The sequence below is a fragment of the Aeromonas sp. 602658 genome, from assembly GCF_049173005.1.
Classification (GTDB): Bacteria; Pseudomonadota; Gammaproteobacteria; order Enterobacterales; family Aeromonadaceae; genus Aeromonas; species Aeromonas veronii_A.
In genome coordinates, this window is record NZ_JAAKRF010000002.1 from 1 (window position 1) to 228,929 (window position 228,929).

Here is a 228,929-nt window from a genome sequence, read left to right on the forward strand (position 1 = left end):
ACCGGTGTGGCACAGAGAGTGCGCTGGTGAGGAATTTAGAATCCACCGGTGTGGCACTGAGAGTGCGCTGGCGAGGAGATTAGAATCCACCAGCGTGGCACTGAGAGTGCAACTAATTGCGCGGTGTGGCGCAATGTGACGCAATGTGGCGCCAATAACTTAAAATTAGGCGCCAAAAATTGAAGGTTAGGCGCCAAGAGATGAAGTTTTATAATGCAAGAAAACCAAATCAATAATGATTTATCGAATGGGAGGTGATGAAGAGCGTTGATCGGCGAATGGGATGGGAGTAAACTTGTCCGCATGAACTCTTTGGAGGGGACTGTAATGTTTGACAATCTCAACTTTAAAGCTGTGACAGCGGCAGGCAAATCATCATCAGAGCTTGTCAGCATAACCCACAGCTTCAAGACCAAAAAAAATGAGCTGCTTTTTAGGATCAGCCATGAAGCGATGGAGCGGTGTGGCTTCCAGTATCAGGACAAAGTCCAGCTTCTTTTTGCTAACGACAATACCGTCTGTCGGATCATGAAATCAGATAAGCCTGGCAGTGTCACTCTCAGCCAACAGACAAAGAAGAGCGACACATCTCCAGCAATCATTCGGCTGTCATTTCGCGCCGGACTACCTGATTTTTTAGCTCAAGAGAGCAAAGGGACCAACAAGACTTTCAATCGGGTCAAGTATTTGCACAAAGACGACATGATTGAGTTCAAGGATGGTTGCTTAACCTTTCAATTAGATCTCGTTGATTCAGAAGAAGATGATGAGCTCTAGAAAGACAAAAGGCATCCGTTAGGATGCCTTCTGAGGAGGGTAGGATTGAACCAAATTGACCAGCACGCCAATGCTGGAAGGCTACAACCCACAGTCATTCTCGACTTGGATAGTATGCCGTCAACGTCTGGAAATCAATCCTACTCAATTGGTTCACCTGCATTATGGGAGGCAAAGATGCTGAACGCAGGTGCTTTAAAAAACAGGTTTAAGTTCGACAAAGTCGCAACTAACCCTGTATGCCAATGTAGAAACCATCAGCTTTGCTTGTGGTGTTCGATGAGTAGCTCTGGACATGAGGAATGCTATAATGAGTGATAAAACATACCCTTACGTAGAAGATGGCTACGTCTACTGCAAGCGCTTCAAACATTGGCGCAGTGGTGAGTATGTATACCCTAAGACGGCAGAATGTTTCCGGTTTAAGATCGGCGGCAAGTAATGACGAAGAGGGAACCGCAAGGTTCCCTTTTTTCATAAATAGCTTGAGTGACAAAATTCAATGGAGTAATCATCTTCGCGGTTCACTCATCGAGAATGAGTTAATCATGCTGATTAACGCTCATCGCTTGCATTGCCCACTCATCATCCATTGCTTGCAGTAAAATCATCATACCTCCAGCTTTCGATTGCCTTCATAACATCTTTAGCAAGAGCTGCTTTGAGCATCATGTAGTCCATCCCCGCGTCCAGCAGCGCTTCCACCTTGCCTTCAATGCGGGCCATCACTCCAAGCCGCGTGCCATCATCTTGAGACACCAAGAAGTCACGTGCGGACATACCATAGCGGTTCTTGAATGCCGTACCGTCCAGACCAGTCACTGCCTTGCAGACAAGAGACTGTATGTTAGCCATGACGTGGTTCAGGTTGCCTTTCACGTTCCCTTCTTTTTGTGCAGTGTAGATAGCGTGACAGAAAGCCTTATTGCCTTCACGAAGGGTTTCACGCCATGTCAGAGTGACAGAGGATTGAGCGATCTTCACCGCCCCTTCAGCATCACCACGGGCAGCAGAGGAGAAGGTCTGGAGGACAGCGTTGTGGAAATCATCGTCTAGCCATGAAGCGTAGGCATAGACCCCTTGCTCATTCGCATAGGTGCCGCCGTGCTTGCCCTTGAAGGTGATCAAATTGTAATGGCGACTTTTCTCGCCATTAAGAATCCCTTTGCACCAGTCGTGCGGCTTCTGTTTACGGCTCATACCACCAGTGTACGCACGGTGCAGGTCGTTGAGACAGAACAGGCCGTCCTTCTGGTTGACTGTCACGGTGTTGCCCATGAAGTGCAGGGAGATAGATTCGACTTGTTTCATTGAATGGGTTCCTTATGTTGTGCCTCTCATGCCGTTCCCCCTCCAGCAAGCCCCCAATCGCTTAACCCATAGGCAAGCTGGAGCAGCAGAAGAAGCACGACATAAAGACGCAATTGGTTGATTTACGGTCGGGGAGTGACCGGATGTATTGCTTAGGTCAGGGAGAAGTGACCTTGGGGAGGCATCGCTGCGTGAAATCTCGGGGTCAATCCCCCTGTCTCTTCCTGAAATTTCACCTAGGAGTGCACATAGTTGAGCGTGTTGATCGGTTTTACATTCCAGCGCGATTCATACCGGTCACGGCCAGTTGATCCGCTCGTTCGTTCATCGGGTGGCCGCTGTGTCCCTTCACTTTCTTGAAGGTCACTTGGCGGGTGTTCAGCAGGTTATCCAACTGTTCCCAGCGGTCCCTGTTCTGGACTGGCTTGTTGTCGGCCCTCTTCCAGCCCTTCGCCTTCCATCCGGCTAACCACTGGGTCGCCCCATTGATCACATAGGCGGAGTCCGTCAGGACCTCGACGACAGAGCCAGGTTTAAGGAGTGACAGCCCTTGAATGACTGCTTCCAGTTCTCCGGTCTGGTTGGACTCCCCAGCGCCCACGCAGTAGCCGCAGCGTTCAACTTTGCGGCCATCGCTACGGACGGCAAGGAAGCCCCAGCCAGCCACGCGGACTGACGCTTTGGTGTGGTTGGTGTTGCAAGCGCCATCAGTGGCGAGTGTGTAGGTGTACGGTTGGGTCATTTGGTGTTGTCTCCGGTGGTCTTGATGTGATGCCTTGCGAGAAGACGCAGGCGGTCATAATCGCGCTTCAGACGTTTTGCAGTAGTCCGGCAGGCTTTCTGCAAGCCGTCCCCTTGAAGAACCCGATAGGCCACGCAGAAGAGGGCGTGACGGACTTTGGCTTTGCGTATGTGGCTCCAGTCCTTGATGGTGATCTTGCGCTTGGTGGTCATCAGGTGGCCTCCTGTTCGGCTGTCGGGAACAGCTCACGGACAAGCGCAAGCATCGACTCTTGGTCTGTCCCGTGGGATTGCATGACATACCGGTTGATTGCGTTCTGCACCTGGCCAGTAGACGGACGGCGGCCAAGGCTCAGAGTGGCGAAGGCTTGAAGGCGCTTCACGAAGTCGCTGGGATGGACAAGAAAGGTTTCATTAGCGGTCATGTTGATAGGTTCCTTGGGTAGAGCAGGGGAGACGCTGGGCCTCCCCTGTGGGTTGCATTAAGCGGTCAGCAGGGCGGCCAGCTTGGCCTTGACCTTCGGAAGGGTCCGCTGGGCATGTTCGCGGCGGTCCTTGTTGTGTTCTTCAGTCGCACGACTCCACCGCCCCAGATCCTTCAGGGCTTCCAGCAGTTCGTCTTGGGTCGGCTCGTGGTACTTAAATGTGTGATCACGGCCATGCTCGGAGCCGCTACGGTCACAGATAACCAGCCACTCGGTCGCTGCTGCTTTGCCCCATTCCTTCGCATTGTTGAAGTCGAAGCGGGTGGCGTAGACCCAAGCGGCCATCTGGCGGGAGTCTTCTTCGTAGGCTTCACGGTTGGCCTTGGCCTTTGCTGCTGCCACTTTGGCTCGCTGGTGTCGTTGGGAGGCGTCCATCTGAATCGTTTGGACTTGCGCAGAGGTCAGCCCTGCACGTTCGGCCAGTTCGTTGATAAGGGCGCGTTGGCCGTTGATTACGTCCAGCAGTTCTTCGGACAGGTCAGAAATGGTGATTTTGTTCATGTCGGTTTCCTTATGTGTGTGTTGAGACGGGCACAGTGGCCCCTCCAGAAGGCCGCAGAGGCTTTCCGGATGGCTGTGGGGTAACTAGGGGTTAGAGAAAGTGGGTTATTTGACGGATTTCAGGGCGCGACGCAGGCGATCCCATTTGGTCATCGCGGAGTCGTATTCCCCAGCGATACCGTCAGCGATAGCCTCTCGCAGCAGCTTCAAGCCAGACTGGGAGTTAAACGAGCGGACGCGGTTGATGTCGTTCTGAAGCTCGTTCATCAGGTAGTCGCTGGGCATTCCTACCTGTGCGGCCATGTCGATCATTACCGCTGTTGCATGGGACTGGATTTCCTCCCGACTCATACCGGAAGAAGAGACCACAGAGTCCATTCGGCTTTCGCCTAGACCCAGCAGCTCGTCAGCGTAGAACTCCGCGACTCCACCGCCTCCCAGCGCGTCATTCACAGCGTTCAAGCCTGAAAGAATGGTGTCCGGTAGGGACTCGGTGTCGTTGTCCTGGGAGAGCGCGTGATCGTCCTCGTCGTCGAAGAAGTAGTCCTTGAAGTCCTCGGCCTGTGCCTTGGTCATTTCGAACCCATCCAGTTCATAGAGGGCTTCCCCTTGGTCGTTCACGCCGCTGGAGTAGGAGGGCAGGTCGCAGGTCTCCACGCTGAAGCCGTAATCGGCTGTCTGGTAGTCCATCACTGCACCTCCCCAGCCAGTTCACCTTGAGAGCGCAGTTTGTCGAACTCACGGTTAATCAGTGCGTTGAGCATCTGGGTGCGAGTCAGGGCAAAGCCTGCTTGCTTGGAGAAATGGAGGGTCAGAGCGTCAGCCTTCGGGATAACGTCTTCCCACAGGATTGCAGTGGTACGGGCTTGGGGTTTCTTTCGTTGCAAGCTCGGGTGTTGAGTTTGAGTAGACATAAAATCTCCTTGTAGTTGGGAAGTAATAGGTCAGAGCAAAGTTATTCAAAGAAGAACCCCCAAGGGCAGCCCCCGTGTTAACCACAGGAACTACGCATGGGGGTCTAAGGAAGCACCGCATGACCATCAGCTATGCCAAATCACCAGATGTCGAGAGGACCCTGACCGGAAACCTCTTTTCATCCTTTGGTCAGGGAAATCCCCTTATGCTTCCAGCAGAGCGACCGCACAGGCCGGACGCAGGATGTTGTGACCGACGAACATCTTAGCCAGCGCGGTGTTACCGACACGCAGAGGCTCAGGGACCCACTGGGTCACAATGTCTCGCACCTTCACGGTAGCCGCGCAGTCCTTCGTGTAGACCAAGCCAAGCAGCTTGGAGAAGTTCCCACGGTACGCAGCGGTACGGCCAGAGCCACCGTCTTCCACGCTCAGGGGTTCCGGTGAGCCGATCAGGCCGTTGCTCTCGTCTTGGTCCGGCAGGTTGTTGGACTCGTAGATCTTCATACCGGCGACACGAAGGCCAGTGTCAGCGTTACCGTTGGACTTGTCCTCGCCAGTCTGGCCCAAGAAACGGTTATCCAGCCAAGCCATGTTGCCGATACCCGCAGCCGCATTGGTCAGGGCCTCGTAGTCGTCCGGCTTCAGGACACACACAGGGATACCTGGGACGCTCGCCTTGCGGAACTCGGTGCGGGCACGGTAGATGGCGTCCACGATTTGTTGACCACGGGTCATCGGACGGCCTGCCGCATCGGTTGCTCGCAGGGTAATGTTGTCGGTGAAGGTCTCGTCATCCAGTACGCCGTTCTCACCGAAGCGAGCAATAGCCAGCTCTTTGTTGGTAATGAAGGCCGCATTGGCGATGGTCCGGAAGACGTTCTTGTCGATCATGTTCGACAGCTCATAGGCCAGCTCACGGGCATAGTGAGAGCGAACCTCAAAGGTGCTCAGGTCTTCGTCTTGTTCTGCCACGAACACAGCAGCCACAGCGACGTCATCCACGGTGACAGTGCGCAGGACGTTCTTAATGCCGCCAGCTTGAATCAGCTCGCCGGGCTTGTGGTACTTCGCATTGTGGCTCATGCCAAGTACAGGGAAATCGAATGCTTTTCCGCCCTTCAGGGTCATCACTCGGGTGGTGCCAAAGGAGGCGCATTGATTGCGGAACATCGTCAGGACTTCGCCAGCGAACAGCTTCATAAAGAGGGCTCGGGTATCGCCTTGAGCGTTGTTCTGACCTACATGGGTTACGTTTTGAAAAGTCGGGAAAGTGCCGTAAGCAGACATAGTTGTTTTTCCTTGTTGATAGGTGGTTGGCTCTACTGCCGGAGAAAGGGAGAGATTCGGGACATAGAAAAAGGGAGCCCGCAGGTTTCCCCACGGGCTGGTCCTTGAGTTACGTGCACTTCCGCGCGTCCTCATACGTTCTTAGGTCAGGGAAATCCGGAGGGTGGCGAGTTACGAAAAATCAATAAGGCTATGTTTACTAATGTCTTTTTTATGGTAAGATGATCTTCTGAGTTTTTAGGTTAACGGTAAATGGTAGTGGTGCAATTCCACTGACCGACTGCTTGCTTCCTGGTAGCGTTACTTTGGCTGTAGCGCTTGGCTGTGCTTACTACAAGAACAAACTGTCAGTAACTGCGGATGCAGGCTCTGGGCCTGCTGTGGGAGGTAGTGTTATGCAAAAAGTGCGACTTTTTGGTGCTTCGGCATTTGGTGTAATTGAAAGTGTTGCAGCAGGCATGTTCGGTTCCTTAGTTGGGCCGTTAACCTAAAAACTCAGCCAATTCTTCTCCCTACCCCCCCCTCTCGTTTCTCCGCTGTAGTCACCGTACACCCCCATCGCTTCACGGATGCGCTTCTCACGGGCTTTCAACTCTTCCACGGTCGGAAGGGACTCTTTATTGGTCATAGTGTTCCTCTCGGGTTTGACTTGGAAACAAGGGGGCCTTGGAACTGACCCCCTCTCACATGTGGTTTTATTCAGGCAAAGCTACGCCGCTCTGGGTTGCGATCCGACGCACTTGGGACTTGCGCTGAATGATCTCGGCCAGCTTGGCTTTCAGGGCCTCTTCCTCGTCGCACAGCTCCATCCATTCCTCTTGGAGCTTCACAGGGTTGGCCTTGGCGGCTTCAACCTGCTCATACTCGGTGGCAGGCTTGGAGGGCTTGGTGTACTGGCAGAGGTCTTCGCCGTAGCCGGTAGCGGCCAGGACGTCGAAGCGAGCAGCAGGAGCGTCTGCTTCATCATCTGTCAGGGAGAAAGGAGCGTCACCCATGTCGATGTAGCCAGGGTCGAGCAGAGCGTCGAGCTGTTCGTCAATAAAGGAGCGGGCGTCCTCGCGGGTCTCGGGGCGGTCGTCAGTGGAAGCCATCGGGACGGTGGAGGGGGAAGACTCGGGGGTGAGTAATTTTCCCGATTCGGGATTTTTACTCAACTCAGCAATGGTGTTGCTCACAGTCTTCTGGTTCATTGCGAAAAGGGCAGCGATCTTGTGTGAACTCAGCCCCTCCTTATGCTTCTCCAGAATCGCAGCGTCCCGTTTTTCTTTGCATTGCTGGGAGAGGGACGGGACGGGATTCTCTTTTGTACCTTTATAGTTGTTGTACCCACGCCCTACAGCAGACGCAGCGGCACCGATTGCCTCAGCGATTTTGGTGGTGTCAGGCTCGAAGGCGTTCTTCATGTACTTGCCGTCGCCAATCTCCATCATTTTCTTGATGATGATGCAGTAGTCGGCGTTGGTGTTGCCTTTACCGTGCTGGACGTTGGCCCCCATTGCCAGCAGCCGGACCTCTTCGATGGAGGACGCAGGGACAATCACACACTGGTCAGCGGGGATCTCCAGAATGTCCAGGCGGCGGTACGCTTCGAGGCGGTGGAAGCCGTCGGTCAGGTAGAGGCGGCCATCTAGTTTAGCCAGACGGATGGGAGTCTTGAAGGACACACCACGTTCGATCAGGTCCATCATGTCGAGTACGTTGTCGTCGTCCATGTTGGCGCGGAACTGGGTGCCAGCGGAACGGATGATGGAGGTGATTTCGATGGTGGAAGTAGTCATTTGGTCATTCTCCTATTATCAATCGAGCCACTTGTGGGTCTCTTCGGGCAAAAGAAACCCAAACCCACGGGAGGTAGGTCTGGGGAAAGGTCTTAGGGATTACTCAGGCTGGGCTGGGATTATAGCGATGCCGACAAAAGGGGAGAATCTGAGGGGGGGCTGGAAGACATGATTGACTAGGGTCTTCCGGATTTCCCTGTGCATAGGGGCCACAGGATAAGTACCTATAGATAACTCCCTCTCCTTCCCTTGCTTGGGTGGACAATGTTGATAGGCGATAAAGGGGAGAGTGGAGGGAGACGCAGGGAGGTGTACGGATTTGTTATCACAACATTTTCGTACAGTCCCAAGATCATCTCTTGGGGTCTCATAAGGGGCTCTTTATGTTCAGCCTACGGATACTCTCGATTGATCATCCTTACTAGCTTTCTGTCATGAAGTTGTCACTCGGTTGTCCTAGGGATGGTCAGGGGGAAGTCTTGAGGAAGCGACAACAGGACAGCCATTGGGGCGTCCTCGGGTAGTCTTAAAGATACCTGTAGTAAGTAATGTATAGAGAGATAGTATCTAGGGTATCTAATAGATGTCTTATAGATAGTCTTAGGGACGGGCGGAGGGAAGGAGAGAGAGGGGACCGGTCTTTCATTTCATTCAATGGTCAGGGAAAATTCAGATAGCCTCATTTGTCCCTGAACTGGAGGTCCCTGTAAGGTGTCTCGGTGGTGTCTCCGCGATACTCGTCGGGATGATCTTTCGGTTTTTCGGGATTCCCGATTTTCCGAAAATGCCATGATGGTCGTCGGGACAGACCCACGGATAACAAACAGGGGCACTCAGACGAACAAGCCCAGAGTCGGCCCCAGCGCCTCCCAAATGACAAACCCCAAGGTGTCGCGGTGAACAGCCTCGGGGGGCGATTGAAAGATTCGATCAAAGTGGGTCACTCGATCAGTTCTTTCTATTGGTCAGGGTAAATTATCTTTCTCTAATGTGCTTTGGGACAGTCCCATTGATCGGTCCTTTCGATGGTCCCAGGCTCAACCGATAGACACACTCGATCAACTCAGCTCCCCATCCTCTCGCATCCTTGTTGATAGACGATGGACAGTCGCTCGGCTGACGCCATGAAGCGTAGCAATTTCCCGCAGAGACTTACCGCCTTCCAACAGAGTCGCTTTGATTGCATCCTCGTCGATACTCTTGGGCCTGCCTGTGTACTTCCCCGCAGCCTTAGCTTTGGCGATCCCTTCCATCTGACGCTCCTTGCGTAGAGCCGTCTCGAACTCAGCAAAGGCGCCCAGCATGGTGAACATCAGCTTACCTTGGGCTGTCGTCGTCTCTAAGTTCTGGTCCAGTACACGCAGGGTCACGCCCTTGGCTTCCAGTTGTTCCGTAATGTCCAGCAGGTCAGCGAGAGAACGGCCCAGACGGTCCAGCTTGGTGATCACCACATCGTCCCCCTCTCGGACATACCGCAGGAGTTCGGCTAGTTGCTCACGGCCATCTGTGCTGGTCCCTGATACCTTCTCTTGGTACACACGCTCACAACCGGCCTTTGTCAGCTTATCCAGTTGAACATCCAGCGATTGACCGACAGAAGACACACGCGCATAACCGATAACCTGTCCCATCACTCTCTCCTACTTAATCCACCAATGCCCAAGCTGTCATAGGGACTTTCCCCGCGTCGTAATGCTTTCCAGCAGCTATCTCTGCTTGCCGGTGGTCAATCGCAGCGATGACCTTCAGTTCCTCTTGGAATCCCGTAGCAGCAGCCTTATCAAGCATCCTTGGGGCGACTCTATCCAGTGACTTCCTGTCCTTGAATCGGCGAAGCCTGATAACCAAGTCATTCATGCGGAAATCTCCTTCATCTTCTTCCTATTGCTTCAACGTGAGTCCTTGTCGGTGTCACGCCGTCACATTAAGGTCTTTATCCTATGGGACATAGATTATGAAACAGAAATGAGACGGTCAATAGCCCCGTGTGAAAGAAGTTCATTAGGGTATACCTCAATGGGACGAAGAGGCAGTCAGAGAGACACAGCAGGAGGCAATAGGAAGACGTAGGTGCTCGCCTGTGTGTTAGCAATAGGATTGCTTGGGGCAGGGACAAGGAGAGGGACAGGCAGGCGCTCGGACGCTGAGAGAAAGAGGACGGGAGGGCTGTCTAATTGCTGGTTCTTGTGGGGGGGACGGGGGGAAATCGCGGGCGCTTAATCACTGAAGAGGACATTCAGATTTTTTCCAGAATTTACCGAAGGGTCCCTATTGGGTAAGATGCAATTTTGTCCGGATCAGACTGAGAACCCACATGGATCAAGCCACGAATACCTTGATAGCCCTTGGTGGGGGACTGCTAATTGCTCTGCTAGGGTGGGCCTTTTCATCCTCTAAAGTCGAAACTCAAGTGGTTGATGCCGACGATGCTTGGTCTCGATTTGATGGGGTTACTTCTTTCCAGCTCACCTTCTATCGACAATCAGGGAATACCCATCGTGTCGTGCAAATTCATGGCACCCGAGAGGACGTAGAGGCAGAAATCAGGAAGGTGTTCAACCGCGCAGGAATAAGAGACCAGTACATGGTGGGAATACGAGGGGATACAATTGACTACTGCCGTGCGTATCATAACCACCGTGGCTCAAACGAAGGTAAGAAAGTCGGCGGCTGCTTAGTATCGGCCCTGTAAGATCACCATTCTACAAGATGAGGAGTTGCTTTGATGTCCGACCTGAGCGGTAGCGAGCGCAGAAAATTAGAAAAGCTCTTTGGTATGGGAGGGGGGTTCGTCCTTGATTTTTCTGACCGTACATTCGGTGAGTTTTTTGATGAGTACCGCGTAGAGATTGACGCACCACAATACAAAGCTAAGGGGACATCAAAAGCAAATCGGTTGCGCACTTTTTGGCAAATAGATAGCAATTATTCTGTTGGGCGGTCTATTACTGGAATGATTGAACACGGCTCTGATACAGATAGCTTTGGCGACAGTTCTCCACTACTCATTGATGATTGCCGTAAAATTGCACAAAGGCTCCTCATGGATCAGCCCGTTGCTGAAATTGATGCCCTTACAGCAATTTCGGATGAACGTGATTTTGAAGTTGTCGCAGAACATGTCCGTGATGCTATTGAGAAGAATCAACCAGAGGGGGGGCTTGACCGTTTACATACCTTTGTAAACAAGTTCATCCGTATCTCTTGTGAACCGCATGGCATAACCATAACTCGTGAAAAGCCGTTGCACAGTGTTTTTGGTGAGTATGTGAAGGCATTGCGTGAGGGGGGACACCTTGAGTCCACCATGACTGAACGCATTCTGAAATCTAGTATTTCTGTCTTAGAAGCATTCAACGATGTCCGAAATAACAGAAGCCTTGCACACGATAATCCAATTTTAAACTACGAGGAAAGCCTGCTGATCTTCAACCATGTTGCTAGCTCCATTAGATTTATCAAGTCGTTGGAAACGAAGATCCAGGCTCAGAAGAAAGCTAGAGAGCAACAAAATAGACTGGAGATGTGGGGGAATGACATGCCATTTTAGAATTAGCACCTCTGACCGTACCCTGCTTGAAATCTTGATCTCTATGGTTGTGTACAAATAGATCTGATAGTAAGACAAAGAGGAGACCGGGTGGTCGAATGGTTGACGAATGGACCCCCTACAGGGGGAACTCAGGGGCCCTTTAATGCAGAAGAGGCCCTTCAGATTTTCCAGAATTTACCAAGGCGCGTGCTACATGGTTCTCCGGTGTCGTTATGCTTCAGCACAAACACTATCGCTGCAACCACAGATGTTTGTTCGTATTCAGAAAGGAAGAACTGACTTCTATACGCATTTGCAGTCGGGCTCATAGCCCGGCCAAGTGCTTTTTCCGTTCAGGTTGAGCCCATCAGCAATTTTATACTTCTGCCCGTCAGCAAGACGATGGGCTTCATCTCTGCATTTGGACTCTTCGTCAGTCGAGCTTCTAGCCCTACATGGTGCGCCAGAATACTGCCAAATGGCTTCCGTAATCCCAAGCTCGATTCGCTTGTCGCGAGTCATCAGTGCACTAGCTCTATTCGCCAACCACAAACTAAGCCATGTCGCCCGCTGCTTTTGTATCCCCAAACTTATCAAAGCCTCTGTCATTTCAAAAAGGTCACGAGTCACTGCTGTCCGTAATGCAACCTCATAAGCGAGCTTTGCTGATTCCTCAGGGATGTCCACAGTCTGGGAGATGGCTTGCCATAAGTCAGCCTTGACTGCTTCTGTAACCTGAGAGGGATCAACCTTTACTACCGGAATACTAGTCTTCGTCGTCTGTGCTGGCTGCTCTGTCGTGGTTGCCAAATCTGATTTTCCTTTAAAAAACCGTCCAAACAATGACATGGCCTAATCCTTCATTTAGTTACTGGGAGGGGGGAGGGATTGTGAGCAGGTGACTTGTTTTGCCTCGGAGACAAATCTTTGATCATGTCTTGCGGTGCAACAATAGCGGATGATCAGACGACAGAAAGTGGTCGCTGAAAGGCCATAGTTTGGAAAAATTCAATAAGACAACCTTGCTCGAATTTGAAACCACTTTACGACCAGTATGATAACCATACAATGGCGCCAAAACCTTCAGAGAATAACCTGCCGCTATAGCAGAAACAGTCCTCAATTTTGCGCATCAACTCCTCCTGATTTGCTGTGATTAGCTCTTTGGGGTCAATACTCTCAATAGTTACGGTGTCACCTTTGACTATGGCCCGTAGCTGAAAGCCTTCTATCTCGTTCTCAATGCGGCGAATAGCTGTATCAAGGGCTAGCTCGAAGGTTTCTTGGTCTACATTATTTTTTTTGATTACTTTGAGTTGGTACATTTTAGCTACTCCACATGGACCCGTGTGCCTAAAAATAACTATGTATTGATGTCGGTTCAATTGGGAAAATCTATTTTGTAATCAGGCTCTTACTCATGGTTGTTGTTCACCCTACTAGGTCAAACCTCGGGCCTGTCCTCCAGCCCTGCACACGGCCAGACCGCTTGTTCACCTTCCGGTACTCACCGCCCAGCAGGATCTCCCACGCTCTCCCATTCTCTCCCAGCACAGGGAATTCCTGGCCCTCGGTTATCCCCAGTCCAGCTTCCACGCACACAAGCTTTTTCTGTCCGTTCATCATCGCCCCCTCAGCATGTCCTTGAGCTTCTGCAAGACGCTCTGGTTGTGCTCCATCCCAGCCTTCTTACAGGCTTCCCATTCCTCGGGTGTCCTCGTGACGCGCTGGGGGTCGAACATGGCGAACTTACTCACAGAGAACAAAGAGCGAGAGTGATCCTTGTTACTTTGTTTCTGTTTAAAAGAAGTCGAAGACTTTGCCGGACGCTGGGTGCTGGGGGTGCGGAAAGATTGGTTAAAGAGTGCTCTCAGGGCAGATCCCAAGCGATACACGCTGGCAAGGTTCCAGTTGTCGATCTGGTCGTGCTTCCGGTGTTCTGTCTTGATGAACCCAAGGGCTTCTAGGCGGCGTAGGGCGTTGCGGACGGTGCGGGTGGTGCAACCGACAAACTTGGCGATTGAACGAAGGTAGAGGCAAGCAGACCAGCCTTTGGCCTTGTTCATGTGACGTGCGAGAACCAGAGCAACTTCCTTGGTGTAGGAGGTTCCAAAGGTGGACAAGGGGAGCTTGGCTAGGGTTGCGACAATCTGGTCGCTATGTGATAGATTTGGGGCTGTCATCGTTGGTTCAACCTGCTATGAACCTCGTATGCAGCCCCTCATTAAGTTACTGATTTTTAATGAATTTCACTGTTACACATTGAACAGGAAGTTCATGATATCGCCATCTTTGACGATGTAATCTTTCCCTTCAGCGCGCATCTTGCCCGCTTCCTTGGCGCCTTGCTCACCCTTGTAGTTGATAAAGTCTTCAAAGGCGATAGTTTGGGCGCGAATAAAGCCTTTTTCAAAGTCAGTGTGGATCTTGCCAGCCGCTTGCGGGGCAGTGGCACCGACCGGAATAGTCCAGGCGCGTACCTCTTTCACACCGGCGGTGAAGTAGGTCTGCAGGTTGAGCAGCTGGTAGCCGGAGCGGATAACGCGGTTCAGGCCCGGCTCTTCGATGCCAAGGTCCGCCATGAACTCGGCGCGATCTTCATCGTCCAGTTCGGCGATGTCGGCTTCGATGGCGCAGCAGACGACCACGACAACCGCGTTCTCGGCGGCGGCGATTTCACGCACCTTGTCCAGATAGGGATTATTCTCGAAGCCATCTTCCGCCACGTTGGCGATGTACATGGTGGGTTTGAGGGTCAGGAAGTTGAGGTGGCTGACAGCGGCCAGCTCTTCCTTGTCCAGCTTCATGCCGCGGATCATCTGGCCGTTTTCCAGCGCGACCTTGATCTTCTCCAGGGTTTCGACTTCCAGCTTGGCATCCTTGTCGCCGCCCTTGGCGCGCTTGGACTGGCGGTGAATGGCGCGCTCACAGGCGTCCAGATCCGACAGGGCCAGCTCGGTGTTGATCACTTCGATGTCGTCGGCAGGGGAGACCTTGCCGGCAACGTGAATGATGTTTTCGTCATCGAAGCAGCGCACTACGTGGCCGATCGCTTCGGTTTCACGGATGTTGGCCAGGAACTGGTTACCCAGACCTTCACCCTTGGAGGCACCGGCAACCAGACCGGCGATGTCGACGAATTCCATGGTGGTCGGCACAACGCGCTGCGGATTGATGATGGCCGCCAGCTGATCGAGGCGGGGATCCGGCATCGGCACCACACCTGTGTTCGGCTCGATGGTGCAGAACGGGAAGTTGGCGGCTTCGATACCGGCCTTGGTCAGCGCGTTGAACAGGGTGGATTTGCCTACATTGGGCAGGCCCACGATACCGCATTTAAAACCCATGGATTGTTACCTTACTTGATGGATGCTGTTGGGGGTCGCCCGCAGGCGGCCCATGTCATGCTTGTTCTGGTCGTTGCTCATGTACCGGCACAATGCCCGTACAGGGTCAAACCGACCTAACCCTTTTCAGCCTTGAAGCTGTGCAAGCGATTCATGGCCTTGGTCATATCTTGTTTGAACAGGATGTCGGTGGCGCGCAGGGATTCGTCCAGCGCGGCGTCGATCAGGTTCTGTTCACTGCTGGGAGCCTTGGTCAGGACGAAGCCAGCCACCTGCTCTTTGCTGCCGGGATGGCCGATCCCGAGACGCAGCCGGAAGAAGTTATTGTTGTTGCCCATCTTGGCGATGATGTCCTTGAGGCCGTTATGGCCACCGTGACCACCACCCTGCTTGAACTTGGCGATGCCTGGCGGCAGATCCAGTTCATCATGGGCCACCAGCATCGCTTCCGGCTCAATCTGATAAAAACGCGCCAGTGTGGCCACCGCCTTGCCAGAGAGGTTCATATAGGTGTTCGGGATGAGCAGCCGCACATCCTGCCCCTCGACCAGGATGCGGGCAGTATGGCCGAAGAACTTGGGTTCTTCACGCAGGCTGACATTGTGCCAGCGGGCCAGTTGCTCCACATACCAGGCGCCCGCATTGTGGCGGGTCTTGGCATATTCCGGGCCGGGGTTGCCCAGTCCGACGATCAGTTTGATTTCGCTTGTCACGCTTGATGTCTTCACTCGCAGCTGCCGTGGGCACACTACCCAGGGCAATAGGACGCAATATTCTAGCCGCCGAGTGGCGATCACTCAACCAATGCGCATGTTATGGCGGGATTTGCAGCATTATTGCGGCCAATGGGTGGCTAACGGTGGGCAAACGGGCCTCTTGCAAGAGGCCCGTTTCAGTTTACCGATGGATTATGCCCGGTTGACTACCGTCGTTATTTGATACGCAGCAGGGTGACGGTCTCTTCATCCAGTGCGGTCAGGGTGGGACGGGCATCGCGCACATACTCCACGAAAGACGCTGCATCGGTGCCGCAATCCACGCCGCTGGCTTTGCAATCGAGGGGCTGGCCCGGCGCATAGACGGCGCTCAGCAGCTCGCCGTTTTGTGCCACTTTGAGTACCGGGAAGGCGGTCAGCTTGCCATTGACGCTGACGATATCGACCCGCTCGCTCTGGTGGCGCTGGGCATTGGCCAGTGCTTGCCAGCCATCGTTGCCGTTGGCGCTGTAGGCGTTCATCACCACCCGATAGTGCTGGCTATCCACCAGATCTTGCCACTCACCGCTTGCGGTCTTGCGCTGCAATTGGGCCAGGGTGCCCGCTTTGCCTGCGTCGGTCTCCTGGAAGGTGTAACGCAGGTGGCCGCCATAGGGGAACTTGCCGGCATGGGCGCTGGCGGGCAGGGTAGCGGTGATGGTCTCGGTCAGCAGGGCGCGCACCTCGGCGCCGGTCAGGGTAAGCACCGAGAGCTGGTTCTTGAACGGCAGCAGGGTGAGGGCACTATCCCCCTCACGCCATTCGCCAGCAGGCAGGTCGGCGCGCACGCCGCCCACCGCAACCAGAGAAAAATCGACCGGGCCGCCGGTCAGGGCTTGCACTGCTGGGGTATTGGCCCAGTAGAACTCCCCTTCGGCAACCAGCGGCGCTACATCTGAGCCGTGGCTGTCGCTGCCGTTGTCACCGGGGCGACGGGCATTTTGCAGCTGCTCGGGGATGGTGCCGATCACCGGGCCATAAGCTTTCTCCAGCGCCGGTTTGTAGTGGCTGTCGATGATGCCGCGCAGGCGTGGATCTTCATCCACGGTCACCAGATTGGGCTGGTTGTCGACAAACTGGCTTGCCTCTTTGCTGCGGGCGTCGTCGAGCGCTTGCTTGCGCGCCGCATCGGCGAAGAAGTCGCGGCTGGCCAGCAGGCTGTTGTGGCCCTGGCAGTCGGTCACCTGACCCAGGCTGTCAAAGGTCACCTGTGCCAGACCGATGGCCTGGGCGTAGGAGCCCGCCTGCACCACGCAGGTTTTGCCGATGCCATCCGGATTGGTCACCAGCTTGGCGTAATCGCCGGTCTTGCCCCAGCCGATATTGCGAAAATCGCCGAGCAGGCTGTGGGAGTGGCCACCGACGATGGCATCGAGGCCGTTTACCTTGGCGGCCAGCGCCAGATCTCGCTCGTTGCCGATGTGGGTGAGCGCCACGATCTGATGGATCCCCTTGGCTTGCAGCATGTCGACCGTGGCTTGAGCCGAGGCGACTTCCTTGCCAAAGCGCAGCTTGCCGACGTTGGGGGCGATATTGCCCATGTCTTCCAGTACCAGACCGATGACGGCGACCAGCTGTTTGCCTTGTGGCAGGTTGTCGAGATCGGTGACCGGGCTCTTCTGGTTGCCGTCAAAGGCGTAGACCACGAAGGGCTTGAGGTTGTCAGCCTTGCTGAGGGCCGGATCGGCCTTGGTGTCGAGGTTGGCGGCCAGCACCGGGAAGTTGACCCCCTCGATGAAGCGGGCCAGCTTCTGGTTATCCAGATCGAACTCGTGGTTGCCCAGCGCCATGGCATCGAGGCCGAACTGGCTCAGCAACTCGGCGTTGGCCATCCCCTCGTTGAGTTTGAAGTAGCCGCTGCCCTGCCAGGCATCACCGCCGTGCAGCAGCAGCAAGGGCTGGTTCTTGGCCAGCGCCTCGGCCTGATAGGCTTTCGCCATGGTCAGCAGCCGCGGATAACCGCCAAAGCGGGTATACAGGGTGTCCGTCTCCCCCTGCTGGGCAAAGATCTGCCCTTTGATCTCGGCATTGACCGGATCAAACTGGGAGTGGGTGTCGTTCATGTGAGCCAGGGTCAGCACGAAGGGCGGGTTCTCTTTGGCGGGCTGACAGGCGAACAGGGCGGAGGTGAGGGTCGCGAGCAGGAGGGGGCGCAAGCAATTCATGGGTAAATCCTTAAGCCTGCCGGGGGCAGGGTCGTACCAGATAGCAGAAAGTTGGAAAGAGAAGGTCCAGAAAGACGAAAACCGCCTGATGGCGGTTTTCGTTATTGCTGAATCTATCAATGCTCAAACATGGCAGAGATGGACTCTTCGTTGCTGATGCGACGAATGGCTTCGGCCAGTACAGTTGACAGCGTCAGCTGCTTGACCTTGCCGACCGCTTTCATCTCCGCAGTGAGCGGGATGGAGTCGGTGATGATCAGTTCATCGATCACGGAGTTCTTGATGTTCTCGACGGCGGAACCGGAGAAGACCGGGTGGGTAGCGTAGGCGAATACACGCTTGGCACCGCGCTCTTTCAGGGCTTCTGCGGCTTTGCACAGGGTGCCGCCGGTGTCGATCATGTCATCAACGATGATGCAGTCGCGGCCGGCAACGTCACCGATCAGGTGCATGACCTGGGAGACGTTCGGGCGGGGACGGCGCTTGTCGATGATGGCGATGTCGGTGTCATCCAGCAGCTTGGCGATGGCGCGGGCACGCACGACGCCACCGATGTCCGGGGAGACAACGACAGGAGACTCGAGGTTCTTGGACTTCATGTCTTCCAGCAGCACCGGGCTACCGAACACGTTGTCTACCGGAACGTCGAAGAAACCTTGAATTTGCTCGGCATGCAGGTCAACGGTCAGCACGCGATCCACACCGACGCTGGAGAGGAAGTCAGCGACAACCTTGGCGGTGATGGGTACACGGGCGGAGCGGACACGGCGGTCCTGACGGGCATAACCAAAGTAGGGGATAACGGCAGTGATACGGCCAGCTGAAGCACGACGCAGAGCATCCACCATGACGATCAATTCCATCAAATTGTCGTTGGTCGGGGCACAGGTGGATTGAATGATGAAGATATCGCCACCACGTACATTCTCATTGATCTGTACGCTGATCTCGCCGTCGCTAAAGCGACCTACGGCAGCATTGCCGAGTTTGATAAACAGGCGATCTGCGATCTTCTGGGCTAGTTCCGGCGTTGCGTTACCAGCAAACAGCTTCATGTCAGGCACGGTTTGAAACCTCGGGGTTGCATCCAGTATGTGGGGGAGTCTGAAATCAGACCCTATCGTTTTGGGGCAAACGATTTATCAAGATAACGTACAAGGTGTCTGCTGCCCAATGATTGTGATGATACCGGTAACCCGAATCCGTGGCCGAGTGCAAAACCGGCCGCGTTAATCATCAATACCGTTCGGTAAAATTGGCTGGGGTACTAGGATTCGAACCTAGGAATGGCGAGATCAAAACCCGCTGCCTTACCGCTTGGCGATACCCCAATCATTTGAACTGTTGCAATGTGGAGAAGAGAGGTGATATGTTCTCGCCCTTGGCGACAAACCCATCAAGTCCCTTCGGCACGCAGGCCAACACTTCCCGAGCAGTCACTTCGTCTTCAAATTGAGCAAAGACGCAGGCTCCTGTGCCCGTCATTCTTGACGGCGCGTATTCTAGCAACCAGCCGAGCGCATTGGCAACCTCGGGGTGGCGCTTTTTCACCAGTGATTCGCAATCGTTTTTCCACTCGCCTTCCAGCAGGTTGTCCAGCGCCATTTTCGGCGTGGCTCTCGGCAGGTCCGGATCCTGGAATACGGCTGCGGTCGCTACATGGCAATCGGGCTTGAGCACCAGATACCAGGCATCGGGCAGTTCGACCGGTTGCAGCCGCTCGCCCACGCCTTCGGCAAAGGCCGCCTTGCCACGGACAAACACCGGCACATCGGCCCCCAACTGGACGCCAAGCGCTGCCAGTTCATCTTCACTCAAACCCGCTTGCCAGAGGTGGTTAAGCGCTACCAGTGTGGTCGCTGCATCGGACGAACCGCCGCCAATGCCGCCACCCATGGGTAGCACTTTCTCCAGCCGGATATGGGCACCTTGCGGGCTCGACAGGGTTGCTTGCAGCAGGCGCGCCGCCCGGATAATCAGATTCTGCTCATCCGGCACCCCGGGAATGGCCGGGCTCAGGGTGAGTGTGTCGCTATTCGGTATCACCTCGAACTCGAGCCAGTCGCTGTGGTTGAGGAAGATAAACAGGGTCTGCAGCTCGTGATAGCCATCGGGACGACGGCCATTGACGTGTAGAAACAGGTTGAGTTTGGCCGGTGCCGGCCAGCGTGTGGAAGCCATTAACGTGCAAGAGTCCATTGGTTGATCTGAAGCTTGAGGCGGCTGTTCTGGCCGGTCATGGTCAGCTGGTGCGGCAGGCGGTAGCCATCCTGATCCCGATAATCGCCATAGACGATCTGCCACTGGCCGTCGCGCACGCTGGCCAGACTGCTGTCGGGGTTGAGTTCAAACTCCGCCTGACCCGGCAGCCCCTTGATCCACTCTGGCAATCCCGCAACCGGAATATTCCAGCCGGTCAGTTGATAGATGAGTGCTTCGGCATCCTGGCTCTGGTGGCGATTGCCGTCGCTGTCGAGCAGGGTGATCTCCCCTTTGCTGCGGGAGAGCTCCAGAATGCTGGTGCCGATCAGGCTGGTGAGGTTGAGGCGATAATCCTCCCCATCCTGCTGCCAGTTGAGACGGGCGCTGCCCTTTTGCTGTGGCGTGATGATGGCCATCTTGCCAGAGAGCTGCCAGTGGGTCAGCTGCTCGAGACGGGTCCGCTCCTGGTTCCAGTTCACCTGGTCACGCTGGGGCTGGGTGGTGGCACAACCGGCCAGCAACAGCAGGCAGGTGAGGGTAAAAATACGTAGCAGCAAGAGACGGCTCCAGAGAGAGGAATTTGCCACAGTATACGGGGCTGCCGTATTGCTTTTAAAGACTTACCCTTTCTCGTACAATTGGCAGCCTTTGCACCCAGCGTATGAAATGATCGTCGCCCACTCATGAGTTTGCTTGCCCTCGGAATCAACCACAACACCGCCAGTGTCGCCTTGCGGGAACGGGTCGCCTTTGGCCCGGACTGCATCGATCGCGCCTTGCGTGAGCTGGTGAGCCAACCCGGTGTCAGCGAGGCGGTGATCGTCTCCACCTGCAACCGGACCGAACTCTATTGCAATCTGGAGGAGGAGCGGCAGGAGCAAGTGCTGCGCTGGCTGCAGCAGTTCCACGGGCTGGACGCGGCCGAACTGGTCACTGCCATCTATCAGCATCACGATGAAGAGGCGGTGCGCCACCTGATGCGGGTGGCGTGCGGGCTTGACTCGCTGGTGTTGGGGGAGCCGCAGATCCTGGGGCAGATCAAGCAATCCTACGCTCATGCCCAGCAGGCGGAGTCGGTGAAGGGGGCGCTGGAGCGGCTGTTCCAGAAATCCTTCTCGGTGGCGAAAAGAGTGCGCACAGATACCGAGATTGGCGCCAGTGCGGTGTCGGTGGCCTTTGCCGCCGTCAGCCTAGGTCGGCGGATCTTCTCCGATCTCTCCCAGACCAAGGTATTGCTGGTCGGGGCGGGGGAGACCATCGAACTGGTGGCCCGTCATCTGCGCGAGCAGAACGTCACCAAGATGATGGTGGCGAACCGCACCCTGCAACGTGCCCAGACCCTGGCGGCCGAATTCGGCGCCCAGGTGATGACGCTCGAAGAGATCCCCGACTATCTGCACGAAGCGGATATTGTCATCAGCTCGACCGCCAGCCCACTGCCCATCATCGGCAAGGGGATGGTGGAGCGCGCGCTGAAGGCCCGCCGCTTCAAGCCCATGTTTCTGGTGGATATTGCCGTGCCGCGCGACATCGAAGCCGAAGTCGATGAGCTCTCCGATGCCTATCTCTACACGGTGGATGATTTGCAGGGGATCATCGAGCAGAACCTCGAAACCCGTAAACGGGCTGCCGCGCAGGCGGAAGTGATAGTGCAGGAAGAGCGCGACGAGTTTATGGGCTGGTATCGCGGCCAGAGCTCGGTCGATCTCATTCGCGATTACCGCCATCAGTCACAGCAAGTGGCTGATGAAGAGTTGCAACGGGCCCTGCTGGCATTGGCGCAGGGCGAGAGTGCCGAACAGGCGCTCAAGGCGATGGCCCATCGCCTCACCAACAAATTGATCCACGCGCCGACCCAGGCGTTGCGCCAGGCTGCCTCCCAGGGGGATCAGAGCGAGCTCTCCCGCTTGCGGCAGGCGCTGGGGTTGTCACAAGAGCCATAATTTTCGGGCAACCTGCCGGTTGTCCCGTCCTCCATTGAGAATGCAAGAGTTATGAATCCGTCACTGATCAGAAAGCTGGAAGGCCTCATCGAGCGCCACGAAGAAGTACAGGCCATGCTCGGCGAGCCGGATGTGGTCTCGGATCAGGATCGCTACCGCGCCCTGACCCGCGAATATGCCCAGCTGGAAGATATCGTTCACGCCTTCCAGCGTTACCGTCAGGCTCAGGATGATCTGGAGACCACCCAGATGATGCTGGAGGAGGACGATGCTGACCTGCGCGAGATGGCGCAGGAGGAGCTGCCGCTGGCCAAGGCCAATCTGGAGGCGCTGGAGCAGGAGCTGCAACTGATGTTGCTGCCCAAGGATCCCAAGGATGACAATAACTGCTATCTGGAGATCCGCGCCGGTGCCGGTGGCGACGAGGCGGCCATCTTTGCCGGTGACCTGTTCCGCATGTATTCACGGTTTGCCGAGCGTCAGGGCTGGCGCGTCTCCATCGTCAGCTGCAATGACGGTGAGTACGGTGGCTACAAGGAGGTGATCGCCAAGATCGACGGCGAGCGCGTCTATGGCCGCCTCAAGTTTGAATCCGGTGGTCACCGGGTGCAGCGGGTGCCGGAGACCGAATCCCAGGGCCGGGTGCACACCTCCGCCTGTACCGTCGCCGTGCTGCCGGAAGTGCCGGAAGCCGAGCAGATCGAGATCAACCCTTCCGACTTGAAGATCGATACCTTCCGCGCCTCCGGTGCCGGTGGTCAGCACGTCAACAAGACCGACTCGGCCATCCGCATCACCCACCTGCCGACCGGTCTGGTGGTGGAGTGTCAGGACGAGCGCTCCCAGCACAAGAACCGCGCCAAGGCGATGTCGGTGCTCTCCGCCCGCCTGCAAGCGGCCGAGGATGAGCGCCACCGCGCCGCCGAGCAGAGCACCCGCCGCAATCTGGTGGGCTCCGGTGATCGCTCCGAGCGCATTCGCACCTACAACTATCCGCAGGGCCGCCTCTCCGAGCATCGCATCAACCTGACCCTCTATCGCCTCTCCGAAATTTTGGAAGGGGATCTGGACTGCGTCATCACCCCGCTGGTGCAGGAGTATCAGGCCGATCAGCTCGCCTCGCTGGCCGAGAACAACTGATGCAAATGGTGATTCGGCAAGCTCGCATTAAGTGTCGTGCCCATAAGGTGGAGTGGCACTGATGCAGATCCAGCAGGCCCGCGCCCATATCATGACCATGCTGGCTGGGGGAGAATCCCCCCGCGCCGACGCCGATGTACTGCTCTGTCATCTGCTCGATTGCCGTCGCAGCTATCTGATGACCTGGCCCGAGCGTGAGCTGGATGCCGCCCAGCAGGCCACCCTGCAGACGTGGCTGGCTCGTCGTCTCAACGGCGAACCTATCGCCCATCTCGTTGGCGAGCGGGAGTTCTGGTCGCTGCCGCTGAAAGTGAGCCCGGCGACCCTGATCCCGCGCCCCGATACCGAGGTGCTGGTCGAGCAGGCACTGACCAGAATCCCGCAAGGGCCGTGCGCCGTGCTGGATCTGGGCACCGGCACTGGCGCCATCGCGCTGGCGCTCAAGTCCGAGCGGCCCGAAATCGATGTGTGGGCGGTGGATCGGATGGCCGATGCCGCGGCGCTGGCCCGCGAGAACAGCGCCGCGCTGGGGTTACCCATCGAGGTGCGCGACGGCAGCTGGTTCGAGCCCCTTGGCGAGCCGGATCGCGACGAAACGCCACGATTTGCGGTGATTGTCTCCAATCCCCCCTATATTGATGGCGCCGATCCCCATCTCGAGCAGGGTGATGTGCGCTTTGAACCCCGCTCGGCGCTGGTTGCCGATGACGCCGGGCTGGCTGATATCCGCCACATCGTGGCCCATGCCCCCGCTTATCTGCTGGCCGATGGCTGGTTGCTGCTGGAGCATGGCTGGGATCAGGGGGAGGCGGTGCGTCAGTTGCTGCGCGATGGCGGTTACCGCGAGGTAGCCACGGTGCGTGATTACGGGGATAACGACAGGGTGACGCTGGGCCTCTGCCCGCTGCGCTGACAGCCCCTTACTGTTACACGGCGGGTTGCCTGTGCGCCCCCATGCAAGGATTGAATATGGTTTTTGTGCTCAAACACCTGCACCTCACCCTGATTGCCGGGGCCGTGCTGATGTTTATGCTCCGCTTCTACTGGGTACAGACCGCCACTAGCCGAGCCTATAGTGCGCCGGTGATGAAGGTCAGCGGCTGGCTCAACGGTCTGGTGGTGCTCTCCGGCGTATTGCTTTGCATGGTGCTGGATCTCAACCCGCTCAATAACGGAACGCCCTGGCTCAGCGAGAAGCTGATGGCCATTCTGGTGCTGGTATTTCTGGCGGCGATGGCGCTGCGGCTGGCCAAAAGCAATCTGGTGCGCTGGTGCTCCTTTCTGGGGGCGCTCGGCTGGATCTACTTTATTGCCAAGTTGGCAGTGCTCAAACAGACGAGTGTGTTCGGCTAAGGCATGAAGAGAATGTTACACATAGACGAATGGACCGATTTCGAAGCCCACGACATCACCGAGCTGGCGTTGTCAGTCAGTGACGAAATTTATGGCTCGGTCGAGGAGGGGATGCGCGAGTTGAACCTGCTGGACGAGTGGCTGGACGAGCAGATCGAAGAGGGCACCTGCGACGAGGTGCGCCAGCAGTTGCTGCAGGGCTTCTACCACAGCCTCGGTTTTCATGGCGACTGGCAGGATTATTTCTCTGCCAACAACTGCGATCTCAATCAGGTGCTGGTTCAGCGCAAGGGGATCCCGGTCAGCCTCGGCATTCTCATTATCCAGCTGGGGCGCAAGCTCGGGCTCGATGTGGAGGGGATCTGCTTCCCCGGCCACTTCCTGGTGAGCTTTGCCGGTGGCGAGGGGGAGGTCTATGTCGACCCCTTTACCGGCGACGAGCTGAGTCTGGCCCGCATCGAGCTGCTGCTGCGCGGTGCGTTGGGGGACTTGGCGACCCTCACTCCCGACTACCTGCAGCCCTCCGGCCAGTGGGAGATCATCGAACGGCTGCTCAACGTCAGCAAGGGGGCCCTGCTGCGGGAAGATCGCATGCCCGAGGCGCTGCGTTGCAGCGAGCTGTTGCTGCGGATGAAGCCCGGCGATCCGCTGGAGACGCGGGATCGCGGCTTTATCTACGAGCAGCTCGATTGCCCGCGCCAGGCCGCCGACGATTTTGAATATTTTATTGAACAATGCCCGGACGATCCGGTCGCCGATGTGCTGAAAGTACAGCTGGCCGCGCTGGATCTGAGCCCCAAGCCCCTCCATTAAGGGCGGCTTGAAACTGAAACAGAAGAATATCAAGGCCGCTGCGTCCGGTCGCAACGGAGTAACTAGGCTTCAGGCCCTTTTATTAAGGATGTCTTAGATGGAACAGAAGAATATCAAGATCAACCAGATCGACGTTGCCAACGACAAACCGTTCGTGCTGTTTGGTGGCATGAACGTGTTGGAATCCCGCGACATGGCGATGGCGGTGTGCGAGAAGTACGTGGAAGTGACAAGCAAGCTGGGCATCCCGTTTGTCTTCAAGGCGAGCTGGGACAAGGCCAACCGCTCCTCCATCCACTCCTACCGCGGTCCGGGTCTGGAAGAGGGTATGAAGATTTTCCAGGAGCTGAAAGCGACCTTCGGCATGCCGGTCATCTCCGATCTGCACGAACCCCATCAGGCCAAGCCGGTCGCCGAGGTGGTGGACGTTATCCAGCTGCCTGCTTTCTTGGCGCGCCAGACTGACCTGGTGGAAGCCATGGCCCGCACCGGCAACGTTATCAACATAAAGAAGCCGCAGTTCCTCAGCCCAAGCCAGATGAAGAACATCACCGACAAGTTTGAAGAGTGCGGCAACGATCAGCTGATCCTCTGCGAGCGCGGTGCCAACTTCGGTTACGACAACCTGGTAGTGGACATGCTGGGTCTGGGAGTCATGAAAAAGAGCACTGGTGGCTATCCGGTTATCTTCGACGTAACCCACTCCCTGCAGTGCCGTGATCCGCTGGGGGCGGCCTCCGGTGGTCGTCGCGAGCAAGTGACCGAGCTGGCGCGCGCCGGTATGGCGGTCGGTCTGGCCGGTCTCTTTATCGAATCACACCCGGATCCGAAAATTGCCCGCTGTGATGGCCCGAGCGCCCTGCCGCTCGACAAGCTGGAAGGCTTCCTCAAACAGATGAAGGCCATCGATGACCTGATCAAGGGTTTTGAGCCCCTGGATACCTCTGCTTGATGGGATAAGAACTTATCACAAGGCCTCGCAATGCGAGGCCTTGTTTTTTGCGCTTGCCTAGTGAAAGCACGTATAAAAAAACGGCCGATAGGCCGTTTTTTGTGCTGATATAGCAAGTATCAGCGGTTCACTGCAGGACGCTGATTACAGGCTCTGGGTGAAAGTACGGGTAACCACGTCACGCTGCTGTTCCGGGGTCAGGGCGTTGAAACGCACTGCGTAGCCAGATACGCGGATGGTCAACTGCGGGTACTTCTCCGGATTCTCGATAGCATCTTCCAGGGTTTCGCGACGCAGCACGTTGACGTTCAGGTGCTGACCACCTTCAACAGCCGGTTCGGCCTGAACAGGCAGTTCGCGGTATTTGAACTGACCCAGGTCAGCCAGTTGCACTTCTTGATCAGCAGCGAAAGCATCGCCTTTGACGCAGATGCAGCGAGCCTGTTGCTTCTCTTCGTCCAGCAGCCAGAAAGAGTTCAGCAGGGCGGTGTTGGCGGCCTGGGTGATTTGAATGCCTTTGATCATGGTATGACTCCTCAATGGGAACGCGAATCCAACTGTAAGGAAATTACCCTGATGTATTTAAGCTACCGTTAATTGCGGTGGCTTAAAGGGCCCTTGCCTTACACCTTTGCTTTGATGGGGTCATATATACCATGTTGGTAATATTACTAAAATTGATCTAGATCAATAAAAATCAATAAAGCGCCATTTAAATGGGATTAAATTCTTGAGTTGAATCAAAAATAGGTCATTTTTCTGATTTTGTAAGATATCAAAATTATGCATCTTTTATCTTTTTAATCTAGTAATTTAACTACATCTTTTTCGGCTTTTCTGTGGTGGATTGAGGAGTTGGCTACACTCAGCAGAAAGCAAGGAGAGTGTCGGGTGAATATCAGGTGGCGAATGTGGGGATGGTTGGCCCTGTTCTGTTGCTGGGCAATCACAGCTGTGGTCCGGGCCGAAACAGTACGCATAGCGGTGGGCGAATGGCCGCCTTATATCAGTGAGTCGCTGCCCAATCAGGGGTTTCTCTGTCAGGTGGTACGTGAGGCCTTTGCCGAGCAGGGGGTCGATGTCAGCTTTCATTTCTACCCCTGGTCTGAGGCATACAGCCTGACTCTTGAAGGGCGTTATATGATTACCATGCCCTGGTTTCGCTCTCGCGAGCGCGAGCAGCACTTCTATCTCTCTGCATCGCTGGGCAAATTTACGACCCGTCTGCTTGCACTTAATGGTTCGCCATTGGTCAGTTTGGGTGAGCTGAAAAACGAGCCTGTCGGGGTTACCCGTGGCTATTTTTATGGTGAAGGGTTTGCAGCAAGGCAATCCGAGCTGTCTCTTGAGTGGTCCGACTCCGATGAGGAGAGCATGGAGAAACTGCTCACCGGACGCATTCGTTATCTGGTCATGGATGAACAGGTGGCACAGGTTCTGTTTCAGCAGGTTCTCTCTCGTCATCCCCAAGCGGCAGCATTGAGTGGTGCCCCCGATCCCATCTGGTCCCAGCCGGGCTATCTGCTGATGCGCAAGGCCGATCCCGATGCCCGCCGCTTGATGTTGCTGTTTAACGCCGGTCTGCACAAACTGGAGCGCTCCGGCCGGCTCGCCAGGCTCTGGAAAGTGTGAGTCACGGTTGCGTCTTGCGGGCTGCCCCCCTATCCTGACTCCTTCGCCGTATCAAGTGAGGAGGCCGGGGTGCTGACCTGGAGTGATGTGATTGGCTCTGAAAAAGAGCAGGACTATTTCAAGTGTACGCTGGCGACCGTCAGGGCAGAGCGGGAAGCGGGCAAGGTGATCTACCCCCCCGCGGCCGATGTGTTCAATGCTTTCAAACTTACCGAACTGGATCAGGTCAAGGTGGTGATCCTGGGGCAGGATCCCTACCATGGCCCGAATCAGGCACATGGTCTCTGCTTCTCCGTCCTGCCCGGGGTGCGTACTCCCCCCTCACTGGTCAACATCTATAAGGAGATGCAGCGGGATCTGCCTGGTTTCGTCACACCCAATCACGGTTTTCTGGAGTCCTGGGCCAGACAGGGGGTTCTGCTGCTCAACACAGTGCTGACAGTGCAGGCCGGTCAGGCACACTCTCATGCCCATCTGGGGTGGGAAACCTTCACCGATCGGGTCATTGAGCAGATCAATGCCAGTTGTCAGGGGGTGGTATTTCTGTTGTGGGGCTCCCATGCCCAGAAGAAAGGGCGTTTTATCGACCGGCAACGCCACCACGTGTTGACGGCACCCCATCCCAGCCCCCTTTCTGCCCACCGTGGTTTTATCGGTTGCGGCCACTTTTCCGAGACCAACCGCCTGCTGGAATTGCAGGGTAAAAGCCCGATCGAATGGCAATCTGTCTGCCAACCACTTGATTGAGTGCAAAGTTCGGGCGACAAATGACCGTATACTCAGGAAAGTAACATTTTATTTCAGCGCCAAGGAGTGCCCATGTTATCGAGTCTGCACAAGGATCACCTCAATATCGCCCGACTGCTGGATCTGCTGAAGCAGAAGCTGGCCGCCATTCGTGCCGAGCAACCCATCAGCTATTTTCTGGTGCGCGATGTCATCGATTATCTGCGGGAGGTCTCTGACAAGTATCACCACCCCAAGGAAGATCTTGTCTATGACTACTACCTGAAATACCGGGTGGTGGAGGGGGATGTCGCGAACCGCTTGCATGAAGAGCATCTCAAGTTGCTGGAGGCAGGGACCGAGCTCAAGGAGATGGTGGAGATGATCCTGATGGATGCGGTGATCCCGCTCGATCAGTTCACCGCCAAGCTGGAGCGCTTCGTGGAGCTGCAAGAGGCACACATGAACTACGAAGAGGGGGTGATCTTCCCCCATCTGCGTGACTCCCTGACCGAGGATGACTGGCGTCATCTGGAGCAAAACTGGCAGAACCGAGCTATCGGTGATCCTCTGTTTGGTGCCGAGATCAGCCAGCACTTCCAGGCGCTTGCCAAGCGCCTCTCCCTGCCTTTTGCTGCCAGCTGACGCACGCGGCTTTCGGTCATCAGTCATCTGACTGTGCAGGTGTTACCCGGCCAATGTGCCGGGTTACTTATTGTTACTCACGCCACATGATCTTGTTGTGCCATTTGTCGGGCACAGTGAGCTGCCAGCGGGCCAGCTCGCTCTTGCTGAAGACATATTCGCCGCGCAGGGCCGCTCGCGGGGAGATAGTACGGGGCAGGGTGCCCGCCAGTATGGTGTTGATAAGGGACGCTGCCTGCAACCCCTGATCGTGGCCGTCCAGTACCAGCCCGCCGATGGCCATCCCCTTGCCGACGGTAAACTCCCAGAAACAGAAGAGCGGCACCGGCGTGTTGGCGCTGGTCCACTCCAGCACAGTCTGTTCGCTCACATGCTTGCCATTATCATCGACCAGCGTGTGGTAGAGGCCGAGGAAGATTGCCTGATAGCCATTCTTCTTGGCGTTGAGCACCGCCTCCTGCCAGAGGCTGTAGTCGCCCATCAGCTGGCTGTTGACCCGGGTCTGGCCGACTCGCAATTCGGTCTGGGTCTTGAATTCATCCTCGATAGCGGTGAGGGCCACATTGCTGGAATCAAACAGTACCAGCGCCTTGTCGAGCCCCCCCATCATCTGGCTTATTTCGCTGATGTTGCGCTTGAGCAGGGGGCGTTCCAGCACCCCGGTGATCTTGGGGTGGCCGACAAAGCCCTTGAGGCGGGGGTTTTCGTTCATGCCGAGAAAGACCACCGGGGTACCCAGCGAGGCGATCTCGTTGGCCAGATAGTTGATGGCATTGTCATCCCCCAGCACCACCAGATCCGGTTTGCTCTTGAGATAAAAAGCGATAGCCCGTTGAGCGATGTCGTCGAACGCCTCCCGTGGATGGCGTTTGGTGTCCATATAGAAGTGAGAGATCTTGTGCTCCCCCTGCAACCCTTTGCGCAAACCTTCGTTGTAGCTCTGGTCCCAAAGGTATTCGGGATGGTAGCTGCTGATCACCAGAATGTTTGCGGCCCAGAGCGGCAGGGAGAGGGTGGAGAGCAGTAGCAACAGCAGGGAGGTGCGCATGGGAAGGCCCCTGTCGAGTGATAGTGTATGCATGCTCAGTATGGGCAGTGTTTGCCGTTACTGTCATCTCGAAACCGGTATGGCAGGGCGCGATTTTTTTTCGGTTGAGCGGATCGGACGCCAGCCCGCACTCTGCTTGGGATCGGGTTTTATTGAGTCTTTTTTTGGTTGGTCGTGAACTGTCCCGCTCGCTGAAAAACCTGTTCTGGATCAAGAAATGAGGCTGCGCTTTGGTGCCTAATAGACACCACATATAGGGACGCATTCGTTTTTAATCCCTATATGTTGTGTTATTAAGCTGTGTATAAGCTGTTCCCCTCCTATCTTCAGCCCAGGCTTGTCAAGCCTCGGCTGAATTTATTTGCGTCCAGGACGAGATGCCGGGAGGGGGGCCCAACAAGGGTGAGCCAGAGGCAAATGCCTGGCCTTTTAACGGGGAAAATCCATGAAACCGGTTGTGATCAAACGTGACGGATGTCGCGCACCATTCAATGCCCAGCTGATTCGCGATGCGGTCAGCCGAGCGGCGGAAGCGGTCAATCAGGCCAATCCGGCACTCGCCTCCCGCATTGCCAATGCAGTGAGTCAGGAGCTGGAAGGGCGTGGTGAAGTTGATATCCACGAGATCCAGAACCGGGTCGAAAACCACCTGATGGCTTCCGACGACAAGGCCATCGCCCGTGCCTATATCGAATATCGCCACGACAGGGATCAGGCTCGCGAGGCGCGCGGCCGTCTGGCGCAGGAGATCCGTGGTCTGGTCGAGCAGACCAACGCCGCCCTGCTCAACGAAAACGCCAACAAAGACTCCAAGGTGATCCCGACCCAGCGCGACCTGCTGGCCGGTATTGTCGCCAAGCACTATGCCACCAGCCACATGCTGCCCCGTGATGTGGTTCAGGCCCACGAGAGCGGTGATCTGCACTTCCACGATCTCGACTACTCACCTTTCTTCCCGATGTTCAACTGCATGTTGATCGATCTGAAAGGGATGCTGACCCACGGCTTCAAGATGGGCAATGCGGAGATCGATACCCCGAAATCCATCAGCACCGCCACGGCCGTGACCGCCCAGATCATCGCTCAGGTGGCGAGCCACATCTATGGCGGCACCACCATCAACCGCATCGACGAAGTGCTGGCCCCCTATGTGACCATCAGCTGGCAGAAACACCGTGAAGTGGCCGAAGAGTGGGGCATTGCCGACGTGGAAGCCTACGCCATGGCCCGCACCGAGAAAGAGTGCTACGACGCCTTCCAGTCGCTGGAGTACGAAGTCAACACTCTGCACACAGCCAACGGTCAGACGCCGTTTGTCACCTTCGGCTTTGGTCTGGGGGACAGCTGGGAGTCGCGGATGATCCAGCGTGCCATCCTCAGCAACCGCATCGCCGGCCTTGGCAAGAACAAGAAGACCGCCGTGTTCCCGAAACTGGTGTTCGCCATCAAGGATGGCCTCAACCACAAGCAGGGCGATCCCAACTACGACATCAAGCAGCTGGCGCTGGAGTGCGCTTCCAAGCGGATGTACCCGGATATCCTCAACTACGACCAAGTGGTGAAGGTGACCGGCTCCTTCAAGACCCCCATGGGCTGCCGCTCTTTCCTCGGCGCCTACGAGGAGAATGGTGAGCTGATCCACGAAGGCCGCAACAACCTCGGCGTGGTGAGCCTCAACCTGCCGCGCATTGCGCTGAAATCCCGCGATGAAGCTGACTTCTGGGATCGTCTGGATGCCTCCCTGCGGGTCGCCAAGAAGGCGCTGATGTACCGCATCACCCGTCTGGACGGGGTGAAAGCACGGGTTGCACCGATCCTCTATATAGAAGGGGCTTGCGGTGTGCGGCTGAAGGCGGACGACAACGTCAGCGAGATCTTCAAGAACGGTCGAGCCTCCATTTCCCTCGGTTATATCGGCGTTCACGAGACCATCAACGCCCTGTTTGGTGACAAGGTGCACCTGTTTGACAGCGCCGAGCTGCAACAGAAGGCCATCGCCATCATCGCCCGTCTCAGGGCAGCCATTGACGAGTGGAAAGAGGAGACTGGCTACGGCTTCAGCCTCTACTCCACCCCGAGCGAGAACCTTTGCACCCGTTTCTGCCGCATCGACGCCAAAGAGTTTGGCGTGGTATCCGGTGTGACCGACAAGGGTTACTACACCAACAGCTTCCACCTCGATGTGGAAAAGCAGGTCAACCCGTACGACAAGCTGGACTTCGAGGCGCCCTATCCGCCCATCGCCAGCGGCGGCTTCATCTGCTACGGCGAGTACCCCAATATCCAGCACAATCTGGAAGCGCTCGAAAACGTCTGGGATTACAGCTATGACAAGGTGCCCTACTACGGTACCAACACTCCCATCGACGAGTGCTACGACTGCGGCTTCACCGGCGAGTTCGAGTGCACCTCCAAGGGCTTCACCTGCCCGCGCTGCGGCAACCACGATCCCGCCAAGGTGTCGGTGACCCGCCGTGTCTGCGGCTACCTCGGCAGCCCGGATGCGCGCCCCTTCAATGCGGGCAAGCAGGAAGAGGTGAAGCGCCGCGTCAAACATATGTAAGCCGAGCCCTCACCCTAGCCCTCTCCCAAGGGGAGAGGGAACCGGCCGATGTACTGTTTGCGCTGCTTTGCTCCCTTCTCCCCTCGCGGGAGAAGGGTCGGGGATGAGGGGCCGTAATAGAGAGAGATGATGCACTACCACCAATACTACCCGGTCGATGTGATCAACGGCCCCGGCACCCGTGCCACCCTGTTTGTCTCCGGTTGTGAGCATCAGTGCCCGGGTTGCTACAACCAGAGCACCTGGCGGCTCGATGGCGGCAAGCCGTTCGATGAGGCGATGAGCGATCGCATCATTAGCGACCTCAACGACAGCCGCATCAAACGGCGAGGTCTGTCGCTCTCCGGCGGCGATCCGCTCCACCCGGCCAACGTGCCCCACGTGCTGGCGCTGGTGAAACGGGTGCGCGCCGAGTGTCCGGGCAAGGATATCTGGTGCTGGACCGGTTATCTGCTCGGCGAACTGTCAGAGGCCCAGCGCGAGCTGGTGGCCTTGCTGGATGTGCTGGTGGATGGCAAGTTTGAAAAGGAGTTGGCAGACCCCGGCCTGCTCTGGCGTGGCAGCAGCAATCAGCAGATCCACGACCTCAACGCCTGGCGTGATGCGGGTGAGCGAATTCCCTGTCTGGTTTGCAGTTGAAGCCCGGGATGTTTATGGTTAGCCCATTCCAATCCTGACGACATTCATGAAGAGGAGAGCCGAGATGAACAATCTGCTCAAGATCCTGCTGGCCATTTTCCTGCCCCCGGTGTGCGCGTTTATCCAAGTGGGCTTTAGCCTGCACTTTTTAATCAACATAGTGCTGACCCTGATGGGCGGTCTGCCGGGCATGGTCCATGCGCTCTGGCTGGTGGTGAGCGACAAGCGCGGCTGATGCCAGCGTATGGTTAGTGAGCTTATTGACGATAAAAGGGCCAACCTCTCGGGGTTGGCCCTTTTGTTAATGTTCATACGAATACTTTTTCGTTAGGATGGGTGACTGACCAAGCGGGCCGCGTTGAGCGTCCCGCAGTCCGGCAACAAGCACCGGCAAAGAACAAGGAGCGTTACATGAAGTGGAAAGTCGCAGTATGGTCAGGTCTGGCAGTGACACTGTTGCTGGGGTGCTCATCCCGTCAGGAGGTAGCGCACGAGCGCGCTCCGATCGCTATCCCTCTCGAGCAGTTGTCCAGCTACTGGGTTCAGGAGAAGCAGTGGTCATGGCTTGGCAATGACGAGCCAGCCCTGCCGGCCAAACCGGTCAAGGGGTATGTGGAAGTTCGCTATCAAATCGACGCCAGCGGCACGCCGGTCAAGCCGGAAGTGGTGGCGGCCGAGCCCCCCGGCGAGCTGGAACAGAGCGCGCTGGCGACCCTCTCGCGGATCCGCTACAGCCCGGCAGAGGGCAACCCGGATGCCATTCCGGTCGAGGTGACCAACCGCTTCGAGATCGAGATCAACTGATCCCCCACCACTCTGATGGCAGAGAAAGAGAGACCCCGGCCAGGCCGGGGTCACGTTTATTGCTGTTTGCAGTCGTTGTAGGCGGTCTGCCACTCGCCATCCTGATCCCGAAGCTCGACAAAGCCCTCATCCCCCTTGTTCCACCAGACGGCCTCATGTTCGTCCGTATAGCGGGCGCCGGAGGCCGAAATGGCCTGGGGCAGGGTGTAATCCTTGCCGTTCGGCAGTGATAGCTTGATAAAATTGAGGCTCTCGTCTGAGAGGGAGAAGTAGCGCACCTGCACCTTCTTGCCCTGCTCGCACTGGTAACTGACCGGTTCGCCACCAGTGACTGAGAGGGTATTGCCCTGATTGCAGCCAGCGAGCAGGCCGAGGGCCAGCGCACCAGCGGCCATCATATGTGCTTTATTCATGATTACAGCTCCATTGGTGTCATACGGGCGTGAGCCTAACAGGTTGCCGTTATTGTGCAATCAGCGGGGCCATTCGGTGCGTCGCTGGCTGTCCGGCATACCGCGCGAGTATGAGGGGGATGCCGCTATCAGCAAGGTAGTGTCAATCAGTGCAGGCCAAGTCTGGTTTCAAACTGGCGGATCAGCGTCTCATAGGTGCCGTTGTTCTTGATCTTCTGCAATCCCTGCTCGAACTGCTTGGCCAGCGCTTCCCCTTGCGGTGTGTTGCGGGAGAAAGCGAGCCAGAAGCCATCGGTGGAGATCTTGCCAACCTTGACCACCTTGCCGGTCAGCTGCTTCTGCTGGATCTTGAGGTAGCCCGGCATACCGTTCATCAGGATGTAGTCGACCCGGCCACGTACCAGCATCTCGAGGATCTGGGCATCGGATTTGGCCTGAAAGCGGGTGATCCTGGGGTTCTCCATAAAATCGGTGGGGTAGGTGTAACCCAGGGTGATGCCCACCCGCTTGCCCTCCAGCGAGGTAAGCTTGAGATCCCGTTGCGGGTCGCTGGCAAGAGCGAAGATGGCAAGATCCTCCTCGAACATGGGGGTATCGTGCCAATGGTACTGGTAGCGGTTCTCTTCGGTGATGGTAGCGTTGAAGCACCCCGCAAGTTTGCCGCTTTTTGCATCGTGCATGCAGCGGGCGAAGGGGAGGGTGCGAAAGACAATCTCGATCCCTTCGGCGGCGAACACCGCCTTGACCAACTCAGGCGCCAGTCCGCGGGGCTGGCCATCCTCATTGTCCTTGTCGCGCTCGCAGTAGGGGGCCCAGTCATCTTCGGCACCAATGACAAGCGGGGTGGCCCCGAGCGGGCTGGTAGCCAACAGCATCAGACAAACCAGCCATTTTTTTAACAACGCGACCATAGGTACACCTCATCGACAGCAGCCTTACAAGCATAGCCGTACTTCTGCGCTGAGCTGTGGTGGTGGGGGGATGACAAGGGAGGAACACGAGGGAGAGAAAAAACGCCCCGGCAGGCGACGGGGCGAAAGAGAGCTCATCCATGGGCTGACAACAGTGCTTACAACAGGAAATCAATAACCGAAGCGGGTCGCCTCGAAGCGGTTGAGCAACCGGTGGACGAGGTAGCAGGCCAGCAGGGTGACCACGATGGCAAACAGGATACTGCTCACCCGGTAGAGGGCGCTGAACACCAGATCGTTGCCCGGAGTGAGGTACTGGCCAAACAGGATGCCGAGGGTAGTGAGGGCGCCGAAGCCGACCCCCGAGCCGCCTGCCTCCTTGACGTGGGCATGGCTGAACAGCATGGCGCCGAGCCACAGTAACGGGGCGACAAGCAGCAGTTGCCCTGACCAGTCATAGAGCAGCAGCTGGCCGAGCAAGCCGAAGGTGACACCCAGCAAGGTACCCATCGCCCGTTTGCGGGCATAACTGAGGGCGCCGTTCCAGTGCATGGGGAACAGCACCAGCAGGGTTGTGGCCTGGGCAGACATGGAGTCGCGCAGGTCAAACACCTGAAATACCAGAAACGACAGGGTGGCCACCGTGGCACCCAGCAGGGCTTCATGGCGCATCCGGTGCGGCGCCTTGGGGGCCGAGGCGGGCTTGGGTCTGGCCTCCACATCCGGGATCAGCATGGTCATCAGGTAAGCGATCAGCACCGACAGCACGCTCGCCCAGATATTGTTGAGGATCAGGTCGTTGAGGTCGATCTGCGGATAGCTGGCAAAGTGCAGCATGATGCTGAGGCTCAGCACCCCGTTGGCCCCGAACAGAAACAGGCTGCCCCGCGACATGGCGGCGAAGCGGTAGAGAAACAGTATGAAGGCGATGGGGGTCATCAGCGCCGGATGGCTGCCAAACAGCCCCCCCAGCAGCCCGACCTCCACCCCACAGACCACCGCCGCCGCGATCAGCTGGCGTGCGGCATGGCCATTCATCACTGGTGCCATTCCCAGCAGCAGCACCGGCGTGACCGTATAGAAGACCCCGTAATTCCAGCCAAACAGCTTGCAGAGCAGAAAGCCCGTGGTGCAGCCAAAGGCGATGCGCAGGCACTGGCGCAGCTCGTTGCCGGTGAGGGGCCGATACCAGAGGTGAGTGGCAGCACCACCGACGAGGTGGGCTGGGGCGGTATTGGCCGACGGGTGAGTGGCGTGGTTAGTAGACATAATGGAGCAGGCTGAGCAGGTGGATTTGGCCTCGTGCCAGCATGGCGGTCAGGGCATTGTCCGGCAGCAGTTGCACCGTGGCCCGCGCCCCGGCTGGCAGATGATCGGGGAGCTGCTCCAGCTCGAGGTGCAGCCGCATCCGCTGGGCATCCCGTACCCAGCGATCCGACTCCACCGGTGCGGCCAGTCGTCCGTTGGCATCAAATTGACCGGCACTCACTCCGGCATCCAGACTGCTCACCCGGGCAGGATAGAGCTGACCCGGCTCGCCATCGAAGGCCACCAGTGCGCGGGTTTGCTCGCCAACATGGCGCAGGCTCTTCTCCCGAAAATCGGCAATGACGTCCACCTGTTCCGACACCAGCGCCAGCAGTGGGCTGCCCGCGCTGGCGATACTGCCCGGCTTGAGCTGCAGGTTGGTGATGGTGCCATCCTGATCCGCGTGGACCCGGCTGTAAGAGAGGGCCAGCTGCGCTTGCGCCAGCTTGTTGCTGGCCTGGCGCAGCAACAGATTGTCCTCACCGGTCACGCCACGACTGGCCTTGATCTGGGCCAGTTTGGCCTGACTGGCGCGCAGGTTGGCCTGGGCGCTGCGCAGGGCGCTGTCAGCCTCATCTTTTTGTTGCAGCGAAACCATGTGACGTTGGTACAGCGCATCGATCCGCTCAGCCTCGCGCCACTTCTGGCTGGCCAGGGTCTCCTTGGCGTTGATCTCGGCAACGGCGGCAGTCAGGGCGGCATCCAGTTCACTGTTCTGCTGCTCTGCCTGCGCCAGCGCAAGGCGGGCTTGCTCCACCGCCAGTTCAAAAGGGGCCGGATCCAGCCTGAACAGCAGATCTCCCTTCTTGACCTGCTGGTTGTTGTGAACGGCGACCTCGATCACCTTGCCGCTCACCTGGGGGGCCAGCTTGGTGACCACCCGGGTCGCCATCGCCTGAGGGGTGAGGGGCATCAGCAGGTCGGCTATCAGAAAATAGGCAAACAGGGTGGCAAAGCCAGCCATGGACCATTTGATCCAGCGGGTAAATTGTTGATCCGGGGTCATCTTATTCTCTCTCTGTGTCGGTCTCGGGAGGGCTTGTATCGCCTCCGGCTTGTCGGTCGTGGTGTTGTTCAATTTTGCTGAGGGCGTTGGCCGAGATCCGCTGCACCGTGGCTTCAAACAGTTGCAGGGTCTGCTCGTCAATGCCCCCCAGCAGCTCGCGGCGGATATTCATGATGCGGTCGGCGATCTGATCGAGCAGGGTCTGGCCAGCCGGGGTCACGCAGACGATGCGGGCCCGCTTGTCCTGACTGCAACAGTGGCGCTCAATCAGTCCCTGCTCTTCCAGCTGGCCCAGGGTGCGCATCAGGGAGGGGAGCTCTATCTCGAGGGCTTCGGCCAGGGTCTTCTGGCTGACATGGTTCCCCATGCGGGAGAGTTTCCACAGCGCGGTCCAGCGGGGATGGGTGAGGCCAAGGGGGGCCAGCTCCAGATCGGCGGCAGTACGCCATAGCCGGTGCATCCGCGCTATCTGCTCGGCGAGCGACAGCTCGCGCAACCTTTCCAGATCCGTCATCTTCTCATCCTCAATGTACTTAGCCTGCTAAGTATCATACTTGTTTAGCATGCTAAGTAAATAGTGTGATGCGTATCATGTTTCTGGTCGGATCTTTCGTTGGTGCGAGTTGGCAGCATTCGAGCCCCTGATATTATTCTCGGGGCTGATCCACTCGAGGCTCTCTTGCCGATTCGGATATTGCGCCGTGAATGGAGGATATCCGGCGATTATTTTCATGAAATTTTCAGCTTCAGTGAGCAGCTCTTTTTTTATCCGCTAATATTGATGGGGTTATAAAACAAGGGGGAAACTGGTTGTGGATGGATATGACAGTGGATGTGTGTATCTGGCAATTGAAACGCTGTTGAGTGATGGAGAATATGGTGCAGAGTCACACCATGGCGTGAATCGGGAAGGCGCAATCAGAAGTACCGATATCAGTCATGATTTTGACCCCGCCAATATTCCATTGCTGTTGGCAGAATAGACCTGACCGTGTGTGATCCTTGTGAGTTCAAGCCAGTGCTCTGGTATTCGCTGGCTTGACTCATCACTATTTCAATCTCCCCTTTTTGCATCTTTCTTCTCACCATTTTTCATCGTGAGAGCTTCCTGCACGCTGACTCAAACCCTGATGTGGCAAGCCGTGGCACTCGCGTTATGGCGATGACATTGCCCGCTGATTATCACTCACAGGATCTGTGGCGATAAATGGTCGCAGAGCTTGTCATCTGGCTCTGTTATTTCCCCGAAGGGGGGAGATCATCACATCGTTATTACTGCTGATCACCCAAATATCCGCCATTATGGTCGCTCGTTTTATCACCCTATTTCCTGACTTGGTCGGGTATCGGATGTCTGGTGTTCTATTGTGCTGCGCACGTTGGCGGCACCATGATGTTTAAGTTTTTAATGTTTTTATATGGCTTTGCAGTCTGGTTAACCGACAGGGGAGAGGGGGATCAATAAAGTAGCGGCCACAATCACACGCAGAGTACATAACAATGAAAAACCTCTCACCCCTACAAACCACACAAGAAAAGGCCGCCTTTATGGGCGGCCAACAAATTGCCGGTATGCCGCTCTTTATATTTCTGGGGCTGGCGACCTGCGTTCTCTTTTCCGGCTGGAACGGCTCGCTGCCGCTCGGCATGGTCGGTGCGCTGGCACTGATGTTCGTGCTGGGCACCCTGCTGACCGAGCTGGGTGAGCGGATCATGCCGATCCGCGAATACCTGGGGGGTGGCACCATCCTCGCCATCTTTGGCGGCGCCGCCCTGTTCGAATACCAGCTGCTGCCGGTGCAGGCGGGGCAGGTCATCACCAACTTCATGAAGGAGGGAGGCTTTCTCAACTTCTTTATCGCCAGTCTGGTGACTGGCTCCGTGTTTGGCATGAGCGGCGCTTTGCTGAAAAATGCCGCCATGCGCTATCTGCCGGTCATTCTTGGCGGCGTAGCGCTGGCACTGCTGAGCGTGGGGCTGGTCGGCTCCCTGATGGGGTATGGCTTCAAGAATGCGGTGTTGCTGATCGGCCTGCCCATCATGGGCGGCGGCATGGGCGCCGGTGCGGTGCCGTTGGTGGAGATCCTCTCCGGCCCGATGCAGATGTCCAGTGCGGATCTCTTGTCGCGCATGGTACCGGCGGTGGTGATCGCCAATACCCTGGCCATTCTGGTGGGCTCCCTGCTGGCGCGGCTCGGTCGCCGTTACCCCTCCCTGACTGGCAACGGCAAGCTGATGGTTAAAGAGAGTAGCCAGAGCATTGCCGATGAGCAGGCCGAAGCGCCGACCCTGCAGAGTCTGGGTATGGGGCTTTTTATCAGCTCCAGCATGTTTGTGCTGGGTTCCCTGCTTGGCAACTTTATCCCCATGCACCCCTTCGCCCTGATGATTTTGGCGGTCGCCTTTATCAAGGTGAGCGGCCTGCTGCCGCGCCGTTATGAGCAGGCGGCGGCCGACTGGTATCAGTTTGTGGTGAGCAACCTCACCCCCTCCCTGCTGGTGGGGATCGGTGTCGCCTACACCAGTATTCCGGAACTGATCAGCGCCTTCTCCATCAGCTACTTCGTGCTGGTCATGGTCACTGTGATCGGTGGCGCCCTCGGCGCGGCACTGGTGGGCCGGATGATCGGCTTCTATCCCATCGAGGCGGCCATCACAGGCGGGCTCTGCATGGCCAACATGGGGGGCACCGGCGACGTAGCCGTGCTCTCGGCGGCCCAGCGGATGAAGCTGATGCCCTTTGCCCAGATCTCCTCCCGTCTCGGCGGCGCCGTGATGCTGATCTTGGCCACCGCCCTAATCTCCCTGCTCGCCTGATACCGGATTGAGGAACAAACAAGATGAACGACATCATGATGGGCACCAGCCTGCCCTATGCCGAGCGCAAGCGTCAGGGGGTGCGGGGTCGCATGCCCCACAAGGAGGAGTCCCTCTCCCAGCAGCGGCGCCGGATCTACCGATTGGTCAGCGCCATGCAGAGTCCGTTTGACCAGCATCTGCTGCTGCGTCAGCTGCAGGAGGACAATCCTGTTCTCTTCTACGATCTGGTGCGCCACCACCTGCCGGAGCTGCTGCCGATCATCTACACCCCGGTGGTGGGGGAGGCGTGCCAGCGCCACAGCGATCTCTATCTGCGCAGCCACGGCCTCTACCTCTCCTGGCATGACAGGGACGATCTTGACGACATCCTTGAGTCGGTGGAGCAGGAGGTGGATGTGATCGTCATCTCCGACGGCGAGCGGGTGCTGGGGCTTGGCGATCTCGGTATCGGCGGCATGGGGATCTGTATCGGCAAGCTGGCGCTCTACTCCGCTGCTGGCGGCATCAATCCGGCGCGCACCCTACCGCTCTGTGTCGATGTAGGCACCAACAACCCCGAGCTGCTGGAGGATGACTCCTACCTCGGCTGGCAATCCCCGCGCATCGACGGCGAGAGCTACTACCACTTCATGGACAAGGTGGTGGCCGCCATTCGCAAGCGCTGGCCCCAGGTGGTGCTGCAGTTTGAAGACTTTGCCGGCAAGCACGCCGCCAATCTGCTGGCCCGCTATCGGGACGAGCTCTGCATGTTCAACGACGACATTCAGGGCACGGCGGCGGTCGCCTCTGCCTGCGTGCTGGCCGGTTTGCAACAGTCGGGTATCGCCCTCAGTGATGCCCCTGTGCTGATCGTCGGTGCCGGTTCTGCCGGTTGTGGCATTGCCGCTATGCTGGCCCAGCTGGCGGGTGGCAATGAGGGGGTCTGGCTGTTTGATCAGGACGGGGTGGTCTGCAGCGATCGCTCCACGCTGACTCGTGCCCAGCAGCCGTTTGCTCGCGCCGTGAACGAGGGCAACAGTTCGCTGCTGGAGACCATCCGCCAGGTGCGACCGGCGGTCTTGATTGGCGTCAGTGGTCAGGGGGGCCTCTTTACCCGCGAGGTGTTGCAGGCGATGGGGGAGGTGTGCGATCAGCCGGTGATCCTGCCGCTCTCCAACCCGACCCGCAGCGCCGAGGCTACCCCTGAGCAGGTGTGGGCCGCCACAGATGGCCGCGCCCTGCTGGCGACCGGTAGCCCCTTTGCGCCGGTGACGGTGGCGGGGGAGCGGCGGGTAGTCTCCCAGTGCAACAACGTCTATGTCTTCCCGGGGATTGGTCTCGGGGCCTGCGCCGTCAAGGCGCGCCGCATCAGCGATGGCATGTTGCTGGCCGCGGTGCGGGCAGTTGGCGCCTATCCACTGGTGGCGGGTCGGCTGTTGCCCCCCATCGAGCAGGTGGGAGAGGTGGCCCGCGCCGTCGCCAGAGCGGTGGCACTCTGTGCCCGCGAGGAGGGGTTGGCCGATTTTGTCGGCGATCCGGCACCTTTGATTGACCAGACCTGGTGGCATCCGCACTATTGGGCAGCGTCCTGACGTTTTAAGGTATGTGCATGAAACTTCGCCACCAGTTGGTCACCCTCTCTCTTGGGCTCTCCCTGCTGCTGATCCTCATTCTGGGCAGCCTGCTGGCCCTCTTTATCCGTCATCTGCTGGAGAGCAATCTGCAGGATAAAGGGAGCGATCTGGCACGGGTGATGGCGGCGGACACCCGGGTGGTCGAGGCTCTGCGTCAGGGCAGTGATCCTACCCTGCGCGACTACGTGGAGGCGGTCTGCAACCGCACCGACGCCACCTATATGGTGGTGACCGATGAGCATGGTCGCCGCCTCAGCCACCCCAACCCCGAGCTGGTGGGGCAGAAGTTTCGCGGCGAGGATATCTGGCCCGCGCTGCAGGAGCGGCGCAGCTACTGCTCCAAGGATCGGGGCACCATGGGACCGGCGATCCGCTGCTTTTCCCCGGTGGTGGGCGGGGATGGGCGCGTCATGGGGGCCGTGGTGGTGGGCTACCTGATGCAGCAGGTGGAGGGAATCTATATGGAGCGGGTGGCCCTGCTCATCAGCGCCATCGTTGCAGTGCTGGGGTGTGGTCTGCTGCTGGCACTCTGGGTGCAATATCTGCTGCGCAAGACCCTGCTCGATCTGGAGCCGGAGGCGATCGTGCGCCGTTTCACCCTGCAGGATCTGGTGCTGGAGCACATCACCGAAGGGGTGATTGCCCTCGATGGCCGCGGCAACATCAACATGATCAACAGCACCGCCAGCTATCAGCTGCGGCTGCCGGTTACCGGGCGCCATGCCCTGCAGGGGCAGTCGCTGGCGGAGCTGGTGCCGCCCCTTGCCCCCTGTCTGGAGCAGGAGGGTGGGGAAGTGAGCTTCACCATTCAGGGGGAGTCCTTTGTCGGTCGCTGGCAGGCGGTGCAGGGCAAGGCGCCGGGGCGGCTGCTGATCTTCAGCCGTCCGGAGGTGGCCGCCAGTCTGGGGGTGCAGGTGACCCACTTGCGCCAGTATGCCGAGATGCTGCGGATGCAGAGCCACGAGTTCGCCAACAAGCTGAGCAGCCTCTCCGGCCTGTTGCAGCTGGGCCATGTGGATCAGGCGGTGGAGCTGATCCAGCAGGAGAACGAAGCGTGCCAGACCATGCTGCAGGAGCTGCTGCGGCTGATCGACAACAAGCCGGTGGCGGGGCTTATTCTCGGCAAGTTCAGCCGGGCCCGCGAGCTCGGGGTGACCCTGGAGCTAGATCCCGATTCGGCGCTGGCGGAGTATCCGGCCTCGGTCTCGGCCGATCTCATCACCCTCATTGGCAACCTGCTGGACAACGGCCTGCAGGCGGCCTGGCGCAACCGCCAGCAGCGACCGCCGCGGGTGCTGCTGTCCCTGTGCGATGTGGGGCGGCGACTGGTGATCGAGGTGGAGGATAGCGGCGAGGGGGTCGACGAGGAGCTGGCCGATCACCTGTTCGATTACGGGGTGAGTCGCCAGAGCGGCGATCACGGGGTGGGTCTGTTCCTGGTCAAGGAGACCGTGGGGCGGCACGAGGGTGTGATAGAATGGCGGCGAACCGCCGAGCAGACCACCCTGTTTGGTATCTACTTGAATAAAAACCAATTAATGTGAGCCATGGACCCAATAATCACGCTTGTTATTGAAGATGACGATCGGATCGGTGCCATCTTGTCAGAACTGGTGGCGGCGACCCCCGGTTTCTCCCTGCTGGGGCGGGCCGGCACCCTGGCCCAGGCCGATGCCATGATGGCCGGTGTGGTGCCCCAACTGCTGCTGGTGGATGTCTCCCTGCCCGATGGCTCCGGCCTTGAGTGGGTGAGCCGCCTGCGCAGCCACAACCGCGAAGCCTATGTCATCATGGTGACTGCCTCGCGAGATGTGGAGACCATCCAGCAGGCCCTCAATCTGGGGGTTCATGACTACGTCATCAAACCATTGCGGCTGTTTCGCATTCAGCAGAGCCTGGATGAGATCCTGCAACTGCACAGCCGCCTCTGCGAGCGGGGTCGGCTTGAGCAGGAAGATCTCGACAAGCTGCTGGGCAAGGGAGGGCGCTCCCAGATCAAGGAGATGCGTGTCACTCCCAAGGGGATCGACAGCATCACCCTGCGTCAGGTGTTGGATCTGCTGGCGGGTGAGCCGGAGAACGTCTTCTCCACCGACACGGTGGCGCTGCGACTCTCCCTCAGCCGCACCACGGCGCGCCGCTATCTGGAGTATCTGGAGTCGGAAGACCGGGTCGATGTGGATCTCAACTATGGTCAGCGGGGGCGGCCGGAGCGGCGCTACCGCTGGCGCCGGGCGGGGTGAAGTAGGTTCACCGTCGTTAGAGCACGATAGAAATGAACAAGGGAGCCAGCGGCTCCCTTGTTGTTTTTTGCATGTTGCCCGTCAGGCCGCATTGCGTTCCGGCAGTGGGACACGCTTTTTCAGCTGGGAGATCATCACGCCTCCCAGAATAAGCCCGCCACCCAGCAGGTGGTAGCCATGGATCGGTTCCCCCAGGCCGACGACGGCGATCAGCGCCGTACAGAGCGGCATCAGGTTCATAAAGACCGAGGTGCGCTCTGCCCCCATGCAAGCGAGGCCGCGCATCCAGCAGTAAGCCGCCAGCAGGGAGGAGGCGAGCCCGGCGAAGAGCACCAGTCCCCACCCTTCTGCCGGCACCGCCATCGAGTCGGCACTGAGAGCGAGCGGCACCAGCAGCAGTACCGCCAGCAGGATCTGCATGTAGAGGTTTAGCCAGGGGCCAAACGGCAGGTGCCAGCGGCGGATCAAGAGGCCGTAAAGGGCGTAGCTGGCGGACCCCAGCAGTATCATGCCATCCCCCGGGTTGATGCCGTTATGGAGCAGGGCAAGCGGTTCGCCCTTGCCAAGCAGCCAGAGCACCCCGAACAGGGAGATACTCATGCCGAGCAGTGCCTGTTTGCCGGGACGCTGGCCGAAGAAGAGCGACCCTTGCAGCAGGGTGAGCAGTGGAATGAGGGAGCCGATCACCCCCATATTGGTGGCCGAAGTGCTGTGAGCAGCGTAGTAAGCGAGGCACTGGTAGAGCACCATACCGAGGGCCGCCAGCACCAGCAGCTTGCCGAGCCAGGGGCGAACCTCGCTACGGCGGCGCCACAGCTGCGGCAGGCAGAAGGGGGTCAGTGCCAGAGCGGCGATCACCCAGCGATAGAAGGAGATAGCCGCGGGGTCGAGCACACTGGCGGCCGCCTTGGACACCACGGTATTGGTAGCCCAGATCAGTACCGCCATCAGCGGAAAGAGAAGAGGGGAAAAGATTCGCATCAGAGGCTCCTTATTAACAGGGGGCCAAGTCTACCCTTGTCTTAATAATATCAAGTAGCGTAAAACAGACAGATGACCCAGCGGAAAAGACAACTCTTTCTGATGCACCTTATTCCGGCCCACACGGGCTGCGTTTGCTCGCAACTGATGGCTGCTTTTGGCCTGTGCCGGAGACCGAGCCAACAGGGCGTTGCATCACGCCTGCTCCTCTCTCTCACTGACAAGGGGCGCTGATGGCCACTCACCACTTTCAGCCGGTAGATGCCGTTCTGCCCGCTCCCAATCCGCTCTATTTCAGTTACCAGCAGATGCTGGCCGACAGCGCGACCGTGCTGCACTCCCACCCCTGGGGCCAGCTCAACATGATCAGCCTGGGGATCATGGAGATAGAGCTGGGGGATCAGCGACTGGTGGCCCCTGCCGACTATCTTATCTGGGTGCCGGCGGATCTCGAGCACACCTCCTACAACGAGCAGACCCTCGACTACACCTCCATCTACGTCAGTCACGAGCTGGCGGCCAAGCTGCCGCCAGAGCCCAGATTGCTGCTGCTCACCCCGCTGATCCGCGCCCTGCTGAGCGATTTTTGCGAACGGCGGGTGAGCCATATGGCGGATGAGTGGGATCAGCGTCAGGCCGAGTTACTGGTGGAGCGACTGGCGCGCACCCGCTGTCAGGAGAGCTACCTGCCGATGAGTCAGGACAAGCTGCTGGCTCCCATGCTGGCGGCGTTACACAGCGATCCTGCCGATCCCCGAACTCTGGCCCAGTGGGCCGGACAACTGCATACCACAGAGCGCACCCTGGCGCGGCGCTGCCTGCGGGAGCTGGGGATGAGCTTCGGTCAGTGGCGGGCGCGGTTGCGGCTGCTCAAGGCGCTGGCCTGGCTCAAGGGGGACATGCCCATTCAGGAGATCAGCTGGCGGCTCGGTTACGGCTCCACCTCGGCCTTTATCGCCATGTTCAACCGGGAGCTGGGATGTTCACCCCAGCGTTATCGCCAGCAATCGGCAGAACGGGGGCTCTAATGGGAAAAAACGGGAGCGATGCAGTGTGAATGCCATGATAAGTAGCCTGTTTCTTGTCGTTACAGGGATTATCATAGAGCCCTGTTATCATGGGCCATCTGGCAGCAACGATCGGTTGTCTGCCCGAGTGAATAGCTGTGCCTTCATATTCAGGGGTTAGGGTAAGCATGATCGCGTCCGGTTCCCGTTTGGCCGAGTCACTATTCTGGTATCTGCTGGCGCTCACCGGTTGTGCCATCCTGCTGTTCGAGTTCGGGCCAGAGCGAGTTCTCGATATCAAGGAGTGGCCGCTCTCCATCACAGTGCAGCAGCCACGGGATGCTGGGCCGGGGGCGGTGCGCTATCAACCCTCGGCGGATGATCATCCCGGAGTGGTCTGTACGTTAACCGCCAATCCCGCCAGCTACCCAAGTTGCGGCCTTATCCTCACCCTGACCCCCCGTGACAAGGGGATTAATCTGACCCGTTTTGGCACACTTCATATCCGTTTGAGCGTAACCGGGGCTGGCGAGCAGGATTGGCGCTTGTATCTGCGCAACTACAATCCGGTCTATGACCGGGTTGATGAGCCTGAGCAATCCAAGTTCAACGAGATCATTTTTCGGCCGGCGGATTACGGCCGGGATCACGAGGTGCCACTGGATGTGTTTACCCCGGCGACCTGGTGGATCACCCGTTACAATGTGCCGTTGCAGCAGCAGGGGGCCAATCTGGATCGGGTTTATGCCATCGAGGTTATGGCTGGTTCAGATATGCCGCCCGGTAAGCATGGCGTGGTGATCGAAGCGCTGCAGTTTCACGGTAGCTGGCTCGATGCCACCCTCTTCTATCGGCTGATCCTGTTTGTCTGGTTTCTTTACGGTTGTACCGTTTTTCTGATCAACCACCTTTTGATGAAGCAGCGCTTGCAGCATGCCCATCAGGCCAAACTGGAGGCCGAGGCGCTCAACCGGACCTTGAGTGAAGAGAATCGCCGCTCCCGCGAGGAGGCCTGTTATGATGCCCTGACCGGCGCCCTCAACCGGCTCGGCGGTGAGCGACTGCTGCTCGAGATAGGTGAGCAGCCCTGCACTCTTGTCTATATCGATGTGGATCACTTCAAACAGATCAACGATAGCCATGGCCATCCGGTGGGAGACGAGGTGCTCAAACTGCTGGTCAGCGAGATCCTGCGCCACTGCGATCCCCTCTGCCATCTGGTGCGCTGGGGGGGAGAGGAGTTTGTGTTGGTCTGCCTTGATTACGATGAGTTGCGGGCGTGTATCCTGGCCGAGCGGCTGCGCACCCTGCTGGAGGCATCTCCCCATTGGCCGCTGGCCTTGCGGGTGACCGCTTCGTTCGGGGTGGCCGAGCGGGGGGGAGAGCCATGGGAATGCGTACTCAAACGTGCCGACGAGGCGCTCTATCAGGCCAAGACGCAGGGACGCAACCGGGTAGTGGCGCATTGAGGGCGGTAGCATGACATGTTAAAGACGAGAGCAAGATGACCAGACAATCTATTGGTGCCCTGACCCTGCTGGTGGCCGACTATGACGAGGCTATCGCCTTTTTCACCGAGGGGCTGGGGTTTGCGCTGCTGGAAGATACCCGGCTCGACGAACCGGGCAAACCGGGCAAACGCTGGGTGCGGGTTGCTCCCGCTGGCAGCTCGGGTTCCTCGTTGCTGCTGGCGCGGGCTGCGACCCCGGAGCAGCTGGCCGCCATTGGCAAACAGGGTGGCGGACGGGTATTTCTGTTCCTCGAGACCGATGACTTCTGGCGGGATTACCGGCGGATGCAGCAGTATGGTGTCCATTTTTGTGAACAGCCTCGACAGGAGTCCTACGGCACCGTGGTAGTGTTCGAGGATATCAGTGGCAACCGCTGGGACCTGCTGCAACGCGCTGCTGCCAACTGAATCTGAAAACGTTTATCATCCCGCCTGTCATAAAGTCATAAAAGTGTCACAGAAAATTCTAATAATTGGCGCACCCATCTTCACAGAGGAGAGAGAAGGGAATGGCTAAGCGAATTCTGGTGGTCGAGGACGAAGCACCGATCCGCGAAATGCTCTGTTTCGTGCTGGAGCAGAAGGGGTATGAGACGATTGAAGCGGAAGATTTCGCCGACGGACTGGCGAAGGTGCGTGAACCCTACCCGGAACTTATCGTGCTGGACTGGATGATGCCAGGCGGCAGTGGCATCCAGTTTATCAAACAGCTCAAGCAGGATGAGGTGACCCGCCAGATCCCGGTGGTGATGCTCACCGCCCGCGGTGAGGAGGAGGACAAGGTGCGTGGTCTGGAGGCCGGTGCCGACGACTATATCACCAAGCCGTTCTCGCCCAAGGAGCTCACCGCTCGCCTCCATGCGGTGATGCGCCGAGTCTCCCCCACCTCGGTAGACGAGGTGATCGAGGTGCAGGGGCTCAAGCTGGACCCCGTCTCCCACCGGGTCAGTGCCGAGGAGAAGGCGCTCGACATGGGGCCGACCGAATTCAAGCTGCTGCATTTCTTCATGACTCACCCCGAGCGGGTCTATAGCCGTGAGCAGTTGCTCAACAATGTCTGGGGTACCAATGTGTACGTCGAGGACAGAACCGTGGATGTGCATATTCGGCGCCTGCGCAAGGCGATTGAAGAGACAGGGCACGACAGATTGATCCAGACGGTGCGTGGAGCCGGATACCGCTTCTCAACCCGTCTCTAGAGGCAGTTATGTTGCAACCTTACGCCTGGCGGCGACAGTTGTGGCGAATGGCGTTTTTCTACGCCCCCTTCGCATTGGTTGGCTGGTTGATTGATCATCTTGCCCTCTGCCTGTTGGTGGCGGCAGTGTTGCATCTGGGCTGGCATTACCGTTTTCAGAAGCGGCTGTCTGATTGGCTGTGGCACGACCGCAGCCTGGTACCACCTAACGGCAGTGGCAGCTGGGAGCACATTTTCAACGGGATCTACAAATTGCAACAGCGTCACCGGGCTCGGCGGCGCGAGCTGGCGGGGCTGATCCGCCGCTTTCGGGAGGGGGCCGAGGCGCTGCCCGATGCGGCCGTGGTGTTTCGCGAAGATGGCAGCATCCTCTGGTGCAACCGGCTGGCAGAGCAACTGCTCGGTTTCCGCTGGCCGGAAGATGCAGGTCAGCACATTGGCAACCTGATCCGCCATCCTGCCTTTGCCGCCTATCTGGGGAAGGGGAGCTATGATGAACCACTGGAGATGACTTCTCCGATCAACGAAGAGAAGTTTCTCGAGTTTCGCATTATGCCCTACGCCTCCGATCAGGCGATGCTGGTGGTACGCGATGTCACCCGCCTGCGCAGTCTGGAGAAGACCCGCAAGCACTTTGTCTCCAATGTCTCCCACGAGCTGCGCACTCCGCTCACCGTGCTCAAGGGCTATCTGGAGATGACTGAAGATCCGCCCCCGCCTGCCATGTGGGCCAAGGCGCACCGGGTGATGATGGAGCAGACCATCCGGATGGACAATTTGGTCAACCAGCTGCTCACCCTGTCGCGCATCGAGGCGGCACCGACCGTTGATCTCTCCCATCTGGTGGACATACCTGCCATGCTCGGACTGCTGGAGCAGGAGGCGCGGGCGCTCTCGGGCGAACGGGCCCACCAGATCGAATTCATGGTGCAGCCAGACCTGTTTGTGCGCGGGGATAAGGAGCAGCTGCGCAGCGCCGTCTCCAATCTGGTCTACAACGCCATCCACTACACACCGGCAGGGCGCAAGATCAGCGTGGAGTGGCGCAAGCAGGGGGCAATGGCGCTGTTTGCCGTGAGGGATGAGGGGGAGGGGATTGCCCCCGAGCATCTGGCGCGGCTGACCGAACGGTTCTATCGGGTCGACAAGGCCCGCTCCCGCCACACCGGTGGCTCCGGACTCGGCCTTGCCATCGTCAAGCATGCCCTCAGTCATCATGACTGTCAGCTCGAGATTGAAAGTCGTGTCGGCCTTGGCAGTCGCTTCAGCTTCATGATACCGGCTCGTATGGTGGTGTTAAAATAGCCTTTTATGACAATGGGTTAGTAAATTCGAGAGGGCTACAATGCGGGCCCTCTCTGCATTTGTGCAACTTTGTTGTCATGTCATTAAAGTGTCACATTTAATCCATAAATTTGTCACTGCCAGGTCAGATACTGGCGCCGTCTTAAGAACGGACCTTCTGTAACTTTGGAGAGATTGGATGAAACTCAACAAACTGGCTGGTGTAATAGGATTTACCGCAGCAACCCTGTTTTCTGCCAGCACCCTGGCCTATGGTGTCGACAAGGATCTGCCGGATTACACTCCGACCAGCGGTATCTCAGGCAACCTGTCCTCTGTCGGCTCTGATACTCTGGCCAACATGATGACCCTGTGGGCAGAAGAATTTAAGCGTGTCTACCCCAACGTAAATGTCCAGATCCAGGCGGCCGGCTCTTCTACCGCACCGACCGCCCTGACCGAAGGGGTTGCCCAGTTTGGTCCCATGAGCCGCGCCATGAAGGCCGGTGAAATCGAAGCGTTCGAGAAGCGTTATGGCTACAAGCCGACCGCTATCCGCGTTGCCGTCGATGCCCTGGCGGTATTCGTCAACAAGGACAACCCCATCAAGGGGCTGACCATGCAGCAGGTTGATGCCGTTTTCTCCAGCACACTCAAGTGCGGCGAAGCCAAGGCGGCTACCAAGTGGTCTGATCTGGGTCTGGATGGCAGCTGGTCCGGCAAGGATCTGCAACTGTTCGGTCGCAACTCGGTATCCGGCACCTACGGTTACTTCAAGGAGCACGCGCTCTGTAATGGTGACTTCAAGAGCGGTGTGAACGAGCAGCCGGGTTCCGCCTCCGTGGTGCAGTCTGTTTCCGCTTCCCTCAACAGTATCGGTTACTCCGGTATTGGTTACGTTACCTCCGGCGTTCGTGCCATTCCGCTCTCCAAGGATGGCAAGACCTTTGTCGATGCTACTGCCGATAATGCCATCACCGGCAAATATCCGCTGTCACGCTTCCTGTACGTTTACGTGAACAAGCATCCGAACAAGCCGCTCTCTCCGATGGAGCAGGAGTTCGTCAAGATGATGCTCTCCAAGGCGGGCCAGAACATCGTTGCCAAAGATGGCTACGTACCGGTACCGGCCAAGGTGGTGCAGGCGGATCTGAAAAAGCTGGGCATCATGTAACCGCTTGCTGCCAGCATCTACTGATAAAACGAGCCCCAATCGGGCTCGTTTTGTTTTTGGTGACTGTCAGTTCTGTTAATAGCGCTGGATGGATGTTTTTCCGCCAGCCGGGGGCAGGTTCCCTTGCGTAGCAGGGCTGCATTTCCGAGAATAGGGCAACGTTATGGCAAAGGATCCCTTCATGATTGCGTCCCTCTCCAAGTTTGGCCTGGTAGCCCTCTGTAGTTCCCTGCTGGTCGCCTGCGCCCAGTCGCCGACTGGCCGCAGCCAGATGCTGCTCTACTCCCCCCAGCAGATGAACCAGCTTGGTGGCGACTCCTTCGAGCATATGAAAAAGCAGGAGAAGGTGAGCAAGGATGCCAAACTCAACGCCTATGTCTCCTGTGTCGCCAAGGCGGTGACCGCCCAGGTGCCGGCCAGCTATGGCATCACCAATTGGGAAGTGGTGGTGTTTGACTCCAAGCAGGTCAACGCCTTCGCCCTGCCCGGCGGCAAGATCGGGGTCTACAGCGGCCTGCTCAAGGTGGCCAAGAATCAGGATCAGCTGGCGACCGTCATCGGTCACGAGTTGACTCACGTGCTGGCCCAGCACTCCAACGAGCGACTCTCACGCAGCCAGTTGGCGGGGATCGGTCTGGCGGCTGCGGACATTGCCATGGGCACCAGCGAGTATCGCGGCGCCACTATGGCCGCCCTTGGTCTCGGGGTTGAAGTGGGGGTGATGCTCCCCTATGGCCGCACTCAGGAGAGCGAAGCGGATCGGCTCGGGCTTGAGCTGATGGCGCGGGCCGGGTTCAATCCGGCCGAGGCGATCCCCCTGTGGCAGAACATGAGTGCCGCCGCCGGTGGTAACACCCCGCCGCAACTGCTCTCAACCCACCCGAGCAACGAGAACCGGATCGCCGAGTTGCAGGCGCAACAGGCGCAAGTGCTGCCGCTCTATGAGCAGGCCCGCGCCAATGGTCTGGTGCCCCAATGCAAGGCATAAGCCTGCGCATGGCGCGCAGCGATGATGCCGCCGCCATGACGGTGATGCAGCGAGCCAGCTGGCTCGCTGCCTATGGCCAGGTGCTCGGAGCTGACCTGCTGGAGCAGCTGGACGTTACCGCTCATCTACAGATTTGGCAGAGCCGTCTGGCCGAGCCGGGCCCAAGGCCCATGCTGCTTTGTCTCGATGAGGTAGTGATTGGCCTGCTCTATTGGCAACCACAGCAGGAAGCGGGGCAGAGCCATGCCCTGATCCGCGCTTTTTACCTCCATCCCGACCACTGGCGACAAGGCTATGGCAAACGGTTGTGGCAGGCGGTGGCTATGCAGATGCGCCGCGCCGGTTGTCATAGCGTCAAATTGTGGCTGCTCGATGGCAACCACATCGGCGAGGGGTTCTACCTGCGACGCGGCTTCGTCTTTGACGGCGCAGAGCGCACCCTGATAAGCCTCGGGCAGCCCTGCCTGCAGCGACAAATGAGCCGTTTGCTCTGATCACTCTCCCGTTTTTCGCCTTCGGTCACTTTATTTTTTTTGCGAATTAATACAATGTCCCCCTTGGAACAGAGTTGGATAAACACGGGCTGACAAGGGAGTGCTGGCATGTATTACGGCTTTGATATCGGTGGCACCAAGATCGCTTTTGCGGTCTATGACGGTGCATTGAACCTCTGCCACGAGGAGCGCATGAGCACCCCGGGCAACGATTACGAGGGGTTGCAGCAGCTGATCCGCTCCCGGGTCGAGCAGGCGGATGCCCGCTTCGGCGCACGGGGCTCGGTCGGCATCGGTTTTCCCGGGGTCATCAACAGCCACGATCACAGCATAGTGGCGGCCAATCTGCCCTCCATCAATGGTCGCCATCTGGGCGCCGATCTGGCCGAGTTGCTGGAGCGGCCGGTCAAGTTGGATAACGACGCCAACTGCTTCCTCTGGTCCGAAGTGCATCAAGGGGCAGCTGACGGCGCAGGCAGTGCGCTCGGCGTCACCATCGGCACCGGTATCGGCGGCGCCGTCTATTTGGCGGGCAAGCTTATTCAGGGGCGCAACTGGCTGGCTGGCGAGATTGGTCACTACCCCTTGCCCGCGACCATGCTGATGAAGTACCCCGAGTTGCCCCGTCCCCGTTGCGGCTGCGGCCGTCTGGTCTGTTTTGAAACCTATGCCTCCGGCACCGGTCTGGAGCGTCTCTATCACCATTTCCATGGCCAGCGCGCCACGGGTCACCAGATTGTGGGACGCTTCGAGGCCCATGAACCCCATGCGGTCGAGACGGTCGACTGCTGGCTGGAGATCATGGCCGCCGGGCTTGCCACCGCCATTTCGGTGATTGATCCCGAAGTGGTGGTGTTGGGGGGTGGCCTGAGCGGCTTGCCCGCCCTCTATGAACAGCTGCCGCTGCGTCTGCCCGGTCACTTGTTGCCTGGGGTCGCCCTGCCCGAGATCCGCCAGGCCCGCTTCGGCGGTGCCGGTGGTGTGCGCGGCGCAGCCTTGCTCAATCTATGAGATCAGATGTGGGGTCTGATCTCCACGAAAAAGGAGTCCTCATGACCCGTCTTGAAATCTGTATCGACAACCTGGAATCCCTGTTCACCGCCCAGCAATCCGGGGCAGATCGCATTGAGCTCTGCTCTGCGCTGGGTCTGGGCGGCCTGACCCCCTCCTACGGTTTTATGCAGCAGGCGGCCCGCCATGCCACCGTGCCGGTTTATGCCATGATCCGCCCGCGTGCCGGGGATTTTTGCTTCAACGACGGCGAGTTCGAGATGATGCTGCAAGATATCGCGGCGGCACGCGCTGCGGGGCTGCAAGGGGTGGTGGTCGGTCTGCTGGATGAGGAGGGGCGGGTGCCTGCCGCCAAACTCAAACAGCTGGTGGATGCTGCAGGCCCGTTGGGGGTCACCTTCCATCGCGCCATCGACCTCTCCTCCGACTGGCGCCTCGATCTGGAGACCATAGTCGCGGCCGGTTGCGAGCGCATTTTAAGCTCGGGCCATGCGCCGACTGCGTTGGCTGGGCTGGAAACCCTGCAGGAGATGCAGCAGGCGCTGGCGGGGCGTGCCAGCCTGATGCCGGGGGCCGGGGTCAATGCCGACAACGTGCGTACTATCATCGAGTTCACCGGGGTGAGCGAAGTGCATATGTCCGGCATGGGCTGGCGCGGTGGCATGGTGCCGCACGGAGTGAATATGGGCACTTCGGATGATGGTCGGGTCAATATCACCGATGGCGCCAAGGTCGCTGCGGTCAGAGCCTTGCTGGATCGCGGTTAAGCAGATCGCCGCCGTTGGGCGGCGTTCATCCGCATCTTGTGTGAAGTTCCTCCCACTGACGGGGAAATCAGGGGCGCCCCCGGCAGCACCCCGGCCAAAAGTCTGATATTATCCCGCCTCTTTACTACATGGATCTGGAGCAACATCTCAATGTCCCAATACGACTCTATCGAACAGAAGGCCAGCTATGGCATCGGCCGCAACATGGGTGATCAGCTGGCGCAGCAAGCTTTCGCCGGTCTGGATATCCCGGCCCTGCAACAAGGTCTGGCAGATGCCCTGAATGGTCTGGAGTTCGCGGTCAGCCGTGACGATATCAATGATGCCTTCCAGGTGATCACTGCGCGCATGCAAGAAGAGCAGGAAGCCGCCGCCAAGGCCGCCGCTGCTGACGGCGAAGCCTTCCTGGCTGATAACGCCAAGCGCGCTGAAGTGAAGGTGACCGACTCCGGTCTGCAGTACGAAGTGCTGGTAGAAGGCAACGGTGCCGTTCCGGTAGCCGGTCAGTCCGTGCGTGTGCACTACCACGGTACCTTCACCCACGGTGGCGTATTCGACAGCTCCGTCGCTCGCGGCCAGCCGGCTGAATTCCCGGTGACCGGCGTGATCGCTGGCTGGGTTGAAGCGCTGCAGCTGATGCCGGTTGGTTCCAAGTGGAAGCTCTACATCCCCCACGATCTGGCCTACGGTGCCCGTGGCGCGGGCTCCATCCCGCCTTACTCTGCACTGGTATTTGAAGTCGAGCTGCTGGACATCCTGTGATCCTGCTGGCTTGATGCAAACGGCGACCCTCGGGTCGCCGTTTGTTTTTGGGTTATGTGATAGACAGCATTTGTCGCGACCAGCGGGCTGGAGAGCAGAAAAGGGCGGCACTTTTGCGCTTTTGACTGGTTTTTTCAGAAACGGGAACAGGCATACTGCGACTCATTAGAGAGGATAAGGAGAACCCGATGAGCAAGAAGATGAAGAAAGTAGCGGGGCTTGCTCTGTTGCTGCTGAGCATTCCGGCCAGTGCTGATGCCATGCGCTGCAAGAACGCCCTGATCACCGAGGGAGACACCACCGCCGAGATGCTGCTCAAGTGCGGTGAGCCGATGTTGCGTGAAGAGCTCAACCGCAACGAGGAAAACCAGTTTGGCAACATGGTGCAGGTCAAATATGGTGAACGCTGGACCTACAACTTCGGCAAGAACGAGTTCATGCGCTTTGTGACGGTGCGCAACGGCATCATTACCGATATCGAAAACGGCCCGCGCGGCCAGTAGCCGGCGGGCAAAGCATGGATGCACAACAGACAGTAGGGCAAGACCCTTTGACTCACATGTCCGGCAAGGGGTCGCGGTGACCAAGTTGTCTGACCGCCAGATTGATCTGGCGAGCCAGTCTTAGCCGCTGGCGGCAGGTCAGGCCATGGAGGCTGATCCTGCCCGCGTTGAATTCAAATGTCCCCAGCGACTCGATGGCAAAATAGCCTCGATGAAAGCTCTTGATGTAGCGAGCGATCTGCCGTGGGGATAACTGCTTGAATACCTTCATCACACGGTTCCCTGATTGCCTGGACAGGGCACACTATGGTGTCGGTCGATGACACTGATATGACGGTTTATAAAGATTTGCATGAATCCTTATTTTGCCAGTGAGCTCGGCAAATTGACGGCATCATCGAAAAAGTTGTGCCATGACAAACCACCGCACCGATATACTGCGGGCTTGAATGGAACAAATAAAAGGGCCTGTGCGTGGAATGGGTTGATGTGGTGGACGAGGATAACCGGGTGATTGGCGTGGCCGAGCGAGCCAAGGTGCGGCGGGAGAATCTCTGCCATCGCGCCAGCTATATTCTGGTGCTCGACGACGCGGATCGGATCCTGGTGCAGCGACGCACCCTCAGCAAGGATTTCTGCCCCGGCATGCTGGATGCCTGCGCTGGTGGCGTGGTCACCACCGGTGAGGAGATGGAGCGCTCCGCCCGCCGCGAGCTGGCCGAGGAGCTGGGGATTATAGATGTTCCTCTGCAGGGCTTTGGCAGCTTTTATGCGGAAGGGGAGGGCTACCAGGTCTGGGGTGGCCTCTTCAGTTGCCGTTATCAGGGGCCGCTGCAGTTGCAGGCCGAAGAGGTGAGCTCGGTGCACTGGATGAGCCTGGCCGAGATCGCGGAGCGTGCCAGCGAATTTACCCCCGACTCCCTGCTCGCCATCGACATTTGGCAGGCGAGACGCTGACAAGCGCCGCACATTTTCTTCGCCAGAGAGAAGACGGGCAGCCTGATGGCTGCCCGTCTGCCTTTGTGCATTTACTTGGTCTGCTACGCCAGCTTGAGGCGTCGGTTGGTGCGCCCGCAAGCGCTCGGCTTGGCGAGCCAGTGCCCTTGCCAGTCGGTGGCTAGGCGCAGCAATGGATACTCCAGGTCAAGCCTGGTCAGCACCAGCTGGCCGGTCTCGTCGCCGCTCACCGGCTCGCCGCTGGCGGGATCGATGATCTCGATGATGCAACTCTCGCTCACAATAAATCCCTCTCCTGGTCGGCTCTCGTAAGCCACTACCCCCACATCCTGCCACACCAGACAGTTGAGGGCCGCAATGCCGTGAATGGCGCGCAGCGGCGTGGTTTCCGGGTGAGTGGCTTCACACAATAGGGCGCGGCGCAGCGAGTCGGTCGGGATGTCGGCCGCTTCGGCCGCTTCCAGCAGATCGAGCAGGGTCACCAGCGGACCGACGTAGCCGGTGGGTTGATAGCGCAGCAGCGCCTCCAGTTGGCGCTGAGTATCGTGGGGCCCGCAAGGTACCACGGGGGCACCGAGCTGTCGGGCACCGTTATCGAAGATAAAGGCGGTGGGGCCGGCATGATAGTCGTGGCCATTGAGTATTACCTCACCCGGCTTGAAGCCGGCGGCAAAGAGCGCTCGAGCGGCCCCCCACCAGTCTGCTCCCGCATACTCGGGGATGGCCAGCTGGCCCGGACAGGAGAAGACCCGCAACGCCTGACTGGCGGGGCGGCCGGTGAGTCCGGCGAACGGAGGGTGAGCCTGCTGGGCGGCAAACAGCTCTTTGCTGTCGAGCAGTGGCAGGGTGGCCAGCTCTGCCAGATCCTCGAGGCGGCACTGGCGATAGACGCTGGAGTAACCGGCGCAATATTGACTGACATGGGTAAGCTGATGATTGAGCTGCTCCAGCTGCTGTTGTTCGCGCAAGGCGGGGGGGCGAATTTCCAGTCCATCGTAATAGTGCTGCATGAGGCTTCCTTGGTCGGCTGATCCTGCTCAAGGTTAGTTCAAATGATCCCGGCAAAGGGAGGTCTGTGTCACAGCTCGGCAGTGGGGTAGACTGGGGCCTCCTCCCTCCACTTAAGGACGAGCACAATGATTGCGATGGGTCAGACTCTGCCTTCGGGCGAATTTACCTTTATCACCGCCGAGGGCAAGCAGCTGCGGGATAGCCAGACGCTGTTCGCCGGTAAAAAAGTAGTGCTGTTTGCCGTGCCCGGTGCTTTTACTCCCACCTGCTCCAATGCCCACCTGCCCGGTTATGTGGTGCTGGCCGATCAGTTTATGGCCAAAGGGGTGGATGCCATCTGCTGTCTGTCGGTCAACGATGCTTTCGTGATGCGGGCCTGGCAGACGGCCCAGAATGCCGAGGCGATCACCATGCTGGCGGATGGCGACGGCAGCTGGACCCGGGCGTTGGGTCTGGCCAAGGATACCGGCGCCTTTGGAGGTATCCGCGCCCAGCGCTTTGCGTTGATCGCCAACGATGGCGTGGTCGAGCAGCTGTTTGTGGAGGCGCCTGGCAAGTTTGAGGTCTCCGATGCCGCGAGTCTGCTGGCTGTGCTGTGAAATGTTAATCGCAGTTTGATTTTCCCTTGAAATGGGAGGCTGGCTCGTTACACTGGCGCCACTTTTGAATTGGGTCAGGAGCTTGTCCTGACTCTGTTGCTTACTGGCGATGGGATGGAGATGTTATGACCCTGGCTGTTGTTGCCCTGATTGCCGGACTGGCGCTGCTGGTCTGGAGTGCTGACAAGTTTGTGGATGGTGCTGCGGCGACCGCCCGTTATGCGGGGATGCCACCGCTGCTGATCGGCATGGTGATCATCGGTTTTGGTACATCGGCCCCTGAGATGGTGGTCTCGGCGCTGGCGGCGTCACAGGGCAATCCCGGGTTGGCGCTTGGTAATGCCTATGGCTCCAACATCACCAATATCGCGCTGATCCTGGGTCTGACGGCACTGATCAGCCCTATCGCGGTGGCCTCTCAGGTAGTGCGCAAGGAGATCCCCATCCTGCTCGGTATTACCCTGCTCTCAGGTGCCCTGCTGATTGATGGTCATCTGGGCCGGATGGATGCGGTCATTCTGGGGGCCGTCTTCGTTGCCCTGATGGGCTGGTCCATCTGGGCTGGCATGAATGGCAAGGGAGATGCGCTGGATACCGAGACCGCCGAGGATATCGAGAGCGAGGGGATGTCCATCAAGAGCGCCGTTTTCTGGTTGGTGGTCGGGCTGGTGCTGCTGATCGGCGCTTCCCGCCTGTTGGTCTGGGGGGCGGTGACCATCGCTCAGGCGCTTGGTATCAGCGATTTGGTGATTGGTCTCACCATAGTCGCGATAGGAACCTCCCTGCCGGAGCTGGCTTCGTCTCTCATCGCCATTCGCAAGAACGAGCATGATCTGGCCCTTGGCAACGTGCTGGGCTCCAACCTGTTCAACACCCTGGCGGTGGTGGGGATCGCGGCGGGTATTCATCCGTTGGATGTGGCGCCGGAAGTGCTCTCCCGCGACTGGAGCATCATGATGGGGTTGACCCTGCTGCTGCTGGTGATGTGTCTGGGCCGCAAGGGGCAGGGCCGTATCAACCGGTTGGAGGGGGGCGTGCTGCTCACCTGCTTCGTCGCCTACACCGGCTGGCTGCTGACCAGTCAGTTCGTCTAGCCAGATCTGGCAAGATAAAACGAAAGAGGGGAAGCCTGGCTTCCCCTCTTTGCATTCAGGTGTCGGTCTTAAGCGACGGCCACCAGTTTCTGCCCCTTCTGACTGCTGTCCAGAATCAGGATGCTGGCCTTGGGGAAGAAGTTGAAGGTGGAGGCGGAGGCCCAGGTGTAGGCGCCCATCACCTTGCCAACCACCAGTTCGCCGATAGCTAGGTCCGGCAGCATGATGCCATCGCGGATCACATCCACGCTGTCGCAGGTGGGGCCTGAGAGTACCGAGTTATGCAGCTCGCCACTGGCATAAGGCGTGCTCACCGGATAGGTGACGTGGTCATAGAGCTGGCCGTTGTAGCTGCCGTAGAGGCCATCATCCAGGTAGTACCAGATCTTGTCGCCACGGTGGGCCTTGCCCATCACGCTGGATACCGAAGTCATGGCCGGCGCACTGATAAAGCGGCCCGGTTCGGCAATCTTCTGCACGGTGGCGGGCAGCTTGGCCAGTGCTTCGCGGATCGGCGCGCAGAAGCTGTCGATATCGAACTCGCCCCCCTCATAGTCGACCGGGAAGCCGCCGCCGATATCCAGCACCCAGGGCTTGAGCCCGAGCGCCCAGGCCTGCTCCATGATCTCGCGGCAGGCGTCGATAGCCTGTACATGGCGACGGGCGTGGGGTACCTGAGAGCCGACGTGGAACGACAGCCCCATCACCTTGATCCCCTTGGCGTGGGCCAGTTGCAGCAGCGGCAGCGCCTGCTCCGGAGTGCAGCCGAACTTCTTGGAGAGATCGACCTTGGTCTCGGGGTTGGGGAAGCTGACCCGCAGCAGCAGTTTCACTTCGTCCTTGTAGGGAATGAACTTCTCCAGCTCCAGCGGGTTGTCGTAGACAAACACGGTGCAGCCGAACTCCAGCGCATAACGGATATCGCTGTCGCGCTTGATGGGATGGGTATGAATGCAACGTCCCGGGCGAACCCCCTGACTGCGCACCAGATCCACTTCGCCATTGGTGGCCAGATCGAAACAGGCCCCCTCTTCCTTCAAGACAGAGACCACCGCCTCATGGGGCAGGGGCTTGAGTGCATAGTGCAATCGTACATCGGGCAGGGCGGCGGCTAGGGCCCGATACTGTTTGCGGACGGCTGCCTTGTCGAGCAGCAGCAGGGGGGAACCGAATTGTTCAACCAGCTGACGGTAATCTTGTGCGACCACATCTTTTGCAACCAGGGCGTCGTTCATTCTCTTTTGGTCATCCTTAGGGGGCGTGATATGCCCAAGCCATATGCGATTGAACCGGCGACGGCCGGGTCAGGCGAGCGGTCCGGTGGGACCAACCGAACACAGTGCATAAATTGATGGCAGAGTGCTTGGTTATGCAGCGGATTATCGGCTTATTGATTCTGTGCGCAAGCATTTTGATTGGATATGTCAGCAAGATTTTCTTGGCGAAACGAGAGGGATCACTGTTCTCTATCCGCCATTTTTCCCGTTTGGGCCACATTTGATCCGTGAGAGCCTAACTTGTTGATAGTTAACCAACATTTAACATTCTTGCCGCAGTTCTGGCGGTCACTAAAAAAATATAAATGGGGGCAGCCAAGTGCGAGACAGCTCACATTTTTTGGATTAACATGCCGACTTCCTAATCCAAACTAGTTCGGATGAAGGTAGCAGGAGAGCGATGGGCAACCATCCACCGAAGAAGTGAATCTTTCAGGTACCGGGCAACCGGTATGGACTGCTACTGGACGATACTCTGGAGAGACCCGTTAAATCGGGCGCCGAAGGAGCAAGGCACCATGACTACCCGCAAGGGCAGGCTGGCGCCGGAAACTCTCAGGCAAAAGGACAGAGGGGATGGGATGGTTGTACCTGGGCTTGGCCCGCATCCGATCGCCTCTGGCCGATCGTGACACCTATGGGAAGATCATCCTTCTCCTCCTTAATTTCTGTTTCTTAAGGAGGATGCATGTCATCAATTCAATCGGCGTTAACCGCCATCGATAGCTTTATCTGGGGGCCGCCCCTGCTGATCCTGCTGGTCGGGACCGGTATCTACCTCACCCTGCGTCTGGGTCTGCTTCAGGTCGTGCGCTTGCCGCTCGCTCTGCGGCTGGTTTTTGGTCGCGATCAGGGGCAGGGCAAGCAGGGGGATGTCTCCAGCTTCGGCGCCCTCTGTACCGCCCTCTCTGCCACCATCGGTACCGGCAACATCGTCGGGGTGGCTACCGCCATCAAGCTCGGCGGCCCCGGTGCCCTGTTCTGGATGTGGATGGCGGCACTGTTCGGCATGGCCACCAAGTATGCCGAGTGCCTGCTGGCGGTGAAATATCGCGAGCAGGATGCCAACGGCCAGATGGCTGGCGGCCCCATGTACTATCTGGAGAAGGGGCTCGGTTCCAAGCCGCTGGCCAAGTTGTTTGCCCTGTTCGGCATCGGCGTGGCTTTCTTCGGTATCGGTACCTTCCCGCAGGTGAACGCCATCAGTGATGCCATGAGCCTCTCCTTCTCGGTACCCCGTGAAGCGACCGCCGTGGTGCTGACCCTGATCGTGGCGCTGGTGACCCTGGGGGGGATCAAGTCCATCTCCAGCGTGTCGAGCAAGGTGGTGCCCTTCATGGCCATCTTCTACATCGTCGCCTGTCTGGGCGTGCTGGTGAACAACGCCAGCGCCCTGCCCGATGCCGTCATGCTGGTTATCGAGAGTGCCTTCACCGGCCATGCGGCGACCGGCGGCTTCGTCGGTGCCAGCATCATGCTGGCTATTCAGTCCGGGGTGGCGCGCGGGGTCTTCTCCAACGAGTCAGGGCTGGGCTCTGCCCCCATCGCGGCGGCGGCAGCCAAGACCGATTCGTGCGTGGAGCAGGGGCTGGTCTCCATGACAGGTACCTTCATCGACACCATCATCATCTGCACCATGACCGGCCTGACCCTGGTGGTGACCGGCGTGTGGAGCGGCGACGCAAGCGGCGCGGCCATGACCAGTCTGGCCTTTGCCCAAGGGCTCGATGCCCATGTCGGTCAGTATCTGGTGAGCATTGGCCTCCTGTTCTTCGCCTTTACCACCATCCTTGGCTGGAACTACTACGGCGAGCGCTGCACCGAGTATCTGTTTGGGGTTAAGGCGATCAAGCCCTATCGTCTGGTCTATCTGGCGCTGGTAGCGAGCGGCGCTTTCCTCCATCTGGATATGATTTGGCTGCTGGCTGATATCGTTAACGGCCTGATGGCGGTGCCCAACCTCATCGGCCTGATTGGCCTGCGCCATGTGGTGATCGCCGAGACCCGCGCCTACTTTAGCCGGGATCTGGATAGCGAAGCCGAGCCGGAGCCGCAGACGGCCTGAGCGCCTCGGCCCGTTTCACGTTCCCCTTGAAAAGAACAAGCCACGACTCCGGTCGTGGCTTTTTTGTGCGTTGTGTCTAAGGATGGGGACTATCCCTCTCCCTTCGGGATAAGGTCAGGATGAGGGAGATAGCCCCTCGCTCAGCAGGCTATCCAGATGTGCTCGCACTTTCTCTACCAGTGCCTGATCGCTACCGCGCCAGCCGATGCAGCTTGCCAGCGTGGTGGAGGTTCCCGCCATAAAACGCAGCTCGCCGCCCGCCAGCTCGTAGAAGCGGCTCGCCTTCCTGGTTCCCTCATCCACATCACCCGCCACCAGCAGCATGGCTTGTGCCAGCACGGCGCCCTGGTGATCTTGCCCCGGCGCCAGCCAGCGCTGGGCAGTGCCGGTGATCTTGCGTCCCCCGATCACCAGATTGTACTGACCATCGCAAAAGGATCCGGGCACGAAGTCATAGCTTCCCTCAAGGCCGTACTCCGCCAACAGGGTCAGCAGCGGCGCCCCCAGCAGCCGGTAGTAGTGGGCGAGATCTGTGGTGGTGCGGGGCAGCAGCAGGGATAGGTTGAGGATCCCCGCACCGTGGGGCACGGCGGTACCGCCACTGTCGCGCACATGTACCGGCCAGCCTTCAGCTGCAAGTTGCTGGCAGGCGGCTTCGTAACGGGGGAGGCGGGTATCCTTGCGAGTGACAATCAGGCATTGGGGCGCCTGCCAGAGGTGAGCGCGGGGCTGGCCGTCATGGGCACAGTCGCGCAGCCAGTGCTGCTCTTGCGCCAGTATCTGTGCGGGTGAAGCGGTATCGGGAAGGGGGGAGAGCAGGCGATAGGGCATGGCGGCATCCTCAAAAAAGGCTGCCCAGCACACTACCCGTGGCGACTGGCAAGGTAAAGCCCCGCAAGTGCGGGGCTGTTTGCTATCGGTAGGCGATCTCTTAGGAGTGGCGCGCTTCGCGCTTGGGCAGCAGCAGGTTGAGCACGATGGCGGTAATGCCACCGGTGGCGACGCCGTAGGAGAGCACGCTCTTGGCCAGCTCCGGCAGGTGTTGCAGCACTTCCGGCACCTGCGCGACCCCCAGCCCCATGGCCAGCGACACCGCCAGGGTCATCAGGGCGCGGCGATCCAGCTCCTCGCGGGCAATGATGCGCACGCCAGCGGCGGCGATGGTGCCGAACATCACGATAGTGGCGCCCCCCAGCACGGGCTCGGGGATCTGCTGTACCAGGCTGGCGACCGCCGGGAACAGGCCGAGCAGCGCCAGCATGGCGGCGATAAAGAGACCGACGTGACGGCTGGCGACGCCGGTCAGCTGAATGACGCCGTTATTCTGGGCGAAGGTGGACATGGGGAAGGTGGAGAACACCGCCGCCAGCATGGAGTTGGCGCCATCAGCCAGCACGCCGCCTTTGATCCGCTCCATATAGACAGGCCCTTCCAGTGGCTCGCCGGAGATATCCGAGGTGGCGGTCATGTCGCCGATCGCTTCGAGCGCCGTCACCACGAAGATGATGGCGAGCGGCACGAACAGCTGCCAGTCAAAACCGAGACCGTAGTGGAGCGGAATGGGCACCATCACCAGGGGGCCATCGAAGGTGGGGGCGCTCACTTTGCCCAGCAGCAGCGCCACGGCATAGCCCGCCAGCATGGCGATCATGATGGCGGAGAGGCGCAACCAGGGGTTGCGACTGCGTTGCAGCAACACGATAAGGCCGAGTACCAGCAGGGAGAGGAAGAGGTTGGTGTGACTGGCGAAGCTGCCATCAGAGAGGGCTGCATAACCGCCGCCCATGCTGATCAGGCCCACTTTGATCAGGGTCAGGCCGATCAGCAGCACCACTATGCCGGTCACCAGCGGGGTGATGATCCGTTTCACCAGATGGAGGAAGCGGCTCATCACCACGATAGTGAGTGCGGCAACCATCATGGTGCCAAACAATGTGCCCAACAGATCCTCGGTGGGCATGGCCGCCTGTTTGAGGGCGAGACCGGAGGCGATGATGGGGCCAAGGAAGTTGAAGCTGGTGCCCTGTACCGAGAGCAGGCCGGAACCGATGGGGCCGAAGCGGCGGGTTTGAATGAAGGAGGCGATGCCGGACATGACCAGCGACATGGAGACGATATAACGGGTGTCGGCGGCAGGGAGGCCGAGGGCATTGGCGATAATCAGGGGCGGGGTAATGATGGCGACAAACATGGCGAGCATATGCTGCAGGGCGGCGAACAGCGTCTGGGGCAGAGGCGGGACATCCTCTATGCCATAGACCAGTTCGCTATGGGCTCGCCTGGGTGGATGTGCCTCTCGATTGGCGCGTGTGACAGCAGCCTGTTCCATAAGTACCTCGAATTGTGTGGGGAGGGGGAGAAAATTGGGCGCTATTGTAGTGATTGAAATGAGGCTGACCAGCGCTAATTATGCAAAAAAAGGTTTATTTTTTGATGGGTTGAAACGTTTGCGTGCTGCGATTATCATCTGTCGGTTTGTGTGACCGACCTCTCCTTTTTATTCTCCCCGCTAATGACATTTTTACCACTTTGTAGGTGTAGAATGAGCCCTCAGTATTCATCGTGGAGACTCTGGATGCTCAAGTTGTCAGAGTTCTGGAGTGCGAGGGTTCACTCCGAAGACTTTACTCGTACTCGCATGGGCTTTATGACGGTGCGTTTGCGCCTGCTGACCTGCTTGCTGATGCTCGGACTGCCCGCCTGGGCCGTGGTGGATTGGTTGACCTTGCCCGCCGTTCATTTCGAGCAGCTGTTTCAGGCCAGGATCTTCTGCACCCTAGCGCTCTCGCCACTTATTCCGCTCTCGTACCTCATCCACTTCAAGCGGGAACGGATGAAGCTGGCCCTTGGCTATCTGATGGCCGTGATGATGCTCTTCTCCCTCTTCTGCCTGAACAGCTTTGGCGCGGGACAGGAGTTGCAGGCGGGCTATGCGGCCTTTCCCTATCTGCTGATCACCCTGTTTGCCATCTTCCCCATCCCCCTCTCCCTAGGCTTGCAACTGGCAGGTGTGGTGCTGGTGACCATGCTGCTGGGTCACTGGCTGCTGGTGGGCCAGAGCATCTGGAGTCAGGCCACCCTGAATCAGGTGTGGGTGCTCGGCATGTTTACCATGGCCAGTTGCTGGGTGCAGTGCGGCCAACTCAACATGCTGCTGCGGCTATATCGGGAATCGACCACCGATGAGCTGACCGGCATGATGAACCGCCGCCTGCTGATGAAGCAGCTGGAGCAGGCCAGAATCCGGCTGCAACTCAAGAAGAAGCCCTTTGCGGTGATGCTGCTGGATCTCGATCGCTTCAAGCGGATCAACGATATCTACGGCCATCTGGCGGGGGATGCGGTGCTCAAGGAGGTGGCGACCACCCTGGGGGAGCAGCTGGAGCCTGACATGGTGCTGGGGCGTTATGGCGGCGAAGAGTTTGCCATCCTGATGCACAACTGCGCCGATCCGGCACTGGCGAGCAAAATGGCCGAGCGGCTGCGCATTGCCGTCGAGGCGCGTCTGGTGAAGAGCCCCACCTCGGACGAATTGCTGGAAGTGACGGTGAGTATCGGAATTGCCATGGCTCGTTCCGATGACACCATCGATATTCTGATCAACCGTGCCGACGAGTGTCTCTATCAGGCCAAGATGGCGGGACGCAACTGCGTGGTGGTCGAGGGGCAGAACCGCGCAAAAACAGATGCCGCCTGAGGGCGGCATCCTGTTGGCAATGAGCTGGCGAGATCAGGCCAGCTTGTACTTGCCGGAGAGCTGCTGGGCCAGCAGCTTGAACATGTTGAAGACTGCCATGGTCTTGCCGGTCGGGGTGCCATCTTCGGCCAGGAAATACTCCCCCTTGAACACCAGAATATCCCCCTTCTGCTCCACCGAATCGGCGCACATACCGTGGATGAAGTCTTCATGCTCTTTGATGATCTTGTTGGCCATCTCAAGCAGGGCCGTCTCGGTGATCAGCTCTTTCTGTGGTTGCATGCTCGTCTCCTTAAACGACTACTGGACAGGGAGATCGTGGATCCCTGTCTCTGATTGAAGAGGCGCCCAGAATACTGCAAACAGGGTTTTTCTGTCATTGATATGACCCCGATTTGTGGCTGTTTATCCGATCACCAGATTCTTCAACCAGCAGCGTTGGCGAATACGGCGCTGCACCAGCAACACCTTGCTGAACTCCTCAAGCAATACCACCGCCACCACCCAAGAGAGGGGCCAGCCGAGCAGCGTGACCGCCACCCAGGCGAGCGGGATGCCGATGCACCACATGCCGACGATGTCGATAAAGATGCTGTAGTTCACATCGCCGCCAGAGCGCAGCACCCCGATGATCCCTACCATGTTGAACACCTTGAGCAGCATCCCGAGACACATGATGCCGAGCACCTGTCCCGCTTCCGTCATCAGCTCGGGGGGCAGGTTGCCGACCCACTGCAGCAGGTTGGCTTGCAGCAGCCAGACGATGATCCCCACCAGTAGCGCGCCAATCGGTGCCAGCAGCAGGAACAGCTGGGAGTGCTGCCAGGCGACCTCGTACTCCTCGGCCCCGAGCCGATGGCCGAGCAGGGTGGAGCAGGCCACCGCCAGTCCGAAGAAGAGGGAGATCAGGATGCTCTCCAGGGTGCCGAGTGTGGTCATGATGGCCAGCGAATCGGTGCCAAGATGGGCATAGAGAAAGCCGTAAATCAGCATGCCGAAGGCCCAGAGGCCGTCATGGAACAGCAGCGGCAGGGCGATCAGGGTAAAGCGCACCACCTCCTTGCGCTTGAAGGCGGCCAGCCAGTCTGGTGCACGCGGGATCAGGCGCGCCTCATAACACTTTACGTAGAGCAGCAGCAGGGCTGTCTGCAGCAGCCGGGAAATGGTGGTGCCCCAGGCCGAACCGGCCACCCCCATTGCCTCGAAGCCGAAGTGACCGAAGATGAGGGCGTAGTTGAGGATGACGTTGGCGATGATGGCGATAATGCCGATCCGGGTCGGCGCGGCGGCATTGCCCACCGAGCGCAGGGCTGATTCCAGCGGCACCACGATGGCGGTACAGAGGATGGTGGCGCCGGTGATCATCAAGAATTGATCCGCCAGTGCCCGCAGTGCCGGATCCTGACTGGCAAAGCCGAGCACGCTGCCCGGTGATAACACATAGATGAAGGCAAAGGGCAGGGTGACCAGCAGGGCGCCCACTATGGCCAGCGCCAGGGAGCGGCGTACCCCGGCCATCTCCCCGCGCCCGAAGTATTGTGCTGCCAATACCGAGACCCCGCCCGCGAGGCCCGCTATCACCAGCAGATTGAAGAAGAAGACCCGGTTACCCAAGCCGACCGCCGCCACAGCCGTGGTACCAAGCTGGCTCACCATCATGATATCGATGAGGCCGAGCAGGGAGAACATCATGGATTGCAGCGAGACGGGCAGGGCCAGTCGCCACAATCGGGTCATGAACTCGCGATCGGTGGTTTGTTTTAAAATCGCTTGCCAATAATTCATAGTTGTTAACCGGGTATGAGAAAAGCAAGGGTTGTCAGGGGTATGATAGGGGCTGATGAGGCTCTTCTCACTGTGAGTAGCTCTCGATTTTCTTGTGTAAAACTATCGTGTTGAGGTGTTATGCCATTTGCCAGCGAGTGTCTGGAGATAGCGCCAGCCTGTGAAGAGCAGATGCTGGGACGTGAAGGGCTGCCCCTGCTCGGCGAGGCGGGGATCTTCCTGACCGGCCTCTCCCGGGTGCGTGATCACTACCTCATCCGTCGCAATCGCCCCGAGTTTCACATCCTGATGGTGAGTCACGATGAGGGTGGCGCGCTGCTCACCGACGAGGGGGAGCAAGCCATTCCGGCCGGATCGCTGATTTTCCTGCCCGCCGCCGTACCCGGTGGTCTCAAACTGATTGGCGAAAGCTGGCAGATCAGCTGGATTTTGCTCGATGACGTGCCACGCTGGCAGCACCTGCATCGCCTTGGTCACCGTATCTGGCAAGGGGATGGCGGCGATCAGCTCTACCATCTGCTCAGCCTGATGCAGGGGGAGGGGGTTCGCTCTTCGGTGCAACCTCAACTGCTCAGCCTGTTGCTGGCGCTGCTGGAGCGGACCCTGCAAGGGGAGGTGCGCGGTACCCCTGAACTCAGGTTGCAGGCACTGTTTCGCCGGGTGGAGGCGCGCCTGGACGAACCCTGGAGTGTCGCCCTGCTGGCCCGACAGATGGCCTGCTCCGTTCCCCATCTGCACCGGCTCTGTCAGCAAGCGTTTGGTATGGGGCCGATGGCGAGGGTGACCGAGCTCAGAATGAACAAGGCGCGCCAGCTGCTGCTCTATACCAACTGGCCACTTGGCGAGCTGGCGGCCCGGGTCGGTTACAGCGATGGGGCCAACTTTGCCAACCGCTTTCGTCGTCTGACTGGTCAGACCCCCGGCGCCTTTCGTCGACTGGGTCGCAAACCTTTTGCAACGGATGTGCAAACTCTTTGAAATTAATGAGACAAGCCCCTAGGATCGGCGGGTCCCTGCGTCTAGCTAACCGTTTAGGTACCAAGATCCATGTTTGAAGATAATAACCAGAAACGTCCTCTCTACATTCCCTACGCCGGTCCCGCCCTGCTGGAGACCCCCTTGCTCAACAAGGGCAGCGCCTTCACCAGCGAAGAGCGCAGCAACTTCAACCTCGAAGGTCTGTTGCCCCAGAATATCGAGACCATCGAAGAGCAGGCCGAGCGCGCCTATCGCCAGTTTATGGCGTTTGGCAACGACATGGATAAGCACATCTATCTGCGCAACATCCAGGATACCAACGAGACGCTCTTCTACCGTCTGCTGCACAACCACCTGACCGAGATGCTGCCCATCATCTACACCCCGACGGTGGGCAAGGCGTGCGAGGAGTTTTCCAACATCTATCGCCGCGCCCGTGGCCTGTTTATCTCCTATCCGGACAAGGACAGGATCGATGACATGCTGCAAAACGCCACCAAGCAGAACGTCAAGGTGATCGTGGTGACCGATGGCGAGCGGATCCTGGGTCTGGGTGATCAGGGGATCGGCGGCATGGGCATTCCCATCGGCAAGCTGTCGCTTTACACCGCCTGTGGCGGCATCTCGCCTGCCTACTGCCTGCCGGTGGTGCTGGATGTGGGCACCAACAACCAGCAACTGCTCAATGACCCCTTCTATATGGGGTGGCGCAATCCGCGTATCTCGGGGGATGAGTACGCCGAGTTTGTCGATGCCTTCATTCAGGCGGTCAAGCGCCGCTGGCCCGATATTCTGCTGCAGTTCGAGGATTTCGCCCAGAACAACGCCATGCCGCTGCTCAACCGCTACAAGAACGAGCTCTGCTGCTTCAACGACGATATTCAGGGTACCGCGGCTGTGACGCTGGGCAGCCTGATCGCCGCCTGCAAGGCCTCCGGTGCCAAGCTCTCCGAGAAGCGGGTTGCCTTCCTCGGTGCGGGCAGCGCTGGTTGCGGAATCGCCGAGCAGATCGTGGCGCAGATGAAGGCCGAAGGGCTGACCGATGCGCAGGCCCGCAGCCGGGTCTTTATGGTGGACCGCTTTGGTCTTATCACCGACAAGATCCCCAACCAGCTCGACTTCCAGCGCCGTCTCTCCCAGCCGGTGGAGCGGATCAAAGACTGGCCAGTGGGGGACAATATCTCCCTGCTGGAGGTGATGGAGCACGGTCGCCCGGACATCCTGATCGGGGTATCCGGCCAGCCTGGGCTGTTTACCGAAGAGGTGGTCAAGACCATGCACAAGCACTGTGCCCGTCCCATCATCTTCCCGCTCTCCAACCCCACCTCCCGGGTCGAGGCGACGCCGGCAGACCTCATCCGCTGGACCGACGGTCAGGCGCTGGTGGCAACCGGCAGTCCGTTTGCACCGGTGGAGTACAAGGGCAAGCGCTACGTCATCGCCCAGTGTAACAACTCCTTCATCTTCCCGGGGATCGGCCTTGGCGTCATCGCCTCCGGCGCCACCCGGGTGACTGACGCCATGTTGATGTCGGCCAGCCGCGCGCTGGCGGAGTGCTCGCCGCTGGTGAAAGGGGAGGAGGGCTCCCTGCTGCCGGACCTGGCGGATATCCATCAGGTCTCCCGCTACATCGCCAAGATGGTGGCCAAGACCGCCATGCTGCAGGGCAAGGCGGTGCAGACCCCGGACGAGGTGATCGATCAGGCCATCGAAGCCAACTTCTGGCATCCGGAGTATCGCCGCTACCGCCGCACCTCCTTCTGATTGGGGAGAAGGGAATGCCACGGCAAAGCAAAAGGGATGCGAAAGCATCCCTTTTTACTGCACGTCTGACATGGTTATCGCCTCAAGATCAACTACTCGCTGGCGCCCTGTACGCCGGTGACGCGCACCTCGACCCGGCGATCCGGCCCAAGGCAGTCTATGAGGGCGGTTCTGGCTTTGATGTCGTCACACTGGTTGCCGGTGACCGGATTGCTCTCGCCATTGCCCTGAATGCTTACCTTGTCGGCAGGCAGCCCTTTGTTGATCAGAAAGTCGGCAACGGTTTGGGCCCGAGCTTCTGACAACCTCTGATTGCTGGCATCCGAGCCGATACGGTCGGTATATCCCATCACGACGGCACTGCCATCCTTGGGTTGTACATCGACGATCTGCTGGTAGAGAGCGTCCAGCGCGCTTATCCCCTCCGGTTTGAGGTCCGCTTTGCCAAAGGCGAACAACACATCGGAACTGAGGTTGAAGGTCTGATCTACCATCTCCGGTTCGGCCGGTGGCGGGGGGACCACGACCGGTGCGGGCGTGGGAGCCGGCTCTGTCGGCTGGCTGCGATTGGGATGGATCACTACTTCCAGGGTTGCTGTGCTGATGTCGCTGACCCAGCGCTGGGTGCCGCTGTTTGCCTTGTCATTGTCAGGATCATCGCCGACCCTTACCAGATAACGATACCTGGCCTGGAGATCGACCCAGTCATGGAGCCGGGCCGTCACTCCCAGGCCTGCCAGCGGTGCCAGGTTGTCGTCCCCGCCATTGATCGATTCAACGTGATAGATATAGCCACCACCCTCGGCAAACACCGAGAACATCTCGCTGAGCGGCAAACGACCAATCACAGACAGGGTAGCTCCCTTGCTGTTGAAGTCATGGCCGCTGATATCCCAGTCACCTGTGGAGAGGTAACCAATTTCGGCGCCCAGGTTCTCCGTGAAGTTGTAGCCGCCAAACAGGGAGAGCGCAGTCGCATCCTTGCTGACATCCTGGCTGAAATCATTCAGATCGTGGGCTATCGCCCAGCCACCGCCTATCCCGGCATACCAGTCATGGACCGGTACCGCTTGTGCGCCTGTGCTCGCCAATGCCAGTGCAATCCACACAGGTTTTAATCTTATGTTCATCGCGTATCCTCGTCGATGTGTGGTTTAGTGGGGCTGCTTGTTGGTCAAACCCCACACTTATGTATAGGTGACGGGTTGTTTTTAACCACTCAAGAGGTGTGGATTGCGGCAATAAGTGAACCTATGTCACTGAAACCATGCGGGAAGAGGAAAGATAGCCTGAGGTGGGCGGCATGGAAGACAATAAAAAGGAGGCCATATGGCCTCCTGCTTATCCAGGTGATCAGGATTATTGTGTGACTTGTTGCACACCGGTGACGCGCACTTCAACGCGGCGATCCGGCGCTAGGCAGGAGATCAGCTGAGCCTTGCCCTTGACGCTGTTGCACTGGGTGCCTGTGACCGGATTGGCTTCACCGCGGCCTTCGATGGCAACTTTGCCAGCCGGCAGGCCCTTGCCAACCAGGAAGTCGGCTACGGTACGGGCGCGTGCTTCGGAGAGTTTCTGGTTGTAGGCGTCAGTGCCGATACGGTCGGTGTAACCGACGACCACGGCACTGCCATCTTTTGGCTGTACGTCGACGATCTGCTGATACAGGGTGTTGAGCGCTGCGACACCTTCTGGCTTGAGGGTGGATTTGCCAAAGGCAAACAGCACGTCAGAGCTCAGGGCGAAGTTCTTGTCAACCACCACAGGCTCTGGGGTTGGCTCGGGTGCTGGTGCCGGAGCGGGGGCCACGTAAGTGGTGCGGTTCGGGTGCATCACCAGCTCCAGGGTTGCGACGCTCATGTCGCTCTCCCAGGTCTTCTGCTCGTCACCCAGACTCCACATGTAGCGGTAGCGGGCTTGCACATCGATAAGGTCGGAGAGCTTGGCAGTCAGGCCCAGACCCGCCAGCGGCGCAGTGCCGTTGTCGCTGTTGCCATTGCCGTTGACGTGGTTGAAGTAGGCACCACCTTCGGCAAACACCGAGAAGATGTCACCCAGTGGCAGGCGGGCGATACCGGAGAGGGTTGCACCCTGGGTTTTGAAATCGGCACCGTCAACGCCCGCTTTACCTGCGTAGAGGTATCCCAGTTCTGCCGAGTAGTAGTCGTTGAAGTTGTAGCCGCCGAACAGATTGAGCGCGGTGGCATCCTTGTCAGTGTCTGTCCCGAAGTCATCCAGGTTGTGAGCATAAGCCCAACCGGCACCGACACCGGTATACCAGTTATCGGCGGCCTGAGCCGTGGTTCCTGCGGCGGCGAGCGCCAGTGCAATCAGGGTAGGAGCCATTTTGAGTTTCATCGGTTTATCCTCGTTGTGTTAGCCCATGTCGGGCAATGCACTTGTTTTTATTGCTGCGAAAAAACCGCCAGCAAAGTGGATAGCGAAGGCTTATGGACACTCATGAGGCAGTGGCGTCATGGACAACAGACCGGACAAGAAGCGCTTTTTAGTGCTTATCCAATACCTTACAGGCGCAACTACTTTATGCTTTCGGGGCGGGGCAGGCAAGGGTAGGGAGGCGGGAGTGAGGGATGATGCAAGCGAGAATGAGGCAAACAAAAAGGGATGCCGCAGCATCCCTTTCTTTTGCATTATTTAAACGAGGTCAGATTATTGCTGAACTTCTTGTACGCCAGATACGCGAACTTCTACGCGACGATCCGGAGCCAGGCAGGAGATCAGCTGAGCTTTAGCGGTTACGCCGTTGCACTTGGTGCCGGTAACCGGGTTGGCTTCGCCACGACCTTCGATGGCAACCTTGCTGGCAGCCATACCTTTGCTCACCAGGAAGTTGGCAACGGTACGGGCACGGGCTTCAGACAGCTTCTGGTTGTACGCGTCGGAACCGATACGGTCGGTGTAACCAACAACAACAGCGTTGCCATCTTTCGGCTGGAACTCAACGATCTGCTGGTACAGCGCATTTAGGGCTGCAACGCCTTCCGGCTTCAGAGTCTCTTTGCCAAAGGCAAACAGCACGTCTGAGTTCAGTGCGAAGTTCTTCTCTACAACTTGCGGAGCAGGAGCCGGTGCTTCTTCAACAACCGGGGCAGCTACCGGAGCTACGTAGGAAGTGCGGAACGGGTGGTATACCGCTTCCAGAGTAGCGATGCTCTGGTTGGCCTTGTAACGCTCACCGTTGGCGTGCAGGTCAGCCACGTCCCACATGTAGCGGTAACGAGCTTGCAGATCCAGCGCGTCATTTACCTTGTAGGTCACACCGGCGCCAGCCAGCGGGGAAACTTTAGTGTCGCTGGTACCCAGACCATCGGTGTGACCCCAGTAGGCGCCGCCTTCAGCGAACAGGGAGAAGTCGTTGCCAACCGGCATACGGGCGATACCGGACAGGGTGGCGCCCTGGCTCTCGTAACGGTTGCCGTCGGTGTTGCCACGACCGGTGTACTGGTAGCCCAGTTCGGTACCGAAGTTCTCGGTGAAGTTGTAACCCATGAAGGCGTTGGCGGCAGCCGCGTCTTCCTGGCCTACATTGGTGCTTTCCAGCTTGTTCAGGCCGTTGAAGTGAGTAGCACCGACACCGGCACCGAAGTAGATGTCGTCAGCGGCGTGAGCAGCGGTAGCACCCAGAGCAGCCATGGCGATGGCGATCATGGAAGGAGCCATTTTCATCATAAAAAAATCCTCGTTGAGATCGCACGTTATTCACGTGCTTCACACTTTGTAATTTATGTAAGCTGCAGGCTCCGCCGTACGGCTGGCGTCGAGTCTGGCAGATGACCCGGTATAACCGGGTTGCACACTCTCCTGGTGTGTCGAGTGCGCTGGCATGGCACGCAATGCGTGAGAAACCACTGCCAGGCAACTGATGTCATTCCGATGACGAGGCGCACTCTATGCCGATTTTAAAACATGATCAAGCTCACAAATGAGCCTTGTGGCAAATTGTGTCGTGCCCTTAACTGGCTGTTTATCCAGATTAATTAGTGATCCAGATAGGCCCTGTGCAGTTTCTTTTCCAGCTTCATATAGGCCTGAACCCAGTCGCTATGCGGGTTGGCAGGATTCGCTCTGGCGGCAAAGACCGCAAGGTAATCTGCCTGGGTTGCGCTCTGCAGCAAGGGGGTAAATGTCATCAAGAAATGTCGGGCCAGATAGGGGTCAAGGGGCCAGATGTTGAGGATGGCGCGAGCCACAGGCTGAACCGCAGCTGAACAGATGAAATGACGGTGTCCCGCCTCCAGCCAGTCGGCCATCTCGCACATGCCCGATTCGGGCACCAGACCACCATCACCTTGGGTGGTTGCCAGCGCAATCGCCTGACCATTTACCGTGACGAGCTGCTCATTGTTATGCAGGGTGCCGTCGTGGCTGCGCAAGGCCAGGTCCGGGCATGCCTGTTCAAGAAACAGGCTGCAGCTCTCCGGCAGGGCGGCCAGCAGCTCGCTGGCGTGGCTGGACATCAAGGCCGGAAGCCAGAATGCTTCGGCACGATATTGTGCACCTTGACTGAGCTGTTGTTGCAATTGGGCCGGGTCAGAAACCGGGTGCAGGCGAGAGATAATGCCGGGAAACGCCATACTTATTCCTCTTAATGGGTAGCTGGCGGATTATACGAGTTATTCTGGTGGCAACAATAAAGGTTTCTTTTCGAGACTGTTTACCTGAGACAGCTGAGCGATTACCATCCCCCGTTGAAGATAAGGGTTGTCGCCGAAAGGCGCTCATAAAGATAGAGGCTCGACCATAACGAGTCCGAACAAAACTGATACACTTGACTACGAGTCGTCGCGAAAAATAAAAGGCGGAGTAAATCCGCCAAACGGAGTATGGAACATTATGAATTCAAATATCGTCACTGTTGGCAAGAAGATCCGTCAGATCCGTGAAGCGGTCGGTTTGAGCCGTCCGAAGTTTGCAGATTTGCTGGGTGTTCCTCCCACCACGCTGAAAAACTACGAGCTGGGTTACCGTGAAGTTGGGGGCGCCTTCCTGGTTGCCCTGGCGCACCACCCGGATCTGCACAAGTTCACCCTCTGGCTGCTGGCAGACAAGAAAGTCGCCGAAATCGGCCAGATTGGCCCGGATGACCTCGCCAAGGCGTGATCATCGATGTGAATAGAAATGCCGCCTTCGGGCGGTATTTTTTTGGGTTGCCGATCGATATTTTGATCTAACACGCTTTGAATTGTCCATGCAGGCCAACGAGAATAAGCGGCCCCGAAAAGTGGGCCCTGGTGGTATCTGGCCACCGGAACACTATTACATTCAGGATGATATGAGCAATCGTATGGAGTATGGGTATGAGCAGTAATGAGTTGGATAAACGCTATGGCCTGATGACTGCCATTGCGATGGTGGTCGGCGTGGTGATCGGCTCCGGTGTCTTCTTCAAGGCCGATGATGTACTGCGTCTGACTGGCGGTAATCTGGCCATTGCGCTGCTGGCATGGGCGCTGGGGGCATTTTCGATGATCTTCGGCGCGCTGGTGTTTGCCGAGTTTGCCCAGCGGATCGAAAAGTCCAACGGTATCGTCGATTATGCCGAAGCGGCATACGGCAAAATGTTTGGTTATCTGGTGGGGTGGTTCAAAGGCGTACTCTATTACGCCCCTCTTTCCGCCATTCTTGCCTGGGTCGCCGCTCTGTACACCATGATCTTGCTCGGCAGTGATAATCCGACCAACTCTGGTGCGACCTGGATACTGGCGGCTGTCTATATGACGGTCACCTACCTGATTAACTTCTATACCCCGGTTCTGGCGGGCAAGCTGCAAGTGGGTTCTACCCTGATCAAGTTGATCCCGCTGATCCTGGTTGCCATTGTGGGCACCATTTCAGGGTTGCTCAATGGTGTCACCGTGACCAACTTTGTGCAGGCAATGGATGGGATTGGAAGCACCGGAGGCACGCTGGCCACGGCCGTGGTTGCCACCGCCTTCGCTTATGAGGGATGGATTGCCGCTGTGACCATCAACAGCGAAATTCGCGATTCCAAGAAGAATCTGCCCAGAGCACTGGTGATTGGCACCCTGATAGTCTTTGTGGTCTATGTCACCTATTTTCTGGGGATCGCCAGCGTCTTGCCGACGGACGAGATAGTGGTGCAAGGGGATAACGCGGTAAATCTCGCGACAACCAGCCTGTTTGGCGGGACTGCCTCGACCATTTTGACCGTGTTCGTGATTATCTCCTGCCTCGGCACCCTCAATGGTCTGGTGTTGGCGACCATGCGCATTCCCTACTCGCTGGCGATCCGCAATCAGGGGCCAGCCCCCAAGTGGATGAGCCGTATCGAACCGCATCACCACATGCCAATCAACTCGGCCCTCGCGGCAGCGTTGTTGTCGGTGATCTACTCAGTGCTGTGGTACTGCAGCATCAACGAGACATTCGGTCGTTACATCGCTCTGGACGAGATGCCGATCGTGCTGATTTATGGCCTCTATCTGTTCCTCTATGTCTGGTACATGCGCACCTTTACCGAGTTGGGCTGGATAAAGCGGTTTGTGATCCCGACCTGCGCCACTTTGGGGGCACTCATCATTCTGTATGGCGGTATCACCAATCCCAGTCTGGGACTCTATCTGCTGGTCTCTGTGGGGGTGATTCTGCTCGGGTTGCTCTTCTACCGTAAGGAGTGACCGGGTAAGTGAGTTAAAAAAAAAGCGCCGAATGGCGCTTTTTTTCATTTGTAAACCGCAGCATGTCGACAACTAATTGCCCAGCAACCCGAGGCGGCCCAGTTCATCCTTGAGCTGATCGAGGTTGCGCTCGACACAGGCTTCCCCCTCGTTGATGGCATCGCTGGCGCGATGAAAATCCATGATGGAGAAGCTGCCAAGGCGCGGGCAGAGCTGGATCTCCGGTGGGTCACCGGCCATCCGGGCGCGGGTGATCCGCTCCTGCATGATGTTGATGGAGCCACTCATCACGCTCCACAGACCCGGGGTGGCTGGCGCGGATTCTCCGCGATTGAGCCACTGGCTGAGCAGACCGCCGCTGCCGGGTTGATCCGGCTCGTCGGTCCAGGGTTGGTGCATATCGGTGTTGAGGTTGACCGCAATCACCACCTCGGCCCCCATGGCGCGGGCCAGCGAGATGGGCACCGGATTGACCACGGCGCCATCGACCAGCCAGCGGTCGTTGATCCGGGTCGGGGTTAGGATCCCCGGCATACCACAGGAGGCGCGCACCGACTGGCGCAGCGGGCCCTGTTGCAGCCAGATCTCGCGGCCGGTATCGAGCTCGGTGGCGATGCAGGCGAAGGGGATGGGCAGGCTCTCGAGATCGGGATCCCCCAGATGGCTGGCGGCAAGACCAAACACCTTTTCGCCGCGAAACAGACCGCCGGAGAGGGCCGGGTCGAGCAGGCTGACCACCTGCAGGCGGGTAAAGCCGCGCACCCAGGTTTCCAGCCGATCCAGTTCTCCGGCGGCATAGGCGGCACCGACAAAGCTGCCGATGGAGCAGCCAGCGATCAAATCCGGTTTGATGCCGAGACGTTCAAGGGCGCGGATGACGCCGATATGGGCCCATCCTCTGGCGGCGCCGCTCCCGAGAGCGAGCCCAACGCGGGGTTTACGTGGCACGACAGTCCTCCAAAAAAGGGGTTGAGGGCTCAGCTTACTCCGAGAGTCAGGAGGCGTCATCCTGCCATCTTTCGCTGCGGTTGCGACCGTTGGCCTTGGCCTGATAGAGCGCCACATCGGCGCGGCGTACCGCTTCGTGCAGGGGAAGGTTCTCCTGGTGGGGGAGATAGCCGAGGCTGATGGTGACCTCTAGCTCGGGTTCGATGGCGGCCCAGTCGTGATCTGCCACCGCCTTTCTCAGTCGCTCCGCCAGCTCGCCGAGCTGTGTTGCATCACTGCGGCCAATCAGCAGCAGAAACTCCTCGCCCCCCCAGCGGATCAGGCGGTCTGTGGGCCCAAGCTGCTGCTGGCAGATCTGCACCAGCCGGATTAGCACCATATCCCCCACGGCATGGCCAAAGTTGTCATTGACTCGTTTGAAGTGGTCTGCATCGAACATCAGGATCCCCGCTTGCAGCCGGGCCAGCTCTCCCGCCTGCTCCAGTAGCACCACATAGTGGCGGTTGAAAGCGCCGGTAAGGGCATCGTGGCAGGAGAGGTAGTTGAGCCGCTCGTTGAGGCGATGGGATCTCAGGTTGGAGAGGACGGCCAGCAGCATAAAGAGGATGGCGAGCAGGGTCGGCGCGGACTGGCAGAGCATGGCCCACACCAGCGGTAGCAGGGTCACGCTGTGCACCAGCCGCAACGGGGTATCAGGTATCGCCATGGTCAGCTGCAATGTGCCTTGCCGCCATTGATATTCGCCGGTCGGTTCGGTGTTTTGCGGCGCCACGGGTTGGCGCGCGCTGCTGGCCAGCACCTGGTGGTACTGATTGAGCAGCAGATATTCCCCCAGCGCCGGGGTCATCTGATCGAGCTGCTGCTGCAGGCGGGCGAGCAGCACATCCATGTTGATCATTCCCACCAGAGTTCCCTCTTTGTAGAGGGGCTGGGACATGGTGACCATGGGGCCGCGCCCGATAAAGTCCTCATAGGGGCGCGAGAGAACGGTCTTCTTGTCCGGATTGGTGCTGTGCAGCGCATCTTGCCAGAAGCTCTTCTGGTAGATGGTGGGATAAAAGCGAAACCGGCTGGAGGGTTGCCAAGGGTAGAGATAGATAAAGTTGTCCACACCGGTGAAGTAGACCCAGGCGATCTCGTTGCCAAGGCGCTGGCTGGCGGTGGCAAGCAAGGGGGAGAGGCTCAGGGCCAGATGAATGCGTGCCTCACGCTCGCTGCCGGGGGGCGGCAGCGGGCCATCACCGGTGAGGTTGCCTGCCAGTCCGGCAGGCAAATCACCGGGGAGCTTGTCGAGAGCCAGCCCCTCTGGCAGCGCCTCGATATGGCGATAGAGCTGGCGGGTGAGCACCGACTGGGGGTCGCTGCGCAGTCGCTCCTCAGCCTGCCCGCGCATCGCCTCCAGAAATACTTCGGTCCGTTTGAACCGATCCCGCAGGTAGATGGCACTGTTGAGGGTATCGCTTTGATAGAGGCGTTCAATCTGTTTCAGGCTTTGCCACAAAGTCAAACCAATCAGCAGGATGACCACGGCGAACAGGAGCCAGGTCAGGCGTGTGAGAAAACGGTGGCCAGACATGTTGGGCATAGGCAGTCAGTCGGGTTGCGAAGGAAATTGTCGTTAGTGTATGCGATGTGGTGTGAAAACAAACTGAACTACCTGAAACCGGGTGAGTTCACCATGCACCTGTTACGTTTTGTCACATTTATACATAGTCACGGCATAGTCTGGGGCTAAAATGGCCCCCACTCAGATTTCCCCTTCTTAACACTTCATGGATTGTTTGATGAAAATGCGTATCTGGATTGGCCTCGGCCTGCTCTCTCTGGTAGCGGCCATCTGGTGGGCGGTTGGCCACTTGCAACCAGCAGCCAAAGCCCCTTCCCGCGAGATAAATATTCGTACCCAGACCGTCAAGCAGAGTCTGGCCGAGCCGACTCTCAAGCTGGTAGGTAAACTGGCGGCCAACCACTCGGTGGTGATCACTCCCGAGGTGACCGGGCGCCTGGTCAAGATTGCGGTGCAGTCGGGTCAGCAGGTCAACAAGGGCGATACGCTGGTCGCGCTGGATGCGGGCAAGCAACAGGCGGAGCTGGCCGAGCAGAGAGCCAGTCTGCGCGACGAGAATCGCAAGCTGACCGAGATGCGCAAGCTGGTCGCCCGTGGAGCCGTCACCCAGTCGGTGTTGGAGGGGCAGGAGGCCACCGTTGATCAGGTGCAGGCGCGGGTCGATGCCGCCCGTTACGAACTCTCCCAGCGCACTCTCACCGCTCCCTTTGCCGGTACCGTGAGCCTGATTGATTTGAGCGAAGGGGCCCTGGTCAATAGCGGCGATACCCTGTTGCACCTCGACGATATCGACACCCTGCGCCTCGATCTGGCAGTGCCGGAGCGCTACCTTTCCCTGCTGCGCCCCGGCATGGCGGTGACAGCGACCAGCGCAGCCTGGCCGGATCAGCGCTTTAACGGCACCCTCACCACCCTCGATAGCCGTATCTCCAACGAGACCCAGAACATCAAGGCGAGGGTCGAGTTACCCAATAATAACGGCCAGTTGCGCCCGGGCATGCTGCTCAACGTGGAGCTCTTGCTCCCCTCCCGCCAGCTCACTCTGATCCCTGCCCAGTCGGTGGAGTACGCCGGCGAGCAGCGTTTCGTCTATCGCCTTGAGGCCGATGGCCGGGTCAAGCGGGTGCCAGTGGTGCTCGGCGAGACCGAGGGTGAGACTGTCTGGGTTACCGAGGGGCTGAAAGTCGGCGATCGCATCGTGGTCGAGGGGCTGGTCAACTTGCGTGATGGTGCCAAGGTGCACGATCTGGCGGAGGTAAATGGCTGATGTGGCTCTCCGATATCTCAGTACGCCGACCGCTGGTGGCGGTGGTGCTCAGCGCCCTGCTCAGCGTGTTCGGTCTGGTCGCTTTTAGCAAATTGACGGTGCGGGAGATGCCGGACGTGCAGATCCCGTCGGTCTCCATCACCACCACCTATGAGGGAGCGGCTCCCGCAGTGATGGAGAGTCAGGTCACCAAGCCCATCGAGGATCAGCTCTCCGGCATCAGCGGTATCAAGAATATCAACTCGGTGACCCGCAAGGGGCGCTCGATGATCACGGTGGAGTTCAAGCTTGGCTGGAACATGGTGGAGGGGGTCTCCGATGTGCGTGACGCCCTGACCCGTGCCAAGAGCAAGCTGCCGGAGGATGCCGACGACCCGCTGGTGACCAAGGATAGCGGCAGCGGTGATGTGGCGGTCTGGCTCAACTTCAGCAGCAGCCAGATGGACCGCACCGCCATGACCGACTACGCCAACCGGGTGCTGGTCGACCCCTTGAGTCTGGTGGACGGGGTGAGCGAAGTAGCGCTATCCGGCGATCTCACCCAGGTGATGTATGTGCGGCTGCGCCCGGCCGACATGGCTGCGCGCGGCGTCACGGTGGCGGATGTGCAGGATGCCCTCAAGCGCGAGAACATCGAGCTGCCGGGCGGCGAGATCCGCAACAACTCCATGACCATGTCGGTGCAGATTGCCCGGCTCTACCACACGGCTGAAGATTTCCAGCAGTTGCAGGTGCGTACCGCCGCCAACGGTCAGAGTGTCTATCTGGCCGACATTGCCGATGTGGAGGTGGGAGCCAAGAACGAAGACAGTGCCTACCAGCGCAATGGCCGCGAGAGTCTGGGTATCGGCATCGTCGCCCAGTCCACCGCCAACCCGCTGGCGGTGGCACAGGGGGTTGAGAAGAAGCTGGTGGAGATGCAGCGCTTTCTGCCGGAGGGGGCCAAGCTGGAGGTTGACTACGACTCCACCATCTTTATCAAGCAGGCCATCGACGAGGTATATGAAACATTGGCCATCTGCGCCGTGCTGGTGGTGGCGGTGCTCTATCTGTTCCTCGGGCAGGGGCGCACCACCCTCATTCCTGCCATCACGGTACCAGTGTCGCTCATCTCCGCCTTTATCGGCGCCTGGTATCTCGGTTTTTCCATCAACCTCATCACCTTGCTGGCGCTGATCCTCGCCATCGGTCTGGTGGTGGATGATGCCATCGTGGTGGTGGAGAACATTCACCACCATCTGCAGCGGGGTGAGTCACCCCTGCTGGCGGCCTGGCACGGCACCCGCGAGGTGGGCTTTGCGGTCATCGCCACCACGGCGGTGCTGGTAATGGTCTTTATCCCCATTGCTTTTATGGATGGCATGGTGGGCAGGCTCTTTACCGAGTTTGCGATGTTGCTTTCGTTGGCGGTGCTCTGCTCCTCGTTGGTGGCACTCACACTCACTCCGGCCATGGGCTCCTGGCTGATGCGCCCGCTCGACAAGCCGAATCGGCTGACGGCGGCTCTCGATCGCACTCTGGGCTGGGTGGAAGGGCACTATCGCCACCTGCTGTCGTGGGTGCTGCGTCGCTCGCGTTGGATACCGCTGGCGCTGCTGCTCTGTCTTGGCGGTATCGGTGCTCTGTTCACCCAGCTGCCGAGCAGCCTCACCCCGACCGAGGATCGCGGCGTGGTCTTCGTCTTCGTCAAGGGGGCTGAGGGGACCAGCATCGAGCGGATGAAACGCAACATGCAGCAGGTGGAATCGACCATCATGCCGATGCTGGGCCAGGGGGTAGTCAAGGCGATGAGCTTCAGTACACCCGCCTTTGGCCGCGGCGGCGATCAGACCGGCATGGTGATCATCCAGCTCACCGACTGGGCCGAGCGTGATGTGACCGCCACCGAGTTTTCCCGCTCGCTCGGCGCCAAGCTTTCGGTTATTCCCGACGTGATGATCCGCACCTTCCAGCCAGGCTTTCGTGGCGGCTCTACCGCTGCGGTGCAGTTCGTGCTGCAGGGCAACGACTATGCCGAGCTCTACCAGCAGGGGCTGGAGCTGCAAAAAGCGGCGCAGGCGAGCGGCTTGATGATAAGCCCGGATCTCGACTACGCCGAGAAGACTCCTGAGCTGCAGGTGACCGTCTCGCGCGACAGCGCCAGCCAGCTCGGCATTCCGGTCTCCACCGTCGCCAGCACCCTGCAGGCGATGCTGGGCGGGGTGAGCAAGACCACCTATGTGGACCGGGGCGAGGAGTATGACGTCTACCTGCGCGCCAACCAGAAGGAGTTCAACGGCATCTCCGATCTCGGCCGCATCTACCTGAAAGCGGCCAATGGCGAGATGGTGAGCCTCTCGACCCTGGCGACGGTCAAGCAGGTGGCGACCGCCAACCGCCTCAACCACTACCAGCGCCAGAAGGCGGTGACCCTGACCGCCGATGTGGCACCGGATCACACTCTGGGCGAGGCGCTCGACTTCCTCGATGGCTGGGCCAACGAGCATCTGCCGAGCGGTATGACGGTGGATTACGCCGGTGACTCCAAGGATTACCGCGATAATCAGGGGGAGATGGCGATGGTCTTCGGCCTCGCCTTGCTGGTGGTCTATCTGGTGCTGGTAGCCCAGTTCGAGAGCACCCTCACCCCGACTGTGGTGATGATGACGGTGCCGCTCGGCATCTTCGGCGGTCTGCTTGGCCTCTGGTTGACGGGGCAGGAGATGAGCATCTACAGCCAGATCGGGATGATCATGCTGATCGGCATGGTGACCAAGAACGGTATTCTCATCGTCGAGTTCATCAACCAGTTGCGTCAGCGCGGTGAAGGATTCGAAGAGGCGATCATCGCGGGTTCGGCGCGCCGTCTGCGGCCGATCTTGATGACCTCGCTCACCGCCATCATCGGCGCTGTGCCGCTGATGCTCTCCATGGGGGCTGGCTACGAGAGCCGGATGGCGGTGGGGACCGTGGTCTTCTTCGGTCTCTCCCTGGCGACCCTGGTTACCCTGCTGGTGGTGCCCGCCACCTACCACCTGATCGCCCGTCACGCCAGCATGACCGGGCAGCGGGATCAGCAGGTAGATGAGGCGCTGGCCGCCAGGGGGGACACTTCTGAGCCATAACGGCAGTGTCCGATGCCAGCTTTGACTGGGGCCGCGGAGCGTATCAGTCCGCACCCGCAAGCGTGCAGAGCCCGATAGCCGGCTCTGCACGCGCCATCCCCTCGGACTGATAGCCCGTCGAGTGGTTAATCTTCACAACAAACCACTGGTCAAGTGGCTCGACAAACATCACGGTTCTACGGTGTGGCCGGTTACGGAGCCGTGCCGTGCGTGAAGCGGCCTATTCCCCGATCCCCCTCATCATCTCTTTTTCCCCTCCATTTCTGCGGCTTGAGATCGTTTTTACCTAATTGGCACTTTTATTGCTTTTGGTCCGTCAGCGTCAATGATTTGTCTGGGGACAGAAAATGGAAATTAGTGCAAGCAGCCTGATGCAAGAGATGCAGGCTCTCAAGGTAGAGGCCGGTGCAACCCCGCTGTCACAGCCTGGCCGTCAGGTGACCTCCGATTTTGGCCTGCTGTTGCAGCAGGCGCTCGGTAACGTCAACGAGTTGCAGGGCGCAGCCAATGATCTGCGCACCCGTTTCGATATGGGCGACAAGTCGGTGGATCTGGCCGAGGTGATGATCGCGGGCCAAAAATCCTCCATCGCCTTTGAGGCGACGGTGCAAGTGCGCAACAAGATGGTTGATGCCTACAAAACCATCATGAATATGCCGGTCTGAGCGATGACCGTGCATCATGACATGTCAGCAATAAGGACATAAATCGTGGCTACTGACCAAAATGGCGATCTGCTGATAAACGATGAGGGCACCGCCGCCCTCGATGCCAACGAGCAGAAGAGCTCGGCACTGGGATTCTTGTCCAATACCGATGTACTGCGCCAGATCACTCTGATCCTGGGGCTTGCCATCTGCCTCGCCATCGCCGTCTTCATCCTGCTGTGGGGCAAGGAGCCGGATATGCGCCCTCTTGGCACCTATACCACTCAGGAGCTGGTCAAGACCCTCGACTTCCTCGATCAGCAGAAGATCCCCTATGAGGTCGATGGCAAGAGCGTGCTGGTCAGTGCCGAGAACTTTGCCAGTATCCGGTTGGCACTGACCCGGGCCGGCCTCACCAATGCGGCCGATGTAGCCAATGGTGGAGAGGATATTCTGCTCAAGGACTCCAGTTTCGGTGTCAGCCAGCGGATGGAGGCCGAGCGCCTCAAGTTGAGTCGCGAGCGCCAGTTGGCGAGCGCCATTGAACAGTTCCAGAATGTGGCCAAGGCCCAGGTGCTGCTGGCCATCCCCAAAGATAACGTCTTTGCCCGCAACGAGCGCAAGCCCAGTGCTACCGTGGTACTCAACCTGAAAGGGGCGGCACTGGGGCAGGGGGAGGTGGACTCCATCGTCGATATGGTGGCCTCTGCGGTACATGGCCTGGAGCCGACTCGTGTCACCGTCACCGACCAGAATGGCCGCCTGCTTAATTCCGGCTCCCAGGATCCCGTCTCTGCCCAGACGCGCAAGGAATTTGCGATGCAACAGAAGCAGGAGCTGGAGTACAAGCAAAAAATTGACGCCATTCTGATCCCGGTGCTTGGCGCCGACAATTATACGGCGGAAGTGGATCTCTCCCTCGACTTCTCCCAGCAGGAGCAGACCCGCAAAACCTACAACCCGGATCTGCCTGCAGTGCGCTCCGAGATGACGTTGGAAGAGAACAGCTCCGGCGGCAGCAATGGCGGAGTGCCGGGGGCTCTCAGCAACCAGCCCCCTGCCGCGTCCAATATTCCTGAACAGGCCACTGGCGGTGATGGGGCCAGCGCTGCTGCCTCGGGGCGTTCTCGCAAAGAGGCGACCCGCAACTTCGAACTGGATACCACCGTCAGCCATACCCGGCGTCAGATGGGGGGCATTCGCCGCATGACCGTCTCGGTCGCGGTGGATTACAAGGCGGTGCCCGGTGCCGACGGGGCTGTGACCCGCGAAGCGCGCACCCAGGCGGAACTCGATACCCTGCGCCGTTTGCTGAGCGGTGGCCTTGGCTTTGATGTGACCCGTGGTGATACCCTCGAGGTGGTCGCCATTCCGTTCAATCGTCCCGAGCTTGATACCGTGGCCGAGGTGCCGCTCTACGATCAGCCCTGGTTCTGGCGTGCGGTACGGATTGCCGCCTCGGTACTGGTGATTATTGTCTTGATCGTCACCGTGGTTCGCCCCATGCTCAAGCGGTTGCTCTATCCGGATGCCAAGCCGGAAGGGGAAGTTGACTTTGACAACCACACCGTATTGGGTGGTGACGACGAGCTCAGCTTGCTGGCAGCCCAGGTTGAGGGAGAGCAGGTATTCGGGGTGCGCGATGGTCAGCTGAAACTGCCGGATCTGCACCGTGACGAAGATTTGCTCAAGGCGGTGCGTGCGCTGGTGGCGAACGAACCGGATCTGGCCGCTCAGGTCATTAAAGAGTGGGTAACCAAAGATGCCTGAAGAAACTAAAAGCCAGGTGACCGGCAACGACATTACCGACAGCCAGCGCCAGTTGCTGGATCAGATGTCCGGTATGGAGATGGCGGCTGTATTGATGTTGAGCCTCAACGAAGAGGATGCCGCCCAGATCTTCCGCCATCTCGAACCCAAGCAGGTGCAGCGGCTCGGTATGTCGATGGCCTCCATGTCCGATTTCAGTCACGATCGGGTGGCGGCGGTGCACCGTCAATTCATCGACGATATCCAGAAGTACACCAACATAGGTATCGGTAGTGAAGACTTTGTGCGCAAGGCGTTGGTGGCGGCCCTTGGCGAGGACAAGGCGAGCAATCTGGTGGACCAGATCATTCTCGGTTCCGGCGCCCGTGGCCTCGATTCGCTCAAGTGGATGGATGCCCGTCAGGTGGCCAGCATCATCCAGAACGAACACCCGCAGATCCAGACCATAGTGCTCTCCTATCTGGAGCCGGAGCAGTCCGCCGAGATCCTGAGCCAGTTCCCGGAGCAGGTGCGCCTCGATCTGGTGATGCGTATCGCCAACCTCGAAGAGGTACAACCGGCGGCACTGCAAGAGTTGAACGACATCATGGAGAAACAGTTCGCCGGTGCGGCCGGTGCCCAGGCTGCCAAGATGGGCGGCCTGAAGGCAGCCGCCAACATCATGAACTATCTGGATACCAATATCGAAGGCCAGTTGATGGACTCCATCCGCGAGTCGGACGAAGAGATGAGCCAGCAGATCCAGGATTTGATGTTCGTGTTCGAAAACCTCATCGATGTGGACGATCGCGGCATCCAGACCATGCTGCGGGAAGTGCCTGGGGATCTGTTGCAGCGCGCCCTCAAGGGGTCCGACGATCAGATGCGCGAGAAGATCTTCAAGAACATGTCGAAACGGGCGGCAGAAATGCTGGCAGACGATCTGGAGGCCATGGGGCCGATCCGGGTCTCCGAGGTGGAGGCTGCCCAGAAGGAGATCCTCTCCATCGCCCGCCGTCTGGCGGATGCCGGCGAGATCATGCTGGGTTCCGGCGGTGGCGAGGAGTTCCTCTAAACCATGGCCAACTCATGTAACCTGTCTGCCGCCCAGTATGTTGTCTTGGCAAGGAGCGGCGCGAATAGATGAACAACAAGCTGCGTGGTTATGTGCGGCCTGAAGGGGAAGAGACCCGGGTAGAGGCCTGGGGCTGGCCCGAAATGGACGTGGTGGCTGAGGCCGAGACCAATGCGCTCGGTCTTGCACCTGACTGGTATCAGCAGGAAGAGGAGGTGGTGGAGCCGGAACCCGAGCAGGAGCCGACCCCCAGCATCACCGCCGAAGAGCTCGAAGCGATCCGTCAGGCCGCCTGGGAAGAGGGACTGACCGAAGGGCGCGAGGCCGGTTTTGCCAAGGGGCTCGAAGAGGGCAAGCTGGAAGGATTGCAACAGGGTCATGCTGCAGGTCTCGAACAGGGGCGCGAGGAGGGGCTGGCCATGGGGCGCGATCTGGTGGAGCAGGAGATCGCCCACTGGCAGGGTCTCGCCGCACGCCTTGCCAATCCCCTGAGCGCGCTGGATCTGGCGGTAGAGCAGCAACTGGTCTCGCTGGTGATGCAACTGGCCCGCGCGCTCATTCGCCATGAAGCAGAGACCTCGCCCCGCATCCTGCTGGAGGCGCTCAAGGAGGGGCTGGCGTTGCTGCCTGCCGCCGAGCAGGGGGTGACTCTGATGCTGCATCCCGATGACATCACGCGAATCGAGCAGGCATTTGGCGCCGACGAGTGCGCCAAGCGGCACTGGCGACTGCAGAGCGATCCCACCCTCTCCCCCGGCGATCTGCAACTGGTCACCGAGCTCTCCAGCATCGATCTGACCCTCTCCGGGCGCATCGATCAGCTGCTGCGCAACTTCTTGCGGGACAATGCGTCGCAGAAACCGGCTTCGCAGGATTCACGCCCATAACCGATGCCGGACGTTGCCGTCCGGCTGCACTTTTTAGCTCTCAGGAGGCCAGATGAGCGGCTCGCTACTGAACCGGTTGCAAGGGTACAAGGTTCGCGACAGCGCCCCCAAACCGCCGGTTGCTGGCAAATTGACCCGGGTGGTGGGGCTGACCCTCGAAGCCATCGGCTGCCGCGCCGCCATCGGTGCCCTCTGTCGCATCGATACCCTTGATGGCACGCTGGAGGCTGAAGTGGTCGGTTTTTCTGGCGATCGCCTCTATCTGATGCCGAGCGAGCAGCTCAAGGGGGTGATCCCCGGTGCCCGGGTGGTGCCCATCACCGAAGAGCACGGCATTCCGGTTGGGATGAACCTGCTTGGTCGGGTCATCGACGGCATCGGCCAGCCACTCGATGGCCTCGGCCCCATTCTCTCCTCCCAGACCGTGCAGTTTGCCCAGCATCGCATCAACCCGCTCTCTCGCCGCCCGATCCATCAGCCGATGGACGTGGGGGTGCGTGCCATCAACGCCGTGCTGACGGTGGGTCAGGGCCAGCGGATGGGGCTGTTTGCCGGTTCCGGTGTCGGCAAATCGGTGCTGCTGGGCATGATGACCCGCGGCTCGGTGGCGGATGTGGTGGTGGTCGGCCTCATCGGTGAACGGGGCCGGGAGGTGAAAGAGTTTATCGAGGAGATCCTGGGCGAGGAGGGGCGAGCCCGCTCCGTGGTGGTAGCGGCTCCCGCCGATGCCTCGCCGCTGATGCGGCTAAAGGGGTGTGAAACGGCGCTGGCCATTGCCGAGTATTTTCGCGATCAGGGGCTCAACGTGTTGCTCTTGATGGACTCTCTTACCCGTTATGCCCAGGCCCAGCGTGAGATCGCCCTGGCGGTGGGCGAGCCGCCAGCGACCAAGGGCTATCCACCGTCGGTATTTGCCAAATTACCGGCGCTGGTGGAGCGGGCGGGCAACGGCAGTGACGGCCAGGGCTCCATCACGGCATTCTTCACCGTACTGACCGAGGGGGATGACCTGCAAGATCCCATTGCCGATGCGGCGCGGGCGATCCTCGATGGCCACATAGTGCTGTCGCGCGAGCTGGCCGATGCGGGCCACTATCCGGCTATCGACATCGAGAAGTCCATCAGCCGGGTTATGCCCATGGTCACTTCGCCGGAACATATGGATCTGGCGCGCACCCTCAAGCAGTTCTACTCCCTCTATCAGCAGAACCGGGATCTCATCACCATCGGTGCCTATAGTCAGGGTTCCGATCCGCGCATTGACCGCGCCATCATTCAAAAACCCTATCTGGATCAGTTCTTGCAGCAGGGGATGCGCGAGGTCATTCACTACGATGATGGCCTGCAAGCCTTGCAGATGGTGGCGATGCCATTGATGCGCTGATGATGGTCGGTAACAGAGAGGTCGACGATGAGTAAAGGGTTGGTATTGTTGGCCGATCGGCTGGTGGAGGCGGAGCAGCAGTGTGCGCTGGCACTGGTGAAGGCGCAGCAGGATCTCAAGCTGTTCATGGATCAGCAAAATGCCCTCAACCAGTACCGCCAGATCTATCACCAGCAGTGGACCGATCGCGGCCTGCAAGGGATTTCACCTCAGCAAAACACCCAGTATCACGCCTTTATGAACAAGCTCGAACAGGCGGCGACCCAGCAATACGAAGGGGTGCTGCAGGTGCGTCAGGCGCTGGAGCAACGTCGTGGAGAGTGGCTGGCTGCCCAGCAGCGACGCAAGGCGGTAGAGCTGTTGCTGGAGAAGCAGGCGAGCCGCGAGCAGCAGAAAGCTCTGCGTCAGGAGCAGAAGATGCTGGATGAGTACGCCATGTTGCGGCGTTTTCATCAATCTGGCCTGTAACTTGCTTTGATCTGGACATTGTCGGCGGCCATCTCGTAGGGGGCCGCCAGAATTCAGGGATGCCATCATGATGCAGACAGTGTTGACACAAACGCCTTCGGCTGCGGCCAACGGATTGGACAAAGCGCCTCCGAGCAGCTCAGTCGAGAGCAATGGCATCGATCTGGGGGGGCGCGACAGCAAGGGTGATTTCGCCACTCTGATTGCCAAGGCCCGGAACAGCGAACAGGGCGCCGCCGAGGCTACTCAGGGCGATAAAAATGTCCGATCAGCCAAATCTTTGGCGACCGAGGGCGCCTCTCCCAAAGAGGAGGCCAGCAAGGAGCAGGAGCCTGGCGCCGACAACAAGGCGGAGGAGCTCCCTGCCACCGACTTTCTGCTCCGTCTGCAAGACTCCCTCAAGCTCGATACCTCGCTAGTGACACCCCAACTGGCGGTGGCGGCCCAACAGAGCGCCACTGCGGCAGACGGCAATCCGTTGCCGCAAGAGGGTGCGCTGGAGGGGATTGCGCTTGATGAAAGCGAGCAGTCCCCTGCAACTGTCAGGACTGTACGCCAACTTGCCGATCAGTCCGGGGCGCAGTCGCTTCTGGCTACGACTGGTAAATCTTCCCTTGAAACTCCGGTTTCACTCTCTGCAGGAGGAGTGATTGAGCAGGGCGACGCCTCGACCGCCGTACTGTCCTCCGCTCCCAACACTTCTGAGGGGAAGGATGCCGCCGCCACCCAAGATGGTCAGCCCGGGGAGAAAGTCTCTGCCAAGGGTGAAACTCTCGGGGCAGATGGCAAGCTCACCAAGCCCCTTACGGGGGCTGAGCGGATGGCCCAACTGGCCAGGGTGTTGCCGGTTGAGGCGTCCGCCAATGCGGCAAATAGTGGTGAGTCACCCGCAGTGAAAGAGGGAGATGACAGCAAATCCGACCCCGCTGCCAGCAGCGTCGTGACCGGCAAGGGACAAGCTGCTCAAGCCGCGACTCAGGGGGCGGTGCTCAAGGCATTCGGTGAGGGGGGCAAACAACCAGATGCGGGTAGCTCAACCACTTCTACTGCCGTAGAGAGCATCGCTAATGGGGCTGGCAAGGGAGTTGATAAGAGTAGCGCCGAGGGGGGACAGCAGGCAGCGACAACCACATCCTCCAATCCAGGTGCGGCGCAAGTGACGACAGTGCAAAGTGCCACAGCCCAGAGCAGCGTGACGCCAAATGTGACGACTCAGACCGATAGCGCTGCCGCACCCGTGATGGTGGCGCCGCAGCAGGTGTTGGCGCAGGCCGAATCTCAGGGGCCGCAAGCACCGCTGTCGAGCATTTCAGCCGGGATCAGGCAGATGGAAGTGACGGGCACCGACGAGGTGCGCAAAGCGGTTTCGCTTGAGGTAAAACCGAAGGCCGGTGAGTCTGAGAAGAGTCTTGTCGCTACGACATCGAGCAGCGAGAGCAGCCAGAGCCAGACTGTACAGCATGGCCAGAACAGCCAGCCTCAGCCCCAGGTGGCCGACAGCCGGGCGCCCGCCGCTGAGGGCACGTTGCGCCGTGAACCGCAGAATTTACCCCATTTGAAACTGTCTAGTCAGGAAGCACCCGCCGAATTGCACCAGAAGGTAAACCTGATGCTGGCCGACAAGCTGCAGCAGGCCGAGCTTCAGCTAGACCCCATCGGCCTTGGCAAGATGAAGATCAAGATCCAGATCGACGCATCCAGCCAGGCGAGCGTCCATTTTGTAGTCCAGCACGGACAGACCCGTGAGATGCTGGAGCAGGCGATGCCCCGTCTGCGTGAAATGCTGGCGGGGCAGGGGATCCAGCTTGGCCAGACCCAGGTGCAGCAGCAGTCACAACAGTCACCGCAGCAACAACAGCAGGGTCAGTCGGCGTTTGCCGGGCAGGGACAATCAGGAGAGGGACACTCCGGTCATAGCCATCTTGACGGGGAGGTCACTACGACCAACCCCAATTTGTCGGTGGAATCGACAAACGGTTCAGGAATAGATTTCTATGCTTGATGCAATCCCGAGTAAGTTTATGATATCGAACAAGTTTGAGACTAGGGTGGACAAGGGATGGCTGACGATAACGAATTGACGCTAAAAGACCCGGCTGCGGGCAAGAAAAAGAAGCTGATTATTATCATTGCCCTGGCGGTCATTTTGCTGGGCGGTGGTGGAGCTGGCGCCTGGCTTATGCTGTCCGGCTCGGATACCCCCCCTGCCGAAGCGGCGGAGGGTGCTGAGGCCAAACCCAAGGTGGAAGCACCCCAGCCATCCCTTTATGTCGGGATGCCGCGTCCCTTTGTCTTCAACGTCGCGGGAGCCCAGCGGGATCGACTGGTGCAGATCAAGATCCAGCTGATGGTGCGCGGCACCGCCGACGAGACGCTGGCCAAACAGAATATACCCCTGATTGAAGGCACCTTGCTGCGGGTGTTCAGTGCAGCCAGTGCCGAACAGCTGATGACCTTTGAAGGCAAGGAGAAGCTGCGCAAGGATTCACTGGAAGAGTGCCGTCGGGTGCTTAAGGACCTGGTCTCTTCCCCCGTTATCGAACAAGTGCTGTTTACCGGCTTTGTAATGCAGTAGGTGAAGCGTGAGCGATCTGTTAAGTCAGGACGAAATTGATGCCCTCTTGCACGGTGTCGATGATGTCGAAGAGGAAGAGATAGGCGGCGCCGGAGACCCCGGCGTTGCCCAGTTTGACTTCTCTTCCCAGGACCGCATCGTCCGTGGCCGGATGCCGACCCTGGAGCTGGTGAACGAACGTTTTGCTCGCCACATGCGGATCAGCCTGTTCAACATGATGCGTCGTACCGCCGAGGTCTCCATCAACGGGGTGCAGATGCTGAAGTTTGGTGAGTATGTTCACACCCTGTTCGTGCCGACCAGCCTCAATATGGTGCGTTTCCGGCCATTGAAAGGAACCGCACTCATCACCATGGAGGCACGACTGGTTTTCATCCTGGTGGAGAACTTCTTCGGTGGTGACGGGCGCTACCACGCCAAGATTGAGGGGCGCGAGTTCACGCCGACCGAGCGACGGATCATCCAGATGCTGCTCAAACTGGTGTTTGAGGATTACAAGGATGCCTGGGCGCCGGTGATGGACGTAGGGTTCGAGTATCTCGACTCTGAAGTGAACCCGGCGATGGCCAACATCGTCAGCCCGACCGAAGTGATTGTGGTGAGCTCGTTTCACATCGAACTCGATGGTGGCGGCGGCGATTTCCACGTGGCCATGCCCTACTCCATGCTGGAGCCGATCCGTGAACTGCTCGATGCCGGTGTACAGAGTGACAAGGGTGACACAGACGTGCGCTGGAGCAAGGCACTTCGTGACGAGATCATGGATGTAAAGGTCGAGTTGAGGGCCAAACTGCTGGAGACCGAACTCACTCTGCGTGAACTGATGGAGCTGCAGCCGGGAGATATTATTCCGGTCGACATGCCCGAACATTTGCTGGTCTACGTGGAAGATTTGCCCACCTTCCATGCCAAGATGGGGCGGACCAAGGAGAATGTGGCACTCAAGATCACCGACAAGCTCAAGCGCCCGGAAGGGGTCAAGACCGAGATGCATCTGGTGACCCGGGGTGGTGTACGTATCGATGGTGAGGCCGAGCTTGAAGAGCTTGAGCGCAGCATCGAAGAACAACAGCGTTAATCGACGGTTTGCAGTTATTGATCGTCACGAAGTGGTATAAGGAAACAAGATGAGCGGAACAGAGGAAGAGGATCTGATGGCTGATGCCTGGGCGGCAGCACTGGAGGAGCAGGTGACGGCGGAAGCCAAACCGGCCCCGCTGGAAGAGCTCAAGGACGATGCCCCTATCAGTGCCGAGGAGCGGCGCAAGCTTGACACCATTCTGGATATTCCGGTCACCATCTCGATGGAGGTCGGTCGCAGCCAGATTAGCATTCGTAACCTGCTGCAGCTCAACCAGGGCTCGGTCGTGGAGCTGGATAGGGTGGCGGGCGAGCCCCTCGACGTGCTGGTTAACGGTACCCTGATCGCTCACGGCGAGGTGGTGGTGGTGAACGACAAGTTCGGTATTCGCCTGACCGACGTCATCAGCCAGATTGAACGGATTAAGAAACTCAAATGATGCGTCTGCTGCTGTTGTGGCTGCCATTGCCGGTGTTTGCCGAGGTGGGGGGGGCCGCCAACCCTCCCAGCCTGAGTTCCTGGCTGCTCTCCAGCCTGATGGTGATCGGGCTTATTCTGGTGCTGGGTTTCTTGCTCAAGAAGAGCAAAATTGCCACCGCCATGGGGGGCGGGCAGATGAGAGTGATTGCTACGCTGCCTGTGGGCTACAAGGAGAAGTTGCTGGTGGTCAAGGTGGGTGAGCAGCAGCTGCTGGTCGGCGTAACGCCGCAGCAGGTCAACTTTCTCTATCGGCTGGAGGAGCCGCTGGACGAACAGCAGCCGCAGGCATTTTCCCAGCAGCTGGGTAAGTTGATGGGCAAACATGAAAAAAACTAACGGCTTGTTGTGGCAAAGCGGATTGCTGGCTAGCCTGTTGATTTCGCTGTTTTGCGCCTGGCCTGCGTTGGCGCAGGACGGCATGTCGGCAGTGACCGTCAAGACCATGGGGGATGGCTCTCAGGAGTACAGCCTGACCCTGCAGGTGCTGGCGTTGATGACGGCACTTTCATTCCTGCCGGCAATGGTCATCATGATGACCTCGTTTACCCGTATCATCATAGTGTTGGGTATCTTGCGTCAGGCGATCGGTCTGCAACAGAGCCCCTCCAATCAGGTGTTGATCGGCATCGCCCTGTTCATGTCGTTCTTCATCATGTCGCCTGTGCTGGATCGCATAAATGACGAGGCACTGCAGCCCTATCTGGCCGAAACCATTGAGGCCAAGGAGGCGCTGGAACGGGCTGAATTGCCCATCCACCAGTTCATGCTGGCCCAGACCCGGATCAAGGATCTCAATACTTTTATGGAGATCGCCAACGTGCAGGTGGAGAAGCCTGCCGATGTGCCGCTGCGGGTGCTGATCCCGGCCTTTGTCACCAGCGAACTGAAAACAGCCTTCCAGATTGGCTTTATGCTGTTCTTGCCGTTTCTGGTCATCGATCTGGTGGTCGCCAGTATCTTGATGGCGATGGGGATGATGATGCTCTCGCCGATGATCGTCTCGTTGCCTTTCAAACTGATGCTGTTTGTGATGGTGGATGGCTGGAACCTGATCCTGGGTTCGCTGGCCAACAGTTTCGGACTGGGTGCCGGTTAACCGGTCCCATGCAAGGAGCCCGAACATGAGTCCAGAAACCTTTGTCGATGTATTTCGTGAGGCGCTCTGGCTGGTCAATATCATGGTCAGCGCCGTGATCCTGCCCAGCCTCGCTATCGGGTTGGTGGTAGCCATCTTTCAGGCCGCCACCTCCATCAACGAACAGACCTTGAGCTTTCTGCCCCGTCTCATCGTGACCCTTTTGGCCCTAGGGATTGGTGCTCACTGGGGAATGCAGAGTCTGATGGACTTCTTCATCCTGATGGTCAATCAAATTCCCGAGGTGGTGGGGTGACCTATACCACCGCTCTGATCATGGAGTGGTTGTCGTCCATTCTCTGGCCACTGGCTAGAATAAGCAGCCTTTTCATGGTGATGGCGGTATTTGGCAGCCGGCTGGTCGCCGCTCGGATCAGGTTGGGGCTGGCGGTAGCCGTGACGTTTCTGGTTGCTCCTCTGCTCCCTCCCATGCCCCCAGTGGAGCTCTTCTCTGCCGGCAGTTTTCTGGTCTTGGGCCAGCAGCTGCTGATCGGTATTGCGCTGGGGTTGATGACCCAGTTTCTGATGGAAAGCTTCGTGATGGCGGGGCAGGTGATAGCCATGCAAACCAGTCTGGGTTTTGCCACCCTGGTGGATCCGATGAATGGCCAGTCGGCCCCTGTGGTCGGTCAGTTTTATCTGATGCTGGCGACTCTGGTATTTCTGGCGCTTGATGGTCATCTGGTGATGCTACGCCTGGTTATCCTCAGTTTTGAGACGCTACCCATCTCCGATAGCGGTCTGTCACTCTCTTCTATGCAAACCCTGAGCGCGTTCCTGGGGGTCATGTATCAGGCCTCGCTGGTGATGGCCCTCTCTGCCATCGTGGCGCTGTTGCTTATCAACTTCGCTTTTGGCGTGATGACCCGGGCAGCCCCCCAGCTCAATATTTTCAGTATCGGTTTTGCCGTCAGCATGATGTCGGGTTTGCTTATCCTCTGGCTTACGATCGGCGGGTTCCTCGGTCATTTCGACACCTTGTGGGAGCGGGTGCAGGAGGTCAGTTGCGAGCTGATTGACACCCAATGTTTCGGAGGTGTCAATGGCTGATACCGACCAGGAACGTACCGAACAACCCACGGGCAAACGACTGCAACAGGCCCGTGAAAAAGGGCAGATTGCACGTTCAAAGGAGCTGGGAACAGCCAGTGTGCTGTTGTCAGCCGTATTTGGCCTGCTGTTTATCAAGGGTTACCTGGCGAACGCCATGCTCAAGGTGGTGACCATGGGCTTCACGCTGAACAGAGAGCAGGCTTTCGATCCCAATGCCATGGTTGCCATGGTGCCGGCGCTGCTGGGGGAACTGGTATTTCCGCTCGGATTGCTATTCGCTCTGGTCGCTATTGCAGCTTTTATCGGCAATATCCTGATGGGGGGGATGAACTTCTCCACTGAAGCAATGATGCCGAAATTCAGCAAGATGAGCCCCATCAGCGGGTTCAAGCGGATGTTTGGGGTGCAGTCACTGATTGAGCTGGTCAAGTCCATCGCCAAGGTGGTGTTCATCACCCTGTTTGCCTGGTGGATGCTCTCCAGCCAGTTTGATCATCTGCTCAACCTCTCCATGGAGGGATTCCCCGGTGGGATTATAGATGCCCTCGACCTTTTTTTGTGGATGCTGATTATTCTTTGCTGTGCCCTGTTGCCTATTGTGGCCATCGATGTGCCGTTCCAAAAATGGAACCATATGCGTCAGCTCAAGATGACCAAGCAGGAGGTGAAGGACGAGTTCAAGGATAGCGAGGGTAAACCCGAGGTAAAGGGCAAGATCCGCCAGTTGCAGATGCAGATGGCGATGCGCCGGATGATGGGGGATGTACCCAAGGCTGATGTGGTGATCACCAACCCGACTCACTACTCGGTAGCGCTCAAGTATGATGCGGGCAAACCCGGTGCTGCGCCCAAGGTCTTGGCCAAGGGAACTGATGAAATTGCAATGAAGATCAGGGAGATAGCTAGAGAATACGAGATACCCATCATGCCGTCACCGGCCTTGACCCGGGCTATCTACCACTCTACCGAGTTGGGCCACGAGATCCCGGAAGGGTTGTTTGCGGCAGTTGCCCAGGTTCTGGCCTATGTCTTCCAGCTCAAGAAATTCCGCCGTGGCCAGGGGCGCCGTCCTCAGCCGCTGGCTAAAGATCTGCCCATTCCGACCGAATATCGCAAATGACAAAGTTCTGACGTTGTCAAAATAAATTCATTGCATTTCAATGTGTTGCATTGTTGGCTTAATGTTTGCTTTAATCTGGCACCAGCAGGTTGACATTGAGAAGAGCGATGGAATTCAAGGCAGTATTGGGCCAGTTAAAACAGTCTCGGGGAGTATTGAGCAAAGGCCTTGGTACCCCTCTGCTGGTATTGGCCGCGCTCGGCATGGTGGTGTTGCCCATCCCGCCACTGATGCTGGATGTGCTCTTCTCCTTCAACATTGCGCTCTCTATCGTGGTGCTGCTGGTATCCGTCTATACCCGGCGCCCCCTCGAATTTGCTGCTTTCCCGACCGTATTGCTGCTGGCCACCTTGCTGCGGCTGGCATTGAACGTGGCCTCGACCCGGGTGGTGTTGCTGGAAGGTCACAATGGCAGTGCAGCGGCAGGCCATGTGATCGAGGCATTCGGTAATGTGGTGATCGGCGGTAACTATGCAGTCGGCATCATCGTCTTTACTATCCTGATGATCATCAACTTTGTGGTTATCACCAAGGGGGCCGGGCGGATCGCGGAAGTGAGCGCCCGTTTTACTCTGGATGCGATGCCGGGCAAACAGATGGCCATCGATGCTGATTTGAATGCCGGCCTCATCAACCAGGAAGAGGCGAAGAAGCGTCGCCAGGATGTGACCCAGGAAGCGGACTTCTATGGCTCTATGGATGGTGCTTCCAAGTTCGTCAAAGGGGATGCCATTGCGGGCATCATGATCCTCTTCATCAACATCATCGGCGGCTTTATCATCGGGATGATGCAGCATCATCTTACCTTCAGGGAGTCTGCCGAGATCTATACCCTGCTGGCGATAGGTGACGGTCTGGTGGCGCAGATCCCCTCCCTGTTGCTCTCTATCGCCGCCGCCATCATAGTGACCCGTCAGAATACCGATCAGGATATGGGCACGGCGGTATTGGGCCAACTGTTCGACAATCCCAAGGCCTTGATCATCTCTGCCGGTATCCTGCTGATGATGGGACTGGTGCCGGGGATGCCGCACTTCGCCTTCCTGAGTCTGGGGGCGATCGCTGCCGCTGGAGCCTGGTGGCTGCTGCGCCGCGAGAAGCTGGCGGTAGCCAAAGCAGCCAGCGGCGAGTTGATGCCGACCAGTACTGACCAGCCATCGCATGAACAGAAAGAGTTGAGCTGGGACGATGTGATGCCGGTAGACATCATCGGGCTGGAAGTGGGTTACCAGCTAATCCCGCTGGTGGATCGCAATCAGGGGGGCGAACTGCTCAACCGGATCAAAGGGGTGCGCAAGAAACTCTCGCAAGAACTGGGCTTTCTGGTGCCTGCCGTCCACATCCGCGACAACCTGGATCTGGCACCAAATCAATATCGCATCACCTTGATGGGAGTCAGTACCGGCGAGGCCAGCGTCTACCATGATAAAGAGATGGCCATCAACCCGGGGCAGGTATTCGGCCAAATTCAGGGGATTGCTACCCGGGATCCCGCGTTTGGACTTGAAGCAGTGTGGGTAGCCAAGGAGCAGGTGTCACAGGCGCAGACCCTGGGGTATACAGTGGTGGATACTGCGACCGTAGTTGCCACCCATTTGAGTCAGATCTTGACCAACCATGCCTCACTGTTGCTCGGCCATGACGAGGTACAACAACTGCTCGACATGATTGGCAAACACCAGAGCAAGTTGGTCGAAGGGCTGGTGCCGGAAGTGATCAGCATGGGTAACCTTGTGAAGGTATTGCAGAATTTGCTCAATGAAGGGGTGCCAATCCGCGATATGCGCACTATCCTGCAGACCCTGGTTGAATACGCGCCGCGCAGTCCGGATCCGGAAGTGCTCACCGCGGCTTGCCGGATTGCCCTGCGTCGTCTGATTGTGCAGGAGATTGCCGGCCCAGACCCAGAGCTACCGGTGATAACATTGGCACCTGAATTGGAACGTATATTGCATCAATCCCTGCAGGCGGGTGGAGGTGATGGTGCCGGTATTGAGCCGGGTCTGGCGGAGCGAATGCAGCGCTCGCTGGTGGAAGCCACTCAACGACAAGAATTGGAAGGCCAACCGGCCGTGCTTCTGACATCGGGGATCTTGCGCAATACCCTGGCAAAATTTGTCAAGAATGCCATTCCTGGGTTGCGTGTTCTGTCTTATCAGGAAGTGCCCGACGACAAGCAGATCCGCATCGTCAGTGCGGTAGGGCAGAACTAGTTAGCGGAGACGATGGGTGAAGATTAAGCGGTTTTTTGCCAAGGACATGCGAACGGCTCTGGCCGAGGTCAAGGAGACGCTCGGGCCTGACGCTGTCATCATGTCCAACAAGAAGGTCACCGGAGGGGTAGAGATAGTCGCCGCAGTCGATTATCAATCCCAGGTTCCGGGGCCCAAAGATGCGCCGGTTCGCCGTCAGCTGAACGATGAGAGTGTCAATATTTCGTCTGCTGCTCGGCAGATGACCCGCCCCGAGCCCACAAAGGTTCAGGAACAGAACGAACATTATGCCGATACCCTGGCAGCCTTGCTGGCGCGCCAGCAGAAGCTCAAGCCGGGCAATGGGGCGCCAATGGGCAATACCCAATCGGCCGGTCTGGCCGCTGCCAATGCAGCGCCCAGAACATTGGCCGAGCAGGGGCAATGGGGCGCCGCCCCGGAACCTGTCAAGCCCAAAGCCCGGGTTGCCTCCGCCCAGCGTTCTTCTCAACCTGCTCAGCGGGATCAGGAGATGGAGGGGATGCGCAAGGAGATGGCCAGTATCCGCAAATTGCTGGAGCACCAGATCTCCGGTCTGATGTGGCAGGAAGTTGAGCGACGTGAGCCGATGCGGGCTCTGCTGATCAAGGAGCTCAAAAAGATGGGCTTTGACGATGCGTTTGCCGATCAACTGGCGGGGCTGATCCCTGAAGACATGCCCATCCATCAGGCGATGGCCCAGTTGGCGGAAGTGTTGACGGCTCAGCTCAAGATCAGCGAGGACGAGATTTTACGTCAGGGGGGCGCCGTTGCCCTGCTGGGGCCGACCGGGGTGGGCAAGACCACCACCATCGCCAAATTAGCCGCCCGTTTTGCCATGAAGTATGGTGCCGAGCAGGTGGCCCTTATCACCACTGACAACTACCGGATCGGTGCTCATGAGCAATTACAGACTTATGGCCGGATCATGGGCTGTCCGGTACGTCAGGTGCGTGATGCCGAAGAGCTGGCCAATGCCCTCTATCAGTTCCGCCACCGTCGGCTGGTATTGATCGATACGGCAGGCGTGGGGCAGCGGGATATCCGGCTGACCGAGCAGCTCGATACCCTGGTCAAGAATGCCAAGGTGAGGATCCGCAGCTATCTGGTGATGTCGGCAACCTCCCAGCGTCGGGTAATGCAGGAAGCGGTTGACCATTTCCGGCGCATTCCCTTGAGCGGCTGCATACTTACAAAGTTGGATGAGAGTCTGAATCTGGGCGAAGTAATTAACGTGTGTATCCAGAATGCCTTGCCTATCAGTTACATCACGGATGGGCAGCGGGTTCCGGAAGATATTCAGGTTGCCAATGCGGCGCAGCTTGTCGGCGCGGCCATGGGCTCGCTGGAGCGAGAAACAGAAGAGCCCTATTTCTGGGGCACAGGCTTTGGCGAGGCCGAAGATTCGGAGTTTTATGAGTAACATGTATATGGATCAGGCGAGTGGTCTGCGCAAAATGCGTCAAAACAATCGAGTAAAAGTGATCGCCGTTTCCGGTGGTAAAGGTGGCGTGGGCAAGACCAACGTGACCCTGAACGTGGCCGGAGCCATGGCGGCCCAAGGCAAACGGGTAATGGTGCTGGATGCTGACCTTGGTCTGGCCAACGTCGACGTCATGCTGGGGCTGCGGGTTCATCGCAATCTCTCTCACGTGCTGGCAGGTGAGTGCACTATCGACGACATTATCGTTGAGGGACCGTATGGGATGATGATTGTGCCTGCAACCTCGGGGACCCAGTCCATGGTCGAGCTTTCACCGGTACAACATGCCGGACTGATCCGCGCCTTCAGCGAGATGAAGACCCAGGTCGATATTCTGATGGTGGATACGGCGGCGGGGATCTCGGACATGGTGTTGAGTTTCACCCGTGCTGCGCAGGACATCATGGTGGTGGTGTGTGACGAGCCGACTTCCATTACCGATGCCTATGCCCTCATCAAGATCCTCTCCAAAGAGCACGGTGTATTTCGCTTCAAGGTAGTGGCAAATATGGTGCGCAGCCTGCGTGAAGGGCAGGAGCTTTTTGCCAAGCTGACCCGGGTAACCGATCGTTTCCTCGATACGTCACTGGAACTGGTTGCCTGCGTGCCTTATGACACCAATCTGCGTGCAGCCGTGCGCAAGCAGAAACTGATTGTCGAGGCGTTTCCCAAGTCGCCGGCGGCTTTGGCTTTCCGCGCATTGGCCAACAAAGCAGCTAGCTGGCCGGTACCAAACCAGCCTGGCGGTCATCTGGAGTTTTTCCTGGAGAATCTGTTGCAGACTCAGGCCACCACACAGGAAGGTTCCCGTGAATAAAGCCCAAGCGTACTTGCGTCATCAGGATTCCTATCTGCTGGTAGAGCGCCATGCTCCACTGGTCAAGCGGATTGCCCAGCATTTGCTGGCTCGCCTGCCAAGCAGTGTCTTGCTGGATGACCTGATACAGGCAGGTATGATTGGGCTGCTCGAAGCGTCACGGAACTTTGATGGTAGCAAGGGAGCCAGTTTCGAGACCTATGCCGGGATCCGTATCCGTGGTGCCATGCTGGATGAGATCCGGCGTGGTGATTGGGTGCCCCGTTCCGTGCATCGAAACAGCAGAGCGATTGCCGAAGCGATCGAAAATGTGGAGCAAGCCAATGGACGGGATGCTCGCGACGCGGAAGTCGCAGCGCAAATGGGGGTCTCTCTCGCTGATTATCATGTCATGCTGCAGGATGTCTCCTGTGGCAAGATCATCGGTATCGAGGATCTGGGGGTCAGTGAGGATGTGATCGGTAACCCTGATGAAGCTCCGTCAGGCTCGGGGTTTGATGAACTGGCCACAGAACGATTTCAAATTCAACTGTCGGAGCAAATTGGTCGCTTACCGGAGAGAGAAGCCCTGGTTCTCTCTCTTTACTACGATGAAGAGCTGAATTTACGTGAAATTGGCGAGGTTTTGAATGTGAGTGAGTCGCGCGTGAGTCAGATACATAGTCAGGCAATGCACAGACTACGCGCTCGTTTGAGAGATTGGCATCTATAAGTGTTTGTACTGGCTACACTGAGATGAAACTCTAAGGCATAATCCGCATGACACAACCCGTTTTTAGCATCATGTAAGTGAGCCACTGAGGTGGCTATTGAGGAGGGAATTTTGGACAAGAACATGAAAATCCTCATTGTTGACGATTTTTCAACGATGCGCCGGATTATCAAGAACTTGCTTCGCGACCTTGGGTTCAACAATACCCATGAAGCGGATGACGGCAACACAGCATTGCCGATGCTGAAAAATGGTGATTTCCAGTTTGTGGTTACCGACTGGAACATGCCAGGCATGCAAGGTATCGACCTGCTGAAAGCCATTCGTGTCGATGAAAAGCTCAAGCATCTGCCGGTACTGATGGTGACGGCAGAAGCCAAACGCGAGCAGATCATCGAAGCCGCGCAAGCCGGCGTTAACGGTTATATCGTCAAGCCTTTCACTGCAGCAACGCTCAAAGAAAAACTCGACAAAATTTTTGAACGCCTTGGCTAAGGAGCAGCAGGGATGATGGCCAAAACGAAAGCAATGATTTCGCTCGACCAGGCAAGGATGCTTGTTGCTCATCTGGAGCAAGGTGAATTCGAGCTGGCCGATGAACTGCTTGCCAATGTATGTGCCCCCAACGCAGCCGATCTGTTTGAAAAAGTTGGTCAGCTGACCCGACAACTGCATAACTCACTTCAAGAATTTCGTCTCGACCCCCGAATTCCCGATTTGGCCACCCATGACATTCCCGATGCGAGGGAGCGCCTCAATTACGTCATAGATATGACCGACAAGGCTGCTAATCGCACCATGGATGCGGTAGAGGCCAGTCTGCCAATAGCGGATCGCCTGAATGATAATATCCAGCTGGTGATGCCCAACTGGAATGCACTGATGTCCAGAGATATGAGCGTGGGGCAGTTTAAGTCCTTATGCCATCAACTTGATGATTTCATTAAGGCTTCTGAGTCAGATGCCGATAAGTTACGACAACTGCTGACAGAAATTCTGATGGCACAAGACTTTCAGGATTTGACAGGCCAGATGATCCGCAAGGTCATAAAACTGGTTCAGGAAGTTGAAACAAAATTAATAGAAATGCTGACTATGTTTGGTGAGGCTGCAGCTGAGCATTCAACTCGTACTCTCCCTGTGAACGGGATTGAAGCCGAAGGCCCAATCATGAATCCAGAGGCGCGTGCCGATGTAGTCAATGGTCAGGATGATGTGGACGATCTGCTGTCTAGCTTGGGATTCTAATGGAGTGACGCATGGCCTTCGAAGTTGATGAAGACATACTGCAAGACTTTCTGGTCGAAGCATCCGAAATATTGGAACAGTTGTCTGAGCAACTGGTCGACTTGGAAAAGCGGCCTGATGACAAGAATCTGTTAAATGCCATCTTTCGCGGTTTCCATACCGTAAAAGGTGGTGCCGGTTTCCTGTCTTTGGGGGAGTTGGTTGACGTATGCCACGGCGCTGAAAACGTATTTGATATCTTGCGTAATGGCAAGCGAACCGTGACTGCCGAACTGATGGACGTGATCCTGCAAGCGCTGGACGCCATAAACGTCATGTTCGCCCAAGTACAAAACCGTGAAGCGCCAAGTCCTGCGTCTGATGATCTGCTCCATGACCTCCACGAGTTGTGCAAGCCTGAAGGAGAAGAGCAACTCCGAACCGCGACAAGTGGCGCTATTGCCATGGAGCAGGAGGCTGTCACTCCTGTTGTTGAGGTTGTCTCCGACCCCGAGGTTGTTGAACCGATAAACCAGGCCAGCGATCCTGCTCCTGTTAACGGGGGCGGATCCATAGACGAGATTTCAGCTGATGAATTCGAGCGTCTGCTGGATGAGCTGCATGGCGTGGGGGGCACACCAACCAAGAGTGCGGCAGGAGCGACTGTTGCTGGCGAATCTGGCGATATAACCGATGATGAGTTTGAGGCCTTGCTGGATCAACTCCATGGTCAGGGACAGCACATGGGGGCGCCAGAGGTGAATCCTCTGAAGTCGGTGCAAAAAGAGGTGGACGAGCTTATCGATGATGATGAGTTTGAACGCCTGCTTGATGAATTGCATGGTCGTGGCCAAGGTCCTCAGAGTAGTATGGCACCTGCCGCACCTGCCGCACCTGCCGCACCTGCCGCACCTGCCGCACCTGCCGCACCTGCCGCACCTGCCGCGGTGACTGCGCCCAAACCGACAACACCTGTAGCCAAACCTGCACAGGCTGACCCCGCAAAACCTGCCGAAGCAGCCAAGGCATCAGCGCCTGCCGCCAAGGCTACGCCAGCTCCTGCCGAAAACAGTGCAGTGCAAAGCGATACGACGGTGCGGGTGGATACCAAGACCCTTGATGTCATTATGAACATGGTAGGTGAGTTGGTACTGGTTCGTAACCGGCTGGTGAGTCTGGGTATTGCCAGTAATGATGAAGAGATGTCAAAGGCGGTTGCCAATTTGGATGTGGTAACGGCTGACCTGCAAGGTGCGGTGATGAAAACCCGCATGCAGCCAATCAAGAAGGTATTTGGTCGTTTCCCGCGCGTGGTGCGTGATCTGGCCAGAACCCTCAAAAAAGAGATTGAGCTGGTGATGGTTGGGGAAGAGACCGACCTCGACAAAAACCTGGTGGAGGCGCTCGCCGATCCTCTTGTTCACCTTGTTCGCAACTCCTGCGATCACGGGGTCGAAATGCCGGATGTGCGGGAGAAAGCGGGCAAGCCGCGGCAAGGGACGATCACCCTTAGCGCCTCCCAGCAAGGCGATCATATCCTGCTTTGCATTGAGGATGATGGCGCCGGGATGGACCCAGAAAAACTCAAGTCTATTGCCATCAGCCGCGGTGTGCTGGATGCAGATACTGCCGCGCGCATGAGTGATAACGATGCCTATAACCTGATCTTTGCCCCCGGATTTTCGACCAAGTCCGAGATCTCCGATATCTCTGGCCGTGGTGTCGGAATGGACGTGGTTAAAACCAGTATTGTCAGCCTCAATGGGTCAGTGCACATCGATTCTACTTGGGGGAAAGGCACCCGTCTCGAAATCAAGGTTCCGTTGACGCTAGCCATTCTGCCGACCCTGATGGTTGAAGTGGGTGAGCAGACCTTCGCTCTTCCCCTTGGTTGTGTGAACGAGATTTTCCATCTGGATCTGAAAAAGGCCAATATGGTCGATGGGCAGCTCACTATCATAGTGCGTGATAAGGCGATTCCCCTCTTTTATCTACACAAGTGGTTGATCCGTGGCACCAACAAGCGTTCACGTCAGGATACCGGGCATGTGGTTATCGTGCAGATTGGCACTCAGCAAATCGGGTTTGTGGTAGACAGCTTGATTGGTCAAGAAGAGGTGGTGATCAAGCCGCTCGATAATCTGCTGCAAGGCACCCCGGGGATGGCTGGTGCAACCATTACCAGCGATGGCGGTATTGCCCTTATTCTGGATGTACCGAGTCTGCTCAAAGCATATGCGCGTAGACATTAATCGCTCAGGCCCAAGGAGTTAGAAAAACAACAATGGCAGTCAAGGTATTAGTTGTCGACGATTCGAGCTTCTTTCGCCGTCGGGTGAGCGAGATCATCAATCAGGATCCCATGCTGACGGTGATTGATACGGCCCAGAATGGACGTGAGGCGGTGGACAAGGCCATGTCGCTGCGCCCTGATGTGATCACCATGGACATCGAGATGCCCGTGATGGATGGTATCAGTGCAGTGCGGGAGATAATGGCCAAGTGCCCAACTCCCATTCTGATGTTCTCCTCACTGACTCATGAAGGCGCCAAGGCAACGCTGGATGCACTGGACGCCGGTGCTCTTGACTTCTTGCCCAAAAAATTTGAAGACATTGCCAGAGACAAGGACGAGGCGGTCAGACTGTTGCAACAACGGGTGAAGGAAATTTCCCGCAAGCGCTTCCTGATGACATCCGCTGCTCGCCCCAAAGCATCTGAACCGGTTCGTCCGCTAGGTAGCACAGCCGCCAGAGCTCCTGAGCGTCAGTCTGAGCTGCAACGCACTGTACCAAGTGCCTCATTCAAGCGAAGTGGCAAGAGTTATCAGTTGGTGGCGATCGGGACTTCTACCGGCGGCCCGGTAGCCTTGCAAAATGTGCTGACCAAGTTGCCGGGGGATTTTCCTCACCCAATCTTGCTTATCCAGCATATGCCAGCTACCTTCACCGCTGCTTTTGCTGCCCGTCTGAACGGATTATGCCAGATAGGTGTCAAGGAGGCCGAGGATGGAGACGTCCTCAAACCGGGCCATGCCTACCTGGCTCCCGGTGGCAAGCAGATGCTGTTGGAAGGACGTGGCGCAGGCGCCCGTATTCGCATCGTTGATGGCAACGACAAGGTAAATTACAAGCCTTGTGTGGACATTACCTTTGCCTCTGCGGCCAAGACCTATGCCGACAAGGTATTGGCGATTGTGCTAACCGGTATGGGGGCTGATGGCCGTGATGGTGCCAGACTGCTGAAAGAGCAGGGCTCTACAATCTGGGCTCAGGATGAGGCTTCCTGCGTGGTATATGGCATGCCTCAAGCGGTTGCCAAGGCAGGTATTGCCAGTGAATCACTTCCTCTGGACAAGGTGGCCCAGCGTATTCTGGTTGAGTTGGGGCGCTAATCATGGGCTTGCTCGGTCTGCTCCTCGCACTGGGGGCTATTGCTATTGCCCAGCTGTGGCATGGTGGCTCCCTGTTGACGTTGTTGGACGGGCCTGCTTTTCTCATTGTTCTTGGCGGTACGGTTGGTGCCGTTACATTGCAGACCCCTGCCAAGTTTGTTTTGCTGGCATTGCGCCAGTGTCTATGGATTTTCAATCCGCCACGGCAGGATCTCTCTGCCCAGGCTGAACGGCTACAATCCTGGGCTGCCTTTGCACGCCAGCAGGGGCTGCTGGCCCTCGAAAATCAGGCTGAACAGGAGGAGGACCATTTTACCCGCCAAGGGTTGAACATGATTGTCGATGGTGTCTCCACGGAGGATATTCGCATGTTGCTCGAAGCCGATATCGATATCGAGCAGGAGCGTAATGAACATGCGGCCCGGGTGTTCGAAGCCATGGGGGGATATAGTCCGACTATCGGGATTATCGGCGCTGTCTTGGGTCTTATCCAGGCCATGTTTCATCTTGAAGAGCCATCTGCCCTGGGGGCTGGCATCGCAGTGGCATTTGTGGCAACCATCTATGGTGTCGGGTTTGCCAACTTGATCTATCTACCGATAGCCAACCGGTTGCGAGCGTTTCACTATCACTATGCACTGTTTCAGGAGATGACCCTGGAAGGGCTGTTAGCCATCGCCCATGGTGAGAATGGTTTACAGGTTGAACGTCGGCTCAGGGCCTATTTGAAAGGAGAATAGCCATGCGCAAGCGCTATCGTTTGCACTTGCAGGGGCGTGAGCACCTTGACCGCTGGCTGGTCTCCTATGCCGATTACATGACGCTGATATTTGCTCTGTTCGTGGTGCTCTACTCTGTTGCGCTGGTGAACAAGGACAAATATCGTGCGGTGATAGATGGCATGAGTCAGGCGTTCAGTGTCATGCAGTCTCGCAGTGATGGTCTGCTGGAGGGGCAGGGCAATTCACTGTTGGAGAATGCTGTTTCTGCCTCCCCCTTGTTGCTGGAAAGCGCAACGTCCCCCTCTCCTTCACTTGCTCCCATTTCTGGTGTCCCTGTGCTGCAAGATGGCACGACACTTGCCAAACTTGATATGCAGTTGCAAGAGAGCATGGGGTCACTGGTGGATGCCGGGATAGTCAAAATGACGCAAGACGAGAACTGGCTGACTGTGGAACTCAGTTCAGGTCTGCTGTTTGGCAGTGGCAGCGCCTTTATGGGACCGAATGCTGCACCGGTAATCAATACTCTTTCAAGTATTCTCAAACCGGTCGATAACTATGTAAGGGTTCGGGGATATACAGATAACCAACAGATAAATAATGAAATTTATCGTTCTAATTGGGCGCTTTCTGCTGCGAGGGCCGAAGCGGTGCTCAATGGCTTGATTGCTGATGGCATCGCACCCCAGCGTCTGGCCTTTGAAGCATATGGCGAGTTTTCCCCTTTTGCCGATAACAGCACCGAGCAAGGCCGGCTGCAAAATCGCAAGGTTGTGGTCGCAATATCCAAATTCGCCTGGGTGCCGCCAGCTCCTGTGTCGGTAAAGCCCCCGGTGGTTGCCGAGCCGGTTCCTGCGGTGCAGCAGGCGGTGGATGCTGGAGAGATAAAGGTTATCTCTTTGCCCGGTGGCGGCATACGTATAACAACAAGGCAGGATTGATACAGTGATTGTTTGGACGGTTGCCAACCAGAAAGGTGGTGTGGGTAAAACCACCACAGTGGTCTCGCTTGCCGGGATCCTGGCCCAGCGTGGTCAGCGAGTGCTGTTGATTGACACCGATCCTCACGCCTCGCTGACTGCATATCTTGATTTTGATTCAGATCGTCTGGATGGAACCCTCTATGAGTTGTTTCAAGCTGTCAAACCGACAGCCGAGCTTGTCAATAAACTGACGCTCAAGACCAAGTTCGAGAATATCAATTTACTACCCGCATCTATTACCCTGGCGACTCTTGATCGGGTAATGGGAAATCGTGAGGGAATGGGGCTGGTGCTGAAGCGGGCGCTGCTGCGCATTCAGGATCAATATGATTATGTGCTGATCGACTGCCCGCCTGTGCTTGGGGTGATGATGGTCAATGCGCTGGCTGCCTGCGATCGTATTCTTGTGCCGGTTCAGACCGAGTTTCTCGCTCTCAAAGGGTTGGAGCGGATGATGAAGACATTCGAGATCATGCAGCGTTCCAAGCGTGACAAGTTCCGTTATACCGTGATCCCGACTATGTTCGACAAGCGTACCCGGGCCTCACTGATGACCTTGAAATCGATCAAGGATCAATATGGTGAATCGGTGTGGAATGCGGTGATCCCTATTGATACCAAGTTTCGGGATGCCAGCTTGTTGCACATCCCTCCATCCATTTATTCCCCCGGGAGTCGTGGTACCTATGCCTATGAGACGCTGCTCAACCATCTTGATGCCCTTGAACGGCAACGGGTTCATGAGGTGACGGCATGAGAGATACCATTCAAGTACGGGCAATGGATGACTATTTCCACTCCCTGCTGCTCGATGAGCCGCTGGTCATGGATGAGGTGGAAGAGGTTCAATCTGCCCCTGTTTTACAGTTGCAACGTCAGCCCCAGAGTGTCCCCGAGGTGGTCGCTGCGCCTTATTTGGAAAGCGATCCACGGCTTGCCCAGCTCGGTGAGCTATTGGCTCAGGTGGGACAAGTTCAGTTTGAAAATGATGCCTTCACTCAGGAGGTGACACTGACGGCCCCATTGGAGATTGTGGCCGAGGAGTCATTGTTGCCGGTTGAGCCTGAATGGCCTGAGGAGGTGCTGCTGCCCGAAGTTGCAGAGCCCCACACCACCATCTTGACCGAAACTGCGTTGGAGGTTGCTCCGGTAGAAGCCACTGAACCTGTCACTTGGGAGAATATCGATACCGGTAAAGAGTTTCAGGCCCTCTTTTTTGAAGTCGCGGGCGTGACGTTTGCGGTGCCGTTGACCGAGCTTGGTGGTATTCACCAGCTGGGCGAGATCACCTCCCTGTTTGGCCAGCCGGGCTGGTACAAGGGGATCATGACCTCCCGCGAGCAGAAGATGAATGTGGTCGATACCGCCCAGTGGGTCATGCCGGGTCAGCATCTCGAGATGGATGATTACAAGTATCTGATTATGCTGGGTGAATCCCCTTGGGGGCTGGCTTGTCATCATCTCAAAGGGACTGAATTGTTACACCGTGACCAGGTTAAATGGCGCCATCAGGAGGGCAAGCGCCCTTGGTTGGCGGGCATGGTCAAAGAAAAAATGTGTGCCCTGTTACACGTTCGTGAACTGCTCTTGTTGCTGGAGCGTGGGGTTAACATAGAAGGTCGCTGATAACTTCTGCAATCGAGCTGTTTTATTGCTAGTTTTAGCAGTAGACGTTTTCATAAAAGGAATAAAAACATGACAGAAAAGCGCAATATCGCACAGAATCTGGCCGAAGATGAAGTGCTGCAATGGGTAACCTTCCAGCTGGAAAACGAAACCTACGGCATCAATGTGATGCAGGTTCAGGAGGTGTTGCGCTACACCGAAATTGCACCGGTGCCGGGTGCGCCTGAGTACGTACTGGGGATCATCAACCTGCGTGGCAATGTGGTGACTGTCATCGATACCCGTTCCCGTTTCGGTCTGCCTTCCGGCGATGTGAGCGAAAATTCCCGGATTGTGATCATCGAAGCCGAGAAGCAGGTGATCGGCATCATGGTCGACAGCGTGGCGGAAGTGGTTTATCTGCGCTCTTCCGAGATCGATGCGGCACCTGCGGTCGGTACTGAAGAGAGCGCCAAGTTTATTCAGGGGGTGAGCAACCGCGATGGGCAACTGCTGATCCTGGTTGACTTGAACAAGCTGCTCTCCGATGAAGAGTGGGAAGATATCGGTTCCCTCTGATAAGTAAGGTGATGTTTTGATAATCGAGATGGTTGCCTTGGGGATGTCCCTGATTGCCTTGGCGTTTGCCTCTTATATCTGGTTCAAGAGCAAGCGCAGCAAGCAGGAGTCCGAGGCCAGTGTGGCAACCCTGCAAGGTCAGTTGGAAAGCTTGCGCAAGCAGATGATGGAACTCCATTCCGGTGCTATTGGGATGGGGCAGCGTCTGCAGTCGGTGGAAGGGGCGATGCAGCAGGTCAATGAGCGCCAGCAAGAACTGACCATGCAGGATCCCGAACGCAGGCTCTACAGCCGAGCGGCCAAGATGGTCGAGCTGGGCGCCGATCTTGATGAAGTCATGAGTGAGTGCGAGTTGCCAAAGGCAGAGGCTGAGCTCTTGATATCGTTGCGAAAAGGTCGCTCTTGATGATTCAGGAAGGCAATTGCCTTCCTGAATTTTATGGCGTACAGCCGCTTGTCCCCCAGCTACGTTGGGCAGGGGGTTTCTACCGTATTTTCTTTGTGATCCCGGTCGCCAGTCAGTTCAATTGTTGCATCTTTGAAAAGACGTATTCCAATACTGTGTTAAGATGCAGACCGCTTCATTTTCTCTGAAAAAATCCCCATGCTGCTTCAAGTTAACAATCTGAGCTGCGTGCGCGAAGATCGCACTCTGTTTGAACACCTCTCTTTCTCTGTTGCGCCCGGCGATCTGTTGCAAATTGAAGGGCCCAACGGGGTTGGCAAGACCAGCCTGTTGCGATTGTTGACCGGGCTGTCGCAGCCGTTTGCCGGTGAGGTGTGCTGGAATGGGGAGAATATTCGTCACTGTCGTGATGAGTATCATGCCAATCTGCTCTATCTCGGCCATCAGCCCGGTGTCAAAGCGGCGCTGACCCCTTTTGAAAACCTGAAGTTCTACCAGCAGTTACATCACCCGCAGCAAACAGTGATCGACTTGTGGCAGATATTGGCCCGGGTAGGGCTGGCCGGGTTTGAAGAGAACCTGACCGGGCAACTCTCTGCCGGTCAGCAACGCCGGGTGGCCCTGGCCAGACTCTGGCTGTCACAGAAACCGGCACTCTGGATCCTCGATGAGCCCTTTACCGCCATCGACAAGCAAGGGGTCAAGGTGCTCGAGCAGCTCTTTCTGGAACACGCCGAGCGGGGCGGCATGGTGATCCTCACCACCCATCAGGATCTGACCCTGATGCAGGGACGGCTGAAGACTATCTCGTTGACCCCCTTCGCCTCGACATTGCAGGAGTAACGCCATGTTGCGCGCTGTTATGCACCTTATTCACCGTGAACTGCTGATGGCTCTGCGCCAGCGTTCCGATATTCTCAATCCGCTCTGGTTTTTCCTCATCGTCATCACCCTGTTTCCGTTAGGCATTGGCCCAGAGCCCAAACTGCTGGCCCGTATTGCCCCGGGGATCATCTGGGTGGCGGCGCTATTGGCGGCCATGTTGTCGCTGGAACGGCTGTTTCGCGACGACTTTGCCGATGGCGCGCTGGAGCAGATGATGCTGATGCCGCACCCGCTGGGCTTGCTGGCGCTGGCGAAAGTGGTCGCTCACTGGCTGCTGACCGGCTTGCCGCTGCTGCTGATCTCTCCCTTGCTGGCGATTTTGCTGTCGCTGGATATGAACACCTATCTGGCTGTCGTCGCGACGCTGGCACTGGGCACTCCGGTATTGAGTCTGCTCGGCGCGGTCGGGGTTGCGTTGACGGTGGGATTGCGCAAAGGCGGGGTGCTGCTCAGTCTGCTGATCCTGCCGCTCTATATTCCGGTACTGATTTTTGCCACCTCAGCCATCGATGCCGCGGGGATGAGCTTGCCCTATGGCGGGCAGCTTGCCATTCTGGCCGCCATGCTGGTGGGGGCTTTGACACTGACGCCGCTGGCTGTGTCGGCGGCGTTGCGGGTCAGCCTCAACTGATGGCCGTGAGCTGAACCGAATTTGGCTCCGAATGGGGTCTTTTTGCAAAAAATAATGTTGCGATGGATCAAGGAGAGTGCCGCTTATTGCTTTCGGGGTATTTGATGCTGCCCCGTGGTCGGTATGGTAGGCCTCGCCAAACGATTAATAACAAAAAGGTTTTGTGAGCTATGTGGAAATGGTTGCACCCTTATGCCAAACCGGAGCGGGCCTATCAGCTGGCAGGCACGCTGTTGCCCTGGTTTGCGGTGATTAGTCTGCTCTCGTTTGTGATCGGTACTGTCTGGGGCCTCGCGTTTGCGCCAGCGGATTACCAGCAGGGAGATTCGTTCCGGATCATCTATATCCACGTGCCTTCCGCCATTCTCTCCATGGGAGCCTACTCCACCATGGCGGTGGCCGCCTTTATCGGCCTGGTGTGGCAACTGCGGATGGCGGATATGACGGTTGCAGCCATTGCGCCGGTCGGCGCCGTATTTACCTTTATTGCCCTCTTTACCGGTGCCGCCTGGGGCAAGCCGATGTGGGGTACCTGGTGGGTGTGGGATGCGCGGCTCACCTCTGAACTGATCCTGCTGTTTCTCTACCTCGGCGTGATTGCTCTCTACAACGCCTTCAGCGACAAGGTGGTCGCTGGCCGTGCGGCCGGCATTCTGGCACTGGTTGGGGTGATCAACCTGCCCATCATTCACTACTCGGTGGAGTGGTGGAATACCCTGCATCAGGGGGCCACCATCACTAAATTTGACAAACCCTCCATTTCACCCGAGATGCTTTGGCCGCTGCTGATCATGATCCTGGCGTTTGCCGCATTTCTCGGAGCTCTGACCCTGATGCGTTTTCGCAATGAACTCCTGATGCGGGAGTGGCATCGCCCCTGGGTCAAAGAGATTGCAGAGCAGGAGAAGTAAGCATGCACTTTGCCTCTTTCAGTGATTTTATGGCGATGGGCGGTTACGCCTTCTATGTCTGGCTCTCTTTTGGACTGACGCTGGTGTGTCTGGTCGGCATCATCATTTCTACCCGCATGAAAACCCGCAGCCTGCTCGCCGAGTTACGCAACAAGCAGGCGCGTGAGGCCCGTCGCAAGGCGGCCCAGCAGATGGAGAACACCCTATGAATCCGAGACGCAAAAAACGCCTCACTATCATTCTTGCCATCACCCTGGGTCTGGCGACCGTCAGCGGGCTGGTGCTCTACGCCCTCAGTCAGAATATCGACCTCTTCTACACCCCGAGCGAGCTGGTGGAGGGGAAGGGACCGGACAAGATCAAGCCGGAAGAGGGGCAGCGCCTGCGCATCGGTGGATTGGTCGTGCCGGGGTCGGTACAGCGGGATCCCCAGAGCCTCAAGGTTGCCTTCAAGCTGGTGGATAATGGCGGTCATCTGGTGACGGTCGAGTTTGACGGCATTCTGCCAGACTTGTTCCGTGAAGGGCAGGGGATTGTTGCCCAGGGCACTCTCAAGGATGCCACGACCGTAGAGGCGTTCGAGGTGCTGGCCAAGCACGATGAGAACTACATGCCGCCGGAAGTGGCCGATGCCACCAACGGCATGCACTTCAAGCCGGAGTATACCGAGGCGCAGTTGAAGGGAGCCAAGCAGTGATCCCTGTGGTGTTTGCCTTTTCCGCTTTGCCTGCCGTGCGTGGTGCGGCTGTTGTCACCGTTCAATTGAAAGGAATGCCTTCATGATCCCGGAATTAGGTCAGTTTGCGCTGATCCTGGCCTTTGCCACTGCCCTGCTGCTGGGGAGCTACCCACTACTGGGCGCCAGTTGGGGGCGTCTTGGCATGATGTCGGCGGCCCGCCCGCTCGCCTATGCCCAGTTCTTGCTGCTGCTGCTGTCGTTTCTCTGCCTGACCTGGGCCTTTATCGACAACGATTTCACCGTGCAGTATGTGGCCACTAACTCCAACAGCCTGCTGCCGCTGGCCTATCGCATCTCGGCGGTGTGGGGTGCCCACGAAGGTTCCCTGCTGCTGTGGGTACTGACCCTGGGTGGCTGGACTGCGGCGGTGGCCATGTTCAGCCGCCGTCTGCCGCTCGATGCGGTGGCTCGGGTACTCGGCGTGCTGGGGCTGATCTCGGTTGGCTTCACTGCCTTCGTGTTGTTCACCTCCGATCCCTTCACCCGCACCTTGCCCTATTTCCCGGTCGATGGTCGTGACCTCAATCCGCTGCTGCAGGATCCGGGTCTTATCTTCCATCCGCCTATGCTCTACATGGGTTATGTGGGCTTCTCGGTGGCGTTTGCCTTCGCCATTGCCTCGCTGATGACCGGCCGTCTCGATGCGACCTGGGCTCGCTGGTCGCGCCCCTGGACCATGGCGGCCTGGGTATTCCTGACCCTGGGCATCGTGCTCGGTTCCTGGTGGGCTTACTACGAGCTTGGTTGGGGCGGCTGGTGGTTCTGGGATCCGGTAGAAAACGCCTCGTTTATGCCCTGGCTGGCGGGTACCGCTCTGCTTCACTCGCTGGCGGTGAGCGAGAAGCGCGCCACCTTCAAGGCGTGGACCGTGCTGCTGGCCCTCTCTGCCTTCTCGTTGAGCCTGCTGGGTACCTTCCTGGTGCGCTCCGGCGTGCTGGTGTCGGTCCATGCGTTTGCCTCCGACCCGACCCGCGGCCTGTTTATTCTCGGCTTCCTGCTGGCGGTGGTCGGTTCATCCTTGCTGCTGTTTGCCTTTAAAGGCTCGCAGGTGAAGAGCCACGGCAAACACGAGCTGTGGAGCCGCGAGACCCTGCTGCTTTGCAACAACATCATGCTGGTGGCGGGTCTGCTGACCGTGCTGCTCGGTACCTTGCTGCCGCTGGTGCACAAGGAGCTGGGGCTGGGGAGCATTTCCATCGGTACTCCCTTCTTCAACCACATCTACAGCTGGCTGATCATCCCGTTTGCCCTGCTGCTGGGGATTGGCCCGCTGTTTCGCTGGCGTCGTCAGGAGCTGGGGGAACTCAAAAGCAAGGTGGTCGTGGCACTGGTGCTGAGTCTGACCGCAGCCTTGCTGTTGCCGCTGCTCTTTGCCGAAACCTTCAAGCCGTGGGCGGCGGTAGGGATTGGTCTGGGCGCCTGGATCATCGTCACCAGCGCGCAGGAGACCTGGGCGCGAGCGACCCACAAGCACAGCTTTGCAGTCGGTGTGCGCAAGCTTGGCAACAGCCACTGGGCCATGATCCTCGGCCATGTGGGGCTGGCAGTCAGCATCATAGGTATTGCCTGCACCCAGAATTACAGCATCGAGAAGGATCTGCGGATGCAGGCGGGTGATCGGGTGCACTTTGCCGATTACGAGTTCGTCTTTGCCGGGATCAAGGAGAAGAACGGCCCCAACTACGATGGCTTCAAGGGCGTTCTGGAAGTGCACCGCAATGGCAAGCAGGTCGCTCTGCTCAAGCCCGAGAAGCGGATGTACAAGGTGAGCCGGATGCCGATGACCGAAGCGGCCATTGATGCCGGTATCACCCGCGATCTCTATGCGGCGCTGGGGGAACAGCTCGACAACGGAGCCTGGGCGGTGCGGATCTACTACAAGCCGTTCGTGCGCTGGATCTGGTTCGGCGGCGTCTTTATGGCCATTGGTGGCGTACTGGCGATGCTCGACAAGCGTTACCGTTTCGGCCGTCGTGAGGAGGAGGCCAAGGCATGAACAAAAAGACCTGGTTGTTTTTAATCCCCTTTATCGTCTTTTTGCTGGGGGCGGTGTTCCTGTTCAAGGGGCTCTACTCCGATCCCACCAAGCTTGAGTCCGTGATGGTGGGCAAAGAGGTGCCGGTGTTCACCCTGCAGGACATTTACGATCTGAACAAACAGCACGATCGCAGTATCCTGACCGGTCGCCCCATGCTGCTCAACGTTTGGGCCACTTGGTGCCCCACCTGCTACGGCGAGCACACCTACCTCAAACAGCTGGCGGGGCAGGGCATTCCCATCATCGGCATGAACTACAAGGATGAGCGTGACAAGGCGATCAAGTGGCTGGCTGAGCTGGGCAACCCCTATCAGGTCAACCTCTATGATCCGGACGGCATGCTGGGGCTGGATCTCGGGGTATACGGCGCGCCGGAGACCTTCTTTATCGACAGCAAGGGGATCATCCGTTATCGCCACGTGGGGGATATCAACCCCGAGAACTGGGCGTCGACCCTCAAACCCATCTTTGATGCCATGAAGTGAGGGGAGTTTTGATGAGAGTATTTATTGCTTCCCTGCTGCTGTTGCTGGGATGGGTGGTGCAAGCGCCGGCCATGGCCGCTATCGATGTCTACACCTTCGACAACGACAATCAGGAGCAGGTCTTTCGCGAACTGACCAAGGAGCTGCGTTGCCCCAAGTGTCAGAACCAGGATATCGCCGACTCCAATGCTGGGCTGGCCAAGGACTTGCGCGACAAGACCTACCAGATGGTGCGTGAGGGCAAGGATAAAGAGGAGATCGTGGATTACATGGTGGCCCGCTACGGCAACTTTATCCTCTATAACCCGCCCCTGATGGCATCCACCCTGATCCTCTGGCTCGGCCCGCTGATGGTCATCGTCATCGGCCTGGGGGTGGTGGTGATGCGCAGCCGCCGGCCCCCTGCGGTGAAAAAACAACTGGATAACGCACTGAGCGAGGAGGAGCAGCGCCGACTGGCCGAGCTGCTCAAAGAGGAAGAGAAACAATGACCGCTTTTTGGATAGTGATTGCGGGCTTGCTGGTGCTGGTGAGTCTGGCGCTCGTCGTGCCGCTGTGGCGTGGTGAAGGCAAACAGAGCATCAGTCGCTCGGCGCTCAACAAGCAGCTCTATCGCCAGCGGCTGCTGGAGATTGGCGAAGAGCGCGAGCAGGGTGTCCTGGCTGAAGAGTCCGACTCGCTGGTCGAGCTGCAACGAAGTCTCTTGGATGATATCCCTGATGTGGAACAGACTGCCCGCAGTGGCAAGAGTCTGATCTGGATCCCGGGTGTACTGGTGCTGTTGGTGGTGAGTCTGGGGCTCTACTACAAGTTGGGCTCCTGGCAAGAGGTGAGTCGCTGGCAAGATGCCAGCAGCCGTCTTGGCGAGCTGAGCAACCGCATTTTGGTGGAGCGGGATGCCAAGGTGACCGAGCAGGATCTGCTGGATTTCACGCTGGCACTGCGTACCCGCCTCAAGGATGAACCGAACGACTACCGCGGTTGGCTGCTGCTGGGACGCTTGGCGCTGGATGGCAATGATCCCGAGATGGCCAGCGAGGCGCTGGAGCAGGCCTACACGCTGGCTCCCCAGAAGTCACTGGTGGCGGTGCCCTACGCGCAGGCGCTGATGATGACGGGGGATGAGGCGCAAGCGGATGCCTTGTTGCAGGCTGCTATCGCGCAGGATCCGGACAATATCGAAGCGCGTTCCGTCTATGCCTTTATGGCGCTGCAAAAAGAGGACTTCCAGACCGCGTTGGCTCGCTGGCAGGCGATGTTGCCACTGATGGAGAAAGGCACTCCCCGTTATGTGATGGTCGAGCGCTCCATGGAATATGCCCGCGCGCAGCTCAAGCAGCGCGGCATTGAGGTGACGAATTCAGGCGCAGCCAAAGCGGGCGCAGTTGAGGGACAACCGCTGGCGGTGAAGGAGGGGGAATTCCCCATCCACGTCACGTTGGCGGCGGGCATTCAGATGCCGGAAGATGCCCATCTCTTCGTCTTTGCCGTGGTGCCCAACGGGCCGCCCATGCCCATCGCCGTGAAGCGTATCGCAGGGCCAACTCTGCCTGTTACCCTGTCACTCGGGGATGGCGATGCCATGATGGTGGAAGGCAGCAAACTGGCGGCCTATCCGGAGCTGCAGTTCAAGGCACGTCTCTCCCGCGGTGGCAATGTGATGAACAAGGAAGGAGCCTTCGAAGGGGTATCCGTTCCGGTTAAGACGGCCGAGATCCCTACTGCTCCGATTGACATCCGTATCGATCACGCCCTCTAATATGTCCTTTGAATAACCCGGCTCCTTGATAGGGGCCGGGTTATCTATACTTCTGATAAATCAAAATAAAACGTCAGGACAATCATATGTATCTTCGTTCAGGGGCCATATTGGCAGCCCTCTTGCTGGCTGGTTGTGCCGGTGGCCCGCCCAAGCCTGGCCCAGAGAGTCTGGATCTCAATCCCGGTATGAATCGTCCGGGCGCCACCAGTACGGCGGCCGACCCGCGTGATCCCTTCCAGGGAGCAAACCGTGCCATGTGGGCGGTCAATTATGATGTGCTGGAGCCCTATGTAGCACGTCCTGTGGTACATGCTTACGCTCGCTATATTCCGGTGGGGGTGAAGGATGGCATTGCCAACTTTGTTGCCAACTTTGATGAGCCAAGCAGCATGGTGAACCATCTGATCACAGGTGATTTGAAGGGGGCGGGCACCAACCTGGGGCGCTTTACCCTCAACACCACGGTCGGTCTGCTGGGTATCTTCGATGTGGCCAAACATGCAGGCCTCGAGCGTAACAAGCTGGAGATGGACACAGTGCTGGGCAGGGCCGATATCGGTAATGGTGCCTACATCATGGTGCCTGTCTACGGTCCGACCACCACCCGGGAGCTGGTCGGTGACACCATTGATACCATCTATTTCCCCTATGCCTTGCTGACTATCCCGTTAAGGGTTACCCATTGGGTACTGGATGGTTTGGGCAATCGCGCCAAGCTGATCGATCAGGAGCGGATCATCGACAACTCCCTCGACCCCTATGCGCTAACCAAGGACTTTTATCTGCAGTACAGCCAGGGCAAGGTGACGGGCAAGCAGGCTGAGCTGAAAGCGTCTCAGCAAGAGCAGGCCGACGATGCCAATCTGGATGAATACATGGACGAGCTGGACCAGTAAACGGGCTATCTCGATATGTAAAAGGCGCCTGCGGGCGCCTCTTTCATTTACGTAGCCATCTAGATATAAAAAAACGCCCCGCAGTGCGGGGCGTTTTGGCAAGCGAGGCTGATTAGGCAGCCAAGTTCTTGGCCACGAATTCCCAGTTAACCAGAGCCCAGAAGGTTTCCATGTACTTCGGACGCAGGTTGCGGAAGTCGATGTAGTAGGCGTGCTCCCACAGGTCAACGGTCAGCAGCGGGGTGGTACCGGCTTCAGTCAGCGGGCAACCGGCGTTGGAGGTGTTGACGATAGCCAGAGAGCCGTCAGCTTTTTTCACCAGCCAAGTCCAGCTGGAACCGAAGTTGCCGATGGCTGATTTGGTGAAGGCATCTTTGAACTCGGCGAAGGAGCCGAATGCCTTGTTGATGGCATCAGCCAGGGCGCCAGTCGGCTCGCCACCGCCATTCGGGGAGAGGCAGTGCCAGTAGAAGGTGTGGTTCCAGATCTGGGCGGCGTTGTTGAAGATGCCGCCGTTGGAGGTCTTGATGATCTCTTCCAGAGACTTGCCTTCAAACTCGGTACCCGGCACCAGATTGTTCAGGTTGACCACGTAGGTGTTGTGGTGCTTGCCGTGGTGATATTCCAGAGTTTCCTGGGAGATGTGCGGTTCCAGAGCGTTGATTGCATAGGGCAGAGCGGGAAGTTCGAATGCCATTTTCTACTCTCCATTGGCTGGACCGTGCGAAGGCGACGGTTGCAAGACATTGCGTACTCTTTTCTATATGTGAAAAGAGTTGTTTTTAAAATGATGGGGCTGGGTAGCCCAAAGCCAAGGGATTGTAGCAGTATCAAAGATGGCCTAACAACTCTTGATTGGCGCCATGATCGCGATCAATCCTGTGTGGGTTCTTTGCACAATTCGAGCCGGGTCACCCCTTTGTCAGTTTGTGCTCGGGCAAGATTGCAGTAGAATGGCCGCCGAAATCGCTCTAGTGAGGCACCTATGGAAACTATTGAAAAGATTAAGCAGCAGCTGGCTGACAACCCCATCATCATCTACATGAAGGGCTCCCCCAAGCTACCCAGCTGTGGCTTCTCTGCCCAGGCCTCCCAGGCTCTGATGTCCTGCGGCGAGCCGTTTGCCTACGTTGATATCCTGCAGAATCCGGATATCCGCGCCGAATTGCCAAAATTCGCCAACTGGCCGACCTTCCCGCAACTGTGGGTTGAAGGTGAGCTGATCGGTGGCTGTGACATCATGATCGAGATGTTCCAGGCTGGCGAGCTGCAGGCCCTGATCAAGGAAACTGCCGCCAAGTACAAGCAGGATGACGCTGCTGCTGAATAAGCGGATGTTCATATCGCTGAAAAGGGAGTCATTGTGGCTCCCTTTATTATTTGCTGGCGACGAAAGCAGTACACAGTCCCCCATCGGGAGTGAGCCAGCAAACCAAAACAGAGCGGCTGCCAAGGCAGCCGCTTTTTCTATCTGGTCATCGGGCAGATCAGGCGATCCGTTCGATACGGGCCATGTAGAAACCGTCGAAGCCGGTCTCGGACGGGCTCACAGTGTGATCGTCACGCAGACGGAAGTTTTCGTTGGCGGCGAGGAACTTGTCCACCTGCTGGCGGTTCTCCTCGGGCAGGATGGAGCAGGTAGCGTAAACCAGCATGCCGCCCACTTTCACCATCTGGCTGTAGCGCTGCAGGATCTCTTCCTGCAGCGCGACCAGCACCGGCAGACGCTCGGCGGTATCGCGCCACTTGGCATCCGGATTGCGCTTGAGTACGCCAAGACCGGAGCAGGGCACGTCCAGCAGTACACGGTCGGCGCTCTCTTTGAGGCGCTTGACGGTCTTGCTGCTGGTGATGACCCGGGTCTCCACGTTGTGGGCACCGGCGCGACGAGCGCGTTGCTTGAGGTTCTCCAGTTTCCACTCTTCCACATCCATTGCCAGCAAACGGCCTTTGCCCTGCATCATGGCGGCGATATGCAGGGTCTTGCCACCGGCACCGGCGCAGGCGTCGATAACGCGCATGCCTGGGGCAACTTCCAGCGCAGCAGCAACCAGCTGGGAGCCTGCGTCCTGCTGTTCGAAGCAACCATCGGCAAAGGCCTTGGTGCGGAACAGGGCTGCGTCGGAGGTGACTTGCAGGGCAGTCTCCACACCTTCAACCGGAATTGTGGTGACATGCTCTTTGGCCAGAATGGCTTGCAGCTCATCACGGGTGCACTTGAGGGTGTTGACCCGCAGGTAGCGCTTGGGCATCCAGGCCAGGGCAGCACGCTCGGCAGGCCAGGCTTCACCCAGCTGCTCGCTACCCAGTTTCTCCAGCCAGCTCGGGCAACCATCCATCAATACCGGGTTCTTCTTTGCCTCGGTCAGACGGCGGCGGAATGCTTCCTCATTGAAGCGATCCAGGGTCGGGTTGTTGGGCTGGGCAATTTTGTGGAAGGCGTGCCAGCTGTGCAGCAGTGGCCAGACATTCTTCTCGGCCTGACGCACCTGAATACCTGTCAGAGCACAGTAGAGGCTCAGCCGACGCAACAGGTCGCCGGTGACCAGGGCAATCCTTGCCTGTTCTTGCGGTTTGAGTTCGATGCCTGAGAAGTGACGGGCATAGGCACGGTCGAGGGTAAGACCCTGACCGAGCACATCGTCAATAATGGCAACGACCAGATCCCCGAAACGGGGCAACAGTGGGGATTTGAGCATGAGATTAACCTTGGCCAGATAAAGATGAACTGCACCTTTGTGAAGAGGGGCTGTTCTAAAATTGACAAATCCGCGCAATGATAGGGGTTAGACGGGGTTGGCGCAACACTCCCACTCGGGAATGGTGGAAAGGGTTGCTTCAGCTTTGTATTGATGTGGCCGAATAAAAATAAAGTACAGGCCGCAATTCAGGCGATTGCATTAATACAGGGACTAAAAACAATGCATGTGACGAAATACTCTAGGGTGGCCTTGCTGGTTGCCAGCATGCTGGGCTCAACCAGCCTGATGGCCAGCGAATGGAGCACGGTTGCCGCCAGAGCAACAGCTGACGAGGGTTATGAGGTACGGGCTCATCAGTTCCGGGTCGCCAAGGTGCCGCTCGACTATTTTGCCGGGTTGCAAGCGGGGGCCAGCAAGCTGACCTTGCCACTGCCTGATGGGGGGGAGGTTACCTTTGCACTGGAAGCTTACAATGTACTGCCCGCAGACCTTGCAGCCAAGTATCCTCAGATCCGCACCTTCAAGGGGTACAACCCGGCTCATCCGGTTGATACTGGACGCTTCGATCTGGGGCCGCAAGGTTTTCATGCCATGTTCAGCCATCAGGGCAAGATGGTGTTTGTCGATCCGCTGCGCAATGCCGAGGGGTATGCAATTTACTACCAGCAGGATGCCTACAGCCGACTGGAAGAAGACGCCGACAAGGTGATCGGGGCTGACGCCAAAACGTTGGCTCGCAAGGTGCAAGTGGATGGTAATGTTCGCAAACGTTACACCATCGCTATGTCGGCCTCAGGTGAGTACACCCAATATCATGGCGGCTCCCAAGTGCTGGCCCTGGCGGCCATTACTACCCTGCTCAACCGGGTCAACGAGGTGTACCAGCGAGATGTGGGGGCCGAGTTCGTGCTGGCCAGCGGCAACGATTCTGTGATTTTTACCGATCCGGTAACAGACCCTTTCTACAACGGCGATAACCCTGACTACGTGAGCGGCGTGAGCAGCATCTATGAGGCTGATGACACCAGCAAGAACGTCCTGGTACAGGGAGAAGCCTTCGCCAATGGTGAGCTGGGCGCATTCGATATCGGGCATGTGGTCAATACCGGGGGAGGTGGCCTGGCCGGGCTCGGCGTGCTGTGCACCGCGGACAAGTCGGCCGGGATGACGGGCTCCGATAAGCCGGTGGGGGATGCCTTCTTTATCGACTACGTGGCTCACGAGATCGGCCACCAGTTCGGTGCCGACCACACCTTCAACGGCACCACTGGCAGTTGCGGCGGTGGCAATCGGGAGGCGGCACAAGCCTGGGAGCCGGGCAGCGGTACTTCCATCATGGCCTATGCCGGGATCTGCGGGGACGAGAACATCCAGCCCCACAGCGATCCCTATTTTCACAGCAAATCTATCGAGCAGATGCGGGCGCACATGGCGACCGTGCCGGCCTGTGGCACCACCCTGAATCTCGTCAACAACACGCCCCAGGCGGTGGCCGGAGCCAGCTATATCATTCCCGCCAACACGCCATTCGTGCTCAAGGGGGCCGGCGCCGATTTGGACAAGGATCCCCTGACCTACACTTGGGAGCAGATTGATCTGGGCGACCCATCCAGCAGTGCTCTTGACATGATCGATGACGGCTCCCGTCCGTTGTTCCGCTTCGTGTCGCCGACCGGCTCGCCGGAGCGGATTTTGCCGAGCTTGCCATCCCTGCTCTCGGGCTCGCTCGCCAAGGGCGAGGCATGGCCCACCACTAACCGGGATCTCAACTTCCGATTGACGGTGCGTGACGGCAAGGGCGGTGTCGCCAGCGACGACATGAAGGTCCAGGTGATCAACACTGGCAGTGCCTTCCGGTTGACCGCCCCGATTGGGGTGGCATTGACGCCGGGGGCAAGCCTGGCTGTCAGCTGGGATGTGGCCGGCACCACGCTGGCGCCGATCAGCTGCAGCAAGGTAGACCTGTTCATCACCCAAAACGAGGGAACCAGCTGGAGCAATCTGGCGGTCAGCCAGCCCAACAGCGGCGCCGCCACTGTCACCCTGCCGGCGGATCTGGCCAGCTCTGCTCGCCTGAAGGTGGCCTGCAGCGACAACATCTTCTTCGCGATCAGTCCCTCCAAGTTGCCGGTTGTCCAAAGCGGCGGCAGCTCGGGCGGTGGCGGCGGAGCCCTCGGTCTCTGGACTCTGGCGCTGGCCCTGCTGGGTTGGCAACGGAGGCGCGGATGAGGGTTGGCTGGCTGATGCTGGTGTCCCTGCTTGGCGGCTGTCAGGCCGACGCCGATACTCTGGAGCAGGCGGTCAGCGCCAGCCTGGCAAAGCAGGATTACCGATTGATCGTGCGGGCCGGGCGCGGCGAGGTGGCGCCCGGCATCGCGCCGGAGCAGCAGGCCTCGGCCAAGGCGCGCTGCGGTGTGCGCTACCTCGACGGTCTGGGGGATGTCATCAAGCCCGGACAGGAAGAGGCCCAGGCCAAGCTGGCGGCCTACGCGGCCGATTACAACCGGCGCATGCTGGCGCATTGTCCTGCTGTCGCTGGCAAGCAATAAGCTTGCGCGTACCAAGATTGTGCGAAGGGCATATCAAGGAGGGAGGCGTGAGCCTCCCTCTTTTTTTGCAGCAGCCATTTGCTGGTCACAAGGCTTGTACCCATGGCGTGCTCGTCGCACAATGCCAGCACGCATGGCCGCATGGGCGGCAAAGAGAGAAGGAAAATCAAGATGATGGATGTTGCTGATCTGCGCCGTGAATATTCCCGTGGCGGGCTGCACCGGGCCGATCTGCCGGCCGAGCCGCTGGCGCTGTTCGAGAAGTGGTTGGCGCAGGCTTGTGAGGCCAAACTGACCGATCCCACCGCCATGGTGGTGGCGACGGTGGATGCCGAAGGTCAGCCCTGGCAGCGTACCGTGCTGCTCAAGCACTACGACGCCCAAGGGATGGTCTTTTACACCAACATGGGCAGCCGTAAGGCGCAGCAGCTGGAAGGCAACCCCTGTATCAGCCTGCTCTTCCCCTGGCACACGCTGGACAGACAGGTTCATGTGACCGGTCGGGTGGAGAAGATGAGCACCTTCGAGGTGATGAAGTATTTCCACAGCCGTCCCAAGGATAGCCAGATCGCTGCCTGGGTCTCCAAGCAGTCGACCCGCATCTCGGCCCGCGGCGTGCTGGAGGCCAAGTTCCTCGAGCTCAAGCAGAAGTTTGCCAATGGCGAAGTGCCGCTGCCGAGCTTCTGGGGCGGATTCCGGGTGGTGATCGAGACGGTGGAGTTCTGGCAGGGGGGCGAGCACCGGCTGCACGACCGCTTCTACTACACCCGCGACGGGGATGGCTGGCATATCGAGCGTCTGGCACCCTGAGCGCGCTGTTCAAATCTATTTTCACAAGGAGTGTGTATGCGTCTGTATGGTGATCTGCGTTCCGGCAACTGCTACAAGGTGTGGCTGCTGGCCCGCTGGCTGGAGTTGCCCCTTGAGTGGGTAGATGTGGATATTCAGGCGGGGGATACCCGTACCCCCGCATTTCTGGCCAAGAACCCCAACGGCAAGATCCCGGTGCTGGAGATTGGCCAGGGCGATACGCTGGCGGAATCCAATGCCATCCTCTTCTATCTGGCGCAAGGTAGCGCCTTGTGGCCAACCGATCCGCGCCAGCAGGCCGAGGTGCTCAAATGGATGTTCTTCGAGCAGTACAGCCATGAGCCCTATATCGCGGTAGCGCGCTTTATTGTTCACTATCTCGGCCGCCCCGAGTCCCAAGAGGCGCGTCTCGACGGGCTGAAAGCCGGTGGCGAGAAGGCGCTGGGGGTAATTGAGCTGCAACTGAAACAGAGCCCCTATCTGTGCGGTGATGCGCCTACCATCGCCGATATCGCCCTTTATGCCTACACCCATGTGGCAGAGGAGGGGATCTTCTCTCTGCAGGGGTGGCCAGCTATCCGTAGCTGGATCGCCCGTATTGAAGCCCATCCCCGCCATCTGACGCTGCCAGTGGCCTGTCAGGCCAGCTGATGGAATTGCTGATCGAGGCCAGTCTGTGGCAACCACAGTGGGCTGCGCTGTTGCTGCACTGGCAGCAGCAAGGTCATCGCTGGCAGCTGCTACTGGGCAAAGAGGCGGCCGCCGCCCTCGATCAAACCGATGCTCCCTGGGCGAGCAGTCCTCCTGACGGGGTGCTCTGCCCGGGGGCTCTGCTGGCTGCTTGGCTCGATGGGGATCTGCTGACGGATTTTCATGTTGATCCCAGCCGCCAGATCCTGATCAGTGCCTCCACCTCGCTACTGACCCTCGCCAGAGAGCAGGGGCTGCTTACCCTTGGTCCTGTGGGGGCCGATCTGCCGCTTACCCCCGAGGCCGATTTGGGCGCCGTGCTCAATCGCCTGCTGGCGCGCCGCGTGACGGTGCCGACCCTGGCTGAGGGGCATTCGCTATCAGGTGTCGTATTGCGACCACTGCAGGTCGACGATGAGCGCGAGATAGTGCGCTACTGCAGCGACGAGGCGCTGGCCCGCTACACCCTCAATATTCCTCACCCCTATCCGCCGGAGGGGGCCCGCGACTGGCTGGCGCTAAGCTGGCGCAAGGCAGCGCTTGGCTTTGGTTGGAGCTGGGCCATCACCTTACCAGAGGAGCAAGGTGCGGCGTTGCTTGGGGTGATCTCCCTGCACTGGAATGGCGAGCTCGCCTGGTGGGTTGGCGTACCCTGGCAGAATCGCGGTCTGGCGACCCGGGCAGCAAGCTTGGTCAAAGCGTTCGCCCTTGACCAACTGCAACTGCCAGCGCTGACGGCTCGCCATATGCCAGACAATCTTGCCTCCGGCCGGGTGATGGCAAAAGTGGGCATGCACTATCGCGGGCGGCGCCATATCAGTGGTCGCCAGCCGTGTGAGGTGAGTTACTGGCGGCTGGATCGCGCTCCCTCCTTACCCAATCCTTTGCCCGAGGAGATTTCCCATTGGCTTGCTGATGAGCGGATCGCCGTGGTGATCCAGTGGGATCCTGTAACGTTGGATCGGCAGAGTGCCAACGGCAAGCTGGCCATCTCGCTCTTTGTGGATGAGAGGGGCGCGGGGGAGGAGTCCTGCTCTATTCGCTGCCCGCCGCATCTTGAGAGGTCTCTGGAGCTGCACTGTTACCCCGTCGATCTGCTGGAGCAGGCCGAACCGGAGCAGTTGTCCCATCTTGGCGGCGTATTGCTGAAAGACAGGGATGAACAGGGGCTGGCGTGGTTGCTGCAACTGGCCGCGCTGCAGCATCAGGGGCCCGATCTGCTCAGCCGCGAGGAGCGCGCATCACGGCGCCACTGGTTCAACCAATTGATGGCGCAGGCGCTGGGCGGCAACGGTGACTCGTCGCAGATACGCTATCAGCAGTTACGGCTGCTGGTGGAGCTGCCGGAGCTGGTCGACGAGCTGGATGGCTGTTGGCATCAAACGCCTGAACTGACCTTTGAGCGGTTGGCGCGGGAGGCTCCCGCCCTCTGGCTGGCCTACCGCAAGGCGATGAACAGGGTCACCCCGGCGACACTAACCGCCTTGCAGCTGCAGTTTGCCGCTCGTTTTCCTGAGTGCACCCTCCCATTTTTGGACAAAGGTACTCAGAATGACCAGCCGTTGTGTGGAATAATGCCCGCTCTGCTGTACGAGGAGTAATACCTGATGTTGAGAACCGAGCGCCCCGGTGACATGCTGCCGGTTTATGAGCTGCTGAGTGCCGCCTTCGGTCGTTCCGATGAGGCCGAACTGGTCAACCGCCTGCGCGAATGTGGCGCTGCCGTGGTGACCATGGTCGAAGAGGAAGAGTACGAGTTCATGGGGCACCTGATGCTAAGCCCGATCACCATTAACGGCATGGAAGGGCCTTGGCTCGGTCTGGCGCCGGTCGCGGTTCATCCCGACTGGCAAGGTCAGGGTATTGGCTCTGATCTCATCCGTGAAGGGCTTGATACGGCGCTTGAGATGGACTGGAAAGGGGTGGTGGTACTCGGGGATCCGGCCTATTACAGCCGTTTCGGTTTCCGCCCGGCCAGCGAGTTTGGCCTGCACTGCATCTATGAGGTGCCTGCCGACTGCTTTATGGCGATGGAGCTACAGGAGCGCGGTTTTGCGGGTGTGCAGGGTGAGGTGCTCTATCACCCCCTGTTTGATGAACTCCCCGACGAGCTGCCGGACGCGCAGGCAGAAGTGTCCCATTTATAGCGAGACGTCGCAGCGACAAGCCATAACGAAAAAGCCCTCATCGAGGGCTTTTTCATCTTGTATTGATCCCTGCCGGGCTTATTCGAGCAAATTGGCTCAGGCAATGATGTCGAGCTGGGTGCCCTTGCGATTATCTTCGCCCACCATGTCACCCATCTGCTGGGCGAGCGGGCTCTGCTGGAATTGCATGTAGTCGCTGAGATTCTGCTGGCGCTGGTAGCGAGTCGCAGCCTGATACATATCAGCCGTGCTCGGGCCCGACTTGCTGTCGCTCTCCTGACCGCTGGCTTCCAGGTAGCGCTCCACCACGGCTTTATCTTGCTGGTTAGCCGTATAAGAGACAGCCAGGGTTCTGCGAGCCGTTGCTTTCTCTTCGCTCTGTGCCTGTAATTCATCCTTCTTGATCAGCGCTTCGTTACGGGCCTGATTGACCTGTTCGGGCGTGACAGCCGGAGAGGAGGGATATTTGCCGTAATCGGGCAGCGGCATGGGCCGGGAGGTGATTTGCATGGTGGCGCTTCTCTTGTGAACAGGGACGGACGCATGATACTCATCCATGTTAGCTCAATAAATCACCACTCGTCGGTTCATCAAGAGTAGGTTCAGCTTCGCGCATCGATTGTTAATTGAACCGCATCTGAGTGACAAAAAGGCGCCATAAGGCGCCTTTTTATCCTTCAGTTACCGCCGGATCAGTTGAAGAACCAGTAACCGCGGTTGACCAGACGGGTCAGCAGTTGCAGGAAACCGGCCTGATCGGCCAGCTCCACCATGTCGGCCTGGGTGATGATGTCCTTGTCGCACAGGAGGGAAATGGCTGCCGCGTCTTCGCTCTGCAGCGTCCAGGCTTCGCCGTCGATGAAGCACTGCTGGCTCTCGCCGCTAAACCAGACGGTGCGCAGACCCGGTACCTTGATGGCAGGCTCGCCCTGGGTCAGCATGTCGGCCACTTCCTCGGCGCTGTAGTCTGGCTCGACCGGATTGACGTCCAGATCGTGCTTGGCCTCGGAGATCATGGTGCCGAACCACTCCTTGAACAGGGTCTCGTCATCGAGAGCCTGCTGCATCAGCTCGCGCAGACGGTGCAGCTCGTGGGGCTGGATCTCGCCGTGACGGGCGCGGGGCTTGAGATCGGCATCGCCGTAACGCTCGGTACGCACCTCGTTGTCGATCAGATGATCGGCAAAGGAGGAGATAAGTGCTTTGGCATCCGGTGCGCGGAAGCCCACCGAGAAGTTCATGGAGGGCTCGATGGCGTAGCCTTCGTGGGGGAATCCGGGCGGAATGTAGAGGATGTCGCCCGGCTCCATGATGACGTCGATGATCGCCTCGAAGGGCTCGCAGTGCAGCAGGGCTGCGTGGGCGGCGAACTCGTTGAGGGGCTTGGCATCGCCGACTCGCCAGTGGCGTTTGCCCAGACCCTGGGTGATAAACACATCGTAATTGTCGATGTGGGGGCCGACACCCGCATGGGGGGTGGAGAAGCTCACCATCACATCGTCAAAGCGCCAGCCCGGAATGAACTGGAACGGCACCGCCAGCTCGTTCACCTCGGGAGCCCAGTGGTTGCAAGCCTGTACCAGAATGGTCCAGTTCTCTTCGCCCAGATGGTCGTAGGATTCGAAGGGGCCGTGGGCGGCATCCCACTTGCCGTCGAAACGGGTGACGAGGCGGGACTCGACCACCTCTTCCATGGCCAGACCCGCCAGCTCGTCCGGGCTGATAGGGTCCTGAAAGTCCTTGAAGCCCCCCTTGATAAGGAGCGGGCGCTTCTGCCAGTAGTGTTCGAGGAAGTGAGCGATATCCAGATTGAGTTCGTACATGCTGTTTCTCGTGTCTCGCAAAGAGGTTTTGCCCAAGGCCGGCTTGGGAAAAGCCACTCGGGATCCTGCCGTGGCAGGGAAAATAACAGGGGCCCTGTGGCGTATCGTGCACAGGGCCCCTTCGTCACTGCCGGTTGGCTTACTTCAGCAGATCAACCAGACGTTGGGCGTCACCGATGTAGTTGGCCGGGGTCAGCTTCTTCAGCTCAACCTTGACCGCTTCCGGCAACTCCAGGGTGTCGATAAAGGTACGCATCCCTTCGGCATCGACGCGGCGACCACGGGTCAGCTCTTTGAGCTTCTCGTAGGGCTTCTCGATACCGTAGCGGCGCATCACGGTCTGGATCGGCTCGGCCAGCACTTCCCAGTTGGCATCCAGATCGGCGGCCATGGCGGCGTCGTTGGCTTCCAGCTTGGAGATGCCCTTGAGGGTCGCCTGATAGGCAATCAGGGAGTAACCCACCGCCACACCCAGGTTGCGCAGTACGGTCGAGTCGGTCAGATCACGCTGCCAGCGGGAGATGGGCAGCTTGCTCGCCAGATGCTGGAACACGGCGTTGGCCAGACCCAGATTGCCTTCGGAGTTCTCGAAGTCGATGGGGTTGACCTTGTGCGGCATGGTGGAGGAGCCGATTTCCCCCGCGATGGTGCGCTGCTTGAAGTGACCCAGGGAGATGTAACCCCACACATCGCGGTCGAAGTCGATCAGGATGGTGTTGAAGCGGGCCATGGCGTCGAACAGCTCGGCGATATAGTCGTGTGGCTCGATCTGGGTGGTGTAGGGGTTCCAGGTCAGGCCCAGGGAGGTAACAAACTCCTCGGAGAACTGGTGCCAGTCCACATCCGGGTAGGCGCTAAGGTGGGCGTTGTAGTTGCCGACCGCACCGTTGATCTTGCCGAGGATCTCCACCGCCATGATCTGCTTGAACTGGCGCTCAAGACGGTAGGCGACGTTGGCCATCTCCTTGCCCATGGTGCTCGGGGTCGCCGGCTGGCCGTGGGTGCGGGAGAGCAGCGGCATGTCACGATAGTCGTGAGCCAGACGCTTGAGCTCGCTGATCAGCTTCTCGCAATAAGGCTTGATGACCTCTTCGCGAGCGGTTTTCAGCATCAGACCGTGGGAGTTGTTGTTGATGTCTTCCGAGGTGCAGGCGAAGTGGATGAACTCGCTGACAGCCGCCAGCTCCGGGTTCACTTCGACTTTCTCTTTGAGGAAGTACTCCACCGCTTTCACATCATGGTTGGTGGTGCGCTCGATCTGTTTGATGCGGGCGGCGTCACTCTCGTTGAAGTTGCTGACGATGCCGTCGAGCAGGGCGTTGGCGGCCGCGCTCAGGGCAGGGACTTCCGGGATCCCGGCGTGGCTGGCCAGTTTTTGCAACCAGCGCACCTCGACTTCGACGCGAAAACGCAGCAGGCCGAATTCGGAGAAGATAGGGCGCAGGGCATCGGCCTTGTCGCCATAACGACCGTCAATCGGGGAAACAGCAGTCAGCGCGGACAGCTCCATGGGGTGAACTCCTGATGATTTGTGTGGGGGATCCGTATCCACTCGCACGTGGGGCTGAGTCGTCATCAAGGCGGATGTGCGGCTGTTCACCCTGATGTTGACCTCGGCTGGCCCGCGCGCGAGCCGATGATTAGTAACGTTTGGCCAGCTCCACCATCTTCTTGCGAGCGAAGATGATCTGGGTGCGGCTGCCACCGAGCTGACGCCACAGCACGCAGGCACGAATGCCTGCCAGCAGCAGGGCGCGCACCTTGTGCTGCACCAGCGGTTGCTGCAGGAACAGCGGGGTGCCTGCCACCTGAATGCGCGGCCCGATGGGGCTGATAAGATCGCTGTAGATGCTCGCCATGTTGGCCAAAATCTGCTCGTCGAGCAGATCGAAGTGCTGTTGCTGGCGACCAATCTGGCTGATCCGCTCACCCAGCATATTGAGAATGTCCTTGCGCTTGGCCAGCTTGCGCTCCAGTGCAATCAGGCTCACCACGTAGCGGGTCAGCTCGGCATTTTTCTGGCTGCCGTCGGCTCCCAGCTGCTCGACCAGCGCACGGTAGCCGTCGCGAATGGCCAGATGGGTGTTGTTGAACACCTCGAGCGGTTGGCTCGGGTTGGTCACCAGAATGCTGGAGAGGCTCTCGCGCAGGGCGGCCTCGTCACAGCTGCCGTCTCGGGCCACCTTCTGCACCAGATACGCGGCCTGGCAGATGCCGGCAAAGGCCATTGTTCTGTCTTGGAATTTATCGCTCACGTCTGCTGCCTTCTGTTAAGGATTCAAACCGGATGGCTGAAACGTTGTTCGATGATGCCGCCGCCCAGACACACCTCCCCGTCGTAGAAGACGGCGGATTGGCCCGGGGTGACCGCAGCCTGCTTTTCGTCGAAGATGACCCGGATGGTCTCGTCGTCGATGGGCTGGATCAGGCAGGGGATATCCTGCTGGCGGTAGCGGGTCTTGACGGTGCAGCGGCGCGGTTCGCGAATGGGAGTGCGATCCACCCAGTGCAGCTGGCTGGCAATGAGACCGTCGGAGTAGAGGCGGGGATGCTCGCCCTGCGCCACCACCAGCACGTTGCGCTCGACCTCTTTGTCGACCACATACCAGGCCTCTTCGGTGGCATCTTTGCGACCACCGATGCCGAGCCCCTTGCGCTGACCCAGGGTGTGATACATCAGACCCTGATGCTCGCCGATCACCTTGCCATCCACGGTCTCGATTTTGCCGGGCTGGGCGGGCAGGAACTTGGCCAGGAAGTCCTTGAACTTGCGCTCGCCGATAAAGCAGATGCCGGTGGAGTCTTTCTTCTTGGCGGTGATGAGATCCAGCTGCTCGGCGATGCGGCGCACCTCCGGCTTCTCCAGATCGCCAACCGGGAACAGGCTCTGACCCACTTGCTTCTCGCTCAGGGTATAGAGGAAGTAGCTCTGATCCTTGTTGGTATCGAGACCGCGCAGCAGGCGCGGGCGGCCGGTGCTGTCGTCACGGCGCACATAGTGGCCGGTAGCGATGTAGGTGGCACCCAGCTCTTCGGCGGCAAATTCGAGGAACGCCTTGAACTTGATCTCCTTGTTGCACAGGATATCCGGGTTTGGCGTGCGGCCAGCCTTGTACTCTTCGAGGAAGTGCTCGAACACATTGTCCCAGTACTCGGCCGCGAAGTTGATAGTGTGGAGTTTCATCCCCAGCTTGTCGCAGACGGCCTTGGCATCAGCCAAATCCTGGGCGGCAGAGCAGTACTCGTCCGTGTCGTCTTCTTCCCAGTTCTTCATGAACAAGCCTTCGACCTGATAGCCCTGCTGCTGGAGCAGGTAGGCCGAGACGGAAGAATCCACGCCGCCGGACATGCCGACGATCACCTTGATTTGGCTGTTGTCTGTCATTAGTCGAAGTTACCAGTTCGTTTAAACGGGGCGTATTCTACCAGAGTTTTGCGCCCCCGGTCACATATCCATGCCGCAGTTCCTATCAGGAGCCTGATAGCAGGAAATCGTTTTTCTGTTGTTGGCCTTTGTCACCGAAAAAGAGTGTCAAATGGCCTTAGATAAAGGCCTTGAGTGCCGACAGTGGCAGCCGTGTCCCCGCCAGATAATCCTGAATGCACTGCCACACCAAGGGGCTTCTCAGAGCCGGTTTGCATTCCGCAATTTCTTCCAGCGTAAGCCAGTGGCAAGCCAGCACATCGCCGTCAGGATCCTCTGGATGGTGCTGACCCGGCGCTTTTTCAAGGTCGAAGATGATGGCGGTGCGCACATAGGTGGCCTCGCTGTCGGCCGGTTTATAGAGATAGGTACCAAGCCAGGCGGTCGGCGTGGCGGTCAGCCCCGTCTCCTCTTTGAGCTCGCGGCAGGCTGCGGTGAGCAGATCTTCACCGGCCTCTACATGGCCGGCGGGCTGGTTGAAGCGGCGCTGGCCTTTTATCTCCTCCTCCACCACCAGAAAGCGGCCCTGCCACTGCACCAGCGCGGCGACCGTCAGGCGCGCCTCCATGCGGGCGTGGCTGGTGGCCGATTGTTCTACCTGATTGCTCATCATGACTCCTTGTCGCTACTATTTGGATTGCCCGCACGGGCGGGTCTGCGTGCCGTTCCTCGCCCGCTGCTGCGGGGTTTGCCGCTGGTCGGGTTTGAAGTTGAACGCTCGGTTGGGTGAATGCTGCGGGGACGCTCGTCCCGTCTCGGCTGGCTAGCCCGCCGTGGCGCCTCCCCTGCCGGTTTGGCCGGTTTGGCGGTATGAGCGCCTGAACGGGATGAGGAGGGACGCGGGCGGCTGTTGGAGAGCGGCGTCAGCTCGGGGGCGGGCAGGCTGCGGCTCTCGCCGGGTGCCAGACCATCGAGGGTCCAGTCGCCGATGGCGTAGCGAATAAGGCGCAGGGTGGGGTGGCCGATATGGGCGGTCATCCGCCGTACCTGGCGGTTGCGCCCCTCGATGATCTTGATCTCCAGCCAGCTGGTGGGGATCTCCTTGCGATCGCGAATGGGCGGATTGCGCGGCCACACCGCAGGTTCATCCATAATGCGCGCACCGGCGGGCAGGGTCATGCCGTCATTGAGCTCCACACCGGCGCGCAGGGCGGCCAGTTTCTCCTCGCTCGGGATGCCTTCCACCTGCACCCAGTAGGTCTTGGGGGTCTTTTCCCCAGGCTGGGTGAGACGCGCCTGCAGCTTGCCATCGTTGGTGAGCAGCAGCAGCCCCTCGCTGTCGCGATCGAGCCGCCCTGCGGCATAGATGCCGGGCTCTTTGATGTAATCCTTGAGGGTCTCGCGGCCCGCCTCGTCGGTGAACTGGCAGAGCACCATATAGGGCTTGTTCAGCAGGAGCAATTTGCGATCCTCTGGGGCCAGCTCCGGTTTGCGAGGGGATGCATGGCGGGGAGCGGCTGGTTTGGTAGTCGTGCGCGGGGCGTTATCGCGCGGCGCACGGCTGACAGAGAGACGGGAGCGGGGAGATTTCATCGGATACACACTTCAAACAGACGATGGCAGCGAGTGTACCACAGGGTGCTGAGGGCAGGATGAATGGCTGGCGTTACAACAAGCAGCGCCCGGAGCCAATTTGCCTAGCTCAGCAGGCTCTCGATGACGATAGCCTGACGGGCGGGGGCCGAGCCCGCCAACAGCAGGGCGTGGCTGACCACATCGTCGATCATCGCCTGCGCCAGTCGGGTAAGGGGGCGCAGGGTCTCCCGTCCGCTACCAACCGGCACCGCCAGCAGAATAATGGTCTGCACCGGTCCGATTTGAGAGCCCCACTCGATGGGCTCCTTGCAGCTAAGCAGGGCCAGCGTTGGCTGGCTGATCCCTTCGCTCAATACATGAGGCATGGCAAGGCCGGGGCGGATGATGGTGGCCGAGACCTGCTCGCGCCGCTCCACCGCGGCGGTCAGTGTGGCGCGGTCGGTGATCAGCTCGGCGGGTAGCAGATCGATCAGATGCTCGAGTGCTTCGGCCTTGGTCAGCGGTTCGGGGCTGTGGGCCAGCTGGCGCAGGGCAAACTGGTAGTCGGGCAGGGCATTTGCCAGTCGCAACTCCGCCAGTGCGGCGGTGCGCGAGCGCACCAGCGGTTGACCCAGCTCCCCGCACCAGCAGGTGAAGGCCATGTGGGCGAGCTCGGCATCGCACCCTTCAATTTGCAACTGGCAGAGATCGCCGGGCTGGGTGGCGAGGGTCAACAGGGAGAGCTGGTTGCTGGCGGCAACGGTCTGGCGCCGGGTGAGGTTGGCGCAGCGGATGGTGGATTTGAACATCCCCGCCAGCCGGTTTAACTGCTTGGCCTGGGTGATGCTCAACCCCTGCTGGCAGTAGAAGGTGATCTCGCGGGTCAGCATCAGGCCGGGATCGTCAGGGCCTTGAGTACGGCGTTGGCATCCAGCAACACAGTTTCCAGTCTCACCTGATGGATGGTGCAGCCGAGGAAGCGCTCTTTCTGCTCAATCTCGATATCGGAGGCAATCAGCACCAGGTCGGCGCTGGCAATATCGCGGGCGGTCAGCATGTTCTCCATGCCCATGGCGCCCTGAGTCTCGACCTTGATCTTGAGTCCCAGCCCAGTGGCGGCTTTTTGCAGGGCATCGGCAGCCATATAGGTATGGGCAATACCGGTCGGGCAAGCGGTGACGGCGACGATCTTCATCTGCTCTCTGTGATGCTGACAAGGGGGAGCAACAAGATAGCGCCAGCGGGGGGCTTTTACCAAAAGTCCATATGAAAAGTGGGATCTTGATGGGGATATGCCCGTCCCTTGAACGGCTGTGCAGGCTGATATGGGCCAGCCGGGAGTGAGGTTGCTCTAAACAACAAGGGCCACCCCTGTGGGTGGCCCTGAACAATCTGCGTCTGTTGTTATGGCTATCAGGCGGTCTGGGCAGCCAGCTCGGCGGCTTTCAGTTCGCGCTTGATGCGGCGGATCTTGCGCTCCTCGGCGACAGCGACACAACCCATCAGTACCAGACAGGCGGCGGCTGCGATATCCAGCGCCGCGAAGGTGCCGGTCCAGCCGGTCAGACCGAAGATGGGGGTGCCATCGGCGATCATGCCCAGACCCAGTTTGGCGAAGCTATCACCGATGAGGTAGGCAAAGGTGCCCTTGACGCCATCGGCCACGCTGATGCCCTGCTTGGGTACGAAGCCCACGGCGGCGACGCCGATCAGCAGTTGCGGACCAAACACCAGGAAGCCCAGGGTGAACAGGGAGCCCAGGAACATGAACTGGGTAGTCGCATGCTGGTAGAGACCCAGGGTCGCGATGATCAGCGCCAGCGCCACGCAAGCCACCAGACCACGACGACCGTTGGCCAGATCGGAGAGGTAACCCCACATCAGGGTGCCGACCAGTGCGCCCACTTCGAAGAAGGTAAAGCCCTGAATGGCCACGTCTTTGGAGAAGCCCAGCTCCTGGTGGGCATAGACGGTAGACCACTGGTCGATACCGATACGCACCACGTAGAGGAAGATGTTGGCAAAGCAGAGCAGCCAGATCACCTTGTTGAGCAACACGTACTTCACGAAGATCTGCCACTTGGTCAGCTGCTGCTCCTCGGTGGCGATATCTTCTTCGCTCGCCACTTCGTCAAACAGCTCTTCCACCTTGCCAAGGCCGTAGGCTTCCGGCGAATCGCTACCAAAGCGCAGGCCGATAAAGCCGACGATCAGCGCGATGATGGAGGGGAAGATAAACATGCCGAGCACGTTGCCATCAAACAGGTAGTTGGCACCGAACAGCGCCACACCGGCCGCACCGGCACCGCCCACGTTGTGGGAGAGGTTCCACATACCCAGATAGGTGCCGCGCTTGTTGCGAGGGGTCCACTTGGTGATGGTGGAGTAGCTGCACGAACCGCCACAGCTCTGGAAGAAACCGCTCAGGGCATAGAAGAAGATCATGAAGTAGAGGCTGAAACCGGTGCCGCCCATGCTGGCACTGAAGCCCAGCATGCACAGAGCTGAGAGGATCAGCATCAGCGGCAGGAACTGCTTGGTGTTCTTGCCATCGGCGTAGTAGGAGACGATGGTCTTGCCCACCCCGTAGGTGATGGAGAAGCCAAGACCGATCATGCCGAGCTCGGTCATGGAGAGACCGTACTCCTGGATCATGTCATTTTGCGCAATGTTGAAGTTCTTGCGGATCAGATACATGGTCAAATAGCCAATAAATACAACCAGATAAGATTGCATAAACGGCTTGAACCAGAGCTTGCGCCGGGCTTCGACCGGCAGGTCCAGGGTGGGGACCCGGACCTGTTGGAGCAATTTCAACATCTTCGTTCATCCTCTGCGAGATAGACGGTATTTCCGCCGCGCCCCTCATTTGTAGATAGGTTGTTCGAGGTCACGCCACGGAAGGGGGAACGGAACGTCGGGGCTGTCAGCCGTTGCTGCGCTCGACGCTCCATCCATATAAACCCGGGCCCGGCACCGGATGACGGGGCGCATTGCCCGTCGCGGTGCGGGTCACGACATCAGGTGGGGTGACTCTAATAAGAGGGGCAAAAAATGGCTTGAGAGCCATCCCTAGTGGGGATAGGAAATTTTCCTAGTTTTTGCGCTTTCGCGGACAAAGCGTGAGAAACATCACACCGCTGACGCCGGATTGCTGCCATTTCAGCCAGTTTGGCGCTCTGTGTGAGTGCTGGGCTGAGGAGGGGAGAGGCCAGAAGGGAGTAAGGGAAAGGCAAGGAGAGAGGTGAAGGGAGATATGAGGGAAGAGTGCTTATCGACCACTATTTCTCGGGGGGCGATATTGGGAAATACGGCCCACCAGCCATCCCAAAAAACAAGAGGCCACCCCGTGGGGTGGCCTCTTTTATGGTCTAGGAGTCAGGCCGCCTTGGCCAGGGTTACCTCGTCACTCTTTTTTACCCGCAGCTTTTTCAGGGCAACCGCGACCACGCCGGTGACGATGGCACCGCAGATCATGCAGAGCAGGGCCAGCAGCGGCTTGTTGACGGCACCCAGCAGGGCCACGATGGGGCCACCGTGGGCAACGCTGTTGGTGATTCCAAACAGGAAGGCCATCACAGCGGCGGTCATGCTGCCCAGCACGTTGGCCGGAATGACGGCGAGCGGGTCACGGGCGGCGAACGGAATCGCCCCTTCGGAGATACCCACCAGACCCATGGCACCGGCGGCTTTGCCTGCTTCGATCTCGGACTCGTCAAAGATGCCGAGCTTGCGACCGAGCACGGTAGCCAGCGACATGCCAAGGGGCGCAGCCGGGATGGCGCAGGCCATGGCACCCATAAACTGGGTCTGACCGGAGGCGATCATGCCGACGGAGAAGAGGAAGGCCACCTTGTTGACCGGGCCACCCATATCAAAACCAGCCATACCACCCAGCACGATACCCAGCAGCACCAGACTGCCACCGCTCATGGAGAGCAGCATGGCGTTCAGGCCAGTCATCATGTCGGCAATCGGGGCGCCGATAATGAAGATAAAGACCGCAGCGATAAAGAGCGACCCGATGATGGGGGCGATCAGGATCGGCACTAGCGGTTGCACCATCTTGTGGTACTGGCGGGTGGCAATCCAGCGCACCAGATAACCGACCAACAGGCCCGCGATGATGGCACCGATAAAGCCGGTCCCGGCATCAGCGCCGTAGAAGCTGCCGTTGTTGGCGATCCAGCCGCCGATAAAGCCCGGCGCCAGTGCCGGACGGTCACCGATGGCGTAGGCGATATAGCCCGCCAGAATGGGGATCATCAGGGTGAAGGCGGCCACGCCCACGTTGAGGATCTGGTTCCACATGCTCCCTTCCGGGATCTGCATGCCGCTCGGAGTCGGGTTGCCGCCGATGGCCAGTGACAGGGCGATAAGCAGACCACCGGTCACCACGAACGGGATCATGTGCGATACGCCGTTCATCAGGTAGCGATAGAGATCCGAGCTGCCGCCGCTGGCGCGCTTCTCGTCACCCTTCTTCTCATCCTTGTCAGCCACATAGGCGGGGGCTTTCAGCGCCTGCTCAATCAGACCCTTGCCATCCTTGATGGGGGCTTTTACGCCGGTCTTGATGAGCGGCTTGCCAGCGAAGCGGGCCATGTCCACCTGCTTGTCACAGGCGACCACGATGGCGGTGGCGCGGGCAATCTCGTCTGCGGTCGGGCTGTTCTTGACACCGATGGAGCCGTTGGTCTCCACCTTCACCTCATAACCCAGCTCCTTGGCGGCGCGCTCCAGCGACTCGGCCGCCAGATAGGTGTGGGCGATACCGGCCGGGCAGCCGGTGACACCGATAATAAAGCCTTTGCTGGTGGTCGGGGCCGCGCTCTGCTCCTCTTTCTTGGTCAGCAGCAGCGCCAGCGCATCGGCCGGGGTTTTTGCCGCCAGCAGTTTGGCGATAAAGCCCTCTTCGATCAGCTTGCCGGAGAGCTCGGCCAGCACTTCGATATGGTGGTTGGCGCCGCCATCGGGGGAGGCGATCATAAAGAAAATGTGGGACGGCTTGCCATCTTCGGCGCCGTACTCGATGCCGTTGCGGCTGATGCCGATGGCGACCGCCGGATTGCATACCGCCGCACTCTTGGCGTGGGGCAGGGCCACGCCCTCTTCAAAGCCGGTGTTACCCAGCTCTTCGCGGGCCCACAGATCCTTGATAAAGGCCTGCTCGTTGCTGACTTTGCCTTGCGACGCCAGCAGACGGGCCATTTCGGTGAAGACCTCTTCCTTACGCGTCGCTTTCAAATCGAGGTTGATCAGATGTTCATTGATCAAGGTGGTGATCATGGCGCTCTCCCCGCTTCCGGTGACGGAAGCTATGCGTGAGTACGTATCGACGTACTGGATAAAAATGACCTGTTCATTATCGTGGCTCGCTCGCCCCCTCCCTATCGGACAAATGTGCTAATCACTGGATTTTTGTGCGCAGCAAAACGCGATGTGATGAAGATCCCGTTTTCAGGCAGGACTCACCATTTTCAGGTTATTGCTAATTTTGTCTTTAAAAACAAATAAATGGATTGTGATTGGTCTCGTAATCAGGTTTGTAATGCATCATGTCAATAAATTAATCACCAGCGGGGTCTGGATTTATATGTGGTTTTAAGGCGTTATAAGATGTGACCTTTCTCACAAAAAGTCGCAGTTTCGTCGGGCGGATTAGGATTTTTATGCGCCTGATGGCGGAGGCCAATCGCATTGGCTGGGCGAGCGCAGAGGGGCGTTGTTTGGGAAGAAAGTGTGGTGGCAAGAGAGGGATGGCTGAAAAGAGATAGGTTATAACGCGAACGTCCGAATACGCTCCGCTATTCGAACCTACGGACTACACAATATGCGCCACCGACTCCAGCCAGTTGGGAACTTGTTGCCGATACCACTCCAGATATTGCTGTGCCTGCGGCTTCTCCCTTCTGGTCAGCAGATTGGTGACTTCAATAATCAGCCAGCACTTGGCCATGACGAGATGGCGCAGCAACCGGTCGCCAGAGAGCAGCGAACTGTGGCACAGATAGCGTTCAATGATGGTTTCATATTCAGCCAGCGAACCCATCCGCGGCACCAGCGGGGCCAGATCGATGGCCGGACTGCCATAACCAAATCGCTCCCAGTCAAACAACACCAGCTCACCATTGTTGCGGGTGCCCCAGTTGCCCTCATTGCTGTCTCCCGAAATCAGGCATGACTCCTCGAATAGTTCGTGACCAAGTTGCTGGATATGGCGGATCTTCTCGTTTACCGCTTCCGGCAGGCAGAGTACAGAGAGCGCCTCGTTGGTGTCGACGAGCGACCAGCCGTGAGTTTTCACCGCAAAGTCGGGCTGATAGTTGGCGTTATGCAGGCTTGCCAGCTGAGCAAAGGTCTGTTCGTTGTGGTGCAGCTGCGTGAGCGTGACCGGATGAGGGATCTGCTCAAGGAACAGGGTCTCCCCTTCGACCTTGAGCAGGGTAGGAGTGTTGAGCCCGCTCAAATGAAGTGCGGCGCGTTGGTAGAAATGGCGCTCGACAGGCGATGCGCCGCTTTTTCTGATACAGGGTTTGCCATCCAGCAGCTGGATACTTACCGAAGCGCCCCCCATTTTCGCCAGCTCCTGTTGCGTCATCCTCTACCCCGTTAGCTATGAGTGGTCAGTTGCGTGAGATAGCTATGTACCTCTGTGCGAGTCGTGAAACGGTGCTTGTCGTTTGGGAATCGATCAAACAGCTCGTGATGGAATTGGCGGGAGCTTTTGCCGGCTCGCTGCCCATATTCCGATGCCCACACCAGCAGTTGTTGAAAGCTCTCTTCGGCTGCTACGGCATCCCGTTGCCTGGCACTTTGTGATCCGCGCGATAGCAGTGAATCACGGCATACTGACCAGTCGAGATCCAGAAAAAGCAGGGTATCGGCGGCATCAAGCAGTTGCTCGGCCAGGGCACCAAATACCCCTTCGACCACCCATGATGGCTCTTGAGCAAGTGTTTGAATGGCATGATCAATCTCATGCTGGGGCCGTTTTTGGTTAAACCCGCCCGGTTGCCAGACGATGGTGTCCAGATTGACCTCGCGGATAGTTAACCCCTCAGCCAATCGAGCTGCCAACCAGCTCTTGCCCGATCCAGAGTTGCCAATAATCAGAATTCGTTTCATCTATGAGCGCTCTTTTCTGGAACAGATATCTGGAGGCTGGAAAGTAGAGGTGATAACGCGAATGTCCGAATACGCTTCGCTATTCGAACCTACGGGCTATCAGAATTTATGGTCAAATTGGGTATCACCGCACATCTGCGTTATAGATAATTTGATTTTACTCATCAGCCATTAGATGGATTTCTATTGCACCGATTAGAGTTGATTTTTTGCGTCTGTACTCGTCTATAGCATAAATTTTATTTTCTTTATCTTTGGGGGGTACAGGTGTCTCTGGTAGCTCCTTAACCAAAGCAATACATTCTTTTGCGACTAAATCTTTATCAGCTAAATCACAGATATTATCCATTAACTTTAATATTTCATTTTGCGCATCATCAATTTTATCTACAATATCAGTGGCGAGCATAGCTCCTTTTGCTCCACGTTTAATGCTTTCCAACTTATTAAAAACTTTATGAATGGAGCCAATGATTCCAGTTCTAGCCTCCACTCTGATTACATCATGATGTTTTGCCTTAGTTTGATATAAAGATTCCGATATGATGGCATCCGATAGCCATTTTGCATCAGAGTACAGAAGTTGAAGGCCCTCTCTGAAGTCTTTATAAGAACTAATACCTTGAAGTAGAAGCATTAGTGTGCCAATTACAGTCACACGAGCTTTTATTGAACCATCTTCAAACTCAACATTGATCTCAAGACCTTCAGATAAAAAGAACTCAGTACGAGTCAAGGAAAACATTCTTAAATTTTCCTTGAATGACTCTAACTGTTCATCGGTTTCCATTCCTCTCGGCTGAACATGAATATAAGCCTGACTAAGGATGTTTTTGTTTATATAATCTGCCACTATGTTATCTCAATTTTTGTTGATGCTTTAATTTAAAAAATCTATATGTAGATTTTTACATCGACTTCAATCGCCCTTGGAAATGGCGGTAAACATCATCGTTATTAAAGCCATCCACATTCTGGCTGGAGAAAATAAGCGGGGTGACTCCTTGTGCCAGTGCCAGTTTCTGCGCTTCGACAACCAGCGTATTGATCAGCACCATGCCGGAGATGGAGGAGAAGGCGCCGGTGACCCGATCATTGACTTCGCACAGGCCATCGCCCGGCGGCACGCAGTTGTCCAGTACCAGATCGGCCAGCTCCATCAGTTTCTGGCCAGAAGGGTGACGACTCGGGTTTTGCGCCGATTGCGCCACTGAGGTAATAGCGATCACCTTGTGGCCGCGCGCTCTGGCAAGCTGGGCCCACTCGATGGGCAGGGCGTTGCGACCCGAATTGGAGATGACCACCATCAGGTCCCCCGGCGCAATCGGCTGCTCCTCCCACAGGATGGCGGCAAGCCCCGGCAGCTTCTCCAGCGCCGAGCTGCGCAGAGCACCATCGGCGGTGGTGACGGTGGAGTCGAGCACGGCGTTGATATTGCCAAGGCCACCGGCACGGATAAACCCCTCCAGACCGACCATATGGGAGTGGCCGGTGCCCAGCATATGGATCATCTTGTTGTGAACGATGGCCTCGCTAAACCAGTGGGCCGCCTGCCGGATCCCGGCTTCGTTCTGGCTGACCATGGTAGCGATGCGCGCTTGCAGTTTTTCGACGTACTCAAACATAACGGCGGGATCCTTGTGGATTGCTGGAGAGGGGGTTGTAGCCCAGGTGTGGCCAAGCGGCACGCTACCGCCCCTGGACGACAGCCTCCACTCTGCTGCTGTTAACCGGCGATGTGGTGGGAGGGGATGGCGCTATGGTGGCCAGAGCGATCTCGGCAACGCCCCTCCCAATCCAGTTTGCCAAGTGAGCCATGGTAATCAAGGTGGGGGCGATGCAAAACCGGCAGCAGGTAAAAACCTGCCAAGGATCAATAAACTACTTGCTTGATGGCGGGAGTTTATTCGGTTGGTTGTGTGGCGGATGACAGACTGGAGCCATCAATACTCCAGAAACTTCTCCCCGCAGCGTTCGCAAATTAGATGTTTTACATGGGTGGCCTGATAGGCGAGGGTCTGGCCGAATACCGCATTGGTCAGGCTGCTGGAGCGAAAGGCTTGCCAGAAGGCTTTGCGCGGATCCTTGGGCATGATGTCCTGGCTGTGATCGCGGGCGACCAGCACCACGAGATGGCGGGTACGCTCGCCGCATTTGTCACAGCGGTGGATTTCAGTTGGCGGATTCTGGTCGTGCGGGTTGCTCATAAAGGGGCTCGTGAAGAGAGTGGACGCCCATCATATTCCTCTCCACTTGGCTCTCAATCTCTCCTTGCCAGCGCAGTGAGCAGGTTCACATTTTGCGCCCTCTCTTTGTTATTTGCCCGCGCGCCGCAGCCGTGTGCTTCTGGCCGATGCCCGCTTCTGCGGTTTGCTGGTGAGCGATGATGATATGGCGGGTGGGGTGAGCTCGGGCTTGTCCAGCTAGTTCAGGCTGATGCCCGTTTCTGCGGTTTGCTGGTGAGCGGTGATGATATGGCGGGTGGGGCGAGCTCGGGCGCCCAGCCAGCTCAGGCCGATGCCCGCTTCTGCGGTTTGTTGGTGAGCGGTGATGATATGGCGGGTGGGGCGAGCTCGGGCGCCCAGCCAGTTCAGGCTGATTCTCGCTTCTGCAGATTGGGGGTGATGATATGGCGGTTGGGAGCGAGCTCGGGTTGCTGCATCCGGGTCAGCAGGCGCCTTGCCGCCTGACGGCCGATTTCGCGGGCCGGTGAGCTGACAAAGGTGAGGGCGGGGGAGGTGAGTTCGGCCTCCGCCACGTCGTCAAAACCGAGCAGGGCCACCTGCTGGCCGATGTAGTTATCCTTGCCCACGGTGCGGCCGCTCGCCTCGACACCATAGATGGCGCCGAGCGCCACCTCGGGGTAGTGGCAGAGCACGGCGGTCACCTTGGGGTGCTGGTGCAGCAGCTGGGCGATGGTGTCGGCGGCGCTGCGCTGGGTGCGCTCGCACTCCAGTACCCACTCCGGTTTGAAGGGCAGGCCATATTGCAGCAGGCTGGCGCAGTAGCCGCCGATGCGCTCGGCGCGGGTGAGGGAGTCGGCCCGCCCGCCGACATAGGCGATATGGCGGTGGCCCTGCTCGATAAGGTAGGTGGTGGCCTGTTTGGCGGCGTGGGTGTTGTCGGGGCCGATAAAGTCGACGTCATCGCGATAGTAGGAGCGGGCGGCGCACACCACCGGCAGTTCGGAGTCGAGCAGGGTCTCCAGGGTTTTGGCCGCCGCGCCGCGCACAGGATTGAAAATGATGCCCGCCACCCCCTGCCGTGACAGGGAGTGGATGCTCTGCTGCAGCCGCTCCGGGCTGTGGCCGCACTGGGTCAGAAACAGCAGATAGCCCTGCAGCTCCAGCACCTCGCTCACCCCGGCGGTCACCTCGGTATAGAAGGGGTCGGTGATGTCGCGCAGGATCAGCCCCACCAGATTGGATTGCTGGCTGCGCAGGTTGGCGGCGGCGCTGTTGGGTACGTAGTCGAGCTCTTTTATCGCCTGCTGCACCCGCTCGGCGGTGGCCGGCGAGATGCGCCCCTTGCCGTTGAGCACCATGGAGACGGTGGTGACCGACACTCCCGCCCGCTGGGCGACATCGGTGATCTTGGTGGCTTTGGCAGAGAGGGATTTGGGCGACATAGGGCGAATGGACGACGGACAGTTGAAAGCGAGGCCCCAGCATACCTGCTTGGGTTGCCAAGTGAAACGTTACATCACCATCTGGCCGATCCGGCTCACAAATTTGGATCCTGCTGCCAGCTAGCCCCCTTATTCTGTGATCCTGTCGGCACTTGTAAGTTGATAAAACGTTTTATCATCCAGCAAAACCTGATGCTGACCCGCGCCTTCTGCTTCGAGATTGCTTCGAGATTGCCTCGAGCGGGGGAGGGCAGCCGCAGATATTGCTGTCTATTCACAAGGAGCCGTTTCATGGCCAAGCCTCAAGCCAAATCCACTATCTGGGAGTTCCTGCAGAGCCTCGGCAAGACCTTTATGTTGCCGGTCGCCCTGCTGGCCTTCTCGGGCATCCTGCTCGGTGTCGGCAGCTCGCTCACCAGCGATGCGGTCAAGCAGAGCATGCCCTTCCTCGACAATACCGTGCTGCAACTGCTGTTCCTCTGGATGACCAAGGTGGGGCTGGTGGCCTTTATCTACCTGCCGGTGATGTTTGCGGTGGCCATTCCGCTCGGGTTGGCGCGGGAAGAGAAGGGGGTCGCGGCCTTTGCCGGTTTCGTCGGCTATGCGGCGCTCAACCTCTCCATCAACTTCTACCTCACCGTGGCCAACGTCATCGGTGACGCGGCGGCGGAGAAGGCCTACGGGGTGAAATCGATCCTCGGCATCAGCTCCATCGACACCGGGATTCTGGGGGCCATCATCGTCGGGGTGATCGTCGCGAAGCTCCACGCCCGTTTCTACACCTACAAGATGCCCGATGCGCTCGCCTTCTTCGGCGGTGCCCGCTTCGTGCCCATCATCACCGCGCTGGTGCTGGGTGTGGTCGGCTTGGTCGTGCCGTTCGTCTGGCCCTGGTTTGCTGCCGGCATCAACGGCATCGGGGCGCTCATCTCCCACGCCGGTCCCTTCGGCCCCTTCCTGTTCGGTACCGGTGAGCGTCTGCTGCTGCCACTCGGTCTGCACCACATTCTGGTGGCGCTTATCCGCTTTACCGAAGCGGGCGGCACCCAGCTGGTATGCGGTCACGAGGTGAGCGGCGCCCTCAATATCTTCTACGCCGAGCTCTCTTGCGCCGACACTTCCGGCTTCTCGGTCTCAGCCACCTCCTTCCTCTCTCAGGGCAAGATGCCAGCCTTCCTCGGCGGTCTGCCGGGCGCGGCGCTCGCCATGTATCACTGCGCTCGCCCGGAAAATCGCGGCAAGATCAAGGCGCTGCTGGTCTCCGGCGTGGTGGCCTGCGTCATCGGTGGCATCACAGAGCCGCTGGAGTTCCTGTTCCTGTTCGTGGCACCGGTACTCTACGTCATTCACGCCATCCTGACCGGTCTGGGCTTTATGACCATGGGGCTGCTCGGCGTCACCATCGGCAACACCGACGGCAACCTCATCGATTTTCTGGTGTTCGGTGTGCTGCAAGGCACCGCTACCAAGTGGTATCTGGTGCCGGTCGCGGCGGCCATCTGGTTTGCCATCTACTACAGCGTGTTCCGCTTCGCCATCGTGCGCTTTAACCTGAAAACCCCGGGCCGTGAGATTGAAACCAGCGAGACTGCTCAGCCCGCAGGCAAGAAGGCCGGCAACAGCGGTTACAACGGTGAAATCATCCTCAACGCCCTGGGCGGCGCCGATAACATTCTGGCGCTCGATAACTGCATCACCCGCCTGCGAATGTCGGTGCAGGACATGAGCAGGGTCGATGACAACTTATTGAAAGCAAACGGTGCCATCGGGGTGATCAAGCTCGACGAGCACAACCTGCAGGTGGTGATCGGCCCGCAGGTGCATCTGGTGAAAAACCAGCTGCAGAGCCTGATGGGGGCCTGAACCGGCCAATAAGATCCGAACGGGGGGCGCAAGCCCCCCTTGTTTGCCTCTCCCAATATGTCTCCTGTTTATGGAGGGAGAAACTTCATGCACGATATTTATGACTTCGACCATGTGGTCGACCGCCACGGCACCTACTGCACTCAATGGGACTATGTAGCCGACCGTTTTGGCCATGCCGATCTGCTCCCCTTTACCATCTCCGACATGGATTTCGAGACCGCCCCCTGCATTCGCCAGACCTTGGCAACCCGCCTTGAGCACGGGGTATTTGGTTACAGCCGCTGGAATCACGACGACTTCAAGGGGGCGGTGAGCAACTGGTTTGCCCATCGCTACGGGGCGAGCCTCGGCCCCGAGACGCTGGTTTACGGCCCCTCGGTCATCTATGTGATTGCCCAGCTGGTGAGCCTCTGGTCGGCGCCGGGGGAGGGGGTGCTGGTGCATACCCCTGCCTACGACGCCTTCGGCAATATGCTGGCGGCCAACGACAGGGTGCTGCTGCCATGTCCGCTCAAAAAAGCAGAGGGGAGCTACCAGATCGACTGGGCCTGCTTCGAGCAGCAAGCAGCCCGCCCCGATTGCCGGATTTTACTGCTCTGCAGCCCCCACAACCCCACCGGCCGGGTCTGGACGCGGGATGAACTGGGCCGGATGGCCGCCATCTGCCAGCGTCATGGGGTCAAGGTCATCTCGGACGACATCCATATGGATGTAAGCTTTGCCCGCTATCTGCCGTGGAGTGAGGTGGCACCGGACGATGGCTGGGCGCTGGTTAGCTCGGGCTCGAAATCCTTCAATATTCCGGCCCTTGGCGGCGCCTACGCCTTTATCGCCAACGCCGGAGCGCGCGCCGCCTATCTGCAGCGGCTCAAGGCGGCCCATGGTCTCTCATCACCGCCCATTCTCGGGGTGCTGGCCCATATCAGCGCCTATCGGGACGGCGCTGCCTGGCTCGATGCCCTGAAAGCCTATCTGCACGGCAACCTCACCCATGTGGCGGCGCGGCTCAACTCGGCTTTCCCCGCCATCGACTATAGGGTGCCAGAGGGAACCTATCTCGCCTGGATTGACCTGCGCGGTCTTGGCATCGACTCCACCGAGCGGATGGATGCGCTGCAAACCTTGCTGGTGGAGAAATACCGGGTCGCCATCATGCGCGGCGACACCTACGGCCCGGAAGGCACAGGCTATATCCGCCTCAACGTCGGCTGCCCTCGCTCGAAGGTTGACCAGGGGCTCGACGCCCTGATCGGCGCACTGGGGGAGGTGGTTTAACACAGTGCCCCTTGCCAATGCTGGCAAGGGGCACTGAACCATAAGATACCTGTTTACATACAGCGAACGGCTTTCTGCCGTGCGATGATATAGTCTCCCAGCGAGGCGTAACCATCCACCCCCTGCGGGGCTGCGCCTGAGTTATGGCGCAGATTATCTTGGTAGGCTGTCAGCGCTTGAGCCAGGGATGAACAGGTACTTTTTTGATCCTGCAGTTCCTGATAGACAGAGGCTTTTAGTAGCTGCACATTGCTCAGCTTGTCGTAAGCGGTTGTTGTATTTAGCTGAGTGGCGGCCTGCTCCAGATATGCTGCTGCCTTGATTGTCCTGTTTTTCAGGTTGACTGTCTGATCTATAATCCCTTGTTCTTTATAGTGTTCTGCCCAAGTAGAAACAACGGAAGAAGATAGGAGTAGCAGGGCATATTCTCTATCTGCCATGGCATGGCAAACCGCGTCTTCTTTGCAAAGGTTCTGGCTTCGACGATAAGTTTTTCTGCAGCGGTTGCCCGCCCATGTTCAATCAGCACATCTGCTTGGGCCAGATTTTGCCAAGGGTCGTTGCTTATTACGACGCCAGCAGCAGAACAACCACATAGCAGAAGGGCGATAGCGGAAAGTCCGATTTTTTCCATATCTAATTCTTCCTTGGCGTGATTCATATCAGTTTGTAACTCGAGGTTGTATTGTTTGCGGCCACGACTAATTGAAAGCAAGTATCTATTGCCAAGAGTGTGATTTATAAGCCTCTTTGGCGTTGTGTCTGATGGCAGTACGGTACGGGTTTACGATGATAATCGAGTTGCTCGTCACGTCGGCGCACGTGTCGATCGATTGCAACTTTTGATGGTGCTGGCGTGTATGACCTTGCTCTCCGGATTGCTCTCTATTCCGCGCCCAAAACAAAACCGCCCCGGATATCCGGGGCGGTTTTTATTTATCGACAGAACGGTGTTGTGGCCAGCAAGGGCTCAGCGATAGCGGCCACGTACCGAGCTGCTGGCGCGGCCGGCCATCTTGATCAGGCTCTGGCGGGTGTGCAGGTGGCAGAGCGCGACGCCGAGGGCATCTGCTGCATCCGCCTGCGGGGTGGCGGAGAGTTTCAGCAGATGGGTCACCATATGCTGCACCTGCTCCTTGGCGGCACCGCCGGTGCCGACTACCGCCTGCTTGATCTGGGTGGCGGAGTATTCGCTCACCGGCAGGTAGGCATTGACTGCTGCGACGATGGCGCTGCCCCGGGCCTGCCCCAGTTTCAGGGCCGAGTCGGCGTTGCGGGCCATAAAGACCCGCTCGATGGCAAACTCGGTGGGTTTGAACTGGGTGATGATCTCGCATACCCCGTCATAGACCTGCTTGAGGCGCTCCGGCAGCTCGCCGCAATCGGTGCGGATGCAGCCAGAGCCCAAGTATTCGGCCTTGCCGCCCACGACCCGGATAACCCCGTATCCGGTGATCCGCGATCCCGGATCGATGCCCAAAATAATGCTCATGGGTGTTGATTGCTCTAAACGCGAGTGATGGCCGCCAAGATAGCAAACTGTGGCCCGTTTGGCTGTATGTCCCGGGCCAAGCGGGTAAAGATTGGCCAGCCTACGTCGGGCGTGGTTAGCCCTTGAACAGCGCTATGGTGTCGCCATCCTGCAGGCTGCCGGCACCGCGTACCACCACCCGGTCCCCCTGCTTGAGGGCGCCGCTCACCGCCACCTGCTGGCTGTCGCCAAACAGCACGGTGACCGGCACCCGATTCACCTTGAGCGCCTTGCCGCTCTGCGCCACTTGATAGACCACACTGCCATCGGTGCCGAGTACCAGAGCATCCCGGGGCAGCAGCATGCTCTGCTGATCCCCCAGTGGCAGGGCAACCCGTACCGGCGAGCCGATGATGAAGGTGCCCGCTTCCGGTTTGAGGCGCAGCTCGATGAGGCGCGACTTGGGATCGGCGCTGGCGGCTCGCTGGTAATAGACGCCGTGACCGCTCAGCTGCTCCCCCTCCACCCGCAGCCGGGCTTGCGGTGCCAGCTGCTGGGCCCAGAGAATGGGGGCCTGCAGGCGGATATCCGGCTGATCCGGGTTGACCAGCTCCAGCGCCTGCTCGCCCGCGTCCACATGCTCGCCGGGCTGGATGAAGTGGTTGTTCACCACCCCGTCGAACGGGGCATAGATGTGGCTGCGGCGCAGCTGTTCTTCAATCTGGTTCACCTGTATGGCGGCCAGCCGCTCGGCCAGCGCGGCCTGCTCCACATCGTAGCTGGCCTTGTCGTACTGGCTCTGGGAGGCGCTCTTTTGCTGGTGCAGTCGGGTGATCCGCTGGGATTCGGCGCGAGCGAAGCGCAGGTTGCTCTGCCATTTCGCCTGCTCGGCGCGAGCCTGCTCCAGCGAGAGGCGCAGCGCCGTACTGTCGAGGCGCAGCAGCTCATCCCCTTTTTTGACCCGGCTGCCAAATTCGGCGATCCACTCCACCCGGCCGCTCACTTCGGCGCTGAGCGCTGCTTGCTGGCGACTCGCCACCGTGCCGCTGACCCAGATATTGGCGGCCGCATCCCCTTGGGTCACATCCGCCAGGGTCACCATCTTGCCCTGATCGGCCAATACCGGTAGAGCACTGCCTGCAATCAGCGCAGCGCCAGCCAACATTCGGGTAATCATATGTGTCATCGATGAGCTCCTTGCTCAGGCCCGCTGGCGCAGGGGTTGTGGGATCGCCACCTGCTCTCCGAGACGCAGGAAGGCAGGCAACAGGATCAGGGTAAACAGGGTGCTGCAGCTCATGCCGCCGACAATGACGGTGGCGAGCCCGCGGTAAATTTCGCTCCCCTCGCTCGGGCTCAGCATCAGCGGCAGCATTCCGAAGATGCTGGTGAGGCTGGTCATGGCGATGGGGCGCATCCGGCTTTGCAGGGCATCGGCCACCGCCAGCTGGCGGCTCATGCCGTCCCGCTCGGCGGTGCGGGTCTGATGCACCAGCAGGATGGCGTTGTTGACCACCAGTCCCAGCAGGATGACAAAGCCGATGATGGTGAGCAGATCCATCGGCAGCGGCACCAGCAGCCCGCTCAGTTGCAGTGCCAGCACGCCGCCAACTGAGGCAAGGGGCAGGGTGAGCAGCACCAGCAGGGCATCCTTGATGGAGGCAAACACCCCCCACAGCAGCACCAGCAGGATCACCACGGCGAACAGGAAGATGGTCCCCAGATTGTCGAGCGCCTGTTGCAGGCTGTCGGCGTTGCCGGCAATGCGCAGCTCGCCACCAGCGGGCAGCAGGGGGCGGATGGCGGCAAAACTGCGGTTTTTCAGGGTGTCGAGCACCTGCTCCATGGTCATGCCCGCCGGAGGCGCTATCTGCAGGCTGATGCTGCGCCGCCCATCGGCCCGGAAGATACTGGCCGGGCCCATGTCGTGCTCTACCCGCAGCAGCTCGCCAAGGGGAACGATGCGTCCGGAGGGGGTGGCCAGCGGCACTGCCTTTAGTTCTTCCGGATTGGCGGAGCTCTGCCCCATCAGCATGATGTCGAGCCGGTCTTCGCCGTCAAAATACTCGCCAACCCGCAAGCCGTCGCCAAAGGTCTGGATGATGGTGGGCAAGGGCGTGCGATCCCAGCCCACTTCGGCGAGACGCCGATCTTGCGGCACCAGTTTGAGCTCGGGGGCGGTGAAGTCGAGGCTCGGCTCGGGCCGGATTTGTGCTCCCGGCAGGTCCTTGCTGAGGATCCCCATGCTGGCTCGGGCCGCCTGATAGAGCTCGGGCAGGTTACCCCCCTGCAGCAGCAGGGAGACGCCGTTTTCGCTGTCAAAGCCGCCAAACAGCGACCCCTGACCGCCGAACACCCGAGTGTCGGGAATACCCACCAGCAGCTGTTTCATCAACAGGCTCTCCAGCTCCTTGATGCGGGTCTCGTCCTTGGGGCGCACGCCAATCTGGGCGCCCCCCGGGTAGCGCAAGATGTAGTAGTTCTTGAGGACAGGCTCTTTCTCCCCCTTCATGTAGGGGGCGAGGCGGGCGATCAGGGTATCGATCACCTCTTCGCGCTGGGCCTTGAGGTTGACCCCGGGGGTGAAGTTCATCCAGACATCCACCGCGTCCCGTTTCACGTCCGGCAGATAGTCCATCTTGGGCAGCAGCGCCCAGGTGGCCAGTGCCGGCAGGCTCATCATCAGGGTGATGGCCGTCCAGCGCTGGCGTGAGGTCGAGGTCCAGCGGATCACATGACGAGTGGTGCGCTGCCACAGCGACTCATAGGGATCGGTCAGTGTTTCATGTCCCATCCAGCGCGCCGCCACCGCGGGCAGCACGATGACGGCGACCAGCATGGAGACCGTCACGGCACAGGCGATGGTCAGCGCCAGATCGGCAAACAGCTGACCCTCCACATCGTTGAGCAGCAGCACCGGCAAGAAGATGGCAACCGTGGTGAGGGTGGAGGCGACCAGCGCCGTCCACACCTGACGGGTACCTTCGAGCGCCGCCTCCGCCTTGCTCAAATCCCCCCGCTCGTGGCGTCGGTAGATGCTCTCCAGCACCACGATGGCGGCGTCGAGCACCATGCCGACGGCAAAGGCGATGCCCGCCAGCGAGATGATGTTGAGGGTGCGACCCATCACCTTGAGCAGGCAGAAGGTGAGCATGATGCTGATGGGGATGGCGAGGGCAATCATCAGGGTCGCCTTGAGCTGGCGCAGGAAGAGCCAGAGGATGGCGCAAGAGAGCAGCACCCCGAGCCCCAGGTTGGCAGTGACCATGCTGACGGCGCGATTGATGTAGAGGGAGGCATCGAACGACTGCTCCATGTGCAGCCCGACCGGCTCTAGCACCTCGCGGTTGAGCTCGTTCACCCGAGCCTTGATCGCCTCAAGGGAGGCCAGGGCATTGGCGCCGCTCTCCTTGAAGATCTGGGCGGCGATGGCGGTATTGCCGTTCTGGATCCGCAGCACCGGGTTCTCTTCCCTGGCCACCCTTACTTCCGCCACATCCCGCAGATAGATGGGCAGGCCATCGCGCCAGTCCACCACCTTGTCCCCCAGCGTCTCGACATCGTAACGACCGGCGAAGCGCAGCTTGTACTCCCAGCGACCGATGTCGAGGGTACCGGCCGACACGTCCCAGCCGGTGGTGGCCCGGCTGGCCAGCACCGGGATCTCCACCCCCAGCTCTGCGGCGCGGTAGGGGTCGAAGCGGATCTGGATCTGGCGCTCGTTGATCCCCTCGACTGCGACAGTCGAGACCCCTTCGATGCGCTCCAGCTCGGGTTTGACCCTCGCCTCGATCAACGCCTGATGATCATCGATCACCCCCTTGGCGCCGGGCAGCTGCTGGATGAAGAAGAAGGTGAGGGTATCGTTGCTGCTGTAGTTGTTGACGTAGGGGCCGCCAATCTTGTCCGGCAGTCCCGAGACCCGGTTCAGTCGCGAAATCACGTCGAGTTGGGCCCGCTGCATGTCGGTGCCGAGGGCAAACTCCATATCGATTTCGGTAAAGCCGGGATAACTCTCGCTGGTGAGGCTCTTGAGCCCTTGCACCCCCTGCATCTCCTGTTCGATGGGGTCGGTGATCTCCGACTCCATCTCCTGGGGCGAGGCTGAACGCCAGCTCACCGAGATGTTGAGGTGTGGACGGTCGATGTCGGGGAACAGCTGGATCGGCAGTCCCCGGATGCTGAGCAGGCCCAGCAGGAAAATCAGCACGATCGAGACCGCCACCCAGATGGGGCGTTCGATCGCCGTTTTGGCGAGGTTCATTCACTCTTCCTGAGTTGTTGTTATCGGCCATTCCGCTGGCCTTGCTTCCAAAGCCCCTGCAACAGGGACTCAAGCATTTAACTGGAATTCTCCCGGCTTGTAAATGCATGGTTAACAAACAAAAAACCGGCCACGAGGGCCGGTTTGGTAGAGGGTTGCCAAGGGATCAGGCGGCGTGCTCGACCTTGTTTGGCTGCTTGTTTGCTTGCTGGGAGAAGCCTTCCAGCTCGCCCGGGGCGAAGTTGTCTACCTGAATGGCTTCGTAGCGCAGGGCATCGGCGGCCAGCAGTTTGTCCGCTTCGTCCTTGCTAAGGATGGAACCGGCCAGCGCGGCGGCAACCAGCTCCGGCAGCGCCAGTTTGCGGGGCAGTTTGCCCTCTTTCTGGGCCTGCACCAGCTTCTTCTCGTAGGGCTGCACGGCGACCATGGCCTGGAAGGCGCGCTCCATCAGGCCGACCGGATCCGCCTCGTCCTTGCCGACGTAGCACAGCGCCGTCAGACGGTCGCGGAACTCGCCCGGTTTCATCATGGCCAGACAGATGGCGTGGCAGCGATCGTCGGCGGGCATCTTGTAACCGACGCCGAACGGGAACACCACGCGCTTGAGTACGGCACCCACCACCTTGTTCGGGAAGTTCTGGAAGAAGCCCTCGAACGCCTTGCCAATCAGGTAGAGGTTGCGCTCCACCGCGTACTGCACGAACGGCAGATCGGAGACCATGCGGCCCTGATCCTCGTAGTGCTTGAGGGTGGTGGAGGCCAGATAGAGGTGGCTCAGCACGTCACCCAGACGGGCGGAGATCATCTCCTTGCGCTTGAGATCGCCACCCAGCATCAGCATGGAGACGTCGGCGCACAGGGCCAGCCCTTTACTCATGCGGGAGAGCTGTTTGTAGTAGCGAGCGGTTTCACCGGCTACCGGCGCGCTGTTGAACTGACCCAGGGTCAGCCCCTGGAACAGGGAACCGAAGAAGTTGCCGGCGCCGAAGGCGATGTGCTTCATCAGCAGGGCGTCAAACTTCTCGAGACCGCGCTCCACGTCGGTATCAGCCGCTGCTTCCAGCTCGGCAAACACATACGGGTGGCAGCGGGTAGCCCCTTGCCCGAAGATCATCAGGTTGCGGGTCAGGATGTTGGCTCCTTCCACCGTGATGGCCACCGGAATACCCATGTAGGCGTAGCCGGTGTAGTTTTTCGGGCCCAGCTGGATGGCACGACCGGCGTGGATATCCATGGAGTCATCCATGATCTGGCGCGCCATTTCGGTCATGTGGTACTTGGAAATCGCAGTGACGATGGCCGGCGCCTGACCCAAGTCCAGGGAACCTGCAGTCATGCGACGTGCCCCTTCCAGCTGATAGGTGAGGCCACCGATGCGGGCCAGCGCTTCCTGCACCCCTTCAAACTTGCCGATGGACATGCCGAACTGCTTGCGCACGTAGGAGTAGGCGCCCACGGTGCGGCTCGCCATGTGACCGCAAGCGGTGCCCAGCGCAGGCAGCGAGATGCCGCGACCGGCGGAGAGACACTCTACCAGCATGCGCCAGCCGCGACCGGCGTAATCCGGGCCACCGATGATCCAGTCGAGCGGAATGAACACATCCTTGCCGAAGGTCGGGCCGTTCATGAACGCCAGACCCATGGGGTAGTGGCGATCGCCGACGCGCACGCCGGGGTGGCTGGTGGGGATGAGGGCGCAGGTGATGCCGAGCTCTTCCTTGTCACCGAGCAGTTTTTCCGGGTCATAGAGTTTGAATGCCAGCCCCAGCACGGTGGCACGGGGGGCCAAGGTGATGTAGCGCTTGTTCCAGTTGAGGCGAATACCCAGCACCTCTTCACCCTTGTGCATCCCTTTGCAGACGATCCCCTTGTCAGGAATTGCGCCTGCATCGGAGCCCGCCTCCGGCCCGGTCAGGGCGAAGCAGGGGACTTCTTTGCCATTAGCCAGCCCCGGCAGCCAGAAATCTTTCTGGGCCTCGGTGCCGTAGTGCATCAGCAGCTCGCCCGGGCCGAGGGAGTTCGGCACCATGACGGTGACCGCCACGCTCAGGCTCTTGGTGGCAATGCGGGTAACGATGGTGGAGTTGGCGATCGCCGAGAACTCGCGGCCGCCGTAGGATTTCGGGATGATCAGGGAGAAGAAGCCTTCCTTCTTCAGATAGTCCCACACCGGCTCTGGCAGGTCTTTGGTTTCGTTGACGATCTTGAAGTCGTCAACCATGGCGAGCAGGGTTTCGACCTGATTGTCGATAAAGGCCTGCTCCTCTGCGGTCAGCTCGGCCTTGCCGTAGCCGTGCAGTTTTTTCCAGTCGGGGTTGCCGCGAAACAACTCGCCATCCCACCAGACGGAGCCGGCTTCCATGGCCTCCCGCTCGGTAGCTGACAAGGGCGGCAGTATCTTTTTGAAGATGCCGAACACCGGACGGGTTACCACCTTTTTACGGATGGAGGGTACGCCGAGCACAACGGCTATCGCCAGCACCAGCAGGACAAGCAATGTGATCATACCGAAGTTCCTTCTATTTCACTGTTTCCGTTGATTTATTGTTGGTTGTTACACGGCCAGGGAGAGCCTGGTCGACTCCACGGGCGCCCCGACTCCGGACGCCAGATAAGGAATAACGTTGCGCACCAGCCCTTCCACATCGAGCTGCTGGCCAAAGTCGGCCAGGGCGATGTCGCGCAGCGCATCGGCAGAAGCCATGGTGAATACGACGGTGCCCAGAGTGAAGTGCAGGCGCCAGAAGAGATCCGCTGGCGACAGGGCCGGATTGGCTTTGGAGATGGCCTGGGTGATCCGCTGCAAAATGGGGCCATAGTGGGCGGTGATAAAGCGGCGCAGGTGGCCCTGGCTGTCGATATAGCCGCGCCCCAGCAGTTGCATGAATATGGCCGGGCCGTTGGCCCGCACTGCCGAGAGCTTCATCAGCGGCTCGACAAAACTTTCAAACAGTTGCAGCAGGGTCAGCTGCTCCTGCTCCATCAGTACCCGCAGGCGGGCATCTAGATCGGGCATAAACAGGCTCAGATAGCGGTCGAGCACCGCCTGGATCAGCTCCTTCTTGGAGCCAAAGTGATAGTTCACCGACGCCAGATTGACGTCGGCTTCACTGGTGATCAGACGCAAAGAGGTATCGGCGAATCCCCGCTCGGCAAACAGCACTTCAGCGGCGTCGAGAATACGGTTTTTGGTATCGATTTTACTCACTGGACACCTCACTTAAACGAATGTTTAAAAAGTACGTTTCATAACGTGAAGTGTCAAGAGAATGTGAATAAGTGTTAGCGGAATGTTTTTCGATGAAAAAAGCAAAGTGGGCGGAACTTAGTCAAAAAGAAGGACTCTATATCTATGCCACTGCAATTAAACATTAAGTCTCGCCCAACCTGCACCATGCTAGTTGGGCCTTTTTTTGCGCGTTTGTTACCGGTTTGCGGTTTGCAGGCAAAAAAAAACCGCCGCAGGGCGCGACGGTGGGGAAAGTGAGTTCGCGTCATCCTGACGGCAAACTGTCGATGCGAGTTCAGGCATGTATCGACGGGGGCAGTATGCCAGCCAGAGCCCCTCAGACTATGTCAGCTTCGCGGCATTTTGTGACAAAGTGTGGCAAGCACTGGCGTGGCCCAAGCTGCCGCTCTTTGCTATGCTGCCCTTTCAAAATATGAGGGGAGAGAAGATGAAGTACCCGGTCGATACCCACACTCACACCATTGCCAGCACCCACGCCTACAGCACCATCCACGACTATCTGCCGATAGCCAGGGCCAAGGGGATCAAGCTGTTCGCCACCACGGATCATGGCCCCGAGATGGCCGATGCCCCTCATGTCTGGCACTTTGCCAACTTGCCGATATTGCCAAGAGTGGTGGATGGGGTAGGGATCCTGCGGGGTATCGAGGCCAACATCAAAAACCTGGAGGGGGAGATCGATTTTCCCGAGCGTTACGAGTCGCGCCTCGACATGATCATGGCGGGTTTTCATGAGCAGGTATTCCCTCCCTGTGATCAGGCCACCCATACCCAGGCGATGATCAACGCCATCAAGAGCGGCCGGGTCGACATGATCAGCCACCCGGGCAACCCCGCATTTCCCATCGACATTCAGGCGGTGGTCAAGGCGGCAGCTGACTATCGGGTGGCGCTTGAGATCAACAACTCCTCCTTCATTCATTCCCGCCCGGGGAGCGAAGGCAACTGCCGTGCCATCGTTGAAGCCGCGCGAGATCTGGGGGCCTATCTCACCTTCGGCTCCGATTCCCACGTCGCTTTCAGCCTCGGCGATTTTGACCACTGCCATCGTCTGGTGACCGAAGCGGGCTTCCCGCAAGAGCGGATCCTGGTGCGCTCCCCCCGCGCCCTGCTCGAATTTCTCGAAAGCCGCGGCCGTGCCCATATCCCCGAGTTTGTCGATCTGTAAATCGGGCTCTAACACCATGAGCCAACTCATAAAATCGAGTTGGCTCAATTGACTTGCCGGTCATTTTTTATGAATGTGGAGAGCAACAAGCCGGTATAGCTCAGTTGGTAGAGCAGCGCATTCGTAATGCGAAGGTCGCAGGTTCGACTCCTGTTACCGGCACCAAATTTTATCAAATAAAACAGTAGTTTGGGTGTTGCAGTTTGATGCGTTACTGAGCGTTGGAATGCAGCATTTAGCTTATCCAGTGTGGCAAAATTGTGGCATGCCACACTGGCCTGATAGCGGCGAATGACGCTTGCCAGTGCATGACATAGCAAAACACTGCTGGTAGACTCCATTTCGTCACGTAACATCGGACGACAGGCACTAATTATTTATACCCTCAAGGCCGGGCATGGTGCCGCTCAGGTCAATTACCGATTAGCTAACCGGCACAGCTATTCGATGACCCTTGCCGCCTTGATGGGTTATGACCATGAAACAAACCTCTATTACCACCTCCAGCGTGGTGCTTTTGACTGTTGAGCAATTGGCTCTCTGTCTGCATAAATCCGTTGCTAGCATCCGTAGTGACGCGACTCGCAACCCTTGTTCACTTCCCCCTATCTGCCGTTTACCAGGAACCAAGCGTTTGCTCTGGCGTGCTGAAGATGTTGAGCTTTGGCTTGCTGAACATGTCATTAGCCAAGGTTTGGATGATCGAGCGGTTAAATCGGCAGATATGCCTCGGCGTGGCCGGCCAACCAAAGCCGAGCAGCTAGCACGACAAAAGTCACAGAATTCAAACGCTAAGAGGTAAGCCATGGCTCTTGACCTACTAGCTGCGTTTGAACAGGAGCCGCCTGCACTTGACTTCATATGGTCTGGATTTTTGGCCGGTACTGTGGGAGCTCTGATCGCACCAGGTGCAACAGGTAAAAGCTTTTGGGCATTGCAGGCCGCAATGGCCGTGGCTTGCAAAGAGTCTGATGGCGATCTGTTGCAACTACGCCCGACCCGTTCAGGCCGAGTGATCTATATGGCTGGTGAAGATCCGGCTGCAGTGCTTAGTCATCGCGTCCATGCGCTTGGCAAACATCTATCGCCCAAAGCGAAGGCCTCTATTGCCACAAACCTCGCATTGGAACCGATGATGGGGGTGAGTTTAGATCTGATGAATCCGGACTGTTTTCAGGCTCTGGTGCAGAAGGTAGATGGTTATCGCCTTGTTGTTCTCGACACTCTCAGCCGTATGCATCAGATGGACGAAAATAGTAACGGGGACATGTCTCAGTTGATTACCCGACTTGAGTCGCTGGCCGCAAATACGGGGGCTGCGGTGCTCTATTTGCATCACGCTAGCAAGGGGAGCGCGAGGGATGGCAGTCTTGATCAGCAGCAGGCAGCCAGAGGCGCATCAGCGTTGATTGATAACATCCGATGGTGTGGTTACATCGTGCGGATGGGGGAAGAAGAAGCAAAGCAGCTAACCGAGATTCAACGCGGTAGTACACCCATCGGAAACTCTCGACGCAGTGCGTTTGTGCGCTTTGGGGTATCCAAGCAGAACTATGGCACTGCAATCAAAGATCAATGGTTTGAACGCCAGGAAGGGGGCGTATTACATCCGGTACAACTTATGGAACCTCCTCAGGCGCGAGAGCGAAGGAGGTTTGCTCATGGCTATTGAACTTACCCACGCGCGCCATGATCCGATGCACTGCCTTGCTCCTGGTCTATTCCGCAGTTTAAAGCGAGGGGAGAGAAAGAAGTTAAAGCTGGATGTGACGTATAGCTATGGACAGAACCAAAGCGCTCGTTTTATTGGTTTTGAGCCATTAGGGGCTGATGATATGCGACTGCTACAAGGGCTGGTTGCGCTATCCGGTCCCAAGGGCGTTATTCTGACCTCTGCGCCATCAGCAGCTATTCCTAAGCGACTTCGTTTGGCCTTAGCATCGGAGTTTGATAGTGCGGACTGCCGTTGCTTGGTGGTGCAGTCTCGTATCACTCAGCTACTCGAAGAGATTGGTCTATGCAAAAGCGGCAGAAACCTTAAAACCCTAAAGGCTAGCCTGATCAGGATGTCGAATGTCACCGTTGTCATTCAAGGTGACTCTCGCTGTGCATCCTTCCACCTGATGAGCCATCTCTTTGATGACCATGATAACGCGCTATACATCTGTTTGAACCCACAGATTGCAGAAGCCGTTCTCGGTGGACGGCCACATGCTCGCATCGATATGAATGAAGTGCGTAGCCTCAAGAGCGATCCTGCTCGATTGATCCATCAACGCCTATGCGGGTGGATCGATCCTGGTAAATCAGGGCGCGCGTCCTTGGATACTCTGTGCAGTTACATCTGGCCGGATCCTGCGATTGCTGATGCGATGAGAAAGCGCCAGCAGATTGCCCGTAGAGCTGTGGGGGAGCTGTTCACGATAGGTTGGTTGGTAACTGAATACCGCAAAGATATGTGGGAGATCCGCAGGCCACGGAACAGATCTTTGGAGTAATTTCAGTGCACTATCATTCCAGAACTGGTGCACTAACGTTCCCAACTGGTGCACTTTCATTCCCAGGAGTTGGTCTTAAAATCTTTTTAAAACATGTGGTTAAGGTGTTTTTGGAAAAGTAATCCAAGATTATCCATAAGATAATCCACTAGACACAGGCCCTTGCAGCCCTTGGACGGGTTGCAAGGGCCACAACTGAGATTACCCACCTCGCTAATAGACCTAGTTGTCTAAGCTGGTCATTTGGTCTTTTTATCTGTAGCAGGCTGTATATTTGCGGATTGAGTGGGGATCGTCACGCTATCAATTTGATCATAACGAAGATAGATGGTGCCATCCGTCTCATTCCAGAATGTGCATTGAGTCGCATTACAGACGATCCTCAGCGAAGATATACCCTCGGGATGTGCAGCATACTTGAGATTATTGGCAGAGGTGAAATTGCCTGCATTCATATCATCTTTCTGAGATTCGGCGGTACGACGACCATTTTCGTAACAGTGGTAGGCAAGTATACCAATAATGCATGAAGTAAATAAAACATAGAAATATAGAATGTACCAGTTCATTGCTTTTTCTATAATTGTGGCAACCCATTTAACTTCATCAGGGTGAGCCGAGTATTTAAAAATATTTTTTATTTTTTTATCCATGTCCTTATTTTTGAATGGTTGAGTTACCCAAGATACAGTTTTATCTCTAGCGCGTTTCATCAGCTTAAACGTAAGCGCTACCACAATGACTATTACAAGTAATCCAACAAAAGCAGCTATAGGGTAGCCTAGCAGTGGTACCAGATTGGCTACAAGAGCGAAGGTTCCCGTTAATAATGTTTGTTCTGTTGAGAGTGGGAACTCGCTGCTATCAACGTGAAAAACATTAACATATCCCATATGCCAAGCCATGCCAAATAGGTATACAGCTGCAGTAATAAGCGGAAGAAATGCCAATACAGTTTGTGCTTGCACCCATTTCTGTTCGTTGGCAGTAGCTAGTTCAGCTTTCTTAGCTTGAACTCCTTTGCGGTATCGTAGTCGCAGTTCTGTACGCTGATTCATCTGTGCCTCAAGCATTAAGGGTTTACGCAATATCGTATGGATTCCAGCCTCACTTGACAATCATCAGCTTGAGCAAATGAGCCTGCAGTAGCTCTTTCACTTGAACTGCTCTCCAGCGGTCAGAATCTTGGATGCCCCGATGCGGTGCGGTATAGCTGATTTTGTGGCAATCGATGGGGCTAGATGCCGGTGAGGGCGCCAGTCTTGAGGAATCTTTTCCCTTGGCGTTCCATCCTGATCATTCAACTCTAATCTGTAAAGTGTATGGATGCGGGATGGAAAGTGAGTGGAAGAGGTGGGTAAACCTATTGAAAATAATAGGTTTTCTCTTTGGCTATCCTGTCCGCATATAATTTGTATGATTTCCCTTGTTGGTGATACATGCTTTCCTTCATGATCACAAGGCTGAATTGCGGGCAGGATGTGTGAAGTTAGCTAACCGGCACGCCGGAGTAGCTTCTTCACTATTCCTTATTCGCACCAATGGTGCTCAATGGCTTCATGATCTATTGGTTATCAAATAGTTGTATGTTACAAGCACTGGTGGATTAAAAGACGCTGATTAAACGTAGTAAAATTTATTTGCCAAGATGCTGCTGATATCAAGCAGTTAATTTATAATGTTGTTATTTAAGCGTTGGGCACAACTAATATATCGCTGAGGTAATTGATGTCAGATTATGAAAATAAGGTAAAACTGCTTTCTAAGGATGAATTGAAATCGCTTCGTGAGGATATTATAAATTCAAGTGTGTCTATGAGGAATGAAATCCTTAAAAGAGCGCTAATGAAGAAAATTAATTACACTGGCACTAATAAAAACAAGCCCTAGAAGGGCTTGTTTTTATTAGTGAGAGATAATATCTCTTAAATAAGAAATTATAGGGATGTTATTGAATTCAGGGTGATCTCTGTTTGGCTCTAGGATATTTTTCCAATATAAGTTGGCATTGTATGGCTTTCCTTCATTAGGGGCTAATTCGATAAATCTTAGGTTTTGATGAATGGTATCTGCTTGATGAGCTGGCTCAAATGTAGTTGTGTGCACTCGTAATAAACCAACGTCATATATTTCTTTATCTTGAAAGAACTGTGTGGTAATAGTTTTCTGAATATGTGATTCAAACTTTGGATTTCCCTCCTCATCGTAGGAGGATACAGGCTTACCATCGGTATCAAAAATTGCATGATACTTTATCTTAAATTTAGAAAGAATCTTTTGATAAAAAGGAATGTTATTCACAGTGCCACAATTAAGTATAAACAGATCTTTGTGACATCCCTCAGATTGAATATAAGCTCTTGCAAGAATTTCTTCTGTTGGCCCTTCAATTAACAAAACTTCATCAGCGTAAAAAGCTTCACAAATGTGAGGGTTAAAACGCAATATTTCATTCATTTCTTGCTTTAGTTCTTCATCTGTTTCAACATTTTTAGCCTTGCGTAGAAACTGATTGTTAATTTGATAAATATTAGTGCCTTTATCATTTTTAACCAATCTGATTATGGATGATTTAGGTTTTGAAATGTCTATCATTGAAGGAGAATGCGATGCGCAAAGAACTTGATAAGGTAGCTCATCTTCACTTACCTTATAGATGAGTTCTCTTAACTCTCTGACTATGCGGGGGTAGAGAAACAGCTCTGGTTCTTCGAAAAGAACCATATAATCTTTCCGCCCTACTTCTCGTTCAAATTTTTCAGCGACATCTTTCATTAAAAGAAGTGTGAATATTGCTGTACGAATAGTACCGTGTCCAACTTTATCTGATGAACTTGGTATCGATGTGTCAACTTCACCATTAGAAAGTGTTGAGAAATCAATGCTAAACTCTTTACCTAATTTATTTTCAGACCAAACAAGTCGATCCTTTGTTTCTTTGATAGTTAGTAACGTATCGCCAAATATTTGTGAAAAGTATTGGTTAACTGATTTTTGATAAGAATCAATAAGCTCAGGGTTATACATTTTTTCTTGGAGCTCTTGAATCTTTGCTTTGGCTTCTTCAAGGGCTGCTAGATCAGCTTCTTGTAATGTGCTCTCGGCCATTCCTTTAAGAATGGAGTTGAGGATATCCTTTGCTTCATCTTCTGTTGGCATAGCCTTAATAAATACTGGCTGAGGCATACATGATTGGAAAACGGTATGCAAACCAATAGTGGCATAACCTACATCTTCATATTTTTGGGTGTCGTAGTTGTAAGTTTGGTTGATATCTTTGATATTTTTACCATCAACAACCCATGTTTTTTTAATTCTTATTTTGTCATCTTTTAGATATTTCTTGTAAGAGTCTTTTTGATTTGGCGCTTTAAGTTCAATGCGAGTCTTGTCTGCATCTTGTAATGTTACCTCGATTTCAAAGACAATACTGTTATTAAAGTTACTCTTATAAAAATCTTCTTTTACAGGCTTCTCACACTTGTAGAAATGTTGATAAGCTTTTAGAAACGTAGATTTACCAACATTGTTTTGCCCATATATAAAAAGAGTGTTTGTATCTTCAAATACAATTTTGTTTTGTTCAAGTCCTCCAGAGATGCCTCGAAAATTGTTTACTGCAAAAAAGTTGATTTTCATTTATGTCTCCATATTTATATTAAGCGGTTAATAGCATACAGTCATACACACTTAATTTGTATGGATTTTAATGAGACCTGGATCTGGTTTTTGACTTTTTAGATATCATTTCCCAATAAATAGTTTTACTGGGAGATGATATTAAATCGTTTTTTTATAGGTTTACAATAAGGGATTATCTTGGAATAAATTTTCAACAATATGAAGTGCTGATATATGTCTTTTATGAATTTTATCGTTGTTGCAGCTGCATTCACCATCATGATGCTCATGTACCCATAAACCGTTCGGCTCTCTACGATAAAACCAACCAGGAGAAAAACCAACGTTGGTCATGTTTATGCCTGGGTGCATAACAATCAGTTCACAAACTTCAAAAAGTTCAGGTTCATGAGAAATGACACCGATTCCTTTTTGATAGACAAGGTCATATCCTATATTTGAGCGTTTAATTATCTCATCAGTTTCAAATGCTATGTATTTCTTCCCTTGAAGCAAACTTTCAACTTGAGGGAAGTATAATGGTGTCTTGTCATCGGCAGAACCGAAAAGAATAACTTCTGGTAATGAAAGTATTTCCCCATTGGTAAGCTTGCCATTCAAACTATCTATTGAACTAAATATCTCACTAATTTTCCTGCCCTGGTAAAAAGCTATATTTGGAGGTGCTATTTTTTCAAAGCTATCTTGATATTCTGGTAGCTCAAGAGTACGTTTAAAAACAGGAACTGGGAAATTAGGATCTCGAATGGACTCTATTTCTCTCCAGGGCAACTCCAAAAGTGCTTTTAAAATAGGGTCGCTTGCTGGTGATGGAAAGAGAGAATTCGTATCTGTTAATCCATGTGCAACTGCATAGTCACGAAGAACGGTTCGACTTGCTGTTATTTGAGCAATAAAGCATTCTTTTGGAACTGGCCTCCCAAGAGTAGGGCCTAAAAGCCATGCCTTTTGTGCTTGAGTACGGAGGAAAAAACCATCTACTTGTAATGTTGCTAGGTCTACAAGACCCACCCCTGTAGCGATTGATTTATCAATCACATAAATATGCCCATCACCATCCTCAAAGTTATAATCAGCATGCTTTTTCCTTTGCCATATAAAATTTTCACCACAATCTTCACACATGTCTATTCGGAATGAATTGGTGTATTTATGACTAGCGAACCATGCACTCACTGCAGGACTTGAAGAACAATCTACGTAAAAAGATCTCCAACCATAATGTTGTAACAGTGCTTGAACATAGCTCATGTCATTAACATGGCCTCCAATAAATCCCTCAAGAACATTACTGGCATAACGTAACCACTTCATTGTCTCTGTAGGAATGCAAGGCGTACGATCGAATGATGCTTTAATAGATAATTCTTCGGGTGTGCCGTAATGTTCAAGCTGGCCCCGAAAAAGAACATTTTGACCAAATGTGGGAATGATTTCTTCCAACTCATGAAGCGAATTTACTTTAAATTTCTTCACTTTCCCTCCTTATTTATTGCCCTATACAAAGTCATTTATAATGAAAATTATCACAGAGACCCAATCATAAAGTAGGGTTCATAACAGTTTTCTCGCTAAGTCTTCAGCCCTAGGATGGTAATACCTTAAAAGCATGCGAGGATCTTTATGTCCTGTTACTTTCGTTAACTCATGCATAGGAAAGATCTCGGCCAGACGGGAAGTTGCTTCATGACGTAGATCGTGGAAACGCAGGTCACTGAGAAAATTGGTTACTGGTATCAAACTTTGAGTTTGGCATTCTAGCTCGTAGGTTTGTCTAGCACGCTTGACTGCACGCTCAAAGGCTCGTGTGACCGCATCAGCTCGGATATCAAAAACCCGACCTGTAGCTGCGACTCCTACAGATTGCAGAGTAACAACTGCTCGGGTTGATAGCGGCACATCGCGCGCACTGCCATTTTTGGTCGATGGCAGGTGTGCAACTCTGCGTTCCAGATCGATGTGCTCCCAGCGCAAGCTAACCAGCTCACTCCGCCGCATGGCCGTTTCCAATGCCAGTATGACCAACGATGGTAAGACTCTTGAGCCACTGGCAGCGATGACCCGCTCTATTTCACCTTCTGATGCTCTACGTGCGCTTTCTTCATCCTGGCTCTGGGGACAATGTGCTGGCGTTGCAGAAGCTGCTATACGCCTTGTACGTGCGTTATCAGCTTGGGGCTTACGAATTAGCTCCAGTGGATTGGATAGACTTTCCATTCCCCATTCTTTACGGGCCATGTTGAAGATGTGGGAGAGCAGGGCAAGCCGCCGGAGGACTGTTGCAGGTTGATAATCTTTCAGCCACTCGTCCCTTAGCTTTGCAACATCCGCTCCACGAATGGATGCCAATGCGCGTGATGCCAAAGGTAATGCCTTGTAGATGCGGATGAGTGAGAGCTCTTGCACGGCTCCCTTTTTATGCGGAACAACCTCAGTTTCATAGCGGCATAGAGCCTCATAAAGCGAGGTTGCTTCAGCTTCGGATCTGCTGACCCAAATCCCTCGGGTCATCTCAGATTCAATGACTTTAGACCAGGCCTCCGCCTCCGCCTTTGTGTTGAAGGTTTTACTCTGAGCCGGATACCCCTTGCGGCGTACCTGGGCTTCCCATTGATAGGGGCCGCGCTTACGGAACGTTGCCATAGCCAAATACCATAACTTGCTGCTGAGTGTGGCAAGATTGTGGCATAAACCCTATTAAATGGAAAAAGCTATTGATTTATATGAATTGCAGTTTGCTTTCGTAATGCGAAGGTCAGGAGTTCGATTCCCCTTATCGGCACCAGATCGTGAGGGCAGGTTTCATTTGTGAAACCTGCCCTTTTTACATGGCTTTTGCCAAGGCTCGCTCCACATAGAGATAGCCAATCCCCATCACCTGCTGGGCGCGGCTGAGCTGGCCGAAACGGATATGGGTGGCGTTGACCGCATCGCTGCAGTCGAACGGGTTGGCGCCGGTTTGACTGACGATCGTTTGCAGCCAGGTTTCACCAAAGTGGCAGCTGCGGCCATAGAGCCAGATGCGGTTGATGTTGAGGATATTGAGGAAGTTGTAGAGGCTCAGGCCAATGGCGCGGGCCCCTTCGTCCACCAGGGCGCGGATCATGGCATCCCCCTGATGGTAGAGCGTGAGCAGTTGGGCGGTATCCAGCTCTACACCAGTCTGCGCCGGGTTGTCGGCACTGGCTTGTTGTTTGAGAAAGACCCGGGCCCGTTTCTTAATGGCAAACAGCGAGGCGACTGTCTCCAGGCAGCCATAGCGGCCGCATGCACAGGCGCTGCCGTCCGGATTGATGATGGTGTGCCCTATCTGGCCGCTGCCAAACAGGGCGCCCCGGTAGATCTGGTCGTTGATGATAAAGGCCGAGCCGATACCGTAATCGACGTTGATGACGCAAAAATCCCCGTTCCCTTCCCGGTCCTGCCACTTCTGGGCCAGCGCCAGCATGATGCAGTCGTTATCCACCATCACCTCGCAACCCAGCCGCTCCTCCAGCAGGTACTTGAGCTCGACCGGCGCATGCCAGGGTGCTTGCGGCATGGTTTGCGATACCCCGGTCGCCGGGTTGACCTGACCGTGTACCGCCAAGGCCAGCCGGATCGCCAGTCCCTTGTGGCGGCGCTTGTGCTGGTAGTAGTGCGCTTCAATCAGGTGCAGCAGCTCATCGGGGGTTTGCGGGGCAATCTTCTGGTCGCTGAATTCATCCAGCGGGGTGATCAGGTTATCCACCAGGATGCTCTCCAGATGGGTGGGGCTGATATTGAGGCAAAGAATGGCCCCCTGACCGCTGGCAATGCGGTAGCTGCCGCCATTGATGCCGCGCTGGGAGAGGTTCTGATCGCTGTGGCTGATGGCGCCATCGGCCACCAACTCGTCAAGGATCTTGCTGACCGCCGGAATGGAGAGCTCGCAGTGGCGCGCCAGGGTGGACTTGCTCGCCTCTTTTAACTGATAGAGCAGGGCAAGCAGCACCTGCTTGTTGTGGTGGCGGACCTTCTGGTTGTTCAACCCTATGCTCATCGCTTCACTAAACTCCGCTTACTGTATTGCGTGATCTTTCAGCAATTAATGCAGGTTTAACCATTCTAATCTGGTCTCACTGAAAACTTTACTAACAAATGTTGAGTGAGGCGAGATTAATGAGAGCTGATGTCAAGGTCTGGGTAGAGACCATCTCACTGCCGACCTACGAGGTTGGCGCCGAAGATCCCAACCCCATGTTTCTCGAGAAGCGGGTCTATCAGGGCTCCTCGGGGGCTGTCTATCCCTATGGGGTGATCGACACCCTCACCGGCCAGAAGCAGATGAAGTCCTATCAGGCGGTCTGGCTGGAGAACGACTTTATCAAGGTGATGCTGCTGCCGGAGCTGGGGGGGCGTATCCACCGTGCCTATGACAAGGTGATGAATCGCGACTTCGTCTATTACAACGAGGTGATCAAACCGGCGCTGGTGGGGCTGGTGGGGCCCTGGATTTCCGGCGGCATCGAGTTCAACTGGCCGCAGCACCACAGACCCACCACTTTCATGCCGGTGGACTTCACCATTACGGAGCGGGAGGGCGGCGCCAAGACCGTCTGGCTCGGCGAGGTGGAGCCGATGCGTGGTCTGCAGGTGATGGCGGGGTTTACCCTCTATCCCGACAAGGCGCTCATCGAGATCACTGGCAAGGTGTTCAACGGCAACGACACGCCGCGCCACTTCCTCTGGTGGTCCAACCCGGCGGTGAAAGGGGGCGATGCCCACCAGAGCGTCTTCCCGCCCGATGTGACCGCCGTCTATGACCACGGCAAGCGCGACGTCAGTGCCTTCCCCATCGCCCGCGGCACCTACTACAAGGTGGACTACTCCGCCGGGGTCGATATCTCCCGTTACCGCAATATTCCGGTACCCACCTCCTATATGGCGGACAAGTCTGACTACGACTTCGTCGGCGCCTACTGCCATGACGAGCAGGGCGGCCTGTTGCACGTGGCGGATCACCACGTTTCGCCGGGCAAGAAGCAGTGGAGCTGGGGCAACTGTGACTTCGGTCTGGCCTGGGATCGCAACCTGACCGATGACAACGGCCCCTACATCGAGCTGATGACCGGGGTCTATACCGACAACCAACCTGACTTTACCTGGCTGGATGCGGGGGAGGAGAAGGTGTTTGTGCAGAACTTCCTGCCCTACAACACCCTCGGTACCCTGCAAAACGCTAACACCCGCGCCGCCATCAAGCTGGAGCGTAGCGAGGACGGTCTGTTGTGCGGTGCCTACGCGATCGCGCCGCTGTGCCACGCCCGTTTCGAAGTGAGTGATGAGAGTGGCGTGCTGTTCACCCAGACGCTAGATCTGCAGCCGGGTCAGGCCTGGCTTGAGCCGCAGGCCATCACCAGCGAGGGACGCTTGCAGGTACGCCTGCTGGATGAGCAGGGCCAGCCGATCCTGAGCTATCTCGAGCATCAGCCCGCAGGCGAAGCCCTGCCGGATCCGGCCACCGCGCCGGAACCTGCCGTCAATCTCGACTCGGTCGACGAGCTCTACTTCATCGGCCAGCATCTTGAGCAGTATCTGCACGCCAGCCGCTCGCCCTTTGATTACTACCTGCGGGCTCTGGAGCTCGATGGCGGCGACTATCGCTGCAACCTGGCGCTGGCAACGCTGGAGTACAACCGCGCCAACTATGAGCAGGCGCTGACCTACGTCAATCAGGCGCTGGTCCGTGCCCATCGCCTCAACAAGAACCCCCAGTGTGGCAAGGCGAGCTTGCTGCGTGGCCATATCGAGGAACGTTTGGGGCAGTTCGATGCCGCCTTCGATGACTTCTACAAGGCGACCTGGAGCGGTAACTGCCGCGACAGTGGCTTCTTCGGGCTGGCCCGCATCGCCATGGTGCGCCGGGATCCCGCGCAGGCACTGCAATTTGTCGAGAAGAGTCTTGCCGTCAACGGCACCCACTACGGCGCTATCGCCCTCAAAGGGTTGGCGCTGCTGGAGTCTGGTGAGCAGGAGGCGGCCATCGCCTATATCGACGAGCAGCGCGTTCGTTATCCACTTCACTATCAGCTGGCCTTCTTGCGCTGGCTGGCAAGCGAGCAGCCGACCGATCTCGAGGCGCTGCGCACCCTGTGCAACGGGCGCGGGGTGAATCTCTGCTTCCTGGCAAGCGATCTGCTGGCGCTGGGACGCCCCGAGCTGGCGCAGCAACTGCTCTCAATACTGCCGGTAGAGGAGACCCTGCCGCTGCTGTTCCAGGCTGCATTGTTGCCGGAAGGTGAGGCGCAGGATGCCCTGCTGCAACGGGCCGAGCAGGCCTTTGGCCGCAAGGTGCGCTTCCCCAATACCCTTGGCGAGGTGGCCATGCTGGCGCAACTGCCACACAGCTGGTTTGCCAGCTACCTGCTGGGCTGCTTCCACTACAGCAAGCGCAGCTACCCGCAAGCCATTGCCCTGTGGCAGCAGGTGTGCGAGCAGGCGCCCGGGTTTGCCCCGGCATGGCGCAACCTTGGCATCTATCACTTCAACAAGAGCGGCGATCCGGTGGCGGCCGAGCAGTGTCTGAGCCGGGCTTTTTCCCTCAAGCCGGATGATGCCCGTTTGCTGTTTGAACTGGATCAGCTGCACAAGCGCTGCGCCATGGCACCCGCCGAGCGGCTGGCGCTGCTGGAGGCGCATCGTGAGGTCGCCCTCAAGCGCGACGATCTGACCGCCGAACTGATCAGTCTCTATCACATCACCGGCCAGCTGGAGGCGGCGGCAGAGATCTTGCGGCTGCGCGAATTCCACCCCTGGGAGGGGGGCGAGGGCAAGGTGACCGGCCAGTACCTCATCAATCAGCAACGCCGGGCATTGGCGTTGATGATTCAGGGACGCCACGAGCAGGCTATTCCGTTGCTGCAACAGGCGCTGCACTACCCCCTCAATCTGGGAGAGGGGCGTCTGGTTGGACAGACCGACAACGATATCCACTACCTGTTGGCGCTCTGCCATCTGGCCTGTGACAACCAGAGTCTGGCGGCCCAGTGCCTGCAACAGGCCTGCCTCGGCCAAGGATCGCTCGGGGCCAGCCGCTACTACAACGATCAGCCGGTGGATTATCTCTTCTATCAGGGTATGGCGCTGGCACGTCTTGGTCGGGTTGCGGAGGCGCAGCGTCTCTTTGAAGGGATGGTCGGCTGGGCCGAGCAGGCGATGGGCGAGTCTGTCGAGGCGGACTTCTTCGCCGTCTCACTGCCGGATCTCATCGTGCTGGATGACGACCCGCAGCACAAACATCGCCAGCACTGTCTGCTGGTCAGAGCGCTCGGTCTGTTGGGGCTGGGTCAGCGGGATGGTTGTGAACAGACCTTGCGAGAGCTGCTCATCCTTAACCCGGCTCACGACAAGGGGCACCTCTTTGCCCTGATCTGCCGCGAGCTGTCACTCCACTCATAACTCTCATAACAAAAACCGGCGCCCCGCCACGGTGAGGGGCGCCACTGCACCCTACAATCGACAAGATAGAAAGGATTAGTCATGGAACGCACGAAAAATCAATTGGATACGAATGGGCTCAATATGAGCTACATCTGGATGATCTGTTTGGTGGCCGCCTGCGGTGGCCTGCTGTTTGGTTATGACTGGGTCGTGATTGGCGGGGCCAAGCCCTTCTATGAGGCCTATTTTGCCATCACGGATCCGGCCCAGTCCGGCTGGGCCATGAGCTCGGCGCTGGTGGGCTGCGTGCTGGGGGCCGCCATCTCCGGCTGGTCAGCCGACCGCTTTGGTCGCAAGAAGCCGCTGATCCTGGCCGCCATCCTCTTCACCATCTCGGCGTGGGGCACGGCTGCGGCCAGCAACTTCGATCTGTTTGTGGTTTATCGCATCATCGGCGGGATCGGCATCGGTCTGGCCTCTGCGCTCTCGCCCATGTACATCGCCGAGATTAGCCCGGCCAACAAGCGCGGCAAGTTCGTGGCCATCAACCAGCTCACCATAGTCATCGGTGTGCTGGCGGCTCAGCTGGTGAATCTGATGATCGCCGATCCGGTGGCGAGCAATGCGACTCAGGCCGATATTCTGGCGACCTGGAATGGACAGTCCGGCTGGCGCTGGATGTTCGGTGCCGAATTGGTACCAGCGCTGGCGTTTCTGGTGTTGATGTTCTTCGTGCCGGAGTCGCCGCGCTGGTTGGCCAAAGATGGTCAGTATGAGAAAGCCTCCCGCATGCTCGGCAAGATTGGCGGGGATGCCTATGCCAAGCAGACCTTGGCCGATATCCGTCAGACCCTAGTGGGCGAGACCCACAAGGTCTCGCTGGCGGAGCTGGGCAAACCCTCGGTGCGGCCGATCCTCATCATTGGGATTGTGCTGGCGGTGTTCCAGCAGTGGTGCGGCATCAACGTGATCTTCAACTATGCGCAGGAGATCTTTGCCTCCGCCGGGTTTGACATCAACAGCACCCTCAAATCCATCGTCGCCACCGGTCTTATCAACTTGCTGTTTACCCTGATCGCGCTGCCCATGGTGGACAAGATTGGCCGCCGCAAGCTGATGCTGATTGGCTCGGCGGGACTGACCATTATCTACGGCATGATGGCGGCGGCCTACGCCACAGGCGTACTGGGGCTGCCGGTTTTGCTGCTGGTATTGGCGGCCATCGCCATCTATGCCTTGACCCTGGCGCCGGTCACTTGGGTGCTGCTCTCGGAGATCTTCCCGAATCGGGTGCGTGGGCTGGCGATGTCGGCCGGTACGCTGGCGCTCTGGATCGCCTGCTTCGTGCTGACCTACACCTTCCCGCTGCTCAATGCCGGGTTGGGGGCTGCGGGCAGCTTCCTGCTCTATGGCCTTATCTGTTTTGCCGGTCTCATCTTTATCTATCGCAAGGTGCCTGAGACCAAAGGGGTGACGCTGGAGGCACTGGAAGCCCAACTGGCCCAGGGCAAGGTCGAACTGACGCCGACCAAGGCGAGCGCCTCGGCATGACAGTTTACACATTGGGCAACCCGCATCTTCGTATGCGGGTTTCAACACAAGGGGCCTGTCTGCTGGGGCTGGAGGATGAGCAGGGGCGCCCGCTGTTGCGCGACACTGACCTGGCGCAGCCCTGGCATCCCGGCCAGAGCGCGCTGTTTCCCATGTTGCCGCTGGCCAACCGGGTCGCAGGCAACCGTTTTGAGTTGTGGGGGGAGGAGCATCGCTTGCCAGAAAGTCCCGTCGATCCCGACTTTTTCCTGCACGGCGATGGCTGGTTGCAGTCATTGCAGTGGGTGGCGGGTTCTACCAGTTCGGTGACGTTGCAGTTGACCAGCCAATGCGGCCCTTTTCACTATCTGACGGAGATCGACTATCGGCTGCAGGGGGCGAGCTTGGTGGCGCGGATCAGCCTGACCCATCTTGGGGAGAGCCCCTGTCTCTACGGCGCGGGTTTTCACCCCTTCTTCTGGCGCGACGAGCAGACCCGCATCCGTTTTCTGGCGAGCGGCGTCTGGCAAGAGGGAGCAGATCATCTGCCGATCGACTGGTCGAGCAGGCTGGCGCCCCATCTCGACTTTCGCCAGTGGGCTCGCCCGCAAGGGTGGCTCAACAACTGTTACGGCGGCTGGCGCGGTCAGGCCGAGCTTGACCATCCTGCCCGCCAGCAGCGGCTGCTGGTTTCAAGCGAGTGTGCCTTCCTGATGCTCTATCAGCCCGATGAGGGGAGTGGCTTCGTCTGTCTGGAGCCCCAGAGTCACGCCGCCAATGCCCACCACCTGGCCGGTCACCCCGGTTTGCGGCTACTCGCCAGAGGTGACCGCATGAGTATCGGTATGACCCTGACAGTGGCGTCCGGGGGCTGATAATGATCTGGCTTGTGGTATTGGTGAACGCAATGAGCCACCCGTCGGGTGGCTCTTTTTATTGCGGATTATCCTGCGTGTTACCTGATCTCCGGTCAGGCTATCTCCATCTCTGGCTGTGGTGTCGAGGTGTGTTGGCTGGTCAGCTTGTCGATGCGCACCGCTGCCACCTTGAACTCGGGGATCTTGGCGTGAGGGTCGGTGGCATTGATGGTGAGCCGGTTGGCCGGGGCTTCGGCGAAGTGGAACGGGATAAAGACCACGCCCGGCTGCATCCGTTTGGTGACGAAGGCGGGCAGTTCGATATGGCCGCGGCGGCTGGTGACCTTCACCTGCTCGCGGTTGCTGATGCCCAACCGCTGCGCATCCACCACGCTCATCATCACCCGCGGCCCGGCCAGCTTGTCGAGCCCCTTGGTCTTGCGGGTCATGGTGCCGGTGTGGAACTGCTCCAGCAGGCGGCCGGTGGTGAGCACGATGGGATAGGTCTCGTCGGGCAGTTCGGCTGCATAGCGGAACGGGGTCGCGACCATCTCCCCCTTGCCACGGGTGAACTGCTTGCCATGGAGCAGGCGAGTGCCTTCGGGCGCCGCATCGTTGCAGGGCCACTGTAGCCCTTGCGCTCCCACCTTGTCCCACTGGATGCCGGCGTATTGCGGGGTTACCCGGCAGATCTCGGCGGTGATCTCCTGCGCATTCTGATAGCGCCAATCACCGCCCATTGCATTGGCAATCTGCTGGATGATCCACCAATCCTCCCGCGCGTCACCCGGCGCCTTGAGGGCAGGGGCGATGCGCTGCACCCGCCGTTCGGTGTTGGTGAAGTGGCCGCTCTTCTCGGCAAAGGAGCAGGAGGGGAGCACCACATCGGCGAGCTGGGCGGTTTCCGAGAGGAAGATATCCTGCACCACCAGAAACTCCAGCTGCTTGAGCCCTTCTATGACGTGGTGTTGATCCGGATCGCTCAGCACCGGGTTTTCACCCATCACATAGAGCCCCTTGATGCTGCCCGCGCAGGCGGCATCGATGGTCTCGGTGAGGGTAAGGCCGGGCGTGCGCGGCAAGTCTGGCTGCTGCCAGGCTGCCACGAAGCGGGCATGCACCTCGGGGCTGGCCACCTTCTGATAGCCGGGCAGGCAGTTGGGCAGCGCCCCCATGTCACAGGCGCCCTGCACGTTGGATTGGCCCCGCAGCGGGTTGATGCCACCCCCTTCGATGCCGATGTTGCCGCACAGCAGTTGCAGGTTGGCGATGGCCCGCACGTTGTCGTGGCCGGTAGTGTGCTGGGTGATCCCCATCGAGTAGTAGATGGCGGTGCGTTCGGCGGTGCCGATAAGGCGCGCGAGCTCGATCACCTGCTCGGCCGGTACGCCGGTGACGAGGGCGACCTTGTCCGGTGCATAGGCGGGGGAGAGCACCTCCGCTTGCAGCGCTTCGAACCCTTCTACTCGTGCGGCGATATAGGCCTTGTCGTGCCAGTCGTGCTGGATGATCTGCTGCATCAGGCCGTTGAGCAGCATCACGTCGGTGCCGGGTCGGTGAGCCAGATAGAGGCTGGCATGGTCCGCCATCTCGATCCGCTTGGGATCGGCCACCACTAGCTGCGCCTTGCCCGTGGTGACTGCCCGCTTGATATGGGAGCCGATGATGGGGTGGGCCGCCGAGGTGTCGGAGCCGATGATGAAGATGAGATCCGAGTGATCAATGCTCGGGATGTCGTTGGTCATGGCGCCGCTGCCGAGTGACGCCTCCAGCCCGGTGACGGTGGAGGCGTGGCAGAGCCGCGCGCAGTGATCCACGTTGTTGGTGCCCAGCTCCCGGCGCATGAACTTCTGGAACAGGTAGTTCTCTTCGTTGGTGGTTTTGGCTGACGAAAAACCCGCCAGTGCATCGCTGCCATAGCGTTTGCGCAGGGCTGTGAAGCGCTCGGCCACCAGAGCGATGGCCTCCTGCCAGCTGGCGGGCACCAGCTTGCCATCCTTGCGGACAAGCGGTGTGGTGAGGCGCTCCTCGCTCTGGATAAAGTCAAAGCCGAAGCGTCCCTTGACGCAGAGCAGCCCCTGGTTGACCGGCGAGTTGCGATTTCCCTCCACATAGCGGATGCGGTTGCGCGCCTCATCGACATAGAGGGTGACGCCGCAGCCGACCCCACAGTAGGTGCAGATGGTATTGACCGGCGTGAGCAGTTCGGTGCGCCCCTGTGATTTGTCGCGGGCATCCACCAGGGCGCCGGTGGGGCAGACCTGTACGCAGGCGCCGCACTGCACGCAGTGGGAGTCGCCCATCGAGAGTCCCGTGTCGAACTGCGGCCGGTTCGAGAGGGTACCATCGCTGTTCTTGGCAAAGCGCAGCACACCCTGCACCGCTTGCTCACCACAGGTCTGCACGCACTGGCCGCAGCCGATGCAGCGGTTGGCATCAAACACAATAAATTCGCTGCTGCTATCCACTGCAAACTTCTGGCACTGGCTGGTATCGAGAGCGCTCTGCTCGACCTTGTATTCGGTGGCGTAGTCGCGCAGTGCACAATCGGTGTTGGCCTGACAGCCGCACTCGAGGCAGCGGCTGGCTTCGCTGCGGGCATCGGCATCACTCAAACCGCGTTCCACCTCGGCAAAGCTTCCCTCCCGCTCGGCATCTGCCAGATGAGGCATGATGCTACGGGCGACCTGCTTGAGATGGGCAAACTGGGCGGGATCGACCTGCTTGAGTTTGGGAGCCTTGCAGGCGTTGAAAGGACGAACCGGATCGATCATGTCACCGTGGAGGAACTGATCGATGGCCAGCGCGGCCTTGCGACCATCGGCGACCGCCTCGATGGCGGTGGCGGGCCCGCGGCGCAGATCACCGATGGCGAACAGGTTGCCGTGGCCGCTGTGCATGGTCTCGGGGTGGGACTCCAGCGTCTGCCAGCGGGTGAAGGGGAGGGTGAGGGGCTCCCCTTCCATAAAGCTGAGATCCGGCTGCTGTGACACTGCCGCAATCACGGTATCAAACTCTTCAATGAGGTACTCGCCGGTTGGCTCCGGGCGGCGGCGACCGGAGGCGTCCGGCTCGCCGAGGGCCATCTTCTCGAGGCGCACCTGACAGACGCGACCACGGTTGTCCGGCAGATTCTCCACCGGATTGGTCAGCATCATGAAGCGCACCCCTTCGTGCTCCGCCTCGTCGATCTCGTACGCTTCGGCGGGCATCTCGGCGCGGGTGCGGCGATAGATAAGGGTGGTTTCGGCGCCGAGGCGTACCGCTGTGCGGGCGCAGTCGATAGCGGTATTACCGCCGCCGATCACCGCGACTTTCTTGCCGGTGGTGAGCCGCTTGGCCAGCATCCGATCCTTGAGGTAATCGACCCCGAGATAGCAACCGGCCAGGGTGCTGCCCGGGTAATCCATCGGCACCGCCTTGGAAGCGCCAACCGCCAGACAGACCGCATCATAGTCGCGGCACAGCGCCGAGAGGGTGATCTGATGGCCCAGTCGCTGCCTGGTGTGGATCCGCATGCCGCTTTGGCACATCAGGTCGATCTCCTGATTGAGGATCGCCTTGGGCAGCCGGTATTCAGGGATGCCGTAGCGCAGCCAGCCACCTGCTTCGGGCATCGCCTCGAACAGGTCGACCTCGAACCCTTCGTAACCCAGATAATAACCGCAGGTGAGGCCGCCCGGGCCGCTGCCGATGATGGCCACCCGCTTGCCCTTGGCGGGCTTCTTGGCTGGTTGATAGGGGGCAATCTCGGCCAGATCGAGATCGGCGGCATGGCGCTTGAGGTGGCGAATGGCCAGCGGTTCATCCACCAGCGCGCGGCGGCACTCGGCCTCGCAGAATGCGGGGCAGACCCGGCCGATGGAAAGAGGCATTGGCAGGGTCTGTTTGATGACGGCCATCGCCGCCTCGTGCTCCCCCATGGCGATGTGATGCAGATAGGATTGAATGTCCACCCCGGCCGGACAGGCGCGCTGGCAGGGGGCTTCGCAATCGGCGTAGTGATCTGCGAGGATGCGGCCGAGCTCCTGCTGGCGGTGCTCGTGCAGGACATCGCTTTGGGTCGTGATCACCATCCCTGCCTCGGGGCGCGTCTCGCAGGCGCGCCGGATGCCGAGCCCGGCAATCTCGACCACGCAGAGATCGCACGGCGTTTTGGGAGCGCTGGTGTTGTCACTGCACAGGGAGGGGATATCGATCTGGTGCTGTTTTGCTATCTGGAGCAGGGTTCTGGTCGGGTCAACCGTCAACTGAGCCCCATCGAGGGTGATGGTGATCATGGCGTCATAACTCGCTTTCAAGGCGCAGAAAATGCTGCATCTGGCGGAGCCAGCAGGGGAAGCGACAGAGAGGATCGCTTGGTATCTCCTCACCATACCAAAGACGGCATTCAACTTTATTTGATTTAACTCAGGTTCTTTGCCTAAAAAGAAAACGATTTCAATGGTGGTGATATCCGTGGAGGACGCTCTGGACTTTGACTACCTATGTTGAGTTAAAACATCGCATTTCCTGCACTTTTATGGCCATTAAAGCAACCGTAAGCTGTATGTGATATGGAGATTACTCATGATGGCACGATGAGGGATATCCTAAAATATGCAACTTTTGTTTCGGTTTGTGGCGCAGGGCAAGCGACATTGGAAATAGCCGAACTGGCTGCACCTTGCGATCGGCAAAATGAATACAGATATGGCTCTGGATGGGCCATCTGATGAAAATTGCCGCTGGTCACCGTTTTGCTGTACTGAGACCTGATGTTACAACTCCAACTCAATGATTGGGATCTCCCAGCGCTCGATGCATATCTGGGGTTGATACTCTTCTTTCTCCTGTTCTTTACGTCGTTCCACCAGAGCAATCACTCGGGCTTCACGGATGCTATTCATGTCGAATTTCCAGGTCTCTTCGCCGAGCAGGGAGAGGCGAGCTATTTCGTGATTCTGGTGATACACATGAAGCTTGTTGTTTTTATCGGGAGCGATACGCACGGCATCGCCAACCTTTATCTGACTGAGCAGGCGGTGGATAGGATGAGTCTCGCTACTGCGTCCGGCATAGCCCAACACCAGTTGCGACATACCCATCATGGCGAAGCGGCGTAGTCTGTCCGGTCGGGTTGCGTTAGGTCTCTGCACGTAGCAGTGGGAGGCGATCAGTGGAATATGGGGGTTACGTTGATCGTGGCGAGCCATGAGAACCAGCCTTTCGATAGCACGAGTCATCCCCAAACAGGGCCACGACATCAGTCGAGTTCATTAATAGCCATCTCCATCTGGCGTTGACCTCTCATGGCGATAATAAGTGCCAAGAGATCAGTGAGTTGGACAAATATTACCCGAAATGTTGAGCGGTGGCATCATTCAGAGCCCTCTGGCCGCGCTTCTTTTGGCTGGCATCCCGTTTATGTAAATGCCTCTGCCCCCTTAATCGTTCATGTGTGGAAAGTGTCGTCCTTGTCATGGTCAACCCACTGATCTTGTTGGACTATTTCTCTTACTTCTCCGATCGGAACGCATAGTGTCCCTCGATTACTAGCAGCGCCACGCCACCGAATTGGCGACCCGTTACCAGCAGGTATCTGCGCGCACTGTTCATTGCGACTGGCTCACTCTGCTGGAGCCTTGGCTTTTGGCTGCACCGCGCAGGGTGTTTGATGTGGGGGCTGGCAGTGGTCGGGATGCCGCGTTTTTAGCGGGGCTCCATCAGGGCAACACTGTGGTCGCTGCCGAGCCCTGTCAGGCACTCGCTCTACAAGGTCAATGTCATACCTGTGAGGCTGCAGTTGCGTGGGTCAATGACGCTATGCCGGCTCTCTCTCGCGTGACCGGTACTTTTGATCTGATTTTGCTCAGTGCTGTCTGGATGCATCTACCCCCGGAGTCTCGTCCCTTGGCGCTGGCACGTCTTCATGAGCTGCTCTCACCAGATGGTTATCTGGTACTGAGTCTTCGTCTGGTTATCTCGGAGCAGGAGATGCGGGAGCGAGCCATGTATCCGGTAGCTGTCGATGAGGTGGAGCGGCTTGAGTTGGCAGAGTCTGATCCTTGGGGGTGAACATGCACGCCTCCCCTGAGCAACAACTCGCTTTTATTGCCTATCTGCAACGCATCTTTACCGAAGGCGATTTTGTGGCCACTTACAAGTGCGCCTTGCTCCACGGGATTGCAGATATCGCGATTGAGCGCAGTACCGAGACCCATGATCTGACCGCGGCGCGCACTATTACGCTGGACGAACTGGCCACCAAGTTTGTGGAGCTTTATTGGCAGCACAGTCTGCCCTACTCGGCGACGGGAGAAACGGCTACCTTGCTCAAACAGAGCAGCGGTCGTCAGGCCATCATGCTGACGGAGTTGTCCCGGCTGCGTGCAGAGGGGGTCCGCTCGGTAACTGCACTGCGTCGGCACGACGCCTGGCGGCCTCTTCTTGCCCGAGTTCGGCGCATCCTTGTTGAGGGGCCCCTGTGGCGTCTGCAGATCCTGGGTGGGCGAGAGGAGTGCCACCTCTATCCTCATCAAAGGGGCGCGGATCATATCTGCCTGAACCCCGGAATTCTCTACTGTCTCCACCGCTTTTACGATCTGGTGGTCTCCCTCTCCCGACAGCATTGGTTGCAGCTTATCTGCGACATCAAGGGGAATCAGCCACTGATTGGCCCAAGTGTAGGGCTGGAGAATTTTCTATTTGGTTCAAGCCGTCAGGCGCTGGGACGGGTGGGGGAGGTTTTGAGGGACTTGCAGGGGGGAACCTGTTTTTACTGTAACAAGGCGATACACGGGAGTGGTGAGGTAGACCATTTCATCCCCTGGCGTCGTTATCCAATCGATTTGGGCCACAACTTCGTACTGGCACACGCCAACTGTAACCGGAGCAAACGGGATTTTCTCGCCGCTCCCGAGCACAGGGATGCCTGGTACGAGCAGAATATCCTGACCCATGGGGCGTACCTCACGGACGAGCTGTCCCCTCTGGTGAGCATCGACGCCGAGCGTTCTACCGCAATCGCCACTTGGGCCTATCAGCAAGCACTCCGTGAGCATGCTAGGTTGTGGCGTGGTATTGACCAGTTTGTTGACGTCACAGCCCCCAGTGTGAATATTCCCCTGCGCTTTCTGTGAGACGTTGAGGCTTTCACGCTAGATAAACTCGATAAAAAAGGGCCACCTCTTGCGAGAGGGCCCTTTCCAAACGTTTGGGCTGGGGGAATCTGACTTGTGTTTCTAATGCATTGATTAATAATTGTTTGGTTTGATGATTGTTCTGCCTGGTGTTACCTCTGGTGTTACCATTGAACAAGTCACCCCTGAATTTCGGTATTGAAATCGCGGATAGGTAACTATCACGAACAAGAGCAAGGGGGGCGGATACGGGTTCAAATTCCTGTCGTCGTCATAGTATTGCCACCAGTCCAACGGTGGCTATCTCAAGCAAGTTGCTCACTTGGTCTGCAAGGAGCCTATAGAGCACCCCAGCAGAGGGTGAATCGCAGCTTACTCGGTTGGAGTGGGTGCAAGGCAATTGCATGGCAAGCCAATGATGATGGTTTAGCGCACCATTTGGCATCATCAGGATGTTTTTCCCACATACCCTTCAATACCTATATATTCCCACGTACTAGCCGTCTCGGGCTCCCCGTCTGTGCGCCACTGACAGGGACTTTGGCTGCGCTCCAGTTTAATCGATCAGGGCTCTTCACCAATAGGTGCTGACATGGGTATCAACAAGACCTATACATTGTTCTCGTAGCATGATATTTCGCGCATGCGCGCGCGTACGCGTAATGGTCGCATAAGTACGTGCCAGACATTGCCTAACTTATTGTATTTATTGATTTTGTCGTGATAAGCCCTGTATTTCACTCACACGTAGTTGGGCACACTGGTCGCATAAATACCTTACTAGCCATTTGCTACCCTAACCATGTTGCATGTTGAGCCAGCTGGCCCCTATCGGTGCCATCTAACCTTCATTCTTACTCTGAACTCTTTACTGCAAACTTCGCAGCTGTAACTGGCATTGAGCAGGCAGTACCAAGCGAGACTCAACGGCATCAATCACAAACGGCACCACCCATAAACGCATGGTTTTTTGGCCAGCAACTGGGAAATCAAATGGCTGGGCTATCGGCTCCTGAAATGCGCGATGGGCTGGATACACCAAGAACATTTCTCTGTCCCCATCAGGGTCATCAAAGTAGTGATGGCCATAGGCAAACATCTGATAAAAATCACCTTGCTGCAGATCGTACTTATCGGTGCCGTTCCCTTTCGCGGGGTCTAGCAGTTTCCATTTCGTATCAAGCACGCTGATCACCTTGCTGCCCTGCTCAATCACCATATCGGGTTTAAGCCGAAACCATGCAGCGTCATGATGGGAAACCAGGTGTTTACGCTGTGCCTGGGCGGTTAACGTCAGCAGCGGTGGGAGTGTGGCTCGCAGCGTTTTCGCCACATAGTTTTCAAAAACCCGTTCCATCGGGAACAGCAATGAGATTGCCCGGTGCCCCCCGCTCATGGTTTGCGGAGAAAAACCCTCTAAAATCAATTTCGCCCATGCCAGTGGCGTTTGGTAATGGCTCATTCCCCGGTCAATGCGCAAGCGGGCAAAATCGCATTTGTAGTCGGTACTGAGTGGAACCTCGCAAAAGACAAAGGTCAGCTCTTGCAGCAACCTTTGGTTATTCCCACTGCGCGTGATGGCAGCCAGCGCAACCAGTGCCGAATGCAGCAGGCGGTTGGCAGGGCGATCGACTAAGAATTCATCATATTCACAATGGAACTTGTGTTTGGTGATGATGTTTTGACGCAACTGACGGGCGGTATTGAGCTTGCCCTTGAGGTAGCTCAAATTCTCCTCACAGCGAACATAGTCACTGCGCAGCCCCTTCTTGACCAAGGTATTCACCGAATCAAGAAATTGGCTAATGAACACCTCCAGCAACGACATTTTTTGTTGGCGGATGTTGGCGTTCGTTGTTTGAAGATGGGAAAACTCCCGCAATGCCCGCAGCATGATCAACAGCGCATGCCGGGCCGCTTCACAGCGGGCGGCAGAGGAGGGGGTTGCTGTATCGGTATCGTTGGCCTGAACAGGCCTCCCCAGCTTGGGCAACACTTCAACTTGAGTGCCATCAGGGGTGAAGATCACCCCTGCATAATTTTGTACCTGCAGTGCTTCTGCGCCGAGTTTTTTGCACAGCCGAAACAGGCGATTATCCTGGTCGATCCCCAGTGCCATCTCCTTGAGGTAACGAAACGCCAAGGGCGAAATTGCCTCCACCTCATGCGGGATCGGGGTAATACCGCTCTCCTCGCTGACCAGATAGGCGTACTCGAACAGCGCAATATCGTTACGAAGTGACATCTTCGACCTGCGCAGCAGAGGGTTGTAGTGCGTGATCCGGCGCATAGCGTTGGGCCACATCAGGGGCATAAATCGCCAGATAGGCCATGCCCTCATCCCACACCGAATGCTCATGATCAGCCAGCTCATAACGGTGCTGGTTCACCCCGAACTGATCCGGCTCATAGTCATTGCCAAATAACATCTTGAAGTTGATCGGGCGCTGTTGCACAAATTGCAGCCCTGCCACCTCTTTGCCACTGGCGTCTCGCTTTTGGTTATCCCCGAGTACCAGGCGGATCTTTTGCCAATCCTCATAGAAGTACTCTTGCAGTAGCGGGATCACCTTGGTCTGGAATGCCTCTTTAAGTGCGAGCAAGGCGCCAGCGTGATCGCCATTTTTTACCGCCTGATAGGCCGGGTAAAAGAACGCATGCCCCAGCGTATGCTCGCGGTCATAAAGCACCTCAATACGCTGATTGAGCTTATCAAGCAGCTTGCCAAGGCTGAGGGGGTGACCGCTGCCGATATCGATGGCATCATGACCTGCAAATAGAGTGCTATCAGGCATCATCTCAATGAAGTCAAAGCGACGGCGCAGCGCAGTATCCATCAATGCCAAAGAGCGATCGGCGGTATTCATGGTGCCGATGATATCGACGTTCGATGGCACGCTAAATGGCTTGCCACTGTAGGCAAGCTGAATTGTCATGGGGTGCTGACCACCGGCCCGTTTATCGATCTCAACTAGCGAGATCAGCTCACCAAAAATTTTGGAAATATTGCCGCGGTTGATCTCATCAATAAACATCGCGTACTGATGCGAAGGGTCTTGCTCGGCACGACGACAAAGTTTTAAGAATTCACCCGGCTCAACCGAATAGTGAATATTCCCCTCATCGTCAGTTGCCGCTCTCAACCCCTCGATAAACTCTTCGTAGCCATAGGATTGATGAAAGGTGGTTGTTGCATAACGTTTGATTTCGTCGGCGGAATGCGGCCCGTGGGTCAGTTCAGCATGTAACTGCACCAAATCATCCACCAACTCCAGCCTGTCATCGAGCAACAGCCAAACTGAGTCGCTTGATTTATCAAAAACCCCAGGTTCACAATGCCCCTTGTAATTGACGGTTGTTGACTCTGCGACGGTAAATTTCTGCAGATAACTCCACGCCGTTTGCGCCAGATTATCGGTACGTCCGTTAATGCTCGCCTTAGTCTGGAAGAACTTACTGCCCACAATCTCGGCAACTTTGGCGCGCTTGCCCAGACTCAGTAATGACAATACCAGTACCTGCATCCAGTTGAGCGGCGCCAATTTATCGCGCAGCCACAGCGACTCATCCATCGTTGCCGGGATATGGGCATACTGGGCTTGCAGCTGCTGCAACTGGTGGGTTTTACCGGTTCCTGGTGGCCCGTAATAGATGACATTTTTAGGCTGGGTGCGAACAGGCTCTGTGCTAGTCATGTAGTCTGCGTCTTCCTCGTTGATCTGATTATCAGCCTGGTGGGATTGGGTATGGTCGTCATCTTTTACTGGCTCAACAAGCCATTCATACAGGTTCCATAGCAAGATATTACGGGTATACAGATCCCACTCACTGGGGATGATAGGGTTCACCGCCGCCAGTAATGTTTGATTGTCCTCTAACCAATCATCGTTTGGTTTAATATCAATTTGAAATTGGCTTTGCAGACCTTGGTACAGAGGTTTGAGACAAGAGCCATCAGCAATACTGGTGTAATTTTGGGGAGATGCAGCACCAAAAACCCGGTTAATAACGACCTTCAGATACCGTTCAAATGTCCCATCACTTTTCCAGCGTTGAAACACCTGACGATAGGTTTCCAGAGTGGGAGATTTAATGATTTCCACGGTTAGCTGGCGCAGGAACTCAACATTGCTGTTGAACTCTTTATTATACATTAACCCTTGGCCAGCACTGGCGATGCCATTGGATTTATCACGCCACAGCTTATTGATATCGGAGTCCGTCACCGGTTTACCACGTCTTATCTCTTCGGCCAATTGGCAGGTAGCCTGATAATCCTCATACCATTGCTGATTAAAATCATGTTCTTTTGTCCAACGCATAAACTGCACTAACGAGTGGTTATCCTTACCGGCATTCCACAGATTCGCTAGCGCAGCCGTAACATCCGGTTTGATCGCAATCCCTGATGTTTGCGAACTCCAAGTCTGGCCGGGTAGCGAAGCCTTGAGCAGCAACATTGGCAATAATCCCGCCTGACATGATTGTCGCAACTCCTGCAACTGGAACTTGATGTAAGAGCGCTCCAGATTTGCATCTTTCCAGTCTGAATCACTGAACGGTGCTTGGGTAACAACCCCTTTGGCAATGATCCCGCGCGGCTCTTTGCCTAGGCGGATCAGATACACAGTATCTCCAAATTGCGGTTGTTTGCTGCGGCAAGACCATCGGATCTCATCGCCCTCACGGTAGTCCAACAGGCCAGCTTGACTGCCATCACCACCGGTAGAAAATTGATCAGGATTCCAGGTCAACAAAAAAACTGACATATACAATCAACCTCAAAATGCGCCTAGATAAGCAGGCTCTGGATATACGGGGTTACGCAATCCAGCCTTGCCTGTCTGCAATACGGCAAAAAAAGAGAGCGGTCGCGGCCATCGCTACTACCGCCGCGAATGGTCATGAGCTTAACTTCCTTGGTAATTCTTGAAGTTTTCCGCCTAGTAGGCTCGCCAGAGAAGTAATCAATGTGTGGAACAGGGTGCGCAGTAGATCTAAGTGGTTGCGTACCTCGGTAAGTGACTGGCGGATTTCTTCGAAATTGACCTCATCGTTCTTGGAGTACATGGCCTGAGCCATGTTCATCCGGCTCTTGATGCCGATGTGGTCAACCACCAGTCCCTTTTCCTTGCGGTCACCCGTGAGATGGTCTGGAGCAGGTTGTGCCTTTGTAGCAATACTTTTCATCTCCCTCACTGACCCTGATAGATACTTCTGGAGGCCGACAAAGGCTCGGCGCACAGCATCAGGAGTCCCCAACTCGGCACAGGCACCGGCCAGCACGTTGTTGTATTTGAGCTTGAGGAGTGGTCCCAGCTTGGTGTCATCAAGCTCGGTGACCCGCTCTTTGGCATAATGATCCAGCACGAAGCTCAAGAAGGATAGCTGCCTGCAGTCAAACTCCTGGTCCTGCATGGCCTCGGATTGTGCTGCTCGCTCCTCCCTGGTCATGGGGTCATCGGTATAGGCGACATAGGCCTGCACATCAAACAGGTATCTCTGCTCGGCCTCGATTCCCTTTTGCATCAGTAATGCTCTTCGATATACCCATAAGCTTTTTGAAACAGCTCTTTGTCCTTACTCAGTCCAAACTGAGCCAACGTCAAAAACAAAGCCTTTTGAATCTCTCTAGGCCCGCTGTTAGAGTTTTGCCAACCTTCAAAACGGGTGGCTTTGACTATCTTGTCGATTTGCTCAACCACATCACCAATTAACTTGGGCGTGGTTTCAGGGCGAGTTTCCAAGAACAGCTTGGTTAAAGCCTGCTTGTTGTCCTCTTCGGTCACCACATGTTCGCCGGTTTCTCGCTCGGCCTGAACGCTATCTTTCGCGGCATCTAACAGACCTTTTAACCAGTCGATGGCTTTAATCACACCAGCCTCGTAGTCTTGGCGCAGTTTTTCCAAGCGTTCGCCCAACTCAACAAACTTTGGCTCGTTGCTACCACGTAGACGGCCCATCAGATCAATTTCCAGGCGTTTGGCGCGCTGCTCCTGCTCTTTGTCGGTCAAGGTAAATATGGCGTGTTCATCCATGATGAGTTCATCGATATCATCACGAATACGCTTGATGTCGGTATGCTCGTGGATCATTTTAATGGTTTCAGGGCCAAGGGCCGCCCATACCAGAGCGCCGGTTTGACCAACGGGACGTACCGATTCGTAGATTTGTGCCAGCCACTTATAGTCTTTGCGGTATGGGGTTAAGAAGGTATCTGGGTTAATGGCCGACCACAGCCTGGCCAACACGCCAAAACTGGCAGCAAATGCGTCACGTTTTTCATTGGTCGGCAAGCATTCTTGTGCCGCCATAATACCTTCAAAGTCATCTAAGGTTCGGTCAACACCCGGGAAGAAGGACAAGCACTTATCCAGCAGCTCAGGCAGTATCTTCTTAAAGGCTTCAATGCCTTCAACCACCCCATCAATCTCTTCCGGGTTATAGGCCAGTGCAGTACGTAGGTTTTCAAATACGCCGAGATAGTCGATGATCAGACCCATATTTTTGCGCGCCTCGTCCGTTTCATACAGACGATTGGTGCGGCACATTGCCTGCAAAAGCGTGTGATCGCGCAGCGGCTTATCTAGATACATGCAGTAGCAAATTGGCGCATCAAAACCGGTAAGTAACTTCGCCGTGACAATAATCAGTTGTAACGGATGCTTGGGGTCTTTGAAGCTTTCGATCAAGTCTTTCTGGGTTTGCTCTTCGGCATCTATCTGCTGCCACCGCTCAAAATCCGCTTGCTGAATTGGCAATTTCAATTCGTTATGCCATCTGCGCCAGTCTTTATTGATCTTGTCTTTTTTACAGCCGTCTTTTGCTTTTATGGGCGCATCATTGACGTTCATGACCACTTCAACGGCATCAAAACCGAGTTTTTCACCCAGCAAGTAGTACATTTTCACGCAAGCATCGCGGTCGTACACCACCACCATACCTTTCATCTTTTTCGGCTTTACGTGATTGGTAAAGTGTTCGGCAATATCTGTGCTCACAGCCGTCATCCGATTCTGTGCTGTGAGCAGGTTAGATAACTTGCCTGCGCGTTTAGATAGTGCGGCCTTCTCTTCGTCGCTGAGGTTGTTCTCTTTGGCGAGCTTTTCGAACTCTTCGTTAATCGCATCACGATCTACTCGCAGCTCTGCCAAGCGCGGTTCGAACTTCACCGGGTTGGTGGCACCATCGCGAATCGACTGTTTATAGCTATAACGGTTCATATAGCGGCCGGGGTCTTCATCAGCGCCAAATAGCTTAAAAGTGTTGCGGTCAATACCCGAAATTGGTGTACCGGTTAAACCATAGAAGTGCGCATTGGGAAGTGCCCAGCGCATTTTCTCACCCAAGCCACCCTCTTGTGTGCGGTGGGCTTCGTCCACCAACACAATGATGTTGTCGCGGCTGTTGAGGCCGTTGGGGTTGCTCTCAATGATCTCGACATCTTTAAATTTAAAGATGGTAGTAATTAAAATGCCTCGGCTGTCTTGCTCGATATGTTGACCAAGCTTTTTACAGCTCTGTACCTTAATCAGGTTTTTAACGTCAGCCCCACCAAAAGTCTCGTTGATTTGGCTATCCAGATCGCGGCGGTCTACCACGATCAATACCGTGGGGTTTTTAAGCTGATTGTCACAGCGCAACATCTTGGCGGCATAAAGCATCAGCAAGGATTTACCCGAACCTTGGAAGTGCCAGATAAGGCCTTTTTTCGGGTAACCTTGGCGCACACGCTCAACAATCTGTTTTGCGGCTTCAAATTGCGGGTAGCGCGGCAGGATTTTTATGCGTTTGGGTGGGGTGTCTTTGCCGGTTTTAACCGTTGAAAATAGCGCGAAAGATTCCAGCAGCTGCAATAAGGTTTGCGGGTTTAACAAGCCCTCACAGCTATCCAGCACTGATGCCAGTCCGGGCAATATTTCATCGCGCAGGTTGGTATTGTGCCAAGGGCCCCAATCTTTTACCCGAGCGTTAATGGCACCATAAGCAAAGGTTTTTCCTTCACTGGCAAAACAGAGCAGGTTGGGCACAAAGAAGGGTTCAACGTTTTTCCAGTAGTGCTTTTTACCGCCCATAAAATCGGCGGCACCATCTTGCCAAGTGACACTCGGGCGGGTGGCGCTTTTTACTTCTCCTACCACCAAGGGAATCCCATTCACATAGAGCACGATGTCAAAATAGACTTCGGTGGCCGCGATATAGTGTACCTGCTGCGCGACCACAAAGTGGTTGTTGCCGATGTTGTCAAAATCAATCAGGTTGATGGTGATATGGTCGCCATTCTCGCCAAAGGGCAAGGATTTCTCGGCCATCAACCATTCATGAAAATTCTCATTGGCTTTTACCAAGCCGGTATGGCACGCTTCAAGCACCACGCCACGCAGCTTATAAATGACTTCATCGGCATAATCTGGCTGTATAGCAATATCGGGGTTTAACGAACACAACGCGTCTTTTAGCCACTCGTCAACGAAGATATCCTGCGCTTTTTTCGGCAGGCTATCACCTCGGCAGTAAGTCCATTTTATAGCGCTCAGAGCCTTCAAGTGGTCAATAATCCCATTCTCTGTGACAGTTTGTTCGTTAAACATTTTTCTTCCTACGAAATGAGTTTGTCGTGTATATGCGATAACAAATCCAAACTTTTGGTTTTATCGTTAGTCAGTCTCACTAAATTAGCTATTGCGTTCATGACCTTTGCATATTGCTGTTGCGTAATCTTATCGTTTGGAATTAAGATAGGAATGTTTTCAACTTCAAAGTTGTATAAATGCTTCACTTTTGTGCCGACAGGCATTCTATGGAGATACTCTCTAGCCAGCCGGCTTTGCAATGCCCAGTACAAATAATCACTATCGTTCTCTTCAAATGGCGTTATTCTTGCCAGTCGTTGGTTCAGCAAGCAGCTTTCACTTTTTTGGGTCATACATACACGGCCGAGAAAACCATCGTCTAGACTCTGTGCTGTCAGGTTCATTACTATCTCGTTATCACCTACGACGTAGTTTGGATTCTCTTCCAAATAGCGAATAGGCAAATATGTAGTATCTGCTGCAGACCAATTTACTAACCCATTACTGTATAAATTGCCAGGCCGCAATAGTTTTACACCACTCTCACAATAATCAGTGGACGGAAATGCCTTTCCGAGCTGATAATTGGCCACTTGTTTTAGCTTTTTTAGTGACCAACCAGCAGGAATATGTTTTTTTACGCTGTTCTCAGTAGATTTAGTACATACAAAATCTTGTAGCAGCACTCGTAAAAGGCGTGCCGATGAATTCATCAGGTCTGAATTTATTCGTCTAACATCCTCTTTTTTTGAAATTAGCTGCCTTAGATTATTCTGCTCATTGTCTGAGGGTAGCGTAATATCTAAATCACTAAGCGCGGAAAACTTTGTTCTAGGCGATAATGAGCCGGAGGAGGTTTTGATCGCCCAATTCCAAAATTTAGAAGATTGAATAGCAAATGGAAGCAACTCCTGAGCAAGCCCCCCTTTTTTGCTATCAAGTACAATAATGTCACCCGAACAAATTCCATCAAACTCAGCAATAGCGGCCTTCTTTAGGTAAGGACGGCGTTTTCCGAACAGGATATGTCCCTTCTTAAAAACCCGGGTGAAGCTTGGGTTATCTTCAGCAATAATCCCCCAGCGTTTAATTTTTAGCGAGCCTGAATCCAAATGTTCCAAACCAATATAGCGCTCATAGCCCTCGGCAATCGGATCTTTGGTCGTTAGCTTTACTTCGCGGCAAATATCACCAAATTTAACGGTTTGCTTATCACTCATTACTTTATGCCCTTACCGTTAATGTCAAATCCAAATTCTTTTAAGCTTTGGTATAATTTATTGGTCTGCATTTTCAATTGCACTCGGCTGATTTTCCATGCCTCGATGGCATGCTCAATATCGTGTATTTCGCAATTGCTTTGTGCTTGTACATAGAGCGGAATCGACAGGTTGTAGAGGTTCTCTTTAAGGGTGTCGATATCCACCAACGCAGTAATGTCACTTTGTTTATCGGGATCAAAGTAAGCCTCACAAAGCACGGCTAGGTCTTCATCCGATAAACGGCTGTGTGCTCGCTCGCGGGTAACATGTTCCACGCCATTGATAAACAACACCTTGTTTTTCCGCTCGGCAGGTTTATTGCAATTGAGCACCACCACACAGGATTCCATCGGCGAGTTGTAAAACAGATTTGGCCCAAGGCCAATCACCGCTTCGATAATATCGGACTCAATCACCTGCTTGCGGATACTTTGTTCGGAATCGCGAAACAACACGCCGTGTGGCCAAAGCATGGCGGCTCGGCCTGTATCAGGCTTTAGGCTCTTGATAATGTGGGTGTAAAACGCATAGTCGGCACAGCCTTGTGGTGGCACACCGTAGAGGTTGCGGCCATAAGGGTCAGCAGCAAACTTGTCGCGGTTCCACTTTTTTATGGAGTAAGGCGGGTTAGCAAAAATCACATCAAACTGCTTGAGCTGGTCGTTTTCAATAAACTTGGGCTCAGCCAGGGTATCGCCACGCAGCACATCGAACTCTTCAATGTCATGCAGGAACATATTCATACGGGCGATAGCGGAGGTAAGCAGGTTAACCTCTTGCCCGTGCAAATGTACAGAACGCCACTCTTTACCTTGAGAACGCAGATCCATTACCGCATTAAGCAGCATACCGCCGGTGCCACAGGTAGGGTCATAGGCGGTTTCACCGGGTTTGAGACCCATAATGCGGGTCATTAAATGCACCACGGTACGGTTGGTATAGAACTCGGCGGCAGTGTGGCCGGAGTCGTCGGCGAATTTTTTAATCAGGTATTCGTAAGCCTCGCCCAGATCATCTTGAGCAACCGCCTTAATCCCCAGCGGAATTTTGCTGAAGTGCTCAATCAGATCAGATAGCAGATGATCGGGTAAACGCTCTTTGTTGGTCCACTGGGCGTCACCAAAAACCCCATGTAAGCGCGGGTTGTTGGCTTCAATTAAACGCAGTGCATTTTGAATGGCCTCACCAATGTTTTTGCTGGTGTGGCGCACTTTTTCCCAGCGCGCTTCTTGTGGAATATCAAAGCGGTGGAACATGGGCATGGCGGCGTATTCGGCATCGCCGGCGTGGATCTCCAATGCTTCGGTGTACTCTTCTAAGTACACATCCGACAGGCGCTTATAGAATAGCAGTGGAAAGATGTACTGCTTGTAGTCTGAGGCGTCGATTTGGCCTCGTAAAAACTCGGCTGCACCCCAGAGTAAATCCTCTAGCTTCTTGTTATTTAATAAGCTCATAGTTCAAACCCTTCTTGGATAAGCAGGGCCTCTAGTTCATTTTCTGCTTTTTCTAATGCGGCCAGCTTTTGCTGAAAGTCTTTTAGCGCTTCTTCCACCGTGATGGTTTCTTCTTCCAGTGGTTTTTGTACATAACGTGCGATATTGAGGTTGAAGTCGTTTTCTTCAATCTCACTATGGGGAACCCAACGCGCTATTCCTTCGATATCATCTGCTTCAGGGCCTTTGGTGCGCATTTTTCGATAGATTTCGTAAATGTCATCAGCTTGGGTGTCTGACAAGGTATTCTGTGCCCGACCCTTGGTGAATATTTCTTCGGCATTGATGATCAGCACGTGATCTTTGTGTGCGTCAGGCCTTTGTTTGCGCAGTACTAAAATACAGGCCGGAATGCTGGTGCCATAAAACAGGTTAGAAGCAACACCGACTACCGCGACAATACGATTTTCTTTGAGTAAATACTTACGAATCTTACCTTCAGCACCACCACGGAACAGCACCCCATGGGGCAACACCACCGCCATGCGACCATGGTCGTTCAAGGATGCAAACATATGTTGCACCCAGGCAAAATCGCCATTGGTTTTGGGAGCCAGACCATATTGGTTGCGACCATACGGATCGGCCGACCAAAGATCGTAACCCCATTCTGTTAAACTGAATGGCGGGTTGGCGATAACGCAATCAAAGGCTTCCAGGCTATCACTGACCAAAAACTTGGGCTCGCGCAGGGTGTCGCCACGGACGATGTCGAAATCTTCTTGGCCATGTAGGAAGAGGTTCATGCGGGCAATGGCTTCAGTGGTCAGGTTCTTTTCTTGGCCTTTGATTTTGAGCAGGCGTGGATCTCCACCATTTTCTTTCACGTGGTGAATGGTTTCTAGCAACATGCCGCCAGTGCCACAGGCAGGATCGTAAACACTTTCGCCTGCTTGCGGATCTAGGATGTTGACCATTAAGCGCACAATGGTACGTGGGGTATAGAACTCGCCGGCTTTCTTGTTGGCTTTGTCCGCAAAGCGTTTAATCAGGTATTCGTATGCGCGGCCCATATCGTCGTTACGAACACTGGCTACGCCCAGATTCACTTTGTTGAAGTGATTGAGCAGCGTAGCTAAGAGTTCATCAGATAGGCGCTCTTTATTGGTCCAGCTGGCATCACCAAATATGCCGTGCAACTTCGGGTTGGCTAACTCGATCCCTCTAAACGCATCCTTCAATGCCTGGCCAAGGTCTTTGGTTTCGGCAAAGACATCTTTCCAGTGGCAATATGCAGGAATTTGGATTCGGTGGAACATATCGCCTTTGGCAAGCTCTTCATCACCGACTTGCTCCATCGCCTCAAGAAACTCTTCATCGTACACATCACAGATACGCTTGAAGAACAAGATGGGGAATATGTATGTTTTGTAGTCAGACGCATCGATAGGCCCGGTGATAATATGAGCGGCATGCCAAAGGTGGGCTTCGAGATCTTTTAGGTTAATCAGAGTCATTTATTTTTCTCTTGTCGATACTGCGACGCTGGAACCTTTTGCAGCAAATCTGGCTCTTCACAGTCACAAAGTGATTGTGCTGCGACTAAGCCCGCTATCCCTCACTACATCGGCTATTCGCATTTTGTACTTGCCCTCAATCGGGCAAGGCCATAGCCGTCGTTACGGTTGCGTCCTTAGACTGTTGCCGTTATTGGATTGAGTTGGCTGCCATTCTACCGTCTTGCTCGGATGTCATAAACCGTTATGGATGCTTTTGGGGCGATGTTCTTGTGGCAAATGAGAGGTGGCGGACTATTTGGTCAGCAGTTAATGAGGGGGCGATGGATGTTTGGCTGATGGGAGGGGGCGGGGGAGTCGCACGATGTTCCCCTTATCCTGTATGCCGGTGAGCAGGTTGTGCTTATTGTGCTGTGACAACATGGCTGCCAGCCAGATGAGCCATCAGGTTTTGGGTCTACCAGCGTCTTGTTTATAGGTATGAAAAAATGATGGTTCTGGTGGTTCAGTGGTTCTAACACCCCGCCAGCTCTCGCCAAGACTGGGTTTGTGGGGGAACCAGTCTGCCGGGATCCACTGGTTCCGTGAATCAGTGAGCGGTTCAAGCCTCAACACGCCTTCGAGTTTAGAACCACTGGAACCAGTGCGGAACCAGTCATATTTTATTAAGTGGTTCCGGCTCTAAGCATTATGTAGCAGGGGATTGAGCTATCTAGAAACCACTGAACCAGTAGAACCACTGTTTTTCCCTTGCGCGTGCGCGAGCCTTGAAGAAGGGGCTGCACTTGGCAGCCCCAGATTCCCTTCTGGTTGGCCTATTCTGTCTCGTCGGCCAGCACCCGATCGGTCAGCACATAGACCCGTGCCCGCTTCCCGTCCAGAATAGGCCTTAGCAGCTGATAGCGCCCTTCACCACTAAGCAGGTATCCTGCTTTGGCTGACAGCTTGGCAGCTTTCCTGGCATCGCGTCCGCTGGTGATCTCAATCCAGCCTGATGGATCAACCCAGAACTCCAGCGCTTCATTGGTGCCCTGCTTGGGATTACGCCGATAGCCCACCACATTTGCCGGTCGGTGGTTTGGGTCGCTCAAATCAACAAAGCGGGTGTACTGGTGAGCCCGCATAAAGGCGCGGATCTGCATCAGGGTAGCGGCGTCCTCCTGGTTACCCAGATGTCCCCGCTCTGCCAACCAAGCCTTAAGGCAGACTCTCACAGCCCTGATGGCTTCCCCCTCTGGCCAGCCTGTCACGCCCAGCTTGGTAGCCAGCTCACCGGCTGCGGCCACCAGTGCGAACCGGTTGATGGCGCGGCCTACTTGGTTGCCAGCGCCATGCGGGGTTAACTCAACAGCAAGGCGCTTGATCTCGCCCCGCAGGTGCTCGCGGTGCGGCTCCATATCGGTAGTCAGCACCTTCACAAAGGCGTGAAAGGCGGTGCCGTGCTGGCTGTCGGCGTGGGCCTTGAGCGTATCGGCGAAGGTTCGGCCATCCTCCATACCATGCAACTGCTCAAATGCGCCATGCTGCCCGGTGTCGCTCGGGATCTGGATGGTGCGCACCTCCATTCCTGCTTGTGTGCGCGTACCATCTTCAGAAGCATGATCTTCAAGGCTCAATTCGCCAGTGGAGAGGAACAGCAAGCGCCATGCCTTGCGCTCCCTCAACTCCCCATCTTGCTTGAGGCGGCCTCTCCCTTGGCCGTTTGCCAGCATGTAGGCTGTTTTTCCCACATCCTTCCCGGCCTGCTCCCCAATTTCATCCAGACAGAGCAGGGCATCATTGCGGCGGTTGGCGATACCTTCGATAGCGTTACCGGTTGCCCGCCACGTCTGACAATAGCGATCAGGGTTGCCGTAGACACTGGCAGCGGCCTTCATGATGGTGGTCTTGCCGTCGGTACTCTCGCCCTTGAGGTGGAACCCACCGCCCTCCATGCCTACCAGAGTCAGCAGTGGGGCCGCAAAGGCGAGCGACAGCGCAAAGCAGAGGCGGGAGTTACCCACGGCCAGCGCCGCTACCTCCTGTTGCCACTCGGCTAGGGTGCCACGTTCGGTGAAGTCGTTAGCCGCATACCCCGCCGTCTGCAAGATCACCCCTTCTGCCCCTATCGTATCTTGTGGCAGCACATAGGCGTTACCATACCAGCCGGTACGTTCCACACAGGTGATCCGCTTATCGGGCTGACAAGCCATCAGGTACTCGGCGAGTTTGCGTTTGCGGCCCAAATCAATAAACGGCAAGCCAGCATCCAGCAGGGAGGTAAACACATCTTCACCGTTGCGCGGGACCAGGGAGCGAACAGGCATCGCCCACTGGCGTGTTCTTCCCGCGCTATCTTGCCACTCCAGCAGGCGGCCGTAGCCACGGCCATGCTCATCACTGGTTTCAGCGAGAACCCGGATCGGGCTGGATATCGGGACCAGTTCTTGCCTGGCATCATCTCCCCGTCCGACCGTCTCCCTAGCGCAGAGGCGATTGCCCTGGAATACAAACCCGTTTGGCAAATCAGGCCCGTGCGCTGACTTATCATGGCGATCAGGGTGAAGCGGTAGCACTTCGGCCTGCCAGTGCTCCTGTTCCTTCTGGCTAGCATCCTTGGCTTGGTGGGGGCTGGTAGTACTCGGTCTGGCGCTCATGATGGCCTCCTTGGTTGCGTTCAGCCCGTGGGTTTGGTGGTAGTCGTTCCAATCACCTGCAGCCGGTGGCAGGGCTACCAGCCCGCCTATGGTTGCGGCGGCTTGCTCGGCCTTGGCCTTGCCGGGGTTGCCCTTGGTGTTGGTGTCATTGTCGCCACACAGCAGGATCCGGGCCTCAGGATGCTGGCGGCGAGCAATGGCGGCCACTACACCCAAGTTGCCGCAATCCATCGCACAATAGACCGTCGCCCCGGTAGTCACGTAAACCGACAGACCGGTGGCATAACCCTCGACAATGGCAATCAACTCCCCACCCTCGATACAGTGGAAGGCCCCGGCCTTTTGCCCGCCCGCCAGATAACGCTTGCAGCCGTCATGACCGATCAGCTGTACATTCACCAGTTCACCCGCCTCATTGGTCAACGGGATCACCAGGCTACCGGCTGGGTAGTTCTTGCCGCTCACATTGATCTGGGCACGAGTAACGGCACTCAGATGATCGGCAAATCCCTTGTTAGTAAGGTAAGGGGTCTTCCCCTGCTCACAGTCGTGGATAATGGCAGCGGCACGGCAAGCGGCCTTCTGGCGCAGTTGCTCGCTCCGCTTGCGTTCCTGCTGGACCTTGGCCTGTTGCTGCTGACGAATGCGCTCACGTTCAGCCGGATCCAACCGACCGGCAGCCATGCCCATCAGCGGCGCTATCAACCCGGCTGCCTCCTTGGGTGTCTTGCTCATTACCTTGCAAACCAGAGCCAGCCCATCACCCGCCCCACACTGGCTACAAATCCAGGTACCGCGCCCCTCCTTGTCGTCAAAACGAAAGCGGTCCTTGCCGCCACAGACAGGACAAGGGCCGTGTTTGCCATGGTGCGGGGTGTCGATACCCAGATCCGCCAGCAGTGTGGGCCAGTGGCCACCGGCAGCGTATGCCACATCCGAAACAAAGGTTTTGGCTACAGCCATGATGACTACCCCTCGTTCACCTGTACGACGCCGCTCGGTTGATGCCGTTGACCATGGACACAGGGATGTACCTTCCCGGTGTGCCGCGAGCTTAGAGGCTCAGTCGCCAAGCTGTTGATTTTGGGCAAAGCTTCGCCCTGAGCGATACGCCCATTGCTTGCAATGATCATGTTTAACCCTCGGTTAGGTGGCGTGCAGGTGACGGGCGATAAATGCCTGGCCAAAGGGAATCGCATTGTGCGGCTGGTTCACGCGATTAATATGGCGGTAAAGCACATCCTTCCTTGAAATCCAGTGGTGAAGGCGTATCTCGATAATAGAGTGGTGACAGTTCAAATAACGCAACCCAACAAGAGCAGACAAGGCACCAGCTCCTTTGGTACGACCTTTCTGCAAGTGGTGAGCAGCCAAGTCCAGTTTGGTGCTATGGCCGGTTGGTTGAATGCTGCCGCACACTGTCTTGGATTGGGTCGTGCCGTTCTTCGGTACTGCCTTTTGGGGATAGTTCATCGCAGTCACCTATGCCGTCGAATTGCGAGCTGCAATACGGGCCGCCATCCATTCAACCACCTCAGACTCTAAAAATGCGACGGACCGACCATGTTCGCTCAAGCGGATGGTTTTCGGGAAAGAGCCTTGTGCCATCAGATCGTAAATGCTCGATTTACTCAGGCCGGTGCGCTGGATCACTTCACGTATACGGATTAGGCGTGGGGTGGCAGAGCTATCCATGTATGACCTCACTCGTCATTAGTGTCAGAGGGGTCATTAAAGGGTGTAACGGTCTTTAAAGGCTAGGGGGTGAGGCAATTAAAACCTCCCCTAGGTTTTCGTAGCGGGGGTGCACTACAGTGTTGTCGCCAGATTCGCAGAGAAGTGAGAGACGACGTCATTGAGAACTAGTGGAGGGATTCTTTACTGGGCGTTTTGGGCGCACCACCGTTAGGTTTCCAATTTGCAATTGCCGCCAGATCTTGAAGACACTTCAATGGTGTGCCTTCACTATCGACCAAGCCGAAGTTGTTAGCATTTTTCGTAAGGAATTGCAGTAGGCTCTGTTTAGGCGTTCTGCCGGGTTGTTCAATGTAGTTGTGCCAAGCTGAAACTGCCGCAGCTAGCTTGGGAGCGTAGCGGTCATGCTCAGGGTTCAGAAATGCGAGTTGGCGATCTTGCTCGGCCACCTTTTGCTCCAACTGATGTACCCTCTCGGCGAGTATGACGTTCTGTTGGATAAGAGGGGTTGGCTCCTGACTTTGTTTGTGTGAAATGCTCACTGTGGAGTTTGAGTTGCAGGGATACTTTCTATGATTTGTCAGGCACTCAGACATGAACGAGATAACAGAAATTAATGGCAAATTGCTATGATGTTTATCATCCTCACATGTTGCATAGCGTTGAAATCGGGTTTCGAACGAGCGTGCTACTTCTAACATTAAGTCATCTTCCGTGTATTGTTTTGTTTGTGTTTAAGAGTCAAACGGGCAGGAGTCCTCACTCTCCCGCCAAGATTGTCTCGCAAAATAGTCGGGTTACTCGTTGACCAGCTTGAGTGCTTTGGTGCCGCTAGCCAAGGACTGGTTTCCCTGGCTAGCCTGCTCAATGTGATTGCTCCACCAACTCATCATGGTTACCCGCTGCTCGAAGTAGTCCGCGTGGTTATAGGCGCTGCGGATCTCGTTATCATCGGCGTGGGAAAGTGCCGCCTCAATCACGTCAGGGTCGAATATTCGCTGCCCATTGATAGTTGCCTCGTTGAGCGTGGTGCTACCTATTGAGCGCAAGCCATGGGCAACTAACCGCCCACCATAGCCAAGACGTTTCAGCGCAGCATTGGCAGTTTGGTCATTGATATGGCCAAGTGGGTCGCGGCGGCTAGGGAACACATAGGGGCGGTGGCCGCTGATCGGCTTCATACGCTCCAGCAGAGAAAGAGCTTGCGGGGTGAGCGGAACCCGGTGGGGGCGATCCATCTTCATACGATCTTCAGGGATGTTCCAGACTTTGGCCTCAAAGTCGATCTCGTCCCAGCGAGTGCCTGCTGATTCACCGGGGCGTACAAGGGTATGAAGGCTCCATTCAATCTGGCAGCGGGTGCTGTGCTCCAGGCGGCCATTGGCGATGTCGGCCATCAGTTGCGGCAACTCTCCCGGCTTGAGGGTGGGCATGTGCTTCTTGGCGGGCTTCTTGAACACCTTGCGAATCGCGGAGCAGGGATTGGCATCGAGCAGGCCGTGGTTCACGCTGTAGTCTAGGATTTCGTTAATCCGCTGACAAAGGCGGCGCACTGTCTCAAGCTTGCCGTCAGCCTCGAGTGGACGCAGCAGCTCAATCACCTTGGGAGCGCGGATCTGGCTGATAGGCATTGAGCCGATAAAAGGTAGAGCATACATCTCAAGGCAACGCCACGAGTCGTCGGCATAGGCCTTGGTTACATCATGGCGTTTGAGATCCAGCCATTTTGCAGCCATGTGCTCAAAAGTGTTTTGGCTGGTCTCATACTCCGCTTGGGCAATAGCGAGCTGCTCTACTTTGTGACGCTGGGGATCAACACCTTGGGCCAGCAGCGCGCGGGCTTCTTGTCGCCGTTCTCGGGCAGCGGATAGGGTAACGTCAGGGTAGAGGCCAAAGCTGATGTTGGCGCGCTTCTTATCACTTGGCCGGTAGTAGTTGAATAGCCACATCTTGGAGCCATTCAACTTCACTCTCAGGTAAAGCCCATCCCCATCGGCCAAGTTGTATTCCTTCACCAGCGGAGCTCCGGGCTTGGACTTCGGTGGTATCCCCGGTTTGGCGTTTTTTACATTCGAATCATACAGCCGGTCTTTGCTCATGAAGTTCCCTCTCCAGCAGTAACACCAAAACGGTGTTACAAAACCATTGTTACCGTAGATGTTACTATTTTGGCTGGCTTTAGGCGACTTCCTCGAACGCTACAGACAACAAAAAACCCGCAAGGCGTTGATTCCTGCGGGTTTCTAGTCTTCTTCGTTCCTACTCGGAACATTGTTTGGTGGAGCTGGGGGGATTTGAACCCCCGGGCTGTGCAGCTTTACCAATTGAACTATAAGGCTTTTTTATTTTCCGGTTGGATTTTGGATCAGGATTGGCGCTTTTGCTGTCTGGCCGTCGTACTCGGCGAGGTAGGATCCGTAGTGCCGAAATAGCATCTCCGGCCCCTTGTGACCCATCTGTGTGGCGAGCCAAAACAGGTTGCAGCCGCGGCTTATGTTGGCCGTGGCGAAGGTGTGGCGGGTTTGGTAAAGGTGGCGATAGCGAACACCGGATCGCCGGAGGGTGTAGAGCCAGGCTTTCTTTCTGATGGACTCAGCCCCGGACCATGGCTCGCCGAGCTTCGGATCTTCAAACACGTACTCGCCGCGCATAAAGGTAAAGCGCTTCTGGCTGGTCAGCGCCGCCAGCGCATCACTCGTCAGCTCAATGGTTCGAGTGCCAGCCCTGGTCTTGGTGGTCTTGATGACCCCGACCACTCTGGCGGACGATACCTGCACGGTGTTACCAATCCAGTCGATTGACCCCCAGCGAAGGGCGCAGATCTCGGACGGTCGCATTCCGGTGGCGAACGCAAACGCGAACAGATTTGCCCACTGCTCATTGATGCCGTGAGCGGTCGATATGATGGCGGCCACTTCATCCGGGCTGAACGGGTCCACAGATTTGGCTCCCTGTTCAGGAGCTGAATCCACGTCCAAATATCTGGACACGGTGACCAGCGACACCGGGTTTGATGGCAACAACCCATCGGTAACCGCTTCGTCAATGGCACTGCGCAGGAACGACAGTCGGTTGCGGGCCGTTTTGGCGGTAGTGCTGCTTCTTACCAGCCAGTTCTTTACCTGTGCCGGGGTCAGCTCTGACACCGTGATCCCATGCAGATCGGCCAGTGCCTTGTGGCATTTGCGGTACCCGACCATGGTGGACGGGCTCAGCCCGCGGCTTTCGCAGCGGTGCAGGTACTCATCCAGATAGTCAGACACCTTGGCGGCGATCGACGCGCCGCCGAACATGCGCAGCTTTTTGGATTTTGGGAAGTAGTCGGCGTAGGCGAACTGGCCGCGCTCTATCTTGCCCTGGATCTCGCCGAGCAGGCGGGAGGCATAGCGCACGTTTGCCGTGGTGTTGGGCAGGTTGGACAGGGGCTCACGGCAGCGAACCCCCTTAAAGGTGAAGGTGATGTTGATGGTCTCACCGCGCAGGCTTACGCCGCGTGGGAGCTGTTTTTCATTGCCCACTTTGTCACCTCTGCGATGTTAACCCAGCGCTCTTTCACCCCGTCAACGTTGACGATATGAACCCCCAGTTGCCAGATGCCACGTTGAATCCGCTTGTTGATGGTATCCCGATCGGTGATCTCGATGGTGCTCAGGTAGGTGCTGAGCGGGATGGCGTCAGGCATTCTCATTATGATGAGCTGGCCCGGAATATGGCTGACTGCCGGATCTGCTGCTGTTCCCATGGTGTACGGTCCTCGCGGTTAAAAGAGACTCGAGCCGGTGACGCCCGAGCTGGTTGTAATAAAAGGTCTGAACTTGCTTGCGGGAGTTGGCCGCCTGGTCAAGGCGGTATTCCCCCAGTTCGGTGGTTTTCAGGTTGTGCTGGTTGGCCAGCCTGCCGATGGCTTGGGCGCTCACCCCCAACTCCTTTCCCAGATCGGTTGCGCTCCAGAGCTGGCCTGTTACCCGCGGCGCTTCGATAGGCAGGTCGAAGTGAGCCAGAATGCGGCCGATCTCGGCAAGCTTGGCCGATTGGGACAGGGTGGGGGAGAGTACGGTATTAACCAGATCGTCCAGCATTTGGCTGCTCTGGTCGATGAGTTGTAGCTGTTGCATGGCGTGGCCCTCCTGTCCTTGAGGATGGGGCGCCAATTGGATTGAAGGAAGGGCCGTTATTTGGCAGTCAAGTTCTGCTTGCGATAGCCGGCGTCGTAGAGCGCCTCTGCATAGATGCGGCCAACCGTATCCCAGGAGCCTGGATATGGGCAATGCTGCTTCATGCCATCGATCGCTTTGTCTCGCTCGGTGCGCGACGGTGAAAGGACGTGCTTTTGGAAGCATCCGAGACCATAGCTCATCCTGATTACTGCGGTATCCTCAACGTGAGCGATGACCTCGCAGTTCAGCTCCCCATTACCATAGACAAGATCTTCACCCTCCACATCGACGAACTCACCAACCGGTGGCAACTCCCAGCGCTCAAACCAGTGGTTATTGAGATAACCCTCGCCACCGCACACCTTGGCGTCGCGCTTGACGATCTCGGCGTCGGCCAGTTCAACCATCTCGGCCAGGGCGCCGGTATCGAAACTGCGCGGATCGCTCTTGAGTGCAACCAGCAGGCGCTGGGCCATTGCGTTGTTCTCTTCGGCGCCATCAGCACCGCGTTCTTTCACGCCGCCAGCTGGCTCGGATAGGTCAACGGGGCGCCGATCCAGCGTGTCGCGCCAGTCGCCAAGGACTTCGCCAAGGCCGATATCAACCCATCCGCAATCACTTCTGCGTGACGGCTGGTTGTTGCGCCAACCAATGCCATCGACACTCATGTCTGACGACTCCACGTTCTTAAACCACCTGCCACTTTCATGCTGGAAAAAACATTTGGCGTCAGGATGATCGGCAAAGCTTGGCTTGTTCTGCAGCTCTGCGCGGCGGGCCAGCCATTCATGCTTTTGGTAGCAACTATCCCAATCTACTGGTGGATATTCCAACCACTTTACTGATCCTTCAACAGTAAAGGCAGCAGCAAAAGCCCGGCCAGGAGCAATCTCTGGCCACAGGTGGGCATTCCGCGCCAACCACGTCAAATTATCTGCCATATCATCCATCCTCAACTTTGCAGCGGTTGCTGCTTTGGTTCGATTGTCACCACCCCGAGATCGCACTCGAACTGGATTGTCTGGCCGTGGTCTGCTGCGACCCAGCACATCACCCGACTCATGCAGCTAAGGACCTCCTCGGTACCGATCGCCACCATGGCGGCGGCGATCTGCTCGGCGAATTCCTTGTTGTCAGCCATCAGCCACCTTTCACAAACAGGTCGGCCGCCACGATGACGGCCAGAATGTTAATGGCTAGGATTGCGATCCCAGCCGCCTTTTGTTTGGTCATCACAGTTCCTATGGGCAGCAGCTCGGCGAGCCGCCGCAGTAGTGGCTTAGCGGCGATTGATATCGCCTGACATGGTGGAAGCGGATCCGCCAATGCTGCCGCAGGTAACATCACCTGACATGGTGGAAACCGAGCCAGATACATCCTTGCAGTGCACATCGCCAGACATGGTTTTGATGGTGCCGACTGCGCCGGTAACCGTTACCGTGCCAGTCGGGTTATCCACCACATCGGCATCACCGTTGACGGTGACTGATACGGGGCCGACCAGCTGACCATCCTGCTCCACGCCATCCACAACCACTTTGTCGTTGACAATGGTGACGCTGCGGCCGGTGAACGTTCTTCCGTCGATAGTCACGTTGCCATTACCTTTCAGATTGATTCTCATCGTTATTTCACATCCTTCATGCTGATCGAGATCCCGACGTAGGGACACTGGGCGCGGTACACATCGCGGCCGTGCTCGCGCTCGATGCTCTTGCAGCGAAAGCCGGAGCGGGACTCGGTGGAAATAGAAAGGCCAGCTGGTTGGCTGGCCTGTAGTTGGGCTATCTGGTGCAGGGCGCGCTCGAGGGCAGCCTGCTTGTTTGGGTCAGTCAGCATCGCCACCCCCTGTACCCGATAAAGCCGGGCTCCATGACGCGCCGGAACGGCAGCACCGGGAGGTGGGCTATCAGGGTCTTGAGCTGGGGGTTATCTGGCTGGCTGTCGATTGTGACTTTGGCGCCGGGGTTGATGCGTAGGTATCGCTCTCGGGCGTCGGTAGCTTCTTCCCGGGTCAGGCCGGGCTGGATGATCGGGGCTCTAAAGCGCACGGCTCACCTCCTTGCTGCACAGGATCATCAGGCAAGGGCATCCAGTGTGTCACATGGCAGGCCCCATCCGTTGGGTTGCATGGGGTTGCGCCGGGTGGGACTGTCTTATCCCAGCAGTTATTGCTTTGGCCACCAGTAAGCCGTTTGACTGCAATCCGCTCGTCACCGCTGTTTTCAGCAAGCGGCCGGTACACCAAGGCTTTGCGGCCATCGCGCGGAGCGGTTTCTATTGGCAGCCAAGCATTTGGCAGCTTGCCAGCCAGCACCGCCTCGATGCGCTCAAGAAAGGCATCAACAACCGGCAAATCATCGATTGCCACCCCGATCGCCGGCACTATTTTAGTCACCTGCCGCAGCAGATCCGCCATCACCCCACACTGGCGGGTGGCATCTGCAAGCTGTTCGGCTAGCTCCTGCTCGCGATTGTTTGCCAGCCCAAGCACCACATAACCCGGCTTTTGCTCGAAGTCGGTGATGTAGCTTACCGCTCTCTCGACGGTCTGGCCGGTGAACCCGCCATTCCACTCCCAGAGCAGCAGGGTATCCCCTACTTTGAAGTTGCGATCGGCGTTGTTGCGGATCTCGAAGGTCTTATCTCCGGAGACAACGGCGGCGAAGTATTCCGGCTTAATCTTGAGTTCGTGAATCACGATTGCTCTCCTTCCACAAATTCGAGGGCGGTGGCCACTTCCGGAAGCAGCTCGTCCCAGGTGGCGATGTCGCCGTTCTTGTGCCATCCGACCACGCCCTGGCTGTCGTTCATCACGCTCTGCACCGCATACATCGCATCGAGCAGCACATCCCGCTGCTTGGTCATGGCGGCCAGTTTCTGCGCCGGGGTGAGGCCTTCTGCGCGCTGGACTGTGATGGTTATTGGACCCGTATCAGGGTGGAACAGGCCGAACTCCATGTAGTTCTCAGCTGCATTGGCCTTCATCTTTCCGGCAAACCCTGCAGCCATAAGCTGCAACGACACATCTGACAGCCTGAGCTCGCCGCTGTTGGCGTTTTCGATCTCGTGCTGGTACACCTGTTTGCCAATGAAGTCTGCAAATGAGCCAGCCTCTATGGCCTCGGTGTCGAACTCATGAAGCAAGTTCCAGCAGGCTACGATGCGGCGGGCGTCTGCAGCGTGATACAGGGTGGCAAAGTCGATACCGTCCTCGTCCACGATGGTAAGAAGCGAGGTTTTATCCTCGCTCCCGATCGCCAGATTGCCGCTGTCACCGACTTCGAAAGTGGCCAGCAGGCCCTTGGTGTGTGCGGTCATGCTGCAACCTCCTCGTTGCGGCGGGCGAATAGCGCCACTGCGCCATCCTCCGTATCCCAGATGCCAAGCAGGAACCAGCCAGCTCCTGCTGGCGTGGTTGGATTCCACTCGGCAACAAGGTCTATGTAGTCGCCATCGGCATCCCATCGCTCGATCATGTGCTCAGGCAGGTCATCTTCCATAGAGACGAACTTTGCCTGGAGCCCCTGCTTATCAAGCCATTCGGTGTATTGGCTACCAAGCGTTTCGCCGAAGTCAGGGAAATCAGGGTGGATCCAGAACCCTGACTCATCCCGTTTTACCTCGGCAGGTGCAATGAGTTGTTGTTTCATAGCGGAGCCTCCTCGCCACCCAAGGCGGCAAACAGGGCCGGGATAAACTGGGCCAGCTCGCCGGTAACCAGTGCAAAGTCGGCGTCCATGCGGGCAACCGGATCCTCGCTGGTGATGTCGTCGTTCTGCTCGCGCAGCTCCTCGCTGAACTTGAGGCGCTTGATGGAGAGGTCATCACCCAGCACAAAGCTGATGCTTTCACCCCAGCAGAGTGCCAGCTTGGTGACCAGCTTATCGTTGGCGAGGTGGTTTTTTACCTCGTCGGTCATCAGATCCTGCTGCTTGAAGCGGGCGATACCGCCGTGCTCCATGGCGCTGCGCAGCTCGGATTCATCTTCTAGGGTGAAGGAGGCCGGCAGGTTGCCCTCTTGTAGCCACTCGGTCATGGTGATTTCGGGCGGGTTCTTGAGCGCCACCGGCACCACTGGCAGGCTGCCGATGGACTTGCGCAGCAGGGCCAGCACGTCCTCGGCCTTCTTGGCGGAGGGGGCATCGACCATCAGTAGGCCGTCTGCCGGGTTGATCCATGCGTAGGTGTTGGCGGTGCGGCTGAATGCGCGGGGCAGCAGGGTATGCAGCAGTTCCTCTTTCAGCGCCTCTTTCTCTTTCTTCTTGAGGGGGCGACCCTGCTCGAACTCGATCGCCTCTACTTTCTCGTCCAGCTGCTCTTTGACAACGGTAGATGGCAGCATCTTCTCCTCCTTGCGGGCGCAGATGAGGATCTGACCGTTGGCGGAGTGGGTCATGGTGCTGCCGAACTTGCCGAGCGGGCGAGTCCAGCCGAAGCGGGACATATCCTGGCTGCCGCAGGGGGTGAAGGCGCAGGCTTCGAGCTGAGTTTCCAGCTGTTCGGCTGTCAACTCGAACGGGCGGGTGAAGCGGTAAACTTGCAGGTTTTTAAACCACATGGTCAGGGGTCCTTTTGGTCGGTTAGTTGCGGGCTTTTGCCAGCAGGTCGTGGATTTTCTTGGCGGCTGCTTCGGCTTGTGACCGGTTGCAGATGGCCCCGCCTGGCAGTACAAACTTGCCGCACAGCTTGGGGTGGGGCATGACGACGCCCAACCCGATGACTACCGCGCCGCAGTAGGGGTTATCTGTGTCTTTCATGGGGTTCCTCGACTTATCCACCGTTTCTGTGTGGCTGGCGGTGGATGGTTTTGGGGTATCAGGCTGCAGCGCTGACGGGCTCTGCTCCGGCAAGCAGCAGGGTGAGCTTGCTGACATCGCGGATCCGGCACTCGCCGCGCCAGTTGGGGGCGAAGATGAGGAGCATGGAGCCCTTGGGATTGCCCTTCATCTCTTCGCCGGTTGCCTTGTTGATGAAGCTCACCCGGCCGTTGCGCCACCTGCCGCTCTCATCGTGGTAGCCGGTGATGTGCCGCACCTCGCTGGCGCGCTCACCGGGATACCATTCGGTGCTGGTGTCCTGCGGTACCAGCATGACGGTGCCGATGCCGCGTCCCTGCTGCTCGATGGCCTTTTCCACCCATGGCCCGATATCGGAGTAGGGCGGATTGAGCCAAGCCCAAGGCGATCGCACAAACGGGCTGATAAAGTCGCCCCAGTCCACGCTCAGGGCGTCGATATCCGGCGTCAGGTACTTCTCGCAGAGCGCCGTTTCCGGCAGAGCGGCGGCATCGAGGGCGAAGTTGAACTCAAGATCCAGCGCCCGGAACAGATAGAGCGGGGTCTGGGTCATGTCGCGGGTGGCTTCTGGAGTGGTGGAGCCGCGGTAGTCAGCCATTGGTGACATCCTCCTCGTCAACTGCAGGGCGCTGGTTGAGCCAGCTCATGGCATCTTGCTTGGCCGCCTCGGCGCTTTCACTGAATCCGGCCTGATACATCACCTTGCCGAACTCTGTTGCAAGGAACTCGTAGGCATCGGCCAGTTTCTTTGCTTCATCGGTCAGGCCGATCCGCCCCTGCAGGATCCCCTCCTTGATGGTGTTGTACTCCCAGCAGTAGGTCTGGGCATCGACATACACCCGCATGCCTTCGCGGTAGTCGTGGCGCTTGCGCTTGATAAACGCTTCTGCCGCATCCTTGGTGAAGTGGCTATTTACAGGCACCCACTTATCATCCCAGCCGGTTACGGTGTGATCATCAAGCTCGCCAAGGATGTTCCACTGCGCTCTGAATCGCTTCAGATTGAGAAAATCCTCACCTTCTGCCTCTTGCGCCAACTCGTTCAGGTGGCTTTGCTGGTCATCGTCGCACTCATCCCAGTATTCTTGCGGGCTGAACCACACCGAGTCGTCGCAAATCACGGCAATCTTATCGGTGTAGTCTTTATCTATCCCGTAGATGAGTTGGCGGGATTCAACCTTGAAGATGGCATCGGCGGTGCAGTGGTCATGAACTCCTTCGCCAACACAGTCGCGGTGCAGTCTTGCCACAAAGTCAGCCCATGATTCGGTGCTCAGCGGTGCGCCGTGGGCGAGTGATACCGGTTTTTCTGATTGCTGGCTCATGTAGCCTCCTTTCTGGCTTTGCTGTATCTGGCTGCGTCCTCGCAGTCGTCAATGTAGCTGGCGCCATACTTCTCTCTGGCCGCCTCGGTGCAGGTGTATGCCTCGCATGGGTTAAATCCCCAGGTGACCTTGCCGCAGTCAGGGCAGTTTCCGCGGGTGCGGCCCGTGGTCTGTCTCCGCCGAGGGCGTTTCGGCTTGCGGATCCCGGCAACGGTGATCATGCGGCGCTCGTTGATGTTGCGAGCCTGGAATGTGCGGCGGCTGATGGACTTCACGTACTCAAGCGGGTAAAAGGCAACCTCATCGTTCCACAGAGCATGCCTTACCTCCTCTGCCGTCAGGATTAGCGCATCTGACAGGCAGACTGTCGAACCCTTCTGGGCCTTCCAGTAGACATCGTTACCGTCGAAATCACCGATGCAGCAGTGGATTACATACTGATCGCAGCCTGTTGCCAGACCGGCCTTGGTGTCATCCAGATACTGGTGATCTACCCGCACGGTAACGAGCTCATCGACCAGCGCTTTGCTGAGCGGCACATCGGTGTGGCGGTCATTGAAATGGCGCTGGGCCTCCTCCAGCGTGTAGACATGGGCTTTGTCCAGGTTCGAGGTGTAGCCATTGCCATTGAGCGCCCAGAACATGCAGGAGCTGCCGGTGTTGCTGCGCGAATCTCGCAGGTAGAAGCCTGTCATGCCGCCTCCTTGTGCTGTTCCGGTTGCTGGCTGGCCTCGGCCTGCTCTTTCTCCCACTGGCGAACCGCGGCTTGACCGGCGCTGATGATCTGATCGGCCAGCTTGGCGCCAATGCCCTTGATTGCCAGCAGCTTGTCGCTCTGGTTAACCATCAGCTTCCACAGGTCGGTGATGCCAGCGCCCTCCAGCAGCCCCTGCACCTTGGCGTTGAGGCCAATTTCACTGATGTGGACTGTCTGCGCCCACTCGGCGCGGGGTTGCAGGTGAGGGTGGGTGATGGCCAGTGCATCGAGCATGAAGGCGTGGATGTCGCGGATCGCCTCCATCGGGATGTCTCTGGCGATGGCGCTCGGAAATATCGGACTCATCCACTCGCTCAGCATCACGGTGCAACCGGTGGCGTCTGAGCGCATGGCGTGGAGCTTCCAATCCAGATCGTTCAGCAGGTAGCTCTTGTCAGACTGGATGCCGCCCTCTACCAGGTAGACATTCCAGCGGATGCCATTGCCGTCAGGGTAGTGATTGCGCAGGTGCTTGCCCCACAACAGGCTGATCTCCTTGAATTGGGCCATGTCGTTGATGACCTGCTGTCGCTCGTCCAGATCGGCCTGCTGCTGGTTGATGATGGCGGTCAGCTCGGTCACGCTGCGGGAAAGTCGGGTGTTGTCGCGGCGGTACCCGCTGATTTCGTTCTTGCTGGCGTTGATGGCGTTCAGGCGCTCTTCCAGCTTCTTGCGCTGCTCCGCCACCTTGCGCTTCAAGCCTTCCGGATCCATCGCCTTATAGGCTTTGATGGTGCGTTCCAGCTCGCGGATCTGGACGTTGGCAGCGTTGAGGTCTGCCTGAGCCCCGTCTGCCTTGCGGTTTGCGGAGTAGACGGCATTTTCAGCCTGCTCAGCTTTGGCGCTGGCCTCTTCCTGTGCGTCTGCAATGCGCTGCTCGGCTTCGGCTACCTGCTGGCGCAGCTGGCTGACCAGTGCGATCTGGTCATTGAGCTCGCCATCCCGGGATTCCAGCTGGTCGATGAGCCCGTTGAACTCGTCGATATGGGCATTGGCCGCCTCGCTGATCATGGTCAGGTTGGCTGTGAGCAGGGTTTCAAAGCTGCCGATGGCGGCCTTGGCCGGGCCGTCAGGCATCTGGATGATGGCGCGGATCTGGGTGGTGAGGGTGTTCAGGGCAAGGCTGGTTGCCTCACTGGGGTTCAGTTCGGTGGTCATGGTTCGGGTCCTGTTGGGAAAGAGAAAGCCCCGTTGGCGGCGGGGCTTGTCGGTTGGTTAGGCGGCTCGCTTCTTATCGAGGCCAAGGCGCGCAATGTTGGTGCGATAGATTTCGTTCGCCTGGGCCTTCTGCTCTTTGTTCAGCTTGTCGCCCATTTCAGTAATGACGGACAGCGCCGAGCGCAACTCAGTAGCAGACTCGGCGATGTCGAGCTTGAACAGGGCATCTGCGAGCTGATCGGCAATCTCCGGGTCAACATCCGGCACCACAGGCTCTGGCTCGCTATGCAGCTGCTCAGTGACGCTTTCCGCCTGCCCCTCGATGACAGCCCCCTTATTTGCCTCTGCCTGCTGCTGCGCCCGCTTGGCTGCGGCTCTCTCGGCAAGGTTTTCGGTGGCAGACTTGTTGCCGCCATCCGGGCCGGTCGGCGTAAAATCAGGGTTGATTTCGCGCTCTTCCAGCTCATCGACGGAGTAAACGCCGAGGATCACGTCAGGGGTGTAGAGACGAGCCCAGCGTTTTACGCCAAGGTAGGCCAGCTGTTGCTTCGGGTCGTCGGCCCACAGCGTCGAGTTGCGGGTGCGCGCCTGCTGCAACAGCAGCTCAACTTCGCGCACTTGGCCGTTAGCCAGTGTCGCAATGACCTTTACCCCGCAACCTTTCTCATCAGCAAAGTTCCAGTCTGGCACCCGGTAAACGGCCCCTTTCTTATCGGGATCCTTGCTCTGGACCTCTTTAAACTTGCCGATGACGCGCTCCCACGGCCCGAAAAACTCATAGTCAAAGCGCCCCTTGATGACGCCGGAGTTGACTACCACGGCGTTGACCAGCTGGGCCTCATAACCGAGCGTTCCGTTGACAAGGTGGGTTTTTTGCGCCACAGGGAAGGGGTTCATACCCCACTGCACCGCTTGCAAGCAGATGGCAAAGCAGTCGGCCTGATTGCCGCGCAGATGTTGCGGCACGGTGGCCTTGCCGCTGGCCATCATGGCTGCCATCTTGTCGATGCTAGCCATGAAATCCATATTCATCATCAGGCTCAGCATGTTTGCCTGGCCGCGCTCATTGGCCAACACCGGTGCCGCGCTCTGGGTTGCTACTGTATTTTCCATGTCGATGTTCCTTAGAAGAGGCTGTCTGGGAGTTCTTCGGTCACCGGCTCAAGACTGATCACGGTGGGGGTGAATGGCTCTTCGTTGTTGATGCGGTGGCGTTCTGCTGCCGCCTGGTACTGCGGCACGTTGATTTCGCCCATGCCATCGTGGCCCGGGTAGTAATTAGCCTTGCGCCAGGTGACGATGTTGCGCACTGCCATATCGCGCAGCTCAAGGCCGCGGCGCCGATCCTCCTGCCCGTAGAAGTAGACGCCGACCATGATGGGCTTGTAGACGTCATGACCAAGGGGGCCGTCCTTCTCCACCGCGATAAACACGAAGCTGGCCGGGTGTCCGGTTACCGCTTCATAGCCGTCGGTGTAGTGGGCGTCCTGAATGTGGTAGTTGTGGGCCGAGCCATCGCGGGCAAATGCCGCTTCGCTGGCGTTGCGAACAAATTTCAGGTCAACCAGCACATGATCCGGGCGCTTCCAGTCAGGCCGGCATTTCAGCAGCTCACCGGTTTCAGGATGGCGCCAGTAGATACTGGTCTCTGCCTCACCTTCATCCAGCAGCACGGCTGCCTCCGGATGATTCAGGACAGCTTCGCGGTAGCGCAGGGCGTGGATGTATTCGTTATTGGTCACGATCACCTTGTCGCCAGCTTGCTCGCGGAACTGCTCTTTCAGCTCGTCGAGGAATTTCGCGTCAGGATTGAAGGTGCGGATCCGCTCTGCCATTTCCGCTTTGGTGCCGCTGAGTGGGAGGGGATCCGGCAGCGTGGCAATGCGCTCTGCTCGCTCCAGCTCTTTGGCGCCAATCTTGGCGTAGTTCTCGAGCACGGCTTGATAGCTGCCCTTGCTCTTGAGTGGCTTGGTCAGCGTATCGTTGTAGGCTTTGACGCATGCCTTGAGCGCTGTAGCTGTGCGCTTGTCATCTTCACCGATGGTCTGGAAGCTCTCTGGGAGCTGGCAGTATGCCGCCTCGGCATCGCCCACCGTGGATCCCAGCTCGATGGGTGGGGTCAACTTGGCGTTGTACGCTTCAATGGCATCAGCCAGCTCCTGCAGCTCTGGGCGCTTCTCGAGACCGGCGTTGTACTCTTCGATGGCCGCCTTCATCTGGTCTGCACCAACAAAGGCATCTTCCGGCCATACCGGCTCGATGGCGTATTCGCTTTCGAAGTCGCCAAACTCCAACACAATCTTGTGCAGGATCTTGCCTTCGCGGAACGGCACAGTTTCTTTCTGCTGGTTGCCGTCAATCTTGTAGTAGCGGTAGTGCTGGCCGGATATCAGCGCCAGATCCAGGCTGCTTTTCGATTCGCCCGCGCTGCCGTGGTAAACATCGCTCGGGATGTCGCTATACATGCAGGGCGCGACAGGGATGAAGGTTTCAATCACCTGCTCGGCGATCTCGGTTTTTGCTGGTGCATTCATGGTGGTTGGTCCTCTGGTGATTATCCGAAGGCGGCCACAGCTTCGACGCTATGTTGTTGCCAGCTCCACCGGAGCCGCCTTGGGATACCGGCTCGCAAGCCGGGATCCGTTCACGTTCACACACCGCTTTCCGAATTGACGGGTTATCGGCGCATCCCTACCGGCATCGGGATTCGTGGTTGTGAGCCGGTTCCGAGTTGTTAAAGAGCGAGCTCAGCCGAATTTGGCGTGAGCGAAGCCAAAGCATCCTTGAGGTGCTTGAAAAAGAGGCTTTGGCTACGGCGCTATGAGGGAAGCGCCAGACCCGGGAAATCAGATGGAATCGATGTGGTACTGCATGCGTGCAATCAGCATGGCTCTGTGGCCTTTCGGGATGCGGCCCAGTCGCTCATTGGCGATGGCGCGCTTTTCTGCCAACTTCTGGCGGCGAATGTCGTCTGCGATTTCGCTGACGCGGCGATGGAGGCGTGCTCTGCGAGCTTTGTTACCGCTTACGTGGTCAGCGATAATGGCGATGATCTGGTCTGCGTGATGCGCGGCTCTGGAAAAAATGCTCTTGGTCATGGTACATTTACTCCTGTTGGCGAGTTGGTCCTCGCTAATTCCCACCGGGTCAACTGGTTGGGGTCCTGATTGCCGGGGTTGGTCCCTCGGCTTTCTCTGACTGGGGGTGGTACCCTAGTCCTTCAAAGCCCGCCCTGTGCGGGCTTTGTCGTTCTTACGCGCTGGTCAGGCGCTTTTCACTTCTGCCCTGGTTAGGGGCGGGGTCCTGATTGCCGAGTGTCTAAGTTGGTCGGAGATACAGGGATCGAACCTGTGAAGCCCTCATCCCAAATGAGGTGGCATGCCGCTTGCCGAATCTCCGTGTTTCATCCTCTAGGCCCGCAGGGCTCTATACCTGCCTCGTTTTATCAGGCCACATGTGCCTAGAGGATTGCGTTTTCCGGTTACCCTATCCGGAGTCAGCGCTGAGGTCTTTCGACTTGCCCAACTGACGGTTTGTTGTGGTGGCCGGTGCTGAACTCCGGCTCGCCTATCGTCTAAGGGGGTTAGTCGCTGACGGGGATACTCTCCCCTCCCGCGCATCAGCCTGCGCATTCACCACAACTGGAGCAGCCCTCTGGCAATCTCCCCGCCTAGCGTTGCCTCGCCATCTTCCACATTGCGTTACGGGCGTATGGGCACCCAGGAGAAGAGGACTGCTTCAGTTGTGCGCTCACCTTCCAGCAAGCTCGGTTCGGATAAACACGCGACGCATGTTGCTACGAACTAGGCGGGATCGATGACAGGTGCCGCCTCATTACCCCTTGTCACCATCCCAAGACCTTCACCACGATTGGCCGCCTTCCACGCTGCCCCTTGCTGTTATCGGTCTTGGTTGTTCGATTGCTTTACCGAACAAGGCAAAGGTTAATATTCCCGAACACTTGCGTCAATAGAAAATGTTCGGTTTTACGAACTATTTTTTTGTGGGCGATGTAGCTGCCAAATGGTGGGCACAAAAAAGCCCGCGCGATGCGGGCTTGATTGAGGTTGTGGTGGTTACTCTTTCGTGTTGCGGCGCAGTTCGACCATGCGGCCGAAGATAATGGCGTCCTTGATGGGCACCACGCCAAGGCGCTGATCATCGGTTACCAGCGTAATGCCAGAGAGGCCGTCGAGCGCCTTAAGCAGCCGATCCTGCTCGCTGCTGACTATCCTCGCCAGCACCACGTCGTTATGGCGCGGCGTCCGGTCGGCCAGATCAATAACGCAGATGTCGCCGCTCTTGATGCCGGAGCCTGCAAGGTTGTCATCGTTGGCAATGATGCCGATCAGCTGGCCATCGTAATCACTGTATATGGTGTCGCGCCCGTCGAGGGTGTGCAGGGCATCTGTTGGGTGCTCTGTGAGGTCTGACATTTCCCATACCGATACTTTGCCGAGGTGCGTATCTGCTACATAGGTGCCGCTCTCTTTACCGGTATAGAGCCATAACGGGTCACAGCCGAGCGCTTTGGCTATGGAGAGCAGGCTGCTGACGCGCAGATCTTTGAGCGGGTCAGAAAACAGAACGGATATCACCGCTTTGCTCACGCCTGACTTGCGCACCAGGTCGGCCTGCTTCCAGCCGCGCTCCTTGAGCATGTATTTCAGTCGATCTCTGAAAGAGGTCATGTCGCACTCGTTCGAATAAAAAAACACTTCCTCATTCTGTCCTATTTCTTGTGCGCTATGCCGATGGTTGACTTGTTCGGAAAAGCGAACCAAAATGGGTTCTGTATTACCAGTATCCATAAAAGGGACCCCGACCAATGAAGAAAGACCAAGCCATCCAGTTTTTTGGCGGCAGTAACGCCATGGCGCGCGCCGTTGGCGTGACCAAAAGCACCGTATCCGAATGGCCCGAAATCATCCCGGCCAAGTATGCCACCCGCATCCACTTCGCCTCCGGTGGCAAACTTGATTTCTGCCTTGAGGATTACCGCCCTGATCAAACGGAAACCCAGCGGGCCGCCTGACCAACGGCCAGCTTTACCAGAGGACCAACCAAATGGGACGACCAGCACTGTCTGATCACGAAAAAATGGACGCCGTTTCCCCCCTGCGGGTGCGCGGCACTGTCGGCCACAGACAAGTGTGGCAGGAAGTCGGTGCCGAAGTCGGCATGACTGAAACCGCATTTGCCCGCACCTCGCTGCTGATGCTCCTTAACTCCATATCTCAGCACGAGCCGCAGATACTGGCGAGAGCCGTCAAACGGGCCAATCGGAGCCTGATCGAGCAGGGTTATCCGCCCGTCACTGTCGAGGAGATCCTGAAAGGGGATGGCCTGCCAGAGCGCGGCCTGCTGACCTTCTCGCCGCAAGATGAGGCCATCTATGACGAGGAGCGCCCCAAGAAGCCGGTGCAAAAGCTCATCGGCCTGATCAATTCCGTTTTAGGGAGATAACTGCAATGACTATCAACGCCAGACCGCCACGTCCCGCCGCCCAGCACGTCAGTGAGCGTGACAACATCATTTTGAAATCCGTTATCCATGAGTTGTCGCTAGAGCTGGACACCTCTCTGATCCCGACTGCGCACGCGGCCGGTACCGACAAGACAGCCGTTCGGCTCTCCCGGGAGTTGATGGCCCGCAAGATTGAGCGCGCCGACCAGCAAGCCTGCGCATAACCATTACCAATAAGGCCCGCCTCACCACCGGGCTTAATCAGGACCTCAAAAATGACCATTGAACCCAAGGCCCATGGGGCCGCTCTCCTTTGTGCCGATCTGGATCACTGCCCGATGTGTGGCAGCGAACTGCGCACCGGTACCGATGACCGCTCATTTGAATGCCCGGGGTGTGAATACACCGAGCGGGAGGTGGGCCATGCCTAACCCGTCATCCCCATCAACATGGGAGCTCTATGAGCTCAGAAAGCGCGAATTACAGCGCCAGGGGCTTACCCAGCGCGAATACGAATTGGCTGTGCGCCGATTGGCTGATGAATTGGAGGTGTGAGATGGCGGCGTTACTTAAATTTCCAGACAGACGACCACATAGCGCGCCGCAGGAGGTTCGTGTGGCAGATCTTGACGATGGCTATACCCGCTTAGCCAACGAGCTGTATGACGCACTCATTGAGTCTGATTTAAGCAAGAACGAGCAAAAGGTTGCGCATGCTATCTGCCGTTGCACTTATGGGTTCAACAAAAAGGTAGATCGCATTGCTGATAGCCAGATTGCAAAGCGCACAAAACTGTCTCGGCAGGCAGTTAGCCTGGCTAAGAACACACTGATTCGCATGAAGGTTCTTGTGTGGGAAGGTAGCAAAATTGGACCCAACAAGAACCTAAGTGACTGGGATGTTTCAGAGTGTCATAGAAAGTCTGACATTGTCAGAGAAACCATGACAGAAAGTGTCAGAGAAACCATGACACAGGTGTCAGAGGTAATCGGACACACAAAAGACAATATATCAAAGACAGTAAAGACAACTACTGATGGGGCATCAGCTAGCGCTGAACCCCCAGCAGCAACCCCCGAAAAGCGAACAGTAAAACACACTCCGTATCAGGCGATCCTGGATGCTTACCACGAAATACTCCCTGAGATGCCAGCCGTTCGGGAGCTGACGGATTCGCGTAAAACCAAGATCCGTAACTTCTGGGGTAAGTTCAAATTCGACGAGACACGCTGGCGTGCGTATTTGGCGTTCATCGCCACCAATTGCCGCTGGATGTGTGAGAGCCGCACGCGCCGTGATGGCGAGTCATCCTGGAAGCCGAAGAACTTAGACTTTTTGGTGACCGAGCGTTGTTATCTCGGCGTGAGGGAGGGTCGATTCAATGACGAATGACGCCATTGGGTTTGTGCCGCCCCACAACTTCGAGGCAGAACAGTCCGTTCTTGGTGGCTTGATGCTGCGTAGCGATGCCTTTCACGATCTCGGTTTGTCTGATCGCGATTTTTACAGTCGCCCGCACCAGATCATTTTCGGTGCAATCAGCCAACTGGTCGCTGCCAGACACCCGGTTGACATCATGACTGTGCAAAACCGCATTGAGCAGGATGGCCAGCTCGATGTGGCTGGCGGGTTTGCCTATCTGGTTGAGATCGCCAAGAACACCCCAAGCGCGGCAAACATCGTGACCTATGGGGGGATCGTGCGCAGCGCTGCCGAACGGCGGTTTGCAGTGGCAAAGCTGCATGACTGCATCTCCGCAATGGTTGAGCCAGGTTTCAGCACGACCGATGAGCGGTTCGCTGCAATGGGGTCGCTGTTGTCTGAGGTCGATGCTAAGCGGTCTGGCGGGGTCACCGGGATCGCTGTTCCGGCCAGTGAGATTGTGCAGGATTGGTGTGATGAGCTTGACCGGCGCGCTAATCGCAGGCCTGGCGAGATGACCGGTTATGCCACCGGCATTCCATCTCTGGATGATTTGCTCTACCCGGGAGGGATCAGCCAAACCGCGCTGGTTTGTATCGGTGCCCGACCAAAGATGGGCAAGACGACGCTGATGGCGAGTCTGTGCAATCACACCTCTCTGGTCAAAAAGCTCCCTGTGGTGGGGTTCTCTCTCGAAATGACGCGGGGTGAGCTGTTTGAGGTCATGGTATCTCAAGCGTCCGGGGTGTCTGGCAAGGATCTCAAGTCGATGAGCGACCAGTGCAAGATGGACAAGGCCTACGCCGTTGCCGCAGAGCTTGGCAACTCAAAACTCCATATCGCAGATCTTCCTGGTTTAACCGTGCATCAGGTTGTGCGAGAAAGCCGACGCTTACGCCGTCAATTCGGTCAGCTTGGCCTGATCGCCGTTGACTATCTGACGCTTATGACTGCCGACAAGGCTGAGCGCAACGATCTGGCTTATGGCGCGATAACCAAGGCGCTCAAGATGCTGGCCAAGGAGATGGGTTGCCCGGTGTTGCTCCTGACGCAGCTGAACCGTGGACTGGAGCAGCGAGCAGACAAGCGCCCGGTGCCGAGCGATAGTCGCGACACAGGCCAGATTGAGCAGGATTGTGATGTGTGGATCGGCTGTTACCGCGATGAGGTTTATCACGACGATTCACCAATGGCCGGGGTGATGGAGCTGTTGGTCAGGCTAAACCGTGGTGGCAAGACAGGCACAGCGTATTGCCAGTTCCATGACGGGGTGATCTCAAACATCGACCAGCAAGAAGTTGCGCGCATGGCACATGCGGCAGAAGTGGATCGCAGCAAGAGCAAGCCTGCTAAAGGGGGATGGGATGGCTGATTTTTTCAATCCTGATGTGATCGCCGCTGTCAAGGCCGCGAAGTTTTGCCGGGTGGTGATCTATCCGCCCGTCCGTGGCTGGTGCGGTGAGCGAGTGCTGCTGGAGGTGGCAGACGAAATCGCCGTGCTGGGACACACCGATTGCCAGCGCGGGGCAGGGCATTGGCTGGTGCTCGACACGACGCCTGAGCAAGTGGCGGAGGAGGTCAAACGGCTGAGAGGCGCGCCAGTGCTGGTGTTGAGAGGTAGTGCTGCAAATGGAGCTGTGGATAACTTCGGAAAGGAGGCGCTTGCCAACCCGTGACAATCGGCATATCGCGCCGTAACATGTTTCAGGCCGGACCTAGACCACCCGGCCGTTGACCAAAAGGACCCGACCATGACCGCAAAATCGAATACCCGAGATCTATCCGTTGCGACCCAACTTGGACGCGTGATCGCCATCATGAGCGACGGCAAGGCCCGCACCCTGCGCGACATCGAGCGCGAGTGCTGGAGCCGCTATGGCCAAGCTGACACCCAAGCCGCCATCAGCGCCCGCCTGCGCGAAGTCTGCTGCCATGGCTGGGTGAAACACTCCAACCACCAGAACATCAACGGCAAGCAGGTTTGGCATTACCACCTGACCCCGTTCCCAGCCGCGGCAGCCGTTGCGGCTAAGGCGGTGGCAGCATGAGAATGTCACTCGCCATCGCATACGCGATCGCTGCAACATCAGCGCATGCTCCTTGGATGCGCATGCAGGATTTCACCACAGCAAGCCCATTCTGCATCCCCAACCCGCGCAATGACAGGGCCGCCAAACGCCAGCGTGCCGCCGCCAAGCGCCGCAACAAAGCCAAGCGGGGGTGAGGATGAGCCAATATCCAAAGCACTTCCTGCGCAGCCCTGAAATCCGCGACCGCGCCTGCCAGCTGGTAGCAAGTCTGCCGGTTGACCAGAACAAGCCATTGGTCCTCGAAATCAAGGAGATGACCCGCAGCCTGGCCCAGAACGCCCTGTTTTGGGCTGTCATGACCGACATCGCCGAGCAAGTGAACTGGCATGGCCGCAAGCTCTCCAAGGAGGACTGGAAACACGTCCTCTCCGCCGCCCTGTACCAGCAGGACGTAGTTCCGAACATCGACGGCAACGGGTTCGTGGTGCTGGGCAAGTCCACCTCCAAGATGACCGTGCGCGAGATGCGCGATCTTATCGAGCTGGCCCAGTCTTTCGGCGCCCAGCAGGGCGTGAAGTTCGGGGATGAATCCCGCCGCGGCTTCGACTGGGTGGCGGCATATGGGAGGGCGGCAGCATGAGCGCGCTGGTCAAGAAATTTTCAGCTAATACCGCTGGGCGAGACTTCGCGGTAGGCGACATACACGGCCACTTCACCCTGCTGCAGCAGGCTCTCGATAAGGTTGGCTTTGACTCCGCCCACGATCGCCTGTTCTCTGTCGGAGACTTGGTTGATCGTGGCCCTGAATGCGAATTGGTGCTGGAGTGGCTGGCCAAGCCATGGTTCCACGCGGTGCGCGGCAACCATGACGACTATGTGTGCCGTCACGACACCTGTGACACAGGAAACTGGTTGCAGAACGGTGGGGCGTGGTTCATGTCATTGCTCGATGTGGAGCGCGGCGAGTACGCAGCCCAGTTCCGCGAGCTGCCTATCGCCATCGAGGTGGATACGCCGAGTGGGTTGATTGGCTTGATCCATGCTGATTGCCCATTCCCGTCCTGGAGCTACCTGATTGAAAAGCTTGAGGATGGCGCAGAGGGAAACCCTGGATTGCTGCGCTCCATTAAGAACGCCTGCATGTGGTCGCGTCGGCGTGTGGAGCTTGGTGATGAGAGCGGTGTGTCTGATGTGCATGCCCTGGTTGTTGGTCACACCCCCATGAGCAACCCGGTAGCGCTTGGTAACGTGATCCATATCGATACGGCCGGCTGGTGCCCGCAAAAAGGCGGAGCATTCACCTTGCTGAACCTGCAATCGCTGCAGTCTCACACGATGAAAGGAGCGCGCGATGAGCAAAACCAAGGCTGACAAGGATTGGCTGAACGATGTGAGCTCGCTCGGCTGTATCGCCTGCCGCAATGCAGGGTATGGCGCCACGCCAGCGGAAATCCACCATGTGCGCTCTGGGTCTGGCATAGCCCAGCGCGCCGAGCACACCAGAGTGCTGCCACTGTGCCCCCGGCACCACCGCGCTTGCTACCCCACCGGATTCCACGCTGCACCGCGCACCTGGCAACAGGAGCACGGTAGCGAGGAGGCTCTGCTCGAACAGGTTGCCAGGGAAGTGGCCGAGCTGCGCAAGAACACCATCGGGAGGGCGGCGTGATTACTGCGATCGTTTACTGGATGATGAAATTTCAGTTTGGCGCCGAATGGTCATACTGGAGCCTGGTTTTGCCGGTGATAACTGATCTGGTGATCATCGGAGCGTTAGAGAAATGGAGCGCACACCTGTGATCCGTCTCTCTGCCATCGACGCAGCCCGCCTGCTGGATAAACACCCGAAAGCCAAGGCGGTAGCGAACCAAGTCAAGAAATCCAAGCAGGTGGATGAGCTGCACGGCAAGGTGCTGGCCCAGCTGGTTGGCTTCCCTGACCCCGCCACCGAGCTGGTGTTCCACCCAAAGCGCAAGTGGCGGCTCGACTATGCCTGGCCGACCCGCATGATCGCCATAGAGATCCACGGCGGCATCCACTCCGGTGGCCGCCACACTCGCGGCAAAGGGTTTGTGGAGGACCGCGCCAAGATGAACGAGGCCGCCCTGCTCGGGTGGACTGTGCTGGAAGTCACCCCTGAGCACGTCAAATCCGGCCAGCTGCGCGCCTGGCTGCTTACCGCTTTCAATCAGGACCAAGACCACAAGAGGACCAACCCATGAGCAATTCACTGGAAATGGCACTGCGCCTGTTCTCACCAAAGGGGGCGCTACACGAGCCGACATCCAGCAACTTCAACGCCCTGGGGCGTGACGACTTTATCGGTGCCCTGCAGGTGGCCGCCAAAAACAACCCGCAGGGGCTCCAGTTCCTGATGGCCGATCACCAGCTCGATGCCGCCGCCATCTCTGAGCTGGCAGCGCACTTTCAGGGGGCGACAGGTAATGCCGAGGCCGGTGGCATGGCGCTGGCTATCCTGTTGCGCCGCCCGCTGCCTGAGCAGCTGGATAACCTGGTGTCATCCCACCCCCATTACGACAAGGAGCGCCGCCGCGCCGCCGTGGTGATGGAGAAGGCCAAGCGCGCCCACCGTGCCGGTAATGACCACGAGTATCAGCGCTTGTTGGCTGAGCGCAACGGGATCTTGTCTCTCGCCCACGACCACTGTGTCGCCGAGATGCTGCAATCCGGTCGCTGCCCGCACTGCAAGGGGACCGGGATCCGCCCCCGCAAGGGTGACGAGTGCCCTAAGTGCCACAGCACCGGGCGAGTGGTGCCCCATGCCGATATGGTGGCGCGCCGATTCGGGCAGGAGATGCGCCAGCGCGTAGAGCAGCTGGTTGATGAGGTGATCCACCAAGCCTCTGATCTGTCCAAGATTATGGATCGGCAAGTGCGCCAGATGCGGGCGGCATAGGCTTGGTCAAATTTGAAAAAACAGTGGGGTATAAGGGTATGCAGAGTGGCGATGAGTTGATGAGAGAGGCGTTTCCGGTTGGTAAGCTGGTAGACATTAGCTTGAGATTGACCGGTGATCAGGCTGGATTTGCGCTGATCGGGGCCCTGAATGATAACGAAGAGGCCAAGGCGCTGTTTTTTGATAATGTATCGGTCGCCAAGGTTGGTTTCACCTCGTATCTTGGCGGGAAAGGCGGTGTTCCTTCGGTTGCCTCTGAGGCGCTGTGTATGCTTGAAGAATGCCTACGATGCCAGCGGGATATGGAGGATTTAAGGCAGTTCCTTTTGTCTCATGCACACAACGGCGTACGCAAACCAGAATAGCCAATCCATTACCCTGATTGCTTGAATCCCCACCGTCCCAGCGTTAGTATCTATCAAAGATGGCCAGATTCCCCCGGGACTCTGGCCTTTTCATTTTCTGGCCCGCCATCGTGCGGGCTTTGTCGTTTCTGGAGGGGCCATGACGCCTGACAAGGATCCGCAGAATTACTCAATGCTGGCCTACCTGGCGTTCGGCGGGCTGAGTGTTTGGGGCGGGTTGGTGACCTACATACAGACCGTAAAGCGGGAAGGGAGGCAGTTCCGCTGGGCTGAGGCGGCTTTGCAGGTGGTGGTGTCTGGCTTCGCCGGGATGCTGACCATGTTGCTGAGCTGGTATATCGCCGCGCCGCTGCCGCTGTGTGGCTTTATGGCCGGTCTGGCTGGACTGATGGGGTCGAAGGCCCTGGAGCTTTACGAACGCCGGGCAACCGGCTGGATGAGTGGGGGGAAAGAGTGATGAGTATTCGCCTGCAGGTTATTGACGAGGTAATCCAGCGTGAGGGGGGTGACAAGTTCACTGATCGCGCAGAGGACCGCGGCGGCCCGACTCGCTGGGGGGTGACTCAAGCTACTGCTCGCCAGTTCGGCTATACCGGCCATATGCGCGACTACCCAAAGGCTGAGGCGGTAAAGGTCTACACCTCTTACTGGAACCAGATGCACCTCTCATCCATCGAGGTGATTGATGCCGATCTGGCTACCTACCTGTTTGACTATGGGGTTAACTCCGGTCCAGGTCGGGCAGCAAAAGACCTCCAGCGCCTGCTGAATGTGTTGAACGACCGGCAAAAGCTCTATCAGGACGTGAAAGCAGACGGGACCATAGGGCCTCGCTCTCTTTCTGCGCTGGAGAGTTACATCACGGCGCGCGGTACCGGTGGCAAGCGCCTGCTGGCCGAGGCTGTGAACTCCCTTCGAATTGCCCACTGCATCACCCTGGCTGAGCGTCAGGAGTCGCAGGAGGCCAATGCCTACGGCTGGCTGAGCCGGGTTTGTAACCTGTGAGGTAGATATGGAGCACATCGTTGAGGTGGTCATCAACTGGCTTGTCATCCTGATGGCCGTGGTAGGGGGCGCGTCCCTCGTGGTGCAGGGGTTGGCCAAGATTGCGGCCGTCACCCCGTCCACCCGGGATGATGAGATTATCGGGAAGGTAGACGCCTTCCTGGTCGGTCTCGCCAAGGTGCTGGATAAGCTGGCCCTGAACCTGCCGGCTGATAAGGCCAGGAAGCAATAACATGAACAGCTTGCTCCAACTGCTCGACATTCTAACGGCCCTTCTGGGCCGTTGGCTTAAGCAGGAGCGGGCAAGGGAGGCGCAGGAAAGCTATGACCAAAACCATAGTGACCCACAAGGGCGCTTTGCTGCTCGCTTCGGTGCTGCTTCTGGCCAGCTGCCAGACAACACCAAGCCAGCCGGCAAACTGCCCGCCACCCACTCCCAGGCTGACATGGAGCCCCGCCAATAACGGCGGGGTTTGTCTTTCTGGGGAATCAACGGCCGACCTACTGGACTATCTCGATGCGCTGGAGCGATGCGGTGGTTAATGGCGTTACCGTGACCGGGGTTATCACTCATGTGAAGGAGTATGACGGCAGTCATGCCCTGGTTGTTCTCAATACCGGCGTTTCCGTAGTGGTACCGGCAACCCATCAGCCCGTACCCGGCGACACCGTTGTCGAAGGCGAGCTATCTCTCTAAATGGCAAAGACCGACTGGGCACAGCTCAATGCAGAGTTCCTGCAGGAGCACGACGCGACCGGCATCAGTGCAAAAGACTGGTGTGACAGCCGCGGCCTGAACTACAACTCGGCGCGTCGCTATTTGAAATCTCGGGGGCAATCCCCTGCACAACCTGAAAAATCTCGCGTAGCTGCGCAATCTGCGCAATCCGAAGTGCGCAAAACTGCGCAATCTGCGCAAAGTGCGCAACCCAAGGGGAATAAAGGCAAGGCCAAGAGGGGAGAGGGAAGAGGGGAAAGGTCATCCTCATCCACACAAACCCCTGACGACTCAGGCCAAAACCCGAAAAGAAAATCGGGACGCCAGCCAGATGGCCGCTTTGGCGTGGGCAATCGTGAGTCCGTCGGCAACCCCGGCAACCCGAGCCCTGTCGCAAAGTGGAAGCCAGGCGATCGGCCCGCGCTGACCCACGGCGGTTACGCCCAGTTCCTCGATTCGCCTGAGCTGTTCGACCAGGCCGAGGAGTTGAGGCTGCGGGACGAGCTGATATTCACCCGGGCTCGCGTTATCTCCGTCACCAAGACCCTGAAGAACCTGCATCAGGACTTGCTGGACGCCACCGAGATGACCGACCGGATTGGGCTCTATGACAAGATCCTGAAAGCCGAGCAGGCCCTTGATCGCAACATTCAGCGTATCGAGTCCATCGAGCGCACCCTAAGCGCCATTCGTATCGATGAGGTAACCGGCCCCAAGATTGAGGCGGACACCAAGCGCATCAAGGCGGCCACCCGCAAGTTGACGGCCGAAGCCGATCGACTGGAGAAGGATGGCGGCAGCGATACCACCCCAGTTAGCGAGATGCTTTCGGAGCTCCGCAAGATGGGGACTGGCGGCATGATGTCGTGATAAAATGCGAGTCATAATTCACCAGTCATGCAGGAGTCAGCGATGAAACAAAGAGAGCGTCAGGCCACCCAGCGAATTTTGGCCATTGAGGCTATCGCCAAGCTGCGCTCTGTGTCAGAGCTGTTTGGGGTAGAAGATACCGGGCCTGATGATGATGAGCGCGCAATGGCTGCCTTCAAGCGCTGGGATGAAAAGATCACTGAGCTCGAGCGGTGGATAAAAGATGAAAGCCCAATCGCCTGAGTTTTCCACGCTGGAGGGAGTGATGAGAATTTATCGCAAGGATGAGACAGGGAAGGCTGTTTACATTGCTGACTACCCGCTACCGAGAGCGGTGTGCGATGAGATCGATTCAGGGCGCGATGGCCGCGAGGTGTGGTACGAACTGCCTCCTGTCATGGGGGAATTGCGACTGATTGGCAGTGATGAAGAGCCTGATTATGCCGCCACTGTCACCCATGAGCGCATCCTCCTTGAGCCATTCCGCCGTTACCGCAACGGCGTTCTGGTCGAGATGGGCGCTATGATTGCCGACCCCATTCATGTGACGATGTTGGCAGATAACGCCAAGCAGCGCGCCGCAGCAATGGATGAGGTTGGCCATATCCCCGCGGCATGGCGCGAACGAGCATAACCACAGCATCACCCACACCAACCCGCTTCGGCGGGTTTTTTATTGCCTGAGACCCACCAATGACCGAACTCGACATCTCCGCCATGACTGAGCAGGAGCAGATTGCTGGTATCCGAGAAAAGCTCAGCGATAAGTGGTGGCGGATGAACAACCTCTACATGATCGAGAACGAGCAGGGCCAGCTGGTGCGCTTTCGGCTGCGTCCGGCGCAGGAACTGCTGTTCAAGAGCATGTGGTGGCTAAACATCATCCTCAAGGCGCGTCAGCTCGGGTTCTCCACGGCTATCGATATCTACCTGCTGGATGAGGCGCTGTTCAACAAGAACATCAAGTGCGGGATCATCGCCCAGGATCTGACGGCGGCAGGGGAAATCTACCGCACCAAGATTGAAGTGCCGTTCGATAACCTGCCCGGCTGGCTCAAGGCCCAGTTCAAGGTGGTTACC

Annotated in this window: 227 protein-coding genes, 3 tRNA genes, 1 pseudogene and 1 riboswitch (1 of these 232 running past the window's edge); of the genes and pseudogenes, 123 read left to right on the plus strand and 108 right to left on the minus strand. The window is 57.4% G+C overall.

The window, feature by feature from the left end; translation table 11 throughout:
* Window positions 1-327: 327 nt before the first annotated feature.
* Window positions 328-777 carry a hypothetical protein gene (locus tag G5253_RS02240; protein WP_421202625.1) on the plus strand — a complete coding sequence of 150 codons (450 nt, stop codon included), beginning with the start codon at window positions 328-330 and terminating at the stop codon, window positions 775-777.
* 585 nt (window positions 778-1,362) lie between these two features.
* Here the strand turns inward: G5253_RS02240 and G5253_RS02245 are convergent.
* The 11 genes from G5253_RS02245 to G5253_RS02295 form a co-directional block, all read right to left on the minus strand.
* Window positions 1,363-2,088 (minus strand): KilA-N domain-containing protein, encoded by a 726-nt coding sequence (locus tag G5253_RS02245; protein WP_421202626.1) that lies wholly within the window; start codon window positions 2,086-2,088, stop codon window positions 1,363-1,365.
* A 271-nt stretch (window positions 2,089-2,359) separates the two neighbouring features.
* A complete protein-coding gene (locus tag G5253_RS02250; protein ID WP_408746353.1) occupies window positions 2,360-2,830 on the minus strand; it encodes a ribonuclease H family protein in 471 nt (156 codons plus the stop codon).
* Window positions 2,827-3,042, minus strand: coding sequence for a hypothetical protein (locus tag G5253_RS02255; protein WP_421202627.1), 216 nt, complete (start codon window positions 3,040-3,042; stop codon window positions 2,827-2,829). Before G5253_RS02255 ends, G5253_RS02250 begins: the two co-directional genes overlap by 4 nt.
* Window positions 3,042-3,254, minus strand: a complete 213-nt coding sequence (locus tag G5253_RS02260; protein WP_408746355.1) for a hypothetical protein — start codon at window positions 3,252-3,254, stop codon at window positions 3,042-3,044. Before G5253_RS02260 ends, G5253_RS02255 begins: the two co-directional genes overlap by 1 nt.
* A gap of 57 nt (window positions 3,255-3,311) precedes the next feature.
* Window positions 3,312-3,815 (minus strand): hypothetical protein, encoded by a 504-nt coding sequence (locus G5253_RS02265; RefSeq protein WP_421202628.1) that lies wholly within the window; start codon window positions 3,813-3,815, stop codon window positions 3,312-3,314.
* Window positions 3,816-3,920: 105 nt separating this feature from the next.
* Window positions 3,921-4,505, minus strand: a complete 585-nt coding sequence (locus tag G5253_RS02270) for a hypothetical protein (protein WP_421202629.1) — start codon at window positions 4,503-4,505, stop codon at window positions 3,921-3,923.
* Entirely contained in the window at window positions 4,505-4,729 is a 225-nt protein-coding gene (locus G5253_RS02275) for a hypothetical protein (protein ID WP_064338567.1), read from the minus strand. The genes G5253_RS02270 and G5253_RS02275 overlap by 1 nt, the downstream gene beginning before the upstream one ends.
* A gap of 204 nt (window positions 4,730-4,933) precedes the next feature.
* Window positions 4,934-6,019 (minus strand): capsid protein, encoded by a 1,086-nt coding sequence (locus G5253_RS02280; RefSeq protein WP_421202630.1) that lies wholly within the window; start codon window positions 6,017-6,019, stop codon window positions 4,934-4,936.
* 695 nt (window positions 6,020-6,714) lie between these two features.
* Complete coding sequence (locus G5253_RS02285) at window positions 6,715-7,797, minus strand: ParB N-terminal domain-containing protein (protein ID WP_421202631.1); 1,083 nt, start codon at window positions 7,795-7,797, stop codon at window positions 6,715-6,717.
* A 1,058-nt stretch (window positions 7,798-8,855) separates the two neighbouring features.
* Entirely contained in the window at window positions 8,856-9,428 is a 573-nt protein-coding gene (locus G5253_RS02290) for a recombinase family protein (protein WP_017779893.1), read from the minus strand.
* A gap of 13 nt (window positions 9,429-9,441) precedes the next feature.
* Complete coding sequence (locus G5253_RS02295; protein ID WP_024941646.1) at window positions 9,442-9,654, minus strand: Hha/YmoA family nucleoid-associated regulatory protein; 213 nt, start codon at window positions 9,652-9,654, stop codon at window positions 9,442-9,444.
* A 457-nt stretch (window positions 9,655-10,111) separates the two neighbouring features.
* Between G5253_RS02295 and G5253_RS02300 the strand changes: the two genes are divergently transcribed.
* Together G5253_RS02300 and G5253_RS02305 are read left to right on the plus strand one after the other, a co-directional pair.
* The gene (locus tag G5253_RS02300; protein ID WP_185226684.1) at window positions 10,112-10,489 is read left to right on the plus strand and encodes a hypothetical protein; all 378 of its coding nucleotides are present in this window, start codon (window positions 10,112-10,114) and stop codon (window positions 10,487-10,489) included.
* A 33-nt stretch (window positions 10,490-10,522) separates the two neighbouring features.
* Window positions 10,523-11,347, plus strand: a complete 825-nt coding sequence (locus G5253_RS02305) for an abortive infection family protein (protein WP_421202632.1) — start codon at window positions 10,523-10,525, stop codon at window positions 11,345-11,347.
* A 285-nt stretch (window positions 11,348-11,632) separates the two neighbouring features.
* Here the strand turns inward: G5253_RS02305 and G5253_RS02310 are convergent, their stop codons facing one another.
* The 10 genes and pseudogenes from G5253_RS02310 to lolB form a co-directional block, all read right to left on the minus strand.
* Window positions 11,633-12,178 carry a hypothetical protein gene (locus tag G5253_RS02310; protein ID WP_421202633.1) on the minus strand — a complete coding sequence of 182 codons (546 nt, stop codon included), beginning with the start codon at window positions 12,176-12,178 and terminating at the stop codon, window positions 11,633-11,635.
* A gap of 194 nt (window positions 12,179-12,372) precedes the next feature.
* A complete protein-coding gene (locus G5253_RS02315; protein ID WP_185226686.1) occupies window positions 12,373-12,654 on the minus strand; it encodes a hypothetical protein in 282 nt (93 codons plus the stop codon).
* Window positions 12,655-12,951: 297 nt separating this feature from the next.
* The gene (locus G5253_RS02320; RefSeq protein ID WP_421202634.1) at window positions 12,952-13,512 is read right to left on the minus strand and encodes a helix-turn-helix domain-containing protein; all 561 of its coding nucleotides are present in this window, start codon (window positions 13,510-13,512) and stop codon (window positions 12,952-12,954) included.
* A gap of 72 nt (window positions 13,513-13,584) precedes the next feature.
* On the minus strand, window positions 13,585-14,676 hold the full coding sequence (gene ychF, locus G5253_RS02325) for a redox-regulated ATPase YchF (protein WP_005334961.1): 1,092 nt from the start codon (window positions 14,674-14,676) through the stop codon (window positions 13,585-13,587).
* Between the two features lie 116 nt (window positions 14,677-14,792).
* Window positions 14,793-15,389 carry an aminoacyl-tRNA hydrolase gene (pth, locus tag G5253_RS02330; RefSeq protein WP_236380045.1) on the minus strand — a complete coding sequence of 199 codons (597 nt, stop codon included), beginning with the start codon at window positions 15,387-15,389 and terminating at the stop codon, window positions 14,793-14,795.
* A 218-nt stretch (window positions 15,390-15,607) separates the two neighbouring features.
* The gene (locus G5253_RS02335) at window positions 15,608-17,596 is read right to left on the minus strand and encodes a bifunctional metallophosphatase/5'-nucleotidase (RefSeq protein WP_266134097.1); all 1,989 of its coding nucleotides are present in this window, start codon (window positions 17,594-17,596) and stop codon (window positions 15,608-15,610) included.
* A 116-nt stretch (window positions 17,597-17,712) separates the two neighbouring features.
* Window positions 17,713-18,660: a ribose-phosphate pyrophosphokinase gene (locus G5253_RS02340; protein ID WP_005343846.1), complete on the minus strand. Its 948-nt coding sequence runs from the start codon at window positions 18,658-18,660 to the stop codon at window positions 17,713-17,715.
* Window positions 18,661-18,852: 192 nt separating this feature from the next.
* Window positions 18,853-18,927: transfer RNA gene (locus G5253_RS02345), tRNA-Gln, on the minus strand.
* A pseudogene (gene ispE / locus G5253_RS02350) lies at window positions 18,907-19,777 on the minus strand (4-(cytidine 5'-diphospho)-2-C-methyl-D-erythritol kinase). The gene G5253_RS02345 and the pseudogene ispE overlap by 21 nt, the downstream one beginning before the upstream one ends.
* Entirely contained in the window at window positions 19,777-20,355 is a 579-nt protein-coding gene (gene lolB / locus G5253_RS02355) for a lipoprotein insertase outer membrane protein LolB (protein ID WP_005353907.1), read from the minus strand. The pseudogene ispE and the gene lolB overlap by 1 nt, the downstream one beginning before the upstream one ends.
* A 126-nt stretch (window positions 20,356-20,481) precedes the next feature.
* Here lolB and hemA point away from each other — a divergent pair, with 126 nt between their 5' ends.
* The 6 genes from hemA (at window position 20,482) to kdsA (ending at window position 25,999) form a co-directional block, all read left to right on the plus strand.
* Window positions 20,482-21,741 (plus strand): glutamyl-tRNA reductase, encoded by a 1,260-nt coding sequence (gene hemA, locus G5253_RS02360; protein WP_005362209.1) that lies wholly within the window; start codon window positions 20,482-20,484, stop codon window positions 21,739-21,741.
* A 51-nt stretch (window positions 21,742-21,792) separates the two neighbouring features.
* The gene (gene prfA / locus G5253_RS02365) at window positions 21,793-22,881 is read left to right on the plus strand and encodes a peptide chain release factor 1 (protein WP_005353897.1); all 1,089 of its coding nucleotides are present in this window, start codon (window positions 21,793-21,795) and stop codon (window positions 22,879-22,881) included.
* Between the two features lie 61 nt (window positions 22,882-22,942).
* On the plus strand, window positions 22,943-23,794 hold the full coding sequence (gene prmC / locus G5253_RS02370; protein ID WP_266134096.1) for a peptide chain release factor N(5)-glutamine methyltransferase: 852 nt from the start codon (window positions 22,943-22,945) through the stop codon (window positions 23,792-23,794).
* A 56-nt stretch (window positions 23,795-23,850) separates the two neighbouring features.
* Window positions 23,851-24,234 carry a SirB2 family protein gene (locus tag G5253_RS02375; RefSeq protein ID WP_236302749.1) on the plus strand — a complete coding sequence of 128 codons (384 nt, stop codon included), beginning with the start codon at window positions 23,851-23,853 and terminating at the stop codon, window positions 24,232-24,234.
* Between the two features lie 12 nt (window positions 24,235-24,246).
* Entirely contained in the window at window positions 24,247-25,047 is an 801-nt protein-coding gene (locus G5253_RS02380; protein ID WP_005334938.1) for a SirB1 family protein, read from the plus strand.
* Between the two features lie 97 nt (window positions 25,048-25,144).
* The gene (kdsA, locus tag G5253_RS02385; protein WP_216951850.1) at window positions 25,145-25,999 is read left to right on the plus strand and encodes a 3-deoxy-8-phosphooctulonate synthase; all 855 of its coding nucleotides are present in this window, start codon (window positions 25,145-25,147) and stop codon (window positions 25,997-25,999) included.
* A 144-nt stretch (window positions 26,000-26,143) separates the two neighbouring features.
* Here kdsA and grcA read toward each other — a convergent pair whose 3' ends face one another.
* Entirely contained in the window at window positions 26,144-26,524 is a 381-nt protein-coding gene (grcA, locus tag G5253_RS02390; protein ID WP_266134095.1) for an autonomous glycyl radical cofactor GrcA, read from the minus strand.
* A 459-nt stretch (window positions 26,525-26,983) separates the two neighbouring features.
* Here grcA and G5253_RS02395 point away from each other — a divergent pair, with 459 nt between their 5' ends.
* From G5253_RS02395 to G5253_RS02405, 3 genes are all read left to right on the plus strand, one after another.
* Window positions 26,984-27,631: a substrate-binding periplasmic protein gene (locus tag G5253_RS02395; protein ID WP_254204216.1), complete on the plus strand. Its 648-nt coding sequence runs from the start codon at window positions 26,984-26,986 to the stop codon at window positions 27,629-27,631.
* 69 nt (window positions 27,632-27,700) lie between these two features.
* The gene (gene ung / locus G5253_RS02400; protein WP_266134094.1) at window positions 27,701-28,378 is read left to right on the plus strand and encodes a uracil-DNA glycosylase; all 678 of its coding nucleotides are present in this window, start codon (window positions 27,701-27,703) and stop codon (window positions 28,376-28,378) included.
* A gap of 72 nt (window positions 28,379-28,450) precedes the next feature.
* Window positions 28,451-29,002, plus strand: coding sequence for a hemerythrin domain-containing protein (locus G5253_RS02405; RefSeq protein ID WP_216951846.1), 552 nt, complete (start codon window positions 28,451-28,453; stop codon window positions 29,000-29,002).
* 73 nt (window positions 29,003-29,075) lie between these two features.
* Here G5253_RS02405 and G5253_RS02410 read toward each other — a convergent pair whose 3' ends face one another.
* Entirely contained in the window at window positions 29,076-30,050 is a 975-nt protein-coding gene (locus G5253_RS02410) for an ABC transporter substrate-binding protein (protein WP_266134093.1), read from the minus strand.
* Window positions 30,051-30,495: 445 nt separating this feature from the next.
* On the opposite strand from G5253_RS02410, the gene nrdD reads away from it, so the two are divergent.
* The 4 genes from nrdD (at window position 30,496) to G5253_RS02430 (ending at window position 34,056) form a co-directional block, all read left to right on the plus strand.
* Window positions 30,496-32,613 carry an anaerobic ribonucleoside-triphosphate reductase gene (gene nrdD, locus G5253_RS02415; RefSeq protein ID WP_266134092.1) on the plus strand — a complete coding sequence of 706 codons (2,118 nt, stop codon included), beginning with the start codon at window positions 30,496-30,498 and terminating at the stop codon, window positions 32,611-32,613.
* 129 nt (window positions 32,614-32,742) lie between these two features.
* On the plus strand, window positions 32,743-33,252 hold the full coding sequence (gene nrdG, locus G5253_RS02420; protein ID WP_103251521.1) for an anaerobic ribonucleoside-triphosphate reductase-activating protein: 510 nt from the start codon (window positions 32,743-32,745) through the stop codon (window positions 33,250-33,252).
* 64 nt (window positions 33,253-33,316) lie between these two features.
* Window positions 33,317-33,487 (plus strand): YqaE/Pmp3 family membrane protein, encoded by a 171-nt coding sequence (locus G5253_RS02425; RefSeq protein ID WP_005338440.1) that lies wholly within the window; start codon window positions 33,317-33,319, stop codon window positions 33,485-33,487.
* A 176-nt stretch (window positions 33,488-33,663) separates the two neighbouring features.
* Window positions 33,664-34,056: a TonB family protein gene (locus G5253_RS02430; RefSeq protein ID WP_005358848.1), complete on the plus strand. Its 393-nt coding sequence runs from the start codon at window positions 33,664-33,666 to the stop codon at window positions 34,054-34,056.
* A gap of 56 nt (window positions 34,057-34,112) precedes the next feature.
* On the opposite strand, the gene G5253_RS02435 is transcribed toward G5253_RS02430, so the two are convergent.
* The 5 genes from G5253_RS02435 to G5253_RS02455 form a co-directional block, all read right to left on the minus strand.
* Window positions 34,113-34,469: an MliC family protein gene (locus tag G5253_RS02435; protein ID WP_201972991.1), complete on the minus strand. Its 357-nt coding sequence runs from the start codon at window positions 34,467-34,469 to the stop codon at window positions 34,113-34,115.
* A 146-nt stretch (window positions 34,470-34,615) separates the two neighbouring features.
* Window positions 34,616-35,380, minus strand: coding sequence for a substrate-binding periplasmic protein (locus G5253_RS02440; protein ID WP_410170573.1), 765 nt, complete (start codon window positions 35,378-35,380; stop codon window positions 34,616-34,618).
* 171 nt (window positions 35,381-35,551) lie between these two features.
* Window positions 35,552-36,649, minus strand: coding sequence for a DUF2955 domain-containing protein (locus G5253_RS02445; RefSeq protein WP_266134091.1), 1,098 nt, complete (start codon window positions 36,647-36,649; stop codon window positions 35,552-35,554).
* Window positions 36,639-37,694: an HlyD family secretion protein gene (locus tag G5253_RS02450; RefSeq protein ID WP_266134090.1), complete on the minus strand. Its 1,056-nt coding sequence runs from the start codon at window positions 37,692-37,694 to the stop codon at window positions 36,639-36,641. Before G5253_RS02450 ends, G5253_RS02445 begins: the two co-directional genes overlap by 11 nt.
* 1 nt (window position 37,695) lies before the next feature.
* Window positions 37,696-38,208: a MarR family transcriptional regulator gene (locus G5253_RS02455; protein WP_005349886.1), complete on the minus strand. Its 513-nt coding sequence runs from the start codon at window positions 38,206-38,208 to the stop codon at window positions 37,696-37,698.
* Between the two features lie 986 nt (window positions 38,209-39,194).
* On the opposite strand from G5253_RS02455, the gene G5253_RS02460 reads away from it, so the two are divergent.
* From G5253_RS02460 to G5253_RS02475, 4 genes are read left to right on the plus strand one after another with little or no spacing between them, the layout of a single operon-like run.
* Entirely contained in the window at window positions 39,195-40,511 is a 1,317-nt protein-coding gene (locus G5253_RS02460) for a 2-hydroxycarboxylate transporter family protein (RefSeq protein ID WP_088869904.1), read from the plus strand.
* Between the two features lie 23 nt (window positions 40,512-40,534).
* On the plus strand, window positions 40,535-42,085 hold the full coding sequence (locus G5253_RS02465; protein ID WP_216951840.1) for an NAD-dependent malic enzyme: 1,551 nt from the start codon (window positions 40,535-40,537) through the stop codon (window positions 42,083-42,085).
* A 17-nt stretch (window positions 42,086-42,102) separates the two neighbouring features.
* Window positions 42,103-43,671 carry an ATP-binding protein gene (locus G5253_RS02470; protein ID WP_021229142.1) on the plus strand — a complete coding sequence of 523 codons (1,569 nt, stop codon included), beginning with the start codon at window positions 42,103-42,105 and terminating at the stop codon, window positions 43,669-43,671.
* Between the two features lie 3 nt (window positions 43,672-43,674).
* Complete coding sequence (locus tag G5253_RS02475; RefSeq protein WP_005338420.1) at window positions 43,675-44,370, plus strand: response regulator; 696 nt, start codon at window positions 43,675-43,677, stop codon at window positions 44,368-44,370.
* Window positions 44,371-44,451: 81 nt separating this feature from the next.
* Here G5253_RS02475 and G5253_RS02480 read toward each other — a convergent pair whose 3' ends face one another.
* Window positions 44,452-45,351 (minus strand): DMT family transporter, encoded by a 900-nt coding sequence (locus G5253_RS02480; protein WP_266134089.1) that lies wholly within the window; start codon window positions 45,349-45,351, stop codon window positions 44,452-44,454.
* A 233-nt stretch (window positions 45,352-45,584) separates the two neighbouring features.
* Between G5253_RS02480 and G5253_RS02485 the strand changes: the two genes are divergently transcribed.
* The 12 genes from G5253_RS02485 (at window position 45,585) to G5253_RS02540 (ending at window position 56,049) form a co-directional block, all read left to right on the plus strand.
* A complete protein-coding gene (locus G5253_RS02485) occupies window positions 45,585-46,379 on the plus strand; it encodes a helix-turn-helix transcriptional regulator (RefSeq protein ID WP_266134088.1) in 795 nt (264 codons plus the stop codon).
* Between the two features lie 167 nt (window positions 46,380-46,546).
* Entirely contained in the window at window positions 46,547-47,827 is a 1,281-nt protein-coding gene (locus G5253_RS02490) for a GGDEF domain-containing protein (protein ID WP_266134087.1), read from the plus strand.
* A 35-nt stretch (window positions 47,828-47,862) separates the two neighbouring features.
* Window positions 47,863-48,276 (plus strand): VOC family protein, encoded by a 414-nt coding sequence (locus G5253_RS02495; protein ID WP_167572379.1) that lies wholly within the window; start codon window positions 47,863-47,865, stop codon window positions 48,274-48,276.
* A gap of 101 nt (window positions 48,277-48,377) precedes the next feature.
* Window positions 48,378-49,067, plus strand: coding sequence for a phosphate regulon transcriptional regulator PhoB (phoB, locus tag G5253_RS02500; protein WP_026457670.1), 690 nt, complete (start codon window positions 48,378-48,380; stop codon window positions 49,065-49,067).
* Between the two features lie 8 nt (window positions 49,068-49,075).
* On the plus strand, window positions 49,076-50,371 hold the full coding sequence (gene phoR / locus G5253_RS02505) for a phosphate regulon sensor histidine kinase PhoR (RefSeq protein WP_266134086.1): 1,296 nt from the start codon (window positions 49,076-49,078) through the stop codon (window positions 50,369-50,371).
* A gap of 178 nt (window positions 50,372-50,549) precedes the next feature.
* Entirely contained in the window at window positions 50,550-51,524 is a 975-nt protein-coding gene (locus G5253_RS02510; protein ID WP_216951835.1) for a PstS family phosphate ABC transporter substrate-binding protein, read from the plus strand.
* Window positions 51,525-51,705: 181 nt separating this feature from the next.
* Window positions 51,706-52,512: a M48 family metallopeptidase gene (locus G5253_RS02515; RefSeq protein ID WP_266134085.1), complete on the plus strand. Its 807-nt coding sequence runs from the start codon at window positions 51,706-51,708 to the stop codon at window positions 52,510-52,512.
* On the plus strand, window positions 52,500-53,006 hold the full coding sequence (locus tag G5253_RS02520; RefSeq protein WP_064337029.1) for a GNAT family N-acetyltransferase: 507 nt from the start codon (window positions 52,500-52,502) through the stop codon (window positions 53,004-53,006). The genes G5253_RS02515 and G5253_RS02520 overlap by 13 nt, the downstream gene beginning before the upstream one ends.
* 108 nt (window positions 53,007-53,114) lie before the next feature.
* The gene (locus G5253_RS02525) at window positions 53,115-54,017 is read left to right on the plus strand and encodes an ROK family protein (RefSeq protein ID WP_266134084.1); all 903 of its coding nucleotides are present in this window, start codon (window positions 53,115-53,117) and stop codon (window positions 54,015-54,017) included.
* Window positions 54,018-54,058: 41 nt separating this feature from the next.
* The gene (locus G5253_RS02530; RefSeq protein WP_005338406.1) at window positions 54,059-54,784 is read left to right on the plus strand and encodes a copper homeostasis protein CutC; all 726 of its coding nucleotides are present in this window, start codon (window positions 54,059-54,061) and stop codon (window positions 54,782-54,784) included.
* Window positions 54,785-54,934: 150 nt separating this feature from the next.
* Window positions 54,935-55,546, plus strand: coding sequence for an FKBP-type peptidyl-prolyl cis-trans isomerase (locus G5253_RS02535; protein WP_005338405.1), 612 nt, complete (start codon window positions 54,935-54,937; stop codon window positions 55,544-55,546).
* Window positions 55,547-55,734: 188 nt separating this feature from the next.
* Complete coding sequence (locus G5253_RS02540) at window positions 55,735-56,049, plus strand: DUF2845 domain-containing protein (RefSeq protein WP_005338404.1); 315 nt, start codon at window positions 55,735-55,737, stop codon at window positions 56,047-56,049.
* A 52-nt stretch (window positions 56,050-56,101) separates the two neighbouring features.
* Here the strand turns inward: G5253_RS02540 and G5253_RS02545 are convergent, their stop codons facing one another.
* Window positions 56,102-56,320, minus strand: a complete 219-nt coding sequence (locus G5253_RS02545) for a DUF1107 family protein (protein WP_005338403.1) — start codon at window positions 56,318-56,320, stop codon at window positions 56,102-56,104.
* Window positions 56,321-56,523: 203 nt separating this feature from the next.
* Here G5253_RS02545 and yfcD point away from each other — a divergent pair, with 203 nt between their 5' ends.
* On the plus strand, window positions 56,524-57,006 hold the full coding sequence (gene yfcD / locus G5253_RS02550) for an NUDIX hydrolase YfcD (protein WP_266134083.1): 483 nt from the start codon (window positions 56,524-56,526) through the stop codon (window positions 57,004-57,006).
* An 83-nt stretch (window positions 57,007-57,089) separates the two neighbouring features.
* On the opposite strand, the gene G5253_RS02555 is transcribed toward yfcD, so the two are convergent.
* Window positions 57,090-58,016: a phenylacetate--CoA ligase family protein gene (locus tag G5253_RS02555; protein ID WP_266134082.1), complete on the minus strand. Its 927-nt coding sequence runs from the start codon at window positions 58,014-58,016 to the stop codon at window positions 57,090-57,092.
* Window positions 58,017-58,142: 126 nt separating this feature from the next.
* Here G5253_RS02555 and G5253_RS02560 point away from each other — a divergent pair, with 126 nt between their 5' ends.
* Both G5253_RS02560 and G5253_RS02565 read left to right on the plus strand, forming a co-directional pair.
* Window positions 58,143-58,616, plus strand: coding sequence for a peroxiredoxin (locus G5253_RS02560; protein WP_100646526.1), 474 nt, complete (start codon window positions 58,143-58,145; stop codon window positions 58,614-58,616).
* 125 nt (window positions 58,617-58,741) lie between these two features.
* Window positions 58,742-59,710: a calcium/sodium antiporter gene (locus G5253_RS02565; RefSeq protein ID WP_266134081.1), complete on the plus strand. Its 969-nt coding sequence runs from the start codon at window positions 58,742-58,744 to the stop codon at window positions 59,708-59,710.
* Between the two features lie 68 nt (window positions 59,711-59,778).
* Here G5253_RS02565 and G5253_RS02570 read toward each other — a convergent pair whose 3' ends face one another.
* Window positions 59,779-60,945, minus strand: a complete 1,167-nt coding sequence (locus tag G5253_RS02570) for a type III PLP-dependent enzyme (RefSeq protein WP_227341106.1) — start codon at window positions 60,943-60,945, stop codon at window positions 59,779-59,781.
* A 507-nt stretch (window positions 60,946-61,452) separates the two neighbouring features.
* A riboswitch (glycine riboswitch) is annotated at window positions 61,453-61,568 on the plus strand.
* Between the two features lie 107 nt (window positions 61,569-61,675).
* Between G5253_RS02570 and G5253_RS02575 the strand changes: the two genes are divergently transcribed.
* A complete protein-coding gene (locus G5253_RS02575) occupies window positions 61,676-63,052 on the plus strand; it encodes an alanine/glycine:cation symporter family protein (protein WP_005338391.1) in 1,377 nt (458 codons plus the stop codon).
* A gap of 114 nt (window positions 63,053-63,166) precedes the next feature.
* Here G5253_RS02575 and G5253_RS02580 read toward each other — a convergent pair whose 3' ends face one another.
* Window positions 63,167-63,883, minus strand: coding sequence for a lipoyl protein ligase domain-containing protein (locus G5253_RS02580; RefSeq protein ID WP_266134080.1), 717 nt, complete (start codon window positions 63,881-63,883; stop codon window positions 63,167-63,169).
* A 100-nt stretch (window positions 63,884-63,983) separates the two neighbouring features.
* Window positions 63,984-65,381: a nucleobase:cation symporter-2 family protein gene (locus G5253_RS02585; RefSeq protein WP_266134079.1), complete on the minus strand. Its 1,398-nt coding sequence runs from the start codon at window positions 65,379-65,381 to the stop codon at window positions 63,984-63,986.
* A gap of 246 nt (window positions 65,382-65,627) precedes the next feature.
* Between G5253_RS02585 and G5253_RS02590 the strand changes: the two genes are divergently transcribed.
* Window positions 65,628-66,749, plus strand: coding sequence for a GGDEF domain-containing protein (locus tag G5253_RS02590; protein ID WP_005349944.1), 1,122 nt, complete (start codon window positions 65,628-65,630; stop codon window positions 66,747-66,749).
* 33 nt (window positions 66,750-66,782) lie between these two features.
* Here the strand turns inward: G5253_RS02590 and G5253_RS02595 are convergent, their stop codons facing one another.
* Both G5253_RS02595 and G5253_RS02600 read right to left on the minus strand, forming a co-directional pair.
* Window positions 66,783-67,031, minus strand: coding sequence for a YciN family protein (locus G5253_RS02595; protein ID WP_266134078.1), 249 nt, complete (start codon window positions 67,029-67,031; stop codon window positions 66,783-66,785).
* Window positions 67,032-67,154: 123 nt separating this feature from the next.
* Window positions 67,155-68,534, minus strand: a complete 1,380-nt coding sequence (locus G5253_RS02600; protein ID WP_266134077.1) for an MATE family efflux transporter — start codon at window positions 68,532-68,534, stop codon at window positions 67,155-67,157.
* Between the two features lie 120 nt (window positions 68,535-68,654).
* Here G5253_RS02600 and G5253_RS02605 point away from each other — a divergent pair, with 120 nt between their 5' ends.
* Both G5253_RS02605 and G5253_RS02610 read left to right on the plus strand, forming a co-directional pair.
* Window positions 68,655-69,512 (plus strand): helix-turn-helix transcriptional regulator, encoded by an 858-nt coding sequence (locus G5253_RS02605; protein ID WP_266134076.1) that lies wholly within the window; start codon window positions 68,655-68,657, stop codon window positions 69,510-69,512.
* A 69-nt stretch (window positions 69,513-69,581) separates the two neighbouring features.
* A complete protein-coding gene (locus G5253_RS02610; protein ID WP_216951826.1) occupies window positions 69,582-71,276 on the plus strand; it encodes an NAD-dependent malic enzyme in 1,695 nt (564 codons plus the stop codon).
* A gap of 92 nt (window positions 71,277-71,368) precedes the next feature.
* Here G5253_RS02610 and G5253_RS02615 read toward each other — a convergent pair whose 3' ends face one another.
* From G5253_RS02615 to G5253_RS02630, 4 genes are all read right to left on the minus strand, one after another.
* Window positions 71,369-72,406, minus strand: a complete 1,038-nt coding sequence (locus G5253_RS02615) for an OmpA family protein (protein WP_266134075.1) — start codon at window positions 72,404-72,406, stop codon at window positions 71,369-71,371.
* Window positions 72,407-72,635: 229 nt separating this feature from the next.
* Window positions 72,636-73,634 carry a porin OmpA gene (gene ompA, locus G5253_RS02620; protein ID WP_266134074.1) on the minus strand — a complete coding sequence of 333 codons (999 nt, stop codon included), beginning with the start codon at window positions 73,632-73,634 and terminating at the stop codon, window positions 72,636-72,638.
* A 312-nt stretch (window positions 73,635-73,946) separates the two neighbouring features.
* Entirely contained in the window at window positions 73,947-74,966 is a 1,020-nt protein-coding gene (gene ompA, locus G5253_RS02625) for a porin OmpA (RefSeq protein WP_266134073.1), read from the minus strand.
* Window positions 74,967-75,274: 308 nt separating this feature from the next.
* A complete protein-coding gene (locus G5253_RS02630) occupies window positions 75,275-75,871 on the minus strand; it encodes a hypothetical protein (RefSeq protein ID WP_266134072.1) in 597 nt (198 codons plus the stop codon).
* 259 nt (window positions 75,872-76,130) lie between these two features.
* Here G5253_RS02630 and G5253_RS02635 point away from each other — a divergent pair, with 259 nt between their 5' ends.
* Both G5253_RS02635 and G5253_RS02640 read left to right on the plus strand, forming a co-directional pair.
* Window positions 76,131-76,397, plus strand: coding sequence for a helix-turn-helix domain-containing protein (locus G5253_RS02635; RefSeq protein ID WP_005338367.1), 267 nt, complete (start codon window positions 76,131-76,133; stop codon window positions 76,395-76,397).
* Between the two features lie 197 nt (window positions 76,398-76,594).
* The gene (locus G5253_RS02640; protein WP_266134071.1) at window positions 76,595-77,935 is read left to right on the plus strand and encodes an APC family permease; all 1,341 of its coding nucleotides are present in this window, start codon (window positions 76,595-76,597) and stop codon (window positions 77,933-77,935) included.
* Window positions 77,936-78,007: 72 nt separating this feature from the next.
* Here the strand turns inward: G5253_RS02640 and G5253_RS02645 are convergent, their stop codons facing one another.
* Both G5253_RS02645 and G5253_RS02650 read right to left on the minus strand, forming a co-directional pair.
* Window positions 78,008-78,883: a patatin-like phospholipase family protein gene (locus G5253_RS02645; RefSeq protein WP_139459998.1), complete on the minus strand. Its 876-nt coding sequence runs from the start codon at window positions 78,881-78,883 to the stop codon at window positions 78,008-78,010.
* A 46-nt stretch (window positions 78,884-78,929) separates the two neighbouring features.
* Window positions 78,930-80,468: a sensor domain-containing diguanylate cyclase gene (locus tag G5253_RS02650; RefSeq protein WP_245097045.1), complete on the minus strand. Its 1,539-nt coding sequence runs from the start codon at window positions 80,466-80,468 to the stop codon at window positions 78,930-78,932.
* 199 nt (window positions 80,469-80,667) lie between these two features.
* Between G5253_RS02650 and G5253_RS02655 the strand changes: the two genes are divergently transcribed.
* From G5253_RS02655 to G5253_RS02855, 41 genes are all read left to right on the plus strand, one after another.
* Window positions 80,668-81,717, plus strand: coding sequence for an efflux RND transporter periplasmic adaptor subunit (locus G5253_RS02655; protein ID WP_266134070.1), 1,050 nt, complete (start codon window positions 80,668-80,670; stop codon window positions 81,715-81,717).
* Window positions 81,717-84,821, plus strand: coding sequence for an efflux RND transporter permease subunit (locus G5253_RS02660; protein WP_266134069.1), 3,105 nt, complete (start codon window positions 81,717-81,719; stop codon window positions 84,819-84,821). The genes G5253_RS02655 and G5253_RS02660 overlap by 1 nt, the downstream gene beginning before the upstream one ends.
* A gap of 347 nt (window positions 84,822-85,168) precedes the next feature.
* The gene (gene fliE / locus G5253_RS02665) at window positions 85,169-85,486 is read left to right on the plus strand and encodes a flagellar hook-basal body complex protein FliE (protein WP_042011636.1); all 318 of its coding nucleotides are present in this window, start codon (window positions 85,169-85,171) and stop codon (window positions 85,484-85,486) included.
* A 45-nt stretch (window positions 85,487-85,531) separates the two neighbouring features.
* Window positions 85,532-87,238: a flagellar basal-body MS-ring/collar protein FliF gene (fliF, locus tag G5253_RS02670; protein WP_266134068.1), complete on the plus strand. Its 1,707-nt coding sequence runs from the start codon at window positions 85,532-85,534 to the stop codon at window positions 87,236-87,238.
* Window positions 87,231-88,292: a flagellar motor switch protein FliG gene (gene fliG, locus G5253_RS02675; RefSeq protein WP_266134067.1), complete on the plus strand. Its 1,062-nt coding sequence runs from the start codon at window positions 87,231-87,233 to the stop codon at window positions 88,290-88,292. The genes fliF and fliG overlap by 8 nt, the downstream gene beginning before the upstream one ends.
* A gap of 68 nt (window positions 88,293-88,360) precedes the next feature.
* Window positions 88,361-89,179 carry a flagellar assembly protein FliH gene (fliH, locus tag G5253_RS02680; RefSeq protein ID WP_266134066.1) on the plus strand — a complete coding sequence of 273 codons (819 nt, stop codon included), beginning with the start codon at window positions 88,361-88,363 and terminating at the stop codon, window positions 89,177-89,179.
* Window positions 89,180-89,231: 52 nt separating this feature from the next.
* Window positions 89,232-90,563 carry a flagellar protein export ATPase FliI gene (gene fliI / locus G5253_RS02685; RefSeq protein ID WP_266134065.1) on the plus strand — a complete coding sequence of 444 codons (1,332 nt, stop codon included), beginning with the start codon at window positions 89,232-89,234 and terminating at the stop codon, window positions 90,561-90,563.
* Window positions 90,564-90,590: 27 nt separating this feature from the next.
* Complete coding sequence (fliJ, locus tag G5253_RS02690) at window positions 90,591-91,031, plus strand: flagellar export protein FliJ (RefSeq protein ID WP_421202635.1); 441 nt, start codon at window positions 90,591-90,593, stop codon at window positions 91,029-91,031.
* 67 nt (window positions 91,032-91,098) lie between these two features.
* On the plus strand, window positions 91,099-93,033 hold the full coding sequence (locus G5253_RS02695) for a flagellar hook-length control protein FliK (protein WP_266134063.1): 1,935 nt from the start codon (window positions 91,099-91,101) through the stop codon (window positions 93,031-93,033).
* Window positions 93,034-93,090: 57 nt separating this feature from the next.
* Window positions 93,091-93,606: a flagellar basal body-associated protein FliL gene (fliL, locus tag G5253_RS02700; protein WP_227341088.1), complete on the plus strand. Its 516-nt coding sequence runs from the start codon at window positions 93,091-93,093 to the stop codon at window positions 93,604-93,606.
* Window positions 93,607-93,613: 7 nt separating this feature from the next.
* A complete protein-coding gene (gene fliM / locus G5253_RS02705; RefSeq protein WP_005343961.1) occupies window positions 93,614-94,684 on the plus strand; it encodes a flagellar motor switch protein FliM in 1,071 nt (356 codons plus the stop codon).
* 49 nt (window positions 94,685-94,733) lie between these two features.
* Window positions 94,734-95,126: a flagellar motor switch protein FliN gene (fliN, locus tag G5253_RS02710; RefSeq protein WP_005343964.1), complete on the plus strand. Its 393-nt coding sequence runs from the start codon at window positions 94,734-94,736 to the stop codon at window positions 95,124-95,126.
* Window positions 95,123-95,503 (plus strand): flagellar biosynthetic protein FliO, encoded by a 381-nt coding sequence (fliO, locus tag G5253_RS02715; protein ID WP_216951810.1) that lies wholly within the window; start codon window positions 95,123-95,125, stop codon window positions 95,501-95,503. The genes fliN and fliO overlap by 4 nt, the downstream gene beginning before the upstream one ends.
* On the plus strand, window positions 95,490-96,263 hold the full coding sequence (fliP, locus tag G5253_RS02720; RefSeq protein ID WP_216951809.1) for a flagellar type III secretion system pore protein FliP: 774 nt from the start codon (window positions 95,490-95,492) through the stop codon (window positions 96,261-96,263). Before fliO ends, fliP begins: the two co-directional genes overlap by 14 nt.
* Window positions 96,264-96,288: 25 nt before the next feature.
* Window positions 96,289-96,558 carry a flagellar biosynthesis protein FliQ gene (fliQ, locus tag G5253_RS02725; protein WP_005334727.1) on the plus strand — a complete coding sequence of 90 codons (270 nt, stop codon included), beginning with the start codon at window positions 96,289-96,291 and terminating at the stop codon, window positions 96,556-96,558.
* Window positions 96,555-97,352, plus strand: coding sequence for a flagellar biosynthetic protein FliR (gene fliR, locus G5253_RS02730; RefSeq protein ID WP_216951808.1), 798 nt, complete (start codon window positions 96,555-96,557; stop codon window positions 97,350-97,352). The genes fliQ and fliR overlap by 4 nt, the downstream gene beginning before the upstream one ends.
* Window positions 97,345-98,475 (plus strand): flagellar biosynthesis protein FlhB, encoded by a 1,131-nt coding sequence (gene flhB, locus G5253_RS02735; protein ID WP_216951807.1) that lies wholly within the window; start codon window positions 97,345-97,347, stop codon window positions 98,473-98,475. The genes fliR and flhB overlap by 8 nt, the downstream gene beginning before the upstream one ends.
* 107 nt (window positions 98,476-98,582) lie before the next feature.
* Window positions 98,583-100,688 (plus strand): flagellar biosynthesis protein FlhA, encoded by a 2,106-nt coding sequence (gene flhA / locus G5253_RS02740; RefSeq protein ID WP_216951806.1) that lies wholly within the window; start codon window positions 98,583-98,585, stop codon window positions 100,686-100,688.
* A gap of 16 nt (window positions 100,689-100,704) precedes the next feature.
* Entirely contained in the window at window positions 100,705-102,129 is a 1,425-nt protein-coding gene (gene flhF / locus G5253_RS02745; RefSeq protein ID WP_227341085.1) for a flagellar biosynthesis protein FlhF, read from the plus strand.
* Between the two features lie 34 nt (window positions 102,130-102,163).
* Window positions 102,164-103,006 (plus strand): MinD/ParA family protein, encoded by an 843-nt coding sequence (locus G5253_RS02750; RefSeq protein ID WP_408082997.1) that lies wholly within the window; start codon window positions 102,164-102,166, stop codon window positions 103,004-103,006.
* On the plus strand, window positions 102,999-103,718 hold the full coding sequence (locus G5253_RS02755) for an RNA polymerase sigma factor FliA (protein WP_216951804.1): 720 nt from the start codon (window positions 102,999-103,001) through the stop codon (window positions 103,716-103,718). Before G5253_RS02750 ends, G5253_RS02755 begins: the two co-directional genes overlap by 8 nt.
* Before the next feature lie 111 nt (window positions 103,719-103,829).
* The gene (gene cheY / locus G5253_RS02760; RefSeq protein WP_041234108.1) at window positions 103,830-104,213 is read left to right on the plus strand and encodes a chemotaxis response regulator CheY; all 384 of its coding nucleotides are present in this window, start codon (window positions 103,830-103,832) and stop codon (window positions 104,211-104,213) included.
* Window positions 104,214-104,225: 12 nt separating this feature from the next.
* On the plus strand, window positions 104,226-104,966 hold the full coding sequence (locus tag G5253_RS02765) for a protein phosphatase CheZ (RefSeq protein WP_216951803.1): 741 nt from the start codon (window positions 104,226-104,228) through the stop codon (window positions 104,964-104,966).
* An 11-nt stretch (window positions 104,967-104,977) separates the two neighbouring features.
* Window positions 104,978-107,197 carry a chemotaxis protein CheA gene (locus tag G5253_RS02770; protein ID WP_266134062.1) on the plus strand — a complete coding sequence of 740 codons (2,220 nt, stop codon included), beginning with the start codon at window positions 104,978-104,980 and terminating at the stop codon, window positions 107,195-107,197.
* A gap of 32 nt (window positions 107,198-107,229) precedes the next feature.
* Entirely contained in the window at window positions 107,230-108,339 is a 1,110-nt protein-coding gene (locus G5253_RS02775) for a protein-glutamate methylesterase/protein-glutamine glutaminase (RefSeq protein WP_266134061.1), read from the plus strand.
* Window positions 108,340-108,341: 2 nt separating this feature from the next.
* Entirely contained in the window at window positions 108,342-109,079 is a 738-nt protein-coding gene (locus G5253_RS02780; RefSeq protein WP_227341082.1) for a flagellar motor protein, read from the plus strand.
* 2 nt (window positions 109,080-109,081) lie between these two features.
* Window positions 109,082-110,002 carry a flagellar motor protein MotB gene (locus G5253_RS02785; RefSeq protein ID WP_266134060.1) on the plus strand — a complete coding sequence of 307 codons (921 nt, stop codon included), beginning with the start codon at window positions 109,082-109,084 and terminating at the stop codon, window positions 110,000-110,002.
* 4 nt (window positions 110,003-110,006) lie between these two features.
* On the plus strand, window positions 110,007-110,801 hold the full coding sequence (locus tag G5253_RS02790; protein ID WP_266134059.1) for a ParA family protein: 795 nt from the start codon (window positions 110,007-110,009) through the stop codon (window positions 110,799-110,801).
* The gene (locus G5253_RS02795; RefSeq protein WP_266134058.1) at window positions 110,798-111,670 is read left to right on the plus strand and encodes a chemotaxis protein CheW; all 873 of its coding nucleotides are present in this window, start codon (window positions 110,798-110,800) and stop codon (window positions 111,668-111,670) included. The genes G5253_RS02790 and G5253_RS02795 overlap by 4 nt, the downstream gene beginning before the upstream one ends.
* A gap of 69 nt (window positions 111,671-111,739) precedes the next feature.
* Window positions 111,740-112,228 carry a chemotaxis protein CheW gene (locus G5253_RS02800; protein ID WP_005298836.1) on the plus strand — a complete coding sequence of 163 codons (489 nt, stop codon included), beginning with the start codon at window positions 111,740-111,742 and terminating at the stop codon, window positions 112,226-112,228.
* Window positions 112,229-112,256: 28 nt separating this feature from the next.
* Window positions 112,257-112,634, plus strand: a complete 378-nt coding sequence (locus G5253_RS02805) for a DUF2802 domain-containing protein (protein ID WP_162850469.1) — start codon at window positions 112,257-112,259, stop codon at window positions 112,632-112,634.
* 198 nt (window positions 112,635-112,832) lie between these two features.
* The gene (gene ccmA / locus G5253_RS02810) at window positions 112,833-113,477 is read left to right on the plus strand and encodes a cytochrome c biogenesis heme-transporting ATPase CcmA (RefSeq protein ID WP_266134057.1); all 645 of its coding nucleotides are present in this window, start codon (window positions 112,833-112,835) and stop codon (window positions 113,475-113,477) included.
* A 4-nt stretch (window positions 113,478-113,481) separates the two neighbouring features.
* Window positions 113,482-114,150 (plus strand): heme exporter protein CcmB, encoded by a 669-nt coding sequence (gene ccmB, locus G5253_RS02815; protein ID WP_005353658.1) that lies wholly within the window; start codon window positions 113,482-113,484, stop codon window positions 114,148-114,150.
* A gap of 170 nt (window positions 114,151-114,320) precedes the next feature.
* On the plus strand, window positions 114,321-115,061 hold the full coding sequence (locus tag G5253_RS02820) for a heme ABC transporter permease (RefSeq protein WP_005334687.1): 741 nt from the start codon (window positions 114,321-114,323) through the stop codon (window positions 115,059-115,061).
* A 2-nt stretch (window positions 115,062-115,063) separates the two neighbouring features.
* A complete protein-coding gene (gene ccmD, locus G5253_RS02825) occupies window positions 115,064-115,270 on the plus strand; it encodes a heme exporter protein CcmD (protein WP_005334686.1) in 207 nt (68 codons plus the stop codon).
* Window positions 115,267-115,758 carry a cytochrome c maturation protein CcmE gene (gene ccmE / locus G5253_RS02830; protein ID WP_103251229.1) on the plus strand — a complete coding sequence of 164 codons (492 nt, stop codon included), beginning with the start codon at window positions 115,267-115,269 and terminating at the stop codon, window positions 115,756-115,758. Before ccmD ends, ccmE begins: the two co-directional genes overlap by 4 nt.
* 82 nt (window positions 115,759-115,840) lie before the next feature.
* Window positions 115,841-117,796 carry a heme lyase CcmF/NrfE family subunit gene (locus G5253_RS02835; RefSeq protein ID WP_266134056.1) on the plus strand — a complete coding sequence of 652 codons (1,956 nt, stop codon included), beginning with the start codon at window positions 115,841-115,843 and terminating at the stop codon, window positions 117,794-117,796.
* On the plus strand, window positions 117,793-118,323 hold the full coding sequence (locus G5253_RS02840) for a DsbE family thiol:disulfide interchange protein (RefSeq protein ID WP_005353655.1): 531 nt from the start codon (window positions 117,793-117,795) through the stop codon (window positions 118,321-118,323). Before G5253_RS02835 ends, G5253_RS02840 begins: the two co-directional genes overlap by 4 nt.
* 11 nt (window positions 118,324-118,334) lie before the next feature.
* The gene (locus tag G5253_RS02845; RefSeq protein ID WP_266134055.1) at window positions 118,335-118,814 is read left to right on the plus strand and encodes a cytochrome c-type biogenesis protein; all 480 of its coding nucleotides are present in this window, start codon (window positions 118,335-118,337) and stop codon (window positions 118,812-118,814) included.
* A complete protein-coding gene (gene ccmI, locus G5253_RS02850) occupies window positions 118,811-120,082 on the plus strand; it encodes a c-type cytochrome biogenesis protein CcmI (protein ID WP_266134054.1) in 1,272 nt (423 codons plus the stop codon). Before G5253_RS02845 ends, ccmI begins: the two co-directional genes overlap by 4 nt.
* An 86-nt stretch (window positions 120,083-120,168) precedes the next feature.
* Complete coding sequence (locus G5253_RS02855) at window positions 120,169-120,981, plus strand: MlaA family lipoprotein (protein ID WP_266134053.1); 813 nt, start codon at window positions 120,169-120,171, stop codon at window positions 120,979-120,981.
* Window positions 120,982-121,093: 112 nt separating this feature from the next.
* Here G5253_RS02855 and sodB read toward each other — a convergent pair whose 3' ends face one another.
* On the minus strand, window positions 121,094-121,678 hold the full coding sequence (sodB, locus tag G5253_RS02860) for a superoxide dismutase [Fe] (protein WP_005334664.1): 585 nt from the start codon (window positions 121,676-121,678) through the stop codon (window positions 121,094-121,096).
* Between the two features lie 288 nt (window positions 121,679-121,966).
* Here sodB and G5253_RS02865 point away from each other — a divergent pair, with 288 nt between their 5' ends.
* Window positions 121,967-122,311, plus strand: a complete 345-nt coding sequence (locus G5253_RS02865; protein WP_069555635.1) for a Grx4 family monothiol glutaredoxin — start codon at window positions 121,967-121,969, stop codon at window positions 122,309-122,311.
* A gap of 157 nt (window positions 122,312-122,468) precedes the next feature.
* Here the strand turns inward: G5253_RS02865 and G5253_RS02870 are convergent, their stop codons facing one another.
* Window positions 122,469-123,680, minus strand: coding sequence for an RsmB/NOP family class I SAM-dependent RNA methyltransferase (locus G5253_RS02870; RefSeq protein WP_266134052.1), 1,212 nt, complete (start codon window positions 123,678-123,680; stop codon window positions 122,469-122,471).
* 222 nt (window positions 123,681-123,902) lie between these two features.
* On the opposite strand from G5253_RS02870, the gene G5253_RS02875 reads away from it, so the two are divergent.
* The 6 genes from G5253_RS02875 to G5253_RS02900 all read left to right on the plus strand — a co-directional run bounded on the left by G5253_RS02875 (window position 123,903) and on the right by G5253_RS02900 (window position 129,879).
* A complete protein-coding gene (locus G5253_RS02875; protein WP_266134051.1) occupies window positions 123,903-125,912 on the plus strand; it encodes a reprolysin-like metallopeptidase in 2,010 nt (669 codons plus the stop codon).
* Window positions 125,909-126,232 carry a hypothetical protein gene (locus G5253_RS02880; protein WP_266134050.1) on the plus strand — a complete coding sequence of 108 codons (324 nt, stop codon included), beginning with the start codon at window positions 125,909-125,911 and terminating at the stop codon, window positions 126,230-126,232. Before G5253_RS02875 ends, G5253_RS02880 begins: the two co-directional genes overlap by 4 nt.
* Window positions 126,233-126,403: 171 nt before the next feature.
* Entirely contained in the window at window positions 126,404-127,042 is a 639-nt protein-coding gene (pdxH, locus tag G5253_RS02885) for a pyridoxamine 5'-phosphate oxidase (RefSeq protein ID WP_266134049.1), read from the plus strand.
* A gap of 36 nt (window positions 127,043-127,078) precedes the next feature.
* Window positions 127,079-127,693: a glutathione S-transferase family protein gene (locus G5253_RS02890; protein WP_266134048.1), complete on the plus strand. Its 615-nt coding sequence runs from the start codon at window positions 127,079-127,081 to the stop codon at window positions 127,691-127,693.
* On the plus strand, window positions 127,693-129,333 hold the full coding sequence (locus tag G5253_RS02895) for a GNAT family N-acetyltransferase (RefSeq protein ID WP_266134047.1): 1,641 nt from the start codon (window positions 127,693-127,695) through the stop codon (window positions 129,331-129,333). The genes G5253_RS02890 and G5253_RS02895 overlap by 1 nt, the downstream gene beginning before the upstream one ends.
* Window positions 129,334-129,339: 6 nt before the next feature.
* Window positions 129,340-129,879 carry a GNAT family N-acetyltransferase gene (locus G5253_RS02900; RefSeq protein WP_005344037.1) on the plus strand — a complete coding sequence of 180 codons (540 nt, stop codon included), beginning with the start codon at window positions 129,340-129,342 and terminating at the stop codon, window positions 129,877-129,879.
* Between the two features lie 96 nt (window positions 129,880-129,975).
* On the opposite strand, the gene G5253_RS02905 is transcribed toward G5253_RS02900, so the two are convergent.
* The 17 genes from G5253_RS02905 to G5253_RS02985 all read right to left on the minus strand — a co-directional run bounded on the left by G5253_RS02905 (window position 129,976) and on the right by G5253_RS02985 (window position 147,397).
* Entirely contained in the window at window positions 129,976-130,389 is a 414-nt protein-coding gene (locus tag G5253_RS02905) for a hypothetical protein (RefSeq protein WP_335873548.1), read from the minus strand.
* Between the two features lie 182 nt (window positions 130,390-130,571).
* A complete protein-coding gene (locus tag G5253_RS02910; protein WP_127006698.1) occupies window positions 130,572-131,702 on the minus strand; it encodes a cupin domain-containing protein in 1,131 nt (376 codons plus the stop codon).
* A 139-nt stretch (window positions 131,703-131,841) separates the two neighbouring features.
* Window positions 131,842-133,212: an adenylosuccinate lyase gene (purB, locus tag G5253_RS02915; protein ID WP_013723562.1), complete on the minus strand. Its 1,371-nt coding sequence runs from the start codon at window positions 133,210-133,212 to the stop codon at window positions 131,842-131,844.
* 130 nt (window positions 133,213-133,342) lie between these two features.
* Entirely contained in the window at window positions 133,343-133,957 is a 615-nt protein-coding gene (hflD, locus tag G5253_RS02920) for a high frequency lysogenization protein HflD (protein WP_005334622.1), read from the minus strand.
* Between the two features lie 23 nt (window positions 133,958-133,980).
* Entirely contained in the window at window positions 133,981-135,087 is a 1,107-nt protein-coding gene (gene mnmA / locus G5253_RS02925) for a tRNA 2-thiouridine(34) synthase MnmA (RefSeq protein ID WP_005353619.1), read from the minus strand.
* Between the two features lie 157 nt (window positions 135,088-135,244).
* A complete protein-coding gene (locus tag G5253_RS02930) occupies window positions 135,245-135,736 on the minus strand; it encodes an NUDIX hydrolase (protein ID WP_421202636.1) in 492 nt (163 codons plus the stop codon).
* A complete protein-coding gene (gene rluE, locus G5253_RS02935; protein ID WP_266134042.1) occupies window positions 135,736-136,659 on the minus strand; it encodes a 23S rRNA pseudouridine(2457) synthase RluE in 924 nt (307 codons plus the stop codon). The genes G5253_RS02930 and rluE overlap by 1 nt, the downstream gene beginning before the upstream one ends.
* Before the next feature lie 104 nt (window positions 136,660-136,763).
* Window positions 136,764-137,531 carry a PTS sugar transporter subunit IIA gene (locus G5253_RS02940; RefSeq protein WP_266134041.1) on the minus strand — a complete coding sequence of 256 codons (768 nt, stop codon included), beginning with the start codon at window positions 137,529-137,531 and terminating at the stop codon, window positions 136,764-136,766.
* Complete coding sequence (locus G5253_RS02945; protein ID WP_266134040.1) at window positions 137,531-137,836, minus strand: PTS fructose transporter subunit IIB; 306 nt, start codon at window positions 137,834-137,836, stop codon at window positions 137,531-137,533. The genes G5253_RS02940 and G5253_RS02945 overlap by 1 nt, the downstream gene beginning before the upstream one ends.
* Window positions 137,837-138,054: 218 nt before the next feature.
* Window positions 138,055-139,461, minus strand: a complete 1,407-nt coding sequence (gene uhpT / locus G5253_RS02950; RefSeq protein WP_005353611.1) for a hexose-6-phosphate:phosphate antiporter — start codon at window positions 139,459-139,461, stop codon at window positions 138,055-138,057.
* 558 nt (window positions 139,462-140,019) lie between these two features.
* Window positions 140,020-141,930, minus strand: coding sequence for a PTS fructose transporter subunit IIABC (locus tag G5253_RS02955; protein ID WP_266134039.1), 1,911 nt, complete (start codon window positions 141,928-141,930; stop codon window positions 140,020-140,022).
* Window positions 141,931-142,465: 535 nt separating this feature from the next.
* The gene (locus tag G5253_RS02960; protein WP_266134038.1) at window positions 142,466-143,242 is read right to left on the minus strand and encodes a phosphotransferase family protein; all 777 of its coding nucleotides are present in this window, start codon (window positions 143,240-143,242) and stop codon (window positions 142,466-142,468) included.
* An 11-nt stretch (window positions 143,243-143,253) separates the two neighbouring features.
* Window positions 143,254-143,769, minus strand: a complete 516-nt coding sequence (locus G5253_RS02965) for an AAA family ATPase (RefSeq protein ID WP_216951773.1) — start codon at window positions 143,767-143,769, stop codon at window positions 143,254-143,256.
* Between the two features lie 157 nt (window positions 143,770-143,926).
* Window positions 143,927-144,622 (minus strand): hypothetical protein, encoded by a 696-nt coding sequence (locus G5253_RS02970; RefSeq protein WP_266134037.1) that lies wholly within the window; start codon window positions 144,620-144,622, stop codon window positions 143,927-143,929.
* 55 nt (window positions 144,623-144,677) lie between these two features.
* Window positions 144,678-145,394, minus strand: a complete 717-nt coding sequence (locus G5253_RS02975; protein ID WP_041208869.1) for a sugar isomerase domain-containing protein — start codon at window positions 145,392-145,394, stop codon at window positions 144,678-144,680.
* Between the two features lie 318 nt (window positions 145,395-145,712).
* Window positions 145,713-145,976 carry a hypothetical protein gene (locus G5253_RS02980; RefSeq protein WP_236289147.1) on the minus strand — a complete coding sequence of 88 codons (264 nt, stop codon included), beginning with the start codon at window positions 145,974-145,976 and terminating at the stop codon, window positions 145,713-145,715.
* Between the two features lie 383 nt (window positions 145,977-146,359).
* Window positions 146,360-147,397 carry a Mal regulon transcriptional regulator MalI gene (locus tag G5253_RS02985; protein ID WP_335819819.1) on the minus strand — a complete coding sequence of 346 codons (1,038 nt, stop codon included), beginning with the start codon at window positions 147,395-147,397 and terminating at the stop codon, window positions 146,360-146,362.
* Window positions 147,398-147,688: 291 nt separating this feature from the next.
* Between G5253_RS02985 and malX the strand changes: the two genes are divergently transcribed.
* Together malX and G5253_RS02995 are read left to right on the plus strand one after the other, a co-directional pair.
* Entirely contained in the window at window positions 147,689-149,260 is a 1,572-nt protein-coding gene (gene malX, locus G5253_RS02990) for a maltose/glucose-specific PTS transporter subunit IIBC (RefSeq protein ID WP_421202637.1), read from the plus strand.
* An 87-nt stretch (window positions 149,261-149,347) separates the two neighbouring features.
* The gene (locus G5253_RS02995; protein ID WP_421202638.1) at window positions 149,348-150,538 is read left to right on the plus strand and encodes a MalY/PatB family protein; all 1,191 of its coding nucleotides are present in this window, start codon (window positions 149,348-149,350) and stop codon (window positions 150,536-150,538) included.
* A gap of 53 nt (window positions 150,539-150,591) precedes the next feature.
* Here G5253_RS02995 and G5253_RS03000 read toward each other — a convergent pair whose 3' ends face one another.
* From G5253_RS03000 to G5253_RS03030, 7 genes are all read right to left on the minus strand, one after another.
* A complete protein-coding gene (locus tag G5253_RS03000) occupies window positions 150,592-150,978 on the minus strand; it encodes a hypothetical protein (RefSeq protein WP_421202639.1) in 387 nt (128 codons plus the stop codon).
* Complete coding sequence (locus tag G5253_RS03005; RefSeq protein WP_421202640.1) at window positions 150,891-151,199, minus strand: hypothetical protein; 309 nt, start codon at window positions 151,197-151,199, stop codon at window positions 150,891-150,893. The genes G5253_RS03000 and G5253_RS03005 overlap by 88 nt, the downstream gene beginning before the upstream one ends.
* A 309-nt stretch (window positions 151,200-151,508) precedes the next feature.
* On the minus strand, window positions 151,509-152,030 hold the full coding sequence (ruvC, locus tag G5253_RS03010; protein WP_005334512.1) for a crossover junction endodeoxyribonuclease RuvC: 522 nt from the start codon (window positions 152,028-152,030) through the stop codon (window positions 151,509-151,511).
* A 115-nt stretch (window positions 152,031-152,145) separates the two neighbouring features.
* Entirely contained in the window at window positions 152,146-153,195 is a 1,050-nt protein-coding gene (locus tag G5253_RS03015; RefSeq protein ID WP_421202641.1) for an efflux RND transporter periplasmic adaptor subunit, read from the minus strand.
* 15 nt (window positions 153,196-153,210) lie between these two features.
* The gene (locus G5253_RS03020) at window positions 153,211-156,273 is read right to left on the minus strand and encodes an efflux RND transporter permease subunit (RefSeq protein WP_421202642.1); all 3,063 of its coding nucleotides are present in this window, start codon (window positions 156,271-156,273) and stop codon (window positions 153,211-153,213) included.
* Window positions 156,274-156,439: 166 nt separating this feature from the next.
* Window positions 156,440-158,779 (minus strand): acyl-CoA dehydrogenase, encoded by a 2,340-nt coding sequence (locus tag G5253_RS03025; protein ID WP_421202643.1) that lies wholly within the window; start codon window positions 158,777-158,779, stop codon window positions 156,440-156,442.
* Between the two features lie 48 nt (window positions 158,780-158,827).
* Window positions 158,828-159,481, minus strand: coding sequence for a TetR/AcrR family transcriptional regulator (locus G5253_RS03030; protein ID WP_005334507.1), 654 nt, complete (start codon window positions 159,479-159,481; stop codon window positions 158,828-158,830).
* A gap of 469 nt (window positions 159,482-159,950) precedes the next feature.
* Between G5253_RS03030 and G5253_RS03035 the strand changes: the two genes are divergently transcribed.
* From G5253_RS03035 to repC, 4 genes are all read left to right on the plus strand, one after another.
* Window positions 159,951-160,691 (plus strand): phosphatase, encoded by a 741-nt coding sequence (locus G5253_RS03035; protein WP_042082803.1) that lies wholly within the window; start codon window positions 159,951-159,953, stop codon window positions 160,689-160,691.
* A gap of 89 nt (window positions 160,692-160,780) precedes the next feature.
* A tRNA-Thr gene (locus G5253_RS03040) sits at window positions 160,781-160,856 on the plus strand.
* Window positions 160,857-161,496: 640 nt separating this feature from the next.
* On the plus strand, window positions 161,497-162,363 hold the full coding sequence (locus G5253_RS03045) for a helicase RepA family protein (RefSeq protein ID WP_421202644.1): 867 nt from the start codon (window positions 161,497-161,499) through the stop codon (window positions 162,361-162,363).
* Entirely contained in the window at window positions 162,353-163,189 is an 837-nt protein-coding gene (gene repC / locus G5253_RS03050) for a replication protein C, IncQ-type (protein WP_182951606.1), read from the plus strand. Before G5253_RS03045 ends, repC begins: the two co-directional genes overlap by 11 nt.
* A gap of 239 nt (window positions 163,190-163,428) precedes the next feature.
* Here the strand turns inward: repC and G5253_RS03055 are convergent, their stop codons facing one another.
* From G5253_RS03055 to G5253_RS03075, 5 genes are all read right to left on the minus strand, one after another.
* Window positions 163,429-164,247: a hypothetical protein gene (locus G5253_RS03055; RefSeq protein WP_421202645.1), complete on the minus strand. Its 819-nt coding sequence runs from the start codon at window positions 164,245-164,247 to the stop codon at window positions 163,429-163,431.
* 847 nt (window positions 164,248-165,094) lie between these two features.
* Window positions 165,095-166,828 carry an ATP-dependent nuclease gene (locus G5253_RS03060; protein ID WP_421202646.1) on the minus strand — a complete coding sequence of 578 codons (1,734 nt, stop codon included), beginning with the start codon at window positions 166,826-166,828 and terminating at the stop codon, window positions 165,095-165,097.
* A gap of 162 nt (window positions 166,829-166,990) precedes the next feature.
* Window positions 166,991-168,307, minus strand: coding sequence for an FRG domain-containing protein (locus tag G5253_RS03065; protein WP_421202647.1), 1,317 nt, complete (start codon window positions 168,305-168,307; stop codon window positions 166,991-166,993).
* Between the two features lie 78 nt (window positions 168,308-168,385).
* Window positions 168,386-169,474, minus strand: coding sequence for a tyrosine-type recombinase/integrase (locus G5253_RS03070; protein ID WP_421202648.1), 1,089 nt, complete (start codon window positions 169,472-169,474; stop codon window positions 168,386-168,388).
* Window positions 169,475-169,655: 181 nt separating this feature from the next.
* On the minus strand, window positions 169,656-170,852 hold the full coding sequence (locus G5253_RS03075; RefSeq protein WP_227274063.1) for an ROK family transcriptional regulator: 1,197 nt from the start codon (window positions 170,850-170,852) through the stop codon (window positions 169,656-169,658).
* 119 nt (window positions 170,853-170,971) lie between these two features.
* Between G5253_RS03075 and G5253_RS03080 the strand changes: the two genes are divergently transcribed.
* The 3 genes from G5253_RS03080 to G5253_RS03090 all read left to right on the plus strand — a co-directional run bounded on the left by G5253_RS03080 (window position 170,972) and on the right by G5253_RS03090 (window position 176,637).
* A complete protein-coding gene (locus G5253_RS03080) occupies window positions 170,972-174,250 on the plus strand; it encodes a DUF5107 domain-containing protein (RefSeq protein ID WP_266135593.1) in 3,279 nt (1,092 codons plus the stop codon).
* 81 nt (window positions 174,251-174,331) lie between these two features.
* Window positions 174,332-175,783, plus strand: a complete 1,452-nt coding sequence (locus G5253_RS03085) for a sugar porter family MFS transporter (protein ID WP_033136275.1) — start codon at window positions 174,332-174,334, stop codon at window positions 175,781-175,783.
* A complete protein-coding gene (locus G5253_RS03090; RefSeq protein WP_421202649.1) occupies window positions 175,780-176,637 on the plus strand; it encodes an aldose 1-epimerase in 858 nt (285 codons plus the stop codon). Before G5253_RS03085 ends, G5253_RS03090 begins: the two co-directional genes overlap by 4 nt.
* A gap of 95 nt (window positions 176,638-176,732) precedes the next feature.
* Here G5253_RS03090 and fdhF read toward each other — a convergent pair whose 3' ends face one another.
* Together fdhF and G5253_RS03100 are read right to left on the minus strand one after the other, a co-directional pair.
* Window positions 176,733-180,899, minus strand: a complete 4,167-nt coding sequence (gene fdhF / locus G5253_RS03095) for a formate dehydrogenase subunit alpha (protein ID WP_421202650.1) — start codon at window positions 180,897-180,899, stop codon at window positions 176,733-176,735.
* Window positions 180,900-181,379: 480 nt separating this feature from the next.
* Entirely contained in the window at window positions 181,380-181,814 is a 435-nt protein-coding gene (locus G5253_RS03100; RefSeq protein WP_216951753.1) for a hypothetical protein, read from the minus strand.
* Window positions 181,815-182,250: 436 nt separating this feature from the next.
* Here G5253_RS03100 and G5253_RS03105 point away from each other — a divergent pair, with 436 nt between their 5' ends.
* Together G5253_RS03105 and G5253_RS03110 are read left to right on the plus strand one after the other, a co-directional pair.
* A complete protein-coding gene (locus G5253_RS03105) occupies window positions 182,251-182,676 on the plus strand; it encodes a class I SAM-dependent methyltransferase (RefSeq protein WP_421202651.1) in 426 nt (141 codons plus the stop codon).
* A gap of 2 nt (window positions 182,677-182,678) precedes the next feature.
* Window positions 182,679-183,740, plus strand: coding sequence for an HNH endonuclease (locus G5253_RS03110; RefSeq protein WP_421202652.1), 1,062 nt, complete (start codon window positions 182,679-182,681; stop codon window positions 183,738-183,740).
* A gap of 868 nt (window positions 183,741-184,608) precedes the next feature.
* On the opposite strand, the gene G5253_RS03115 is transcribed toward G5253_RS03110, so the two are convergent.
* The 33 genes from G5253_RS03115 to G5253_RS03275 all read right to left on the minus strand — a co-directional run bounded on the left by G5253_RS03115 (window position 184,609) and on the right by G5253_RS03275 (window position 217,746).
* The gene (locus G5253_RS03115) at window positions 184,609-185,985 is read right to left on the minus strand and encodes an McrC family protein (protein ID WP_421202653.1); all 1,377 of its coding nucleotides are present in this window, start codon (window positions 185,983-185,985) and stop codon (window positions 184,609-184,611) included.
* Window positions 185,972-188,509 (minus strand): AAA family ATPase, encoded by a 2,538-nt coding sequence (locus G5253_RS03120; protein WP_421202654.1) that lies wholly within the window; start codon window positions 188,507-188,509, stop codon window positions 185,972-185,974. The genes G5253_RS03115 and G5253_RS03120 overlap by 14 nt, the downstream gene beginning before the upstream one ends.
* Window positions 188,510-188,642: 133 nt before the next feature.
* Window positions 188,643-189,269 (minus strand): type I restriction-modification enzyme R subunit C-terminal domain-containing protein, encoded by a 627-nt coding sequence (locus tag G5253_RS03125; RefSeq protein ID WP_421202655.1) that lies wholly within the window; start codon window positions 189,267-189,269, stop codon window positions 188,643-188,645.
* A complete protein-coding gene (locus G5253_RS03130) occupies window positions 189,269-192,331 on the minus strand; it encodes a type I restriction endonuclease subunit R (RefSeq protein ID WP_421202656.1) in 3,063 nt (1,020 codons plus the stop codon). Before G5253_RS03130 ends, G5253_RS03125 begins: the two co-directional genes overlap by 1 nt.
* An 8-nt stretch (window positions 192,332-192,339) precedes the next feature.
* Window positions 192,340-193,533 (minus strand): restriction endonuclease subunit S, encoded by a 1,194-nt coding sequence (locus G5253_RS03135; RefSeq protein WP_421202657.1) that lies wholly within the window; start codon window positions 193,531-193,533, stop codon window positions 192,340-192,342.
* The gene (locus tag G5253_RS03140; protein ID WP_421202658.1) at window positions 193,533-195,032 is read right to left on the minus strand and encodes a type I restriction-modification system subunit M; all 1,500 of its coding nucleotides are present in this window, start codon (window positions 195,030-195,032) and stop codon (window positions 193,533-193,535) included. Before G5253_RS03140 ends, G5253_RS03135 begins: the two co-directional genes overlap by 1 nt.
* Entirely contained in the window at window positions 195,029-196,528 is a 1,500-nt protein-coding gene (locus G5253_RS03145) for a type I restriction-modification system subunit M (protein WP_421202659.1), read from the minus strand. Before G5253_RS03145 ends, G5253_RS03140 begins: the two co-directional genes overlap by 4 nt.
* Window positions 196,529-197,343: 815 nt before the next feature.
* Window positions 197,344-200,127, minus strand: a complete 2,784-nt coding sequence (locus G5253_RS03150) for a DUF927 domain-containing protein (protein WP_421202660.1) — start codon at window positions 200,125-200,127, stop codon at window positions 197,344-197,346.
* Window positions 200,128-200,310: 183 nt separating this feature from the next.
* Window positions 200,311-200,637: a hypothetical protein gene (locus G5253_RS03155; RefSeq protein ID WP_421202661.1), complete on the minus strand. Its 327-nt coding sequence runs from the start codon at window positions 200,635-200,637 to the stop codon at window positions 200,311-200,313.
* A gap of 9 nt (window positions 200,638-200,646) precedes the next feature.
* Complete coding sequence (locus tag G5253_RS03160; protein ID WP_144715227.1) at window positions 200,647-200,859, minus strand: helix-turn-helix transcriptional regulator; 213 nt, start codon at window positions 200,857-200,859, stop codon at window positions 200,647-200,649.
* 167 nt (window positions 200,860-201,026) lie between these two features.
* A complete protein-coding gene (locus G5253_RS03165; RefSeq protein ID WP_421202662.1) occupies window positions 201,027-201,560 on the minus strand; it encodes a hypothetical protein in 534 nt (177 codons plus the stop codon).
* 96 nt (window positions 201,561-201,656) lie between these two features.
* Window positions 201,657-202,958, minus strand: coding sequence for an integrase domain-containing protein (locus G5253_RS03170; RefSeq protein ID WP_421202663.1), 1,302 nt, complete (start codon window positions 202,956-202,958; stop codon window positions 201,657-201,659).
* A gap of 243 nt (window positions 202,959-203,201) precedes the next feature.
* Window positions 203,202-204,377, minus strand: coding sequence for an Arm DNA-binding domain-containing protein (locus tag G5253_RS03175; protein ID WP_421202664.1), 1,176 nt, complete (start codon window positions 204,375-204,377; stop codon window positions 203,202-203,204).
* Entirely contained in the window at window positions 204,344-204,541 is a 198-nt protein-coding gene (locus G5253_RS03180; RefSeq protein ID WP_017411491.1) for a hypothetical protein, read from the minus strand. The genes G5253_RS03175 and G5253_RS03180 overlap by 34 nt, the downstream gene beginning before the upstream one ends.
* Window positions 204,534-204,974 (minus strand): hypothetical protein, encoded by a 441-nt coding sequence (locus G5253_RS03185; RefSeq protein ID WP_421202665.1) that lies wholly within the window; start codon window positions 204,972-204,974, stop codon window positions 204,534-204,536. The genes G5253_RS03180 and G5253_RS03185 overlap by 8 nt, the downstream gene beginning before the upstream one ends.
* A 56-nt stretch (window positions 204,975-205,030) precedes the next feature.
* Window positions 205,031-205,957, minus strand: coding sequence for a hypothetical protein (locus G5253_RS03190; protein WP_421202666.1), 927 nt, complete (start codon window positions 205,955-205,957; stop codon window positions 205,031-205,033).
* Window positions 205,958-205,968: 11 nt separating this feature from the next.
* Window positions 205,969-206,157: a hypothetical protein gene (locus tag G5253_RS03195; protein ID WP_421202667.1), complete on the minus strand. Its 189-nt coding sequence runs from the start codon at window positions 206,155-206,157 to the stop codon at window positions 205,969-205,971.
* Window positions 206,158-206,295: 138 nt separating this feature from the next.
* Window positions 206,296-206,640, minus strand: coding sequence for a hypothetical protein (locus G5253_RS03200; RefSeq protein WP_421202668.1), 345 nt, complete (start codon window positions 206,638-206,640; stop codon window positions 206,296-206,298).
* A 2-nt stretch (window positions 206,641-206,642) separates the two neighbouring features.
* Complete coding sequence (locus tag G5253_RS03205; protein WP_139731016.1) at window positions 206,643-206,855, minus strand: hypothetical protein; 213 nt, start codon at window positions 206,853-206,855, stop codon at window positions 206,643-206,645.
* 175 nt (window positions 206,856-207,030) lie between these two features.
* Entirely contained in the window at window positions 207,031-207,717 is a 687-nt protein-coding gene (locus tag G5253_RS03210; protein ID WP_421202669.1) for a DUF3850 domain-containing protein, read from the minus strand.
* Entirely contained in the window at window positions 207,714-208,337 is a 624-nt protein-coding gene (locus G5253_RS03215) for a hypothetical protein (protein ID WP_421202670.1), read from the minus strand. Before G5253_RS03215 ends, G5253_RS03210 begins: the two co-directional genes overlap by 4 nt.
* Entirely contained in the window at window positions 208,334-208,669 is a 336-nt protein-coding gene (locus G5253_RS03220; RefSeq protein ID WP_421202671.1) for a hypothetical protein, read from the minus strand. Before G5253_RS03220 ends, G5253_RS03215 begins: the two co-directional genes overlap by 4 nt.
* Window positions 208,666-209,577, minus strand: coding sequence for a recombination-associated protein RdgC (gene rdgC / locus G5253_RS03225; RefSeq protein ID WP_421202672.1), 912 nt, complete (start codon window positions 209,575-209,577; stop codon window positions 208,666-208,668). Before rdgC ends, G5253_RS03220 begins: the two co-directional genes overlap by 4 nt.
* A gap of 22 nt (window positions 209,578-209,599) precedes the next feature.
* Window positions 209,600-209,776, minus strand: a complete 177-nt coding sequence (locus G5253_RS03230) for a hypothetical protein (RefSeq protein ID WP_421202673.1) — start codon at window positions 209,774-209,776, stop codon at window positions 209,600-209,602.
* Between the two features lie 58 nt (window positions 209,777-209,834).
* Window positions 209,835-210,413: a phage N-6-adenine-methyltransferase gene (locus G5253_RS03235; RefSeq protein WP_421202674.1), complete on the minus strand. Its 579-nt coding sequence runs from the start codon at window positions 210,411-210,413 to the stop codon at window positions 209,835-209,837.
* Complete coding sequence (locus G5253_RS03240) at window positions 210,406-211,140, minus strand: hypothetical protein (RefSeq protein ID WP_421202675.1); 735 nt, start codon at window positions 211,138-211,140, stop codon at window positions 210,406-210,408. The genes G5253_RS03235 and G5253_RS03240 overlap by 8 nt, the downstream gene beginning before the upstream one ends.
* Complete coding sequence (locus G5253_RS03245) at window positions 211,137-211,835, minus strand: hypothetical protein (RefSeq protein ID WP_421202676.1); 699 nt, start codon at window positions 211,833-211,835, stop codon at window positions 211,137-211,139. The genes G5253_RS03240 and G5253_RS03245 overlap by 4 nt, the downstream gene beginning before the upstream one ends.
* On the minus strand, window positions 211,832-213,055 hold the full coding sequence (locus G5253_RS03250; protein WP_421202677.1) for a hypothetical protein: 1,224 nt from the start codon (window positions 213,053-213,055) through the stop codon (window positions 211,832-211,834). The genes G5253_RS03245 and G5253_RS03250 overlap by 4 nt, the downstream gene beginning before the upstream one ends.
* A 57-nt stretch (window positions 213,056-213,112) precedes the next feature.
* Window positions 213,113-214,168: a RecT family recombinase gene (locus tag G5253_RS03255; protein ID WP_421202678.1), complete on the minus strand. Its 1,056-nt coding sequence runs from the start codon at window positions 214,166-214,168 to the stop codon at window positions 213,113-213,115.
* An 11-nt stretch (window positions 214,169-214,179) separates the two neighbouring features.
* A complete protein-coding gene (locus G5253_RS03260; RefSeq protein WP_421202679.1) occupies window positions 214,180-215,589 on the minus strand; it encodes a PD-(D/E)XK nuclease-like domain-containing protein in 1,410 nt (469 codons plus the stop codon).
* A 312-nt stretch (window positions 215,590-215,901) separates the two neighbouring features.
* Window positions 215,902-216,153, minus strand: coding sequence for a hypothetical protein (locus G5253_RS03265; RefSeq protein WP_139401734.1), 252 nt, complete (start codon window positions 216,151-216,153; stop codon window positions 215,902-215,904).
* A gap of 226 nt (window positions 216,154-216,379) precedes the next feature.
* Window positions 216,380-216,454, minus strand: a tRNA-Pro gene (locus G5253_RS03270).
* A 677-nt stretch (window positions 216,455-217,131) separates the two neighbouring features.
* The gene (locus tag G5253_RS03275) at window positions 217,132-217,746 is read right to left on the minus strand and encodes a helix-turn-helix domain-containing protein (RefSeq protein ID WP_421202680.1); all 615 of its coding nucleotides are present in this window, start codon (window positions 217,744-217,746) and stop codon (window positions 217,132-217,134) included.
* Between the two features lie 137 nt (window positions 217,747-217,883).
* Here G5253_RS03275 and G5253_RS03280 point away from each other — a divergent pair, with 137 nt between their 5' ends.
* The 23 genes from G5253_RS03280 to G5253_RS03390 all read left to right on the plus strand — a co-directional run.
* A complete protein-coding gene (locus G5253_RS03280) occupies window positions 217,884-218,090 on the plus strand; it encodes a Cro/CI family transcriptional regulator (RefSeq protein WP_421202681.1) in 207 nt (68 codons plus the stop codon).
* 32 nt (window positions 218,091-218,122) lie between these two features.
* Window positions 218,123-218,521, plus strand: a complete 399-nt coding sequence (locus G5253_RS03285) for a hypothetical protein (protein ID WP_421202682.1) — start codon at window positions 218,123-218,125, stop codon at window positions 218,519-218,521.
* Between the two features lie 5 nt (window positions 218,522-218,526).
* A complete protein-coding gene (locus tag G5253_RS03290; RefSeq protein ID WP_139407316.1) occupies window positions 218,527-218,745 on the plus strand; it encodes a hypothetical protein in 219 nt (72 codons plus the stop codon).
* A 51-nt stretch (window positions 218,746-218,796) separates the two neighbouring features.
* Window positions 218,797-218,952 (plus strand): hypothetical protein, encoded by a 156-nt coding sequence (locus G5253_RS03295; protein ID WP_421202683.1) that lies wholly within the window; start codon window positions 218,797-218,799, stop codon window positions 218,950-218,952.
* Window positions 218,953-219,137: 185 nt separating this feature from the next.
* On the plus strand, window positions 219,138-219,914 hold the full coding sequence (locus G5253_RS03300; RefSeq protein WP_421202684.1) for a replication protein: 777 nt from the start codon (window positions 219,138-219,140) through the stop codon (window positions 219,912-219,914).
* Window positions 219,904-221,316, plus strand: a complete 1,413-nt coding sequence (locus G5253_RS03305) for a replicative DNA helicase (RefSeq protein WP_421202685.1) — start codon at window positions 219,904-219,906, stop codon at window positions 221,314-221,316. The genes G5253_RS03300 and G5253_RS03305 overlap by 11 nt, the downstream gene beginning before the upstream one ends.
* Entirely contained in the window at window positions 221,309-221,620 is a 312-nt protein-coding gene (locus G5253_RS03310; RefSeq protein WP_421202686.1) for a hypothetical protein, read from the plus strand. Before G5253_RS03305 ends, G5253_RS03310 begins: the two co-directional genes overlap by 8 nt.
* A gap of 75 nt (window positions 221,621-221,695) precedes the next feature.
* Window positions 221,696-221,992 (plus strand): hypothetical protein, encoded by a 297-nt coding sequence (locus G5253_RS03315; RefSeq protein ID WP_421202687.1) that lies wholly within the window; start codon window positions 221,696-221,698, stop codon window positions 221,990-221,992.
* 178 nt (window positions 221,993-222,170) lie between these two features.
* Complete coding sequence (locus G5253_RS03320) at window positions 222,171-222,614, plus strand: recombination protein NinB (RefSeq protein WP_421202688.1); 444 nt, start codon at window positions 222,171-222,173, stop codon at window positions 222,612-222,614.
* Window positions 222,611-223,345 (plus strand): metallophosphoesterase, encoded by a 735-nt coding sequence (locus tag G5253_RS03325; RefSeq protein ID WP_421202689.1) that lies wholly within the window; start codon window positions 222,611-222,613, stop codon window positions 223,343-223,345. Before G5253_RS03320 ends, G5253_RS03325 begins: the two co-directional genes overlap by 4 nt.
* Window positions 223,326-223,643: a Ref family recombination enhancement nuclease gene (locus G5253_RS03330; RefSeq protein WP_421202690.1), complete on the plus strand. Its 318-nt coding sequence runs from the start codon at window positions 223,326-223,328 to the stop codon at window positions 223,641-223,643. The genes G5253_RS03325 and G5253_RS03330 overlap by 20 nt, the downstream gene beginning before the upstream one ends.
* 112 nt (window positions 223,644-223,755) lie before the next feature.
* Window positions 223,756-224,196, plus strand: a complete 441-nt coding sequence (locus G5253_RS03335) for a hypothetical protein (RefSeq protein ID WP_421202691.1) — start codon at window positions 223,756-223,758, stop codon at window positions 224,194-224,196.
* Window positions 224,193-224,891: a TIGR02642 family protein gene (locus G5253_RS03340; protein WP_421202692.1), complete on the plus strand. Its 699-nt coding sequence runs from the start codon at window positions 224,193-224,195 to the stop codon at window positions 224,889-224,891. Before G5253_RS03335 ends, G5253_RS03340 begins: the two co-directional genes overlap by 4 nt.
* Window positions 224,892-224,893: 2 nt before the next feature.
* Window positions 224,894-225,256: a hypothetical protein gene (locus G5253_RS03345; protein WP_421202693.1), complete on the plus strand. Its 363-nt coding sequence runs from the start codon at window positions 224,894-224,896 to the stop codon at window positions 225,254-225,256.
* A gap of 139 nt (window positions 225,257-225,395) precedes the next feature.
* Entirely contained in the window at window positions 225,396-225,713 is a 318-nt protein-coding gene (locus tag G5253_RS03350) for a phage holin family protein (protein ID WP_164537272.1), read from the plus strand.
* Window positions 225,713-226,261 (plus strand): glycoside hydrolase family 108 protein, encoded by a 549-nt coding sequence (locus G5253_RS03355; RefSeq protein ID WP_421202694.1) that lies wholly within the window; start codon window positions 225,713-225,715, stop codon window positions 226,259-226,261. The genes G5253_RS03350 and G5253_RS03355 overlap by 1 nt, the downstream gene beginning before the upstream one ends.
* Window positions 226,262-226,268: 7 nt before the next feature.
* Complete coding sequence (locus G5253_RS03360; RefSeq protein WP_244812473.1) at window positions 226,269-226,493, plus strand: hypothetical protein; 225 nt, start codon at window positions 226,269-226,271, stop codon at window positions 226,491-226,493.
* 1 nt (window position 226,494) lies between these two features.
* Entirely contained in the window at window positions 226,495-226,725 is a 231-nt protein-coding gene (locus G5253_RS03365) for a hypothetical protein (protein WP_421202695.1), read from the plus strand.
* Window positions 226,726-226,778: 53 nt separating this feature from the next.
* On the plus strand, window positions 226,779-226,958 hold the full coding sequence (locus G5253_RS03370; RefSeq protein WP_421202696.1) for a hypothetical protein: 180 nt from the start codon (window positions 226,779-226,781) through the stop codon (window positions 226,956-226,958).
* Window positions 226,959-227,849: a terminase gene (locus tag G5253_RS03375; RefSeq protein ID WP_421202697.1), complete on the plus strand. Its 891-nt coding sequence runs from the start codon at window positions 226,959-226,961 to the stop codon at window positions 227,847-227,849.
* 42 nt (window positions 227,850-227,891) lie between these two features.
* Complete coding sequence (locus tag G5253_RS03380; protein WP_159164006.1) at window positions 227,892-228,092, plus strand: hypothetical protein; 201 nt, start codon at window positions 227,892-227,894, stop codon at window positions 228,090-228,092.
* Window positions 228,073-228,483: a hypothetical protein gene (locus G5253_RS03385; RefSeq protein ID WP_421202698.1), complete on the plus strand. Its 411-nt coding sequence runs from the start codon at window positions 228,073-228,075 to the stop codon at window positions 228,481-228,483. Before G5253_RS03380 ends, G5253_RS03385 begins: the two co-directional genes overlap by 20 nt.
* A gap of 59 nt (window positions 228,484-228,542) precedes the next feature.
* On the plus strand, window positions 228,543-228,929 hold the 5' portion of the coding sequence (locus G5253_RS03390; protein WP_421202699.1) for a terminase. Its footprint extends 1,311 nt past the window's final position; the window shows 387 of its 1,698 coding nt (coding positions 1-387); its start codon is at window positions 228,543-228,545; the stop codon falls past the right edge of the window.

Coding starts and splice junctions, on each gene's coding strand:
- G5253_RS02290 (WP_017779893.1), bottom strand. CDS start 9,428: ATGGGACAGGTTATCGGTTATGCGCGTGTGTCTTCTGTCGGTCAATCG.
- G5253_RS02955 (WP_266134039.1), bottom strand. CDS start 141,930: ATGATCACCACCTTGATCAATGAACATCTGATCAACCTCGATTTGAAA.
- malX (WP_421202637.1), top strand. CDS start 147,689: ATGGCCAAGCCTCAAGCCAAATCCACTATCTGGGAGTTCCTGCAGAGC.
- G5253_RS02560 (WP_100646526.1), top strand. CDS start 58,143: ATGATTGCGATGGGTCAGACTCTGCCTTCGGGCGAATTTACCTTTATC.
- G5253_RS02495 (WP_167572379.1), top strand. CDS start 47,863: ATGACCAGACAATCTATTGGTGCCCTGACCCTGCTGGTGGCCGACTAT.
- fliP (WP_216951809.1), top strand. CDS start 95,490: ATGAAAAAAACTAACGGCTTGTTGTGGCAAAGCGGATTGCTGGCTAGC.
- fliJ (WP_421202635.1), top strand. CDS start 90,591: ATGAGTAAAGGGTTGGTATTGTTGGCCGATCGGCTGGTGGAGGCGGAG.
- G5253_RS02435 (WP_201972991.1), bottom strand. CDS start 34,469: ATGAATAAAGCACATATGATGGCCGCTGGTGCGCTGGCCCTCGGCCTG.
- G5253_RS02405 (WP_216951846.1), top strand. CDS start 28,451: ATGTTATCGAGTCTGCACAAGGATCACCTCAATATCGCCCGACTGCTG.
- G5253_RS02260 (WP_408746355.1), bottom strand. CDS start 3,254: ATGACCGCTAATGAAACCTTTCTTGTCCATCCCAGCGACTTCGTGAAG.
- ccmD (WP_005334686.1), top strand. CDS start 115,064: ATGCACTTTGCCTCTTTCAGTGATTTTATGGCGATGGGCGGTTACGCC.
- G5253_RS02795 (WP_266134058.1), top strand. CDS start 110,798: ATGAGAGATACCATTCAAGTACGGGCAATGGATGACTATTTCCACTCC.
- G5253_RS02905 (WP_335873548.1), bottom strand. CDS start 130,389: ATGCAAATCACCTCCCGGCCCATGCCGCTGCCCGATTACGGCAAATAT.
- G5253_RS03320 (WP_421202688.1), top strand. CDS start 222,171: ATGAGCCAATATCCAAAGCACTTCCTGCGCAGCCCTGAAATCCGCGAC.
- G5253_RS03305 (WP_421202685.1), top strand. CDS start 219,904: ATGACGAATGACGCCATTGGGTTTGTGCCGCCCCACAACTTCGAGGCA.
- G5253_RS02525 (WP_266134084.1), top strand. CDS start 53,115: ATGTATTACGGCTTTGATATCGGTGGCACCAAGATCGCTTTTGCGGTC.
- G5253_RS03325 (WP_421202689.1), top strand. CDS start 222,611: ATGAGCGCGCTGGTCAAGAAATTTTCAGCTAATACCGCTGGGCGAGAC.
- ompA (WP_266134074.1), bottom strand. CDS start 73,634: ATGAAACTCAAAATGGCTCCTACCCTGATTGCACTGGCGCTCGCCGCC.
- purB (WP_013723562.1), bottom strand. CDS start 133,212: ATGGAGCTGTCCGCGCTGACTGCTGTTTCCCCGATTGACGGTCGTTAT.
- G5253_RS02900 (WP_005344037.1), top strand. CDS start 129,340: ATGTTGAGAACCGAGCGCCCCGGTGACATGCTGCCGGTTTATGAGCTG.
- G5253_RS02965 (WP_216951773.1), bottom strand. CDS start 143,769: ATGAAACGAATTCTGATTATTGGCAACTCTGGATCGGGCAAGAGCTGG.
- G5253_RS02470 (WP_021229142.1), top strand. CDS start 42,103: ATGAAACTTCGCCACCAGTTGGTCACCCTCTCTCTTGGGCTCTCCCTG.
- fliO (WP_216951810.1), top strand. CDS start 95,123: ATGATGCGTCTGCTGCTGTTGTGGCTGCCATTGCCGGTGTTTGCCGAG.
- G5253_RS03375 (WP_421202697.1), top strand. CDS start 226,959: ATGGCAAAGACCGACTGGGCACAGCTCAATGCAGAGTTCCTGCAGGAG.
- G5253_RS02600 (WP_266134077.1), bottom strand. CDS start 68,534: ATGAATTATTGGCAAGCGATTTTAAAACAAACCACCGATCGCGAGTTC.
- G5253_RS03190 (WP_421202666.1), bottom strand. CDS start 205,957: ATGGCAGATAATTTGACGTGGTTGGCGCGGAATGCCCACCTGTGGCCA.
- G5253_RS03355 (WP_421202694.1), top strand. CDS start 225,713: ATGAGTATTCGCCTGCAGGTTATTGACGAGGTAATCCAGCGTGAGGGG.
- G5253_RS03015 (WP_421202641.1), bottom strand. CDS start 153,195: ATGACACATATGATTACCCGAATGTTGGCTGGCGCTGCGCTGATTGCA.
- G5253_RS03250 (WP_421202677.1), bottom strand. CDS start 213,055: ATGACCACCGAACTGAACCCCAGTGAGGCAACCAGCCTTGCCCTGAAC.
- G5253_RS02450 (WP_266134090.1), bottom strand. CDS start 37,694: ATGACCCCGGATCAACAATTTACCCGCTGGATCAAATGGTCCATGGCT.
- grcA (WP_266134095.1), bottom strand. CDS start 26,524: ATGATCAAAGGCATTCAAATCACCCAGGCCGCCAACACCGCCCTGCTG.
- G5253_RS03275 (WP_421202680.1), bottom strand. CDS start 217,746: ATGACCTCTTTCAGAGATCGACTGAAATACATGCTCAAGGAGCGCGGC.
- ychF (WP_005334961.1), bottom strand. CDS start 14,676: ATGGGTTTTAAATGCGGTATCGTGGGCCTGCCCAATGTAGGCAAATCC.
- repC (WP_182951606.1), top strand. CDS start 162,353: ATGGCTATTGAACTTACCCACGCGCGCCATGATCCGATGCACTGCCTT.
- G5253_RS03315 (WP_421202687.1), top strand. CDS start 221,696: ATGACCGCAAAATCGAATACCCGAGATCTATCCGTTGCGACCCAACTT.
- G5253_RS02635 (WP_005338367.1), top strand. CDS start 76,131: ATGAATTCAAATATCGTCACTGTTGGCAAGAAGATCCGTCAGATCCGT.
- G5253_RS02265 (WP_421202628.1), bottom strand. CDS start 3,815: ATGAACAAAATCACCATTTCTGACCTGTCCGAAGAACTGCTGGACGTA.
- G5253_RS03150 (WP_421202660.1), bottom strand. CDS start 200,127: ATGGCTGTAGCCAAAACCTTTGTTTCGGATGTGGCATACGCTGCCGGT.
- G5253_RS02660 (WP_266134069.1), top strand. CDS start 81,717: ATGTGGCTCTCCGATATCTCAGTACGCCGACCGCTGGTGGCGGTGGTG.
- G5253_RS02975 (WP_041208869.1), bottom strand. CDS start 145,394: ATGTTTGAGTACGTCGAAAAACTGCAAGCGCGCATCGCTACCATGGTC.
- G5253_RS03145 (WP_421202659.1), bottom strand. CDS start 196,528: ATGACTCTGATTAACCTAAAAGATCTCGAAGCCCACCTTTGGCATGCC.
- G5253_RS03100 (WP_216951753.1), bottom strand. CDS start 181,814: ATGGCTCGCCACGATCAACGTAACCCCCATATTCCACTGATCGCCTCC.
- G5253_RS02545 (WP_005338403.1), bottom strand. CDS start 56,320: ATGAAGGTATTCAAGCAGTTATCCCCACGGCAGATCGCTCGCTACATC.
- G5253_RS03285 (WP_421202682.1), top strand. CDS start 218,123: ATGGGACGACCAGCACTGTCTGATCACGAAAAAATGGACGCCGTTTCC.
- ccmA (WP_266134057.1), top strand. CDS start 112,833: ATGCTGCTTCAAGTTAACAATCTGAGCTGCGTGCGCGAAGATCGCACT.
- ccmE (WP_103251229.1), top strand. CDS start 115,267: ATGAATCCGAGACGCAAAAAACGCCTCACTATCATTCTTGCCATCACC.
- G5253_RS03020 (WP_421202642.1), bottom strand. CDS start 156,273: ATGAACCTCGCCAAAACGGCGATCGAACGCCCCATCTGGGTGGCGGTC.
- G5253_RS03170 (WP_421202663.1), bottom strand. CDS start 202,958: ATGAGCAAAGACCGGCTGTATGATTCGAATGTAAAAAACGCCAAACCG.
- phoR (WP_266134086.1), top strand. CDS start 49,076: ATGTTGCAACCTTACGCCTGGCGGCGACAGTTGTGGCGAATGGCGTTT.
- G5253_RS02800 (WP_005298836.1), top strand. CDS start 111,740: ATGACAGAAAAGCGCAATATCGCACAGAATCTGGCCGAAGATGAAGTG.
- G5253_RS02750 (WP_408082997.1), top strand. CDS start 102,164: ATGCGTCAAAACAATCGAGTAAAAGTGATCGCCGTTTCCGGTGGTAAA.
- G5253_RS02540 (WP_005338404.1), top strand. CDS start 55,735: ATGAGCAAGAAGATGAAGAAAGTAGCGGGGCTTGCTCTGTTGCTGCTG.
- G5253_RS02765 (WP_216951803.1), top strand. CDS start 104,226: ATGATGGCCAAAACGAAAGCAATGATTTCGCTCGACCAGGCAAGGATG.
- G5253_RS02855 (WP_266134053.1), top strand. CDS start 120,169: ATGTATCTTCGTTCAGGGGCCATATTGGCAGCCCTCTTGCTGGCTGGT.
- G5253_RS03200 (WP_421202668.1), bottom strand. CDS start 206,640: ATGAGAATCAATCTGAAAGGTAATGGCAACGTGACTATCGACGGAAGA.
- G5253_RS02595 (WP_266134078.1), bottom strand. CDS start 67,031: ATGCAACCACAGAAAGAGCTGATCACCGAGACGGCCCTGCTTGAGATG.
- G5253_RS03280 (WP_421202681.1), top strand. CDS start 217,884: ATGAAGAAAGACCAAGCCATCCAGTTTTTTGGCGGCAGTAACGCCATG.
- G5253_RS03165 (WP_421202662.1), bottom strand. CDS start 201,560: ATGTTAGAAGTAGCACGCTCGTTCGAAACCCGATTTCAACGCTATGCA.
- G5253_RS02570 (WP_227341106.1), bottom strand. CDS start 60,945: ATGAACGACGCCCTGGTTGCAAAAGATGTGGTCGCACAAGATTACCGT.
- G5253_RS02775 (WP_266134061.1), top strand. CDS start 107,230: ATGGCAGTCAAGGTATTAGTTGTCGACGATTCGAGCTTCTTTCGCCGT.
- G5253_RS03090 (WP_421202649.1), top strand. CDS start 175,780: ATGACAGTTTACACATTGGGCAACCCGCATCTTCGTATGCGGGTTTCA.
- G5253_RS03335 (WP_421202691.1), top strand. CDS start 223,756: ATGGAGCGCACACCTGTGATCCGTCTCTCTGCCATCGACGCAGCCCGC.
- G5253_RS03290 (WP_139407316.1), top strand. CDS start 218,527: ATGACTATCAACGCCAGACCGCCACGTCCCGCCGCCCAGCACGTCAGT.
- flhB (WP_216951807.1), top strand. CDS start 97,345: ATGGCTGATACCGACCAGGAACGTACCGAACAACCCACGGGCAAACGA.
- G5253_RS02930 (WP_421202636.1), bottom strand. CDS start 135,736: ATGAGCAATCAGGTAGAACAATCGGCCACCAGCCACGCCCGCATGGAG.
- rdgC (WP_421202672.1), bottom strand. CDS start 209,577: ATGTGGTTTAAAAACCTGCAAGTTTACCGCTTCACCCGCCCGTTCGAG.
- G5253_RS03055 (WP_421202645.1), bottom strand. CDS start 164,247: ATGAATCAGCGTACAGAACTGCGACTACGATACCGCAAAGGAGTTCAA.
- G5253_RS03180 (WP_017411491.1), bottom strand. CDS start 204,541: ATGCCTGACGCCATCCCGCTCAGCACCTACCTGAGCACCATCGAGATC.
- G5253_RS02315 (WP_185226686.1), bottom strand. CDS start 12,654: ATGTACCAACTCAAAGTAATCAAAAAAAATAATGTAGACCAAGAAACC.
- G5253_RS02510 (WP_216951835.1), top strand. CDS start 50,550: ATGAAACTCAACAAACTGGCTGGTGTAATAGGATTTACCGCAGCAACC.
- G5253_RS03295 (WP_421202683.1), top strand. CDS start 218,797: ATGACCATTGAACCCAAGGCCCATGGGGCCGCTCTCCTTTGTGCCGAT.
- fliL (WP_227341088.1), top strand. CDS start 93,091: ATGGCTGACGATAACGAATTGACGCTAAAAGACCCGGCTGCGGGCAAG.
- G5253_RS02880 (WP_266134050.1), top strand. CDS start 125,909: ATGAGGGTTGGCTGGCTGATGCTGGTGTCCCTGCTTGGCGGCTGTCAG.
- G5253_RS03340 (WP_421202692.1), top strand. CDS start 224,193: ATGAGCAATTCACTGGAAATGGCACTGCGCCTGTTCTCACCAAAGGGG.
- G5253_RS03230 (WP_421202673.1), bottom strand. CDS start 209,776: ATGAAAGACACAGATAACCCCTACTGCGGCGCGGTAGTCATCGGGTTG.
- G5253_RS02820 (WP_005334687.1), top strand. CDS start 114,321: ATGTGGAAATGGTTGCACCCTTATGCCAAACCGGAGCGGGCCTATCAG.
- G5253_RS03245 (WP_421202676.1), bottom strand. CDS start 211,835: ATGACAGGCTTCTACCTGCGAGATTCGCGCAGCAACACCGGCAGCTCC.
- G5253_RS03135 (WP_421202657.1), bottom strand. CDS start 193,533: ATGAGTGATAAGCAAACCGTTAAATTTGGTGATATTTGCCGCGAAGTA.
- G5253_RS02890 (WP_266134048.1), top strand. CDS start 127,079: ATGCGTCTGTATGGTGATCTGCGTTCCGGCAACTGCTACAAGGTGTGG.
- G5253_RS02980 (WP_236289147.1), bottom strand. CDS start 145,976: ATGAGCAACCCGCACGACCAGAATCCGCCAACTGAAATCCACCGCTGT.
- G5253_RS03380 (WP_159164006.1), top strand. CDS start 227,892: ATGAAACAAAGAGAGCGTCAGGCCACCCAGCGAATTTTGGCCATTGAG.
- G5253_RS03385 (WP_421202698.1), top strand. CDS start 228,073: ATGAAAGCCCAATCGCCTGAGTTTTCCACGCTGGAGGGAGTGATGAGA.
- G5253_RS03115 (WP_421202653.1), bottom strand. CDS start 185,985: ATGTCACTTCGTAACGATATTGCGCTGTTCGAGTACGCCTATCTGGTC.
- G5253_RS02250 (WP_408746353.1), bottom strand. CDS start 2,830: ATGACCCAACCGTACACCTACACACTCGCCACTGATGGCGCTTGCAAC.
- G5253_RS02770 (WP_266134062.1), top strand. CDS start 104,978: ATGGCCTTCGAAGTTGATGAAGACATACTGCAAGACTTTCTGGTCGAA.
- uhpT (WP_005353611.1), bottom strand. CDS start 139,461: ATGTTGAAATTGCTCCAACAGGTCCGGGTCCCCACCCTGGACCTGCCG.
- G5253_RS02870 (WP_266134052.1), bottom strand. CDS start 123,680: ATGCTCAAATCCCCACTGTTGCCCCGTTTCGGGGATCTGGTCGTTGCC.
- G5253_RS02480 (WP_266134089.1), bottom strand. CDS start 45,351: ATGCGAATCTTTTCCCCTCTTCTCTTTCCGCTGATGGCGGTACTGATC.
- G5253_RS02615 (WP_266134075.1), bottom strand. CDS start 72,406: ATGAACATAAGATTAAAACCTGTGTGGATTGCACTGGCATTGGCGAGC.
- G5253_RS02940 (WP_266134041.1), bottom strand. CDS start 137,531: ATGCTGACCCGCGAGATCACCTTCTACTGCCAGCAGGGGTTGAGCATC.
- G5253_RS02555 (WP_266134082.1), bottom strand. CDS start 58,016: ATGCAGCACTATTACGATGGACTGGAAATTCGCCCCCCCGCCTTGCGC.
- G5253_RS02245 (WP_421202626.1), bottom strand. CDS start 2,088: ATGAAACAAGTCGAATCTATCTCCCTGCACTTCATGGGCAACACCGTG.
- G5253_RS02300 (WP_185226684.1), top strand. CDS start 10,112: ATGGATCAAGCCACGAATACCTTGATAGCCCTTGGTGGGGGACTGCTA.
- G5253_RS02375 (WP_236302749.1), top strand. CDS start 23,851: ATGGTTTTTGTGCTCAAACACCTGCACCTCACCCTGATTGCCGGGGCC.
- prfA (WP_005353897.1), top strand. CDS start 21,793: ATGAATCCGTCACTGATCAGAAAGCTGGAAGGCCTCATCGAGCGCCAC.
- G5253_RS03330 (WP_421202690.1), top strand. CDS start 223,326: ATGAGCAAAACCAAGGCTGACAAGGATTGGCTGAACGATGTGAGCTCG.
- G5253_RS02440 (WP_410170573.1), bottom strand. CDS start 35,380: ATGGTCGCGTTGTTAAAAAAATGGCTGGTTTGTCTGATGCTGTTGGCT.
- G5253_RS02910 (WP_127006698.1), bottom strand. CDS start 131,702: ATGTACGAACTCAATCTGGATATCGCTCACTTCCTCGAACACTACTGG.
- G5253_RS02575 (WP_005338391.1), top strand. CDS start 61,676: ATGTCATCAATTCAATCGGCGTTAACCGCCATCGATAGCTTTATCTGG.
- G5253_RS02650 (WP_245097045.1), bottom strand. CDS start 80,468: ATGCCCAACATGTCTGGCCACCGTTTTCTCACACGCCTGACCTGGCTC.
- G5253_RS02475 (WP_005338420.1), top strand. CDS start 43,675: ATGGACCCAATAATCACGCTTGTTATTGAAGATGACGATCGGATCGGT.
- kdsA (WP_216951850.1), top strand. CDS start 25,145: ATGGAACAGAAGAATATCAAGATCAACCAGATCGACGTTGCCAACGAC.
- fliI (WP_266134065.1), top strand. CDS start 89,232: ATGAGCGGCTCGCTACTGAACCGGTTGCAAGGGTACAAGGTTCGCGAC.
- G5253_RS03350 (WP_164537272.1), top strand. CDS start 225,396: ATGACGCCTGACAAGGATCCGCAGAATTACTCAATGCTGGCCTACCTG.
- ruvC (WP_005334512.1), bottom strand. CDS start 152,030: ATGAGCATTATTTTGGGCATCGATCCGGGATCGCGGATCACCGGATAC.
- G5253_RS02425 (WP_005338440.1), top strand. CDS start 33,317: ATGAACAATCTGCTCAAGATCCTGCTGGCCATTTTCCTGCCCCCGGTG.
- G5253_RS02960 (WP_266134038.1), bottom strand. CDS start 143,242: ATGACGCAACAGGAGCTGGCGAAAATGGGGGGCGCTTCGGTAAGTATC.
- nrdD (WP_266134092.1), top strand. CDS start 30,496: ATGAAACCGGTTGTGATCAAACGTGACGGATGTCGCGCACCATTCAAT.
- G5253_RS03075 (WP_227274063.1), bottom strand. CDS start 170,852: ATGAGCATAGGGTTGAACAACCAGAAGGTCCGCCACCACAACAAGCAG.
- prmC (WP_266134096.1), top strand. CDS start 22,943: ATGCAGATCCAGCAGGCCCGCGCCCATATCATGACCATGCTGGCTGGG.
- G5253_RS03085 (WP_033136275.1), top strand. CDS start 174,332: ATGGAACGCACGAAAAATCAATTGGATACGAATGGGCTCAATATGAGC.
- G5253_RS02835 (WP_266134056.1), top strand. CDS start 115,841: ATGATCCCGGAATTAGGTCAGTTTGCGCTGATCCTGGCCTTTGCCACT.
- G5253_RS02515 (WP_266134085.1), top strand. CDS start 51,706: ATGATTGCGTCCCTCTCCAAGTTTGGCCTGGTAGCCCTCTGTAGTTCC.
- G5253_RS02320 (WP_421202634.1), bottom strand. CDS start 13,512: ATGACAGCCCCAAATCTATCACATAGCGACCAGATTGTCGCAACCCTA.
- G5253_RS02455 (WP_005349886.1), bottom strand. CDS start 38,208: ATGACGGATCTGGAAAGGTTGCGCGAGCTGTCGCTCGCCGAGCAGATA.
- G5253_RS02630 (WP_266134072.1), bottom strand. CDS start 75,871: ATGGCGTTTCCCGGCATTATCTCTCGCCTGCACCCGGTTTCTGACCCG.
- G5253_RS03130 (WP_421202656.1), bottom strand. CDS start 192,331: ATGTTTAACGAACAAACTGTCACAGAGAATGGGATTATTGACCACTTG.
- G5253_RS02460 (WP_088869904.1), top strand. CDS start 39,195: ATGAAAAACCTCTCACCCCTACAAACCACACAAGAAAAGGCCGCCTTT.
- G5253_RS02530 (WP_005338406.1), top strand. CDS start 54,059: ATGACCCGTCTTGAAATCTGTATCGACAACCTGGAATCCCTGTTCACC.
- G5253_RS03110 (WP_421202652.1), top strand. CDS start 182,679: ATGCACGCCTCCCCTGAGCAACAACTCGCTTTTATTGCCTATCTGCAA.
- G5253_RS02380 (WP_005334938.1), top strand. CDS start 24,247: ATGTTACACATAGACGAATGGACCGATTTCGAAGCCCACGACATCACC.
- G5253_RS02845 (WP_266134055.1), top strand. CDS start 118,335: ATGAGAGTATTTATTGCTTCCCTGCTGCTGTTGCTGGGATGGGTGGTG.
- G5253_RS02310 (WP_421202633.1), bottom strand. CDS start 12,178: ATGTCATTGTTTGGACGGTTTTTTAAAGGAAAATCAGATTTGGCAACC.
- G5253_RS02275 (WP_064338567.1), bottom strand. CDS start 4,729: ATGTCTACTCAAACTCAACACCCGAGCTTGCAACGAAAGAAACCCCAA.
- G5253_RS03310 (WP_421202686.1), top strand. CDS start 221,309: ATGGCTGATTTTTTCAATCCTGATGTGATCGCCGCTGTCAAGGCCGCG.
- G5253_RS03365 (WP_421202695.1), top strand. CDS start 226,495: ATGAACAGCTTGCTCCAACTGCTCGACATTCTAACGGCCCTTCTGGGC.
- flhA (WP_216951806.1), top strand. CDS start 98,583: ATGGAATTCAAGGCAGTATTGGGCCAGTTAAAACAGTCTCGGGGAGTA.
- fliQ (WP_005334727.1), top strand. CDS start 96,289: ATGAGTCCAGAAACCTTTGTCGATGTATTTCGTGAGGCGCTCTGGCTG.
- G5253_RS02805 (WP_162850469.1), top strand. CDS start 112,257: ATGGTTGCCTTGGGGATGTCCCTGATTGCCTTGGCGTTTGCCTCTTAT.
- hemA (WP_005362209.1), top strand. CDS start 20,482: ATGAGTTTGCTTGCCCTCGGAATCAACCACAACACCGCCAGTGTCGCC.
- G5253_RS03160 (WP_144715227.1), bottom strand. CDS start 200,859: ATGGATAGCTCTGCCACCCCACGCCTAATCCGTATACGTGAAGTGATC.
- G5253_RS03080 (WP_266135593.1), top strand. CDS start 170,972: ATGAGAGCTGATGTCAAGGTCTGGGTAGAGACCATCTCACTGCCGACC.
- G5253_RS02270 (WP_421202629.1), bottom strand. CDS start 4,505: ATGGACTACCAGACAGCCGATTACGGCTTCAGCGTGGAGACCTGCGAC.
- G5253_RS02580 (WP_266134080.1), bottom strand. CDS start 63,883: ATGCCCTATCGCCTGCTCTCCCCCCTTCCCGATACCGCTTCACCCGCA.
- G5253_RS02490 (WP_266134087.1), top strand. CDS start 46,547: ATGATCGCGTCCGGTTCCCGTTTGGCCGAGTCACTATTCTGGTATCTG.
- G5253_RS02285 (WP_421202631.1), bottom strand. CDS start 7,797: ATGACTACTTCCACCATCGAAATCACCTCCATCATCCGTTCCGCTGGC.
- G5253_RS02780 (WP_227341082.1), top strand. CDS start 108,342: ATGGGCTTGCTCGGTCTGCTCCTCGCACTGGGGGCTATTGCTATTGCC.
- G5253_RS03370 (WP_421202696.1), top strand. CDS start 226,779: ATGCGCTGGAGCGATGCGGTGGTTAATGGCGTTACCGTGACCGGGGTT.
- G5253_RS02465 (WP_216951840.1), top strand. CDS start 40,535: ATGAACGACATCATGATGGGCACCAGCCTGCCCTATGCCGAGCGCAAG.
- G5253_RS02875 (WP_266134051.1), top strand. CDS start 123,903: ATGCATGTGACGAAATACTCTAGGGTGGCCTTGCTGGTTGCCAGCATG.
- pdxH (WP_266134049.1), top strand. CDS start 126,404: ATGATGGATGTTGCTGATCTGCGCCGTGAATATTCCCGTGGCGGGCTG.
- fdhF (WP_421202650.1), bottom strand. CDS start 180,899: ATGATCACCATCACCCTCGATGGGGCTCAGTTGACGGTTGACCCGACC.
- G5253_RS02610 (WP_216951826.1), top strand. CDS start 69,582: ATGTTTGAAGATAATAACCAGAAACGTCCTCTCTACATTCCCTACGCC.
- G5253_RS02430 (WP_005358848.1), top strand. CDS start 33,664: ATGAAGTGGAAAGTCGCAGTATGGTCAGGTCTGGCAGTGACACTGTTG.
- G5253_RS02445 (WP_266134091.1), bottom strand. CDS start 36,649: ATGTCTACTAACCACGCCACTCACCCGTCGGCCAATACCGCCCCAGCC.
- G5253_RS02295 (WP_024941646.1), bottom strand. CDS start 9,654: ATGAATGACTTGGTTATCAGGCTTCGCCGATTCAAGGACAGGAAGTCA.
- G5253_RS03000 (WP_421202639.1), bottom strand. CDS start 150,978: ATGGCAGATAGAGAATATGCCCTGCTACTCCTATCTTCTTCCGTTGTT.
- G5253_RS02520 (WP_064337029.1), top strand. CDS start 52,500: ATGCAAGGCATAAGCCTGCGCATGGCGCGCAGCGATGATGCCGCCGCC.
- ccmI (WP_266134054.1), top strand. CDS start 118,811: ATGACCGCTTTTTGGATAGTGATTGCGGGCTTGCTGGTGCTGGTGAGT.
- G5253_RS03140 (WP_421202658.1), bottom strand. CDS start 195,032: ATGAGCTTATTAAATAACAAGAAGCTAGAGGATTTACTCTGGGGTGCA.
- G5253_RS03255 (WP_421202678.1), bottom strand. CDS start 214,168: ATGGAAAATACAGTAGCAACCCAGAGCGCGGCACCGGTGTTGGCCAAT.
- fliG (WP_266134067.1), top strand. CDS start 87,231: ATGCCTGAAGAAACTAAAAGCCAGGTGACCGGCAACGACATTACCGAC.
- G5253_RS02305 (WP_421202632.1), top strand. CDS start 10,523: ATGTCCGACCTGAGCGGTAGCGAGCGCAGAAAATTAGAAAAGCTCTTT.
- G5253_RS02840 (WP_005353655.1), top strand. CDS start 117,793: ATGAACAAAAAGACCTGGTTGTTTTTAATCCCCTTTATCGTCTTTTTG.
- G5253_RS02640 (WP_266134071.1), top strand. CDS start 76,595: ATGAGCAGTAATGAGTTGGATAAACGCTATGGCCTGATGACTGCCATT.
- G5253_RS02565 (WP_266134081.1), top strand. CDS start 58,742: ATGACCCTGGCTGTTGTTGCCCTGATTGCCGGACTGGCGCTGCTGGTC.
- fliH (WP_266134066.1), top strand. CDS start 88,361: ATGAACAACAAGCTGCGTGGTTATGTGCGGCCTGAAGGGGAAGAGACC.
- G5253_RS02255 (WP_421202627.1), bottom strand. CDS start 3,042: ATGACCACCAAGCGCAAGATCACCATCAAGGACTGGAGCCACATACGC.
- G5253_RS02410 (WP_266134093.1), bottom strand. CDS start 30,050: ATGCGCACCTCCCTGCTGTTGCTACTGCTCTCCACCCTCTCCCTGCCG.
- G5253_RS02535 (WP_005338405.1), top strand. CDS start 54,935: ATGTCCCAATACGACTCTATCGAACAGAAGGCCAGCTATGGCATCGGC.
- G5253_RS03205 (WP_139731016.1), bottom strand. CDS start 206,855: ATGCTGACTGACCCAAACAAGCAGGCTGCCCTCGAGCGCGCCCTGCAC.
- G5253_RS03035 (WP_042082803.1), top strand. CDS start 159,951: ATGAAGTACCCGGTCGATACCCACACTCACACCATTGCCAGCACCCAC.
- G5253_RS03155 (WP_421202661.1), bottom strand. CDS start 200,637: ATGAACTATCCCCAAAAGGCAGTACCGAAGAACGGCACGACCCAATCC.
- G5253_RS02995 (WP_421202638.1), top strand. CDS start 149,348: ATGCACGATATTTATGACTTCGACCATGTGGTCGACCGCCACGGCACC.
- G5253_RS02590 (WP_005349944.1), top strand. CDS start 65,628: ATGCTCAAGTTGTCAGAGTTCTGGAGTGCGAGGGTTCACTCCGAAGAC.
- G5253_RS03215 (WP_421202670.1), bottom strand. CDS start 208,337: ATGACCGCACACACCAAGGGCCTGCTGGCCACTTTCGAAGTCGGTGAC.
- G5253_RS02985 (WP_335819819.1), bottom strand. CDS start 147,397: ATGTCGCCCAAATCCCTCTCTGCCAAAGCCACCAAGATCACCGATGTC.
- G5253_RS03240 (WP_421202675.1), bottom strand. CDS start 211,140: ATGAGCCAGCAATCAGAAAAACCGGTATCACTCGCCCACGGCGCACCG.
- G5253_RS02655 (WP_266134070.1), top strand. CDS start 80,668: ATGAAAATGCGTATCTGGATTGGCCTCGGCCTGCTCTCTCTGGTAGCG.
- G5253_RS03125 (WP_421202655.1), bottom strand. CDS start 189,269: ATGCAAAAGGGAATCGAGGCCGAGCAGAGATACCTGTTTGATGTGCAG.
- rluE (WP_266134042.1), bottom strand. CDS start 136,659: ATGAAATCTCCCCGCTCCCGTCTCTCTGTCAGCCGTGCGCCGCGCGAT.
- ccmB (WP_005353658.1), top strand. CDS start 113,482: ATGTTGCGCGCTGTTATGCACCTTATTCACCGTGAACTGCTGATGGCT.
- G5253_RS03070 (WP_421202648.1), bottom strand. CDS start 169,474: ATGGCAACGTTCCGTAAGCGCGGCCCCTATCAATGGGAAGCCCAGGTA.
- G5253_RS03060 (WP_421202646.1), bottom strand. CDS start 166,828: ATGAAAATCAACTTTTTTGCAGTAAACAATTTTCGAGGCATCTCTGGA.
- G5253_RS02605 (WP_266134076.1), top strand. CDS start 68,655: ATGCCATTTGCCAGCGAGTGTCTGGAGATAGCGCCAGCCTGTGAAGAG.
- nrdG (WP_103251521.1), top strand. CDS start 32,743: ATGCACTACCACCAATACTACCCGGTCGATGTGATCAACGGCCCCGGC.
- G5253_RS03360 (WP_244812473.1), top strand. CDS start 226,269: ATGGAGCACATCGTTGAGGTGGTCATCAACTGGCTTGTCATCCTGATG.
- mnmA (WP_005353619.1), bottom strand. CDS start 135,087: ATGACAGACAACAGCCAAATCAAGGTGATCGTCGGCATGTCCGGCGGC.
- G5253_RS03195 (WP_421202667.1), bottom strand. CDS start 206,157: ATGGCTGACAACAAGGAATTCGCCGAGCAGATCGCCGCCGCCATGGTG.
- G5253_RS03120 (WP_421202654.1), bottom strand. CDS start 188,509: ATGTCAGTTTTTTTGTTGACCTGGAATCCTGATCAATTTTCTACCGGT.
- G5253_RS02945 (WP_266134040.1), bottom strand. CDS start 137,836: ATGAAGATCGTCGCCGTCACCGCTTGCCCGACCGGTATTGCCCATACC.
- G5253_RS02695 (WP_266134063.1), top strand. CDS start 91,099: ATGATGCAGACAGTGTTGACACAAACGCCTTCGGCTGCGGCCAACGGA.
- G5253_RS03220 (WP_421202671.1), bottom strand. CDS start 208,669: ATGAAACAACAACTCATTGCACCTGCCGAGGTAAAACGGGATGAGTCA.
- G5253_RS02785 (WP_266134060.1), top strand. CDS start 109,082: ATGCGCAAGCGCTATCGTTTGCACTTGCAGGGGCGTGAGCACCTTGAC.
- sodB (WP_005334664.1), bottom strand. CDS start 121,678: ATGGCATTCGAACTTCCCGCTCTGCCCTATGCAATCAACGCTCTGGAA.
- G5253_RS03045 (WP_421202644.1), top strand. CDS start 161,497: ATGGCTCTTGACCTACTAGCTGCGTTTGAACAGGAGCCGCCTGCACTT.
- G5253_RS02895 (WP_266134047.1), top strand. CDS start 127,693: ATGGAATTGCTGATCGAGGCCAGTCTGTGGCAACCACAGTGGGCTGCG.
- G5253_RS03185 (WP_421202665.1), bottom strand. CDS start 204,974: ATGCAACAGCTACAACTCATCGACCAGAGCAGCCAAATGCTGGACGAT.
- fliN (WP_005343964.1), top strand. CDS start 94,734: ATGAGCGGAACAGAGGAAGAGGATCTGATGGCTGATGCCTGGGCGGCA.
- G5253_RS02585 (WP_266134079.1), bottom strand. CDS start 65,381: ATGGAACAGGCTGCTGTCACACGCGCCAATCGAGAGGCACATCCACCC.
- phoB (WP_026457670.1), top strand. CDS start 48,378: ATGGCTAAGCGAATTCTGGTGGTCGAGGACGAAGCACCGATCCGCGAA.
- G5253_RS03260 (WP_421202679.1), bottom strand. CDS start 215,589: ATGAATGCACCAGCAAAAACCGAGATCGCCGAGCAGGTGATTGAAACC.
- fliE (WP_042011636.1), top strand. CDS start 85,169: ATGGAAATTAGTGCAAGCAGCCTGATGCAAGAGATGCAGGCTCTCAAG.
- G5253_RS02485 (WP_266134088.1), top strand. CDS start 45,585: ATGGCCACTCACCACTTTCAGCCGGTAGATGCCGTTCTGCCCGCTCCC.
- G5253_RS03025 (WP_421202643.1), bottom strand. CDS start 158,779: ATGATCACATTGCTTGTCCTGCTGGTGCTGGCGATAGCCGTTGTGCTC.
- G5253_RS03005 (WP_421202640.1), bottom strand. CDS start 151,199: ATGAATCACGCCAAGGAAGAATTAGATATGGAAAAAATCGGACTTTCC.
- G5253_RS02865 (WP_069555635.1), top strand. CDS start 121,967: ATGGAAACTATTGAAAAGATTAAGCAGCAGCTGGCTGACAACCCCATC.
- ompA (WP_266134073.1), bottom strand. CDS start 74,966: ATGATGAAAATGGCTCCTTCCATGATCGCCATCGCCATGGCTGCTCTG.
- G5253_RS02240 (WP_421202625.1), top strand. CDS start 328: ATGTTTGACAATCTCAACTTTAAAGCTGTGACAGCGGCAGGCAAATCA.
- G5253_RS03235 (WP_421202674.1), bottom strand. CDS start 210,413: ATGGCTGACTACCGCGGCTCCACCACTCCAGAAGCCACCCGCGACATG.
- G5253_RS02335 (WP_266134097.1), bottom strand. CDS start 17,596: ATGAATTGCTTGCGCCCCCTCCTGCTCGCGACCCTCACCTCCGCCCTG.
- G5253_RS02280 (WP_421202630.1), bottom strand. CDS start 6,019: ATGTCTGCTTACGGCACTTTCCCGACTTTTCAAAACGTAACCCATGTA.
- G5253_RS03265 (WP_139401734.1), bottom strand. CDS start 216,153: ATGACCAAGAGCATTTTTTCCAGAGCCGCGCATCACGCAGACCAGATC.